The 211,293-nt window shown below is 59.6% G+C and carries 198 protein-coding genes, 1 tRNA gene, 12 pseudogenes and 3 other annotated features (1 of these 214 cut by a window edge); of the genes and pseudogenes, 87 read left to right on the forward strand and 124 right to left on the reverse strand.

Going from position 1 to position 211,293, the window contains the following annotated elements:
- The 4 genes and pseudogenes from J4O76_RS18765 to J4O76_RS18780 form a co-directional block, all read left to right on the forward strand.
- Positions 1-5,480, forward strand: the 3' portion of a protein-coding gene (locus tag J4O76_RS18765; protein WP_426283580.1) for a M10 family metallopeptidase C-terminal domain-containing protein. It extends 730 nt beyond the left edge of the window; 5,480 of the gene's 6,210 nt are visible here — the last part of the coding sequence; its start codon lies off the left edge, out of view; it ends in the stop codon at positions 5,478-5,480.
- Positions 5,481-6,275: 795 nt separating this feature from the next.
- Complete coding sequence (locus J4O76_RS18770; protein ID WP_426283582.1) at positions 6,276-6,467, forward strand: hypothetical protein; 192 nt, start codon at positions 6,276-6,278, stop codon at positions 6,465-6,467.
- A 114-nt stretch (positions 6,468-6,581) separates the two neighbouring features.
- Positions 6,582-7,773 (forward strand): annotated as a pseudogene (locus J4O76_RS18775) (IS3 family transposase).
- Positions 6,815-6,930, forward strand: a sequence feature (AL1L pseudoknot). Its footprint overlaps the pseudogene before it by 116 nt.
- A gap of 253 nt (positions 7,774-8,026) precedes the next feature.
- The gene (locus tag J4O76_RS18780; protein ID WP_426283583.1) at positions 8,027-9,136 is read left to right on the forward strand and encodes a DegT/DnrJ/EryC1/StrS family aminotransferase; all 1,110 of its coding nucleotides are present in this window, start codon (positions 8,027-8,029) and stop codon (positions 9,134-9,136) included.
- 32 nt (positions 9,137-9,168) lie between these two features.
- Here the strand turns inward: J4O76_RS18780 and J4O76_RS18785 are convergent, their stop codons facing one another.
- From J4O76_RS18785 to rfbC, 8 genes are all read right to left on the reverse strand, one after another.
- The gene (locus tag J4O76_RS18785) at positions 9,169-10,722 is read right to left on the reverse strand and encodes a hypothetical protein (RefSeq protein ID WP_426283585.1); all 1,554 of its coding nucleotides are present in this window, start codon (positions 10,720-10,722) and stop codon (positions 9,169-9,171) included.
- Positions 10,723-10,825: 103 nt separating this feature from the next.
- Entirely contained in the window at positions 10,826-11,452 is a 627-nt protein-coding gene (locus J4O76_RS18790) for an acetyltransferase (protein ID WP_426283587.1), read from the reverse strand.
- Positions 11,453-12,967 carry a lipopolysaccharide biosynthesis protein gene (locus J4O76_RS18795; protein WP_426283589.1) on the reverse strand — a complete coding sequence of 505 codons (1,515 nt, stop codon included), beginning with the start codon at positions 12,965-12,967 and terminating at the stop codon, positions 11,453-11,455.
- 190 nt (positions 12,968-13,157) lie between these two features.
- Positions 13,158-14,444, reverse strand: a complete 1,287-nt coding sequence (locus tag J4O76_RS18800) for an exopolysaccharide biosynthesis polyprenyl glycosylphosphotransferase (RefSeq protein ID WP_426283590.1) — start codon at positions 14,442-14,444, stop codon at positions 13,158-13,160.
- Positions 14,445-14,862: 418 nt separating this feature from the next.
- On the reverse strand, positions 14,863-15,732 hold the full coding sequence (rfbA, locus tag J4O76_RS18805; RefSeq protein ID WP_426283591.1) for a glucose-1-phosphate thymidylyltransferase RfbA: 870 nt from the start codon (positions 15,730-15,732) through the stop codon (positions 14,863-14,865).
- Positions 15,729-16,658, reverse strand: a complete 930-nt coding sequence (gene rfbD / locus J4O76_RS18810; RefSeq protein ID WP_426283592.1) for a dTDP-4-dehydrorhamnose reductase — start codon at positions 16,656-16,658, stop codon at positions 15,729-15,731. The genes rfbA and rfbD overlap by 4 nt, the downstream gene beginning before the upstream one ends.
- Complete coding sequence (rfbB, locus tag J4O76_RS18815) at positions 16,655-17,710, reverse strand: dTDP-glucose 4,6-dehydratase (protein WP_426283593.1); 1,056 nt, start codon at positions 17,708-17,710, stop codon at positions 16,655-16,657. Before rfbB ends, rfbD begins: the two co-directional genes overlap by 4 nt.
- 11 nt (positions 17,711-17,721) lie before the next feature.
- The gene (gene rfbC / locus J4O76_RS18820) at positions 17,722-18,291 is read right to left on the reverse strand and encodes a dTDP-4-dehydrorhamnose 3,5-epimerase (RefSeq protein ID WP_426283594.1); all 570 of its coding nucleotides are present in this window, start codon (positions 18,289-18,291) and stop codon (positions 17,722-17,724) included.
- Positions 18,292-18,811: 520 nt separating this feature from the next.
- On the opposite strand from rfbC, the gene J4O76_RS18825 reads away from it, so the two are divergent.
- The gene (locus tag J4O76_RS18825) at positions 18,812-19,879 is read left to right on the forward strand and encodes a mannose-1-phosphate guanylyltransferase/mannose-6-phosphate isomerase (RefSeq protein ID WP_426283595.1); all 1,068 of its coding nucleotides are present in this window, start codon (positions 18,812-18,814) and stop codon (positions 19,877-19,879) included.
- 169 nt (positions 19,880-20,048) lie between these two features.
- On the opposite strand, the gene J4O76_RS18830 is transcribed toward J4O76_RS18825, so the two are convergent.
- Positions 20,049-21,056, reverse strand: coding sequence for a GDP-mannose 4,6-dehydratase (locus tag J4O76_RS18830; protein WP_426283596.1), 1,008 nt, complete (start codon positions 21,054-21,056; stop codon positions 20,049-20,051).
- A 295-nt stretch (positions 21,057-21,351) separates the two neighbouring features.
- Positions 21,352-22,087: pseudogene (locus tag J4O76_RS18835) on the reverse strand (DUF1176 domain-containing protein).
- Positions 22,088-22,370: 283 nt separating this feature from the next.
- Between J4O76_RS18835 and J4O76_RS18840 the strand changes: the two are divergent.
- Positions 22,371-22,634, forward strand: coding sequence for a hypothetical protein (locus tag J4O76_RS18840; protein WP_426283597.1), 264 nt, complete (start codon positions 22,371-22,373; stop codon positions 22,632-22,634).
- 485 nt (positions 22,635-23,119) lie between these two features.
- Here J4O76_RS18840 and J4O76_RS18845 read toward each other — a convergent pair whose 3' ends face one another.
- From J4O76_RS18845 to J4O76_RS18855, 3 genes are all read right to left on the reverse strand, one after another.
- A complete protein-coding gene (locus J4O76_RS18845; RefSeq protein ID WP_426283598.1) occupies positions 23,120-23,356 on the reverse strand; it encodes a hypothetical protein in 237 nt (78 codons plus the stop codon).
- A 4-nt stretch (positions 23,357-23,360) separates the two neighbouring features.
- Positions 23,361-23,939 (reverse strand): inorganic diphosphatase, encoded by a 579-nt coding sequence (gene ppa / locus J4O76_RS18850; RefSeq protein ID WP_056066165.1) that lies wholly within the window; start codon positions 23,937-23,939, stop codon positions 23,361-23,363.
- Positions 23,940-24,016: 77 nt separating this feature from the next.
- Entirely contained in the window at positions 24,017-24,157 is a 141-nt protein-coding gene (locus J4O76_RS18855) for a hypothetical protein (protein ID WP_426283599.1), read from the reverse strand.
- A gap of 553 nt (positions 24,158-24,710) precedes the next feature.
- Here J4O76_RS18855 and J4O76_RS18860 point away from each other — a divergent pair.
- Positions 24,711-25,196 (forward strand): hypothetical protein, encoded by a 486-nt coding sequence (locus tag J4O76_RS18860; protein WP_426283600.1) that lies wholly within the window; start codon positions 24,711-24,713, stop codon positions 25,194-25,196.
- Between the two features lie 67 nt (positions 25,197-25,263).
- On the opposite strand, the gene J4O76_RS18865 is transcribed toward J4O76_RS18860, so the two are convergent.
- Positions 25,264-25,572 (reverse strand): hypothetical protein, encoded by a 309-nt coding sequence (locus J4O76_RS18865; RefSeq protein ID WP_426283602.1) that lies wholly within the window; start codon positions 25,570-25,572, stop codon positions 25,264-25,266.
- 189 nt (positions 25,573-25,761) lie between these two features.
- Between J4O76_RS18865 and J4O76_RS18870 the strand changes: the two genes are divergently transcribed.
- Complete coding sequence (locus J4O76_RS18870; RefSeq protein WP_426283604.1) at positions 25,762-26,295, forward strand: hypothetical protein; 534 nt, start codon at positions 25,762-25,764, stop codon at positions 26,293-26,295.
- 425 nt (positions 26,296-26,720) lie between these two features.
- Here the strand turns inward: J4O76_RS18870 and J4O76_RS18875 are convergent, their stop codons facing one another.
- The 4 genes and pseudogenes from J4O76_RS18875 to J4O76_RS18890 all read right to left on the reverse strand — a co-directional run bounded on the left by J4O76_RS18875 (position 26,721) and on the right by J4O76_RS18890 (position 30,256).
- Positions 26,721-26,900, reverse strand: a complete 180-nt coding sequence (locus tag J4O76_RS18875; protein ID WP_426283605.1) for a hypothetical protein — start codon at positions 26,898-26,900, stop codon at positions 26,721-26,723.
- A gap of 171 nt (positions 26,901-27,071) precedes the next feature.
- Positions 27,072-27,350 carry a hypothetical protein gene (locus J4O76_RS18880; protein ID WP_426283606.1) on the reverse strand — a complete coding sequence of 93 codons (279 nt, stop codon included), beginning with the start codon at positions 27,348-27,350 and terminating at the stop codon, positions 27,072-27,074.
- Between the two features lie 910 nt (positions 27,351-28,260).
- A pseudogene (locus J4O76_RS18885) lies at positions 28,261-29,041 on the reverse strand (IS5 family transposase).
- Positions 29,042-29,116: 75 nt separating this feature from the next.
- Positions 29,117-30,256, reverse strand: a complete 1,140-nt coding sequence (locus J4O76_RS18890) for a DUF1176 domain-containing protein (RefSeq protein ID WP_426283607.1) — start codon at positions 30,254-30,256, stop codon at positions 29,117-29,119.
- A 70-nt stretch (positions 30,257-30,326) separates the two neighbouring features.
- Between J4O76_RS18890 and J4O76_RS18895 the strand changes: the two genes are divergently transcribed.
- The 3 genes from J4O76_RS18895 to J4O76_RS18905 all read left to right on the forward strand — a co-directional run bounded on the left by J4O76_RS18895 (position 30,327) and on the right by J4O76_RS18905 (position 37,378).
- Positions 30,327-31,196 (forward strand): 3-hydroxyacyl-CoA dehydrogenase NAD-binding domain-containing protein, encoded by an 870-nt coding sequence (locus J4O76_RS18895; RefSeq protein ID WP_426283608.1) that lies wholly within the window; start codon positions 30,327-30,329, stop codon positions 31,194-31,196.
- A 634-nt stretch (positions 31,197-31,830) separates the two neighbouring features.
- Positions 31,831-34,914 (forward strand): TonB-dependent receptor domain-containing protein, encoded by a 3,084-nt coding sequence (locus tag J4O76_RS18900; RefSeq protein WP_426283609.1) that lies wholly within the window; start codon positions 31,831-31,833, stop codon positions 34,912-34,914.
- A gap of 1,405 nt (positions 34,915-36,319) precedes the next feature.
- Positions 36,320-37,378: a glycoside hydrolase family 5 protein gene (locus tag J4O76_RS18905; protein ID WP_426283610.1), complete on the forward strand. Its 1,059-nt coding sequence runs from the start codon at positions 36,320-36,322 to the stop codon at positions 37,376-37,378.
- A 41-nt stretch (positions 37,379-37,419) separates the two neighbouring features.
- Here the strand turns inward: J4O76_RS18905 and J4O76_RS18910 are convergent, their stop codons facing one another.
- Together J4O76_RS18910 and J4O76_RS18915 are read right to left on the reverse strand one after the other, a co-directional pair.
- Entirely contained in the window at positions 37,420-38,325 is a 906-nt protein-coding gene (locus tag J4O76_RS18910; protein WP_426283611.1) for an IS3 family transposase, read from the reverse strand.
- Positions 38,251-38,367: a sequence feature (AL1L pseudoknot), on the reverse strand. Its footprint overlaps the gene before it by 75 nt.
- Positions 38,368-38,392: 25 nt before the next feature.
- Positions 38,393-38,578: pseudogene (locus tag J4O76_RS18915) on the reverse strand (transposase); the annotation flags it as partial.
- A 217-nt stretch (positions 38,579-38,795) separates the two neighbouring features.
- On the opposite strand from J4O76_RS18915, the gene J4O76_RS18920 reads away from it, so the two are divergent.
- The 4 genes from J4O76_RS18920 to J4O76_RS18935 all read left to right on the forward strand — a co-directional run bounded on the left by J4O76_RS18920 (position 38,796) and on the right by J4O76_RS18935 (position 43,825).
- On the forward strand, positions 38,796-40,055 hold the full coding sequence (locus J4O76_RS18920; RefSeq protein WP_426283612.1) for a hypothetical protein: 1,260 nt from the start codon (positions 38,796-38,798) through the stop codon (positions 40,053-40,055).
- A gap of 107 nt (positions 40,056-40,162) precedes the next feature.
- Entirely contained in the window at positions 40,163-41,614 is a 1,452-nt protein-coding gene (locus J4O76_RS18925) for an oligosaccharide flippase family protein (protein ID WP_426283613.1), read from the forward strand.
- A gap of 23 nt (positions 41,615-41,637) precedes the next feature.
- The gene (locus J4O76_RS18930; RefSeq protein ID WP_426283614.1) at positions 41,638-42,795 is read left to right on the forward strand and encodes a glycosyltransferase family 4 protein; all 1,158 of its coding nucleotides are present in this window, start codon (positions 41,638-41,640) and stop codon (positions 42,793-42,795) included.
- A gap of 232 nt (positions 42,796-43,027) precedes the next feature.
- Positions 43,028-43,825 carry a glycosyltransferase family 4 protein gene (locus J4O76_RS18935; RefSeq protein WP_426283615.1) on the forward strand — a complete coding sequence of 266 codons (798 nt, stop codon included), beginning with the start codon at positions 43,028-43,030 and terminating at the stop codon, positions 43,823-43,825.
- Positions 43,826-44,015: 190 nt separating this feature from the next.
- Here J4O76_RS18935 and J4O76_RS18940 read toward each other — a convergent pair.
- Positions 44,016-45,146 (reverse strand): annotated as a pseudogene (locus J4O76_RS18940) (IS3 family transposase).
- Between J4O76_RS18940 and J4O76_RS18945 the strand changes: the two are divergent.
- Positions 45,145-46,388 (forward strand): annotated as a pseudogene (locus tag J4O76_RS18945) (IS3 family transposase). The pseudogenes J4O76_RS18940 and J4O76_RS18945 overlap by 2 nt on opposite strands.
- Positions 45,429-45,545: a sequence feature (AL1L pseudoknot), on the forward strand. Its footprint overlaps the pseudogene before it by 117 nt.
- A gap of 170 nt (positions 46,389-46,558) precedes the next feature.
- Here the strand turns inward: J4O76_RS18945 and J4O76_RS18950 are convergent.
- From J4O76_RS18950 to J4O76_RS18970, 5 genes are all read right to left on the reverse strand, one after another.
- Positions 46,559-47,761: an acyltransferase family protein gene (locus J4O76_RS18950; protein WP_426283616.1), complete on the reverse strand. Its 1,203-nt coding sequence runs from the start codon at positions 47,759-47,761 to the stop codon at positions 46,559-46,561.
- A gap of 141 nt (positions 47,762-47,902) precedes the next feature.
- Positions 47,903-48,886, reverse strand: coding sequence for an acyltransferase family protein (locus J4O76_RS18955; protein WP_426283617.1), 984 nt, complete (start codon positions 48,884-48,886; stop codon positions 47,903-47,905).
- A gap of 1,334 nt (positions 48,887-50,220) precedes the next feature.
- Positions 50,221-51,387 (reverse strand): nucleotide sugar dehydrogenase, encoded by a 1,167-nt coding sequence (locus tag J4O76_RS18960; protein ID WP_426283618.1) that lies wholly within the window; start codon positions 51,385-51,387, stop codon positions 50,221-50,223.
- Between the two features lie 46 nt (positions 51,388-51,433).
- Positions 51,434-52,216, reverse strand: a complete 783-nt coding sequence (locus J4O76_RS18965) for a WecB/TagA/CpsF family glycosyltransferase (RefSeq protein ID WP_426283619.1) — start codon at positions 52,214-52,216, stop codon at positions 51,434-51,436.
- Positions 52,209-52,703 (reverse strand): recombinase family protein, encoded by a 495-nt coding sequence (locus J4O76_RS18970; RefSeq protein WP_426283777.1) that lies wholly within the window; start codon positions 52,701-52,703, stop codon positions 52,209-52,211. Before J4O76_RS18970 ends, J4O76_RS18965 begins: the two co-directional genes overlap by 8 nt.
- 634 nt (positions 52,704-53,337) lie before the next feature.
- On the opposite strand from J4O76_RS18970, the gene J4O76_RS18975 reads away from it, so the two are divergent.
- Complete coding sequence (locus tag J4O76_RS18975) at positions 53,338-53,586, forward strand: helix-turn-helix domain-containing protein (protein WP_426283620.1); 249 nt, start codon at positions 53,338-53,340, stop codon at positions 53,584-53,586.
- A 35-nt stretch (positions 53,587-53,621) separates the two neighbouring features.
- Here the strand turns inward: J4O76_RS18975 and J4O76_RS18980 are convergent, their stop codons facing one another.
- Positions 53,622-54,632: a LysR family transcriptional regulator gene (locus tag J4O76_RS18980; RefSeq protein WP_426283621.1), complete on the reverse strand. Its 1,011-nt coding sequence runs from the start codon at positions 54,630-54,632 to the stop codon at positions 53,622-53,624.
- A gap of 103 nt (positions 54,633-54,735) precedes the next feature.
- Between J4O76_RS18980 and J4O76_RS18985 the strand changes: the two genes are divergently transcribed.
- On the forward strand, positions 54,736-55,938 hold the full coding sequence (locus tag J4O76_RS18985; protein ID WP_426283622.1) for a GNAT family N-acetyltransferase: 1,203 nt from the start codon (positions 54,736-54,738) through the stop codon (positions 55,936-55,938).
- Positions 55,939-56,129: 191 nt separating this feature from the next.
- Here J4O76_RS18985 and J4O76_RS18990 read toward each other — a convergent pair whose 3' ends face one another.
- Entirely contained in the window at positions 56,130-56,771 is a 642-nt protein-coding gene (locus tag J4O76_RS18990; RefSeq protein ID WP_426283623.1) for a recombinase family protein, read from the reverse strand.
- A gap of 242 nt (positions 56,772-57,013) precedes the next feature.
- Between J4O76_RS18990 and J4O76_RS18995 the strand changes: the two genes are divergently transcribed.
- The 16 genes and pseudogenes from J4O76_RS18995 (at position 57,014) to J4O76_RS19070 (ending at position 72,361) form a co-directional block, all read left to right on the forward strand.
- A complete protein-coding gene (locus tag J4O76_RS18995; protein WP_426283624.1) occupies positions 57,014-57,820 on the forward strand; it encodes a muramidase in 807 nt (268 codons plus the stop codon).
- Positions 57,817-58,170, forward strand: coding sequence for a hypothetical protein (locus tag J4O76_RS19000; RefSeq protein ID WP_426283625.1), 354 nt, complete (start codon positions 57,817-57,819; stop codon positions 58,168-58,170). The genes J4O76_RS18995 and J4O76_RS19000 overlap by 4 nt, the downstream gene beginning before the upstream one ends.
- Positions 58,167-58,766 (forward strand): lytic transglycosylase domain-containing protein, encoded by a 600-nt coding sequence (locus tag J4O76_RS19005; protein ID WP_426283626.1) that lies wholly within the window; start codon positions 58,167-58,169, stop codon positions 58,764-58,766. The genes J4O76_RS19000 and J4O76_RS19005 overlap by 4 nt, the downstream gene beginning before the upstream one ends.
- On the forward strand, positions 58,763-60,073 hold the full coding sequence (locus J4O76_RS19010) for an LPD7 domain-containing protein (RefSeq protein ID WP_426283627.1): 1,311 nt from the start codon (positions 58,763-58,765) through the stop codon (positions 60,071-60,073). The genes J4O76_RS19005 and J4O76_RS19010 overlap by 4 nt, the downstream gene beginning before the upstream one ends.
- A 21-nt stretch (positions 60,074-60,094) precedes the next feature.
- Complete coding sequence (locus tag J4O76_RS19015; RefSeq protein WP_426283629.1) at positions 60,095-60,421, forward strand: TrbC/VirB2 family protein; 327 nt, start codon at positions 60,095-60,097, stop codon at positions 60,419-60,421.
- A gap of 1 nt (position 60,422) precedes the next feature.
- Positions 60,423-60,758: a type IV secretion system protein VirB3 gene (locus tag J4O76_RS19020; RefSeq protein ID WP_426283630.1), complete on the forward strand. Its 336-nt coding sequence runs from the start codon at positions 60,423-60,425 to the stop codon at positions 60,756-60,758.
- Positions 60,751-63,117, forward strand: coding sequence for a VirB4 family type IV secretion/conjugal transfer ATPase (locus J4O76_RS19025; protein ID WP_426283631.1), 2,367 nt, complete (start codon positions 60,751-60,753; stop codon positions 63,115-63,117). The genes J4O76_RS19020 and J4O76_RS19025 overlap by 8 nt, the downstream gene beginning before the upstream one ends.
- Position 63,118: 1 nt before the next feature.
- Entirely contained in the window at positions 63,119-63,841 is a 723-nt protein-coding gene (locus J4O76_RS19030; protein ID WP_426283632.1) for a type IV secretion system protein, read from the forward strand.
- 2 nt (positions 63,842-63,843) lie between these two features.
- The gene (locus tag J4O76_RS19035) at positions 63,844-64,116 is read left to right on the forward strand and encodes a hypothetical protein (RefSeq protein WP_426283633.1); all 273 of its coding nucleotides are present in this window, start codon (positions 63,844-63,846) and stop codon (positions 64,114-64,116) included.
- 63 nt (positions 64,117-64,179) lie between these two features.
- Positions 64,180-65,217 carry a type IV secretion system protein gene (locus J4O76_RS19040; protein WP_426283634.1) on the forward strand — a complete coding sequence of 346 codons (1,038 nt, stop codon included), beginning with the start codon at positions 64,180-64,182 and terminating at the stop codon, positions 65,215-65,217.
- 500 nt (positions 65,218-65,717) lie between these two features.
- Positions 65,718-66,395 (forward strand): virB8 family protein, encoded by a 678-nt coding sequence (locus tag J4O76_RS19045; protein ID WP_426283635.1) that lies wholly within the window; start codon positions 65,718-65,720, stop codon positions 66,393-66,395.
- A gap of 1 nt (position 66,396) precedes the next feature.
- Positions 66,397-67,404: a TrbG/VirB9 family P-type conjugative transfer protein gene (locus J4O76_RS19050; RefSeq protein ID WP_426283636.1), complete on the forward strand. Its 1,008-nt coding sequence runs from the start codon at positions 66,397-66,399 to the stop codon at positions 67,402-67,404.
- A 1-nt stretch (position 67,405) separates the two neighbouring features.
- Positions 67,406-68,692, forward strand: coding sequence for a type IV secretion system protein VirB10 (gene virB10, locus J4O76_RS19055; RefSeq protein WP_426283637.1), 1,287 nt, complete (start codon positions 67,406-67,408; stop codon positions 68,690-68,692).
- Positions 68,693-68,696: 4 nt separating this feature from the next.
- Entirely contained in the window at positions 68,697-69,719 is a 1,023-nt protein-coding gene (gene virB11, locus J4O76_RS19060; RefSeq protein WP_426283638.1) for a P-type DNA transfer ATPase VirB11, read from the forward strand.
- Positions 69,720-69,731: 12 nt separating this feature from the next.
- Positions 69,732-71,660 carry a type IV secretory system conjugative DNA transfer family protein gene (locus J4O76_RS19065; protein ID WP_426283639.1) on the forward strand — a complete coding sequence of 643 codons (1,929 nt, stop codon included), beginning with the start codon at positions 69,732-69,734 and terminating at the stop codon, positions 71,658-71,660.
- A gap of 622 nt (positions 71,661-72,282) precedes the next feature.
- A pseudogene (locus J4O76_RS19070) lies at positions 72,283-72,361 on the forward strand.
- 55 nt (positions 72,362-72,416) lie between these two features.
- Here J4O76_RS19070 and J4O76_RS19075 read toward each other — a convergent pair.
- The 4 genes from J4O76_RS19075 to J4O76_RS19090 form a co-directional block, all read right to left on the reverse strand.
- Positions 72,417-72,701 (reverse strand): BrnA antitoxin family protein, encoded by a 285-nt coding sequence (locus tag J4O76_RS19075; protein ID WP_426283640.1) that lies wholly within the window; start codon positions 72,699-72,701, stop codon positions 72,417-72,419.
- A gap of 59 nt (positions 72,702-72,760) precedes the next feature.
- Positions 72,761-72,955, reverse strand: a complete 195-nt coding sequence (locus tag J4O76_RS19080) for a BrnT family toxin (protein WP_426283641.1) — start codon at positions 72,953-72,955, stop codon at positions 72,761-72,763.
- A gap of 227 nt (positions 72,956-73,182) precedes the next feature.
- Entirely contained in the window at positions 73,183-74,130 is a 948-nt protein-coding gene (locus J4O76_RS19085) for a zinc-dependent alcohol dehydrogenase family protein (RefSeq protein ID WP_426283643.1), read from the reverse strand.
- A gap of 97 nt (positions 74,131-74,227) precedes the next feature.
- Positions 74,228-74,995: an NADPH-dependent F420 reductase gene (locus tag J4O76_RS19090; RefSeq protein ID WP_426283644.1), complete on the reverse strand. Its 768-nt coding sequence runs from the start codon at positions 74,993-74,995 to the stop codon at positions 74,228-74,230.
- 86 nt (positions 74,996-75,081) lie between these two features.
- On the opposite strand from J4O76_RS19090, the gene J4O76_RS19095 reads away from it, so the two are divergent.
- The gene (locus J4O76_RS19095) at positions 75,082-75,468 is read left to right on the forward strand and encodes a winged helix-turn-helix transcriptional regulator (RefSeq protein WP_426283645.1); all 387 of its coding nucleotides are present in this window, start codon (positions 75,082-75,084) and stop codon (positions 75,466-75,468) included.
- A 282-nt stretch (positions 75,469-75,750) separates the two neighbouring features.
- Here the strand turns inward: J4O76_RS19095 and J4O76_RS19100 are convergent, their stop codons facing one another.
- Genes J4O76_RS19100 through J4O76_RS19120 form a run of 5 tightly spaced genes read right to left on the reverse strand, consistent with a single transcriptional unit; the run spans position 75,751 to position 81,302 of the window.
- Positions 75,751-76,779 (reverse strand): c-type cytochrome, encoded by a 1,029-nt coding sequence (locus J4O76_RS19100; RefSeq protein ID WP_426283646.1) that lies wholly within the window; start codon positions 76,777-76,779, stop codon positions 75,751-75,753.
- Entirely contained in the window at positions 76,776-77,396 is a 621-nt protein-coding gene (locus tag J4O76_RS19105; protein WP_426283647.1) for a cytochrome c oxidase assembly protein, read from the reverse strand. Before J4O76_RS19105 ends, J4O76_RS19100 begins: the two co-directional genes overlap by 4 nt.
- Positions 77,393-77,794, reverse strand: coding sequence for a hypothetical protein (locus J4O76_RS19110; protein WP_426283648.1), 402 nt, complete (start codon positions 77,792-77,794; stop codon positions 77,393-77,395). Before J4O76_RS19110 ends, J4O76_RS19105 begins: the two co-directional genes overlap by 4 nt.
- Positions 77,791-80,337, reverse strand: coding sequence for a cytochrome c oxidase subunit I (gene ctaD, locus J4O76_RS19115; RefSeq protein WP_426283649.1), 2,547 nt, complete (start codon positions 80,335-80,337; stop codon positions 77,791-77,793). Before ctaD ends, J4O76_RS19110 begins: the two co-directional genes overlap by 4 nt.
- Complete coding sequence (locus J4O76_RS19120) at positions 80,334-81,302, reverse strand: cytochrome c oxidase subunit II (RefSeq protein WP_426283779.1); 969 nt, start codon at positions 81,300-81,302, stop codon at positions 80,334-80,336. Before J4O76_RS19120 ends, ctaD begins: the two co-directional genes overlap by 4 nt.
- A gap of 430 nt (positions 81,303-81,732) precedes the next feature.
- On the opposite strand from J4O76_RS19120, the gene J4O76_RS19125 reads away from it, so the two are divergent.
- Entirely contained in the window at positions 81,733-81,933 is a 201-nt protein-coding gene (locus tag J4O76_RS19125) for a DUF3606 domain-containing protein (RefSeq protein WP_426283650.1), read from the forward strand.
- A 137-nt stretch (positions 81,934-82,070) separates the two neighbouring features.
- On the opposite strand, the gene xth is transcribed toward J4O76_RS19125, so the two are convergent.
- The 6 genes from xth to J4O76_RS19155 all read right to left on the reverse strand — a co-directional run bounded on the left by xth (position 82,071) and on the right by J4O76_RS19155 (position 88,159).
- Positions 82,071-82,868 carry an exodeoxyribonuclease III gene (gene xth, locus J4O76_RS19130; RefSeq protein WP_426283651.1) on the reverse strand — a complete coding sequence of 266 codons (798 nt, stop codon included), beginning with the start codon at positions 82,866-82,868 and terminating at the stop codon, positions 82,071-82,073.
- 25 nt (positions 82,869-82,893) lie between these two features.
- Positions 82,894-85,386 carry a DNA ligase D gene (ligD, locus tag J4O76_RS19135; RefSeq protein ID WP_426283652.1) on the reverse strand — a complete coding sequence of 831 codons (2,493 nt, stop codon included), beginning with the start codon at positions 85,384-85,386 and terminating at the stop codon, positions 82,894-82,896.
- On the reverse strand, positions 85,383-86,420 hold the full coding sequence (locus tag J4O76_RS19140; protein WP_426283653.1) for an ATP-dependent DNA ligase: 1,038 nt from the start codon (positions 86,418-86,420) through the stop codon (positions 85,383-85,385). The genes ligD and J4O76_RS19140 overlap by 4 nt, the downstream gene beginning before the upstream one ends.
- A gap of 291 nt (positions 86,421-86,711) precedes the next feature.
- Positions 86,712-86,978, reverse strand: coding sequence for a hypothetical protein (locus tag J4O76_RS19145; protein ID WP_426283654.1), 267 nt, complete (start codon positions 86,976-86,978; stop codon positions 86,712-86,714).
- 66 nt (positions 86,979-87,044) lie between these two features.
- Entirely contained in the window at positions 87,045-87,560 is a 516-nt protein-coding gene (locus J4O76_RS19150) for a ferritin-like domain-containing protein (RefSeq protein ID WP_426283655.1), read from the reverse strand.
- A 107-nt stretch (positions 87,561-87,667) separates the two neighbouring features.
- Positions 87,668-88,159, reverse strand: a complete 492-nt coding sequence (locus tag J4O76_RS19155) for a nucleoside deaminase (protein ID WP_426283656.1) — start codon at positions 88,157-88,159, stop codon at positions 87,668-87,670.
- Between the two features lie 380 nt (positions 88,160-88,539).
- Between J4O76_RS19155 and J4O76_RS19160 the strand changes: the two genes are divergently transcribed.
- Complete coding sequence (locus J4O76_RS19160) at positions 88,540-89,319, forward strand: SirB1 family protein (protein ID WP_426283657.1); 780 nt, start codon at positions 88,540-88,542, stop codon at positions 89,317-89,319.
- A gap of 180 nt (positions 89,320-89,499) precedes the next feature.
- On the forward strand, positions 89,500-89,787 hold the full coding sequence (locus J4O76_RS19165; protein ID WP_426283658.1) for a hypothetical protein: 288 nt from the start codon (positions 89,500-89,502) through the stop codon (positions 89,785-89,787).
- Positions 89,788-89,795: 8 nt separating this feature from the next.
- Here the strand turns inward: J4O76_RS19165 and J4O76_RS19170 are convergent, their stop codons facing one another.
- The 5 genes from J4O76_RS19170 to J4O76_RS19190 all read right to left on the reverse strand — a co-directional run bounded on the left by J4O76_RS19170 (position 89,796) and on the right by J4O76_RS19190 (position 96,630).
- Positions 89,796-90,083 (reverse strand): hypothetical protein, encoded by a 288-nt coding sequence (locus J4O76_RS19170; protein WP_426283659.1) that lies wholly within the window; start codon positions 90,081-90,083, stop codon positions 89,796-89,798.
- On the reverse strand, positions 90,083-93,346 hold the full coding sequence (locus J4O76_RS19175) for an error-prone DNA polymerase (RefSeq protein WP_426283660.1): 3,264 nt from the start codon (positions 93,344-93,346) through the stop codon (positions 90,083-90,085). The genes J4O76_RS19170 and J4O76_RS19175 overlap by 1 nt, the downstream gene beginning before the upstream one ends.
- The gene (locus tag J4O76_RS19180) at positions 93,343-95,133 is read right to left on the reverse strand and encodes a Y-family DNA polymerase (protein WP_426283661.1); all 1,791 of its coding nucleotides are present in this window, start codon (positions 95,131-95,133) and stop codon (positions 93,343-93,345) included. The genes J4O76_RS19175 and J4O76_RS19180 overlap by 4 nt, the downstream gene beginning before the upstream one ends.
- Positions 95,048-95,806, reverse strand: coding sequence for an ImuA family protein (locus tag J4O76_RS19185; protein ID WP_426283662.1), 759 nt, complete (start codon positions 95,804-95,806; stop codon positions 95,048-95,050). The genes J4O76_RS19180 and J4O76_RS19185 overlap by 86 nt, the downstream gene beginning before the upstream one ends.
- Before the next feature lie 455 nt (positions 95,807-96,261).
- Positions 96,262-96,630 carry a hypothetical protein gene (locus J4O76_RS19190; RefSeq protein WP_426283663.1) on the reverse strand — a complete coding sequence of 123 codons (369 nt, stop codon included), beginning with the start codon at positions 96,628-96,630 and terminating at the stop codon, positions 96,262-96,264.
- Between the two features lie 260 nt (positions 96,631-96,890).
- On the opposite strand from J4O76_RS19190, the gene J4O76_RS19195 reads away from it, so the two are divergent.
- The gene (locus tag J4O76_RS19195) at positions 96,891-97,655 is read left to right on the forward strand and encodes a hypothetical protein (RefSeq protein ID WP_426283664.1); all 765 of its coding nucleotides are present in this window, start codon (positions 96,891-96,893) and stop codon (positions 97,653-97,655) included.
- 4 nt (positions 97,656-97,659) lie between these two features.
- Here J4O76_RS19195 and J4O76_RS19200 read toward each other — a convergent pair whose 3' ends face one another.
- Positions 97,660-97,842, reverse strand: a complete 183-nt coding sequence (locus tag J4O76_RS19200; RefSeq protein ID WP_426283665.1) for a hypothetical protein — start codon at positions 97,840-97,842, stop codon at positions 97,660-97,662.
- Positions 97,843-98,189: 347 nt separating this feature from the next.
- On the opposite strand from J4O76_RS19200, the gene J4O76_RS19205 reads away from it, so the two are divergent.
- Positions 98,190-99,179 carry an SDR family oxidoreductase gene (locus J4O76_RS19205; protein WP_426283666.1) on the forward strand — a complete coding sequence of 330 codons (990 nt, stop codon included), beginning with the start codon at positions 98,190-98,192 and terminating at the stop codon, positions 99,177-99,179.
- 182 nt (positions 99,180-99,361) lie between these two features.
- Here the strand turns inward: J4O76_RS19205 and J4O76_RS19210 are convergent.
- Both J4O76_RS19210 and J4O76_RS19215 read right to left on the reverse strand, forming a co-directional pair.
- Positions 99,362-99,693: pseudogene (locus J4O76_RS19210) on the reverse strand (transposase); the annotation flags it as partial.
- A gap of 241 nt (positions 99,694-99,934) precedes the next feature.
- A complete protein-coding gene (locus J4O76_RS19215; protein ID WP_426283667.1) occupies positions 99,935-101,833 on the reverse strand; it encodes a sensor domain-containing phosphodiesterase in 1,899 nt (632 codons plus the stop codon).
- Between the two features lie 1,002 nt (positions 101,834-102,835).
- Here J4O76_RS19215 and J4O76_RS19220 point away from each other — a divergent pair.
- The 7 genes from J4O76_RS19220 (at position 102,836) to J4O76_RS19250 (ending at position 107,424) form a co-directional block, all read left to right on the forward strand.
- A complete protein-coding gene (locus J4O76_RS19220; protein ID WP_426283668.1) occupies positions 102,836-103,930 on the forward strand; it encodes a zinc-dependent alcohol dehydrogenase in 1,095 nt (364 codons plus the stop codon).
- 12 nt (positions 103,931-103,942) lie between these two features.
- Positions 103,943-104,491, forward strand: a complete 549-nt coding sequence (locus tag J4O76_RS19225; protein ID WP_426283669.1) for a hypothetical protein — start codon at positions 103,943-103,945, stop codon at positions 104,489-104,491.
- 73 nt (positions 104,492-104,564) lie between these two features.
- Complete coding sequence (locus J4O76_RS19230; RefSeq protein WP_426283670.1) at positions 104,565-104,726, forward strand: hypothetical protein; 162 nt, start codon at positions 104,565-104,567, stop codon at positions 104,724-104,726.
- Between the two features lie 54 nt (positions 104,727-104,780).
- Positions 104,781-105,512 (forward strand): Crp/Fnr family transcriptional regulator, encoded by a 732-nt coding sequence (locus J4O76_RS19235; RefSeq protein WP_426283671.1) that lies wholly within the window; start codon positions 104,781-104,783, stop codon positions 105,510-105,512.
- Complete coding sequence (locus J4O76_RS19240) at positions 105,512-105,745, forward strand: hypothetical protein (RefSeq protein ID WP_426283672.1); 234 nt, start codon at positions 105,512-105,514, stop codon at positions 105,743-105,745. Before J4O76_RS19235 ends, J4O76_RS19240 begins: the two co-directional genes overlap by 1 nt.
- 27 nt (positions 105,746-105,772) lie before the next feature.
- Positions 105,773-106,546 carry a histidine phosphatase family protein gene (locus tag J4O76_RS19245; protein WP_426283673.1) on the forward strand — a complete coding sequence of 258 codons (774 nt, stop codon included), beginning with the start codon at positions 105,773-105,775 and terminating at the stop codon, positions 106,544-106,546.
- Positions 106,543-107,424: an NAD(P)H-hydrate dehydratase gene (locus tag J4O76_RS19250; protein ID WP_426283674.1), complete on the forward strand. Its 882-nt coding sequence runs from the start codon at positions 106,543-106,545 to the stop codon at positions 107,422-107,424. Before J4O76_RS19245 ends, J4O76_RS19250 begins: the two co-directional genes overlap by 4 nt.
- Before the next feature lie 16 nt (positions 107,425-107,440).
- On the opposite strand, the gene J4O76_RS19255 is transcribed toward J4O76_RS19250, so the two are convergent.
- The 4 genes from J4O76_RS19255 to J4O76_RS19270 form a co-directional block, all read right to left on the reverse strand.
- Complete coding sequence (locus J4O76_RS19255) at positions 107,441-107,830, reverse strand: hypothetical protein (protein ID WP_426283780.1); 390 nt, start codon at positions 107,828-107,830, stop codon at positions 107,441-107,443.
- A gap of 103 nt (positions 107,831-107,933) precedes the next feature.
- Positions 107,934-108,293: a hypothetical protein gene (locus J4O76_RS19260; protein ID WP_426283675.1), complete on the reverse strand. Its 360-nt coding sequence runs from the start codon at positions 108,291-108,293 to the stop codon at positions 107,934-107,936.
- 82 nt (positions 108,294-108,375) lie between these two features.
- A complete protein-coding gene (locus J4O76_RS19265; RefSeq protein ID WP_426283676.1) occupies positions 108,376-108,924 on the reverse strand; it encodes a DUF4142 domain-containing protein in 549 nt (182 codons plus the stop codon).
- A 62-nt stretch (positions 108,925-108,986) separates the two neighbouring features.
- Positions 108,987-109,268 carry a hypothetical protein gene (locus J4O76_RS19270; protein WP_426283677.1) on the reverse strand — a complete coding sequence of 94 codons (282 nt, stop codon included), beginning with the start codon at positions 109,266-109,268 and terminating at the stop codon, positions 108,987-108,989.
- A gap of 318 nt (positions 109,269-109,586) precedes the next feature.
- On the opposite strand from J4O76_RS19270, the gene J4O76_RS19275 reads away from it, so the two are divergent.
- Positions 109,587-109,877: a hypothetical protein gene (locus tag J4O76_RS19275; RefSeq protein ID WP_426283678.1), complete on the forward strand. Its 291-nt coding sequence runs from the start codon at positions 109,587-109,589 to the stop codon at positions 109,875-109,877.
- 73 nt (positions 109,878-109,950) lie between these two features.
- On the opposite strand, the gene J4O76_RS19280 is transcribed toward J4O76_RS19275, so the two are convergent.
- The 7 genes from J4O76_RS19280 to J4O76_RS19310 all read right to left on the reverse strand — a co-directional run bounded on the left by J4O76_RS19280 (position 109,951) and on the right by J4O76_RS19310 (position 118,202).
- Positions 109,951-111,447, reverse strand: a complete 1,497-nt coding sequence (locus J4O76_RS19280) for an MFS transporter (RefSeq protein WP_426283679.1) — start codon at positions 111,445-111,447, stop codon at positions 109,951-109,953.
- Complete coding sequence (locus J4O76_RS19285) at positions 111,444-112,484, reverse strand: lactonase family protein (RefSeq protein ID WP_426283781.1); 1,041 nt, start codon at positions 112,482-112,484, stop codon at positions 111,444-111,446. Before J4O76_RS19285 ends, J4O76_RS19280 begins: the two co-directional genes overlap by 4 nt.
- Positions 112,484-113,539: a zinc-dependent alcohol dehydrogenase gene (locus J4O76_RS19290; protein ID WP_426283680.1), complete on the reverse strand. Its 1,056-nt coding sequence runs from the start codon at positions 113,537-113,539 to the stop codon at positions 112,484-112,486. The genes J4O76_RS19285 and J4O76_RS19290 overlap by 1 nt, the downstream gene beginning before the upstream one ends.
- 10 nt (positions 113,540-113,549) lie before the next feature.
- Positions 113,550-114,290, reverse strand: a complete 741-nt coding sequence (locus J4O76_RS19295) for an SDR family oxidoreductase (protein WP_426283681.1) — start codon at positions 114,288-114,290, stop codon at positions 113,550-113,552.
- Positions 114,291-114,292: 2 nt separating this feature from the next.
- Positions 114,293-116,515, reverse strand: a complete 2,223-nt coding sequence (locus J4O76_RS19300) for a hypothetical protein (RefSeq protein WP_426283682.1) — start codon at positions 116,513-116,515, stop codon at positions 114,293-114,295.
- Between the two features lie 10 nt (positions 116,516-116,525).
- The gene (locus J4O76_RS19305) at positions 116,526-117,050 is read right to left on the reverse strand and encodes a ferritin-like domain-containing protein (RefSeq protein ID WP_426283684.1); all 525 of its coding nucleotides are present in this window, start codon (positions 117,048-117,050) and stop codon (positions 116,526-116,528) included.
- A gap of 297 nt (positions 117,051-117,347) precedes the next feature.
- Entirely contained in the window at positions 117,348-118,202 is an 855-nt protein-coding gene (locus J4O76_RS19310) for a manganese catalase family protein (RefSeq protein ID WP_426283685.1), read from the reverse strand.
- A gap of 228 nt (positions 118,203-118,430) precedes the next feature.
- Between J4O76_RS19310 and J4O76_RS19315 the strand changes: the two genes are divergently transcribed.
- From J4O76_RS19315 to J4O76_RS19325, 3 genes are all read left to right on the forward strand, one after another.
- A complete protein-coding gene (locus J4O76_RS19315; protein ID WP_426283686.1) occupies positions 118,431-119,354 on the forward strand; it encodes an MBL fold metallo-hydrolase in 924 nt (307 codons plus the stop codon).
- A gap of 14 nt (positions 119,355-119,368) precedes the next feature.
- Complete coding sequence (locus J4O76_RS19320; protein ID WP_426283687.1) at positions 119,369-119,587, forward strand: DUF6894 family protein; 219 nt, start codon at positions 119,369-119,371, stop codon at positions 119,585-119,587.
- A gap of 117 nt (positions 119,588-119,704) precedes the next feature.
- Positions 119,705-120,424, forward strand: coding sequence for a Crp/Fnr family transcriptional regulator (locus J4O76_RS19325; RefSeq protein ID WP_426283688.1), 720 nt, complete (start codon positions 119,705-119,707; stop codon positions 120,422-120,424).
- A 217-nt stretch (positions 120,425-120,641) separates the two neighbouring features.
- Here J4O76_RS19325 and J4O76_RS19330 read toward each other — a convergent pair whose 3' ends face one another.
- The gene (locus tag J4O76_RS19330; RefSeq protein ID WP_426283689.1) at positions 120,642-121,736 is read right to left on the reverse strand and encodes a hypothetical protein; all 1,095 of its coding nucleotides are present in this window, start codon (positions 121,734-121,736) and stop codon (positions 120,642-120,644) included.
- The gene (locus J4O76_RS19335; RefSeq protein WP_426283690.1) at positions 121,687-122,313 is read right to left on the reverse strand and encodes a hypothetical protein; all 627 of its coding nucleotides are present in this window, start codon (positions 122,311-122,313) and stop codon (positions 121,687-121,689) included. The genes J4O76_RS19330 and J4O76_RS19335 overlap by 50 nt, the downstream gene beginning before the upstream one ends.
- 257 nt (positions 122,314-122,570) lie before the next feature.
- Between J4O76_RS19335 and J4O76_RS19340 the strand changes: the two genes are divergently transcribed.
- Positions 122,571-123,797, forward strand: a complete 1,227-nt coding sequence (locus J4O76_RS19340) for an NADH-quinone oxidoreductase subunit D (protein WP_426283691.1) — start codon at positions 122,571-122,573, stop codon at positions 123,795-123,797.
- 81 nt (positions 123,798-123,878) lie between these two features.
- On the opposite strand, the gene J4O76_RS19345 is transcribed toward J4O76_RS19340, so the two are convergent.
- On the reverse strand, positions 123,879-124,898 hold the full coding sequence (locus tag J4O76_RS19345; RefSeq protein WP_426283692.1) for a D-cysteine desulfhydrase family protein: 1,020 nt from the start codon (positions 124,896-124,898) through the stop codon (positions 123,879-123,881).
- 389 nt (positions 124,899-125,287) lie between these two features.
- On the opposite strand from J4O76_RS19345, the gene J4O76_RS19350 reads away from it, so the two are divergent.
- Both J4O76_RS19350 and J4O76_RS19355 read left to right on the forward strand, forming a co-directional pair.
- Positions 125,288-125,467, forward strand: a complete 180-nt coding sequence (locus J4O76_RS19350; RefSeq protein ID WP_426283693.1) for a hypothetical protein — start codon at positions 125,288-125,290, stop codon at positions 125,465-125,467.
- 347 nt (positions 125,468-125,814) lie between these two features.
- The gene (locus tag J4O76_RS19355) at positions 125,815-126,708 is read left to right on the forward strand and encodes an alpha/beta hydrolase family protein (protein WP_426283694.1); all 894 of its coding nucleotides are present in this window, start codon (positions 125,815-125,817) and stop codon (positions 126,706-126,708) included.
- 115 nt (positions 126,709-126,823) lie between these two features.
- On the opposite strand, the pseudogene J4O76_RS19360 reads toward J4O76_RS19355, so the two are convergent.
- Together J4O76_RS19360 and J4O76_RS19365 are read right to left on the reverse strand one after the other, a co-directional pair.
- Positions 126,824-127,128, reverse strand: a pseudogene (locus J4O76_RS19360) (Na+/H+ antiporter NhaA).
- 123 nt (positions 127,129-127,251) lie between these two features.
- Complete coding sequence (locus J4O76_RS19365; RefSeq protein WP_426283695.1) at positions 127,252-128,487, reverse strand: integrase; 1,236 nt, start codon at positions 128,485-128,487, stop codon at positions 127,252-127,254.
- Between the two features lie 336 nt (positions 128,488-128,823).
- Here J4O76_RS19365 and J4O76_RS19370 point away from each other — a divergent pair, with 336 nt between their 5' ends.
- A complete protein-coding gene (locus tag J4O76_RS19370) occupies positions 128,824-129,729 on the forward strand; it encodes a hypothetical protein (protein ID WP_426283696.1) in 906 nt (301 codons plus the stop codon).
- 69 nt (positions 129,730-129,798) lie between these two features.
- On the opposite strand, the gene J4O76_RS19375 is transcribed toward J4O76_RS19370, so the two are convergent.
- From J4O76_RS19375 to J4O76_RS19385, 3 genes are read right to left on the reverse strand one after another with little or no spacing between them, the layout of a single operon-like run.
- Complete coding sequence (locus J4O76_RS19375; RefSeq protein WP_426283697.1) at positions 129,799-130,890, reverse strand: hypothetical protein; 1,092 nt, start codon at positions 130,888-130,890, stop codon at positions 129,799-129,801.
- Positions 130,887-132,374 (reverse strand): relaxase/mobilization nuclease domain-containing protein, encoded by a 1,488-nt coding sequence (locus J4O76_RS19380; protein ID WP_426283698.1) that lies wholly within the window; start codon positions 132,372-132,374, stop codon positions 130,887-130,889. Before J4O76_RS19380 ends, J4O76_RS19375 begins: the two co-directional genes overlap by 4 nt.
- Before the next feature lie 23 nt (positions 132,375-132,397).
- Entirely contained in the window at positions 132,398-132,766 is a 369-nt protein-coding gene (locus tag J4O76_RS19385; protein WP_426283788.1) for a hypothetical protein, read from the reverse strand.
- 556 nt (positions 132,767-133,322) lie between these two features.
- Here J4O76_RS19385 and J4O76_RS19390 point away from each other — a divergent pair.
- Positions 133,323-133,592 (forward strand): hypothetical protein, encoded by a 270-nt coding sequence (locus J4O76_RS19390; RefSeq protein WP_426283699.1) that lies wholly within the window; start codon positions 133,323-133,325, stop codon positions 133,590-133,592.
- A 786-nt stretch (positions 133,593-134,378) separates the two neighbouring features.
- Here J4O76_RS19390 and J4O76_RS19395 read toward each other — a convergent pair.
- Complete coding sequence (locus J4O76_RS19395; protein ID WP_426283700.1) at positions 134,379-134,726, reverse strand: hypothetical protein; 348 nt, start codon at positions 134,724-134,726, stop codon at positions 134,379-134,381.
- Positions 134,723-135,403, reverse strand: a complete 681-nt coding sequence (locus J4O76_RS19400; protein WP_426283701.1) for an AAA family ATPase — start codon at positions 135,401-135,403, stop codon at positions 134,723-134,725. The genes J4O76_RS19395 and J4O76_RS19400 overlap by 4 nt, the downstream gene beginning before the upstream one ends.
- 848 nt (positions 135,404-136,251) lie before the next feature.
- Between J4O76_RS19400 and J4O76_RS19405 the strand changes: the two are divergent.
- A pseudogene (locus J4O76_RS19405) lies at positions 136,252-136,945 on the forward strand (DUF4113 domain-containing protein); the annotation flags it as partial.
- 53 nt (positions 136,946-136,998) lie between these two features.
- Here J4O76_RS19405 and J4O76_RS19410 read toward each other — a convergent pair.
- The 5 genes from J4O76_RS19410 to J4O76_RS19430 all read right to left on the reverse strand — a co-directional run bounded on the left by J4O76_RS19410 (position 136,999) and on the right by J4O76_RS19430 (position 138,511).
- Positions 136,999-137,121 carry a hypothetical protein gene (locus tag J4O76_RS19410; RefSeq protein WP_426283702.1) on the reverse strand — a complete coding sequence of 41 codons (123 nt, stop codon included), beginning with the start codon at positions 137,119-137,121 and terminating at the stop codon, positions 136,999-137,001.
- Positions 137,122-137,312: 191 nt separating this feature from the next.
- Positions 137,313-137,456 (reverse strand): hypothetical protein, encoded by a 144-nt coding sequence (locus J4O76_RS19415; RefSeq protein WP_426283703.1) that lies wholly within the window; start codon positions 137,454-137,456, stop codon positions 137,313-137,315.
- 290 nt (positions 137,457-137,746) lie between these two features.
- Positions 137,747-137,956, reverse strand: coding sequence for an antitoxin VbhA family protein (locus J4O76_RS19420; RefSeq protein WP_426283704.1), 210 nt, complete (start codon positions 137,954-137,956; stop codon positions 137,747-137,749).
- Positions 137,957-138,018: 62 nt separating this feature from the next.
- A complete protein-coding gene (locus J4O76_RS19425) occupies positions 138,019-138,300 on the reverse strand; it encodes a DUF3768 domain-containing protein (protein WP_426283705.1) in 282 nt (93 codons plus the stop codon).
- A 46-nt stretch (positions 138,301-138,346) separates the two neighbouring features.
- Entirely contained in the window at positions 138,347-138,511 is a 165-nt protein-coding gene (locus J4O76_RS19430) for a hypothetical protein (protein ID WP_426283706.1), read from the reverse strand.
- Between the two features lie 590 nt (positions 138,512-139,101).
- Between J4O76_RS19430 and J4O76_RS19435 the strand changes: the two genes are divergently transcribed.
- Positions 139,102-139,773: a hypothetical protein gene (locus J4O76_RS19435; RefSeq protein ID WP_426283707.1), complete on the forward strand. Its 672-nt coding sequence runs from the start codon at positions 139,102-139,104 to the stop codon at positions 139,771-139,773.
- A gap of 50 nt (positions 139,774-139,823) precedes the next feature.
- On the opposite strand, the gene J4O76_RS19440 is transcribed toward J4O76_RS19435, so the two are convergent.
- Complete coding sequence (locus J4O76_RS19440) at positions 139,824-140,231, reverse strand: single-stranded DNA-binding protein (protein WP_426283708.1); 408 nt, start codon at positions 140,229-140,231, stop codon at positions 139,824-139,826.
- Positions 140,232-140,912: 681 nt separating this feature from the next.
- On the opposite strand from J4O76_RS19440, the gene J4O76_RS19445 reads away from it, so the two are divergent.
- Positions 140,913-141,437: a DUF937 domain-containing protein gene (locus J4O76_RS19445; protein WP_426283709.1), complete on the forward strand. Its 525-nt coding sequence runs from the start codon at positions 140,913-140,915 to the stop codon at positions 141,435-141,437.
- Between the two features lie 407 nt (positions 141,438-141,844).
- Here J4O76_RS19445 and J4O76_RS19450 read toward each other — a convergent pair whose 3' ends face one another.
- Positions 141,845-142,243 carry a DUF3597 family protein gene (locus J4O76_RS19450; RefSeq protein WP_426283710.1) on the reverse strand — a complete coding sequence of 133 codons (399 nt, stop codon included), beginning with the start codon at positions 142,241-142,243 and terminating at the stop codon, positions 141,845-141,847.
- A gap of 141 nt (positions 142,244-142,384) precedes the next feature.
- Here J4O76_RS19450 and J4O76_RS19455 point away from each other — a divergent pair, with 141 nt between their 5' ends.
- Positions 142,385-142,987, forward strand: coding sequence for a DUF4142 domain-containing protein (locus J4O76_RS19455; RefSeq protein WP_426283711.1), 603 nt, complete (start codon positions 142,385-142,387; stop codon positions 142,985-142,987).
- Here the strand turns inward: J4O76_RS19455 and J4O76_RS19460 are convergent.
- The 9 genes from J4O76_RS19460 to J4O76_RS19500 form a co-directional block, all read right to left on the reverse strand.
- A complete protein-coding gene (locus J4O76_RS19460) occupies positions 142,984-143,733 on the reverse strand; it encodes a hypothetical protein (protein ID WP_426283712.1) in 750 nt (249 codons plus the stop codon). The two genes, J4O76_RS19455 and J4O76_RS19460, sit on opposite strands and share 4 nt — an antisense overlap.
- Positions 143,730-144,323 carry a zincin-like metallopeptidase domain-containing protein gene (locus tag J4O76_RS19465; RefSeq protein WP_426283713.1) on the reverse strand — a complete coding sequence of 198 codons (594 nt, stop codon included), beginning with the start codon at positions 144,321-144,323 and terminating at the stop codon, positions 143,730-143,732. The genes J4O76_RS19460 and J4O76_RS19465 overlap by 4 nt, the downstream gene beginning before the upstream one ends.
- A gap of 151 nt (positions 144,324-144,474) precedes the next feature.
- Positions 144,475-144,663: a BrnA antitoxin family protein gene (locus J4O76_RS19470; protein WP_426283714.1), complete on the reverse strand. Its 189-nt coding sequence runs from the start codon at positions 144,661-144,663 to the stop codon at positions 144,475-144,477.
- Positions 144,664-144,810: 147 nt separating this feature from the next.
- Entirely contained in the window at positions 144,811-144,978 is a 168-nt protein-coding gene (locus tag J4O76_RS19475) for a hypothetical protein (protein ID WP_426283715.1), read from the reverse strand.
- A 66-nt stretch (positions 144,979-145,044) separates the two neighbouring features.
- Positions 145,045-145,968 carry a DUF7146 domain-containing protein gene (locus J4O76_RS19480; RefSeq protein WP_426283716.1) on the reverse strand — a complete coding sequence of 308 codons (924 nt, stop codon included), beginning with the start codon at positions 145,966-145,968 and terminating at the stop codon, positions 145,045-145,047.
- 93 nt (positions 145,969-146,061) lie between these two features.
- Complete coding sequence (locus tag J4O76_RS19485; RefSeq protein ID WP_426283717.1) at positions 146,062-146,502, reverse strand: hypothetical protein; 441 nt, start codon at positions 146,500-146,502, stop codon at positions 146,062-146,064.
- An 84-nt stretch (positions 146,503-146,586) separates the two neighbouring features.
- Positions 146,587-147,075: a DUF2726 domain-containing protein gene (locus J4O76_RS19490; protein ID WP_426283718.1), complete on the reverse strand. Its 489-nt coding sequence runs from the start codon at positions 147,073-147,075 to the stop codon at positions 146,587-146,589.
- 178 nt (positions 147,076-147,253) lie between these two features.
- Positions 147,254-147,583, reverse strand: a complete 330-nt coding sequence (locus J4O76_RS19495) for a single-stranded DNA-binding protein (protein WP_426283782.1) — start codon at positions 147,581-147,583, stop codon at positions 147,254-147,256.
- A gap of 51 nt (positions 147,584-147,634) precedes the next feature.
- Positions 147,635-148,282: a hypothetical protein gene (locus tag J4O76_RS19500; RefSeq protein ID WP_426283719.1), complete on the reverse strand. Its 648-nt coding sequence runs from the start codon at positions 148,280-148,282 to the stop codon at positions 147,635-147,637.
- A 289-nt stretch (positions 148,283-148,571) separates the two neighbouring features.
- Here J4O76_RS19500 and parA point away from each other — a divergent pair, with 289 nt between their 5' ends.
- The 3 genes from parA (at position 148,572) to J4O76_RS19515 (ending at position 150,318) form a co-directional block, all read left to right on the forward strand.
- Positions 148,572-149,258 (forward strand): ParA family partition ATPase, encoded by a 687-nt coding sequence (gene parA, locus J4O76_RS19505; RefSeq protein WP_426283720.1) that lies wholly within the window; start codon positions 148,572-148,574, stop codon positions 149,256-149,258.
- Positions 149,255-149,554 (forward strand): ribbon-helix-helix domain-containing protein, encoded by a 300-nt coding sequence (locus J4O76_RS19510; protein ID WP_426283721.1) that lies wholly within the window; start codon positions 149,255-149,257, stop codon positions 149,552-149,554. The genes parA and J4O76_RS19510 overlap by 4 nt, the downstream gene beginning before the upstream one ends.
- A gap of 350 nt (positions 149,555-149,904) precedes the next feature.
- Positions 149,905-150,318, forward strand: a complete 414-nt coding sequence (locus J4O76_RS19515) for a DUF3617 domain-containing protein (RefSeq protein ID WP_426283722.1) — start codon at positions 149,905-149,907, stop codon at positions 150,316-150,318.
- A gap of 104 nt (positions 150,319-150,422) precedes the next feature.
- On the opposite strand, the gene J4O76_RS19520 is transcribed toward J4O76_RS19515, so the two are convergent.
- From J4O76_RS19520 to J4O76_RS19535, 4 genes are all read right to left on the reverse strand, one after another.
- Entirely contained in the window at positions 150,423-150,644 is a 222-nt protein-coding gene (locus tag J4O76_RS19520; protein WP_426283723.1) for a hypothetical protein, read from the reverse strand.
- Between the two features lie 242 nt (positions 150,645-150,886).
- Positions 150,887-150,963: transfer RNA gene (locus tag J4O76_RS19525), tRNA-Pro, on the reverse strand.
- A 362-nt stretch (positions 150,964-151,325) separates the two neighbouring features.
- Complete coding sequence (locus J4O76_RS19530; RefSeq protein WP_426283724.1) at positions 151,326-152,138, reverse strand: helix-turn-helix domain-containing protein; 813 nt, start codon at positions 152,136-152,138, stop codon at positions 151,326-151,328.
- A 590-nt stretch (positions 152,139-152,728) separates the two neighbouring features.
- On the reverse strand, positions 152,729-153,610 hold the full coding sequence (locus J4O76_RS19535) for a replication initiator protein A (RefSeq protein ID WP_426283725.1): 882 nt from the start codon (positions 153,608-153,610) through the stop codon (positions 152,729-152,731).
- Between the two features lie 790 nt (positions 153,611-154,400).
- On the opposite strand from J4O76_RS19535, the gene J4O76_RS19540 reads away from it, so the two are divergent.
- Together J4O76_RS19540 and J4O76_RS19545 are read left to right on the forward strand one after the other, a co-directional pair.
- Complete coding sequence (locus J4O76_RS19540; RefSeq protein ID WP_426283726.1) at positions 154,401-154,562, forward strand: hypothetical protein; 162 nt, start codon at positions 154,401-154,403, stop codon at positions 154,560-154,562.
- A 215-nt stretch (positions 154,563-154,777) separates the two neighbouring features.
- A complete protein-coding gene (locus J4O76_RS19545) occupies positions 154,778-154,975 on the forward strand; it encodes a hypothetical protein (RefSeq protein WP_426283727.1) in 198 nt (65 codons plus the stop codon).
- 68 nt (positions 154,976-155,043) lie between these two features.
- Here J4O76_RS19545 and J4O76_RS19550 read toward each other — a convergent pair whose 3' ends face one another.
- Complete coding sequence (locus tag J4O76_RS19550; protein ID WP_426283783.1) at positions 155,044-155,448, reverse strand: MerR family transcriptional regulator; 405 nt, start codon at positions 155,446-155,448, stop codon at positions 155,044-155,046.
- Positions 155,449-155,532: 84 nt separating this feature from the next.
- On the opposite strand from J4O76_RS19550, the gene J4O76_RS19555 reads away from it, so the two are divergent.
- Positions 155,533-156,303 carry a MauE/DoxX family redox-associated membrane protein gene (locus J4O76_RS19555; RefSeq protein ID WP_426283728.1) on the forward strand — a complete coding sequence of 257 codons (771 nt, stop codon included), beginning with the start codon at positions 155,533-155,535 and terminating at the stop codon, positions 156,301-156,303.
- A 137-nt stretch (positions 156,304-156,440) separates the two neighbouring features.
- Here the strand turns inward: J4O76_RS19555 and J4O76_RS19560 are convergent, their stop codons facing one another.
- The 6 genes from J4O76_RS19560 to J4O76_RS19585 all read right to left on the reverse strand — a co-directional run bounded on the left by J4O76_RS19560 (position 156,441) and on the right by J4O76_RS19585 (position 164,850).
- Positions 156,441-158,363 carry a BCCT family transporter gene (locus tag J4O76_RS19560; RefSeq protein WP_426283784.1) on the reverse strand — a complete coding sequence of 641 codons (1,923 nt, stop codon included), beginning with the start codon at positions 158,361-158,363 and terminating at the stop codon, positions 156,441-156,443.
- Between the two features lie 147 nt (positions 158,364-158,510).
- Positions 158,511-159,533, reverse strand: coding sequence for a potassium channel family protein (locus J4O76_RS19565; RefSeq protein WP_426283729.1), 1,023 nt, complete (start codon positions 159,531-159,533; stop codon positions 158,511-158,513).
- An 84-nt stretch (positions 159,534-159,617) separates the two neighbouring features.
- A complete protein-coding gene (gene rodA, locus J4O76_RS19570) occupies positions 159,618-160,685 on the reverse strand; it encodes a rod shape-determining protein RodA (RefSeq protein WP_426283785.1) in 1,068 nt (355 codons plus the stop codon).
- Between the two features lie 127 nt (positions 160,686-160,812).
- On the reverse strand, positions 160,813-162,003 hold the full coding sequence (gene nhaA, locus J4O76_RS19575) for a Na+/H+ antiporter NhaA (protein ID WP_426283730.1): 1,191 nt from the start codon (positions 162,001-162,003) through the stop codon (positions 160,813-160,815).
- A 138-nt stretch (positions 162,004-162,141) separates the two neighbouring features.
- Positions 162,142-163,449, reverse strand: coding sequence for a mechanosensitive ion channel family protein (locus tag J4O76_RS19580; RefSeq protein WP_426283731.1), 1,308 nt, complete (start codon positions 163,447-163,449; stop codon positions 162,142-162,144).
- Positions 163,450-163,548: 99 nt separating this feature from the next.
- Positions 163,549-164,850 (reverse strand): SLC13 family permease, encoded by a 1,302-nt coding sequence (locus J4O76_RS19585; RefSeq protein ID WP_426283732.1) that lies wholly within the window; start codon positions 164,848-164,850, stop codon positions 163,549-163,551.
- 236 nt (positions 164,851-165,086) lie between these two features.
- Here J4O76_RS19585 and J4O76_RS19590 point away from each other — a divergent pair, with 236 nt between their 5' ends.
- From J4O76_RS19590 to J4O76_RS19600, 3 genes are all read left to right on the forward strand, one after another.
- Positions 165,087-165,848: a hypothetical protein gene (locus J4O76_RS19590; protein WP_426283733.1), complete on the forward strand. Its 762-nt coding sequence runs from the start codon at positions 165,087-165,089 to the stop codon at positions 165,846-165,848.
- A 34-nt stretch (positions 165,849-165,882) separates the two neighbouring features.
- Positions 165,883-167,166, forward strand: a complete 1,284-nt coding sequence (locus J4O76_RS19595) for a DUF4118 domain-containing protein (RefSeq protein ID WP_426283734.1) — start codon at positions 165,883-165,885, stop codon at positions 167,164-167,166.
- A 217-nt stretch (positions 167,167-167,383) separates the two neighbouring features.
- Complete coding sequence (locus J4O76_RS19600) at positions 167,384-168,466, forward strand: endonuclease/exonuclease/phosphatase family protein (protein ID WP_426283735.1); 1,083 nt, start codon at positions 167,384-167,386, stop codon at positions 168,464-168,466.
- A 282-nt stretch (positions 168,467-168,748) separates the two neighbouring features.
- Here J4O76_RS19600 and J4O76_RS19605 read toward each other — a convergent pair whose 3' ends face one another.
- The 10 genes and pseudogenes from J4O76_RS19605 to J4O76_RS19650 form a co-directional block, all read right to left on the reverse strand.
- Positions 168,749-169,654 carry a serine hydrolase gene (locus J4O76_RS19605; protein ID WP_426283736.1) on the reverse strand — a complete coding sequence of 302 codons (906 nt, stop codon included), beginning with the start codon at positions 169,652-169,654 and terminating at the stop codon, positions 168,749-168,751.
- A 346-nt stretch (positions 169,655-170,000) separates the two neighbouring features.
- A complete protein-coding gene (locus J4O76_RS19610) occupies positions 170,001-171,659 on the reverse strand; it encodes a chloride channel protein (protein ID WP_426283786.1) in 1,659 nt (552 codons plus the stop codon).
- Positions 171,660-171,780: 121 nt separating this feature from the next.
- The gene (locus tag J4O76_RS19615) at positions 171,781-171,951 is read right to left on the reverse strand and encodes a hypothetical protein (RefSeq protein ID WP_426283737.1); all 171 of its coding nucleotides are present in this window, start codon (positions 171,949-171,951) and stop codon (positions 171,781-171,783) included.
- A gap of 127 nt (positions 171,952-172,078) precedes the next feature.
- Complete coding sequence (locus J4O76_RS19620; RefSeq protein WP_426283738.1) at positions 172,079-173,854, reverse strand: SLC13 family permease; 1,776 nt, start codon at positions 173,852-173,854, stop codon at positions 172,079-172,081.
- A 259-nt stretch (positions 173,855-174,113) separates the two neighbouring features.
- A complete protein-coding gene (locus tag J4O76_RS19625) occupies positions 174,114-176,129 on the reverse strand; it encodes an ATP-binding protein (RefSeq protein WP_426283787.1) in 2,016 nt (671 codons plus the stop codon).
- Positions 176,130-176,183: 54 nt separating this feature from the next.
- A pseudogene (locus tag J4O76_RS19630) lies at positions 176,184-176,930 on the reverse strand (PAS domain-containing protein); the annotation flags it as partial.
- A 133-nt stretch (positions 176,931-177,063) separates the two neighbouring features.
- Positions 177,064-178,317, reverse strand: coding sequence for a cation:proton antiporter (locus J4O76_RS19635; RefSeq protein WP_426283739.1), 1,254 nt, complete (start codon positions 178,315-178,317; stop codon positions 177,064-177,066).
- A 6-nt stretch (positions 178,318-178,323) separates the two neighbouring features.
- A complete protein-coding gene (locus tag J4O76_RS19640; RefSeq protein ID WP_426283740.1) occupies positions 178,324-179,304 on the reverse strand; it encodes a mechanosensitive ion channel family protein in 981 nt (326 codons plus the stop codon).
- An 8-nt stretch (positions 179,305-179,312) separates the two neighbouring features.
- On the reverse strand, positions 179,313-180,719 hold the full coding sequence (locus J4O76_RS19645) for a DUF2254 domain-containing protein (RefSeq protein ID WP_426283741.1): 1,407 nt from the start codon (positions 180,717-180,719) through the stop codon (positions 179,313-179,315).
- Positions 180,720-180,769: 50 nt separating this feature from the next.
- Positions 180,770-181,075 carry a hypothetical protein gene (locus J4O76_RS19650; protein ID WP_426283742.1) on the reverse strand — a complete coding sequence of 102 codons (306 nt, stop codon included), beginning with the start codon at positions 181,073-181,075 and terminating at the stop codon, positions 180,770-180,772.
- Positions 181,076-181,524: 449 nt separating this feature from the next.
- On the opposite strand from J4O76_RS19650, the gene J4O76_RS19655 reads away from it, so the two are divergent.
- The 3 genes from J4O76_RS19655 (at position 181,525) to tnpB (ending at position 182,658) form a co-directional block, all read left to right on the forward strand.
- A complete protein-coding gene (locus J4O76_RS19655) occupies positions 181,525-181,836 on the forward strand; it encodes a hypothetical protein (protein ID WP_426283743.1) in 312 nt (103 codons plus the stop codon).
- 305 nt (positions 181,837-182,141) lie between these two features.
- Positions 182,142-182,489: a transposase gene (locus J4O76_RS19660; RefSeq protein ID WP_426283744.1), complete on the forward strand. Its 348-nt coding sequence runs from the start codon at positions 182,142-182,144 to the stop codon at positions 182,487-182,489.
- 49 nt (positions 182,490-182,538) lie between these two features.
- Positions 182,539-182,658, forward strand: a complete 120-nt coding sequence (gene tnpB / locus J4O76_RS19665; RefSeq protein WP_426283745.1) for an IS66 family insertion sequence element accessory protein TnpB — start codon at positions 182,539-182,541, stop codon at positions 182,656-182,658.
- An 814-nt stretch (positions 182,659-183,472) separates the two neighbouring features.
- Here the strand turns inward: tnpB and J4O76_RS19670 are convergent.
- Positions 183,473-183,697: a YozE family protein gene (locus tag J4O76_RS19670; protein WP_426283746.1), complete on the reverse strand. Its 225-nt coding sequence runs from the start codon at positions 183,695-183,697 to the stop codon at positions 183,473-183,475.
- 134 nt (positions 183,698-183,831) lie between these two features.
- On the opposite strand from J4O76_RS19670, the gene J4O76_RS19675 reads away from it, so the two are divergent.
- The 5 genes from J4O76_RS19675 to J4O76_RS19695 all read left to right on the forward strand — a co-directional run bounded on the left by J4O76_RS19675 (position 183,832) and on the right by J4O76_RS19695 (position 187,471).
- On the forward strand, positions 183,832-184,035 hold the full coding sequence (locus J4O76_RS19675; RefSeq protein WP_056063171.1) for a hypothetical protein: 204 nt from the start codon (positions 183,832-183,834) through the stop codon (positions 184,033-184,035).
- Between the two features lie 2 nt (positions 184,036-184,037).
- Positions 184,038-184,514 carry a LexA family protein gene (locus tag J4O76_RS19680; RefSeq protein ID WP_426283747.1) on the forward strand — a complete coding sequence of 159 codons (477 nt, stop codon included), beginning with the start codon at positions 184,038-184,040 and terminating at the stop codon, positions 184,512-184,514.
- Complete coding sequence (locus J4O76_RS19685) at positions 184,511-185,779, forward strand: Y-family DNA polymerase (RefSeq protein ID WP_426283748.1); 1,269 nt, start codon at positions 184,511-184,513, stop codon at positions 185,777-185,779. The genes J4O76_RS19680 and J4O76_RS19685 overlap by 4 nt, the downstream gene beginning before the upstream one ends.
- Before the next feature lie 731 nt (positions 185,780-186,510).
- A complete protein-coding gene (locus J4O76_RS19690; protein ID WP_426283750.1) occupies positions 186,511-187,038 on the forward strand; it encodes an ion channel in 528 nt (175 codons plus the stop codon).
- An 88-nt stretch (positions 187,039-187,126) separates the two neighbouring features.
- Positions 187,127-187,471, forward strand: a complete 345-nt coding sequence (locus tag J4O76_RS19695; protein ID WP_426283752.1) for a hypothetical protein — start codon at positions 187,127-187,129, stop codon at positions 187,469-187,471.
- A gap of 21 nt (positions 187,472-187,492) precedes the next feature.
- Here the strand turns inward: J4O76_RS19695 and J4O76_RS19700 are convergent, their stop codons facing one another.
- From J4O76_RS19700 to J4O76_RS19710, 3 genes are all read right to left on the reverse strand, one after another.
- Complete coding sequence (locus J4O76_RS19700; RefSeq protein ID WP_426283753.1) at positions 187,493-188,344, reverse strand: SOS response-associated peptidase; 852 nt, start codon at positions 188,342-188,344, stop codon at positions 187,493-187,495.
- Between the two features lie 464 nt (positions 188,345-188,808).
- Entirely contained in the window at positions 188,809-189,396 is a 588-nt protein-coding gene (locus J4O76_RS19705; RefSeq protein ID WP_426283754.1) for a hypothetical protein, read from the reverse strand.
- A 389-nt stretch (positions 189,397-189,785) separates the two neighbouring features.
- Positions 189,786-190,043, reverse strand: coding sequence for a hypothetical protein (locus J4O76_RS19710; RefSeq protein WP_426283755.1), 258 nt, complete (start codon positions 190,041-190,043; stop codon positions 189,786-189,788).
- 65 nt (positions 190,044-190,108) lie between these two features.
- Here J4O76_RS19710 and J4O76_RS19715 point away from each other — a divergent pair, with 65 nt between their 5' ends.
- Positions 190,109-190,459 carry a hypothetical protein gene (locus J4O76_RS19715; RefSeq protein ID WP_426283756.1) on the forward strand — a complete coding sequence of 117 codons (351 nt, stop codon included), beginning with the start codon at positions 190,109-190,111 and terminating at the stop codon, positions 190,457-190,459.
- A gap of 213 nt (positions 190,460-190,672) precedes the next feature.
- On the opposite strand, the gene J4O76_RS19720 is transcribed toward J4O76_RS19715, so the two are convergent.
- Positions 190,673-191,566 carry a LysR family transcriptional regulator gene (locus J4O76_RS19720; RefSeq protein ID WP_426283757.1) on the reverse strand — a complete coding sequence of 298 codons (894 nt, stop codon included), beginning with the start codon at positions 191,564-191,566 and terminating at the stop codon, positions 190,673-190,675.
- Positions 191,567-191,653: 87 nt separating this feature from the next.
- Between J4O76_RS19720 and J4O76_RS19725 the strand changes: the two genes are divergently transcribed.
- The 3 genes from J4O76_RS19725 to J4O76_RS19735 all read left to right on the forward strand — a co-directional run bounded on the left by J4O76_RS19725 (position 191,654) and on the right by J4O76_RS19735 (position 193,513).
- Positions 191,654-192,616, forward strand: coding sequence for an NAD-dependent epimerase/dehydratase family protein (locus J4O76_RS19725; RefSeq protein WP_426283758.1), 963 nt, complete (start codon positions 191,654-191,656; stop codon positions 192,614-192,616).
- A 57-nt stretch (positions 192,617-192,673) separates the two neighbouring features.
- Positions 192,674-192,952, forward strand: coding sequence for a hypothetical protein (locus J4O76_RS19730; RefSeq protein WP_426283759.1), 279 nt, complete (start codon positions 192,674-192,676; stop codon positions 192,950-192,952).
- A 252-nt stretch (positions 192,953-193,204) separates the two neighbouring features.
- On the forward strand, positions 193,205-193,513 hold the full coding sequence (locus tag J4O76_RS19735) for a hypothetical protein (RefSeq protein ID WP_426283760.1): 309 nt from the start codon (positions 193,205-193,207) through the stop codon (positions 193,511-193,513).
- A 258-nt stretch (positions 193,514-193,771) separates the two neighbouring features.
- On the opposite strand, the gene J4O76_RS19740 is transcribed toward J4O76_RS19735, so the two are convergent.
- Together J4O76_RS19740 and J4O76_RS19745 are read right to left on the reverse strand one after the other, a co-directional pair.
- Positions 193,772-194,278 (reverse strand): MucR family transcriptional regulator, encoded by a 507-nt coding sequence (locus J4O76_RS19740; RefSeq protein ID WP_426283761.1) that lies wholly within the window; start codon positions 194,276-194,278, stop codon positions 193,772-193,774.
- Positions 194,279-194,512: 234 nt separating this feature from the next.
- Positions 194,513-195,559 carry an NAD(P)H-dependent flavin oxidoreductase gene (locus tag J4O76_RS19745; RefSeq protein ID WP_426283762.1) on the reverse strand — a complete coding sequence of 349 codons (1,047 nt, stop codon included), beginning with the start codon at positions 195,557-195,559 and terminating at the stop codon, positions 194,513-194,515.
- A gap of 473 nt (positions 195,560-196,032) precedes the next feature.
- Here J4O76_RS19745 and J4O76_RS19750 point away from each other — a divergent pair, with 473 nt between their 5' ends.
- A complete protein-coding gene (locus J4O76_RS19750; protein WP_426283763.1) occupies positions 196,033-199,104 on the forward strand; it encodes a TonB-dependent receptor domain-containing protein in 3,072 nt (1,023 codons plus the stop codon).
- 330 nt (positions 199,105-199,434) lie between these two features.
- Here the strand turns inward: J4O76_RS19750 and J4O76_RS19755 are convergent, their stop codons facing one another.
- The 3 genes from J4O76_RS19755 to J4O76_RS19765 all read right to left on the reverse strand — a co-directional run bounded on the left by J4O76_RS19755 (position 199,435) and on the right by J4O76_RS19765 (position 200,920).
- Complete coding sequence (locus J4O76_RS19755; protein WP_426283764.1) at positions 199,435-199,674, reverse strand: HigA family addiction module antitoxin; 240 nt, start codon at positions 199,672-199,674, stop codon at positions 199,435-199,437.
- 56 nt (positions 199,675-199,730) lie between these two features.
- The gene (locus J4O76_RS19760) at positions 199,731-200,009 is read right to left on the reverse strand and encodes a type II toxin-antitoxin system RelE/ParE family toxin (RefSeq protein WP_426283765.1); all 279 of its coding nucleotides are present in this window, start codon (positions 200,007-200,009) and stop codon (positions 199,731-199,733) included.
- Positions 200,010-200,383: 374 nt separating this feature from the next.
- Positions 200,384-200,920: a TetR/AcrR family transcriptional regulator gene (locus tag J4O76_RS19765; RefSeq protein ID WP_426283766.1), complete on the reverse strand. Its 537-nt coding sequence runs from the start codon at positions 200,918-200,920 to the stop codon at positions 200,384-200,386.
- Positions 200,921-200,962: 42 nt separating this feature from the next.
- On the opposite strand from J4O76_RS19765, the gene J4O76_RS19770 reads away from it, so the two are divergent.
- From J4O76_RS19770 to J4O76_RS19780, 3 genes are all read left to right on the forward strand, one after another.
- The gene (locus J4O76_RS19770; protein ID WP_426283767.1) at positions 200,963-202,372 is read left to right on the forward strand and encodes a carotenoid oxygenase family protein; all 1,410 of its coding nucleotides are present in this window, start codon (positions 200,963-200,965) and stop codon (positions 202,370-202,372) included.
- Positions 202,369-203,043: a VC0807 family protein gene (locus J4O76_RS19775; RefSeq protein WP_426283768.1), complete on the forward strand. Its 675-nt coding sequence runs from the start codon at positions 202,369-202,371 to the stop codon at positions 203,041-203,043. Before J4O76_RS19770 ends, J4O76_RS19775 begins: the two co-directional genes overlap by 4 nt.
- A 418-nt stretch (positions 203,044-203,461) precedes the next feature.
- The gene (locus J4O76_RS19780; protein ID WP_426283789.1) at positions 203,462-203,614 is read left to right on the forward strand and encodes a hypothetical protein; all 153 of its coding nucleotides are present in this window, start codon (positions 203,462-203,464) and stop codon (positions 203,612-203,614) included.
- Between the two features lie 87 nt (positions 203,615-203,701).
- Here J4O76_RS19780 and J4O76_RS19785 read toward each other — a convergent pair.
- From J4O76_RS19785 to J4O76_RS19800, 4 genes and pseudogenes are all read right to left on the reverse strand, one after another.
- Positions 203,702-203,794: pseudogene (locus J4O76_RS19785) on the reverse strand (recombinase family protein); the annotation flags it as partial.
- An 858-nt stretch (positions 203,795-204,652) separates the two neighbouring features.
- Positions 204,653-204,925, reverse strand: coding sequence for a hypothetical protein (locus J4O76_RS19790; protein ID WP_426283769.1), 273 nt, complete (start codon positions 204,923-204,925; stop codon positions 204,653-204,655).
- A gap of 86 nt (positions 204,926-205,011) precedes the next feature.
- Positions 205,012-205,173 (reverse strand): hypothetical protein, encoded by a 162-nt coding sequence (locus tag J4O76_RS19795; RefSeq protein ID WP_426283770.1) that lies wholly within the window; start codon positions 205,171-205,173, stop codon positions 205,012-205,014.
- A gap of 259 nt (positions 205,174-205,432) precedes the next feature.
- The gene (locus J4O76_RS19800) at positions 205,433-207,232 is read right to left on the reverse strand and encodes a putative bifunctional diguanylate cyclase/phosphodiesterase (protein ID WP_426283771.1); all 1,800 of its coding nucleotides are present in this window, start codon (positions 207,230-207,232) and stop codon (positions 205,433-205,435) included.
- A gap of 291 nt (positions 207,233-207,523) precedes the next feature.
- On the opposite strand from J4O76_RS19800, the gene J4O76_RS19805 reads away from it, so the two are divergent.
- Together J4O76_RS19805 and J4O76_RS19810 are read left to right on the forward strand one after the other, a co-directional pair.
- A protein-coding gene (locus tag J4O76_RS19805; protein WP_426283772.1) for an IS3 family transposase occupies positions 207,524-208,644 on the forward strand; the annotation gives its coding sequence in 2 pieces (ribosomal slippage) (positions 207,524-207,773 and positions 207,773-208,644; 1,122 coding nt in all).
- A 467-nt stretch (positions 208,645-209,111) separates the two neighbouring features.
- Positions 209,112-209,444 carry a hypothetical protein gene (locus tag J4O76_RS19810; RefSeq protein ID WP_426283773.1) on the forward strand — a complete coding sequence of 111 codons (333 nt, stop codon included), beginning with the start codon at positions 209,112-209,114 and terminating at the stop codon, positions 209,442-209,444.
- Positions 209,445-209,945: 501 nt separating this feature from the next.
- Here the strand turns inward: J4O76_RS19810 and J4O76_RS19815 are convergent.
- Positions 209,946-210,143, reverse strand: coding sequence for a hypothetical protein (locus J4O76_RS19815; protein ID WP_426283774.1), 198 nt, complete (start codon positions 210,141-210,143; stop codon positions 209,946-209,948).
- Positions 210,144-211,293 lie beyond the last annotated feature (1,150 nt).

Consider the following 211,293-nt stretch of genomic DNA (forward strand, 5'->3'; position numbering starts at 1 on the left):
CCATGGGGCTGAAGCACGGGCACCAGGATTACACGTTCAGCGATCTGTCCTCCTACTTCGGGACCGCGCCGCGCTACGGCACCCAGTCGCTGACCCCGGACCGTGACGGGCAGGCGTGGTCGCTGATGACCTATACGCCCGCGCCGTTCACCAACAGCAACTTTGCTGGCGAAAAGATCAACCAACCGCAGACGTACATGCAGTACGATTTGGCCGCGTTGCAGTATCTGTATGGCGCCAACTACAGCACCAATTCCGGCGACAGCGTCTACACCTTCAGCCAAGCAACCGGGGAAATGTTTATCAACGGCGCTGGCCAAGGTGTGCCGTCGGGCAACAAGATCTTCCTCACGGTCTGGGACGGCGGTGGCAACGATACGATCGACGTCAGCAACTATTCGAACGGCGTCACGGTCGACCTGCGTCCGGGCGAATTTTCGACCTTCGATCAGGCGCAGCTGGCCAACAGCCTAGCCTATCAGGGGCTGACCGCTCTGGCGCCCGGCAACATTGCCATGTCGCTGCTCTACGACAACGACACCCGTTCGTTGATCGAGAACGTCAAGGGCGGCGCGGGCAATGATGTCCTTGTCGGCAACACTGCTAACAACATTCTCGACGGCGGTACCGGCAGCGACGCGGTGATCTTCACCAATATCACTGGCGTAAGCGTCACCATGAACGACACCGGGGCGGACGTCGTCGTGACCCACGATGGCGAGACGGACACCCTGCGCAACATCGAGAATATCGGGGGCACCGTCGGCAACGACACCCTGATTGGCAACAGCCAGAACAACATCCTCAGCGGCGGAGCCGGCGGGGCCGACACTCTGTCGGGCGGTGCCGGCGACGACCGCCTGATTGGCGGCGGCTTCACAACCACCACGACCGTCTCGGCACCGTCGCAGCCCGACATCACCAAGCCGCAGACGGTTAACAACGACAGCATCGCGACGGCGGTGGCCACTGCGGGCTTCTACGACGTCGACGCCAACGTGAACATCACGAGTTCGGCCAGCATCCCACACGCGACCGTGAATGCCGCGGCGGCAGGCGGCTCTTTGGAGTATTACCGGGTCGACGTGACGGTGGCCGGGTCGCAGGCGATCTTCGACATTGACGGAACCGGCACGCTGAGCGACAGCATTATCGAGTTGGTTGACAGCGCTGGCACCGTGCTGGCCAGCAACGACACCGGCCCGGGCGATCTTGGCACGACAGTCAACGACGACGCCTACATCACCTATACTTTTGCCACCGTAGGTACCTACTACCTCCGCGTTGGTCAGTACTCGGCTGCAACCGGAAGCGTTGCCCAGCCTTTGACGGCCGGGCAGACCTATCAGCTGAACATCTCACTTCAAGACGCAGCGGTCGTGACAACAACGGTCGCCGCTAACAACACTAGCAGCCTGGTAGCGGACGGCGGCGAGGGCAACGACTTCCTGCAAGGAACGATCGTCAACGATATCCTGAGTGGCGGCAACGGCAACGACACCGCGTCTTTCGTGAACGCCTTCAGCGCTGGCTCGACGACGGGCGTGACGGTCGACCTGAACGTGCAGGGCGTGGCGCAGGATACGGTCGCGGCAGGTAGCGACACCCTGACGGGCATTGAGAACCTGATTGGCTCGGCACTCAACGACACCCTGATCGGCAACGCCGACGCTAACGTCATCGAAGGCGGCCTCGGCAACGACTCTCTGGCCGGCGGCGCGGGCAGCGATACCGCCTCTTACGCAGGCGCTAGTACCGGCGTGACGGTAAGCCTTACGCTCCAAGGCGCTGCACAGAATACGGTTAACGCGGGCACCGACACGCTAAACGGGTTTGAGAACCTGCTGGGCTCTGCGTTTAACGACACTCTTAGCGGCGATACTACCGCGAACGCCGTCTCGGGCGGCGCGGGCAACGATACGCTCAGCACCGGTGCGAATGTGGGCGGCACCGTCGACCTGCTCGATGGAGGCGTTGGGTCGGATACTGCTTCGTTCGCAGACTACACCGCCAACGTCACGGCGCGGCTGAACGGCGCGAATGACGGAACCGCCAACATTGCTGGCGCAGCGATCGCCACCTTACATAGTATCGAAAACCTCATGGGCGGTGCCGGCAACGACATCTTGGTCGGCGACGACAACGCCAACGTAATCGAGGGTGGCCTTGGCGACGACGTCCTCGACGGTGGCGCAGGCATTGACACAGTGTCCTTCAGCGGTGCGACGGCGGTGACGGTCAACCTCACGGCGCTGACCGCTCAGGGCGTGGGCAACGACACCATAATTGGGTTCGAAAACGTTCGCACCGGATCTGGTAACGACACAGTCATCGGCGACAATGGCGACAATATCTTCTTCGATGGCGGCGGCGCAGATTCCTATACCGGTGACATCGGGTTGGACACGGTCGATTATTCCACTTCCACGTCGTCGGTCACCGTCAACCTCAACACCACTACCGCCCAGACAACCGGCACTTTCGGTGGCAGCGACACGCTAAGTGGGATCGAGAACCTAATCGGTGCGGCAACCCTTACCAACACCCTGCGGGGCGGTGACACCACGTCCAACCGGCTGGTCGGCGGCGCGGTTGCGGATTTACTGATCGGCAACGGTCTGGCTGACACGTTGATCGGCGGTGCCGGTAATGACGTGATCTTCGGTGACTATGTCAATACGTTGAGCACAGTGGCAACGACGGCCGACGGCAACGACGTGCTCGAGGGCGGCGACGGCAACGACAGCTTGATTGGTGGTCTGGGTAACGACATCCTGCGCGGCGGCGCCGGCGACGACATCCTCGTCGGCGGCATCGCCAACGCGACCATCGCCGGACTGAGCACCGTTTATACCAACGATGGCGGTAACGACACGTATGACGGTGGCGACGGCACTGATCTCGCCTACGCGTATTATACGGATCACACGGCAGGAATCCGCTTCGACCTTGGCAACCTGGCGGGAAACAGTGCGATCATCGGCGACGGCGTCGACATTGGTTCCTTCACTAGCATTGAGCGCGTAATTTTCCGTGGTGGCAGCGGCAACGACGTCGTTCGCGGTGGCGGCACCTTGGACACGCTGGTGGGCAACGCCGGCGACGACGTCCTCGACGGCTGGTACGGTAACGACACGCTGTCCGGCGGGCTTGGCAACGACACGCTCAATGGCGGCGAAGGACTGGATACCGCCACTTATGTCAACTCGACGGCAGGCGTGAACGTCGACCTGCGGCTCCAGGGCGTCGCGCAAGATACGGGCGGCGAAGGTGTCGATACGCTGGTCGACATCGAGTATCTGACTGGCTCGAACTTTGGCGACACCCTGCGCGGCAACGACGACTTCAATCTGCTTATCGACAATGCCGTTTCCTCCACCACCGCACTTAGCCAAACGGACTCGTTGTTCGGTTACGGCGGTAACGACAGCATCTTGGTAACCCGCGTTGCGGGGACGGTCGCGACCAACGTCAACATGGATGGCGGCGCTGGCGACGACTTTATCGAGCTGCGCAGCGGTACGCTGTCGTCGGCGCTCGCGGCGAATGCCGCAGGCCTGTCGAGCGCAACCTATGCGGCGCTGGGCGCGACATCAAACGATCGTAACCTTGACATCGTGACCGTCGATGGGGGTGCGGGCAATGACCGCATCATCCTAAGTGGTGTGGCCAGCGCCGCAATTAACGCCGGCTCAGGCAACGATACCGTCAGCATCAGCATGCGTGGTGCGACCACCGTCAACAACTATCAGCTCACTCTAGGAGCAGGCGCCGACCTCATCCAGTTCGGCGTGGGCGCGACCGCCGCTTTGTCGACGGACGTGGCGACCACCGCCCGTACGAGCCGCGTAAACGATTTTGAGATCGGCAACGCGGGTGACAAGTTCGAGATGACCAACTTCTTGAACCTGGGCCTGACCGGTTACACCGCCAACAGCAACGCCTTCGCTGACGGCCATCTGCGGCTGGTCCAATCGGGCGGAGACTTGCTGCTACAGGCAGATCGCGACGGTGTGGGGACGGCCAACGGCTTCGTGACCGTCATGACAATCGGCAACGGCTACACAGGCGGGTTCACGGCGTTTAACTTCGACGGCTTCATCGGCGACCTCACGCTGTCCGGCTTCTCTGCGAATGAGACCATCACCGGCGCCACTGGCAATGACGTCCTCAGCGGTGGAGACGGCAACGATGTGCTGATCGGCCTAGCCGGCAACGACACGCTGAACGGCGGCAACGGCAATGACGTACTCGATGGGGGCCTCGGAGCGGACGTCATGAACGGCGGAGCCGGTAACGACCGCTACGTCATCGACAATCTCGGCGATCAGGTCAGCGAGTTCGGCGGCAGCGGTACCGACACGGTTTCAGCGAGCATCAGCTACGTTCTAGGCAATGGCTTGGAGCATCTGACACTGACTGGCACCGACTCGATCAGCGGCACCGGCAATGATGCCAACAACATCATCACCGGTAATGTCGGACGCAACATCTTATCGGGTGGGGCCGGCGACGACATTATCGTTACCGTCACCAGCGCCTATTCGCTCACGACGAACGGTGGCTTCGACCAGGTCGATGGCGGCAGCGGCAACGACACGCTGGTGCTGGGCGGATTCCAGTCGGACTATCGCGTGCTTAACGCCAACGGAAGCACTTACCTAGTGACTACCAATGGCGCGACCCAGGTGACGGGCATCGAACAGGCTGCTTTTGGTAGCGGCACCGCCTTGTCCTTCTCAGCCGTAACGGCGAGCATTGCTACGTTCGATGGGCTGAGCTACATCGCCAGCTACGCCGACTTGCGCAACGCGATAGGCTCCAACGCAGTCAGTGGCGAGCAGCACTTTCTGCAGTACGGTTTCGCCGAAGGCCGGGGCGTGACGTTCAACGCACTCGAATATCTTGACTCTTATAGCGACTTGCGCGCTGCGTTCGGCGGCGACACGACCGCCGCGGCGAACCACTTCATTCAGTTCGGCGCAGCCGAGAACCGGACGGTCACGTTCGACGCCTTCGCCTATCTTGCCTCTTACGGAGACCTTATCCGGGAGTTCGGCACTGACGAAAATGCCGCGGCACGACACTTCATTACCTTTGGGGCGACCGAGAACCGGACGGTCACTTTCGACGCAATTAGCTACGCGGCTGCCAATCCTGATCTTGCTGCGATCTTCGGAACGGACAAGGAGGCCCTTACCCGCCACTATGTCGAGTACGGCTATGCCGAAGGTCGCTCGACTGGATCCGCGACAGCGAGCGCTGCAGCGTTTGACACACACTCGGTCGGCACACCTACGGCAATTGTCGACACACACGCGGTCGAGGCACCTGCCGCTGCAGATAGCCTTGCCCATGCGTTTATTGGCATGGCGGGTGTCGCTGGCGAAGACCATGGAGATGTCCTCCTGATGTCCGGCAAACCCTGGTTCACACCTGAGCTCATGCATGACGTCAATAACATTGCCGTTATCGCCTGACCGGCAACGCACAATCCCATGAGCCATCTATGATGGCTTGTGGAACCGGCCGGCGGGAAGGCGCTTCCCAGCCGGCCTTTTTTTTACTCTGACGGTCTTCATTCCGCTAGAGAGTACCTGCCGCCGTCATAACGACTGGTCGTACAGTCAGCCATGTGCCTCACTCCTAACTAAAAGCAGGGCACCTTCGGGTCATTTAGGGGGCCACCTCAGGCGGAGCCTTTTAACGGGTTGATGGCAGCTCTTTGAACGATGCCGTGAAGCTTCTTCCCTTCGATGACGATCAAACGGATCGGCCGAAAGACATAGCGAATGCACAATCACGTGAAGGCAGCCGAATTCGTTACATAGAGCGCTTCTACAATCAGGCGTGCCGTCACTCGATGCTCAGTTATATCAGTCTCATGGACTTTGTGCGGTAGGGACGGATAGCGTAATTTCGTGTCCATCGGATCGGCAGCAGCTCATCCTGTCTATGTGCCTACTTGCCGGGGCGAAAACTGCTACCTATTAGGGGAAGGCCGGGGAGGGGCGATGACGGAAGATGAGTTGCGACAGTCGATGGAACTGCGTTTCCAAACGATGAGCCTACGGGAGTGGTGCCGACTAACGGGATGCCATGCCGGGCATGTAAACGAGTTCATTAAGGCCAAGCGCGGACCACCTTCCGATCTACTTGCGGCGTTAAACTTGCAGATACGATATGTTCGAGGATATCGCGTGAAATCGGTGAAATCTTAGCGGCCGTCGGCCCTCAGTCGTACACCCGAAGTCAGTCCGATACCGATCTGCCCTGTGGCCCGGGCGTCCGCTGGCACCTATGCCGGCGGCGCCGACAGCATCACGAGCGGCTCGCTGATCCGGACTTCGGCAAATGCGGTCTGGGACCGGGCCGGCACTCCGCTCAGTGCACCCGACATCGATTGGCGCCGCAATGTGGAGATCGCGCCGCTGCCGATCGTGACGCTCAACTGCCGCCCGGACTGACCCATTGGGCCAAACTGAACCGCCCCGGGTTTGTCGGAGGCTCAAACGCCTGAGAAGGTGGAGCCATGACGAAAGACGACGAGCAAGTTTGCGCCCGAGGTCCGCGAGCGAGCGATGCGGATGTCCTTCGATCACGAGCGGGATTGTACGTCCCGATGGGCGACCGTGGTATCGATTGCCGAAAAGATTGGCTGCGTTCCGCAGACGCTGCATGAATGGGTCAAGAAGGCTGAGGTCGATAGCGGCGAGCGTGCCGGTGTCCCGGCCGAGGTTGCTGACAAGGTAAAGGCGTTGGCATGCGACGTCCGCAAGTTGCGGAAGGCCAACGAGATTCTGCGTAAGGCATCGGCATATTTCGCGCAGGCGGAGCTTGACCGCCTGTTCCGGAGATGATCGCTTTCATTCACGATCACCGCGATGCCTATGGGTCGAGCCGATCTGCCGTGTCCTGCCGATCGCCCCATCCACCTACTACGAGCACGTCGCGCAGCGACAGGATCCATCGCGTCTTTCAGCACAGGCGCGTGAGGATCTGACCCTCAAGCCCGAGATCGCTCGCGCGTTCGCAGAGAACTTTGCGGTCTACGGCGTGCGGAAGGTATGGCGGCAGATGATGCGGGAGGGCTTCGTGATCGCCCGTTGCACCGTCGAACGGCTGATGCATGAGATGGGCTTGGCAGGCGTGGTCCGGGGCAAGCCGGTGCGTATGACGATCAGCGACAAGGCGGCACCGTGCCCGCGCGATCACGTCAACCGCCTCCTGAGCTTGTCGAAGGGTCTTTGCGCCAGCGCCGAACAGGCGTGGGGTGTCGGGCTTCACCTATGTCGCGACCTTGGCAGGGTTCGTCTACGTCGCCTTCGTCATCAATACCTACCCCAGACGGATCGTAGGCTGGCGCGCTAGCCGGACGGCGCACGCCAGCTTCGTCCTGCTCTCGAACAGGCGCTCCACGATCGCCGTCCGACTCTTCGGGGTGGCCTGATCCATTATAGCGACTGTGGGTCGCAATACGTGTCCAGCAAGTACACAGAGCGCCTTGCCGAGGCCGGCATCGAGCCATCGGTCGCCCGTGTCGGCGACAGCTACGACAACGCTTTGGCCCAAACGATCGACGGTCTCTATAAAGCCGAGGTGATCCAGCGGCGCGGACCCTGGCGCAGCTTCGAAGCCGTCGAGTACGCCACGCTTGAATGGGTCGGTTGGTTCAACCATCGTTGCCTGCTGGAGCCCATCGGCAACATCCTCCCCGCCGAGGCCGAAGATCAATATTATGCTGCCGCGGACAACATCGATATGTCAGCATGACTCACAACCCAAGGCCCCCAGCAGACCCAGGACGGTTCATCGATGACGCGATCGTCGGGCTGAGGACCACCAGTTCGTAGCCCTTTCCCAATGCCAATCCATCCGCTATGAAAGCGACCGCTACGCCAGCTCGAAGGCTCAGTCAGGCTAACGGGCTGTTAGGCAATACGTGTTGCTAATAAGGGTCAAACATACAGCCCTTGCGCCGTATGGGTGCTAATGCTCCGATCCGTCCTAGTTACCGGAGTAATCGTTGACAAATTCCATCTATGTGAGCCGCCCCTTTCTGCCTGATTTTGGTGAGATGCTACCACTTCTGCAGGATATCTGGGATCGTCGGGTGCTGACTAATGGCGGTCCGTACCATCAGGAACTGGAAGCGGCGCTTAGCGAAAGGTTCGACGGTCGCCAGGTTTCGCTGGTTGCCAATGGGATGTTGGCGCTGACCGTCGCTATCGATGCGGCCGGCCTCGAAGGTGAGGTCATAACCACGCCTTACTCCTTCGTCGCCACGACCCATTCGGTGAAAATGGGGCAGCTAACGCCAGTCTTCGTGGACATCAAGCCTGATGACCTGAACATCGATCCAACTCGAATCGAAGCAGCTATTACGCCGAGAACGTGCGCTATCGTTGCGGTTCACTGCTACGGCAACCCTTGTAATGTCGATATGATCGAGGATATTGCCAAACGTCACAACTTGGCGGTGATTTACGATGCGGCACACGCATTTGGCGTGCGTTTCAACGGACGGAGCGTACTGTCCTTTGGAGATTATGCGACGTTAAGCTTCCACGCTACCAAGGTTTTCAACACTTTCGAAGGCGGTGCGATTGTAACAGGAACGTCAGAGAATAAGGCTCACATTGATACGCTGAAGAACTTTGGAATTACTAGTGAATCTAGTATCCCCGAAGTTGGTGGAAATGCTAAAATGAGCGAATTTAATGCTGCACTCGGCACTCTTCAGCTTAAGCATTTCGACAACGTGGTGCGCCAACGTGGCATAATCGATAAACGATATCGTGAAGCCTTAGCCGACGTGCCAGGGATACAGTGCCTGCCTATTCCGGTAGGGGTAGAACCCAACTTTTCATATTTTCCTATCCTAGTTACTGAGGAGTACGGGGAAAGCCGCGACCAGCTTTATAATCGCATGAAAGAAGACTCGATCTATACTCGTCGTTACTTCTTTCCATTACTTTCCGGCCTGCCTATGTATCGCGACCTTCCGTCGGCGGCTGCCGAAAATCTCCCGGTTGCGATACGAGCGGCGGAGCAAGTCCTATGCCTACCGATCTATCCGGATCTATCCACCGAGGACCAAGATCGTATCATCGAACCCATTCGGCGCCGAATTTAGGCGCCGTTTCACACGACAACCTTTTCTTTAAGCTACTGCTTTGAAGGCTTTTTTCGAATTCCGAGGCGGCGCGCTAACGGACGTGCGAGGTCACGCGCCAAGTAAGACACCGCCTCACCTATAGGCTCATATCCAAACGCAACGGCACGAATATGTGCTCCAATACTATCCATTGCAGGAAGTTTCGCGATTACGTCGCGCAGGGCGGCCGGGTTTGTGCGCGATGCCAAGACAATGTTTTCGGAAGTTACGGCGCAATCCGTCACTGGGATTTGACGGGGCTTATGCCCAGCGCGGGCTATCAACTCGTACAACGCGTTGAACTGATCCCCAAAACATTCGTCATCGCGTATAAGCATACGCCGCAACGCCGCAGCTTTTTCGCGCGTCGTTGTTTGATTGTCGAGCAGGTCGATAATGTAAGCAATGTAATCAGATTCTGTTCGCTGCCGGACAGCGATCGATGAAACGCGCTGCTGATTTACTCTGAGCGGATTTTCAACCTCTGCAAAAGCAGGCACGGGAAAAGCTTCACCATAGGCAACGGCCTCGGTCAAAGCACCCAACGAGGGCATCGGAAACGACTCTAGACAAATGTCAGAGGCTTCATAGTAGGGCCTGGGATCTGCTACGGGTCCGACTAGCGTAACGCGTCTTTCATTACGAATACCCGATGGTACCAGGACACTATCTGCCGCCACCCCGATAACAAGAACGTGAAGTTCTTCTCTAGTTTCCAGGAGTTTGCCAAGCGTTTCAAAAAAGTTTATACCTCCGGATGGCGTAAAGTACGCTTCCGCACCGATCGTCATCGCTACTAAACCATCACGCGGAAGTCCAAGCCGCTCCTTAGTTTGATTTTTATTGACATCGTGCCAATGCAGGCGATCCAATCCTAATGGACCTTCCAAAAGCGCGCATGCCTGCGGAAATCTATAACGCTCGGTGAGTTCTCGAAAGTAAGGCATGGTGTTAATAATAACGTCGGCTACGCCACTGCCGAGTGAATAGGAGAAATGGGCATGGTTGAACATTGCGACCGGACAGCCAGTTGGTACTGCGTACGCCAGTACGGGAACCGCATCATCCGGATGATGGTGTAAAATGACGCGATCATATACACTGCTGATCGATCGCAGGATCTGTGCTCGTCGACGAATACTGTCGCTCGGATTGAGAAGCGTGATTTTAGCGCCACGATCATCAGCGATCGCCGTTAGATATTCGGGCATGGGGCCGCTTTGCCGCGTAACCACGATATCGTGAGATGAGCCCGAATCCCGTTGCACCCACTTGGCTAAAACACGGGAATGTCCGCCAGTAAGATAAAGTTCTGATGCCACGTGCAAGGTACGCGTCTCGCCTGCAACCGATCCCGGCAGCGGCGCAGAAAGAGGGCCCGTTTGTAGGACGCGCCCCGCTTCGAGAAGAATATTTTCGACCACACCGTCCGCAAAGCGGCCGGGGTGGGCAGCCCATGCATAGCGGGCAACCTCTTCGGCCCGCTGTAGCAAATCGGGATCCCCCCGCACCGAGAGCTTCACTAGGTTGTTTCGAAGCAACTGGTATCCGAAATCGTTGACCAACAACTGCCTTTCGGCAGCACGGTCTACGGATACGCTCGAGTCATGGAGATGAGGCATTGGTTCGCAACTTTGATAAGGGCGCTGAGGGGGGCCTATGACAGCGTTAAGGCTGCCTATGAGGGTCATGTGAAGAACGCGCCGGTACGCCTAACACTGTTGTATGGCTGACAACGTCACCTACCACTACGGCTCCTGCGCCAATCGTAGCGCCTACACCGACCCGAAGACGGCGAGCCGGTACGCCATTGCGGATGACAGCCCCTGCCCCAACGAACACCTTATCATCGATTTCTACCCAACCGTTGCACGAAACACGCGGCGATACGGTAACGAAATCTCCCATAATGCAATCATGAGACAAATGACTCAGGACGTTGACGATAACGTGCTGGCCTACGCGCACGTCATTGTTGACGATGCTTCCCTCACAGATAATCGACCCCTCCCCTATGACGGCAGATGGCGCAACAATCGCCGATGACGCTACGATGGTGCCGTATCGACGTTCACCGAGCCGCTCCCGGAGCCCAAACCGCAATTGGGGATCACCGATTGCCAAGATCACAAGATCATCATCTCGAAGGGCATCCGGCATTACGTGCTCAAGACCCTGCACCGGCCCCCCGCCAGTATCCGTCACAAAAACAATCGCGGCATCCGGGAAACGGCGACGCACGATGTCGGCAGCCTCTCGTCCCATTCCCCCCGTACCGAATATCGCCCAACGCATTCAAAACAGTCCTTCATCATGTGTTGAGTTCGACCTCTGTACGGGGTCCGCTGCTCGCCGCCCCTTGCGTTGGCGCACCATGTCAGTGACCAAGTCAAGCGCATCGGTAAAGGCACGGACCTTTAACATGTAACATGCCAAGATATAGGTTATGCCCCCACTCAAGACGGCTAAAGGCAATATCATTACAGGCCACAGTACTAGATGAACGATTAGGAGAACGACTGTAGACATCAGAAGGGTAGGAATTACGAACTGACCAAGGTCACGTATTTGCGCTGTGGTACCATATCCAACGCGCTGCCCCATTGGTGCCGCGTTAAAATGAAACGCCACGACGCTTAGGACAACCTGCGCCCAGGCAAGACCCTCTACGCCATAGATTGTACCGACCAAGACAAATCCAACGCCCATAAGCTTCTTGATAACTTCAATGCGAAAGAAGCGAGCAGATCCCCCATGTGCGAGCAATGCTTGGAGATTAAGCGCATGCATGGGATACAGTAAGCCCCCAATCGCCAAGATAGATAGAATGGGCGCCGCGGCCTTCCATTTATCGCCAAATAACGTCGTCACAATCGGATCCGCAAGCAGAGAAATACCGATCATCGCCGGAACGTTTACGAGCATTACCAGTCCTATGGCAGTACGTAACCCCCGCCGGACTGCTTCTGGTTCATCAATGCGCGCAGCAAATAACGGCAAGGTTATTCTGCCTATCACAGAATATAGCGTCATCGAGGGCAATTGCTGAGTACTGGCCGCCCTATTGTAAAATCCAAGGTCCTGCACGCCATACAATTTGCCAACCAGCAAGGCTGACCCCTGCGTATATATAATCTCTAAAACGCCGGATAAGCTGATCCACGTTCCAAATCCCAGCAAAGGCTTCAAAACTGTAGGGCTAAAGCGCCAAGCCGGTCGCCACGGCGAAAACACCCAGAGAGAGATTGTACCGATAAACGCGGCAGTGCACGCTTGGGCAGCAAGAGCCCAAATACCAAACCCGGCAAATGCGGCAGCTAAACCAACAGTCCCGGAAATTACTGAGGCAAATATGCCCGAGATCATGGTGAGATCGAACCGGAGGTCTCGTGCAAGTAACGCCGAATGCACCGAGCCTAAAGCCGACAATACAATTTGAACCCCTGCGACGATCATCAGCGGCGCAAGTAAGGGTTGATTATAGAACCGAGCAATTACATCGCCGCTGACATACAACGCTGCTGCCATTGCCGCGCTGAGTGCCAAGCCGAGCCAGAAGATTGCGGTTTGTTCCTCATGGGTTGGATCGGCGCGCTGGATCAGCGCGGTGGCAAACCCCCCCTGTATGAATATACCGGATAAGCTTGTGAAAAACGAAACAATGGCAATGACGCCAAAGTCAGCGGGCGTGAGCAACCTTGCAAGTACAACCGAAACGAAAAACTGGAGACCTTGTCGAAGAGCAAGGTCAAGCGCACTCCAGAGGCCTGCTTTTGCGGCACTTGCTCGTGTGGCGATAGGCTGCACCATGTTGATCACTTATTCCACATGCATAACGGACAATGGTATTGGTACGGGCCGAGTCAGATTGGCACCACCTTGAATTAGTCGACGCCACGATACAATATGACTACTACGCTATTTCAAAAAGTGGTATGACTTTAAATGACATCGACTCCGTTACCACCGAGGTTAAAATCATAGTATCATGAAAACTGAATTAGAACGCGTTACGGTGAACGAGTACTTTGAACGTTAGTATAATAATTTGAATATCGCGCCAGATTGTCCAGTTTTCGAGATACTCAAGATCTGCTTGTAGCCGGTTAGACAAATCTGATTCCAAAACCGTTTCACCGCGAAAACCACGCACCTGCGCCAATCCCGTCAAGCCTGGTTTGATCGCGTGCCTATGCCAATATCTCGGATCAACCTCCCAATACAGCTTGTCAGCCGCTTTGGCGCTATGGGCGTGGGGCCGCGGGCCTACAACGCTCATGCGGCCTTGAACGATATTAAAAAGTTGAGGGAGCTCGTCGATACTCGTTGCGCGAATAAAACGTCCGACGCGTGTCACACGATCATCGTTCTTGGTGACTAGACGGACAGCACCACTATCAGCCTGCTCGTGACGGAGGCTACGAAACTTGAAGATGTGGAACGTCTCGTTATCTCGACCAATACGCAGTTGGCGGAAAAACACTGGACCTGAGCTATCGATTTTGATGCAAACGCTAATCAGCGCGAGCAGCGGACTCAGGACGACGAGCGCTATACCCGATATTACAAGATCAAAGCCCCGTTTAATGCCGCGATCAAACATATCAAACGGGCCCGCGGACACTACCAATGTCGGGACTGAACCGAAGCTATCAACACCCAGCGGCGAGTAGGAACCAAGCTCAGGGAAAATGATCTCACCCTGCACGCTCACCCCCTTGAGTGTATGGGACCAAGCTTCACGGCGGTCGGGAGCACACGCCACGACCACACGGTCGGCGCTCCTTAGGGTTTTTGCCAAGCGATCGTACATCATCGGATCATGATTTTCAGGATCGAACTGATCTGCGGCCTGAACGATCACGGAGAACTCACCGGTGGGCACCGGCTGCTCACCATCCCGAATCAGCATGATGTTGAAAGGGCTACCACCTATTATAGTCTCGTAGTGTCGTGAAAAATAATATCGCCCGACCGCAATTAGGCCACTCGCCAATACAAAACCGAGTATCGGAACACTGCGCGGCCATGTTATTGTGAACTTTAGGGAAAATCCTACTAAGGCCAAGGCCATGATCGCAAACGTCATGGCCTTGAGGCTACGACCTACTGAAAGTAGAGAGCTTCGTAAATTCACGCTGCTGTAGGCATGGTTATTGATTGCGGCGATAAAATATAGTGGAACGATAGTAAGAAAAAGAAATGGCCAATCGTGATTTATGAGCCACAAAGGACGGCTCGCGGCAGCCACACCAAACCCTCCGAGAATCCCGACGAGATCGATCAACAGGAGGCAAAAGAAGCTGCGCGTTCGGAGCGTTGCCGATCGAGGTTGCCACTTCGTTTTCATTTGCGTAACCGAAGCTTTCATGTCGTAGAATCCGTGTGTCGGCGAGAAAATGTCATCGCCAGTGGCTCGTCACGAATCCACATAGCTCGTAGGCTGGCATAACCAACGGACGCATAAAACCGCATTGTCACAACGCTTTACCTGACTGATAACCGGAAGCCAAATGTCGAACGACGCACCAATGTAGCGCTTAGCGACCTGGTGCACCGTCTGCGTTGCATACTTAACTGGGCTTTAACCTCTTAAATTCGTGTAGCCGATTGTACTATCCGTTCCTTTGGATTGCCGTGATCACCGTCGCCTCACGCGGTATTTGCCCACAATATCCGTAGTGCCAATCTTCCTGTGCATTGGGTCATGCTCTGTCCACGGCTCGCAAGATCGCACGACCATAGGCAGTCTTTTTAAACGCCTCACCTCGCGAACGTGCTTGGTTGGCGTCAATGAACTTCATTTCGAATGCAATTTCTTCCAGGCAGGCAATTTGGATCCCCTGCCGATGCTGCAACGTCCGTACAAATTCTGACGCCTCAAGCAGGCTGTCGTGCGTGCCGGTATCAAGCCATGCGTAACCACGGCCCATCTGTTCGACGAAAAGATCTCCGGCCTCCATGTAAAGCCGGTTGAGATCGGTGATCTCGAGTTCGCCACGTGCCGACGGTTTCAGGTCGCGCGCGAGCTGAACGACGCGATTGTCGTAGAAATACAACCCGGTGACCGCGTGATTTGACTTAGGAGCCTCGGGCTTCTCCTCGAGGCTAATCGCCTTTCCGCCTTCGCCGAACTCGACCACGCCGTAGCGCTCGGGATCCTCGACCCGATACGAAAACACCGTTGCGCCACTTTTGCGCGCGACCGCGCTCGCCAGCAGGTCCGTCAGGTGCGCCCCGAAGAATATGTTGTCCCCGAGCACCAGCGCGACATTGTCGTCGCCGATGAAGTCCGCGCCGATCGTGAACGCCTGGGCAAGGCCTTCGGGTTTTGGCTGTTCGGCGTAGGCAATGGTTAGGCCGAGCGCCGAGCCGTCACCGAACAGGTTCTTGTAATTGCCGATATATTCGGGGCTCGAGATGATCAGGATGTCGCGGATGTTAGCGAGCATCAGTACCGACAGCGGGTAATAGATCATCGGCTTGTCGTAGACCGGCAACAGCTGCTTGTTGACCGCCAGCGTGGCCGGGTGAAGCCGCGTACCCGAACCGCCTGCGAGAATGATGCCCTTCACGCGCGTGTCTCCTTGTTGGGTGCCCCGAGTAGCTCGTCGAGGATGTTGCCGAGCGCGGTCTGCCACGCTGGCGGATGAATGCCGTAGTCACGGATGATCGCGTCGTGGCTGAGTAGCGAATTGGCTGGCCGCGTTGCTGGTGTCGGGTATTCGGCGGTGGTGATGCCTTGCACCTCGGCGCTAGCCCCGCCGCGTACGGCGCTCTGTGCGAAGATTTCACGGGCAAATCCGGCCCAGGTGACGGCACCGGCGTTGCTGAAATGATAGGTGCCGGTCGGTGCGGTGAGATCCTCGACAAGCCGCATCGTGATTTTTGCAAGCGCTGTCGCGAGGTCGGTGGCCGACGTGGGGCTGCCGCGCTGATCGTCCACGACCCGCAGAGTGGGGTTGCTTGCACCAACGCGAAGCATCGTCTTGATGAAGTTGTTGCCGTGCGCGCTGACCACCCAAGCGGTGCGGACGATCGCGTGGCGTGCGCCCGAGGTGCGCACGGCAAGTTCGCCACCTAACTTCGAGGCACCGTACACCCCTAGCGGGGCAACCGGATCGGACACCTCCCAAGCACCATCACGCGCGCCGTCGAAGACATAGTCGGTCGAGACCTGGACGATCGGGATGCCGGCCTTGGCGCAGGCTTCCGCAAATGCCGCGGGGGCCATCGCATTGACCGCCCAGGCGGTGACGGCATCGCTTTCGGCCTTATCAACGGCGGTGTAGGCACCGGCTGAGATGACGGCAGCCCAGGGTTGGGACGCGACCATCGCGGCGATCGCGGCGGTATCGCGCAGATCAAGTTCGTCGATGTCGATTGCGGTCACGGCCCAGCCTTCGGGCCAGGCAAAGCGCCTTAGCTCGGTACCGAGCTGGCCATTACCGCCGGTGACGAGTATCCGCCTCACAGTATCGATGATACCGGCCTCGCTCATACAGAAAGCCCTCGTCGCTGATCGGCCTTGTGCTCGGCAACGATCGCTTCCCACCAGCCCTGATTGTCGAGATACCAAGCGACGGTTTTCTCAATGCCGGTCTCGAACGTCTCGGCAGGCTCCCAGCCAAGCTCGTTCTTGATCCGGCTCGCGTCGATCGCATAGCGCTTGTCGTGACCAGGGCGGTCGGCGACGTAGGTGATCTGTGACGCGTAGGACTGGCCATCGGCGCGCGGACGCAACCGGTCGAGGATCATGCAGACGGTCTTTACGACCTCGAGGTTCTGCTTCTCGTTGTTCCCGCCGACATTGTAAGTCCGGCCGGGCTCACCCTTTTCGAACACGGCGTGCAGTGCACGGACGTGATCCTCGACGAACAACCAGTCGCGGACCTGATCGCCCTTGCCGTAGACCGGCAGATCGGCGCCGGCGAGCGCCTTGACGATCATCAGCGGGATCAGCTTTTCGGGGAAGTGATACGGCCCGTAATTGTTCGAGCAGTTGGTAATCAGCACCGGCAGCCCGAAAGTGTGGCCCCAGGCACTGACGAGATGGTCCGAGCCAGCTTTCGACGCCGAGTAAGGCGAGCGCGGGTCGTAGGGCGTTTCCTCAGTGAAGAGCCCGGTATCGCCGAGCGAGCCGTAGACCTCGTCGGTTGAAATATGATGGAAGCGGAACGCCGCCTTGGCTTCGTCATCGAGGCCGAGCCAGTAAGCACGCGCTTCGCTCAGCATCGTGAAAGTACCAACGACGTTGGTCTGGACAAACGCGCCAGGGCCGTCGATCGACCGGTCGACATGGCTTTCGGCTGCGAGATGCGTGACGATCTCGGGTTTGAACTCAGCGATCGCAGCCTTGACGGCCTCGGCGTCGCAGATGTCGCCTTGGACGAAACGGTAGCGGTTTGAACTGGCAACGCGCTCCACTGTCGACAGCGTGCCGGCATAGGTCAGCTTGTCGAAGTTGAGAACCTCATGATCGGTGTTCTCGATCAGGTGACGGACGAGGGCCGAACCGATAAAGCCGGCCCCGCCGGTGACGAAGATACGCATGGATTTATCCTTCAGGCGAGCGGCGCCAGCGGGCGGCCGTCATAGGGGAAGGGGCTGTCGAAGTCGGCGAGCAGTGGCTGCACCGCATCCTTAGCCGACAGTTCGGGAACGGTACCAACGGGCATCGGCCAGTCGATACCAATCGCGGGGTCATCCCAGCGGATGCCACCATCGCTTTGGGGCGCGTAGGTGTCCGAGCATTTGTAACTGACTTCGCAATTATCCTCGAGCGTCACGAAGCCATGCGCGAAGCCGATCGGGATGAACAGCTGATCGCCGTTTACGGCAGACAGCTCGACACCAACCCATTTTCCGTAAGTCGGTGAGTCCTTACGAATGTCGACGGCGACGTCGAAAATCGCGCCTCGCACGCATCGCACTAGCTTGTCCTGTCCGCGTGGCGGGGTCTGAAAATGCAGCCCTCGCAACGTAAACGCTGGCACCGAAAGGGAATGATTGTCCTGCACGAAGGTACAGGGAATACCTAGCTGCTCGAACGCGGGCACCGAATAGATTTCGGTAAACCAGCCACGCGCATCGCCATGACGCTTAGGTGAAATTAGTTGAACTGGGTTACTCATATTCTCGCCATAGATGGCTGATCACGGCTGCGCAATCTCTGCCCCAGAGCGACGATCGCTCTATAAAAGACGCACGAATACGGGTTACCGTCCCACTCGCCTCCCTATCAGATACGATGATATTTTTACGGTTTTGTGACGCTCCGAAGCCACTGCTTGAGAAAAAGTCATTGCTTACCAATGTCATACGTGCTTGCGCCAAAGCGAGTGACGCCATTCCGAAATGTAACGCAGAGCCAATCCACATACTATAACACAGACCTGACTCGAACACCCAAGAACAAGATAATTACATAACCGTTTATAATATAGACCGCCGCACCGGAAGTAAGTTTTAAGACAATATCGAAGCATACCCGATCACCTTAAACTTTAGTATTCATATCCATACTTACAATGCCGTTGATCAATTTTAATATTCTTTCTATCAGAGCCCGCTTTGCCTACGCATCTCAGCACAGGCCTTACCAATCAGATATTGCAGGCATAAGAGCTACAGCTCGTGTCGGCAGGAGGCTTCATGACTACGCTTAAAATCGTTCCCGTTATCCTCTCAGGCGGTTCAGGCACACGCCTGTGGCCCATGTCGCGGCCCGAAATGCCCAAGCAGATGCTGGCGCTCACGGCAGCCGAGACGATGCTGCAATTGACTGCGGGCCGCACGCGGGGCGAGCGTTACGCGGCGCCGATCATCGTAGCCAATACGCGCCATGCCGATCTGGTCGAACAGCAGCTCGCCGATGCGGGCGCAGCCCCCCAGGCGCTGATCCTCGAGCCCATGGGTCGCAACACCGCGCCTGCAATCGCACTTGCCGCGATCGCAGCCGGTGGTGGCGGCGATGCGTTGCTGGTGATGCCGTCTGATCACGTCATCGGCGACGTCTCCGCGTTCCATGCCGCGATCGAAGCGGCGATGCCGCTGGTCATGCAAGGCTGGCTCGTCACGTTCGGCATCGAACCCGACGCGCCGGAGATCGGCTATGGTTGGATCCAGATCGGCGACGAACTGCAGCCCGGCGTCAACCGCGTCGCACGGTTCGTTGAAAAGCCCCCGCTCGAAAAGGCGCAGTCGATGTTCGCCAGCGGCGATCACGCCTGGAATGGCGGTATCTTCCTGTTTCTCGCCGACGCCTATCTCAAGGCACTCGCGCAGTTTGATCCGGGCATCCTGACCGCCACGCAGAAGGCGATGGACGAGGCACGTACCGAGGGCTCGCGGATCTACCCCGACGCGGTCGCGTTCGCCACGTCACCCGACGACTCGATCGATTACGCGGTCATGGAAAAGGCGGACCGTGTTGCGGTCGTGCCGGTCGCTATGGGCTGGAACGACATCGGTAGTTGGGACGCGCTCCACGCGATCAGCGACACCGACAGTGAGGGCAACGCGCACCGGAGCCAAGGCGACGGCAACGTGCTGGCGATTGACACGAGGAACTGCTTCGTCCGGAGCGACGGCGTCCGCGTTTCGTTGGTCGGTGTCGAGGATCTTATCGTGGTTGCGAGCGGTAACGACGTACTGATCATGCCGCGCGGTCGTAGCCAGGAGGTCAAGAAGCTGATTGATGCGATAAAGTCGCAGGATTAGGCCTGAACAGTCCTTACGCCGTGCGACGTCAAAGCGGTCGACCTACAAATCGCGTTACTGAATGCCTGGCCCAGCCGCGGCGTGAACCGGCTGAGTCTGCGCTCAATATGTACGTGCTCGCATCAATCCTGAAATTTGCCAATTGTGCAGAACTAAGCGTGGTGAGATATCAAGCGTTATAGTAGCTTCTATACCATTCGACAAAACGCGGCACACCTTGTGCGATGGTCGTACGCGGTTCAAAACCCAGGTCCCGCTGGATTTCGCCGATGTCTGCAAAGGTGTCGCGCACGTCGCCTGGCTGCATAGGCAGCATCAGGCGTTCGGCTGAACGACCGCACGCCTGCTCGATCAGCGCGATCATCTCACCAAGATCCTCTGAGCGGCTGTTACCGATATTGTAGATCCGGTGCGGGCTTACGCTGCCACCCGCCTTGATCGCACCGTCGTCGATAGGCGGATTGTCGAGGCACGCGACGACGCCGGTGACGATGTCATCGATATACGTAAAGTCGCGCCGCATCCGCCCTTCGCCGAACACTTTGATCGGCTGGCTATCCAGGATTGCCTTAGTAAACAGCCACATTGCCATGTCGGGCCGACCCCAGGGGCCATAGACAGTGAAGAACCGCAAGCCGGTCTGTGGCAGACGGTAGAGATGCGCGTAAGTCTCGCTCATCAGCTCATCCGCCTTCTTGGTAGCGGCGTAGAGCGACAAGGGCTGATCGACACGGTCCTCGACGCGGAACGGCAAAGTGTCGTTGCCGCCATATACCGAGGAGGATGACGCATAGACGAGATGCTCGACCCGACGGTGGCGTCCGATCTCGATCATGTTGAGGTGGCCGGCAAGATTGGCCTGGAGATAGGCGCGTGGGTTCTCGATCGAGTAGCGGACGCCGGCCTGTGCGCCGAGATGGACGATGCGGTCGAAATACTCGCCGTCGAGCGCAGCATCGAGCGCGACGTGATCAGAAAAATCGACCTGTTTGAAGGTGAAGCGTCCGTCCGAATTGGCGGTATCCTTGTCGAGCTCGGCCAGCCGCGCGTGCTTGAGCGTGACGTCGTAATAAACGTTGAGGCTGTCGATACCGAGAACCGTGTCGCCGCGGGCAAGCAGGTGTCGACTGACGTGGAAGCCAATGAACCCGGCCGCGCCGGTAACGAGAACGCGCATAAGGTGTCTCCTGTATCGCCCGGGCCTTACGAAAGGACCGTATTGCCCGGCAAGGAGCATCGACACCATCCCGAACAAACGACCCGTTTGATCAGCTTTTGCCTAGCCGTGGCGCGAGGGCAAAGCTCACGCCTTGCGGCATATCGTATCGATCAAAATTTGCCCCCGTCCGAAACGTGAGAAAACTCGCCTGCCAAAGAGCGACGTATCCCGTACCACTTCCGGGTTTGTTGTTGACGTTGTCGGGCGCGTTTGCCGACGCCTCCCCACCCCGCTCCTTCTTAGAGGGAGGCAGCTAACGGATAACCTTGGCACGCCAGATGGTAATGTAGTCGATGTTGCCGCGGCATTCGCCCATGTCGGCTTGCTCGGATGGGCGGAAGCGCGTGGCGTTCCAGACGAAGCTCTGGCGCGAGCCGCAGTCACCCAGGCCGGCCCTTGGCATAGCTCGTGAGGACGCCGTCCTTGAACTCGCCGTTGATGACGCTTTTTACAGAAGTGCCAGTGTCGGCACCAGTTGCTTCGAAGCCCGAACAGGCATCGAGTTGGGCGGGGGTGATCTTGGTGCCGTCGACGACGAAGACCAGGCCGATCAGATTGTAAGCGCCGGTCGAGCAAGGAAGAATGACCAGTGACTTGCCCCCGCCAAGGGCGTGCGTTTCAGGAGTACTGATTGACTCTCGGACACCGCCGGTAAAGCTGCTCAGATCACAAGTGGCGCGTTTGCGCATCGTTGCGACCTGGGCACCTGTGAGCTTTGCGAGGGTGTCGGAGGGAGCGATCGCAGTGATGACCGGCAGCGGCGGTATGGGCGCGCTTGAGGGTGCTACGCCCTTGGCAACGATCGCGTCGATGCTGCTGACACGACCTTGCTGCGCATCTATGTAGCGAAGCGCGGCATTGGCGCCTTTGAGCGAGAGGGTGGCCAGCGCGCCACCCTTCGCCCCGACGATTTTCAGCGACTGGGCACTGCGATGGCTGCGGCACGTGGCGACATCATGCAGAGCTATGCCGCCCAGCGCTATGCCCATTTTTCTGGAAAGCCCGCGTATAAGCGCGAAACCCGACGTTCACACATCCAACGCTGACCGCCAGTGCCGACACAAACGCATTGCGCGATCAGCCGGATCGCAGTTAGTGCCATATATGAGTGGTTTAACGATTGCGTTGGTATGTTGCGGCATTGTTCTGGTCGCAATGGTGCTTGGACGGAACGGGAACGATCTGGACTGAAGCTATCGTTGCCGAGAATAGAGCCACTTCAACCACGCAGATAGTTTGCCGGAATCGGTCGAGCGGGCATAGATGGACACCATGAACGATAGCGATCTAAACCACCTACGCAGTCTGTTGAACACCGTTAGGCGCATCGACAGTGGTCAAATTCACACGCATGACGGCTCTGGCCTTGATACGACGAATAACAACCTCAAACTATATCGGCACAAAGCCGATCAAATCATCCTAGCGTTGTCAGATCAGCAGCTCGTTGAAGTCTACCGGATTCTGCTCGCAGAACGTGGCGTTCGTAATGATACCTTAGCTAGCGAAATCGAACGTCGAAACATTCATATTTAATAGTGTGATCGCAGTTATTAAAAAGCGCGACTCTTGAATATAGGCCGGTGCATCTATTGCTGTGCAGCAGCCCACTAACAGCAAGCAATATCATCGATAATCTTAGCGATATTTTCGGTGACCGTTTGTAATCAAGGCCGAGAGTGGTAGCCACGCCAACCGCCCTCATATCCGACGCCATGCCTTAGTAGATTACCCGATCGTTTATGAGTAGGCTACAGGGTCTTCGGCTTCCCGGAGGCCTTTTCTTAGAAGCCATACTGATATATTATACTGTCTTCGGCGGCATAATATCGATCTTTGGCTTCGGCAGGCGGGATATTGCCTATGGCCCTAAAAGACGGCAATGGTTACCGCCGCTAATATTCAGCTGGGTTGCGCGTTGCTCATGTTCAGCGGGCGGCGGGACGTTCTCCCACATCGTGACCGTCCATTCGAACAACGCCGGATAGCGACCGTGGAAATGTGAGGCTAGCTTCGCCTCTTTAGCGCGGTCGGCAAGCCCGACCGTGGCCACCCCAGTCGAGCATGTCGGTCGCTGATACCAGCCACCGACATTGGAGCGCGGGAGGCTGGGCATGGCGGTCGCAGATCACGGACCCCAGCGCAGCGGTCAATGCAGTCACATCGGCCAGCCGCCCATGCAGGATCGGCGTCTCGTACAGTCCGGTCTGCGCCACGCGGACGCAGATGCCGTCGAACGCAGGAGACGCCGTGGTCATGCTATCAGCGCCCTGCGGTGTCGTCCGCGTTCATCGGCTCTTCGCCCTTGGCCTTCTCGGCGTTGTAGCGCTCGATCGCCTCGATCGTGACGCGCTTGGCTTCTTCGGCGTCGCCCCACTTGCCGACGCGGACCCACTTCGTCTTTTCCAGGTCCTTGTAGTGGGTGAAGAAGTGCTCGATCTGCTCGAACACGATCTCGGGCATGTCGCCGCGCTCGCCGATGTTGGCGTAGTACGGGAACACCGCGTCGACCGGCACGCAGACGAGCTTCTCGTCGCCACCGGCTTCGTCCTCGAGGTTCAGCACCGCGATCGGCCGCGCGCGGACGACGCAGCCCGGGATGAACGGCGAGCGCGCGATCACCAGTGCATCCAAAGGATCGCCATCGGGGCTGAGCGTGTGCGGCACGAAGCCGTAGTTCGCCGGATAACGCATCGGCGTGTGGAGGATACGATCGACGAACAGCGCGCCCGAGGCCTTGTCGAACTCGTACTTCACGGGCTCGCCACCGGTCGGCACTTCGATGATGACGTTCAGGTCTTCGGGCGGGTTCTTGCCGGTCGGGATGAGGTCGATACGCATAGCGGTCCTTTCGATATGCCGATGCCGGCGCTCCACGGTTGAGAGAGCGGCCGGCATCGGTAGAATACAGTTGCGGGTCAGCGCGGCATCAGCAGCTTGTCCAGCCCGCTGTCACCTGTACCCAGCTTCTGTAGCCGCGGATAGCGCGGGCCGTCATGGTAATCGAGCAAGGCGTCGCGGAAACGGTCGTAGTTCTTTACAGTCAGGCGGATCGGCACTTTCGTGCCTTTTGCCGCGAGGATCGCCGCCTTGATACTGTCGGCCGAATAGGCCTCGGCGTTAACCGCCTCGATCTCGTTGCCGACGTAAGTAACTTCCAGCTGCGTAGCTGACGGACAGTTCCGTTGAACGACGCCGTTACGCTCTGGCTACGGCCGATCTTATTATCCTGCTGCGCACCCTTCCAGAACAATACGAGCGGCCATCGCTCAGGGCGGCGCGTCCATAGGCAGCGCAGTGCCAGACGGACCGGCACGGGTATCGACCCACCCAGCGCTGGTCTGATCAAGCGTCGATCGCAGGATCTGCATCGTCAGATCAACTGTGATTCGCGTTTGCCGGTGCTCTACTCTATAGAACGCAACGGGAACAGACTTGCAAGGATTCGATATAAGCGCACGGCGGTGCGTCATGTAAAACATCTTTTTTCGCGAGATGGCAGTCGCGGATCGCCAGGAGCTTACGAGAACAGGAAGCGGACCACTTCAGGCTCGGATAGGTCGAACGCATATCGGTACTGACAGAAACTGTGCGTCGTCGTAAACGCCCGTCATGTTCCATCTCAAGAAATTACTCTTGCCGCTTGTAGGCGTCGCGCTGATCAGCGCATGCGACCAGTTTCCAATGCCACCAGCACCCGGGAACTCAACTCGGTCAGAACCCATTGTTCAAAACGTCGAGGAGATCGAAGCAGGTGTGCGTCTTGCTGAGGCAGATAAACGGATCGCTGACCTCGAACGAAAGGTCAGCGAACTAGAGGCCACCCCGCAGACGCTTGCATTAGACGTTCTAAAACAGCGGGTGGCGGCACTGGAAGCCGACGTGGCAGATAAGGAAAGCATTGCTCAAGCTCGATCGCTCGTACCGGAGCAGCTCAAAAAAAGGCTGTCAACTGATACCAGCCCGGTACTACCGGGTCGAATCTTGGGACGCTCGCCGACTCCTACTTTGAAACTAAATCTACCTGATCTCGAGAGAAAACCTCGTCCAGCCACTAAGGCGGAAGAAAAAGCTTTTGCAAGAATCAAAGAAGACTAGACCGTGCATCGAAGGTGCCGATCTTGACCTTGCGGAACCCGGTCGCCTTCTGATCTTTGTGACCAGCTTAGTTTCGAGGAATCGTGCAGCTCTCGACGACCTTCACGGTTGTTGAGTTGCTTTCGCTATCTGCATTAAAAACCGAGACGGTCGTAGGGTAAACAGTTTTGGAGGTATCGTTCTCGGTAACCTCATAGTGCGTCCCCACAGATGTTGAAGGAGCAATCTGATTGATACAGGCCTGCACTTCCGATGCAGGTCTCGACGTCCAGATTCCGCCATTCGCGCCTTTTGCGAGCCGGGTTGGTGTTCCGACGCCTGACGAGCACCCGGCTAAAATAAACGTGACGGCGGCAGCTACTGCGAATTTCGACATTCTGGATCTCCAAACGCTTCTTGCGTAGGTGCGCCGGACGTGACGCTCCCGGCACACTTGGTCAACCCCTCGCCCTGACGAAGTAATCTTTGACTTGCTTACCGTTTGCGGAAGGGGCATTTTGGGACAATCGCAGCGGGTAGAGCCTCCCCAAGACGCCTCCCCGCTGCGGTGCTACCGGTTTCCGAAATGCACGACCAGAGCGTCGAGCAATCCTATATTGCTTCACACCACTGGATAGCGGTAACTCTCTGTATGAGGACCATTTTAACGCTAGCCGCAGCTTTCTTCGTATGGAGTTTTGCCGTCGTTCCCGCGCAAGCCGCGGTGACGATCACGTTCTGGAGCCACGAGCTTGGCAACAGCTTCCCGCATGCGTTCTTTTCGTTGCGCGGCGTACCCGATGCCGGCGGTGCGCCGGTCGATACGAATGTTGGGTTCACCGCTAAGTCAGTCTCGCCGGCACTATTGATGGGCCCGGTTGCGGGCGACCTAGACATTCCCAAGCCAGGCTACGTTTCTGCCAGCGACGCGCAATTCTCTGTCGTGATGAGCGACGCCCAATATGTAGCGGTGCTGCGGTTGGTCGACGCGTGGCGTGAGGGGGAAGCCAAACAGCGTGTATCGCCTTTCAGATCACAACTGCGTGACCTTCGTGAAGGAAGCAGCGCGGATCGTTGGGCTTACAGGGCTCGATCAGCCCAAGTTGATGAAAAAACCTAGATCGTATTTGAGGGCCGTACAGGCTGAGAATGCCGGTCGCGTCACGCCGGTTGGCCTTCACGGGAAGGCCTATCTTGCCAGCCTGGCACCTGTCACTCCGACGTCCGAAATGCCCAGGTGAACTACTGCTGCACGGCGACCTCGTGGAGTACGTCCAGCAGCGTGAAGATGTACCCGCTTTCGATATAGTCTTGTGCGAGCCTCACCCCCAGGCTGCTGGGGACAACCGTGCAGTGGCTTATGTAGCCGGTTGATAGCGATCCGTCGGCATGTCGGGCCTTGCGGCTCGATGCGCAGCTCGACGACGTTAGCCACCCAACTCCCGGATGACGTGGGCAGGCACTGAGTTCTCCCGCATCTGTTACGACGTTGGCGTGCCGCACGATATCGCCTGACCAAGGCGCTCGCAAAGGATAGGGACGCTTCTATGCCCAACCTCCAGCGACGAGCGCGGCTTGGAAGGACATCGCATAGCCCGCTACCTTCTCGGCGCGGTCGATCCCGTTGGTGATACGGCGCGCGGAGGTGAACTGGACCGTCGTCGCTCGCCCCTTCGCGGGGAGGTAGCTGGCAAACCGCTTCCCGGTGGACCAGCCTTCGGTCATGCCAAGCACCATTATCTGAGCCGATATCTCGGTCTCCAGGGCGCGGTCGTAGTTCGACGTCAGCGCGCCCTCAGCCCGAGCTCGTCGTCTGCCCGCTCGTAGTTATAGTCCCACGTCAGCTGGACATCACCACGCCCATAAGCAACCTGACTGCCATGCTTTCCCGGCTTACTATATGGATAGTTTCGGCCGCGTCCGATCTCTGGGATCGGCTGCCTGCGCTGGGCGGTTTCGTAAAAACGAGGTGGCGAGCCCGTACGCAACGTACGCCAGCGGCGCGCCGATCACAGCGAACGCGGCCAGCTTCGCCTGAATACCCTCGACTTGCGCCTTCGTCATCGTCCCAAACAGCGGGCGGATCGACGCGAAGAATTTGTCCGGAGACGCCAGCCCATGCGCAGGGCGCGCAGGGCGCGCAGGGGCGGTCGCCGGCTTTAATGCCGTCGCCATGGTAATTTCCTTCCAAGGTGAAGCTTTTGCGATCGGCGGCCGTTCACACGCTCACTGGCGTAGGTTTATCTCCGCTTCTGCTGGTCGGCCTGCCTTGCGTAGTCACTCACGTTCGAGGCGGGCCGTTACCGTCGTGAAACCGTAACGATGGTGTGCTCGTAACTAACCGGCCGGTGTAACCCCAACATGCGCTGGTCGGCCCGTCCCCGGATTTCGCCAGGGCGGGCCGTTACTATTGAACCTCACGTCTGCTTTTGCGTTTTCGTCCGGCCAGGTGCCCGGAAAGTGACTGGCCGGCTCGCTCTTGGCTGACCCTGGGGGCGGGCCGTTACTTATTGCGAGGTATGAGTATTTTGACGAACTGGCGAGCAGGCTGCCGGTTATAAGATACCCGCTGATCACGAAGAAGCCCCAAACCGCAAAGCGGCCAAAGGTCATCTCGCCAGTTATCCGGTAAAGCAGTTCTCGGTTAGCGTTTTTATCAACGATCTCAGGAACATGCGAGAAAATAACCAGAGACGCGAACAGTAACCTTAGGAACCCGAAAGCATTGCTATGACCACCTAACCGTGACGGCGTCTCTGCAAGTTTCATCATTCAATCCCGACATACTCAGGGACTTGGTAGAGACAAACCGCTAGCCAAGAAAGAGCGAAACAATATTAGGACTGAGGCGGGCATACATTCAATCCGGGTTCCCCGCCGTTGCGTAATGCAGGCTGCCGCTGACGGGGTGGAGCGTGTCGTCGGCCTTCTTGATCCCCACGACGAACCGGTCGGTATAGGACTGCACCCGCCAAATCGCGTCAGCCGCCAATACTCCTGGCGTGATTTGGACCACCGGCGCGGAGTTGTATGGGCGGTCGTACGTGCGGGTGGACGACGACTGGCTAGGGTCAGGACTCGTTGATCAAAGCCAGAAGATGACAGTGGCAGCGAGGGCGATGGCGGACAAAAAGTCCGTCGGACACCTATCGTAGCGGGTCGCAACGCGGCGCCAGTCCTTCAGCCGTCCGAACATGATCTCGATACGGCTACGGCGCCTGTAGCGGCGTTTGTCGTATTTTATGGGCTCGAGCCGAAACCCCCGACCTGGGATGCATGGCTGGATGCCCTTGGCCTGCAAGGCATCCCTGAACCAGTCGGCGTCGTAACCGCGGTCGCCGAGCAGCCATTGCGCCTTGGGCAGATCGTCGAGCAATGCGGCCGCACCGGTGTAATCGCTGACCTGTCCAGCGGTCATGAAGAAGCTGAGCGGACGGCCGTTTGCGTCGGTCACGACATGGAGCTTCGTGTTTATGCCACCTTTGGTGCGACCAATTAGGCGCCCGAGATCCCCTTTTTAACCCGCAGGCTCGATGCTGTACGGTGCGCCGTCAGATACGTCGCATCGATCATGACGGTCTTTGGGTCGGCATCAGTGGCAGCCAGACCCTCCATCATGCGGAGGAACACACCCATCTCACCCCACCGTTTCCAGCGATTGTAGAGCGTCCCTTCGGCAGACTCAGGACGGGCTTGTGCGGGCCGTAGCCGCTGGGCGCATCGCTCCAGCGCAGCCCATTGCGGTTCACGAAAACGATGCCGCTCAACACCCGGCGATCGTCAACTCGCGGCTTGCCATGGCTCTTTGGGAAATATCGCCGCAGGCGCGCCATCTGCTCCTCTGTCAGCCAGTACAGGTCGCTCATCCTCGGCCTCCTCACGGAGCCTGAATCAGATCGCGCCTCTCAAATCAATGGGTCCTGACCCTAGAGGGAGGGCGGCTAACGGATAACCTTCGCACGCCAGGTGGTGATGTAGGCGATGTTACCGCGGCATTCGCCCATGTCGGTTTGCTCGGAGAGGCGGAACCGAGTGGCGTCCCAGACGAAGCTCTGGCGCGAGCCGCAATCACCCAGGCCGCGGCCTTTGGCATAGCTTGTGAGGACGCCGTCCTTGAACTCGCCGTTGATGACGCTTTTCACAGAAGTGCCGGTGTCCGCACCAGTTGCTTCGAAGCCTGAACGGGCGTCGAGTTGGGCGGGGGTGATCTTGGTGCCGTCGACGATGAAGAGCGCGCCGATCAGATTGTAAGCACCGGTCGAGCAAGGAAGGATGACCAGCGACTTGCCACCGCCGAGGGCGTACGTTTCAGGGGTGGTGATTGACTCACCGGCGCCGTTAGGGAAGCTGCCGAGATCGCAGGTAGCGCGTTTGCGCATCGTTGCGACCTGGGCACCACTGAGTTTTGCGGGTGTGCCGGAGGGAGCGATCGCGGTGATGATCGGCAGCGACGGTATGGGCGCGCTCGACGGCGCCGCCCCCTTGGCGACGATCGCGTCAATGCTGCCGGCGCGGCCTTGTTGCGCATCGATATAGCGGAGCGCAGCGGCTGCGCCTTTCAGCGAAAGGGTGGCCAGCGTGACACCCTTCGCGTCGAGAAATTTCAGCGATTGGGCATTGGCGATGGCTGCGGCGAGCGCGGTAGCGTCGTGCAGGGCTATACGCTTGCCGTCGACCGCAAAACTGACGGGCGGGCGCTTGGTGGCCGCGTCGTCGTTGCGGGTTTCCAGCGCCAACGAAATCTTGCCGCCACCAGCCGTCACGGGGCCGGGCTCGCGCGACAGGTTGAGTGTAATCATGTCCTCACCGCCCATCTCGGGAAGAAGCGAGCCAAGCGTACAGCGCAGCGTGTTGTCGCAGCCGACGGTCCAGTCGGTGAACGTCTTCAGCTCGCCTGGTTTTGGACGCGTATGAGAGTCGGTCGTGGGTTTTGGTTGGGATATTGCTGGCGTGACAGCAACTGATGTAGCTTTTGGTGCCGTCTCGGCCTTGGGCTGAGGTGCGGGCTGGCTTGCCGAACAGGCTGCGAGCGGCAGCACAACGAGGGGCACGAGAGCGGAAAAGATCGGTTTGCACAGCATAGGTGCAGCCTAGCGGTCTGGCAGCGCGGGGAAAAGCGGCTAGGGAGAGGCAATAAATCAGGAGAGTGATGTGCAGACGATCGGCGTGATTGGTGCAGGGCAGATGGGCGCAGGGATCGCGCAGGTATCGGCGCAGGCGGGGTACCGCGTGCTGTTGGCGGACGTGTCGCTGGACGCGGCCATCAAGGGCAAGGCGGGGATTGCCAAGGCGCTCGCACGGCTGGTCGAAAAGGATAAGATCGCAGGCGACGCTCGCGATGCAGCCCTTGCGCTGATCGAGCCGATCGCAAGCGTGGCAGACATGGGCGACTGCGCGATCGTCGTCGAGGCGGCGACCGAGCGCGAGGGCGTCAAGCGCGCGATCTTCGCCGAGGTCGGCAAGGTGCTGGGGCCGGACGCAATCCTGGCGTCAAACACGTCGTCGATCCCGATCACCCGGCTTGCGCAGGCGGCACCCGATCCAGCGCGGTTCATGGGCGTGCATTTCTTCAACCCGGTCCCTGTGATGCGGCCGATCGAGTTGATCCGGGGTCTTGCAACGTCAGATGCCACGGTAGCGGCGGTCGAGGCGTTTGCGGAGAAACTCGGCAAGCAGGTCGTACATGCGAACGATGCGCCGGGATTCATCGTCAACCGCGTGCTGATGCCGATGATCAACGAGGCGTGCTTCGCGCTGGGCGAAGGCGTGGCGAGCGTGCGTGATATCGATCTGGCGTGCCAGCTCGGGCTGAACCATCCGATGGGGCCGCTGACGCTGGCAGACTTTATCGGGCTCGACACATGCCTTGAGATCACGCGCGTGTTGTTCGAGGGAACGGGCGATCCCAAGTTCCGGCCGGCGCCGCTACTAGTAAAGTATGTCGAAGCCGGGTGGTTCGGGCGGAAGACAAAACGCGGCTTCTACGATTATTCGGGCGCGGAACCTGTGCCGACCCGGTAATCCGTCGCAGGCACCCTGTATCAGACGGGTGAACCCCATCCGCCCTACGATCCAAATCCATGTCCCAGGCCGTGGTGCAGCCTGGGACGTGGTCGACGATCAGGCGTTGGTGCCCCGATGGCGATGACGGGCTATTCCGACCGGATCGGCGGTGTGGACCAGCTACGGCGACTTTAGCCGATATGATTGGCAGAGTGTGGCACCGCTGCTGAGGTTGCACCCGGCTCCACTGCTACAAAATTCAATACTGGCAGCGAGTTGCAGCAACGACACGACTAGGTCGCTTACGGTTCGGACGGACTGCCATCTAAAACAGTACGTCCGGAATAAAGTGCGGTCATTGATACCTATCGCAACAAGCAAAATGCAAAGCGCAATGCCACCTGTTGAGTTTCGAAATATTGGTATTGTTTTGATATTGTGGACGTGACAGCATGTGCCTGTCCGAGGGTCCGGATGGTACTGCCGAACAGTGTCGACAAGGTCACGGGGCAAAAGATCCCGATGAACGAGCGACGGAACGTTCACCGATTGCTTCCGAACAGGGTCGGCAGCAGTCGATATCGCGCGGCATCATCCATGCGACCCGATCGGCAGCACAGGGGGTGATCAAATGGTGTTGTTCAAGGGGTTGATGACCACGACATGTTGCGTGGCCGCGTTGGTCGCGTTGCCGGCTCAGGCCAAGGCTCAGTCGCCGGATACGGGAACGTCGAATACGGGCGTGAGCGACGTCACGCAGGACGGCCAGACCGCAATTGGTGATCCCGTCGCCTCCGCCAAGCTGGCCGCAGACACGGCACGCACCGGTGAGCGCGAAGGGTCGGACATCGTCGTGACCGGTACGCGCATCACGCGCCCGAACAACCGGTCCGCCGCACCGATCGTAACCACGACCGCCGCAGAAATCGCAGCGCAAGGCGCGACAACGATCGAGGAGGTGCTGAACCGCCTGCCGCAGGTCCAGGTGAACTCGGAGCAGAATTTCAGCGATTCCGAAGGTCGTCAGCGAATCAAGCTGCGCAGCTTAGGGTATGAGCGGACGCTGACGCTGATCGACGGCCTACGGGTCGGACTTGCCAACACGGTCGATGTCGGCATCATTCCCAACGCGCTGGTCGAGCGGATCGACGTGCTGACCGGTGGTGCCTCGTCGGTCTACGGCTCGGACGCGGTGTCGGGCGTCGTCAATTTCGTCCTGAAGAAGAACTTCGAGGGCATCCGGGTCGACGCGAACTACAGCTTCTTCAACCACGACAATGACAGCAATGCCGTCACCGACGCAGCCGGTCGCGCGGGGTTCAACGCCAAGCGCGGACTGACCAACGATGGCGGACGCTCCGACATCAGCTTAGCTGCGGGCACCAACCTGTTCAACGACCGGGTAAACATCACCGGCTTCGTCAATTATCGCCAGTCCAATCCGGTCGAGCTGGTCGATCGGTCCTATTCGGTCTGCGAGGCGGTCCAGCCGACCAACACCTCGCCGCTCGGCTGTTCGCGCGCGAGCTTCACGCCGGCAGGCACGATCATCCCGCAGTCGGGGCCCCGCGCCGGGCAGATCCTGGTCAACAATCCCAACGGCAACGGCACCTTCATCCCGATCAACAGCGGACCGCCGGGGACGTCGGCCAACCCTTATGACAATTGGGCGGTGCAGCGCGCGTTCAACCGCATCAACGTTGGCGGTTTCCTGACCGCGAAGATCAGCGACGACATCGAGCTTTACGGCAACGGGCTGTTCTACCGCGACAAATCCTACAACACACAGCTCAACCGCACCTTCAACTTCGGCGCGTACGGTACCGATCCGTTCCGCGTGAACTGCGACAACGCGTTCCTGTCGGGTTCACAGGCACAGGATTTGTGCGGCGCCAATGCCGGCGTCGCCGGGCAATATGCGCCGATCGACGTACGCTATCGCTTCGACGGACTGCCGCTCGTGCAACAGCGCTTCACCAACGAAGGATACCGCATCGTCGCGGGGCTTCGCGGGCGCGGGCTGAACAACGTGTGGTCCTACGATGTCGCGGGCATGATCTCGCGCACGCGGCTCGACACCATCGACGTGCCGTTCGCGCGCTATGACAACATCAACCGCTCGCTCGACGTCGTCCGCGTCAACGGCACGCCGACCTGTCGCGCGGTCGTCAACGGCACCGATCCGTCCTGCGTGCCGTTCAACGCGTTCGCCCCGTTCAACCAGGACGCCGCGCTCAACCAGTATCTCTATGGCGGCGCGACCGGCGGGATCAGCACGCGCATCCCGCGGCTGTTGCAGTTCGTCGGCACCGTCAGCGGTGATCTGGGCAAATACGGCATCACCTCGCCGCTCGCGGAACAGGGCATCGCGATAGCCCTCGGGGCGGAATATCGCGAGGAAATGGAACGGACGATCGTCAACGAGATCTTCCAGCAGAACAACGGCGGCGAGAACCAGCGCTTCACGCAAAGCATCCTGGAGGCCAACACCGAAATCCAGGCACCGCTGATCGAACACCGCCCGTTCGCGGAACTGTTGCAGGTCAATGCCGGCTACCGCGTGTCGAAATACAACCGGCTCGACGGCAAGTTCGATACCTGGAAGGTCGAGGGCCTGTGGGCGCCGATACCCGATATCACGCTGCGCGCGTCCTACAACAAGTCGCAGGCCGCGCCGGGCGTCAGCACCGCACAGGGTGCCGCCAACATCTTCTGGAACCAGGGATTCTATTCCGATCCTTGCGCACCGCGGGTCGATCCGTCGAACCCCAATGGCGGACGCCTGGCGCCGTCTGCAACGTTGCAGCAATGCCGCAACACCGGGCTTGCCGACAATCTGTACGGCAGCGCCTCGCTGATATGCCCCGACGATCGGTGCACTGTGCGCGAAGGCGGATTCGAACTGAAGCCGGAAAGCGCCTATACCAAGACGTTCGGCGTCGTGCTGCGCCCGCGCTTCCTGCCCGGCCTGACGGTGTCGATCGACCGTTGGCTGATCGACCTGAAGGACCAGCTCGACTTCCTTCAGCCGCAGAACATCATCGGCGAGTGCCTGGCCACCGGGAACGACTATTTCTGCCGCGGCATCGTCCGCAACCCCGGCACCGGCACGCTGTCGAGCTCGCCTGCGACCAGCCCGGCGACGGGTTGGGTGGCTCGCGGCTCTGCCAATGGCTACAAGTCGCAGTCGCACGGCTGGGATTTCCAGGGGCAGTATAATGTCGGCCTTGGCGGCGCCGGGCGGCTCGACATGAGCTTCAACGGCACGCTGATGACCCGCGTCGGTTCGCAGTCGTCGCCGACCATCGAACCGCGGAACTGCGTGGGGTATTTCGGCAACCTGTGCGGCGAAAGCATGCCGCGTTGGAAGCACCAGCTCCGCACCACCTGGACCGCGCCCGACCGCTCGACCAGCCTGTCGGTCAACTGGCGTCACCGCGGCGCGATGCCGCTCGACAACTATGCACCTGCGGACACTGGCATCCCGGCGCAGGACGCCAGCGCACTGCGCGATCAATATCCAGGCGTCGGCTCGTACAACTGGATCGACGTCGCGCTGAGCTTCGACATCAACAAGCAGATGACGTTCCGACTGGCTGCGAACAACGTGTTCGACCGCGATCCGCCGCTCATTCCGGACAGTCGTTCGCGAATCGGGCTGCTCCGCGGCAATACCGTGATGGGGTATGATCTGCTCGGACGGCAGCTCGTCGCAGGCGTCTCGCTGCGGCTGTAACGACATCAGACGCCTGATGCCGGGGTCTCTATCCATGTCGATCGAGATCCCGGCTATTTTCGATCTTTCTCTGTCACACTCACCGGCTACGCGCATCGGCGCGATGCGTAGGCGCATTGCGGGCTGTAACAGCGAGGACTCCGGAAAACGGGGTTGGCCGCGTTCACCAGCCGATCCCAGCCGCGCGGGCAACACCAACGCCGGGAGCGCCAAGGCATGGCCTGCGTCACGATGTAATAGCCGCGACGTACGCTTATAGAGCCTGGAGACGCTAGGTTTGTCGGCCATCGCAGTCCTCTAGTCTCGAACGGGGCAATTGCCGGCAATACGACCGGTAGCATCGCCGCGCGCTGCCACTCGCGACGACAGAGCCGATCGTCGAGCAGAATGTCGTGCGGTCATGACCCGAGATCGCATGTGCCAAACCGGCTTGGGAGGCTGCTTTGACAGCGTTGCACGCTGCCACCTTGGGCAACGTGTGGTGCACTAACACAGCGCGACGCCGCGTAACGTAGCGTCGCCAACGATGATCTCCGCGACACCGGCCCCGACGATGTGGTTCATGCGACTGAGCGCGGTTCCAATCGCGTCACCGGGGAAAGTGATTTGACGACGTGCGTATCACCGACTGACCGCCCGTCGGCCTCGAGGACGATCGGCTGGCCGACGAACTCGACGTGGTAGAGCCTGCCCAGTGCTAACCCCGTCTCCTACATACGATAAAGGACATTATCGTATGTAAGTACGCTCCAGAGATCAGTGGCTTTCCGAACAATAATTACCGGACGGGTTCAACGCCGAAAAAGTGAGTTTTGCGTACGCAGGAGCAAACAGAACGTGTCTGCAAATCCGTTACCCAGAGACCGTGCGCTATCGGAGGGTCGCACGCCGGCCGGCAGCCCACCATATCACGGACAGCCACATTGAAGACATGCGGCCATGACACCGCCGCGGCTGCTAGTGCGCGACGCGTTGCCGCATTAGCTGTGCCAAGCTCTCATAAAGATTGCTTTTCATAAACGGTTGTCGTGAAATTCGTAAGGTGAACGCTTTGCGGAATTCTATTCGAATCTGCGCTTATTAGAGCACCCCTGCTTACCAGAAATGCAGGGCTGGATGCCTTCGCTTGCAAAGCATCTCCGAACCTGGCGGCGCCGTCCACTCGTCGCCGAGCAGCCACTGCGCTCGACCAGATAGTCGCAAAGCGCCGACGCTTCATGGTAATCAGCGATCTGCTTAGCGGTCATGAATATGATGGGCGAGCGGCGTTCGCATCGACCGTAGCGTGAAGCTTGCTATCACGGCAGTGAAATAGGTAGGAGCGTTATAACATATAATATTTCATGGTTATTGATGTCTGAAATACTAACGCAAACGAGTTTCATATCGTACTAGGAAAACGTGAATGCAAAATAGCAAAACTTCCTTAAACACTCGTCGCCAAATCCTGCAAGGTAGCGTCGCTTCGTTTGGGTTAGGCTTTTCCTGCGCCCTTGGTGGAAATGCTCAAGCCGCCCGAGCTCAACGTAATTACACAGATCCAAAATTTCGTTTAGGCGTCAACCTTGCTGGAGCCGAGTTCGAAGCCATAGGCGGCCACTGGAAGTGGCCAACAGAAGAGAACTTGTCCTATTATCTTAACAATGGCTTCACGATATTTCGAGTTCCTTTCCGCTGGGAACGAATTCAGCCCGAGTTGCGAGGACCACTATCAGCAACCGCTTTGAGCGGTCTCGACGGATTAATTCATGCGGCAAATGCGATGGGGGCGGTCACAATTCTCGATGCGCATGGCTATGGTAGGCGCAAAGGGGATGTCATTGGCGGATACGGATCGCCTGTAACCGCTGGCGACTTTGCAGACTTCTGGGGGAGGATGGGCGATCGTTACAAACTAAATCAGCTTGTCTGGTATAACTTAATGAATGAACCACACAACGAACCAGCAGAGGTAAATTTAAATTGCCAGAATGCTGCTTGTAATGCCATCCGTAAGTCGGGAGCTAGGTCGAAGGTTTTATTTTCGGGAACCGCGTGGACTGGTGGCCATTCATGGATAAAGAGCGGGAACGGGGAGGTAATGCTCCGGGCCATTGATCATGAAAACAACTATGCATTTGATATCCATCAGTATTTGGACCTGGGGTTCGGAGGGAGTAGTGCCGTACTGTCAAAGGGGTCTGGATCAACTTCACTAACGGCGGTTACCCAGTGGGCTAAGTATAACAATAAAAAACTATTTTTGGGAGAGTTCGGCTGTCCGCCAAGCTTACCTTTCCTCGCTGAGCTAGATTCTTTGATTACTCACGTAATAAATAATAGAGATGTTTTCTTGGGTGCGACTTATTTCGCAGGTGGTGGCAGCTGGGGAAACGGAGTAGGGTCAAGCGATCCGATCGGCGGGGACGAGAAACCGCAGACCCTATTATTAAAGAAGTATCTAACGCTATTACACAATAGGTGAGTTGAACCGCCCCGGGCCTCCCGTAGGCCCTGGGTTGTGAGTCATGCTGCCAAATCGATGTTGTCCGCGGCAGCATAATATTGATCTTCGGCTTCGGTGGGCGGGATGTTGCCGATAGGCTCGAGTAGCCGACGATGGTTGAACCAGTCGACCCATTCGAGCGTGGCGTACTCGACGGCTTCGAAGCTGCGCCAGGGTCCGCGCCGGTGGATCACCCCGGCTTTGTAGAAACCGTTGATCGTTTCGGCCAAAGCGTCGTCGTAGATGTTGCCGACACTGCCGACCGATGGCTCGATGCCGGCCCCGGCAAGGCGCTCGGTGTATTTGATAGACACGTATTGCGACCCACGGTCGCTATGATGGATCAGGCCGCCCCGCTGGGTCGGACGACGATCGTGGAGCGCCTGTTCGAGTGCCTCCACGACAAAGCTGGCGTGCGCCGTCCTGCTGGCGCACCAGCCTACGATCCGTCTGGCGTAGGTATCAATGACGAAGGCGACATAGACGAACCCTGCCCAGGTCGCGACATAGGTAAGTCCGACACCAAAAGCCTGTTCGGCGCTGGCGCGAAGAACTGGCGGTTGACGTGATCGCGCGGGCACGGCGCCGCCTCGTGGCTGATGGTCGCACGCACCGGCTTGCCCCGGATCACGCCTGCCAAGCCCATCTCGTGCATCAGCCGTTCGACGGTGCAACGAGCGATTACGAAGCCCTTCCCGCATCATCTGCCGCCATATCTTCCGCAGGCCGTAGACCGCAAAGCTCTCAGCGAACACGCGAGCAATCTCGGGCTTGAGGATCAGATCCTTACGCGCCCGTGCCGACAGACGCGATCGATCCTGTCCCTGCGCGACGTGCTTGGAGTAGGTGGATGGGGCGATCGGCAGGACACGGCAGATCGGCTCGAGCCCATAGGCATCGCGATGAGCGTCAATAAAAGTGATCATCTCCGGAACGGGCGGTCGAACTCCGCCTCCGCAAAATATGCCAACGCCTTGCGCAGGATCTGGTTGGCTTGCCGCTGTCGACTTCGGCCTTCTTCACCCACTCATGCAACGTCTGCGGAACGCAGCCAATCTTCTCGGCAATCGATACCACGGTCGCCCATATGGACTGGTGATCCCGCTCGTGATCGAAAACCATCCGTACCGCCCGCTCGCGGACTTCTGGCGCAAACTTGTTCGTCGTCTGCCTCGTCATGGCTCGACCTTCTCAGGAGTTGGAGCCTCCGACAAACCCGGGGCGGTCCAGATTGCCATCCGGAAAGCGACATGCTTTTTATCCTTGATGGGCAACACCGCCCCCCTCTTAAAAACTGCTCGCCTTACAGGCCTTCGACATCCCATCGGGAACTTATTAAATAAGGCGTGAGCTTAGAGACGGTTTACCAGTTGTATCTGCGATGTTATCGGGCGAGATGCCCGATCTTAAACCGGAATACACGCCTCAGCCTTCACGCCTTTTAACCCCGCCTATTGTCGGGGTGCCTCCAAAGCGCGACTACGCTACCTCAGTGGTAATGCTCGGCGGCGCGCTGTTGAACGCAATATTGGCTATACTTAATGCTTGGGCATTCCAAGTAACAGGTAACATCTTAATCGGGATTCAAGCGACGATAACGGTAGCGGCGCTCATGATCGTTTTCAAACGAGCTACAATTGAGCTTTTACCTCTTGTGATATCTACCGGGGTGTTAGGGGCCTTCCTTACTATAGGGGCAATAAATCACGGATTTTCCGTACGCGATACGAATGATATATTGCTGATACCGGTCTTCCTCGCAGTCGGCGTCACGTCGAGATATTTCCCCAAAAGGCAGTTTATATATCTTTTTTCTATGGTTTACGGTTCGGCAATACTAGAGGTAGTCAGCGCGTCCGGCTACAAAGCGTTATTCTCTCCGCTGTCCTACCTAGTTAGTACGAGGGCTTGGATCTCTGAAGTAGTAACTAAGGCAAATATGGAGCAAGGCTTGTATATCGGCTCTGATCGCGGAGGTGGTCTCATATTTTCGTTTATCGCCAATCATAGAATTGGCGGACTATTTCTTGAACCCCTCTCCATGAGTTACTTCGCTATTATTTCAGCTATGATCTTCATCACAATGTATCGTGCCAATTCATTCAAGTTGAACTTCTCAATATTGATGTGCTTGCTGCTCGCAATGGTTTCAGACTCCCGCCTCGGCGTCGGTCTAATTGTGGTATTTCGGATAATCGCCTTTATCCCCGAGCCGATGTGGTCCCGGCGTATTGCATACTTTGTTCCCGCGGTAATATTATTTTCAGCATATCTGTTCTATAGTTTTCAGATTGCAAATGGCTTAGGCGACACAATGTCTAGACTATCAGTAACGATAGCGGAGACGAACAGAAATCCGCTACCCGAGCTTATATTGGGAAATATTGCGACAGATCAGTTTGGCGACAGCGGTATCTTACGGATTATATATTATTCGACAATTGCCGGCTGCTTAATCGCGCTAGCAATATTTAGCGGTATTACGGCGGGCAAGTTCAAGGGATATTCGTATGTTCCCACGATGGCAGCAATATACATAACTTCTTCAGCATTATTTGGCGGAGCATTTATGTCGATTAAAACCGTTGCCCTATTCGGTATTTATGTTGGGGTAACGGCGAACGGTAGATTTGAAAAGCCTGATAATATCATTTAGCCACGCACAAGACCAGATTGCCCGATTCATTGTGCTCGTTTATCACATTTAATGTCTTGATGCGACTTACGAAGTAAGTCCTAATATCATGGGATTACAAAACCTTTATGAGCATCAAAGGCAAAGCAATTAAAGGTGGGATTTGGACACTTGGTCAAATTTTATTTGAGCGTGCGGTTCAAGCTATCGTATTTATAATTATTGCGAAACGGCTTGGTGCTTTAGGTTTTGGTCAAGCAGCCATAGCTATAGCTCCCGCAGTGATTCTTGGAGCTGGCATTCAAGCCGCAAATCAGGTTTTAATCAGACTACATGCTCGTGACACGACTTACACTGACGCGGCCTATGCCGCCTGCATCATAATAGCGAGTTTGATGTCTTTGATCATTATCGGAGGAGCTGCCCTGGCCTCAAAGTTGGCAGGGGCCCCACAGATTGGTCTAATGATGGCAGCGACAGCGGTAGTACCATTATTTTATGGAGCTGGATGCGTCTCGGAAGCCGTGCTTTTCTCAAGAATGCAATTTTCCAGCCTAGCGTTACGGCGGAGTGTCGCCGTTGCGATTGCGGGCCTAGCATGTGTCGCTGTTGCGTCTACAAATTACGCAGTTTGGGCGCTTCCCGTCCAACTGATCATTAATAGTTTTACGGCATCTACGATCAGCCTTTCTCTTGCTCGTGTACCTTTTACAAATATTCCGCGAAAGGGCTCAGTCGGCGAAATGGTGCGCCTGCTTTTTCCAGCAATAGGCACTGCCTTACTTGGGCAGGTCGGTCTACGCTCAGTAGACGTTGCATTAGGCGGCTTAGCTAGCGTAGCCGCAGCTGGCGTATACCGAATGGCCCGAACCGTTTTGGATCTTGCGACATCCCTGTTTTTTAACCCTATCTCGAACGTTCTTGTTCCGGTCCTGAGTGCATCGGCTAGTGAACGTACAAAATTGGAGCAATCCGTAAGGCGGATACTGTCGTTAACAGTAGGCATGATGGCAATCGTATTCGTCAGTGCGTGCGCGTTTTTCACTGTCGCTACCCCGCTTTTGCTTCCGAAAGATTTTATCCATCTAACGATGGCCGGTTTGATCCTCTCTCCAACCATTATGTCCACTGCCGTCATTGGCGTCTGCCATAGCACGCTGATTGCCACCGAGCGGTCGCACGTTAGCCTTCGAATATCGGCGGGAGCGACGTGTCTAGCCGTATTCTCCGCCGTTGGACTGGCTCATCTTGGGCTCGAATGGGTTTGCGCTGGACTCTCAATTTCCTCTTGGACCGTCGCTGGATTCTATCTGTGGAGCGTTGGTAAGTTCTTTAAAACAACCTTCATACTAAGCAGCCAAGAGCTGAGGGTATGCGCTACCGCAGCGGTGCTTGGACCTGGCATCTACCTATTTGCCGCACCAAACGGGCTGCGTATCGATCCGGCCAACCTGACATCATTTGCCGAGCCCATCGCAGTTTCCGCTCTTGTGATAATTTTGCAAGCTGGGGTAGTTGTTCTACTGATTGGAAAGAACGTCGTTGCTCTCTTTCGCAGGCGAGCTCTATATGCACCTTGATCATTGACGTAAGGATAACACGTATGGCAGCGAAGGAAGCTTCGAGGCTGAGGATCAGCTTTCTACAACCGTCGCGCGCTCCTTACCGTATCGCGCTCCTTCAGGAGCTAATGCCGAGCTATCAAATCAAGATCTACTACGTCGCGGGTGCACATGACCCAAATCGAGTTTGGGAAACGCAGGAGTTAACAGGCGTTGAGAGCCTAGATCCGCCACATTGGACAGTTGTCCTAGGAGGAAAACGTTTTACGTTTAGCCCGAGAGCTGCTCGGGACGCGTCAAGAGATGCCGACGTAGTTGTAATTTGTACAAATATTTTAGAATTTCCTACGTACCTCATGGCTGCTATTTTTGCGAAGCTCCAGAGAATACCCGTGCTTTGCTTAGTAACAATCGGCCAAGATTACGATTTCTTTCGGTCCGGTGGAAAACTAAGTAAATATGCCAACATTCTCCTTAGGTCTCTGTTAGGTCTATTAGTAAAACTTAGTGACTTTGCCATATGCTACTCCAAATCTGGCGTCCGTGAGGCGAAGAGCTGGGGCGTGGCTGGAGTTACTTCCTCTCAGTATTATCCGTTAGAGGCAGAGTACGGGCCTGAAAATATGCTGCCCTCTCTGCATCTTAGAAAAGAACACACAGTAGAGCTTACAGCGTGTATTATTGGTTACATTTCGCCCCGGAAGGGCATCACAGAATTTTTGGAAGCGCGTCGGCGGCTAAATCTAGAAGACCGTCTCAATATTATTATTGCGGGACCTTTGCCCGCAGGTGACGCCTTTATCCAGGAGCTCAAAAATAGTTCTTGGAAAAATGTTAATTTCATTGGATCGGTAGGTACTGCAGAGAAAGCAAAGCTATTTCAGCAAGTTGACATAATGCTATTCCCGACGCTTCACGACAGCTGGGGATATGTCGCCAACGAGGCAATGTACGCCGGCGTTCCTGTCATTGCCTCTCCTCATTCGGAGGCAGCAAAAGATCTGATTAGGCATGACGACAACGGGTGGGTCTATGCGGACGACGCCGGATTACTCAACGCATTTGAACAAGCAGCCAATCCTGAAAAGCTTCGGGAAGTCAGCTTAGCAGCTAGACGCTCTGCCGTCGCATTTAATGGGCAGGCATTGGACGCCTGGCGGTTCGCCATAGCGGCTGTTGCAAAAAAGGGTGGCAGTTAAACTTATGTCGGTAGAATTAATATTGTTCTCGCGTCACTGCCGCGATACTCGAGGCGGCGTAGAACTATTTAATGAAAACCTCGCTGCCCTCATTGGTAGTCGGCAGTACCACGCTCACGAACGCAACAGGGGTGAGCGGTTAGTATCGTCATATTTTACGCGGCTTGTGCGGTCCGTGAAGGCTTCAGGGCCTGGAAGGCAAGAAGCAGTAGTCGCCCAGTATGGCAGTTTCTTGGATATCGCGTTTCTTCCTTTTTTGCGTGTCTTTTGGCGGCGGATTTATGTGATCGCCCATGTGTCGGATACGTGGCAACATCTAAAGGTACCTTACCTCCGCTGGATTACGTTTTTTATATTGAGAAATATGACAAGAAGGGTTTTAATAATATCTGAGAATCAGCGTCAGGTATTTTTTGGCCTCAATACATTTAAGATCCATACCATTCTTCATCCCGCCTTCGGCGGGCTTGCAGTACCTCACGATAAAGCGCGTAAAGACTTTGTTTATGTTGGGCGGATCACGCGCGAAAAGGGCATCTTCGATCTAGTAGACGCTTGGGCGCTACTCAACCAACCCAAACCACGCCTACGTCTTTTCGGGCAGGGATCAAAAGAGGTTTTGCAGAAGTTAGCAGAAGAGATTCGTAGGAAATCGTTAGATGGCACTATAACGTATGAAGGCCCTGTGTCAGATCCTGCAGATCTTGCAAGGATATATCGAGGCGCCCTTGCAACAATATATCCAAGCTACGCTGATGCTTTTCCTTTGGTGATGCTCGAAAGCATCTCCCAGGAAACGCCATGTATCATATCCAAAATCGGGGAGGTCCCCAACTTTCTAGGTGACGATTACCCGTGGCTCATTGTACCTGGAGATTTGTTAGGTATTTGTGCTGCCGTAACCGCTATCTCAAGCGGGGTAAGCGCCCCTGTTCCGCGATGTTTAGTTGAAGCTGCCCGTCAATATGCTCAATCGGCAATTATAGCCGACTTCGAACATCTGGATATTCTTTCTTCAACGCCTACCTAGCGTACCAGACGCCGACGGCGGTCGCTATAATAGCGACGGACAGGAGCTTGGCAGCGAGTTTGACGTAGGCGGTTGCGACGCTACGGAAAATATTCAAGATGGCTTTCGCTATGCGCGAGCGCGTTGATCCTGGTTTTAGCCGTGAGGGGCCACCGGTTTGTCATCCAACCTGAGGGTGAGTTTCCGGCGTTCATTCGGCTGCCTTTGCGGCCGCTGCACCAGCATATTCGACCAGCGTCATCCAGCCAAGCGATGTATGAGGACGGCTCTCGTTATAATCCCATCGCCGGGCTTCGATCTTGGTTCGGGCGTCGGCGATGGACAGGAACCAATGCACGTTCAGGCACTCGTCGCGAAGGCGGCCTTTGAACGGTTCCACGAAGGCATTGTCGGTCGGTTTGCCTGGTCGACTGAAGTCTAGCGTCACGCCGTTCTCGTACATGCAGCGGTCCGGCGCCTTCGAGATGAACTCCGGACCATTGTCCACGCAAATAGTCTTGGGCACGCCGCAGATAGACGAGATCCGTGCCATCGCGGCGACGACCTGTTCGCCCTTGATCCCCTGGTCGACGTCAATCGCCAGCGCTTCGCGGGTGAAGGCGTCGATCACGGTCAGCGCTCTTAACCGCCGGCCGTCGAACAGGGCGTCCGAGACGAAATCCATCGCCCACATCTCGTTCGCCGCCAGTGCCGCAGGTTGGCGTTCGCGGTTGGCAGCGCTGGCGTTGCGCCTTGGCCTCTTGAACCGAAGGCTCGGTCCATCATTCCGATATAGCCGATAGACGCGTTTGTGGTTCACGACCCATCCTTCCAGTCGCAGCAGGATGTAGATCCGCAAATAGCCATAGCGCCTCCGCGTCGCTTCCAGATCACGGATGCGCATCACCAGCGGTGTCTGGTCCGGCTTGTGCGAGATGTAGCGCACCGACGACCGCTCGACGCTGAGCGCCAAGCAACTGCGCCACTCACTGACGGCATGGGACAACTGGACGTACGCGACGAGTTCGCGTCATCGTCCAGGCGTAAGAGCTTTTGCCAGAACGTCCTGCAGTGTATGTTTGTCGAGGCTGAGGTCCGCAACCAGCTGTTGCAGCTACCGGATTTTATCCTCAAGCTGCTTCAGACGCCTCAGTTCTCCGCTGCCCAGACCCCCGTACACCTTCTCCCAACGATAGAACGTCTGCTCCGAAATCCCCATTCGCCAGATGACTTCGGCCACCGGTGTGCCAGCTTCGGCCTGCTTCAACGCAAAGGCAATCTGCTCGCCTGTGAACCGCCCCGGGTTTGTCAGAGGCTCCAACTCCTGAGAAGGTGGAGCCATGACCAGCAAGACGACGAACAAGTTTGTGCCGGAGGTCCGCGAGCGAGCGGTGCGGATGGTTTTCGATCACGAGCGGGGTTATCCGTCCAGATGGACGACCGTGGTATCGATTGCCGAAAAGATCGGCTGCGTTCCGCAGACGCTGCATGAGTGGGTCAAGAAGGCCGAGGTCGACAGGGGCAAGCGTGCCGGTGTCCCGGCCGAGGTCGCTGACAAGGTCAAGGCGCTGGAACGCGAGGTCCGCGAGCTGCGGCAGGCTAACGAGATTCTGCGTAAGGCGTCGGCATATTTCGCGCAGGCGGAGCTCGACCGCCCGTTCCGCCGATGATCGCTTTCTTTGACGATCACCGCGATGCCTATGGGGTCGAGCCGGTCTGCGGCGTTCTGCCGATCGCCCCATCCACCTATCACGAGCACGTCGCGCAGCGACAGGATCCAACGCGTCTGTCCGCGCGGGCGCGGCAGGATGCGGCCCTCAAACCCGAGATAGCCCGTGTGTTCGCCGAGAACTTCGCGGTCTACGGCGTGCGCAAGGTCTGGCGGCAGACGATGCGGGAGGGCTTCGTGATTGCCCGTTTTACCGTGGAACGGCTGATGCGCAACATGAGCTTGGCAGGGGTAATTCGCGGCAAGCCGGTGCGCACGACCACCAGCGATAAAGCGGCGCCGTGCCCGCGCGATCACGTCAACCGGCAGTTCTACGCCTCAGCGCCGAACATGCTGTGGGTGTCGGACTTCACCTACGTCGCGAATTAGGCGGGGTTCGTCTACGTCGCCTTCGTCATCGACGCCTACGCCCGCCGGATCGGATGGCGTGCCAGCAGGACAGCACATGCCAGCTTCGTCCTGAATGCGCTCGAGCAGGCGCCTCATGAACGCAGGCCGGTCCACCGTGGCGGCCTGATTCACCACAGCGACCGCGGGTCACAATACGTGTCTATCAAATACACCAAGCGACTGGCCGAGGACGGGATCGAGCCGTCGGTCGGCAGGCCGTCGGTCGGCAGGGTCGGCGACAGCTATGACAACGCTTTGGCCGAGACGAACAACGGCCTGTACAAAGCCGAGGTGATCCACCGGCGTGGGCCATGGCGCAGCTTCGAAGCTGTCGAATATGCCACGCTGGAATGGGTCGACTGGTTCAATCATCGTCGGCTACTCGAGCCCATCGGCACCATCCCGCCTGCCGAAGCCGAACACCAATATTATGCTGCGGCAGACAACATCGATACGGCAGCATGACTCACAACCCAAGGCCTCCGGCATACCCGGGGCGGTTCACTGTCGAACGTTTAGGGGGCAACAACACGCAGGCGGTAACTGTTCCTATCCAATACGTGCCGTGCGCTAGCGGTTTGAAGGGTTTTTGGGCTTAGAGCGAAACACCACCGTGGTTTCTCTCGATGCTATCGTTACCCTAACTCTACTAACTTCCCTTTCCTGAACAAGATACTTTCTGCCGGTAATTTAGAGCGAATGTGGTTCAGCCAACTACTCATCCACCCGCGCAACCGCGGTTCTAGCACAGTAGCGACCCAAATGGCGATTCCAATAGAAGCTACCGATGCGATGATCAGAGAAGGCAGGGGCTCAATGCCGCGTTTCAAGCACGAGTAAGCCAGCCAAATGCCAACAGGCTGATGTATCAAATAGAGCGGATATGTCGTCAGCCCTAGCACTTTTACTATGCGCTTCTGATTACCAATTAAACGAACAACGTGAATATTATACGTTGCAGAAATGAATATCGTGACGAGTGCACCCAGCCAGATTGTGGTTGGAACGAGAGGGCTATGGCGAATGCTTGTCCAAAGGTAACTCTTGTCAACTTCACCAAATATCGCGACTACCCCAGTTATCATAAGGCAGGCACACCCAGTCATTCTAATCAAGTTCCACCCCACCTGCGTCCCCAGCCACATAAGTATTCCCAGAGCGAAGAAGCATCCGTGCTGAAAAAGTAGAAGTTGCGTCGCGGGGTTCATACCAAACACCACGTGCCGAAGTCCCAATTTATCATCAAGAAAAACGTGTAGCATCCAAAATAGCGAACTTATGCTACCAAGTACAATGCCGTATGTCTGTATTCTCTGAAATTTACCAATGATAATTAGTAATGACATTGTCGCATAGAACGCTATTTCTATAGGTAACGTCCAAAATGCCGAGCTCACGTGCGGCCCAAATGGCTGAATTAATAGAGTGTTCACAAATGATATTGCCATTCGTGATAAGGGAACTCCGGATACAATTAAAAATGGCAGGGAAACAATTGCGCATACCCACAGGCCAGGCACTAGCCGTAGAAAGCGGCTAGCCCCGTAATTCCAAGCGTCTTTTCCATTGGCACTATACGCAATCACAAACCCGCTAATGACGAAAAATATTTGAACACCAATCCATCCTGACCCAGTGTATTGTTCAAGATAGCGATATACGCCAAAGGTTATACCTCCGTCAGTACGCCGAAGCCTCGGATCCGCCCACGTGTCATAGGTTAAGTGATAGACCATTACCAGAATAGCGGCAAGGAATCTGAGTAGGTCCAACCCATAGAGCTGAACTGTTGGCGATTTATCGGACGGTACAACTGATGCCAACGGTGTGCCTTTCAATGCTTTGCATGTGATATTGTACGCCGAGCCCAGCTAGAAAATCAGAATTTTGATAGCAAGGGGTAGCCGTAGGTATCTCACCGATGCCGGATAAGGATTGATTTCCGCGTCGTTCAAGGCGGACATTTTGCAAAACGCCAGCTATTTCACCTTGGCTCTGCGACGCTTAGACCAATGCTCGTTGATGTACGCACGGGCGGGGTTCTCAACTAAGTAGTAGCTAGCGAGCGCACAAACAACGACGGCCGGCAACAAAAGCGCCGAACTGATTCGCTCGTGCATAGTGAAGAACGGCTGCTGCCAAAGGTACAGCGAGTAGCTGATAATGCCGATGTAGCGGAGAGGACGATGTTCTAATACGCGGCGGATAGTATCCGCCGCGCCGTCCAAACCGTTCACTGATAGCGCGAGGAGAACGGCGGTCGCCGCAACCTGGATGGCCATCGGGAATTCAGTGAACGGCAGGATGCAACCAATCACGAAAGCGGGAAGGCACAGAGCGCTCATGACCCTCTTCGCTCGGTCTGAAGCAAGGTAGAACGCAAATGAGAAGAACAGCGGCGCTAAACGGACATCAGTTCTCCAAAAAATCTGATGCTCGGTGCCGCCATGTTGACTGAGTAAAAAGCCATTCAAAACCGCGGCGGCAGCGATCAGAAAAGCGACCCCGCCGACCTTCTCACTTCGACTAGCAACGGCTGCCATAAATGCGAGAATAATATAGCTGTGCTCTTCGACGCACAGAGACCAGATATGCGAAAGAGCACCGGCCTCCCCAATGAAGGCAACTTTGTAGTTCAACCAAAAGGTTAGTGCCGAGACGTAATCTATATTTGTAATTAATGAATTGTAATGCTTACCAAGCGCCCGTCCTATTATAGAAAATATGAGCATTACTGTCGCTAAAACAAACAATGCGGGGTAGACCCGTGAAAAGCGCCGAACGAAGAAATCGGAAAGTGGATATCGATCTCTAATTAGAATCTTTGCCATTAAACGGCCACTGAGGACGAAAAAAAGATCGACTCCCAGAGCCCCGGCTTGCGGTATCCCCGGGGCGAAATGCCCAAGAAGTACGACGATAATGGCGATCCCACGCCATCCGTCTAGATAATCGAGCCGCATTAAGTCCTCCCGTCGCTGCTGGACGCATAGTAGTTTAAGCATAAGCGAGCAAACAGTAGCTTCTGTGAAAATATCTGAATGGGGATGGGCCTCTGGATTAGCGTATTTGCAGCCATCGCATGAATAGTTTTATGTATTATTGCGTTCCCACATGGCTTCACTGCAACGCGACAAGATCCGATCATAGTAGCTGGAAAACATTCGCAAACACCAATGGCCAACCGGTTGTTGACTGGTAAAGGTTGCCGTGATTGCCAACATCGAACGCAGCAACACCTCGGTCATATCTTCGGTGAGTCGTCGACCTCGTAAGCGGCTGAAAGCCGGACATGCTTTTATAGATGGTAGACTGGATTCATTTCTGCATAAATAACATTATTTGCTAAGGTCCCTACTTGTGATATCCATATGCGAAGACCTAGTCACAATATTTGAGCATTTACCACGCTTTGAAACATTGATACGGCACCATCGAGAATATTCTATTTGAGCACCATTACACTGGCCGGAATAATTGTCCTATGCAACACGGCTTTGAAGCGTGGACCATGATTTATTGGCAAATTATAAATACAACTGCTTAGTATTACTCTGATGGTACTGCCATCATTGTCACGTGAGATATGCATGGCGCAAGACTCTGGCTTGCTCATCCTTCCGATATGTATGAGCAATCACCGCCAGACGCCGTAACGCTTATTGTAGGACACACACGCTGTACCCAAAAACAGATTGCCTAGACTACATCATTTAATAACCTTGAACAAGGTTCAGTTGGTTGCGGTATAATATTGCCGGTAATTGGCTTGTGCTGACGCTCGACGGCGCAGGCACCCATCAACTTCCCGTCCGGCTACGCGCATGCTCTGCAATCTGGATACTAATTTCCATGGTCAACATCTGCTGCGATACCGTAGGAACCGTACAAGGACTTTAAGTCAACTCCTCAAGGTCCCCACCAACCTACGTGCATGGCCACCACTTCGACACCCAACTCCTAGTTACTATATTACGGGCAAAATGTGGTTGAATTTGTGACTACGCCGCCAGCCCCGCCCGCGTGGTATTCACTGCCGAGCTAGCTCTAGCCGACATTCGTGCATCGCGACCCGCACCGAGTCCACATGGGCGTCCACCAAGCCTGCTCGCGGGACCTCTGCCGTGCCGTTAAGAATATCAGCGAGCCTGGCCTGTGGATTAGCGTTTTCGGGCTTTTCGCGCCGGTCACAGCTTACATGACGGACGCGCATATACTTGTCGGCATCCTAGCCGCAAAATATAAGAGAATGATAGCCGAAGCTATCATGAAATGATTCAGGAGATTGGTATTTTATTCAATTCAACCCGGATATATCTCGAGTGAATACTTTACCACGCACATCGTCAAGAGCATCGGTCATTCTATTTGCCACAATCACGTCACACTCAAGTTTGAAGGTTGACAGATCTTGTACAACTCTAGACCCAAAAAATTCTTCTTCGTGTAATTCAGGCTCATAAATAATAATCTTAATTCCCTTGGCTTTGATCCGTTTCATGATGCCTTGAATGGAGGACTGCCGAAAGTTATCAGATCCGGATTTCATGGCAAGGCGGAATATACCAACCTTTTTCGGATTCATTTTGATAATCTGCTCTGCAAGAAAGTCCTTTCTTGTATGATTTGCTTCGACGATAGCCCGAATTATATTTTGAGGTATATCGGAGTAATTTGCTAAAAGTTGCTTGGTATCTTTAGGTAGACAATACCCACCATAGCCGAAACTCGGATTACTATAATGTAGGCCAATCCGCGGATCAAGTCCTACGCCCTCTATGATTTGGCCAGTGTCTAGACTATGCGCAATGGCATAACTATCAAGTTCGTTGAAGAATGCTACGCGCATTGCAAGATACGTGTTAGCAAAGAGTTTGATTGCCTCTGCCTCATTCGGATCGGTGAAAAGTATTTCTATATTTGGTTTCAAGGCACCTTGATTTAGCAGGTAAGCAAACTTTCTCGCGCTTTCCGAGTGATCACCGACAATTATACGTGATGGATAAAGATTATCGTATAAAGCCTTTCCCTCGCGGAGAAACTCGGGACTAAACATGATTTGCGAAAAACCTAATCGGCGCCGTATATCTTGAATAAATCCGACCGGAATTGTCGATTTTACGACGATTGTAGCATTAGGATTTTCAGCGACCGCTATACGGATGACCGACTCGACTGATGACGTATCAAATTTATTCGTACGTGAGTCATAATTTGTTGGCGTGGCAACAATAACATAATCAGCCCCCCGAACTGCCTTTCGTGCGTCGAGTGTCGCGACAATATTTATGGATTGACTTTTAAGGAATCCTTCCATATCGGCGTCGACAATTGGCGATTTGCGTGCATTTACCATTTCAATACGTTCGGTAGATACATCTACTGCGATTACCTCGTTATGCTGCGCCAAAAGCACGGCATTGGAAAGCCCGACATAGCCCAATCCGAATACGACAATCTTCATATTTTACTCGCAGTTTGAGGAATGTATTTGTATCTTGGCGAGCGATTTATAAAGAGACTTTCACAAGTTTTTGGCCAAATAGTATTTTCGCAAAAACGATAGCATCTCCCGCGTATCGTGGCATTAATCGACTTGGTTCGGCCATCATACGATGAAGCCATTCGAATCCGATCCGGCCTAGCCAAATAGGAGCACGACTTTTCAAGCCGGCAGTAAAGTCAAGAGCGGCGCCCACGCAAAAAATGTGCGCTGGTGGTAGAGCATAGAGATTATGGGCGACCCAAAGCTCTGATTTAGGTGCACCTACCCCCATAAATAAGTGGGTAGTACGATGCCTTTGGATTCGAGAAAGCATTGCCCTGTTGATAGCTGCATCGCGCTCGAAGCCAAAGGGGGGAGAATAGACCTCAACGGCATCGGTATCGAACCCGCGATCGATCAAACTCTTGCGTAGCCTGCATCCGGTATCATTCGAGCTGCAGATAAAAAAGGGCCGGTCTACGGCTGGGCGCAGTTTTAAAAATAGTGCGGAAAACAGTTCTGCGCCGGTAACAAGCGGTAGATACTCTCCGAAGTAAACACGCGAGGCTATTTGGATAGGCCTACTATCTAGCGTTATTACTGAGGCCTTGCGGTAAGCTTTTCGAAAAGCGTCGTCAGACTGCAAGACGCGCAAATGATTGAGATTACATGTTACGTAAAAGGTGGGAAACGCGACTTTGCTAAGCGCGGTGTTGATAACGTCAGTAAGTGACTTGCGATCAAATCGCACGCCAAGCTGCTCATGCGCCCTATCGGTCGCTGACGTTAAAGCGGCATTTTTAGTCATAATAAGGTGCCGCCCCCGGCTGGCTTGAATGACGCTGTCGCTTCCGCATTATACTGAACTGCGGGAACGGCGCTATGCTGCATATGCGTACTACCGAATACAATCTTTTTACAATCACGACTTTCAAGAGGAAGCAGCGCTCGTTTGCATCAGAACAGAGGTTTCTCCCTCGTTCCCGCGCAGCTTTCGACCCGGCGTTAGTACGCTCGCAAATAAGTTCGCGTTCGAACGGGGCGAGCGAGCCGAAGATGTAGAACACCAGCTTCCCGCCCGACGTGGTGGTGTCGATCTGCTCGGTGTGCGAACGGAAGCCCACGGCACGTGCCGCGAGCTCGCCGACCTTCTCGATCAGGTGGCTCATCGAGCGGCCGAGCCGGTCGAGCTTCCACATAACCAACTTATCGTCGGCACTTAGATTCAGCGCATCATGCTGAAGCGGCAGCTTCTGGTCGCCGGTCGAGATCCACGCATAGCCGATCAGCGCCACGGCCGATCCCGATCTGTCTGTTATCCCAGCGATCTGCATTCTCGTCCGGATCGCCATCTTGGGTCCATAGTTGACTGACATATCCATGCTGACTGCCTGAGGACAATTTCTGGCCAGGGGCTTCCTCGTCCCCTTAGATGCTGCAAAACCACTCGGTCACAGATAGTTAGGCAGGAGAGCGTTCAACAAACGGGTGTCTGGGAACGGTTCAACGCGAGTGGTTGCGAGCGATCGGGCAAAGCGGAAAATAGGTTCGAGCGTATCTACCTTAAAGGCGGCCCCGAGGCGGCTACATTCGAGCGTTTGCCGTCTGCAGCCTTACGCTGCGAGCGTCGCTTCTAATCGATCCCGCCGTTCGCACCCGAAACCTTTAGCGACCGCTTTGTCCCAGAAGGCATCGATGACGGCGGAAAACCCTGTCGGCATCGCGGATGTACGACAAACGGATGTTTGCGCCGCCTGAGCCGACCCGCCAGCGCGTAGCGCATATCTGGATCCGTTCTATGTACTGACCCCGGGAGGAGCCTGCTACCCCGTGGTTGGGGCCTCCTTGGATATCGGTGTGCCGTCCATTAAGGTGTCACAAGATGGGCACGGACTTGTAGCCGTGATCGCGCCGGCACGAGACCTTTGAATGACGACAAGACTTCACCTGGAGGACATCATCCAGCCGGCCGCGCTTGCCTTCGGAGCGCGCGTCAAGGCGCGACGGAAGGTGCTCGGGCTTACCCAGACCGACATCTATAAGCGTACGGGGATCGGGATCGGCTACCTGTCCTCGATCGAGAGGGGCCGTGCGAACCCGACGCTGGACATGATGATAAAGCTCTCGGCAGCGTTAGGTCTGGAGATCTGGGACTTATTGCGTCCTACCGACGAGTAGCCAAGGGGCTGGGCGCGATATGAGGCTAAGCCTCGTCAATTGATCTCGTCGAAGGTATCCGGGAAAATGTTGACGATGTTGGTATCGCTAGAGTCCCGGCGAAAGGTCTTCGGATCGATATAGGTATCGGCGAAACAGGGATGGATCGCTCGGTCAAAACACTCACGGAGCCATTTTACTGTCGCAAGAATGGCTGGAGATGGCTTGGCCTTGGAACGATATACGAGGCGGAGCTCCCGTCGTATTCTCAATTCCAGAGGTACGAGAGCCGCAGCACTTGTGATTTCGCTGACAAATGTCGGCAGTGCACCGATACCAACCCCCCTCGTGACCGACCAAAGCTGAGATAGCGACGAGTTGGTTCGCATCGCGATGAAGCCTTGGGGACGTTCCGTACCAATTAGGAAGTCGAGAAGTTCCGAGCGCACACCAGGACTGACATGCTCCACGACCCGATGATCTTTAAGCGAGTCCATCGTTGATGGGATGCCATGGCGCTGAATGTAGCTCTGGCTCGCATACACAGCGAAATGAATCGTGGCCAGTTTCGAGGCAATGAGATCCGCCTGCGTTGGCTGTTCATACGTCAACCAGATGTCGGCCTCGTGGGTCCGGTCGCGCTCAAGGTTGTAGTCAAAATCCAGACCAATGGTCATTTCGGGGAGGACCGCCTGCAGCCTCGACATCCGCGGCGTGAGCCACAATGTTCCGATACCCTCGGTGCAAGCGATGGTGAGCTCTCCAGGCTTCACGAGAACGTCCTTGCTACTCGCTGCAAGATCCCACTCTGCGGCTTGGCTCATCGCCTCGCCAATTCTTAGGAGCTTTTCTCCGTCCTCGGCTAGCACGATCCCGTTGGCGCTGCGATGTACCAGGGTCAGACCGAGCCTTTCCTCAGTGCGCTCGATCCTGCGCCGTATCGTGTTGACCACGACCCCGTAATCTAAAGCGACCTTTCGCATGCTGCCGAGCCGCTGGACGGCCCGGAACAGCCTCACGTCGTCCCATTGCAGGTCAGCGAACTCGGCATGGTGTTTAGTGTTCACCCCTGGAACACGTGGCTCAACTTTTGTGAGCCTGTCAGTCAGACGCCTTCGCAATATCACCTCCGCTACGACGCCGTTCGCACGACAGCCCCGGGGATATGGAATGTTTCAAGACGTTGGCAATCCGATAGGCTCCCAACCGACCTCTTTCTGGGATGGTTGCTTCAACCAGCGCATGGGTGTGCTCATCGCGCGTAATCACCGTCGGCAAGTCCGGCTGCAGCGGCTCCCTTCCGGCAGCACCATGAAGATGATAGATGAGGTGCGCGCGCTGCGTCCTCTGGCGGACGGCGTCCATGTTGCCCGAATGCTCGAGAAGAACCCTGATATCGTCCGATCCGTAACCGTGCCTGGGGAAGATGGGGTAGCGAGCATCTTCGCCTACCTCCCGCTCAATGCGTACGGAGCATGGGCGCTGATGACCGGCCGGTATGATGGCAGCAGACCCGACCCGGCATGGATCTGCTCGGCAGGCGAAAAACCATCGGCCATCGCGATCTGGCTGATCGTCGCGCCGGGGCTGTTGATCCGCATGTTCGAGCCCATAGCGCGGCTCTTTCGCGAACTTTGTCCGGAGGGCTGCGCCATATTCTCGTACGGAGCGACGGATGCTTCGGCGAGCATCCAACGTGCTGTCGGTTTCCGTCCGGCTCAGGAGATGTTCCCCGGGGCCTCTGCCCATTTGGTTGCGGCATGCCCGCACGATGCCGTACCGATCGATATAGCCCGGACCATCGAACGCGTACGTCGGGGGCATGTGCACGTCGGCGTGGCACGCTCGATCGAGGACATGGCCAAGGTCTTCTGGGTCCGCTCCGCCACCTTCCAGGCTGAACAGGCATGCCCTTACGAGGAAGAGTTCGACGGCAACGATTTTTGTGCGACACAGCTTCTGGCTTATGTCGGTGATGATCCGGCTGCGTGCATCCGCATCCGCTATTTCGGGGATTTTGCGAAGCTCGAACGCCTTGCCATTCGCCGCGAGTATCGAAGCCGGAGCTTATCGCGTCTTTTGGTCGAAGCGGCGCTGGCTCACTGTTCGCGGAAGGGCTTCCGCCGGATATACGGACATTCACGCTCGGACCTGGTCGGATTTTGGCAGCGTCTGGGTTTTGATGTCATCCCGGAACGCCCGCCCTTCTGGTTCTCAGACGTGGAATATGTCGAGATCGTCGCGGAGCTGACCGCGGATCCGCTCGAAATCCGGTTCGGGATAGATCCGATGATGGCGATCAGACCGGAGGGCCGTTGGGACGAGCCGGGTCCCCTCGACATGTCGCTCGTCCGTTCGTCGTTAGCGGCATGACCAGGGTGTCGAGCCGCCCTCAGACGGAACCCACCACGGCATCGGGGGCAGAAGGGATAGCTGTGCGGGATAGCGCAGAGGTGCGAACGCGTTTTGCGGACCGAGTTCAAGCCTTGCTCGGCGAAATGGGGCTATCGAAGGACGAGCTTGCCGAACGAAGCGCGCTGCCGTCAAGCCGGGTCGATCGCGTCCTAGCCGGCAGTCTCATCCCGGTCACTTTCCGCGACATGACTGTCATCGCCGCTGTCCTTGGGAAGCCGGTTTACGCCCTTCTTCTCCCGACCAGCGCGGCGGTCGAGGTCGTATCGCTCGAGGTAGTTGAAGAGCGTGGACCGGGCGACGCCTAGCTCTTGGGCGACGTCCGTGGCGGTCGCACCTGGAGCGCTCAGTCGTTCGCGGATTTCCGGTAATTTGTCGGGACCTAGCAATTGCTTGCGACCTGGGGACGACATCTCGGCAGGATGCGTCTTAATGCCGTGTAGGTGCCGGTAATGGCTGTCGAGTGCATCAAGCATCGCGTGGAGTTTATCATCGGCGCCGGGCTCGACAATAATCCGGGGCGTACAGATTTCAAAGCTGACGCCATTCCGAAGCAGCTTGGCTATCGCTCGCACGAGCATGGGGGTTGCGATCGCGAGGCAGGAGAGATCATGGACTTTGACGCGATCACCGGCCTCAAGGCCGATGCCCTTGCGCTCCAGCAGCTCGCTGAGCTGGCTGAACGTCTTGCGGCCCGCAAGGACCTCGATGTCATCAGGGTTGAGGCACGATTGTTGGTTTTCGATCGTCGCCGAGCCCGGTGTTTGCGCGAGGAAAGCGACGCTTTTGCCCAATCTTCTGCCCTTTACGCGAAGCGCATTATCCTGAGACCGCGACGCTTCGCGCCGTCACCCCAAAAAAAAGAGATTTTCTACGCCAGGCCACCCCAATCGGCAACCGGGCGAGAGCGCGACAGCGGAAGCAATTTCGAAATCGCAATAACCAGATACGTCATTGCCACCTTGCGATTGCGTGTTGCCACTTCCGTCAATTATAGAATAGGATCAAATTTGTACTGGGTTGGTGGAAGGTGGTCATGCTTCCAGTGGGTCTCACGGCAAAGGCGATCCACCTCTGCGCCGCAGGGCTCGGAGGTGGCGTGACGCCGCTGCCAACGCCTTATGCGATCTCGGTACATGCAGGCGCAGCGCTCAGCCGTGAGCCCGTTACCGAAGCCGAAGCCGACGCTGAAGCGACCGTTCGCGATCTCATCACGTTGGGCGCGGATTTCGTAGCGGGACCACTTGCGATCAGCGGACGCGACTTTGCGACCTACGGCGTTACGCCCTCATCAGTTTTCGATGCCTGCTCGCTCGCGCATATCGATGATGGGGCGGCTGGCACGCCAGCAAGCGGTACGCCGACGGTCTGGAATGTCGCCGCGCTGGTCCGGCGCGCCTTCGGCGCCCGGATCACCGACACGATCCGCCCTATGAACGCGAGCTACGGCGCGCGGTATAGCTGGCACAAGGTCGGCCAGGCGGTCGATTTCGTGCCGGCAGGCGGCGTCAATTCGATCAACCGCGATCAAATCCGCGCGCTCATGGGACAGAGCGGGATCCACCTGATCGAGCTGCTAGGCCCGGGGGATCGCGGGCACTCCAATCATTGGCACATCGCCTTCGCGCGTCCGGGTCAAGTGATCGACCGAACACGGCCGATCGAGGAGGAAGAAGATTGGATCGTCAACGTCGCTAGCGCTGATGCGCCGGCTTCGGCGCCGGTCGGGACCGATGCGCACAGCGCGCCGGCCTCGGTCCTGCAAACCGCAGCAAAGGCCCCGCCACAATGGGACGTCTTCGCCAGCGCGGCTTGGCGCGCTTCTCAGGGAGGTGGTTCATGATGCGAAGTGTTCTGAATACGCCGAGCGGTGCCACGGGAGCGATCGCGCTGTGCGCGGGCGGTTTGATCGCCGTCGCGGCACCCCAACCGGCGTATGCGTCAGATTGGGGCTGCCAGGTGGTCCTATGCCTCGCAACGCCGGGGTCGCCAACCAAGTACGCGGAGTGCGTGCCTCCGATCACGAAGCTGTGGAACGCGCTGGCGATGGGCGGCGGGTTTCCGTCCTGCACCGGGGTCGGCATTAAAACGAAGTCGGCGAAGCATGGTTATACCATGACCGTGACCCAGCCCGACGGCAGCACGTCGCGCTACTCGCTGGATACTCGCTACCAGACGGTGACGCAGCAATGATGCATGCCGTCGCCGCCCTCACCGTGCTGGTGCAGCAATGCGCGTCCGAGGTCGCCACCGAAGCGGTCGTGCCGCTCGTCGTTACGGAGAGTGGCGGCGACGATCTTGCGATCAACGTCAATCGTGGCCCGCGCGTGCGGGCCGGCTCTATTGCCGAGGGTGCCGCGCTGGTTCGGCGCTATATGGCGCAGGGCTACACGGTCGATGTGGGCTTGGCCCAAATCAACTCGGCCAATTTTGCGCGGCTCGGCGTCAGCGTTGAACAGGTGTTCGATCCGTGCACGAACCTGCGTCTCGCGTCGTCGCTGCTGCAAGAGGGCTATGGCCTCGCCAGCCGCCACTACAGCGGCCTAGACGCGATTTCTGCGACCTATTCGCTCTACAACACTGGCACGCTGACGCGGGGCTTTCACAACGGATATGTCGGTCGCGTGTGGTCGGCCGCGAGCGGCATGGGCACGATTCAGGCCGCGCCGCCTATTCCGGGTGCGCCCGCTGTGTCGGCCGCTGCAACCAGCGCGGCCAAGCCCGCCAGTAGCGATGATAGCTGGGTGGTCGGTCAGATCGCTTCCAACTCAGTCGAGGTCTTCAAATGAGCGTGGATAATATCGTCGCACGGCCTGGGCGGGACGTGGAGCCGGAAGCCGCAGAGGCTGGCTTCAAGCTGCCGCCCGATCTCGCAGAGCGGTACGACGTTCGCGTTGTCCCGGCAAAAGACCCCAACGACGTTCGTATGGGCATGTTTCGACCGGGTGATCGCGGTGATCCATCGATCGAGGTCTTGGGCAACGGCGATCGGATCGTTGCCCGGAAGGAGGATCCGGAGACCGTCGCGGCGCTCGTGAAGATCGCCAAGCATGATGGTTGGGAGGGTATCGACGTCGATGGATCGCCCAAGTTCAAGAAGGCCGTATGGGAGGCCGGATCGCGGGAGGGGCTGACGGTCCGGGGTTATGAGCCGAGCTTTGCCGAACAGGAGCGGATGGCGGATGTGCGGCGAACGGATGAGGCGCGGCGCGAACGCGAGGCGGCTGCAAAGCTGGCGCCGATCGTGGAACAGGTTGCGCCGATCGTGGCTGCCGTTGCGGTCGAAGCGGCCGTTCCAGCGCGGTCAGCCGATGTCGATCGGGAAGCCGTTGCAGAAGCAGCGCCAGCGCAAGGCAGCACGGAGTTGTCGGGTGCCGACAAGCGTCTGCTGCTGACGCTGAGCGTCTATACCCAGGACCATAAGGCGCTCTCCAAGAGTCTGACACCGAACCTGGAGCCGATGGAACGGGAGTTCCGGTACGAGCGCCTCGAAGTAAACAACGAGGCGCTCAACGGTGCGTTGGAGCGTGCGCTCGAAAGCCCGACGCTGGTCAGCTCATTCTCCAAAGCGGGCTACGAGCCCGACGATCTGCGCAAGATGGCGCGCGCGGGTGAGTGGGAAGGTGAGGTCGCGGATGCGATCTACATCGTTCGGTCGGGGCTCAATCGTCATGAGGTGGCGAAAGAGTTGGTCGCGTCGTTTGTAGAGTCGGAGCGGGCGGACGAACGGGCTGGGACGCTAATACCGTATCCGCATCAGCAGTCCGAACCGGCAATCGTTCGCGAGGAGCGGGTGCATGGCGCTGACGTCGCGCGGGACGAGAATGAGGAACTGGCGGAGCTGTTCCTGCGCGGCAACGCCAAGCGGATTGCGGCTGACCCGCGCCTTGCCAATGCGGTCGAAGCGCAGGTGGCAATGGAGCAGCATATTAGCGCGGCGTTCGAAGGAGACGCGGACCGGATCATGTCCGCCAACCTCGAAAGCCGCGAATTGATCTCGGCCGCGCTGTCGCGCGGCCTGGATGTTTCGGTGCGTGAGCCAACGCCCGTTCGGCAAGTCGAACCGATCCAAATCACCCCCGACCTCGAGAGGTAAACGCAAGCCATGGAGACGCGTATGAAGTTCACTCAGCCGATGGGCCGGATGATGTCTGATCGCCGTGCTCGCCAAATTATCGGCATCGCAGGTGCGGTTGCCCTCGTTGCGATCGCGCAGCCCGCCCTCGCACAGAGCGGTGGTACGTCGATAGAGACCGGGCTCGGCACGATTAAGACGTGGATGACGACGGTCGCCTCGGTCGTCGGCGTGATTGCCGTGATGGCGGTCGGCTATGCCAAGCTGACCGGCCGGATGGACTGGGGCAAAGCGGTCACGGTGCTGATCGGTATCGGCATCATCTTCTCGGCCGCGACGATCGTCGGCTGGATGGGCGGCTCGGCGTAACATGGAAGACAAGCTCGCTGAGGATAGAGTGTTCCTCGCCCTGACCAGGCCATCGGTGTTCATGGGATTGCCGCTCGAGGCGATCCTGCCGATCATCATGGTCTGCATGGTGTTCTGGGGGATATTCCATAATCCCTTCTACCCCCTGGCCTTGTTCGGGACGCTCTACCTGCCGGCACGCGCGATCTGTCACTACGACTTTAACGCGTTCCGGCTGTGGGGCCTGTGGTTCCAGACGGGCTTTCTATCCAAAAATCGCAAGTTCTGGGGGGGCGGAAGTTACTCGCCCGTTCGCCTCGCCAAAGGCGTGAAGCGGAAGCATTCCGGCAATGACTGATTCCAAGCTGAAGCATAAGAAGATCGCGCTTCGTGAGGCGGATGACATCAAGTTCATCCCCTATACGCGACACGCCGACGACACACTGGTCGCGCTCGAAGACGGCTCGCTCATGCGCATGTACCGCGTCGATGGGCGGCCGTTCGAGACCAGCGACATCTCCGACCTCAACACATGGCATAGCAAGCTCAACATCGCGTGGCGCTCGATCGGTGATGATCGCGTGGCGATGTGGACGCATCTTGTGCGCACTGCGACCGACCCGGTTCTCGGAGGCGATTTTCACTCCGCTTTCGCGCGTCAGTTGCAGGACAGGTACGCGGAGACGCTGCGCGAGAAGGTTCTCTACCATAACGAGTTTTACGTCACGATCCTTGTGCGCCCGTCGAGCATGGCCGGCGATCAGGTGGGGCGCATTTTCTCGAAGAAGCAGGCCGACACACAGATCGATGATCGCGCGATGACGCTCATGGCAGACAAATGCCGTGATTTTGAATCGCTGCTCGCCGACGTCGCGCCGGAGGCGTTGTCGCTCTACGAACATAACGGCGTCATGTTCTCGGAACCGATGGAGGTGTTGCACTTCATCCTGACGGGCGATCGCATTCGTATCCCACTGCTCAACGGCAGGCTCGGTCAGGCGCTCTATTCCTCACGCATCGTGTTTGGTCGCGAAGCGGCCGAGATCCGCTTGCCGCACAAATCCCATTACCTCGGCATGTTCGGGGTGCGCGAATATGTCGCCAGCACACGGAGCGGGCAGTTCAACAGCCTGCTGACGCTCAATTTTCCGTTTGTTCTGACCCAGAGCTTCGCGCCGCTGGTGAAGTCGGTTGCGAGCGATCGCTTCACGAAAAAATACAAGCAGATGGTGTCGTCGGACGACGCGGGCGTCAGCCAGGCGGAGGAGCTGCTTGAGGGTGTCGACGATCTCATGGCGAACCGCTTCGCCATGGGTGAGCATCATCTGTCGATTTCGGTTATCGACGAGGATCCGAAGCGGCTGTTGGAACGGCTGTCGATCGCCCGATCGGCCGCGGCCGATACGGGCATGGTGATGGCACGCGAGGACGTCGCACTGGAAGCCGCCTTCTGGGCGCAGCTTCCCGGCAACTTCAAGATGCGCGCACGCCCTGCGGTCATCAACACGCGCAATTTCGCGGCGCTCAGCCCGTTCTACACCTTCCCGGCCGGTCGCAAGTCCGGGAACCACTGGGGGGAGGCGGTCACGCTGCTCAAGACCCGTGCGGGCTCGTCGTTCTGGTTCAATTTCCACCGCGCCGATATCGGCCACACGCTCGTCATCGGCCCAACAGGCGGTGGTAAGACGGTGCTGCAAAACTTCCTGCAAGCGCAGCTCGAAAAGACCGGCGCCAAGCAGGTCTTCTTCGACAAGGATCGCGGCGCGGAGATCTTCGTGCGCGCCTGTGGCGGCACCTATCTGGCGTTGCGTAATGGCAATCCGACCGGCTTTGCACCGCTGAAGGGGCTAACTGCCAGCCCGCACAACATTGCGTTCCTGCGGCAGTTCATCCGCGTGCTGGTGCGCCGCGAGAACCGCCTGCTCAGCGTCGCCGAAGAGCGACTGATCGACGAGGGTATCGACGCGGTGATGCGCCTGCCGGCGCCATCGCGTTCGTTCAGCGCGCTGCGCGAGATGCTGGGCTACTCCGATGCCGAGGGCATCGGGGCGCGGCTCGAGCGCTGGTGCCTGGGCGGGCCGCTCGGCTGGGCGTTCGACGGACCGGAGGACGAGGTGTCGATGGTGGCGCAGTTCGTCGGGTTCGACATGACGGACTTCTTGGAAAACCCGGAGATTCGCACGCCGACGATGCTGTACCTGTTCCACCGTGTCGACGAGCTGCTGAACGGGCAGCGTGTCGTGGTCGACGTGGACGAGTTCTGGAAGGCGCTTGAGGATAATGCGTTCCGCGCCTTTGCGCAGGACGGCCTAAAGACCTTTCGTAAGCGCAATGCCTTCATGGTGTTCGGCACGCAGTCGCCGGCCGATGCGCTACGCTCGCCGATCGCGCACTCGATCATCGAGCAGACGGCGACCAAGATTCTCCTGCCCAACTCGGACGCGAAGCGGTCGGATTACTGCGAAGGGTTGGGCCTGACGGAAGCCGAGTATCGGTTGATCCGCGAGGATCTGACCCCGGAGAGCCGCACCTTCCTGGTCAAGCAGGGCCATACCTCGATCGTGGCGAAGCTCGATCTGGGTGGGATGCCGAACGAGTTGAAAGTGCTTTCTGGCCGCGAGGAAACCCTCGTCGCCATGGAGGAGGCCATTGCCCATGCGGGCAACGATCCCGTGGCGTGGCTGCCGCACTTTTATGCCAACCAAAGGAGAAGCTGACATGTCGCTAAAGCACATCATTATGGTTGCAGCCGCGCCGGTCGCGCTCGCTGCGTTCGCGTCGCCAGCCGCTGCCCAGGGTATCCCCGTGTTCGATACCTCGACCTACGTCCAGGCACTCGCGCAGGTCCAGAATACGGTCAAGATGATCGACCAGGGCAAGCAGCAAATTCAGCAGGCGCAGGACTCGTTCAATTCGCTCTCGAAGCTGACCAACGTCAACAGCATCGCGCCACAGTTGCTCAACTCACAGGTCCGCAACATCCTGCCTAACACAACGATCGATGCCTCGACGCTTCTGAGCGGCGACCTGTCGAAGATCGGTTCGCTCGGCACAATCGCGTCGAGCATTCAGGCTCGGTACGCGCTGCCCTCGACTGGCTCCGATGCTGACGCGGCCTATGCCCAAGCGTTGAAGGGTGCGACCGGCTCGTCTGCGGCAATGGCCGCTCTTGGCGAAAATACCCTCAGCGTCACCCAGACGCGCATGCAGGGCCTCGATCAGCTTCGCGAGCAACTGTCGAGTGCCAAGGATCCCAAGGACGTGATGGATCTGCAAGCGCGGATCGCGGTCGAGCAGGCTCAGCTTCAGAACGACATGCTCAAGATGCAGGCGATCCAGATGGCGCAAGCCGGTCAGGCAAACATGCAGATCAGCGCGGCCCAGGTCGCGGCCGGTCGGGAAGAAGCGGACTTCTTCACGGCTAACACCATCAGGAAGTAATTATGCGCAAGATACTCCCCCTATCGGCTTTGCTCGTTATCTGTGGGTGCCAACAGAACGTCGTGGTGCCGACTGCCAAGGAACTGATCGCAAGTCCGCCACTCCTCGCTGAGTGGCGGGCGAAGTGTGAGACGGGAGAGTATAGCCATCTCCCTGCCGAGCAGAAGGCCAGGATGTGCGCGACCACAGGGGACGCCACGATCTCAGTCACTCAGGTCAAGGCCGGGAACGAAGAGGCGGACTTCTTCGAGCAGAACACGATCAGAAAAAAGTAACAGTCCTTGTTGCGCCTTGATCGCTGACGATTGGAACCTGACGTAATGCCCGCACCCAATATCATGACGCTGTTCACGACCATGTATGGGTACGTAGAGACGGCTATTGCGACATCGGTTGCTAGCTTCGGATCGGGGCTAGTGAGTTTTGTCGCAGCGCCCTTGGCGCTGGCGGCGATCATCTATTTCCTGTTGCTTGGCTTCGCCGTGCTTCGCGGCGCGATTCAGGCGCCGCTGCGCGAGCTGGTGTTCCAGGCCGGCAAGGTCGGGTTCGCGCTCGCGGCTGCCAGTGCCGTCGGCTATTCGGCGTTCGTGGTGAACGTAGTCACCAACCTGCCTAGCGAGATCATCGCGGCCGGATCGGGCACGCCCGTCACGAACCCTGGCACCACCTTCGATACCTATGTCTCGGATACCGGCAAACTCGCAGGTAAATTGGTCAAGGCGAACCTGAAGGTTCAGTCGCAAGAGCAGAAGGGTTTAACCGATTTCCGCACGCCAGTGATCCAGCTCAGTGCAACGCTGATAACCTACTTTTGCATCGGCGTGCTTTACATCTTCGCCTTTCTATCGGCATCGATTGGCTTCTGCATTGTAATTTTTGCCAAGCTGTCGGTAGCGATATGTGTCGCCTTGGCGCCCCTTGCGTTAGCATGTCTGCTCTTCAATTCATCACGCTGGCTGTTTGATGGTTGGTTGAAGCAGACCGTCAACTTTATCCTGTTGATGGTCGTCATGGCGATCATGATGAAGTTCATTACCGGCCTTCAAGAGGCTGCGATGGACGGCATGATGGGAACAGTTCCCGAGGATGGTTCGTCGTTCGTGATGGCGCAGGACGGTTATATCGTTCTGAAAGCGGCGGTTATGCTGGTTGCGACGATTGCCTGTTCGGCAATCTACATCGTCGGCACGATCTTCTTTTTCCAATCACCGGCTATTGCCGCCGGCATTGCGGGTGGCGCTTCATCGGGCGGACATGGCTTCCTGCAAACGGGTGCGAACATGTTGACCAACCGGCTCATGTTCAGGCGCGCCACGCAGGCAAACCGCCCGGCCGCAGGAGGCGGCCCGGGCGGTTCGGCCAGTCGCTCATCATAGATCGGCTGAGTGACCGCTCTTGTCTCATGAATCACGCACACCGCCCGCGCGGCAAGATACGAACGGAGACCGTATGAAAAGGCTGACCATCGTGGCGTTAGGGGTGGTTGCGCTTAGCGGCTGCACCGGGACTCACATCAAACCTGTCTCGGTGTGTGATGGGAAGCACCGTCGTCCTGCCAACCTCTACGGGACGGTCCTACCCAGCCTTCCCGTGCCCCTGCCGGCGTCTCAGCAGGGTCCCGGTCAGTCGATGGTCGCACCGCCTACCGGTGCAGCATCTTCGGCGCTGGCGCCAGTGCCGGCGCCGGCGCCTGTTCCAGACCCAGTGCTGATGCGGGATGACACGCCGGCACCAATGCCCATTCCATCCCCGGCGCCGGGCGCCGCCCCTGCCGCGCCCATGGGACCTGGAGCGATGAATGTCCCGCGATCAGCGCCTCGAACGTCCCAGCGGGACGTCGCGCTGACCTACTCCTCTTGCTGAAGGGATCGACGCCATGGGCGCGGTGAAGTCCGAAGATAAAGAGAAATACTTCGAGACCTCGAGGACGTGGGAATACGACCGTATGCGGGCGGCTATCCAGTCCAGGAAGATCGCTTGGGGTGTTGCCGCGGGGGCCTGCACCCTCGCCGTAGCGTCGGTTGCGGCCGTGGCGATGTTGGCCCCGCTAAAGACCGTAGAGCCCTATGTCATCCGGGTCGATAAGTCGTCCGGCGAAACACAGGTCATCACGGCCCTGAAGGGTCCGCAGCCGCGTACTTATGACGATGCGGTCAACCGCTACTTCATCTCGCAATATGTCCGAATGCGCGAAGGCTGGCTGAACGACGCTGCACGCGAGAACGCCTATGCCGTGATGCTGATGAGCGACCAGCTCGAGGGCGCGCGTTACCTGAACGGTGTCTCGGCGAACAACAAGAACGCGCCTTCAAACATCTACGGCGACAAGGGCTTCGTCTCGATCTCGATCCGGACGATCAGCTTCCTGAGCCCGACGGTCGCGCAGGTCCGCTACACCAAGATCATCACCATTAGTCAGAACACACCGGTCGCGCAGAATTGGAACGCGATTTTGACCTTCCGGTACACCACGGCGCCCGAGCATGAGAAGGATCGCAACATCGATCCGCTCGGCTTCCAGGTCGTCAATTATCGTTCCGACCCGGAGGCGTGAGATGAGCGATCAGCCAACAATTCCGGATGATGGCGAGCACGTCGTCGTCCCCTTCATGCCAGCCCTTCGCGAGAAGCTGGCGGTTCACCTGTCGCCACCATCGACCGAGTTGGTGGTGACAGATACCGGCTCGAAGAGCCGGTTCTGGCGCGGGGTTGGGGCGGTGTGGCAGCGCCTGATTGCGTTCTCGATCGTCGGGGCTTGTGCGGTCACATTGATGCCGCAAGCGGCGTTTGCGTCCGAGACCCCCATCTCTGGCGGGAAGGACGCGCGCGTCCGCAACGTCAATTACGATCCCGACCAGGTGGTGACGATCGTCGGCAGTTTCCGCCACGCGATCGAGATCCAGTTCGGTCCCGGCGAGACGGTGACGCAGGCGGCGCTCGGCGACACGGTGTCATGGCAGATCGCGCCGGTCGGCAACGTCGTCTTCCTGAAGCCGCGTGAGAAGGCGGGCGGGACAAACCTGATCGTCATCACGAACGCGGGCGGAACGCCGCGAACCTACCATTTCAATCTGTCGCTCGGAACGGGCGATACGATGTACGGTGTCCGCTTCCGTTATCCGCGCGAGGAACGCGCCATGGCGGCGCTTCAGGTGCAGCTCGCCCAGGCGCAAACCGCCAAGGCGATCGAGACGAACGTCGCCCAGGCAGCGCTCGACCATGCCGTAATCGAGGGCACTCGGAACATGAATTATACGGTGCAGGGCGACTCCGCGCTGCAACCGACCGAGATCTCCGACAATGGCGAGTTCACGGTACTGCGCTATCCGGGCCACGCCGACATTCCCTCGATCTTCGCGGTCGACGTCGACGGGACCGAGACCATCGTCCCCTACGATGTTCGCGAGGATTTCGTCGTGATCCATGCGGTCTATCGTCAGATCCGCCTCCGGCGCGGTTCGACGGTGCTGTGCATCTACAACGAAGCTCCGCTGCGCAATGATCGCGGCGATCGCACGGGCACCGTCTCCAATGTGGTCGAACGTAAAGTGAAGGGACAGTAACATGGTCGGCACCGTCATTGACCGGGGCGGCGACGTCGCTGCGGATACCGTCCCTTCGAGCGACATCGATAGCCCGGTCGCACGCAGTGGCGGGTGGGGCAACATCGCCTTGATCGGCGCCGGGGTCGGTCTCCTCGGCACGATGGGTGGCCTCATGATCGGCTATAGCGCGTTCCACCAGTCCGCCAGCACGGCGTCGGCAGCTCAGCCCGCTAAGGCCAGCGAGCGATCTGTGGACGATGTGATGGGCTCTGCGAACGCGCAGCGGGCGGCGTTGGCGGGCCAGCTTGGCCAACCTAACGCTGTACAGACTGACGTGTTCGGGCGACCGATCACGCCAGCGGCCGGCACCCAGGTTGCGGATGCGAACGCGAACCCCGTCTCGGCAACCACCACCGCGTCAAACGGGCAGCAGTCGCCCGCGCAGCGACGGGCCGAGCAAGCGCGCGCGATGGCGGATGCGGCGCGGCGATCGCCGATCATGGCCTTCGGCAATACCGGCACGGCATCGGCCGTGCCTGGCGCGGGGATGGAAGAGCAGCAAGGGGGGCCCCAAGGCGATGGGTCGCGTGGCGGGCAATCCACGGTTGCGCGACAAGGGTTCGGCGCAAGCGGGTTCGGGCCGTCGGGTGACGATGCGCCGACTGCGCCGGCCAAGGGCGCGACCGATTTCAACGACCAGCTCAGCCACTCCGCGATCCAGACCGTGCGTGCTACCATGGTCGCCGACCGAAACCTGCTGCTGAGCGCGGGTACAGTGATCCCCTGCACGCTTCAGACCGCGATCAATTCGACGCAGGCCGGGTTCGTGTCGTGCGTCATCAATCACGACGTCTATTCCGAGAACGGTCGCATCATCCTCATCGACAAGGGGACCAAGGTGCTTGGGCAGTATTCGGGCGGCATCACGCAGGGGCAGGCACGCCTGTTCGTGCTGTGGACCCGCGCTCTGACCCCCCGTGGTGTTGCGATCGATCTCGGTTCGCCCGCGGCCGACAGTCTCGGCCGCGCAGGGCTTCCGGGCGGTGTCGATACGCAGTTCTGGGCGCGGTTCGGCGTTGGGCTCGTCATCTCGGTGCTGGAGGATGCCTCGCAGATCGTCGGTCGAGCCCTTGCCAATGAGGGTAGCAACACGACGCAGGTTCCGGGGCAAACCGGGCAAACGGTGCTTCAGAATACGATGAACATCAAACCGATCCTGAAGAAGAACCAGGGCGACACCGCTGCGATCTTCGTCGCCAAGGACTTCGATTTCCGCTCGGTCTATGACGTGGGGCTGAGGCGCTAAGCCGATGGCATCCAGCCCTACGTCGCTCATCTACGAGCATAATGCCGAGCCGATCCGACGGCATCTTCTTCGCGACGACGTGACCGAACTGGTTATCAACGAGCCCGGGGTGATCGGTCTCGAGACGTGCAACGGGTGGGAGTGGCATGACGAGCCGGCGCTCGACAACGCCGCTCTCATGACGCTGGCCAAACTGATCGCCGGCTTGACCAAGCAGGACATCAACTCCGAATATCCGGTCTGCTCCTCGGTCCTGCCCGGGGGCGAACGCGCGCAGGTCGTCGTTCCTCCGGCCGTCGAGCAAGGTTTCATCTCGATCACGATCCGCAAGGCGTCGGGCGTGACCATGAACATCGATGATTTCGAAAGTGCCGGTCTATTCAGCGAGGTCCGCGCACACGGGCTCTACGGAGATGTCGATGCCGATCTGCTGCGCCTGCGCGAAGCGGGCGACTGGCGCGGCTTTTTCAAGCTTGCGGTCGAGGCGCGCAAGAACATCCTGATTTCCGGCGCTACCGGCTCGGGCAAGACGAGTTTCTCGAAAGGGCTCATCAAGCTAATCCCCGACTATGAGCGGATCCTGACGATCGAGGATACGCGCGAGCTGGTCGTGCCGCAGCGCAATCACGTCCACATGATGTACGCCAAGGACGGCAAAAGCCTCCAGAAGGCCGGCGCCAAGGAGTTGCTGGAGTCGGCGCTGCGGATGCGGCCCGATCGCATCCTCCTGCAGGAGCTGCGCGATGGCACGGCGTTCTTCTACCTGCGCAACGTCAACAGCGGCCATCCCGGCTCGATCACGACTGTCCACGCCAACACAGCCGAGGGCGCGTTCGAGCAGCTGACCCTGCTGGTCAAGGAGTCGGAGGGCGGCAACGATCTCGACCGCCACGACATCCGGTCGCTGCTGCGCTCGCTGATCGATATCGTCGTGCAGATGCACCGGCTGCCGCCTGGTGAGGGTCAGCCGGCACGCTATCGCATGACGGAAGTTTGGTTCGATCCAGCGAGCAAGCCGAACGAGTAGGGAGACTATGGCGTGAGCGGTAAATGGATGCGGAGCAACGAGGGGTCGCAGCCGGCAGCGATCGCGTTTTTGGCCCTGATTGGGTTGGTGATGAGCGCGGCGATCGGCGCGGTCACCGTCCTGTTCAAGGCGCACTTGCTCAATGCACATACGCCGTGGCGCAAGGTGCCCGCCGCGCTTTGGGCGCTAAAAGGATATCCGATTGTCTATCAGCCGTTCCTGATCGGCTTCGGGGTCGGCATGGTTCTGACCGTCATCATCATCATCTCGACGTTGTTCACGCGACAGAAGCTGCATGGCGAAGCACGCTGGGCGCGCATCAACGAGGTCAAGAAGGGCCTGCTGCTCTCCCAGACCGGCATCGTGCTGGGCAAATTCAATGGCAAAGTGATGCGCTTTGGTGGTCCCGAGCATGTCATGCTCGAGGCACCGACCCGCGCCGGCAAGGGTGTCGGCGTCATCATCCCCAATCTGCTCGACTGGCCGGACTCGCTGGTCGTGCTCGACATCAAGCAGGAGAATTACGAGAATACCGCCGGCTACCGGAAGGAGGTCCTTCGGCAAATCGTGCTGCTGTTCAATCCGCTCGATACGAGTGGCCGCACCGTGCGGTGGAATCCGCTGGGCTACATCAACCGGCGAGATCCGGTCGAGGTCATCAACGAGCTGCAGAAGATCGCGGCGATGCTCTACCCCGATCCGCTGACTGGCGAGACGTTCTGGGCCGAGGGCGCGCGCACCGCGTTCCTCGGCGTCACAGCGTATATCGCCGCAACCGTCGACGATGGGGAGAACGCCCTCCCCTTCACGCTCGGCGAGGTTTATCGCCAGTTCGCGGCTGTCGATGCACAGCGCCGTTTCCCCAAGATCATCGCGGCGCGCGAGAAGGCTGGTAAGCCGCTCTCGACCGCGTGCGTCTCGGCGATCCAGGATTACACCGGCTCGTCGGCAAACACCTTCTCCGGCCTGCGTCAGTCCGTCACGTCGAAGATCAATGCCTGGCTGAACCCGTATGTCGATGCGGCGACGTCAGAGAGCGATTTCGATCTGAGCGAGTTCCGCGACAAGCGGATCTCGCTTTACCTCGGCGTCTCGCCGGACGATCTGGAGCGGGTTGCGCCGATCTACGGCCTGCTTTTCCAGCAGCTCATCGACCGCAACGTCCGCGAGTTGCCGAAGGAGGGCGTCCACCAGGTCAAGGTGCTGCTCGCACTCGACGAGTTCGCCAGCCTCGGCAAATGCACCGTGCTGGCGAACGCCTTCAGCTATGTTGCTGGCTACGGATTGCGGATGCTGCCAGCGTTTCAGTCGCTCGAGCAGATCCAGGGCGTCTATGGCGACAAGGTGGCGGCCGACATCGAGCGCAACTGCGCGGTACGGCTCGTGCTGCGTCCGGCTGCCTTGTCCGAGGCGAAGAAGATCTCTGACCAGCTCGGCAGTTACACATACAAGGCGCGGTCGCGCTCGATGGGCACCTGGGGTGGCGGAGGTGGGTCGACGTCCGAGTCCGATCAGCGCCGGCCGCTGATGCTCCCACAGGAAGTCGAGCTGCTGCCGGAAAACGATCTGATCGTTTTCCGGCGCGGCATGTACGCGACCTACGGCAAGAAGGTCCGCTATTACGCGGAGAAGCACCTGATCGAGCGGACAAAGATTCCGGCGCCGCAGATGCCCCCGATCCGCGTCGACCCCGCGATCGCGGCGAATAGCTTGCGCGTGATCGAGGCGACGCAGGCCGCGGATGACGCTGCCGCTGCCGCTGCCGCAACGACGGCAGGCACGCCGTCTGCCTCCGAGGCTGCCAGCCCGACCGGAAGCCAGGTGAAGAAAGGGCGGAGATTGAACCGAGCGGCGATCAGCGACTGTCTTGCTGTTCCGCCAAAGCAGCAGGTCCGCAAGCTCTTCGACGGTGTTTGCACGGTCGGAGAGAAAGCTGCGTAACTCGGGGTGTAGATATCATCGCTAATTGGCACGGTCTGTCAGAGCTATTTGTCACCTGTCTCGGCCTTACCGCCCTTTGGAAAATGACGATAAAAGGTGGAGACATATCGATCACAAAGGTGTCACCGCCGATCCGGCTCGCATAAAATTGTTCGTCGATATTGCTGATGGCGGAGAAGGTGTCGGTCGCGGGGCGGGCGCATCGAATTCCGGTGCATGTCGTCCGTCGCGCCTGGTTCCGGCGCGATCTACCAAACGGGCCGGTTGCCGGCGTCGAACAGGAACATCTCTCGCCCCCAGATTTCGCGGTGAATGACATCCCTCGTCGGATACGCTTCGAATAGAACCAGACGCCCCGAGCCTGGCACGGGTAAGATCATGCCGATAAGGTAAGACTGCACAGCCTAATCCGATATTCTTGTTCCACACACCACAATACGAGGCAGCGGTTAATTCCTGAAACTCGATCCTATTTCGAGAATCAAAGCTGGCACGGGCTGCGTTGCAAAAGGGGTCCCTTTTGCGACGGCAGGGGCACCCAAACATAGCCATTCCCCCAGCGAACCGCGCCACCCGAAACCGGACATTGCTTAATGACGGGATTTTCCCGAACTTGGTGCGTGCCAGCGTGACGGAATTGGTAGACGTATCGCTACAGCGATCTCGGCGACGGGTGCGGGTTCGATCCCCTGCCGTTGGCAACTCTGCCACATATCAGTCGGCAGTGGGAGCGGCTAAGCAGCGGTATGGATAGCGTCAGGCCTGCGCTTCGCTCTCTACAACGTAGCGGCGCAGCACGCGGTTAATTTCGGTCTGGTAGCCGCGATCATGGGCGTGCTCCTTGAACCAGCTCACGATATCGGCATCGAGCCGGAGCGTGACGGGCTTTTTGATAGGGCGATACAGACCTGGCCGGCGGGCATGCTTCCACGCTTCGGCCGATGCTTCGGGGATATCGATGGTGTCGATCTGATCGTCCGGCAGAGCTGCGAGCCGATCGAGCTGATCCTGTAACTCGGGACTAAGCGCTTTCTTGCTCATAGCGTTTCCTTTCGTGTGCCGTTGCTTTTCGGGCGCTGATGATCCGGACCCGGTCTTCGTTATCCGGTTGCGGATGGCTGTGAACGACCACCAGGACGACAACAGCACTGATCATGCCGATAGCGTGCCAGCTGCTCGCCGCCTTCCATGCGATCAGGAAGGACCACGTAGAGCGGATCGCTCCAAACCTCGCGCGCCAGCTCGAAAGAGACCCCGTGCTTGGCGAGATTCGATGCGGCCTTCCATCGTCCCACTCAAAATCCACCGCCGCTTCTGTATTTACGGATGTGTATGTACACTATGCTGTTTTTCGCAAGCGAGCAGCGGCAGTTACGCCCTCAAACTGTCGTTCGCTGAGCGAATACCTAAAGCCGGAAGCTGCCGTTCGTTCAGCTCGGACGCTGCGGTGCAGTCGTAGTCGTTAGACTGCCACACCCATTTCATATCGGAAGAACCCTGAGGGGGCTCTCCCGATAGCGGATCAGACAGTCACGACGATCTTGCCGATCTGCTCGTTGGACTCGAGGAAGCGGGTCGCTTCCTGAATCTGGTCGAACGGGAATGTCCGCGACACCAGCGGGTCTAGTTTGCCGCTTTCCAGACCCTTGGTGATGAATGCCTTGGCTCGCGCCAGCGCTTCATCATCGCCGACAATTTCGGTGTACAGGTAGCCCTTGATCGTCAGGCTTTTGCCCAGCACCGCGAACTGCGGAAACGGCCCGTCGTCTGGGCTGAGGGCGCCATATTCCAGCAGGATGCCGCCCACAGCCATTACCTCGGCGAATTGGGCGATAGCAGGGCCGCCGATCGGATCGAACACTACGCGAGCGCCCTTGCCGCCGGTGATCTCGTTCACACGCGCGGCCAAATCGCCATCGGCGGTGGCGATCACATGATGCGCACCGGCATCAGTCAGCGCCTGCGCCTTGGCGTTCGTACGAGTGGTCGCAATCACTGTCGCCCCGACGCTGCGAGCGACCTGGATCGCCGCGATGCCGACGCTGCTCGATGCGGCTGACACGATGACGAAGTCCTCTGCGGTGACCTTCGCCTGATCGATAAGCGCACCCCAGGCGGTGACATACTGCATCCAGGAGGCGGCTGCCTTCTCGAACGAGAGGGCGGCGGGGTGCTTGACGACGTAGCGCGCCGGGATGTTGATGATCTCGCCATAGGTCGACCAGCGCGACATATCGAGCGTTGGGATGACGCTCACGGCGTCGCCATTCGCAAAGCCTGACACGTCGCTGCCGGTGGTCTTGACCAACCCTGCGGCCTCGTACCCGAGCCGCGAGGGGAACTCCGCTTCCTGAAGGTAAGCGCCGTTGCGGAACATTACCTCTGCGCGGTTCAAGCCGATCGCTCTGACGGCAATCTGCACCTCATCGGCGGTAGGTGCAGGAACCTCGATGTCGTCGATGCGCAGCACGTCTGCGGGGCCGTATTCGTGAAAGCGTACAACGCGGGTCATGGTCTGATCCTCTGGTAGATGGATGGCTATTGGAATGAAGCGGTTCGGCCGGCGTTCACATATTGATGGCGCGGACGAGGCGGACGCCCCAGTCCTCGTCAGGGTTCGTGGTTCCGTCACCCAAGCGCTCCTGCATCACCGCGACCGCTAGGTCCCGGCGCTTGGGGAGCCTGTCCTTCTCCGCAACGTCGAGAGCCGCAGGAATCTCGGCGAGGGTCAGGTCCGTGCAGTAGACTGGCGCGCCAGCCTGCTGACGCCAGGATTCCGCAAGTAAGCCGGCATCAAACGCATCAAGGCCAGTATCGCTCACCAGTTCCATCGTGATCCGCCGATCGCGCTCACGGTCCGCTGCAACGGGAATGGCTATCCGGTCCGATGTCCCTGCCGGCTTGCCCTTCTTGGCAAGAGAGGCGGAGCCGATCGCATTCCATGCCTTTGCGATCGGGCGGCAAAGTTGCTCAGCCACCCACAGGCTTTCCACCTGTCCGTCTTCGATCGCCTGGATCTTGGAGTCCCGGAACGGGTAATAGTTGGAGGTGTCGATCACGACCGTCTCCTCAGGCAGGCGAGCCACCAACGGTGCAATTGCGGCAATACGGTTGAGAGGTATCGAGAGGATGACGACCTCAACGTCGGTCAGCGCATCCTCCGTCGTCACGGCACGGGCGCCGGCTGACAGGAGCTCGGGATCGATCGTCCCGGGCCCGCGAGAGTTGGCCACCTTCACCTCATGGCCCGCCTCGCTCAACCTCGTGACGAGTGTCTTGCCGATATGCCCTGTCCCAAGAATGCCGATCTTCATGTGTCGTTCCTCTGCGATCATTGCGTCGCACCGGGAATTATGGTCAGGTACCAGAACTGACAAGAACCTACTGATAGGTGGGTAACTCACCAAAAGGTAAGTGACACATGCAGCGTGACTGGCAATGCGAGGACCCACAGCAGCAGCTCGTGTGGGCCGCCGCGACGAGCGAGGCCCTCCGCGTCCTGGAGGGCAAGTGGAAGATGGTGATCATCTTCCAACTGTTTGCCGCACGAGCGCCTTTGCGCTTCTCCGAGCTGGAACGTCGTGTCGAAGGCGTGAATCAGAAAATGCTGATTCAACAGCTAAAAGAACTGGAGAAGGACGGGATCGTCACCCGGACGATCTATCCTCAAGTTCCGCCCAGGGTCGAATATGCGCTGAGTGAAATCGGCTTGGCGCTTGGGCCGTCGATCGAAGCGCTAATCGATTGGACGTTCATGCGACGTGAGGCCGAGACGTCGGCTAATTCGGGAGAACAAGGGTCGGTGTAGCTTAGACGGCTGCTAATTCGATTGAAGCCCCAAAAGCGGATGGCCGCTTTCCTCTCCCATCACGACATTCGCGAGAGGATAGCCGCCCTCCGAAATCGGTCATTCGCAAAGATGATCCAGCGTCTGAAGTTGGGAAGCGAGGGGATGGGCGTGAGCGGCCGGTTGTGGGTCTGCATTAAGATCGCCGCTAGGGATCGAGCACTAAACTATGATCGCGGGCATGCTTAAGCACGAAGCTTGAGCCTTTCGTTCAAGAGTCGGCGGCATCGCCTGTGCGGTAATTCAGCGGCCCGCCAGATACTGGGCCAGCGGATCGATCATATCCTCGGGGATGCGGCGGGCGATGACCGGCATCGTCGATTGCGATTTGCGGGCGTCGACCACCGTCTCGTCGCCGCGCCAGTTGCGGAGGCGTTGGGCGATGTAGCTGGCGCGTTGGCCGGCGAGGACGGGGTAGGGCTTGCCGGGAGAATGGCAGCTCGAGCACGCGGGGAGCTGCACCTTCGGCAGCCCTTCGCGGTCGATCCGGGCGGCCGCGGTCGATCCCGATGGCGTTGCGCGGCCGACTCCCGGCAACACCGCGAAGTGATCCGCGAGGCGCGTCATGTCCCCGGGCGTCAGCGTCGTGGCGGCGTTCGCCATCACCGCGCTCTGCCGCTTTCCGGTCGCATAGGCTTCCAGCGCCGCGCGGAGATACGCGGGACTCTGCCCACCGAGGACGGGCATGTCGGGTTGGCCGCGGCCACGTCCGTCGGCGCCGTGACAGCCTGCGCAGGTGGCGATCTTGGCATCGGTGACGCCCGGCACTTCGGTCAGCGAGCGATAGGTCGCGGGCGACATCTCGGGCAGCAGGCGGACGAAGGCGACCATGCGGCGGACTTCGTCGTCGCGGTCCTTGGCGGCCCAGCCGGGCATGCCGGTATATTTGACGCCGTGCTTAAGGATCCAGAAGATCTGCTTGTCAGTCCACTCGCGCGCGTTGACCGCGAGGTTAGGGGCAGGGGGCGTCGCGGCCTGCATTACAGGCAGCGGACGGACGCCAGGCGCGCCGTGGCACGAGGCGCAGCTTGCCTTGAACAGGCCGGCGGCGCTGACGAGCCCCTCTTTTGCCTTGGGATCGTCGGGGGCGGTGACCGCAGCGTAGGTGCGGACCGAGTTGCGCATCGTCCAGTGGAGGAACCAGTCGGTGATCTTCCAATGGCCCGACGACGCGGCGATATTGAACACGCCCGACCAGGCGAACAATAGCCCGGCGAGTGCCAGTGCAAGAATCGCGGCAGCGGCGCGCGCCCAGGTGATCCGGATCGTCATGCGGTCGCGCTCCGTGTCTTCAACAGTCCGCCGAGCATTGCGAGCCCGCCGATGAAATAGCTCGCCGCGCCGACCATCAGCATGACGACACCGCCGAGTTGCTGGTCTTCGAGTGCGTCGAGGCCGTGTGTTGCCGGGTGCGTCGCCATCATCGCGTAGAGCGGTCGCGGGGCGAGGCCGATCAGCGCTCCGAGCAGGGTCATGTGCATCGATGTCAGCAGCAATGCGGCAACGCCTGACGCGCGACGGTCGGTGGCGCCGCCAATGCGCGTCCCGAGCACTGCGCTCCACAGGAGGACGCCGGCAATGAGGAAGCTCACTTGCTCGATCAGCAAGGCAAGCGGCTGCATGTCGACGCGGAGCCTCAGCGCGGGGAGGTGCCAGAGCCATACGACGACGAGTTCGACGAGCGACATCGCGAGCGGGGTAACGATTGCAGGCCAACGCTCGGCTGGGTCGAAGCGGCTCCCGGCGATCCCGTAGGCGAGGAACGGCGCCGCGACCGCGACTGCGATCATGTGCCCTGCCATGTGGCCGACCATTCCGAGCGGTGCTGCTGCGAAGGCCCAGCCGAGTGGGACTAGCGCGGCGCCAAGCGCAAGGCTTGCGCGTCTCATCGGCAGTCGCCAAACATAATGACCGGTAAGGCCGTGAAGATCACCGCGACGAAGCTTAGTCCCGCCAGCAACCGCGTCGACAGCGCGAGGAAGCGGAGGCGGTCGATCGCTGTCCCCTGTTCGTGCGGGGCCGGATCGCCGGGCGTCTCTGACTGGACGCGAGCGATATAACCAGCCGCAACGATCCCGAGCAGCGCAACGATCGTCGCGATCAGCGTGGCCAGCGGGAAGCCGGTCAACGCCGTTCCCGGAGTCGGGGATTTCGCGCAGGTCACCGCGACCCACAGATAGCAGAACAGGAAATGCACGGCCCAGATCGTCGGCGGGACGATCAGCGTCCACAGCGTCACCTTCAGGTCGCGAGCCCAGTGCTTCCGGTCAGATTTGGGCTCTGTCATGCGACACCCGGGAACAGGCCGATCGTGCAGAACGTCACGATCCCGGTCAGCGCGAGGAAGTGATGGTACACGGTGATGTTGCGCAGGTCCGCGTCATAGACCGGCGTCATCTTGCCTGCGAGGCTGCGCGCGAAGGTGTAGGCCTGCATGATGACCCCGATCGCGGCGTGCACCGCGGTCCAGATCGCCAGCGTCCAGACGATCGCGGGATAGACGTGGAGTTCGGGATCGAGCCCCGAATACCACGGCCCGGCGAGCCCGGCGAACAGGCTCGACAGCGTCGCGACGATCCCGACGACCAGCAGCGCGCGTCCCGCACCAACGTTGCCGCGGCGATGCACTTCGCGCGCGCCGACGGTTGCGGCCCAGCCGGTCAGCGTCAGCGCCAACGCGACCATCGGCCAGAATACGCCCGGCCCGTTCAGCCCTGTGCCGCTCGGCGGGAAATCGTTGTGGATCGTCCAGAAGAAGAAATAGCCGAACACCAGCCCCGAGAACGCGGTCGCGTCGGCCATCATCGTGATGAACATCGCCCACCAGCCCGGTGCCGATGGCCCCGACGTGTAGAGCGGCACCTCGATGCCGTGACCGATATGCTTGGTAGGCTTTTCGGGGATCTCGGCGGTCCCGGTCCACAGCCACCACAGCACGCAGGCGAGCGTCGCGACGCCGCTGACCGCCGACCAGATGTAGAGATGGTACGTCGTCAGGATGAATACGCCGGCGAGCGCGACCGCGGTCATCATCGGCTTCACGCTCGGCGTACCGAGGCGGATCACCTGCAACGGGCGCGCGTCGAGCACGGTCGTGATGATCGACTCGCGCCGCATCTCCTCCGCGTCGGGCAGGAAGAAGCGCCCCTCGTCGACTTTCTGGACGAAGTTCTTCTGGTCCCAGATCGGATAGCGGCTCTCGATCAGCGGCACCGAGCGGATACCCCAATCCTCGTCGTCGGGCAGTGCGAGCCATTCAAGCGTCCCGGCATTCCACGGATTGCGCGGGGCCTTTGGGCGACGCGGCGACAGCGCGAGGTCGATGCAGACGATCAGCACGCCAGCTGCGAACATGTACGAACCCGCGGTCGAGGCGAGGTTGAGGCCGCCGATCCCGAGTTCCTCTGGGTACGTGAACACGCGCCGCGGCATGCCGAGCAGCCCCGACAGATGCATCGGGAAGAAGGTCAGGTTCATGCCCACGAACATGATCCAGAACGCGATCCGCCCGAGCTTGTCGCTGAGCTTCTTTCCCGTCACCAGCGGCCAGTAATAATACAGCCCAGCGAACAACGGCAGCAGCGTGCCGCCGATCAGCACGTAATGCAGATGCGCGACGATGAAATAGGTGTCGTGCGCCTGCCAGTCGAACGGCGCGACCGCGACCATCACGCCGGTCAGCCCGCCGATCACGAATACGGCGAGACTGCCCGATGCGTACAGCAGCGGCGTCGATTTTTTGACATTGCCCGCCCAGAGCGTCGCGATGAACACGAAGATCTGCACGCCGGTCGGGATCGCGACGGCTTCCGAGGCGGCTGCAAAAAACGCGAGGCTGATCTTCGGCAGGCCGGTCGTGAACATGTGGTGGACCCACAGCCCGAAGCTTAGGAACGCGGTGCCGACCGCGGCCAGCACGATCCACGGATAGCCGAGCAGATGGCGTTGCGCGAAGGTCGGGATCAGCATCGCGAACAGCGCGATCGACGGCAGGAAGACGATGTAGACTTCCGGATGCCCGAAGATCCAGAACAGGTGCTGCCACAACAGCGGATCGCCGCCCTTCTCCGCGTTGAAGAACGGCCAGTTCAGCAGCCGCTCCATCTCGAACAGCACGTCGCCGGCGATCAAAGGCGGAAACGCGAACAGGATCATCACCGCGACGACCAGGATGTACCAGGCATAGAGCGGCATCAGGTTGAGCCGCATGCCCGGCGGGCGGCATTTCAGCACGCCGACGATCAGTTCGACCGCGGCCGCCACCGACGACACCTCGATGAAGCTCAGCCCCAGCATCCAGATGTCCGCGCCGAGCCCGCTCAGGTCGGTCCGCGTCGTCAGCGGCGGATACATGAACCAGCCGCCATCGGGTGCCGCGTCGAAGAAGATCGAGCCCGACACGAACACGCCGCCGATCAGGAAGCTCCAATAGCCGAACCCCGACAGCCGCGGAAACGGCAGGTCGCGCGCGCCGAGCAGCTGCGGCAGCAGGATGATCGACACCGCCTCGAACATCGGCACCGCGAACAGGAACATCATCATCGAGCCGTGCAGCGTGAACAGCTGGTTGAACGTGTTCGCCGTCACCAGGTCATTGTTCGGCACCGCCAGCTGCGTGCGCATGATCAGCGCGAGCACGCCCGCGAAGAGCATGAACCCGAATGCCGTCAGCGTATACCACACGCCGATCCGGTTGTTGTTGACGTCGGTCCAGCGGAAGAACCAGCCGGTCGGCGGCTTCCACACTTCACGCAGACGATCTTCCTGGCCCTTGCGGACCGCGGGATCATTCTGGTCGGGCGCGGTATATTGGGTGCTCTCGGTGGTCATTTGAGCCCCTGAAGGTAGCTTGCGATCTGGTCGGCTTCGGCGGCCGACATCTGCGGAAAGGCGGGCATCCGCACGCCGGGCTTGGTCTTGCCGGGATCGCGCACGAATCCAGCGATGTTGGCGTGCGTCATCGGCAGCACGCCCGCGGCGAGCGTCGGGCGCGACCCAAAGTGTGTGAGATCGGGGCCGATCTTCGCGACCGGTCCGATGCCGCGGACGCTGTGGCAGCCGCTACAGCCGTAACTCGCGAACAGGCGCGCGCCGGGCGACGCGGTGACGATAGCGGGCTTGCGCTGCTCGGCGAGCCAGCGCTCGAACGCGGTCGGCTCCATCGCGATCACGTCGAACGCCATCAGCGCGTGGCCGAGCCCGCAGAACTCCGCGCAGACGCCGCGGTACGTCCCCGCTTTGGTCGCGCGAACGACGAGACGGTTGGTGCGGCCGGGGATCATGTCCATCTTGCCCGCCAAGCCCGGGACCCAGAAGCTGTGGATGACGTCGGGGCTGCGGAGCAACAGCTCGACCGTGCGGCCGACGGGCAGGCGGAGTTCGTTCGCGGTCTCGACCACCGATCCGCCCGGCGGCGCATAGCGGACGCGCCACCAGAATTGCTCGCCCTCGACGCCGATACGCAGGTCGCCGTTGGCCACCTCGCGTGGTCGCATTGCGGGGAGGGAGTAGAGCAACAGGCCCAGCAGCAGGATCGAAGGCCCGATGCCGCCGAGCCAAAGCACCAGCTTCATCCCGCCCTTGTGCGTCAGCCGACCTTCCGGCGCGCGCATCGCGTGGCGCATCAGCAACGCGAGCCCGCCCGCCAGAATGATTGCGCCGATGACCAGAACGATCGTGATCGAGAGGACCTTGTCCGCCTCCTCGCCGAACGGAGCGAGCGTCGACTGGTGCCGGTTGCATGCCGCCATCAGCGGCAGGCACGCGCCCACGGAAAGAAAAATAGCCTTCCGCATCATCACCTTGCTACCCTTTAGAATGGCGTCCCCTAAACAGGCTGGCAGGGCTGCGTAAACCCAAAATGACAGAAATGTCATGTGGGGATGTCAACCGGAGCGGATCATGTAGGCATGCCCGACCTAGACGTTCGGTTCGTGCCGCCGGAGTAGCCGAGCAAAAAAGGTCTGTTGGCGATAGTCCGTCCGGCTTTCAGCTAGGCGCCAGACTCTCACCGCCGAACTGCAACATTAGACCGTCTCCGCGCGAGCGCTCCGCTCACCCATGTATGGTACATTGGCGTGAGGTTTATCTACAAGCCTTTGACGCTGATCTAATCAGTTTCCAAAATGTCTGATCGAACGACGGCTGCCCTTGCTTGTGTGACGATCCATACGGAAACTACGGCAAACCTAAGCGTTCAGCATCAGGATTGTTTGGAGACATACAATGGCAGACGACAAGAGCAAGACCGACGGCCGTGATCGGAGTCGTGTCTCGGGAAGCGAACCTTACGAGGTCGAGTATTTTTCGCAAAAGCATGGGCTTAGCGCGCAACAGGCACGTGACCTGATCGCCGAGGTTGGCAACGACCGCGAGAAGCTCGACGCGGCAGCAGGAAAGCTAATTGGTGAGCGCGGCAAAGCCTAAGAGCTTCTGCTCGGCGCTTCCGCGCCAACCTGAATTACATCGAACAACGACTACGCTTGTAGGCCACGGCAGTGCCCAAAGCCTGTCGGCAGACTTTTCTTCAATTCACAGTTAAGTCTCTCCCGTCGTTCGGCCAATCAGGAGGCGGAACGCTTCCGTCGGACGGCCTTCAGTTTGATCCAGACGGGGGCGTGGTCGCTGGTCTTCTCCCACCCTCTGACGTGATGATCGACCTGCGCGTCCGTCAGTCGCGCGGCTGCAGGGGCGTTCAGGAGAAGATGATCGAGCCTTAGCCCGGCATTGCGACCATACGCGTTCCTGAAATAGTCCCAGAACGTGTAGATCGTTTCGTCGCGATGCTTTGCCCGTAGCGCATCCAGCCAACCCTGATCGATCAAACGAAAGAACGCGGCTCGGACTTCTGGCGCAAACAACGCGTCCTTGATCCATCGTTCCGGCTTGTAGACGTCCATCTCGGTCGGCATCACATTGTAGTCGCCGGCCAGCACGACCGGCGCATCGGTGTCGAACAGCGTGGCCGCATGAGCAATCAGGCGCTCCATCCAGGCGAGCTTGTAATCGAATTTTGGACCCGGCCTCGGATTGCCATTGGGTAGATAGAAGCCTGCGACTAGAACGCCGCCAACGGCCGCTTCGAGATAGCGGCTCTGAACGTCGTCCGGGTCGCCCGGCAACCCCCGTCGGGTCTCAACGGGCTCTGCGCCACGGGCGAGAATGGCGACGCCGTTCCAACTCTTCTGACCCTGCCAGATCGCGCCATAACCCGCCGCCTCGACCGCGCTCAAAGGGAACTTCTCGTCCGGCGCTTTCAGTTCCTGCAGGCAGACGACATCGGGCTGAGACTCATCCAGCCAGCGCAGAAGCACCGGCAGGCGACCGTTGATGCCATTCACGTTGTAGGTTGCGATCTTCATCAAGGCACCAAGCGAACAGAGACGATCATAGGTCAGGCAAAATTTGGTCAGCGCGTCCCCAACCGACGAGATCCTTTGACGCCGCGCGTTTCAACAGCGCACCCGCATCGCCGATATGCCAGCCCGATGCGCGGTCGAGTTTAGCGAGCTCTTTCCACGTGATAGGCACGGCAACGGGTGCGCCCTCGCGAGCACGAGCACTATACGGCATGACAGCCGTCGCCCCGCGCTGATTGCGCAGATAGTCGATGAAGATGCGTCCGGTTCGCTTGGCTTTGGCGAGGGCTGCGGTAAATCGCTCGGGTTCGGACTGCGCCAGGACGAGTGCCAAGCGGTGTGCGAAATCCTTCACGGCCGGCCACTCGGCTTGCGGTGTTAGCGGCGCGATGACGTGAATGCCCTTTCCGCCCGTCACCATCGGAAAGGTCTCCAGGCCCATCTGAGCCAACACGTCGCGAACATGAAGGGCCGCGGAAATGACATCCTTGAAATCGAGGCCTTCATCAGGATCGAGATCGAACACCAGCCGGTCGGCCTTCTCGACGTCCTCGATCCGCGCACCCCAGCCGTGGAACTCGATCGTACCCATCTGGACGCAGGTGACGAGACCCTCGGCATCGTCAACGAACAAATAGGGTTCGTCATGTCCGTCCTTCTCGGCGATCCCGACATGGTGGACATGATCGCCGAAGCTGCCGGCGTCATGCTTTTGGAAAAAGCACTTCTTCCCTCGGCCCTGCGGACAGCGGACCAGGCTTATCGGGCGACTTCCGCACCAAGGCAGCATGATGCCGGACACAGCCTGGTAATAGTCGGCGAGCTGGCCTTTCGTGATTGCGGACTCGGGAAAGATCACCCGTTCCCGGTTCGTCACTCGGACGACGGACGGCTCGGGTGCCTCGAGCTTGGCAACGGGCGCAGGCTTCTCGACGACGACCGCCTCGGGTTTCTTGTCCTGACGCAAACCCAGATAGCTGGAGTGGCGCAACACCCCGTCGCTCGTGACTTCCATGAACGCTACTTCCGCGACCAGCTGCGGCATGATCCAGCGTGCGTCGCGTACGGCTGCGCGGGGTGCGGTGACGGTTGGCTTCGTGACGGCCAGCGGCGTCATCAGATTCATCAGCTTGTCGATCTCCTCGCCCGTATACCCTGTTCCGACCTTGCCGGCATAGCGGAGATGACCGTCCTCGTTGACGCCCAAGAGGAGCGACTTGAACCCTCGCTGCTTGTCGGACGGCAACCAGCCGACGATGACGAACTCCTGTCTCTGGATGCACTTCGTCTTCAGCCAGCTGCCGGACCGCGAGCCGACATAGCGCGCGTCCGCGCGCTTCGAGATGACACCCTCGAGACCTTCGGCGCAAAACGTCTCGAACAGCTCCTCGCCGCGTCCGACGATGTGGTCCGAGTAGCGGATCCGGTCGGTGCCGCCCGCAAGCAGCGACGCAAGCTTCGCCTTTCGCTCCGATAGCGGTTGCCCGGTCAGATCCTCACCGTCGAGTTCGAGCAGGTCAAACGCGTAATACAGGATCGCGTCCGGGTTTCCTTTCAGCGCAGCCTGCAACGCCTGGAAGTTGGTCTTGCCGTCGGCATCGACGACCACTGCCTCACCATCGATGAGAGCAGACGACGCCTCCAGATCCGCGGCGTCGGCAACGATGCCGGCAAACTTCTCCGTCCAGTCCAGTCCGGACCGGGTATAGGCACGCCCCGTACCGCCACCGACCGCCACCAGTGTTCGATACCCGTCATATTTCATTTCGTGCAGCCAGGCGTTGCCGGCGGGCACATGATCGACAAGCGTCGCGAGCTGGACAGGTTGGAATGGTGGGGGTGAGCCTGCCTTCTTACGGCTTGTCGCTCGTGGTTTTGGAGCTTTCGTCGCAGGCTTTGCGGCAGCCGTTGCGGGCGCACCTGACTTGCCTCGCTTGCCTGCGGCAATCTCTTCCATAGTCAGGCCGCTGACGACCCCGGTGAGATGTGTTCCGACAAGATCGTCCGATCCACCGACCTCATCGTCGGTAACCTTGCGCAGGATCCAGTTCTCGCCTTTTTCCTTCCCACGGGGCTTTAGCCTGAAGAGCATCCATTCGCCTTTGAGGCGATGTCCATGCAGGAAGAAGTGGAGATGTCCCTCAGGCAGCGTCTTGCTCGGGTCCTTGCCAGCGAGCGGCTCCCACGTTCCTGTGTCCCACAGCATCATGGTCCCGCCGCCATATTCCGACTTCGGGATCGTGCCCTCGAACGTGGCGTACTCGACCGGATGATCCTCCGTGCGGACTGCGAGCCGTTTGTCGTCGGGATTGATGCTGGGTCCTCGCGTGACGGCCCAGCTCTTGAGAACGCCATCGAGTTCGAGCCGCAAGTCATAGTGCAGGCGAGACGCGGCATGCTTCTGTACAACGAAGCGGTTGCCCCCTGCTTTGGCGATCCTGCCCTCAGGTTCGGCGGTTTTGGCGAAATCCCGCTTTTCCCGGTATTTCGCCAAGGGATCGCTGGAGGAGGAATCGGTCATGACGCTATGCCCAATTCAGCAGGGCGAAGCTCATGCTCCAGCTGATCCATGGTGCACGCCTCAGGTGCCTTGTCGGGACGCCAGCGCAGGATGCGCGTACCGTGCCGGAATCGATCACCAGTCACCTGATCGTACAGGACTTCGACGACGAGCTCTGGCCGCAAGGGGACCCACTCGCTCTCACGACCGTCGTTCCAGCGGCTGGGGCCGCCGGGAGCTTTACCGGTGAAGCCCGGGGCTTCGACTAACGGCTCGAGCTTTGCGGTAAGCGCCGTGCGGTCGGCCGCGGCGATACCTGACGTGAAGCCGACATGATTAAGCCTGCCGCTATCATCGTAAAGCCCGAGAAGGAGCGATGCCACCTCGCTACCCTCCTTCACGCGTCTGAAGCCGCCTACGACGCAATCCGCGCTGCGATGCTGCTTTACCTTCAGCATGGCGCGTTCCCCGCTGCGGTAAGGCTCGTCGAGCCGTTTCGCGACGACGCCGTCCAACGCCCCGCCGCTCGTCGCCAACCAGGCCGTAGCGTCGTCGATCTCGTCGCTACAGGGTGAGAGCAGAAGACCAGGCCGAGCGTGTCGGGCATGGAACGTCTCCAACGCTTTCCGGCGAGCCGAGAGCGGCGCGCTGCTGAAGTCGGTATCATCGACGCTAAGGCAATCGAATAGCATCAGCTGCGCAGGCGTCTCTTTCGCCAAGCGATCTATCCGGCTTTGCGCCGGATGCAGCCGTGCCTGAAGCGCATCGAACGAGAGGATGTCCGCGATGGGTAGGATGATCTCGCCGTCGAGCACGAAACGCGCCTGCGGGACCGATGCGACAAGCGCGACTATCTCGGGAAAGTAGCGACCGAGCGGTTTTCCCGATTTGGACAGGATGTCGACGGCCTCGCCATCACGGAAGACCAGTGCTCTGAAACCGTCCCATTTGGGCTCATATTGCCAGCCCGGTTCGACCGGCAGCTCATTGACGAGCTTGGCTTCCATTGGCGAAGGCCGGTCTGCGACCATCAGTTCTGGTCCGGGGCGCAGCACGCACAGTGTTTGGGAGCCAGTCGTTTTGCCTTTGCTGCCTCGCGACGTCGTTCCTGCCGACTTGGCAGCGGAGCAACGCCAACCGAACTGGGAAAACCGTTAAGCGCAATCGATTTGATCACGGCATCTTTGAACATAAGATCACTCCAGACGGCTTCCAGTTATAAAGCCCCCCAGTCGCCATCTGTTCCTGCTACTCCGACGCGGGGATCGGTGGTCCTGATCAGAACAGCAAACCTGTGCCCCCTGCCCCTGACAAGGGACGTAATCGCTGGCCTGGTAGGGGTGGATTCAATGCTCGTTGGAGTGCCGGTCTTCGACCGGCGTGTAGTAACGCGCTATATCCGCTTCGGTGAGCGCATGACCGCTCGATTCTTCGACGAGCGCGGCAATTTCGCCATCGCTCCTGCCGGCGTCGCGCAGCTGCTCGATCTCGTCGCTCACCATGTTGATGAAGGCGGGCACCGGGAACCGTTCCTCGCCCAGGCCTAGCGCATCGCGCATGTGCTTTTGCGCACGCAAGGCTTCGGGAAGCGTGAATGCGATATCGTCGGCCATCGAACGTGCCTTTCATGAAAAGCTGGAAAATGGTCGGGGGGCATCGGCCCCCCGACACTGAAACGCTTATGCGGTAACTGCTTCCGCCTTTGCGTTCACGCTCGACGTTGCCATCACCGTCAGCTTGTCGTCGGTCGCATATTCCTCGTCGAGCGTCTCTTTCAGGATCGCTGCGATATCGGCGCGGCCGAGCTGGTTCGCCCAGGCGATCAGCGTGCCGTACCGCGTGATCTCGTAATGCTCGACCGCCTGTGCCGACGCGATCAGCGCAGCGTCGAGCACGGCCTTGTCCTCGATCTCGCCAGCGACTTCGTTGGCTTCCTTGATGATGCCGTCGATCGCCGGACAGGTCACTGCCTTTGCCTTCTCGCCGAGCAGGTCGAAGATGCTCTCGAGGCGTGTGATCTGCCCTTCCGTCTCACGCAGATGGGTTTCGAAACCCTGCTTCAGGGCTGGTGCCGTCGCCTTGTCGACCATCTTCGGCAAGGCCTTGGTGATCTGGTTTTCTGCGTAATATACGTCCTGCAGCTGATGCAGGAACAGGTCGTCGAACGTCACGATGTCTTTGGAAAACAGGCCCATGATAGTGTCCTCGCTGAGCGGATAGCCGCGAAGCAAACTGCTCCGGCACCGCCGCAACGCGCTGCCTCCGGGGTAAGTTTCGTTCGGTTTATCGCAGCCTCAGCGGGCTATAGATTTGCCTGCTCGTCGACTGGCAGCTCGTCGTCGGGACCATAATAGAGCTTGGCGCAGTCGTCGCGAAGGCACCCTCCCTCGATGACGATGTCATCGCGGTAGGCGTCGCCGATGAATGCCAGCGTGTCGACATGCTGCGCCTCGAAATACATCTCGTGGACATCATCGCGGCCCGCCCCGTAAACGACGCGGCCGACCTTGGACCAGATCGACGCCATCGTGCACATGCCGCAGGGCTGCAGCGTGGAGTAGAGCGTCGCACCGCGCAGTTCCAATTCCCCGGTGCTTTCACACGCCCGTCGGATTGCCATCATCTCCGCATGCGCGGTCGCGTCCGGCAATTCCTTCGTCTGGTTGCGCTCGCCCGCGATAACCTTGCCGTCGAGAACGATCACACACCCCAGCGGCGAGGTCGAAGGATCGGAACCCTTCGATCGTGCGATCGCGATCGCTTTGCGCATCCAGCGTTCGTCATCCTGCGTCATTGTCTCGGCTCCCTGTTACGGTCGCACAACGCGTAGCGTGCACAATGGATCGTTCGGCGCAGTCGTAGTTGCTTGCCGAGGATAGCCGAACGCTACCGTTCCTTGCTGCGGGTTGCGAAGACAGGCTCTCAGACGGTCATCTTGCAGGGTCATAGGTTTTTGCAGACGGAATATCGTTATACGATCCGCGCACCCAGGTATCGATGTCTGCCGGATCCAGAATCGTGATGATGGCTTTCGGGTGGATCGGCGCACCAGCATGTTGGGATCGCACGTGACGCGGGGTCCGCCGGGCCGCTTACCCGAACGTTGCCATAGAAACGATCGAAGCAGCCCCCATCTAACGGCTCATGACCAATAGCATTCTTCATCTCGGGCTGATGGAAGACGGCGAAATCGAGCTTGATCTGGCCGCCCTGGAACTCGCAGTGCTCGATCATCCCGGTATCGATCTTGATGACTATCTCGACGAGCTCACGGACATGGAAATAGCCCTGCGCGCTGCTGACGGCGACGCAGTGAGCAGCGCTGCTCAGGCTCAGGCCCTGAGCAGCGTGATGGTTGAAGAGTTCGGGTTTTCCGGCGACCGCGTACACTATGACGATCCGCAGAATGCGGACCTGATCGCGGTCGTCGATCGCAGGCTCGGCCTGCCGATCAGCCTTTCGATCCTCTATGTGGCGATGGCACGACGTCTCGGATGGTCGGCAATGCCGCTCAATACCCCCGGCCACGTCCTGGTCCGCCTTGGCGACGCGTCGGATGCGCTGATCATCGATCCTTTCAACGATGGTCGCATCGTTGCCCCTGAACAGGTGGAAGCCTTGTTGGAGCAGATGACCGGCCAGGCCCGGTTTTCCGACGGAATGCTTCCCCTGTCGAACCGATCGGCGCTCGTCCGCCTGCTGCTCAACCAGGCGACCCGTGCCGAGCAGGCTGGCGATCCCGCGCGCGCGCTGGTCCTGTACGACCGCATGACGATCGTGGCGCCTACGCATGCCCATGGTTGGTGGGAGCGCGCCAGACTTCAACTGGTCGCAGGTGATGTGGCCGGCGCCCGCAGCAGCCTTAGCGCGATGCTGGAGATCACCCGGGACGACGATCTGCGCCTGCAGGTATCCGCAGCGCTCGATGCCCTTCCCCGGCCAACGCCGTCATGAATATTGCGGTGGATCGACCCTTGCCGTGATGCCTTATCCTAAGCGCGTCCATCGGCGCTCATGCCAGGCCCGGGACTGAACCGCGTCTCCGAAACGCCAGAACCGGGTCTCGCGTGTGTGGGGACCTGCGCGGACGAGCGTCCAGCACTCACCCGTCGGCAGCTCCACGATGCGGTGAATGTGCGCAGCGTCGACATGGTAGGTTTCGCCAGGGAGTCGGTGAACCAGTTCGCTGTGCCAACCGCCGTTTGGATCCAAGTGGAACACCTCTTCGACATAGCCGCCATCAAGGATCTCGGTGTCGAAGCTCCAGGGGTGATCATGCGGGGTCGCATGTGGCTCTTCCATCTTGAACCGGTGCAGTGCGCGTCCGTCATCCAGATGGTATTTGGTAAAAGCCCGCGACATACGCTCGACGCTGACGATCTGCGTGCCGTCAGGAACGCGAGCAACGGCTGCTCGCGGTAGTCGCATACTCACGGTTCGGTCACCTCTTCATAACAGCCAGCGCGCCGCAGTTGCCGGATAATCCCGTTGAACGCCGCGGTCACGCCCTGTGCCCTGCCGATCTCGTTCTCTTGGGCAGCGGCATCCCAGTAGAGTGCGAGTGGCCAGCGTTCGGGGCAGTGCGGCAGCAGGCAGCGCAGCGCCAACCGGATCTCGACGACATCAACGCGAGCGTCCGCACAGCGCGCAACACCGCCCCGCAAGATATGCACCGATAGCGCGATGACAACGCGTTGATGACGGACGAGCTTGGCCATCAATGAAAGTCGTGAGATTTGAACTTCACGACGGCTTCCGGATCCATGCCGTCCGCATGGGGCGGCCAGTAAGAGTTGCGAGGGGCAGGGCTCCAGCCCTTGTCGCCACGATCGGGGGAGCCCGCGTGTTTTGCTCCGTCGCCGCGACCGGTCCGGTGCGGGAACGACATCTCGCCGACCCGGTGCAGCAGGTCGCCATGATCGATGATCCGGTCGCAGATGACGTGGATGACCTCGCCCTCCTTCTGCACCCTGCCCTTCATGCCGATCATTGACGCGGACATGACGGTACGGCGTTGGCGCTCGAACCGATCGGGCCACAGGATGCCATTGGCGATTCCCGTCTCGTCTTCGATCGTGATGAACAGCACGCCCTTGGCAGATCCGGGCTTCTGGCGAACGAGGATGATGCCGGCGACCTCGACATGGCGCCCGTCGCGGATGGTCGCGAGATCCGCGCATTTGGTCACGCCACGCCTGGCCAGCTCATCGCGGACGAAGGTCAGCGGATGCGCGCGCAGCGACAGCTGCAGCGCGCGGTGGTCCTCAATCACCTCACGACCGTCGGTCAGTGGCCGCAGTTCGACATCAGGCTCAATCCCTTCCGCGCTGACGGCCTGGTCGGCGCGGTCGGCCGCGGCGAACAGCGGCAGCGGCGCTTCGCCGAGCCCCCTCACCTTCCACAAGCCCTGCCGACGATCGGCACCAAAGCTATGGAAGGCGTCGCCGTCCGTGAGCTTCTCGATCGCGGCGCGCTGGACGCCCGATCGCCGCCATACGTCTTCGACGCTCTCGAACGCGGTCAGCTCGCGCGCGCCGACGATCTTGGCGCCATCCGCGTTGGACAGGCCGCGGATCTGCCGGAGCCCCAATCGTACGGCGAGGTACCGTCCGCCATATTGCTCCAGTGTGCAGTCCCAGCGGCTTGCGTTGACGCACGGGGGGCGAACCACGACACCGTGCTCGCGCGCATCGCGCACGATCTGGGCGGGCGCATAGAAGCCCATCGGCTGCGCATTCATCAGTGCCGCGCAGAACACGTCGGGATGATGATGCTTCATCCACGACGATGCGTAGGAGATCTTGGCGAACGAGGCGGCGTGGCTCTCGGGGAAGCCGTAAGAGCCGAACCCCTCGAGCTGGCGGAAGGTGCGTTCGGCAAATTCGCGCGGATAGCCGCGTTCGACCATGCCCCCGATGAGCTTTTCGCTGAAGTGCGACACGCCGCCTGTGAACTTGAACGTCGCCATGGCGCGGCGCAACTGGTCGGCTTCGGCCGGCGTAAACCCGGCGCCGACGATCGCGACCTTCATCGCCTGTTCCTGGAACAGCGGCACGCCGAGGGTCTTTTCCAGTACCGCGCGCAGCTCGGGTCGTGGGTATTCCGGTTTCTCCAGCCCTTCGCGCCGGCGCAGATACGGATGGACCATGTCACCCTGGATCGGTCCCGGTCGTACGATCGCGACCTGAATGACGAGGTCGTAGAAGCGCCGCGGTTTCATCCGCGGCAGCATCGACATCTGCGCGCGGCTCTCGATCTGGAAGGTGCCGAGCGTGTCGGCCTTCGAGATCATCGCGTAGACGTCCGGATCATCGTCCTGCAGATCGGCCAGGCCGACGCGCAGCCCCTTGTCCGCCTCGAGCATGTTGAAGGCGCGGTTCATGCAGCCGAGCATGCCGAGACCCAGCACGTCGACCTTCATGAACTTCAGCGCATCGATGTCGTCTTTGTCCCATTCGATGATCTGCCGGTCTTCCATCGCGGCGGGTTCGATCGGGACCAGATCGTCGAGACGGTCATGGGTGAGGACGAAGCCACCTGGATGCTGGCTCATATGGCGCGGTACGCCGATCAGCTTGCGGGCAAGCTCCAATGTCAGGCGCAAGCGACGATCGCCGATGTCGAGGTTCAGCTCGTTGACCTGCTTTTCCCCGACGCCTTCGGCCGACCAGCCCCACACCTGGCCAGCTAATGACGAAGTGAGATCCTCGGGCAGGCCAAGCGCCTTGCCGACGTCGCGCACGGCGCCGCGGGCGCGGTAGCGTGTAACGACCGCGGTCAACGCCGAGTGGTTGCGGCCATAGGTCTCGTAAATCCACTGGATGATCTCTTCGCGTCGCTCATGCTCGAAGTCGACGTCGATATCGGGGGGCTCGCGGCGCTCGCCCGATACGAACCGTTCGAACAGCAGCTCATGCTTGATCGGGTCGATCGAGGTGACGCCGAGCACGAAGCAGACGCAGCTGTTGGCGGCTGAACCGCGCCCCTGGCACAGGATCCCGCGCCGGCGGGCTTCGCGGACGATCGCGTAAACCGTCAGGAAATACGGCGCATAGCCAAGCTCGCCGATCAGGCGCATCTCATGGGCGATCTGCTCGGTATAGGCAGCCGGCACCGCGCCGTTGAACATCGTGTCGACGGCGTCTTCCGCGAGCTTCTGCAGCGCCTCTTGCGCGGTCAGCCCGTCGATCAGCCGCTCATGCGGATACTGATAGGCCAGCTCGCCCAGATCAAAGGTGCACAGACGCGCGATGTCGACGCTGGCGCGCAAAGCATCGGGATACGCCTTGAACCGCCGGACCATCTCGTCAGGGGATTTGAGCGCACGGTCGGCATTGACCTCGCGCCGGTAGCCGAGCTCGTCGACGGTGCATTTCTCGCGCACGGCCGTCACCACGTCCTGCAGCAACCGTGCTTCAGGCGCGTGGTAGAGGACATCACCCGTCACCACTGCCCGAACGCCTGCGCCGCCCGCCTGCCGCGCCAGCGCGTCGATCCGCACGGCATCGTCCGGCCGGCGCCGCTGGAACAGTGCCATATACCCGCGACGGCCATAGAGTGTCTTCAGGTCCGCGAGCGCTGCCAGATTATCCTCGTCTGCCTCGTGCGGCAGCAGGATGGCGATCATGCCTTCCGACCAGGGTTCGAGGTCATGCCAGTGGAGGAGGCATCCCCCCTTCCCCGCCCGCTTCTTGCCCACTGTCAGCAGGCGCGTCAGGCGCGACCAAGCGGGGCGGTTGGTCGGGTACAGCAGCAACTGGCGACCGCAGAACAGATTGACGCGTGTGCCGGCGATCGAGCGAACACCCGTCGCCTTCTGCGCTTCCCATGCGCGCACCACACCCGCGACGGTGCCGATGTCGCTGACCCCGATCGAGGGATAGCCGAGCAGCGCGGCAGCCGCGAACAGCTCCTCGGGGCTCGAGGCGCCGCGTAGCAGCGAGAAGTGCGTGAGGACCTGGAGTTCGACATAGTCGGTCATGCGAACACGCCGTGCATCCACCAGCTGAGATCGCCGGTGTCCTCGACGAACCCGTCGCCACGCCGGAACACCCAGTAGCGACCGCCCGCGTCGTCCTCGACGCGGTAATAGTCGCGCACCGCCCACACTTCCGCGTCGCGGCGCCACCACTCACCATGGATCCGTTCGGGGCCGTCGCCGGCCACGACCTTGTGCGGCCGGCCGCGCCACTCGAACCGCCGGGGCGGCTGATCGGGCATCAGCGCGATGACGCCCCACAGCGGTTCGGGCCTAGCCAACAGGCGCGTCGGTCGTCGCCATTTCGGCCAGCCCGCGGGCGCCACCACCGGGTCGGCACGCATGACGGCGCGCTCGGGCACATGGCTTTCAACAGGGGCAATCCGGAATACAGCGTCAGCGCCGATGCGGCCGGCAACGACGTCGACGAGACGGGCCGGATCACGCACGAGTACCTCACCGGCGAGAACCGCGCCAAGATCGACCGCGTCGAGCGGCTCGGTGTGCGGTGCCGCAAGATAGAATTGCTCGAGCCCCAGGCCCGGATCGATCCGCTCGATCCTGAGCTTCATGAGCCGCAACAGGTGCGAGACCTCGCGCGTCGGGCGTGAGGTGCCGACGGCCACGACCTGCTCGGTGCCATCGACGCGTAGGCCACCGAGCCGCAGCGATCGTACGCCAAGCCCTTTCGCGCGCAGCAGTTCGGCCATGTCGCCGAGGAGATCCTCCATGACCTGCGCAATCGCGTCTGCGGTGACGATCGGTTCGAGCAATCGGCGCTCGACGACCGGCATGACCTCGTCGGTGCGCGGCGTGATGGGTTCGGCGACCGCGCCGAGTGCCTGATCGAGCCGCGTGATGGCAGCCAGCCCGAGCCGGCGTGCCAAGGGCCCGCGGGCAATTGGTAGGAGATCCGCCACGCGTTCGAAGCCGAACTTGCGGGCGGCAACGAGCGCTGTGCCTGCGAGGCGCAAAGCAGCGACCGGCAAACCGCTGAGCGCGTCGACCGTTCGTCCTGTGGGCACGATCGCGATATCGGCCGATCCGAACCGGGCAACGGCATGGGCCGCGCCCGGTGTGTCCGCGACCGCCACACGTGCCGTGAACCCGGCACGCTGGCAAAAGGCGCGCAGACGCCGACAGAACCGCTCTTCGCCGCCATGGAGATGCGCGCAGCCGGTCAGGTCTAGCCACAGACCATCAGGCGGCGTGGCCGCTGCGATCGGTGACCAACGGCGCACCGCACGCAGCGCGAGCTGGTCCAGTAACGCGGCATCCGCCTCGGTCTCAGATGGCCGGATGTCGAGATCGGACACTCGCGCGCGCGCATGGGTCGCGGCCATGCCGATCGTGATCCCCAACGCCGCAGCGCCATCGCAGGCGGCCACCACCTCTTCGCGCCGGCCAACCTTGCCCACCAGTGCGAGCGGCGCCCGGTGAAACGCGGCAACGGTTGCCGCAACCCTTTCGTGACGGTCGGCTTGCGCTGGTCCGTGGAACGGATGGTTCGCCGCTTCCGAACGTCGACCAAGTTCACGCATGGGCGGTTTGGCATGCGTGGGCAGCGCTGCGATCTCACCTTCCACATCATGTCTGGTCGGCATATCAGCGCGGGCCCAGCGCGCACCCGGCCGCCACCCGCCGCCCCGCGGTACGGAACACGCACCGGGATCGTCGTCGACGGGAAGCTGAAGGGCGGGCCGCTCAGGCGGCCGCGTAGCGTGCCGGTCCAGCCGTCTCAGCCGTTCGATGGCCAAGTGCGGCAGGAACAGCGAGACAACCCGTCTCATCGCACCCCTCCAAAATCATCGAAAATGCTTCGCCGCCACGCTGCCGTGCGACCTCGACCTGCCACCGCGATCGGCCGACGCCGGCGACGCCCAGGCGCTCGGACGACGCACTGGCGATCCGCCAGCGCGTCCAGGCCGCAGACGGCTCGGCGAGCGGATCCTGGTCGCGATTACGTCTGCGTCGCAGGATGAGAACGGGAATGTCGGCGTCGGCCGCGACCAGTTGCAGGCGCCGGGTCGCCACCATCGACATCCGGCTAACCTCGGCGATCACCGCTGACGGCGTTCCATCGCGCACCGCGTCTTCGACGACGGCCAGCAAGGCTGCATCGTCACGGGGTTGTGCGTGAATCAAGTCGGCAGATGATAGCCCCGCCTGTTCCAGGCCGGGCGCATAGAGATCGTTGCGACAGCTCACCCACAGCACCGGCCCGCCTGTATGCGCCGCTTCTCGCGCGGCGATGCCTGCGAGGAACAGCGTTGCTGCGGCATCGTCGACCATCGAACAGCTTTGTGCGGCGACCTCGTGCAGTGCTCCAGCGCGAAGGCCGCTGCTTGCGAGGCGATCGTCGAGCGCAGGAATACCGAACGGCATGATGCGGTGATCCACCATCGACGTTGCGATTGTCCGCAGGTGGGCGATGGTCGGCAGGGACTCGAGGGCGGTGATCATGATGTCTAGACTCTACCTGTTCCCTTTATGTTCCGTTACCAGAACCGTTTGGTCAATCGTCAGACTCGATAGTCATGTGGATAAGGTTCTCCCTGCGAACGTTGCGAAGCGCGTTTGGCATGTGCCGCGGAGGCGGCTACCGCGAATGCGCGTATGCGAACGACTGTCGTTGGACATGCTGATCAGCGTGCCGGGCCAGGTCCACTTCCACGCTGTCGAGCACTCGTAATTATTGCTCCATCATCAAGCTCGTGAGGGGATGAGTTTGGCTCTAACATTCTGCCAAGTGCATGAAATGCAATCCGGTTTATTCGATTTGCATTCGCCATTGCCCGACCCGCGGGATACCAAGGTGACGCCTTTCAGGCATCCTCTCCCAAAACTTCCCGGGTCGCTTTTTGGCGGCCCCTTTTTTTGTCTGCACGCGGCCGGCACAGCGTATCCGGTGCTCCGAGCTATCGGACGTTTGCGTAGAGCGATCGGCTGTCATCGAGCATGCTGATGGGTGTCGGGGTGATCCAGTCCGCCCCCCGCATCGGATATGGACCGTAGAACAGATCGCCGAGCGCACGCCGGTAATGTGCGTTCATCCAACGTCGACGACGATGTTCAGGGCCATCGTAAATCATGTGGCAGCGCTGGCAGAGCGCTGCCAGCTGGTTAAGCGCGCTGTCACTGGGGTCATGATTGAGATGCGCGCAGGCCAGCACCACCGGTGTCCATTTGCCTGAATCGAGGATGTTCTCGGTCGGTCGGCGAACACGTCTGCCGTCGCCATTACGCCAATACGACCGGCCTTTGTCCCACCAGCGTCCGTCGCCCATGTGGAAGACCCGTTGCCCGTGTGGGCGCCCGCAATGTTCGCAGCGTCCGCCTGCCCGCAAGCGGGCCAGGTGCGATAGCTGGGGCCAATCGATCGGGTACAGGAAGACATGTTCGGGGCGGATCGGCATCGGTGCCGTCCACCAACATCATCGCTACCCGTATCTCTAGCGACGTTCTGGTCCTTTGATGTTCTTGCTATGTCCTACAGGCAAACATTCGTGCATCCGACCGTTAGCTGAGTCGAAACGGATCGAATGCGATGGGCTATTCAGGAACACACTGGCCGGAAGGGTTGAACGACGAGGAGGCGCTGCAGCGTCTGCAAACTCTATGCTTGGGCGCTTGCGATGGCATTCAGGATCTGGCGGACGACACGCGCTACAAGGCGCTGCGCCGGGCGCTGCTTGGCCGGACCGACCTGCGGCCGTTGGCGCCAGCTTTCGTCGCGGCGCAGCCCAGCCTTGAGGCATTCGTACGTCATGCGAGAGAGACCAAGGATCGCACCCTACGGCGTGAAATGGTCCGTGAGCAGTTCAAGGCGCTCTGGGACGAGGTTCGCGGACCGGATGCCGTCAGTTCGGCGACGTGGACCGGGCGCCCTTCCCTGCGCGAGCATGCCGCTGTCATTCAGGCGTTAGCGCCTGTTGCCCTGGAAGCCGTGCAACGGCTGATCGACGATGAGGAACTCGCTCGCGACAATGGTGGGCCGGTCGATGCCGATCGCGCGGTAGCGCTGCAGCAGCTGAAGGCGCTGCATCGTGCGCTGGGCGATCTGATCGCGGCAGTCGATCAAGGTCGATCGCTCGAGCCAGTGTTCGAACGGCTTCGGCTTGTCCGCCAGGAGGCGAAAGTCGCGATCGGTAAGGCAACGGCCGCGCTGCCGGTGACGACCTCGGCGCTGATCGCGTTCGGCAGTGTCGTTGGTATTGTGGAGTTTTTCGTTGGCAATGTTGTCGTTGCGGTCGCTGCCGGGGGGATCGCAGGCAATACGCTCAAGGACGCGATGCTCAAAACGCCCCTATAACAATTTAATATAGCTCACCATCTTGTCTCTCCTCGGCGCCTTCCTTCTGGGCCTCCTCGAGATCGTCTGAGTTTTGTGCGCCGCGCGACGGCTTATCTTCAAGGCTATCTTCCGGACCGTTATTGCTATCCGGCAGTTCGTTGACGTCGGTTTCAAAACCCGGTTCTTCGTCCTGTGGGGCGGCCATAACTAATCTCCTTCGGCGCATGTAACGATCCGAGAAGGCACACGGTTGCTATTGCCTGCCACGGGGTAACGATGGTTTGATAAAGCACGCTGTAGGACAAGGTCTCGGACACACACGCGACGTTCTACGCATCCCCACATCAAACACTCGTTCATTTACGCGTTCGGCCCTGCAAGCGTAGCTAGGAGGAGCAAAAATGCCGCTCGCTGATGCCCATCCGTCTTGAAGAGAATCCATATTTGCAGATGCTGAGGGGCGCAGGGAATACGACGCGGTATAACGACAGAATTTGGAACGGAAGCAATCGTTTAGCGCTTGGGGTTGTGATCATTCCGGGAGCTATGACGATGACCGATACCACTCGACGTACTTTCGTGACGGGGGCAGCTATTACCGCTAGTGCCATCGCTGCGACCGCCGCAAACGCCGCAACACAGAGTGGTGGCAGTAGCGCCGCGACGACACCAGCAGCCGCAGCCTATCCTAAGCCCCCCTACCCTGTACAACGGCAGCCCTGGCCCGGTCTTGCGTCAAAGATGACGCCGCGCCCCGATCACGGCGAGAAAAGCTACAAGGGTTCCGGCAAGCTGGCAGGCAAGAAGGCCCTGATAACAGGCGGAGATAGCGGGATTGGTCGCGCCGCGGCGATTGCGTACGCGCGAGAGGGAGCGGACGTTGCGATCAACTATTTGCCGGCCGAAGAACCGGACGCTCGCGAAGTCATTGCGTCGATCCGGGCCGAGGGTCGCAAGGCAGTCGCGATCCCTGGTGATCTACGTGACGAGCGCTTTTGCCGCCGGCTGGTGCAGCAAGCGAGCGAACAGCTTGGCGGGCTCGATATCCTGGTCAACAATGCGGCCCGTCAGCAGACGCGTCCCGGCATCGCCGATATTTCGAGCCAGGACTTCGACGACACGATGAAGACGAACGTCTACGCACCGTTCTGGCTGACGAAGGCGGCACTCGAACGGATGAGCGCGGGCGCGGTGATCGTCAACACGTCCTCCGAGCAGGCTGGCAATCCTTCACCTGACATCGTCGACTATGCGCTGACCCGTGCCGCAGTGCTGAACTTCACCAAGAGCATGGCCAAGCAGCTTGCCAGTCGCGGTATCCGCGTGAACGCAGTTGCCCCCGGTCCGTTCTGGACTCCGTTGCAGGTCAGCGGCGGGGCGACGCCCGAGAAGTTGCGCAGCTTTGGTGGAGACTCGCCGATGGCGAGAGCAGGCCAGCCAGCTGAGATTGCGGCGCTGTACGTTGCCGCAGCCGATCCGTCCCTGAGCTATTCGACGGGTCAGATTTTCGGTTCAACCGGCGGAAATGGGCAACCGGCGTAACGTTCGAAAACGCGGGTAGTCCGTACCGGGGCGAGCATTGCCTGCTCGGGTACTACCTGACCGAGGAAAGTACATTTTCGGTCTAAGCGTGAGAATTTGACCGGTACAATGTTCAAGGCCAGCGGGCTTTTTTGCCTGTTGGCCTTGAACCTTAGATTTGAGCTAGGGTCAGGACTCGTTGATCAAAGCCAGAAGATGACGGTGGCTGCAAGGGCGATGGCGGACAAGAAGACCGTCGGACACCTATCGTAGTGGGTCGCAACGCGGCGCCAGTCCTTCAGCCGTCCGAACATGATCTTGATACGGCTACGGCGCCTGTAGCGGCGTTTGTCGTATTTGATGGGCTCGAGCCGAGACCTCCGACCTGGGATGCATGGCTGGATGCCCTTGGCCTGCAAGCATCCCTGAACCAGTCGGCGTCGTAACCTCGGTCGCCGAGCAGCCATTGCGCCTTGGGCAGATCGTCGAGCAATGCGGCTGCACCGGTATAATCGCTGACCTGTCCAGCGGTCACCGTTGTCGCTACGGCGCTGTTAGACGCCCTCCTGACGTGGTTCCCTCGGCAGTTACCGGGACCGCTGTCTGTTCCGTAGGGCCTGTAAAGCAGGTGATCGTCAACCGATCGCCCACGCCAGTACGCTACTGCGCGATCCATGCTTTCAGTCATACGTCGACACTGGCGACCAGCATCTTAGGCTAATCGATCCGCCATCCTGCCGCTGAGTGCTCCATTCCTTCCAGCGCTGGATTGTGAATCAGCCCACGCCAGATCGCGTCGCAATCGGCCATTGCGCGATGCCCTGCGCATGCTCGAGGAGAAGGGCGGTCGTCGTATCGCGATTGGCTGCGGGTGAAAATATGTACCCCTGCCCTAACGCGCAGCCGATCGCGCGAAGCTGTTCGACTTGTTCTTCAGTTTCTATTCCCTCGGCGACGATCCTGATGCCCATCTTTTTCGCGGTACGGATAAGGCCTTCGACGATAGTCACGCTGACGCCGTCGGGTTCGAGGTGATCAACGAACAGTTTGTCGATCTTGATGACATCGACGGGAACCGTGAGCAGGTGCGTCAGCGACGCAAAGCCGGTCCCGAAGTCGTCCAGCGCGACCCGTATGCCGTCGGCGCGTAGTGCCCTGATCGCTTGCTGTATCGCTTGGTCGCCACGCCCCATATATACCGTCTCCGTTACCTCCAGAATGACATGATCGAGAGGGACCCGCTCGCGTTCGAGCGCTGCGGCCAGAACCTGCCCGACGGCCCCGCCACTCAAATCCGCAGACGAGACATTGATACCAACGTGCTGGAACGGAATACCCATATCCAGCCATCGACGTAGGTCAGCCGCTACCAGGGCCATCATCCTGGCAGTGAGCGAGGTCGCAACCTGCGCGTCGGCAGTCGCCTCATGAAAAGAGGCAGCCGAGACCAGATTGTCGCCGATGCGCATGCGGCAAAGCGCTTCCAGGCCGACGATCTCCCGCGTGTCCAGACGGAAGATCGGCTGATAATGCGCCTCGATCCGGTCCTCCCGTAAAGCCGCGCTCAGGTCCCTGATCGCGCCCATACGCCGCGTCATGTTCGAGCGCAGCCCTGCCCAGTATCGTACGAAGCCGCCACGACCGGTTTCCTTGGCGTGATAGAGGGCAAAGTCGGCATTTTGCCGAACACTCTCGATCCCGGCGTCGTCCGATGAGAACGTAGCGCCTCCGATGGTAGCGCGCGGGACGATGCTATGCCCGCCGCAGTCGGCAGCAACCGAGAGCGCGCCTAGAACCTCAGCAGCGATCTTTTCCAGGTCGCAAAACGCTTCAGGAGCCTGAAGAATGACGGTAAATTCGTCGCCCCCGACGCGAAACGTTCGCCCGGGGCTGACCGCCGCTGAGATCCTGTCGCTGGCAACCTGAAGAAGCTCGTCACCCGCACGATGCCCGAACGTGTCATTCACGACCTTGAGATTATCGAGATCCAGCACGAACAGCGCCCAACTGCCCACCGCAGCGCCTTCGAGTTTGGAAAGTGCGGCATGGTAAGCGGCTCGATTGGGGCAACCGGTCAAGGCGTCGGTGAAAGCCCGGCGTTGGTGCTGGAGGACACGCTCATGTCGCTCGATAGCGATTTGCGTGAGATGAACGCAGTTAGCCACGACTTCGCGTTCGAAGGTCGTCGGTCCTCGGGCGCTGCGATAGTAGAAAGCAAATGTCGCGATCACGCGACCGTCTGCATCACATATCGGACTGGACCAGCAGGCGCGGAGCCCGTGCGGAAGTGCAAGGTGTCTGAACTGCGCCCAGCGGGCATCGGTTTCGATATCAACGACCGTAATATCTGTTTTCAGATAGGCAGCGGTGCCGCACGATCCAGCTAACGGGCCGACGGACATACCATCTAGAGCCTGGGAATAAACTTCTGGAAGGCTTGGCCCCGATAGCGGATGAAGCAGCCCCGCCAGATCGACCGCTAAAACCGAACAGATTACCTCCGGGAGGATCCGCTCTACTTCTGCACACAGCGTGGTACACGTTGATGCAAGCCCGGCACCCGTGGCAATCATTTTCAAAATGGCGTTCTGAAGATGAAGCAGTACGGTTACTGTATCATCGCCTTCATGATAGGGATCGGTTGCAGAAACGCCCATAGAAACAGAGCCTATCACGACGCCTATTTATATTTGTTTAAAGTTTTGACAAAATCATCATACCAAAATAACCGTTTTGAGTTTTATTTCCGTTTTTTTGAATATGATTCTACAATTGGGCGTGAACTTGATTGGTGTTACATAGTCGATATTCAGACGCTTTCTGATGATGATCAACGATAGGCGTTGAAACGCGCACTCCGAGTACCGAGGGCCAGAATGCCCCAAAGCGAAAATCATCTCTCACCTAAACGATCAAGGATCGCGCTCTTGACGCGCGATCCACCGGCCTAAGAATGCCAGGTAAGTAACCGCGTTCGCTGTCGCTTAGCTAATTGCGTATCGTTGCGCACACGGAAGCCCCGTCGGTAACAACACGCGTTTTAATCTACGTAAGTTCAGGCGGCGAACGTCGCTGATAGGGTTGCTTGATCGGGTTCTCCGCGCTGGTCTGCGCCACATTCCATCATTTCGCCCTGACTGGCCATCGCATCCCATGCTTCTGCCGATTTCGGACGACGCTCGCGAACAAGAGGCAGCACAGACCAGATCGCTCCGCTTCCGACGGTCACGAGCAGCCGCGTTCCAGTATGGGTCGACTTTAGAGAGATTCATACGAAGCCTTTAACCAACAGCTCAGAACCGAAAAACCTCACAACACTTGCGATCATCCGATAATCGTCAGACGACTGAAACGGTTCGGTTACAAACCAGTCTGTTCGCTATTAAGCGCAGATCCAACGATGCCAGTCCCTGCGACATAAGCCTGCTCCAAGTGTAAGGTCGTGTCGAGCAGGTAAGCCACGAATGCTCATACGCTTGGCTTAACGCCGACAGCATTGCGACGCCTAAAACGTTTTAACCTACAGCAACGCCAGGAACCTCCGGGTTCGTTTGTGACTTTTGAGAGGATACGAGGCAGCCCATCCTGTCAGTCACCACTACTGAACCGAACCGGAGCAGCGTATGCTGGCAATGAATTACCGTGGCCCTTACCGGGTCCGTGTCGACGAAAAGCCGATGCCAGCGATACTCCATCCCGAAGATGCGATCGTTCGGGTCACTCGGTCGTGTATTTGCGGGTCCGATCTTCATCTGTACCACGGCATGGTACCCGATACGCGGGTCGGTACGACGTTCGGTCACGAATTTTGCGGCGTCGTCGAGCAGGTCGGGCCCGAGGTTCGAAACTTGAAACCGGGCGATCATGTCTTGGTACCGTTCAACATCGCGTGCGGGAAATGCGAGTTCTGCCAGCAAGGGCTGTTCGGTAATTGCCATGAGTCGAACGCGCAAGCGACCGCGGTCGGTGGCATCTTCGGCTATTCGCATACCGCTGGCGGCTATGACGGCGGTCAAGCCCAATATGTCCGCGTACCTTATGCCGATGTCGGGCCGATGGTCATCCCCGACTGGATGGATCCGGACGACGCCGTGCTGCTAACGGACGTGGTGCCGACCGGCTATCAGGCTGCCGAAATGGGCGGTATCCGCCCCGGCGATACCGTCGTCGTCTTCGGCGCCGGTCCCGTCGGACTGATGGCGGCGCGATCGGCATGGTTGTTCGGCGCCGGGCGGGTGATCGTCATCGACCATATCGAATACCGGCTCGATTTCGCCCGCACTTACTGCCCGGCTGAGGTCTATAATTTTCGCGAAATCGACGACATCGTCGTGTTCCTGAAGAAGCAGACCGACTCCCTTGGCGCGGACGTCTGTATCGACGCCGTAGGCGGCGACGCGGCGGGGAATGCCCTGCAAACGCTGATCGGCACCAAACTGAAACTGGAGGCGGGCAACGCGATCGCTCTTCATTGGGCCATCAACTCCGTCAAGAAAGGCGGCGTGGTGTCGATCGTCGGCGTTTATGGTCCGACCGGCAACATCGTTCCAATCGGCAACGTCGTGAACAAAGGCATTACGTTGCGCGCTAATCAGGCATCGGTGAAGCGGCTGCTACCCCGCCTCATCGAGCATATTCGGGAAGGGCGTATCGACCCCAAGGCGATGATTACGCACCGGGTACCATTGGCCGATATCGCCGACGCCTATCACCTTTTCTCGGCAAAACTCGATGGCTGCATAAAGCCAGTCTTATTGCCGAATGGCGCATAAGGGAGAAGGGCCGTGAGCAAGAATCTTGTCGATACTTCGACAATCCGCGGGTGGGGCGCAGATGCGAATTCGGATAACGACCCGACCTTCCCTATTCGCCACCGCGAAAGCCTAGAGACACGCGGGCTGACATGGCCGCGACCGGCGCAACAAAATTCCGACATCGAAATCCTCCAGTCGATCGAACACAACCGGCGTCCGGCCGTGATCGGCACATCGACGCCGCCGAGTGGCATTAGCGGGATGATCCGTCGCTACGCCTTTCGTCGCAGCGAGTCCGACTGGTTGCACTGGCTGCTCCTGATGGGCGCGGACCGGATGAACGTCGTCGAAGGTGTGATCGAGGATCTCGGCAAGGGCCATGTGCCGAACATCCCGGCCGAGATGGGCGCACGGGCGGAATGGAAGCACAATAAGAAGGGGCTCGTCACGAAAGTTGCAGTCGTGGCAGGGCTCACGACCGCGACCATACTCGTCTTTCGCGCGAGACGTTTCAAGGATCAGGCAAAGCCCGGCAACGCCGATATGCTCGCGTTGAGCGCGCCGGAGACGTTCTCATAAGGAACATGGGCCACTTCCGTGCGGCGAATCAGGCCAACTCAGGACGGACAGTGATAATCGGACGGAAGGTAGAATGGCGAAGAAAAATGATGCCCGACCGCAACGCGGAATGCTGATCGGCCTAGCAATAGGATCCATCCTGATGGCCGTTCTGCTGTTCCTTTTCTACGAACATGTACACAAGCCTGCCGTGCAGTCGAAGCCAAACCAAGCACCGTTAGCAACGCAGAATTGATACACCATTTCCTGTCCTCCGTACTGAATCTGATACCTTTCCACTGAGGAAACAATGGTCGCCAAACACGCGAATGCACTGACCACGATAATTGATAAACTACAAAGCCTGGGGACGCTCGATCAATCCGATCGAGACGCTCTTAGCTCCTTGGTTTTTACCGTAAGCACTGCCCCGGCGAACCACGATCTAGTAAAACAGGGCGCGGCAGTAACAGACCTGCAGGTTCTGCTGGACGGCTACGCATGTCGATACAAGATCACTGCGGGAGGAGCGAGACAGATCGTTTCGTTCCATATCCCAGGCGACATTCTGGACGCGCAGCAACTGCTGCTCGGATGTGCGGACCACTTCGTTCAAACGATCACCAGTGCGACCATCGGTGTCGTTCCTTTGGTCGAATTTCGCCGTATCCTGAAGCTCAGGCCCAATGTCGCAGAGGCACTGTGGCGTGACACGTTGATCGACGCGTCGATATACCGCGAATGGGTGCTGAACGTCGGCAAGCGCGATGTAACGTCGCGGATCGCGCACATGCTGTGCGAATTTGCGTTCCGACGCGAAAATGCAGGGCTGGGACCGCCGGAGCGGTGCGAATTGCCGATGACTCAACATCAGATCGCCGACGCCACCGGCTTGTCCGCGGTCCATGTAAACCGCGTGCTCCACGAACTGGCGCGCAATGGGCTTATCGCTCCCGACAAACCGGAAGTGGAAATCGTCGACTGGTCACAACTTTGCCGGATCGGAGATTTCGACTCGAGCTATTTGCACGGAGCGGCCTAGTGGTGCTCTCTTTCCAAGCCGTGACCCTGGACAGCAGCTCGCCCGATCAAGAGGGCAGCCTGGTCTTCCGTGACGGCCGGCTTTTGGCCGTGATCACACGCCTGAGCGATATTCATCCTGAACTGGCCGGGCGGTGGTTCGTCGAAGCGACATTCGGGAAGGTCCCGATCGTTCATCCGCCCGCTTTCGAGACAATTGATCAATTCGAGGACTGGATTTCGAATGCCGAATAGCCTGACCGTTCAGCACGGGCCGAAGCCATGAGCCCGCAACGCTGGCCGTCCAGGCTGTGGATCATACGTCATGGCGAGAGCGCGGGAAACGTTGCCCGCGACGAGGCCCACGCTTGCGGGGCAGATCGCATCGAATTGGCGGCAAGGGACGTGGATATCGTCCTGTCCCAAAAGGGTGAAGAGCAGGCACAGGCTCTCGGCACATGGTTTGCAACGGCCGAACCCGGCGATCGTCCTGACGTCATGTTGGCCTCCCCCTATACCCGTGCCCGCGCGACGGCGACGCTGTTCCGCGATGCCGGCGGTGCCGTCGGTGCCGTCGGCGACGAGCCGATATATGTCGACGAACGGTTGCGCGAGAAGGAGTTCGGCATTCTCGATGGGTTGACGACCAGTGGTGTCGCGTCGGTATACCCGGATCAGGCTGAGTTCAGGCGCATCCTCGGCAAATTCTATCATCGGCCGCCCGGCGGAGAGAGCTGGTGCGACGTTATCTTCCGCCTGCGGTCGCTGATGGACACGATCGCATTGCACTATGCCGGACGCCGCGTGATGATCGTCGCGCATCAGGTCGTCGTCCTGTGCCTGCGCTATGTCATCGAGAACCTGACCGAGGACGAGATCCTGGCGATCGATAACCAAGGCGATGTCGCGAACTGCTCGGTCACCGAGTATCGGTTCGATCCCGAGGGACCGCAGGGTGGAGCGCTCAAGCTCGTTCGCTACAACGATGTCGTCGACCACGAGGGGTCCGCTCCCGTCACCGCCGAGCCGGACCGTACCACGGGAGTAAGAGGATGACCGATACCATTCCTCTTGATAGCAACTGGATCGCTGCCAACCCGCCTCCCGTTCACGGCAGCGGAACCACCAAGAATAGCCGGGGACGTGTCTTGGCGATCGGAGGTTCGGCTATGGTCCCCGGCGCGCTTCGGCTCACGGGTGAAGCGGCACTTCGAGTTGGTGCGGGCAAGCTCCAGATGGCAACGATCGCATCGGCAGCGATCGGACTCGGCCTGGTCGTACCGGAAGCGGGTGTTCTCGCGCTGCCGCAAGACGCCGACGGAGAAATCGCCGGCACCGCGGGCCCGTTACTCGAAGAGTCGTTGAAAGGGTGCGATACGCTGGTCATTGGACCAGGTATGGGGTCCACCGACGCTGCGAAGACTCTCTTGCGGCTCATCCTGACGCAGCCCTGCGACAAGGTAACCCTGGTCGTCGACGCCTTGGCGATCGGATCCGCACGGGATATGCGCGAAGCGCTTGCTGCGTTCGACGGTCGCATGGTTTTCACACCGCATCACGGCGAGATGGCCATGCTGACGGGCCTGGAAGAAGACATGATCGCGCAGTCACCAGAAAAAGTCGCGCGCGATGTCGCTGTCCAGTACGGGGCTGTTGTGGTCCTCAAAGGCAGCGATACCGTCATCACGGCCCCCGATGGAACGACACTGCATTATGGTGGTGGAGGCACCGGACTTGCGACAGGCGGATCGGGAGATGTCCTGGCCGGCGCGATCGGGGGCTTGCTGTCCCGTGGCGCTTCACCGATCATCGCAGCCGGTTGGGGTGTCTGGCTGCACGGGCAAAGCGGACGACGCGTCGCAACTACAAGTGGGCCTATCGGCTTTCTGGCACGAGAGGTTCCCGCCGAGTTCCCTCGCCTGCTTCCGCAATAGCCTGGCGTTCAGTAACTCAGCGGGCTTTGATTTTGCTGTACGGCACGAACTGACCAAGTGAGACAAAGCCGCGCGGAAAACGCGAGCCACGATCAATCAGCCGAACCGTGTCGATGCTGCAGAGCTGCGACCCGGTGGTACGCGTGACGAGTATGTCATCGCGATGCAGCGACTGGGCGCCGGATCGCGGTTCGTTGACGTAAAGCCGGCTTCCAACCCGGTAAACGATGGCTTTGCCGTCTATGATTTCAGATGAGTTCGAGCCCGAGAGGCTGATGCAGTTGACGGGTTTACCCGCAACGCGCCCGACAAGCATTTTCTGCAACTGTACGTCAGGAGCATCGCGACGCGCTGCGATAGCGGGACTAGCGAGAGTCACCGCTGCGAGAAGCATTAGTTTAAGCATAAGCTTTCCTACACATTGAGTGCTGAACGAATGCTGATCGAACACCTGCATCCGTCCCGTCCAAGCCCTTTGTCGCACCTCATTAAAAAGGACCTACGCCGGGTTACTTAGACTGCTGAGTCTGGCGGACCCCGCCGCCTCCGCCAGGCGTGTCGGCATCATAGTCCTCGGTAGCGTTTCCTCCGCCCGCCCCGGCACCGCTACCATGCACTTCGCCGGTCTTCTCATCGATATAAGCGCGTCGGCCAGCGTCAGGCGGAATGTCTTCGCCCGGCGCCTTGTTCGGCGCTGCGACATTCGCTTCCCGATTGTCCCGACTTACGCCGACCTCGACGTTGCGCGGCTGGTCCTTCTCATAGCTGTCATACTCTTCGCCTGAGTAATGCCCGACGGTACCGTCATCGTTCCCGCGAAACGCCGGATTATCGTCGGTTTCCGGGGGCGGTAAGGGGCCTGCTGACATCGTCTCACTCCAGAAAATCATACGGATTTGGACATGTAGGGACATCGTCGGGAACGGAGCGCCGATACGGCGCTCCGCCGTTTTACATACCCGACATGTTCGCCATCGGCTTACCCGCCTGCATCTTCATCGCAGCATCGAGATGCTGTTTCACAATCGGTACCGCAGCCTTGGCCGACATGCGCAGGGGCGCCTGATCCCCGCCGCTCGAATAGCTTTGGTGAAGGTCCAGTGCGGCCTGATGCGCCGGAATCTGCTGATCGATGTAGAGGCGGTCGAAATCCGCTGCGGATGCGGTCTGCAACTCATTAATCGATGCTGTCGCGCCGGCATCAAGCACAGGCGGCGTTGGCGTCAAACCTGCCTTGGTCGCCGCCTTCACGGTCGCGGCTGTTGTCTTTTGATGGTGCTTGATCAGCATGGTCGCAAACTTGCGGATCACAGGCGTCTGCGACTTTTGCAGCGCGACCTGGCTCGAGTTGATCTCGTACAGATCGCTCATTCCGGCAGCCATGACATAGGGCATCGCAGCTGTTTTCGCCTCGGGCGGCGGTGGTGGCGGCGGCGTCTGCGCAAACGATGCTGTGCCGACCGTCGCTGCGAGCAACATTCCAATGTGTTTGATTTTCATTGGTTCTCTCCTGAAAAATTCATTTGGGATTTGCGTTCGATAAGGCCAGTTCACAGTAGCTTTTACGACCCATCTCTGACGACGGCAGCTAACGATCCGTCGGGGTTACGGCCCTCGCGGGCGAGGGCGGCATCCTGCTGTGCTTGGCGCACATCATCCGGACTACCTTCTCTTGCGGCGGGAATGGCGACTTCGGCAGTTCCTCCGACATTGGCCGAACCGTGCAGTGCTCCTGCGATCTCGAGATCGAATTCGCCCGCTTCGATGGCCGATCGCATGTTGACAAGGTAATCGGCGAAGCGGTCTGCAGGGATGAAGTTCGTCGTCTGACCGCCAATGGTCAACGTGGCTCCGTTCCGCGTCGTAGGCGTAAACGCTACATGCTCGCCGTCACGGACAAACCAAGTTCCTGAGCGAACGCCGTCAGTCGCCCACGCCTTCTCCGCTAGATGCAGATCCTGCAGCACTTCGTCGCGGTCGGAAGCCAGGTTGGTCGAAGACGGTGATACCGCGTCCCGTAGGACAGACGTTACAGCGTTGATAATGCTTTCTAAGGCCACATCTATTCCCCATAACATCTTGCTGTCACGGCCAGTTCGAGAGACCCGAATGCCGTATCGCCACTACAATTGGCTAGCTCGGCATGTCAGCATCGAATTCGGGTGATCGGCGTTACCAAGCTTTCCGAAGAGAAGCTCTTTGCAAAATGGGAGCGCAATATCAGTACCCTCACCTCAGTATTGACGGCGACGTCATTGCCCGCTGTTGCCTCAGCAAATCACCAGATACGGCCCCATCACCGCGAACCGAATGACACTTTCAATTACCAAACGACCGAGATAGATTTCGGCTTCATAATCGCCGCAAATATCTACATGATCCAGGTCAATGGAGCTGTCGTTGAGTGGAATCTGCGCCCATCTTGGGAGGCTATGCCAATTCGCTTGAGCTAACCGGGAGCAATTTCCGGTAAGACCGCCGCAACAAGCTGCGTTTCGACAGAACATTAGCAACAGGTAAAGCCCGTCAGTCCAACGATTTCGCTTGCCTCAATCGCAGTCGCACCCGCGCATCACGGAGCAGAGAGACGGGGATCGCGGTCGCGCTTCGTAATCCGGCAACGGTGGAGATGTTGCGGATGCCGCGGCGGGTGTCGTCGAGCATCTTGCCCATCAGTTCCCGCGGCTCGATCTCGCCTTGTTCCTGCACGAGCGACAGCCGGTGCATGGCGTAGAGGCCGATCAGTCCGGCGATCAGGAAATAGAAATCCCAGTTGGTCAGTACGAGCGGTAGACCAAAGCTGCGTTCCGGGTTCGACCACCGAACCAGCACCTCGAGTTTCCGCTTTGCGAAGAAGTCCGCCAGCAGACCGCCGATGATCGGTGCCGTACCCGCAGCGACCGCGGTCACGGTCGCGCTGGCCGCCACATACGCGGTGGCGCTACCTCTTGGCGACAATTTGAGCGCGATATTGGTGGCGGTAAGCGTGACGCCGGCAACGGATGCGCCCATCAGCAGATGCAGTGCGATCAGCCACAGCTTGACCAGATCGCGGTCGCCGATCTGCGATGCGCCGATCATACCGACGATCGACACGATGTACGCCGGCGCACAGACCGCGAGGACCGATTTGTTGGCGAAGCGGTCGCTGAGCATACCCCAATAGCGCAGCGCCCCGATGTTCGCGATCTGGCTGACCACGCTCAGCACCAGCACAAAGCTGACATTGAAATGGAGCTGCCGGACGATGAACACGGTAAAGAATGGCGTCGCCAGGTTCACCGCAAACTGCCAGCTGCCGACGAACACCAACAGCCGCCGGAAATTGCCGTCGCGGAGCGGCTGGCGAAGCAGTTCGACCAACCGCACGTCGCCGACCGGCACCGGCATCATCGGTTCCGGCATTGCGCTGACCACCCGGGCGCTCATCAGGCCGGTGATACAGCCGATCGCGAACATGCTGGCGAATACCAGGTTGCGCGCGGGCGAATGCTCGGCGGTCAGGTCGAGCGCGAACGCCGCGGCAAGCCCCAGGGCGAGGCTTATCGCGGTCAGCCAGATCGTGCGCCTGGCGAATATCTGCCCGAGCCGGTTTTCCGGTGCCAGATCGCGCAGCCACGAATTCCACGCGCACGTGCCGATCGCCCCCAGTCCGCACAGTATCCACTGCGCGCCGAGAAACGTGAACAGCGCGCCGGTACCGGTAAAGAAGGCGGTTGCCGCCATGACGCCCAGCATGAGACGCCCGGCGATACTGGTGAAAACCGAGATGCGTTTTCGCGTGCGCCGGCGTTCGACCAGCAGGATCGCCGGAAGCTGGAGCAACTGCGCGAGGAACGGTGCGCTCGCAAGAATCCCGATCATGAGATTGGAGGCGCCCAGATGCAGCGCAAAGGCCGTGAGGATCACGCCGCTCGTCAGCGCCGCGGCGCCACCGGAGAACGCGGCCTCGACGATCAGCAGCGACAGCCCGCGCTCACGCTCCTGCTCGGTTACATCAGGTTGCGGATCGAGCGTGATCATCCGGGCAAGGGGCCCCCCGCAAATACGAATACCGGGGCCCGTACGTCGATGGCCTGATGATGCGGCGCCAGCGTACCGTCGTCCCGCACGTCGAACACAGTGACCGTGTCTCCTTCTTCATTCGCCAGGACGAGCAGGCGTTCCTCTTCGAGCAGTGCGAAGGCACGCGGCGAAGCGCCGCCGCTCGGCACGTGTTGAAGCAGATGTGGGGTATGGCCGTCGCTCCAGTCGAACACGGCGACGCTGTCATGGCCACGGTTGGTGACGTAGATGCGCCCACCCGAACGATCCAGCGACAGGTGACCGGCGATGCTCGTACCTTCGAAACTGTCGGGCAGGGTCGAGATCGCGTGGATCGCGGTCAGGCTTCCGCCTTCGACGTGTAATAGCGTCAGCGTGCTGGCAAGTTCGCTCGCGAGTATGGCTAGCGGCAGGGTTGGGTGGAAAACCAAGTGCCGCGGACCTGATCCGGCCGGCGCCGAGTAAGCCAGATGTCGCTCGCCAAGGCGGTCCGCCGTTGGGTCGAACGGATAGGCGAGGATCTCATCCGTTCCGAGATCGACGTGGAAGAGCCATTGGCCGTCGGGTCCGAAGCGAACGCAGTGCGCATGCGGGCCTTCCTGACGATCCTCCACGGGCCCGCAGCCTGTATTCGCACGAACGTCCGGATCGTCGCATGGCAGTCCGGTTGCAGGATCGAGCCGGAACATCGCGATGCTGCCGCTGCCGTAATTTGCGACTGCCAGCCTGCCCTCGTCCGCGTCGAGCACGACATAGCAGGGGTCGGCGCCCGCGGTCGCCACGCGCCCGACTTCTCGCCAGCCGTCTATGGTTTCCCGGAACACGCCGACCGTGCCGGTGCGGTGCTCGTCGACTAGGTAATGAAGATCGTGACGGGCGGAATAGGCCGCGAACGACGCGTTTCGCGCACTTGGGAAAGCGTCTTCGCACGCCCACCCATGGGTTGCATGAAAGCCCAGCCGTTGAAGTCCCGGGCCGCCGCTCTCCGCGTAGGTGCCAACGAAAATCGGCGGCATCACGATATCGTGATCGCGACGAATACCGCCCCGGTTTTCTCCTTCGCATCGGCCGTTTCGAACGCGTCGTTGATGTCGTCCAAAGCGAACCGGTGCGTGATAAGGCTCTTCGCGTCGAGCTTTCCCTTGGCCAGCAGGTCCAGCACCATACCCTGTTCGGGATAGATGTCGCGATAGGCGAAGCTGGCGCTCATGATGATCTCGATCTCGGACATCTGGATGCGCTGCCATTCGAGCGGGATCGCGATCTCACCCGCGTCGAAACCGCCGACGACGACGACCTTGCCGCCGCGCCGGACGAGCTTGGTCGCGAGTGGCAGTGTTTCCGGCATCGACAGACCGCCCGCGCATTCGAAACAGACATCGGCCCCACGCCCGCCAGTAAAGTCCATGACGCGGGCAACCACGTCCTCTTGCGCGCTGTCGACGATGGCGTCGGCGCCGAGTTCCTTGGCCAGATCGAGTGAACTGCCGACACGGTCGATAATCAGCACGTCGGCGCCGCTCATTTTCGCGAGTTGCAACTGTCCCAGCCCGATCGGTCCTGCGCCGATGATCGCGATCTTCTGATTGACCCCGACATTGGCGCGGTGATGGGCATGCAGGCACACGGAAAACGTGTCGATCAGCGCCGCTTCCTCGAAGCTGACGTGATCGGGCAGTTTATAGAACTTCCTCTGCGGCCCGCAGACGAACTCGCCGTACGCGCGCGAGACGTATTTGGTGCGGACGTCGTAGAGATGTTCACAGATATTGTAGCGCTGGATCCTGCAATAGTCGCAGACCTCGTCGCCCATGACGGTCTCGATCACGACGCGGTCGCCGGGCTTTAGATCGGTCACGTCTTCGCCGACCTCCACGACTTCACCCGCCAGTTCGTGACCGACGATATGGCATTCGAGTTCGGGTTCGGCCTTGTTCCAGTGGTGCAGGTCGGTGCCGCAGATGCCGGCGACGCGTACGCGTGCAAGTACGAAATCGCTGGTCGGGATAATCGGGCGCTCGACTTCGGCGATTTCGAAACGCCCGTCGGCGGTCTTCAATGCGGCCTTCATGGGGGATCCTTCAGCTCGTCTTCTGCACGCGCGGTTCGATGCGAAGATTGACGATGTCGGCGCGTTCGGAGCGGGTCAGCGCGAAGACGATCGTCTCGGCAATTTCGTCGGCGTAGAGCATCTCGTGATCGGCGATCGCCTGTTCCTTCTGGTCGTCGCTGCACTCCTGCATGGGCGTCGAGACGGAGCCAGGCTGGATCACGCTGACTTTGATGTTCTTTTCCGCGACTTCCTTGCGAAGCGTTTCCGCGAAGGCCTGGATGCCCGCCTTGGTCGCGGCGTAGACGCTTTCGCCGACTGCCTTGATCTCGTTGCTGATAGATCCGACGAACAGCAGATGCCCCCCGCCCTGCGCATCCATCCGCAGGATCGCCCGGCGCGCGCTGGCGAGCGTGCCGATCAGGTTGGTTTCGACGACATAACGCCAGGCATCCTCCTCCATCTCATGGATCGGCTCCGCACCCAGCGCGGCGGAGGTCACGAGCATGTCGATGCCGCCCAGCGTTTCGTCCATATGCGCGAAGACCGCGTCGATCCCCCCCTTTGTCGCAGCATCGGCGACGATGCCGTCCACGCTGCCGGGTCCAGACCTCGCCTGTTCGAGCGCCTGGTCGAGGCTGTCCTGATGGCGGCCGAACGTCAGCACGCAGGCGCCGTGCTGGACGAGTTGCGCGACCGTCGCGAGGCCGATGCCGGTGGTTCCGCCGGTTACGAGGATACGCTTGCCGGTCAGGTCGATCCTGTCAGTCATGATCATTCCCACGTGAGTATGAGTTGGCCGCTGGCCGAGACGTTATAATCGATGCGGTCGGCCGTGGTCTGGTACGGGCGGATGATATCGCTGCCCGCCGTCGTGACGGTGACCTTGCCGAGCTTCCGCCGCTTTCGGCGCACGATGCTAAGACCGGCGGTGCACGTCTCGCCGCCGTCGAGCGTGATCGTCAGCGCGCGGTCGCTCGTCCGTTCCATCGACTGGATGAAATGATCGCAGAAGACCTCGAACGGTGCATTCTCGATCCGATGTACGCTGCGTGTCGCAAATATCATCGCGGCGCCCGCGCCATAGACCTCCTGCCCCACCTGCCCGGCCAATTTTCCATCGGCGTAGAGATCCTCGACCGGAAACGAGAGCGTCCGGTCGATATGGCCGTTGGTCTCGCGCTGCTTGGGCGAGAGCGCTTCGGGCGGCAGTGCGTCGGGATAGAAATACCAGGCGCGGTCCAGTGCATATCGGCAATATTCCGACACAAGCATGCGTGCGGCGGGCTCGAGGCTCGGGCCGCTGTCTTGGAGATAGCGCTGAAACGCGACGAAGGAATCAAAGCATTCGTAGATCGCCATGTACGGCGCATCCTGAAGGCAGGTCACACCCAGGAAGGTCTTGTAGTGCGCCGCGTGGCCGATCTCGCTCTCCCATATGACGCAGTTGTGGAAGAAGCTCGCGAGATAGACGTAGCTCTGCTCGAGATAGACCGCACGGTTGGTGATCCGCCACAATCGCATGCACGCGGCCGCCCCCCAGGCGGTGAGGTTCGCCTGATAGTTGACGTTGAACCGCAAGCCGATCGCTGCCTCGATCGCAGCCCGCGCCTCATCCAAATACCGTTTGTCGTCGGTCAGCTCGAACGCCTGCAACATCACCCAGGCATAGATACCACCAACATCGGTTTGCCCGCGGCCATCAGCGCCTGCGACGTCGGTGATGACGCTGAAGTCGGTGACCTTGTACTGGACCGGCCATTTATACTCGAAATGCCGCGCCGCCTTGATCCCGTAGTCAAGGGATTTGAGCAGAAGCGACTTCGCCGTCTCGTCGCCGTCGAGCGCCAAAATGCCGAGGTTGAGCATCGGATGGTACAGGTACCAGCTGTCGACCGCGTCAGCGTCCTTGTCGTCGCCGACGTTGGGCAGGTATCGCCGAAGCGACTTCAATTTGGGATCGTAGAACTTCTCGAGCCCCGCCTTGAACTCGACCTCCAGCGGATGTGGCTCGCCGGTCCATCTTCCCCAGTCGTGGATTGCGGCGACGATCGACATCTGCACCATGATGTCCGGGTATTCCGCGCCCGTGTAGGGGTGGACGTACCGATGGCCGTAATGCTCGATCGTGGCCTCGGGTGCCTTGTCGAGGTCGCGCAGAGTCCGCTCGGCGCGATCGACCCAGTCGCGATATTCGACTTGGGGAAGATCGAACGCCTTGTAGGCGACGCCGAGCATCTGGAGAAAACGCCGTGCCGTTTCGCGTTCATGGGGCGGGGCATCGTGACGAAAGACGAGGATCGCATCGGATAGCGTCACTTCGACACCCGCCTCCAGCACACTGGAGGTCGCATCGGTGCCGGGCTTCGGGGTAGGCATGAGATAACCGAGCTCGGGCCATGTCCCACCAACCGCGCCGTCCGGGGTCGTGCCCGTTGCCCGGTAATAGTCGTTCAAGGCCGTCAGGTTCTGCACGTACAGCACGTCGCCGAAGCGCGGCCGATCCACGTGCAAGTACACCATGCCGACGTTTAGCCCACGCTGGCTGGCTTCGACGCTACCCTTTGCTCCGAGCGGATCGTCCGCTTCGTCCAGCGGATACAGGTCGCGAGGCATGAACGGGATTTCCATGGGTGCAGCAGGCGTGAACCTCACCGTGACGCGCACGTTCTCGAGCGCATTGGCCCCTGAGCGCAAGGTAACGAGGTGCTGGCCGATCGCGCTGCTGATGGTCAGTCTGACCGTTTCCCCTGGCTTGGGCTTGACCGCCTTGCAACTGAACGGTCCCGCCAGATGGGCAGCGCGCAGGGCTACCCCTCCCTTACCTTCCCGCCGAACCACCACCATGACCGAATCGTCGGTAGCGTGAACGGCGACGTCCAGCTCGCCCGCGACGAATGTCGCCTTGGATTTTGGAACCGGATTTTGGCCAAATTGGCGCAGGCCTAGCAGGTACGGGCTGACGGCGTCCTCGGTGGTCTTGCTGATCGTCGCCATGATGGATCGCTCAAACCTTGGCTGTGCTCGCGCCGCCATCAGCGTAGAGCGATGCGTAACGACGGGTCACCATCGGCAACGCTTCGTCGATCCACTGCGCCATGCTCTGCTCTTCGCGCAGGGATTGCTGTAACAACGCGGTCGCCTGGGTGATCCCAGCATCCTCCGCCAGCGTCAGCAACGACTTGTACGCAGCGATCTCGAAATGCTCGAACGCGTAATTGGCGAAGCTGTTCTTGAGGATTTCGTCACCGGCCACGCTATGCGAAATCGCCGCCATGCTGCCGGTAAAGCTCAGGCCCGCATCCTTCAGTACCGAACCGCTGGTGTCGAACGTCGCCAGGATCTCGTCCAGCCGGGCGATCTGATCGTTGGTTTCCTCGATATGCTCGCGTAGCCGGTCGGCTATCTCAGGGTAGTTCTCGATGCGCGCCACCTGTGGCGTCATGATCGAGAGCGCCTGCTTCTCCACAGCGTGAAGATTGACGGCGCCGGTGATGAAAAGAGTCTTCAGCGTATCGGGTGAGGTGCTCATATCTAATCCTTCCAGAATAGGAATTGGCCAGGCGCGACGGAGATGGTCGTCGTCACCCCGTTTCTTCGGCGATCATATTGTTTTCTGCCGCGTTCTTAACGTCGTGGCTGTTGAGCCCGACGAAGGTCATCACGACGATTGCCACGATCGAGATCATCACCACCGCGGCGATGATAGTCGCGCGTGATCGCCCCCCTTTTCCGTTCTCTATCATGCTACCTGCCTATGCCATCGTCCGACAACGCGCGGTGCGACCGCACGCGAATCGAGGAGGGAGCACACGCCCCCCTCCTCGTTTCAGCCGATCTGCTGGTTCTGCGCACCGCTGTCGGGGCGTGCGGGTCCCATTACCGGTTCGTCGCCGAGCGGTTCGTTACGGAACACGGTGAACTCGCCCTTGCCGTCTATCGACGGACCCGACGTCCAACGGCCTTCCGGGAAAGTGCCGTCGACCGAGGTCGCGTAGAAATTATAGTTGTTCTGCTGATCTTCCATGTCCTGCGGGAAGCTGTTGGGGATCGGCAGGTTCATGGCTTCGGCGCCAAGCTCCTCGATTACTGCTAGCCACTGCTGCTGATGCATCGTGTCGCGCGCGATCATGTAATGAAGCATCTTCTTCATGCCCTCGTCGTGCGCCGCGTTAAACAACCGGACCGCGAGGACACGCCCCGTGCTCTCGGCCGCGACGTTGCAATACATATCGGCTGCAACATTCCCGCTGGCGTAGATATGGCTCATGTTGAACGGCACGCCGTCGGAATCCATTGGCATCGCGGCCATACCGCCCGAAAGCAGGTTCTTGTGGATTATGCCCTCGATGCTGTGACGCGGGTTTTCCCCGCCCATCACCGCACCAACGATGCTGTCCTTGACACCCTCTTCCTGAAGATGCGTCGGCGCCTTCTCGAGATTCAGCGCGACGGCCGTCGCCAGCATCTCGATATGACCGATTTCTTCAGTTGCCGTGTGCAACAGCATGTCACGGTATTTGGTCGTCGGCGCGCGATTGCCCCATGCCTGGAAGAAGTATTGCATGCAGACCCGGATCTCGCCTTCGACCCCGCCGATCGCCTGCTGAAGCATACGTGCGAACGCAGGGTCGGGATTGGTGACCTGGACTGGGTACTGCAGTCGCTTGTCATGATAATACATTGCGCACTCCAAAGATGGTCTCTCGATGAACGCCATCTTCAACGCGGTTTACCTGGTCGGTTTCCAATTAATCCGAGCGTTTTAACGTGTGTTAACGCGTTTTTCAAAGCGTCCTTATGAAGAGTGTCTAATATCCGTCCGCTACAGGTCGAGCATTACCAGCTAAAACATTGCTCCGTACAAACGGTTGAAAACATTAGACTATCTCGGCATTCACGCGGCAGCCGCGTGACCGCTGATGAGCTGGTACTTGTTGAGAGGATAGGCATGAAGGTTCACCATCTCAATTGTGGCACGTGCTGCCCCATCGGCGGGCATCTGTTCGATGGCTACAGCACCGGGGTCTCCGCTCACCTGGTATGCCACTGCCTTTTGATCGAGACCGATAATGGCCTGGTGCTCGTCGATACGGGCTATGGCGCGCAGGATATCGCTCGACCGCGCGATCGCCTCTCCCGCTTCTTTATCGCGCTGAACCGGCCGCAATTGCGACCCGAGGAGACCGCGGTTGCGCAGGTCCGTCGGCTTGGCTTCGATCCAAGCGACGTCCGGCACATCGTCGTCACACATCTCGATTTCGATCACGCAGGCGGTATTGAGGATTTCCCCAACGCACGCGTACACGTCACCGCACGCGAGAAGGAGGTCGCCGACGAACGCAAGGGCGGTGCGTTCGTGTCGCGCAAACGCTATCGTCCCCAACAATGGAACGATGCAGCGAACTGGTCACTTTACCCGCTGGGCGGTGGCGAGCCTTGGTTTGGTTTCGACGCCGTACGCGATCTTCAGGGCCTCCCGCCAGAAATCCTTCTCGTCCCTTTGGCAGGGCATACCTGGGGCCATGCCGGCGTTGCCGTGCTTGAAGACAGCGGTCGTTGGCTTTTCTATGCCGGCGATGCCTATTTCCAGAATGGAGAGATCCGAGGCGATCATCGGACCTGCCCTCCGGGACTGCGGGCGTATCAGCGCCTGATGGAAGTCGATGCCGCCGCGCGGATCGCGAACCAACGCCGACTGCGCGCTCTCGCCGGACAACAGAGTGATGCCATCCGAATTTTCTGTGCCCACGATCTGACCGAGTTTGAACGGCTCTCGTTGCAGGAACGGCCGACCTCCCATCCTGCTCTCGCAACCCTTCCCGGCAATTTGTGATGCCGACCTACTACATGAACGTCCGCGCGCGTGACGGCGTGATACTGCAGACCGACTCTGTTAGCGCAAGGGATGCCGAGGGTGCGTTAATCGAGGCAAACCGACTCTTCTGCCGGCTTGCCTCCCGCTCTTCCGACATTCTCGATTTGCAGGGCCGTATCGATGTCACCGACGACGACGGTCGGACCGTGGCGCGACTGATCATGACGGAATCGATCGCCGCGATGCGGTAACGACTGGGGCCCGGTTCTTGCCGTTCACGGTCCGATTATGCATATGCGCGGTCCGCACGCCGCCAGCCGGCACTAAAGACAAACGGCCTAGGTCGGCAATCCACGCAAGGATGCGACATGTTAGAACGTCATTTTGCGAAGCTTCGCGCCCGCAACGTGCTGTCGCCAGACGACGAGCAGACGATCCGAACGGCGATTGGCGAATACCGCGAACATCCTGCCGATCATGTACTGATCAACCCCGGTGTCGAGTTGACTCATAGTACGCTGCTGCTTGACGGCATACTGTGTCGATACCGGGATCTGCGCAATGGCCAGCGCCAGATCACAGAATTGCACGTCGCGGGTGACTTTGCCGACCTGCACAGCTTTACGCTCAAGCACCTCGATCATTCGATCATGTCGTTGACGCCGTGCCGGGTGGCAACCGTCCCCCATGATCGTTTGACCGAAATCACTCGGCAATCCCCGCATCTTACTCGGTTGTACTGGTTTTCGACAAACCTTGACGCTGCAATACACCGCGAGTGGGAAATATCGCTCGGCCGGCGTAGCGCACGCGCGAAGCTCGCGGCACTGCTCTGTGAATTGTTCGTCCGCTTCGAGATCGTTGGTCTTACGCAGGGCCTCAGCTACGAGCTTCCTTTGACGCAGACCGATTTGGGAGATTGTACCGGACTGACGAACGTCCATGTAAACCGCACGTTGAAAGATTTGCGGGACAGCGAAATCGTCACCTTCCAGGACGGAAAGGTAACGATCCTCGATTGGGCCGCTCTCACTCATGCAGGCGAATTTGATCCTGCCTATCTATATCTGGAAAAACGCGACCGGTAAGTTCGGCTATATAGTCGACATGCGAACCGCATCAGCCGCACCTTATCGCGGACTGAGTATGTCATCTAGTCGGCGCCTCGTCCCCGCAATCGGTAAGAGATGCGGGTAGCGCAGCCCACCTGGATAGCAGATGGACACGCTCCGGTGTCGCTTACCATTCTGCACCAGCAGATCGATCGCGCCACCGTTGCGTGCTTCTGAAATTGCCCGCTTGATTTCATCGCCGGTGAAGCTTCGACCATTGACGGCGACTATCGTCGATCCTGCAACAAGCCCCCCCTTCAAAAGCTAGACTTCCCCAGATAACTTCTTGCATTGCGCCGTCCGACGATAACAGGAGGCCAAGGGAAAACATTAGGTCGATCGTGTTCAAAGCTGTGTTCGAGGCGATGCCGAAATCAGACTGCGTATCGCGATAGACAAGCTCGTATCCTCCACGACCTATCCCTGCCAACGGTGCTCCTTCGGCCTTGCCCTGAAGCCGCTGGGTCAGAAAGCCGGTCCAGTCATAGTCTACGATCGCGCCTAGGGTATCTACTACTTCTGCAAAGTCGTAGGGCCGCGTGACGAAACTACCGTCGTCCTTCCCGAAGAACGCTCGTGCAAAACTGTCGAGCGATCGGCTTTCGTCGGAAAGTTGCCGGATCAGAGTGTCGATCTCAAGCCACACCAGCTGGCCTTCCGAATAATAATCCTCACTACGCTGCCAACTTGCCCACGGTAGCGGCCTTCGAGCCGCTATTATCGGATCCCGTTTGGTATCGCTCAACGTCCGCCACCGCCTACCCTGACGGATGCCATAGCTTGCGGCGGTTTGCGCCAACGCCTCGATAGCCATCTGCTTGGTCCAAAGCCCCGACCGCGCAGCGAGGACTTGCCCCCAATACTGGGTTTGACCTTCGTATACCCACATCAAACTATTCCGGATCGGCTTCTCGAATGTCGGCGTCCAGGAATCCGCGCCCCGTCGGTATTTCCTATTCCAGCTGCGTGTGTACTCGTGGGCGATTGTGTCTCGCTTCGGTGCGCTGGCCCCCCAATCCGTAAAGTAGTTCGGTACGGTTGCCGTTTCGCAAGACCGATGATGCTCAACGCCAATCCCACCAAGCTCGTCGCTCAGTGCAAGCGGAAATTCATATCGGTCAAAATGGCGGGCGCCAAATAAGGCATCGGCCTGCGTGACAAGCGCTCGATGGGGCTCGATCTGCTCTTCGGTAGCACAGAGGAGATCTACGCTGTCGCCGACGATATTTAGATGAACCTCACCTGCGGCATCGAGTACGATTCGCCGGAAGTAACGGCCTGCGAACATTGGCGAATCCACGAGAACGTCGAGTTGGACTGGATCGAACCACGTCGTGGCCTCCGACCGCGACGCTACCGACAGGGCGCAGCCAATCTGGCGGTAGCGTGATCGACGGCGTTACGGTGATACCTCGCGCGAAATAGCCCGCGGGGTACAGAAGCACCGTGTTCCATTGAAGGTTCAACATCTCGGGCGTGACGATGACGCGCCCTTGGGTCGGGCTGGTCGGGGAGAGAAACTCGAATTCGAGGTTCAGGCTCGTCACGCCCTCCGGAACGTCGATGTGGAAAGCGTGCATCTCGACAGCATCGCGGCGCCACGTGAGTTCCTGATCATCCGCTCGAATTATAAAGCCAGCGAACAACTCGATTGGCGCATCAGGCGAGTGATAGCCGGGGAGCCACTTCGGATATAGCAATGTCAAATTCCCAGCACGTGTGACTGGTACCGTTTCACGTACTCTGAAAATTCTTCGGTCTAGGTCAGCAGCGTCGACATCGAGAACGATTACCCCTGCGTACGGGGTATCTTCGGGCGGACTTATACCGATCGCAGCCGGAGCGGGATGAGGACGTGTAACCATTTCTCGACCTACGCACGCCGCAACCGAATGGCCTTTGATGTAATTTAAAACTTAGCGAAAAATACGGTTAATACTGATCAAGTCGAGGTTCAAAGCAGTGAACCCCATCTGCATTCGGGCTCCGTCGGGATTCCGGTAGTCAGCGCCCCCACCCCTGCGCAGCGAAGCATCAGTTTTTCCTAAGATCGTTAACCTACGTTGTTCATGACTAGCCCATAGTTGGGCTTAACGGAATGGATAGTTTGAAAGGTAACGTCATGGCCAACCACGACAGTAAGCCGATCGCCAACGATGACGACGCCCAGCGAGACGTCCGCATAGCAAATTACACCGTGAACTTCGGGCCGCAGCATCCCGCTGCCCATGGTGTGCTACGACTTGTTCTTGAGCTTGACGGCGAGATCGTTGAACGCGTGGATCCGCACGTCGGCTTTCTCCACCGGGGAACCGAAAAGTTTATAGAGAACAAACCGTATTTACAGACCATTCCATACTTTGATCGTTTGGATTATTGCTCACCTCTTTGCATGGAACACACCTACGTCCTGGCCATTGAGAAGCTATTGGACTTAGAGGCGCCGATTCGAGGTCAGTATATTCGCGTTCTCTTCGCAGAACTGACGCGTATTATGAACCACCTGCTAAATCTTGGAAGCCACGTTATGGACGTGGGTGCCATGACCCCGAATCTTTGGCTTTTTGAGCTACGCGAAGATACGATGAACTTCTACGAGCGCGTCTCCGGATCGCGTATGCATGCCAACTACTTTCGGCCGGGGGGAGTCCGCCAGGACGTTCCGGGACAGCTTTTGACTGATATCGACGAATGGCTCGACACTCGTCTGCCAAGACTATTTGAAGATGCGATCGCTTTGGTGGCGGATAATCGCGTATTCAAACAGCGCAATGTCGATATCGGCGTTGTTAGTCAGGAAGACGCAATAAAATGGGGTTTTTCTGGACCGGTCCTGCGTGGTTCCGGCATCTCATGGGACTTAAGAAAGTCGCAACCCTACGACGTCTACCGACTAATGGATTTCGAAGTGCCCGTCGGTACGAGCGGTGACTGCTATGACCGCTTCATGGTCCGAGTCGAGGAGGTCCGCCAGTCGGCACGCATCATGAAGCAGTGCCTGCGCGATATGCCCGAAGGGCCGACCGCGAGTGCCGACCGTAAGGTGGTTCCGCCTAAGCGCGGCGAGATGAAGCAGTCCATGGAGGCGCTCATCCACCACTTCAAGCTGTTTACCGAAGGATTCCACGTACCAGCGGGGCAGGTGTATGTCGCCACGGAGAGTCCCAAGGGGGAGTTCGGGGTGTATCTTATCAGCGACGGTAGCAACCGCGCTTACCGCTGCAAGATACGCCCGACGGGGTTTAGCCATCTTCAAGCGATGGACATGATGACGCGCGGACATATGCTGGCTGACGTGACCGCCGTTCTCGGATCGATCGATATCGTTTTCGGCGAAGTAGACAGATGATTGACAATTAGACGATTGGCCTACCCAAGATCTCTAAGGATTTTGGGTATCGAACTCAACTTGGCCTGACGGTCGCCAAGACTAATCACGCCGAAACGCCGGCTCGTATGCGAATAGGCCTGGCAAGCCGCCTGTCATAATAAATAACACCGGCTCCTCGTTGCGCCACGCGCCGTCTCGAATATTAGCGATGAGGCCAGTAAAGGCCTTTCCGCCATAGACCGGATCGAGCAGCAGCCCCTCAGACCGGGCAACTAATCGGACTGCTTCGAACATTGCCTCAGTCGGCATGCCGTAGCCAGCGCCTAGTTGGCCGTCCATGACGACGATGTCGCCCTCTGTGAACGCGCTGGCCGGATCGATGAGTGCCAGGGTCCTCAGGGCAAGTTCGTTGGTGATTGCCCGCGCTTTTTCGATTGGGGCAAGGACGGTGAAAGATTCGATCCGACCGGGCTTGTCGCCGGCCGCCTTCAGCCCCGCAGCCAAGCCGGCATGTGTGCCGGAGCTACCGTTCGGCACGATGATCCGGTTGAAGCGAAGGCCCAGGTCCTGCTCCTGCGCCATTATCTCGTCTGCGCACACGGCATAGCCGAGGCAACCAAGCGGCGAAGAGCCACCGGAGCCGACGACATAGGCGCGGCGCCCCTCGGCGCAGAGTTGCTCAGCACGGTCCTGAGCTACCGCTAAGGCATCAACACCATCTGGTTTTCGTAGTACGGTTGCGCCGAACAGATCGTCGAGCAGCACATTGCCGTTGCGTCGGTACGCTTCGTCGTCCCGCGCGACCGTATCGGTCAGGACCAACTCGCAGGAAAGCCCTGCTCTCGCTGCCGCAGCCGCGCTCAGTCGGGCATGGTTCGATTGTCGCGCACCTGTGGTGACAAACGTATCGCAACCCTGGTCTATCGCTTCGCCGATCAAGAACTCCAGTTTCCTAAGCTTGTTGCCGCCCCCACCGACGCCCATCAGGTCGTCGCGCTTGACGTAGATCGGAGGGGAGCCCCCGCATCCAAGTGCCTGTTCCAGCCGAGTCAGACGCTGGATCGGCGTGCGCGCTTCAAGCAGGATAAATCGAGGTCGTTCCTCTAGCTGGGTAAGCATTGATCGTTCCGGTCCAACGGTAAGTGTCTCTCGTGCCAGCTTCGGGCAATCTCGTCACGCTCAAGAACTTATAGGCGGTGATTCTCGCAATCGTTGGCCGCGAGGACCGGCTGGATTTTACGCCGGTCTACCGTCAGCTTGTCCTCTAAATGAAACATATTCAGGCGCTTGGTCCGTCCTTGCCTCTTCCCTAAGCCCGACGTTCCTCGACTTCGCTATTGCGCGTCCGCTTGCGTCACTGATCCCCACCTTACGGTCAATGTCTACAGGCATGGGCCGGACGGAACGTCCACAGGCTACCCCGGAAGAGGTGATACAGGTTAGTAGGATTGATTTGGCCCTGCTCTTCCGCGTCATACGTTATTACGGTCGCAGCAAAGGAGCGGATCATGAGCGACAACGAGCCAAACTCCGACGAGGGTGCCAACCCCGCCGAGGACATCAAGAAGCAAAATCCGAACGGGACGACGACTGGCGACCAGACTGGTGAAGCTCGCAGCGACCATAAAGTTGAGAAACTCGCGAAGGCTGGTCGCGATAACATGGACACGGATGAGGGTGCCGAATAGCTGGTCATCAAATACAAAGCTACCGAAGGAGATGGGTAATGACCGACAACAATCCTTCCGAGCCGAGCGGTGACGGTTTTCAGCAAATTGCTCACAGGAGCCTCGACGCCGGTATCGCGGATGAAGGTGCGGGATACACATAGGCAATCGACGCCAATACTGGCGACGATGAGAACGCAGAGGTCGAGGGAAAGTCGACGAAGGATCGAAGCGGTACGAGCGAAACTGACTGATACTATCGGTTAGTACCGTCGGGGGATGGACGAGGGTATCCGCCTGATGACAGGCGCATTCCCAGGGTTGGATATCTCCTTGAGGCGTTATTTCTTTATGCGGAATGGAAGGCAATGACCGGTTGGGATAATCCCCTCCAAGAGGTTCGTTCGGACATCGACGTATCGCCCGCCGTAGAACGCGCCCTCACCTGCGACCCGTCCATCGACCAATTCTTTCCGTCGGAAACGCTTGCCTGCGCCATTCCCAGCGGCGGAGTGAATCTCAACGGAGTACTCTACACCGCAGCAGGTGCAGGACCCCACCCGACCGTGGTCCTTTTGCATGGCCTTCCTGGCAACGAGCAGAACGTAGACCTTGCTCAGTCCGTGCGGCGAGCCGGCTGGAACGTTTTGACGTTTCACTACCGTGGTTCGTGGGGCAGCCCCGGCCAATTTTCGTTCGCCAATTGTATCGAGGATGCCGCGGCTGCGATCGGGTGGCTGCAACGCGTACACCACATAGCGGACTTCCGGATTGATCCTGACGCGTTCGCCGTCGTCGGCCACAGCATGGGGGGGTTCATCGCCGCGTATGTCGCCGCCCATCATCCAGTCATCAAAGCTGTCGCTCTGATCTCCGCGGCCGATCTAGGCGGCGCATTTGGCGACCCGCCCTTTAATCGGGCCGTCTCGGTTGTGGACGAGAATGTCGGCACCAGCACTGGCTTGCACATACTGGCGGGCACATCCCCGCAGGCCCTCGCTGCAGAAGCTACGGCGAATGCCACGCAGTGGCGTCTCTGCAATTTCGCTGATCGACTTGATGGACGACCTCTACTGATCTGCACGTCCGACGATGGTTTCGCCGCTGGTAATCGAGAATTGGCCGATGCGATGAGCGCCTCTACTGGACGTCTGGAGCAGACACATTTCTCGACCGATCACAGCTATTCGGACCACAGGATTGCGTTGCAACGAAGGGTGCTGGGATGGCTTCTATCGATGCGAGTGTCCTGCCCTCGCTAACTCGCAAGGCATACGAACGACCACCGCCGTCCGTAATCGCTCCATCCGCCGATCGGGTTGCTGCACTCGCTCCGCGACCACTGATGCGGGGAGCATTCAGGCAGTTGGCGGGCGATCAGACATGGTCAGGTTGCACGTCAGCCGAGCCCGACGCCCATCGCAGGGCGACATACCCGCGCCCGGCCGACACAACCGAGGCGATAAGAACGGCAAGGGACGCCATTTCGGTACGCTGCACGTCCGGAAAGGCAAGGTTGGCGATGAACAGCGAGATCGTGAACCCGATGCCCGACAACGTGCAATTTAGAGCACCATCCGCCAGGACAACCCCTCGAGGAGTTCCGCCAGCCGCAACGTCACCGCAAGGCACGTCGCCACGAAGAACCCCATTGGCTTTCCGAACGCCAGCCCGGCAAACATTCCTAGCGGCAAAGCATCTACCTACTCTCGGCAGCGCCTATGGTTGAAGTAAAGCCGACATGGTTTATCCGCCAGTTACCCGTCCACTATCTATCCTGTAAGATTCACTAGCAAAGGCGGTCCTCAGCCTCTGATCTTCGACAACACGCGCGCCGCGACATTGCTCTTGGCGGCAAGCTTCCGGCCATAGCGCAGTGCCGTCGACGGCGACGACCAACGGAGTGCCTGGGCAATGCCAACGCCGTCCTCCCCGGCTGCGAACAGATCCTGCGTCAGCCCCACGCGCAGCGAATGGCTGGACAGCGCTCGCGCTGCATCTTCGACCTTCGCGATCGGCATCTCGACCAGCCCTTGATCAAATGCACTCAGCGCCACCCGCCGATAGATCCCGTTGACGCCCTGCCGGCTCAGTGAGGCCGTACCGACCGTGTAGACGGTGCGCGCCGGTTCGGCCTTCTTGCCCTTGAGCTTCTCCTGCCAGTGCCGCGTGTGTCCGGGGATCGCCTCGTACGCCATCGGCGGAACCGCGGTGCGCAAACGGCGCCGATCGACTCCGACACGCCGAAAGACCGGCCCCTCGGTGATGGCACTTGCTACGAGCCAGGCGCCGACCCGGCGCATCGTGTCCGCGGATAGCCAGCCCCAGGCCCCCTGCCCTTCCTGGTCGGTTTTGGACGACGGAATGAACAGGAGCGCCGATCCATCGCTGTGCGGATCGATATGCGCGACGGTGACGGCGACAAGCTCGCTGACGCGTAGTCCCGCATCATAACCGAGTGAGAGCAGGGCGGCATCGCGCAACCCCTGCAGGTCGCCGCCACAGGCGCCTAGCAGCGCCGTCAGCGTAAACCCCTTGGTATGGGGATCTAGCGAGGCCCCGAAGCGCAACGGGGCAGCCTGGCGCTGAGCAGCGCCACGCCGTCGGCGCAGGCCCTTGAGGGCGGCGCGGACCATGACGTGGCTGGTGGGCGCATGCCCCCTCTCCTGCAGGCCTGACAGGCCGTGTGCGGTGGCAAGACTGGCAACCCGCCGGGCCACCGTTGCGGGCTTGGCGCCCCGCGCCTCGAGCATGGCGATGTAGCGGACCAGGTTTTCGGGCTCTGCGGGCAACGGGGCGACACGGATGTCCTCACACCAACGCAGATAGCAGGCCAGGTCCGACGCCAGTGCCGCCTTGCTCGCCGCGGCCATAGCGCCAAGCTGCGCGGCAAAGCCGATCTCGCTGACAGGGCCGGCATCAGCGGGCAGCGCAAGGCCCAGCAACCGGGTAACGCGGGCATCGATCGGCTCGACCAACCCACGTCGTGCCCGGACCGGCAGCCCCTCCCCGTCGGTGCGGTGGACGATGATTTCGCTCATGAGGGCCGCGCCCGTTGGTCAAATTTACCCTGCATTTCGCCTTCGTAGCACATCGCTGTAGTTACCATAATGTCCGATTATGGTAAGTGAAATGAATTGGCAAATACTGATGCCTAGTGATTTGCTTATTACTAGGGTATGACACTTTTGATGCCTCGGCTTGATCTCACACACCTTGCCTACGCTTTCGGTCGATTGGCTGGCGCAACCTGCTTTTCGTCCCCCGAAATTCGCAAGGTTGCGGCCCTGGCAACCGTGTCGGACGCATGGCGCGCGTATCGGCGCGATGCTGGCGCTGGCGATGTTGGCCCCGCTCACCAGGCTTCCGCTGACAGCATGTCGATCCTCCTGACCGATGACCCGCGTCGTGACGCCGTGCTCTTATGGCTTGCTGATCATGGCGTGCCCGCGATCGCAGCACCCGCCGCCACGCTAGCGCGCATGGTCGATGCGACCCGGCGTTTCGCCTCCGATGAGCTCGCGCTGCTCGATACCGCGCGGATTGCTCTGTTCGCAGCGTCGACAACCGGCCCACTCGCTATCGCGCTCGGACTCGCCGGGCTTGATGCCGATCATTCTTTGCAGTCGATCGCGCCAGCTGTTGGCGCTGTCGACATACTGTTTGACCATCCCAATTTTGCCGAGCATCAGGGCCATGACGCCATGCTGGACCTGCCGGGTGGACCGCTGCACCGCCATGTCGCGGCACCACCGTCAGGGTGTTGGGCGCTCAACCTGGCATTGCTGAGCCACAATGCGGGTGTCATGGCTGGGCTTGAAGGTCAGCTTCCGCGGGCCGTCTTCCGCCTCGATTTGACCGTCCAGGAGCGCGCCGAAGCCCTCGTCAAGCATTGCGAACACACCGCGCGCGGTGGCTTCGACCGCCTCACGCTCATCAACCGGCGCTGCGTTCGCGGTATCGAGGCGCTTGCCGGCCTATCCCGCAACGCCCGTGCGCGCGAGGCGTGGGCGCTCGTCGTGGCGGTTGGCCCGCTGCGGCGGATCCAGCTTGCGCGGGCGCTGGATCTGTCTCGAGCCGGGGCCGATATCCAGGCGCACGCGCTCGCCCGTGCCCGCCTTGTTACGCTTGTAGCTGGCGGTCGTATCCAGCCGACGCAACGTGAGCTTATCGTCGAGCAACCCGCTATTCTGGACGATGGGCCGCTAGCCCTTGCTACGGCCGCCCTTGATGCGAGCATGGCTGATATCGATCGGTTGCTGGAACGCTCAACACGCGTCTGATCGTCGCGCGTTTCAATTGGCCGTTCCGCCTTTCGCTACCAGTGGTGGCCGGTCAGCGCAGCAGTGACCCTAACGGTCTTTAATCGACTCCACCGTGATGGTGGGTTCGTATTGCGTCGGGGAGCGGCTCTCACCGAGCGATGGCCGTTCGCCGAGTTCGATACGTTTGGCCAGATCGCGGTGAAGCGCGGTCAGCTCTGGCGGTACGACGTCCCCCGATATAGGTTCGAGCTTCTCCTCAAAAGCATCGAACAGATCGACTGCGCCCGCCAGCTCGGGCTCGGCATATAGCTCTGTGCTTTCACCCTTTCGCCATAGCGCGGCGAGTTCCTGGGATCGCAAGAAGCCACTGCCAGCTGATCGATCCGTCGCCCGGGTCGTCGCCGGCCGTGGTGGCGGTACTGCTCCGCGCTCTTCGATCTTCGCACGCGTGATGGCTGCGAGGCGATACCGCAGGAGGCGTGACTCTGGGATGTCCGTCGGTGAAGGCGTCTGCTGCTTTTTAAGAAGCGTGATGAGATCCTCCGCGCTGGTGCCGGCGATTGCCTTTCGCCAGTCGACCAGGGCGCGTTCGTTGGATGTGCGGTCGGCCGGTTGAGCGAGGATGAACCGTTCCATCAAGGGGTCGTCTTCAACATCGATCGGCAGCGGGCCGCGTTGCCCCAGCACGGCTGCACGGGTGAAACCGATCAATTCCAGGGTTTTCGCGACCCCTGCCCTGCGATCCTTCCGGTTGGCACTTGCGGCCTCATCCAATCGGCCTGCGATCACCTCGAGGCCAAGGGCGATATTGGCGGTCCCCTTCTCACCAGCGCCAGCGATTTCCTGAGTCCGGATGATGTCCTGGTGCAGCGAACTTGTCGTCACGCGATCGGCGTCGGACCGCTCGATGAGGTTGTGTAGAACCGGGGCCAGAGCTTTGAGCCACGCATGCGTGTCAGCGTGACCCTCGACCGTCTTTGCGAGGATAGCCTCTTGGTGCGGCACTACGTTGGAAACTGGCGCGATGCCCGTGTCGATGACATTGATGCGGCGATGTAGCTGCTCCTGGGACTCTTCGATGCGCGCGTTGCTTCTCGCTAGTGCCGCCACTTCGCCCCGGAGCAAGGAGACGGCGTCCATGAGCGCGGCAATCGCGACGGTTGATGCGTCTGCAGTCATCGGCTGGGCCCACCCCTATCCTTTGAACGGTCGCGATCGAGCCGCTCGCGATTCTGCTCCTCGGCCTTCCTCACGATCTCGTCGTGGCGTGACACATCGATCGGCTGGCTGGGCTCGCCGATCCTCTCGGTGATCGCTCGGAGACGATCACTGAGCGTGCCCGCGCGATCTGGATCGTCATCCTTCCCGGTCGGGGCTCGGCTCTTTTCGTTCAGATCGCGAATACGATTTGCCCTGTCCTCGGACTGGGCTGGCGTCGGCATCGTATCGCCGGGACGCGTCTTGGGTTGAACCTCTGGCGCCGCCATTTTCTGATGAAGCGCCTTGAGGATGTCGAGGCCGGTATCGGCGCGCGACACCGAGGCGTCGGGGATACGAACAGGCGGTCGGACAGGTGCAGCGACGATCGGCTCGGCGACCTTCTCGCATCCCAGGCGCATTGCCCTGACCGAGTTTGGTTCGGGCTCCGGCATCGTGGCGGCGAACCGCTCGAGGCTCCAAGCGACGTGTTGATCGACGGCTGAAGGCGACGTCGAGAGTTCCACAATCGAGCGTGAGTAGGTAGCGCGAACAGTTGCCTGCCGGCTGGCCAGCATCGCTATGACGGGGTCTTCGCGACCCGCCGCGCGAAGACGTTCAGCACGCGCGATACGGCTCTTGTCGATCTCAGGCACCTGTCCCTTTTCACGCATTTTCACCGCGGCAATCGGCTCGTGCATAGGGTCAATGCCACGCGCCCTGGCGGGCGTGGCATTTGCCTCGATGCCGCGGGTCCGCAGTTTTTCGGCAAAACGCTGGCGATACCGGAAGAGATCTTCGCGGTTCGGATGGAAGCGTCGGCCATCGTGATCGCGACGCGCAATCGTGAGGTGAACGTGCGGATGGTCGCGATCGATGTGGAGCGACGCGACCCATGATCGATTGGCAAATTCTTGCCTCGCAAAGTCGAGAGCGGCGTCCTTCAAGCGATCCGGATCGGTGCCAGTGGGCATCGAAAGGATCATGGAAATCGACGTCGCACCCTTCCTGCGAGCGTCACCATCCATCTCCCAGCCGTGCCATTCTTGGGCGAGCAACTGCATGTCACGCCCGTCGCGCAGCACCTCGCCTTCGCTCGTTTCCAGACCCAGTTCGCTCTCATCGCCGTGGCCCAGGCGGCTGATGTAGGAAAAGTTCGCGAGCACATGGCCGCCGCCATGTTGACGCCCGGTGATCCGCACAACGGCCTCTGGCGCGCGACGTGAAGTACGGTCGGCCGTCATCACGGCGCGGGTATTCATGCGGGCCTGCGATCCGCCTCCGAACGCATGTTTTGCCTGCGCGCTCGGGCGCGATCCAGCCGACGATGATGCCGGTTTAGGAAACATCGATGCGACGGCCATGCCGAGGATCGTGCCCCCGGTCTTCGGGCCTTTGGCGCTGCCGCCCCCCGATCCCATGCGGTACTTTTTGGGAGGCGCAAAGACGCCTGCCATCGATTCCATCGTGCCGGAGGATAGCCGCAAACTCACTCGCCCGGTGCCTTATCCTTGCGGGTCCAGTACCCGATTTCACCACCGATCGAGGATGCCAGCGTGCGCCGGGCCTCAATCAGAAGGGTGCGTAACTCCCCGCATGTTTCCAGGAAGGAGCCCGCGATACGCGCGATGTCGAGCGAGCTCTCCGGCTGGTTCGCCGCGTTCATTGCGTGGGCCGCCTGGTTAATGTTTCGTCCGATCGCGAGGATCTGCTTGCGGACTTTGCCGATCTCCGTTTGCGTTGCCGGTGCGAGACGCAGCAGCGCGGCCCTGTCCCAAAGCTGCCAGCGGATCGTGCGTTTGATCCACTCGTTGCGGGTCAGGCGCATCGGCGCCGCAACGGTGTCGATCGCCTCCATTTCACTCCGGTTTAGCCGGACGGTAACCCGAAGGTAATCGTCGGGATGGCCCCTACCCTGGATCGGCATGACCGGCACGCTTCGGCTTTCTGGTGTGAGCGCTGCTTGCGTCAACGCGGCCGTGATCCAGCTACTTCGCGTCTGTCCAGACGCCACAGCGATACGATCGATCTCGGCCGTAAGAACGTCGCTAAGCCGGACCGTAACCTTCATCTTGAAAGCCCCGAGCAGCGGAGACTCATGAGCCAATGTCCGACATTGGTGTCATGAGGCATATCCTGCCATACCTTAAACCAATCCCCCATCGACCCTCGGCTCCTTCCCACGCATTACAGCATCTCACGAACGCGGAGCCGGGGCAACTGTGCTGCGTTAGCCCACAAATCCGACCATCGCGTTTCTGTCTACTGTCGATCAAAGGGCAAAAGGTGCACCTTTTGCGCGCGCTCTTTGCTTTTTAGTTTTTATGCGATCCCGGTTCAATCGATCAGTCTAGAAATCCAAGCCATCCTCGGACATGATGCGATCGATCCCACCCACAACCCGGAGATATCACATGGCGCGTACCTCCACCAAGGCAGTCGACATCGTAACGATCGAAGCGCGGGAAAAAGCCCTACGTGAAGAACTGGCCGCCCTATCTGAACAGAAAAAGGTCGCCGAACTTGCCGCTCGCGATGCCGGCCGTCCTGTCCTACTCGCCGCTCTCGATCGTATCAAAATCCCGTCGATGGAAAAGACAGACGCTCGTTCAATCGCTACAGCCATCTCAACCCACGGCGCTGCGGCTGTCGCTCAACACCTTGCCACGATTTCTACGTCCTGACTCTCGCTGCGCTACAACTCCCCCCGCAAAACGGGCCCGCATCTGCTCCATGAGCCGTGTTGGTGCCCTTCGTAATCTTGAGGTCGCGGCAGTGCGTACTTCATCAGGCCCCAGGCCGGAACGACCGTCGTCAAAACTCTCCAATCCCTCGCCGGACATGTCGAACGATGGCGCTTATTGTATCTCTGGGCGTATCTTAATTCGAAACGTAAGCCGAGCCCCACCGATTGATAGGTGCGCACCAGAACGCCTCTCCCGCACTTCGTGGGATTGCTCACGAACTGAAACTGGAGCTGCTTGGCGTCGTTGGTTTTTTGCGCGCCTATCTTACCGCTTTCCCGCTTTTGGCCAAGTCTCAGACCCAATCGGCAGCCGTTCGGTCATAGTCACAGTCCGTAGTTCGGGGCATCTTTACGTTTCGCCAAGCCAGAGGAAACGCATTGGGGCATCTGTACGCATTAGTCTTGCGCGACTAATAAAACCCGTTGCTTGCGTATCCGGCACTCTTCCCCACCGTCCGACGCAAGCCCCCCGTTCGTTGCGACGGTCTGAGCCCCGTCATCCCTCTACCTTAACGGGCAGCGATCGGACGCAGGGCTAGCCCTGTTATCGCTGCTGCGACGCCTGCGTCTGTGCGTCGACCAGCTCCTCTATGTCCTGCGCCAGCGATCGTCCCCGACTCGCTTTCGCTCAGCTATTCCCGAACGGTCCCGTTGGACGTTTACGGTTCACTGAACCTGTTTGGGGACGTCGTTCGCTGTTTGACCGTCGCGCGCCGTCGCGTCTCTACTTGTTGCTCAAGGCCGCCAGGCGCTCTTCTTCCGTCTCGGCGAAGTCGAGAAGCCGGGTCATCGCGTCCCCCTTTGAAAGACGCTGCCGGTACGCGAAATCCTCGAACCTTTGTCTATCCTCGGGGCGTGCACGAACATGGATCGCGTCAGTAAATGTCGCCTGTCTGGGCTTCGGCGAAGGCCGGGCGGGCGCTGATGGCGTCGCCTTCTCTGAACGAAAGCCAAGCCCCTCCCCGCCCGCCTTCGCCGCCACGATTTGCTCGGGCGTCGGGACTGGAATGTCGTCATCGGCCGCGAAGCTGGCGATCGATCGGCGTGAACCCGGTGCGGCCTTATCGGTCATGCAGTAGCCCCTTCCTCGAGCAGCGCCAGAACGTCATTGCGGAAAGCGGCTGCGTTAATTCGTGCGCTGTCTAGCGAACCCACGTCCGCGTTTGTCATCTCAGCAAGCGTACCGCCTATGCTGAAGAGGCCGCGGAATGCACCGCGTTCCGCGAGAGCAGTTGGGATCATAGGGATGCCGGCTTTTTCCAGGTTCGCGACGACCGCTTTCAGGTCGCGCGTCCAAAGCCGAAGCGAAGCAGGCGTCCTAGTAAGGACCGCTGCGAACGGCAACGGACGCTCGCGGGCAGTCCCGGCGTTGCGGACGACCTTAAACGCCCGCGCTGCCTCCACAGCGTCTAATTCCGATCCCTGGATGGGAATGAGCGCAAGATTGGACATCAGGAGCGCACTGGTCGCGCGTGCGCTTGCCTTTCCCTCCAGATCGACGATCACGAAGTCCGCCCGCTTCCGAGCGGCGTCGATTGTGCCGATTATCTCGTCTTCATCGATTTCGGGCAAGACCTCGATAGTGTCGGGCTTCCCATCCTTCTTCGCCCATCGGGCAAGCGGAAAATTCGGGTCGGCATCGATCATGACGACGCTCGACCCCTGCGCGGCGATCTCTGTCGCCAGGATCAGAGCTGTCGTCGTTTTTCCGACACCGCCTTTTGGCGATAGCATGGTGATTACGGGCATAATGGCTCCGATGGTTTGCGCTGACGGCAGCTGCACAAGTGTACGTTGTTTCGCAGGTTACACACGTGCCACACATTGTACAATCGCTGCGTGTGCCGCGTGTTACACGCGTAGCACATGTTCACATGTTCACATGTTCACAAACCAACATCCCCATCCCAAAAGTCCAACAATCCACTGTCTATACGTCTGCATGTCTGCATGTCTGCACGTCTGCATGTCTGCATGTCTTTAAGCCACGTGCCGCGTGTCGACATGTGTTACACGTGTAGCGCATGTTCACATGTCCCACATGTCTCACACGTCCTGCACGATGCACAGGGCCCGCGTCTGCCGCGTGTCACACGCGTAACGCATGTTCACAGGTCGTACACGCACCGCACGTACCGCACGTGCCGCACGTGCCGCACATACCGCACGTATTACACGCACCGCACGTGCCGCACGTGCCGCACGTTGTGCAAAAGCCACGTCCGCCGCGTGTTACACGCACAGAGCATGTTCACATGTTTCACACATCTTATACGTGGTACAAATTCCGCGTGTTTCACATGAGGTACGTGTGGCGCATGCTCATGTCCGTTACTTGTCTCGCATCGAGGGCATGATCAGATGGGATGCGTGTGCAACTTGTGATACAAGCTCATCTCGTGAACATGTTCACAGGTATGTTGCTGGAGCCTGGTCACTCTCTAGGCGCCGCTAATTTGCTTGCCGGTTGACGCGGATCAAAACGGCGATGTCGTTGATCCGGGCAGGGGGGTCGGCTTGCAGATATTCCTTGGCTTCAGCCTATAGTACATCGCCGATGCTCGATGGCCGCCCGAACCGCGCGCTGCGCGGCACCTATAGGGTCGGCTCTGGCCGCGCGACTGCATCCGTTCGGGATCCGTACAACTACCGATCTGGTGGCGATGGCACCGGCGTCCGTGGGGACCATCGTTCTCGAGCGCCTCGTGCGCCAGTTGAACGGCGTCGAGTGCGACGGCTTCAAGCCGGAGCCGGAGGCCAGCAAGGGGACGGCGGTGACGCGCCAGTTTGGCGTGCCGGTGACGGACCTCGACGCGCTGCGCGAGACGATGGTGCGGCGCGCGGCGCGCGCGGCCGAGAAGATCCGTAACCAAGGGCTGGTAGCGACCCGGCTGATCGTGTTTGCGCACGGCTCGCGCTACAGGCCCAATGCGCCCTTGGCGAGCCGCCAGACCCCGATGTCGCCGCCCAGTAACGATCCGCGCATCATCGCCGGCCTCGCGGCTAAGATGATGGAGGCGATGTATCAGCCTGGGGGCGTCTATACGAAGTGCGGCATTCTGCTCGAGGAACTGCTACCGCAAGACCCGGGGCAGGGCGACGTCTTTGCCGTCCAGGATCCGCGCGCGCCCGGGTTGCTGGCCGCTGTGAATGGGCTCAACGATCGGTTCGGGCGTGGGACCGTCGGGATCGCAGCGCAGGGGTTCGGCACGCGCGCGTTCGATACGAAGCGGAAGCCAAAAAAGCCCGGCATGGACGACACGCTTGGCGGAGATACCAGTCGTCCGCTAGGTCGGAGCAGAGCGAGACAAAAAAAGGAAGAGGCCGAAGCGCCTCCCTTTGCTTCAGCGGATCATCTTGGTGATGATCGGTGACAGTGCCGAGAGCAGCACCCCGATCGCGATCACGGAACCGAGCGTCCCGATGAGCCAGGTCTGCGCCTTCTGCTGGGCTTCAAGGCCCTTCATCTGCGCTTCCAGCCGTGCGTTCGCTTCCGATCTTCACCGCCAGATGCTCCTCAAATGCCTCTACAACCTCGGTGGCCTGATCGTCCTATACACTAACGTACTTCCAGAGCGTTGAACAACGTGATGTGCATGCGGTTCGGTCTGCGTGAGACATGACGAGAGCGGGGCGGCAGCGCCGGCCCGTCTTGCGCTTACTCTTCCCAGAGCGACTTGAGCTTGCGGGTCCGCCTGTGAGCGGGCCGGGGTGCCGCGGGCATCCCGTGTTTCGCGATCTCCGCTTGGATGCTGGCCAGCTCCGTGAGCCATGCCTGGGTGCGTGCGGTTTGAATGTTCATCTGATCCTCCTTCTGTTCGCTTGAGACAGAGGCGGGCTGACGATCGGGCGGGGTCGGGGTCACAGGACCGCGAAGCGGCCGCGAAGCGGGGCGTGGGGGTGCCGATTTTGTCGTGGTCGTAGTGAAGCGCAGCGAAAACGCAGGCCGCGTCAAAATTGGGGGCACCGCGCATCCTTGACGCCGGCCCTGCCCGATCGTCACAATGGAAGGGCGTCGACGACAGAGCCTTTCCGACGTTGGTGGGGCAGGGGAGGCCGCCACATAGCGCACTTCCTTCTGCCACCGCACCGTCACGGCAACTGGACGCTCGGAGATGCCAGGATCGCGCCGGTCAGCGCGTCGCTGTCGATTTCACCAGCGATGTAGCGGGCATTGAGCTGTTCGATCTTGTCGGAGAGGATGCCGCCTTCGTGACGGACGTTGCCGCCTGCGAAGTCCACCTCACGGTGAGGACGGGTGCGCTCGATTGCGCTGATCGGGTTGATCGTTTCGACGGTCATGCCGCGATCCTTGTCGGAGATGGAGGGAAAGCCCCGACGGCTGGGCGTCGGGGCGGTCTGCGTCATCGTTCATTGACGCGCATGATGGTGAGGACGCGCGTGGTCTGGGACGGATCGACCGGATCCTCCGAACCCCCGGTGAGGTCGAGATCGTAGTAATTGATCTTCCAGTAGCAGGCGGTCCCCTCGAACTCGAACCGGCCCATGTCGCGCTCGCCATGCGGGTTGATGGCGTCATCAAACCGGTCGTGGTCGCGCACGGTGCGGATCAGCTCGGCACGCTTGCGAAAACCACGAAAGAGGCTGACGTCGCCGATCAGGTCGGCGATTCCGCTCGTTATCACGATGCGGTTCTTGCCTAGGGCGATGATATTTTCGCGGAGCCAGTCGTTAAGCCGCGCGATTTCGGTCGGCTCGCCCTTCCGGCACTCGGATGAGGAGGTCGGCGGTGATGACGGCGTATTGTGTGCCGATGGCGATGACCATGGTTGCCACCATCAGGGTTTTGGCGAGGCTCATGGCGTTTTTGCGGGCGATCCAGATATCGTTGAACATGTGCGAGGCTCCTGTGAAGCCGGCGGGGTTCATCCCCGCTCGACAGGCGCCCGACAGGACGGGGAAGGGCCGCGATCACTTTTTTCGCATGCGAAAAAGCCGTAGCGAAGCGCCCGGACCCCTTGCCGGTTGATCGTATAAGGCACCGAGCCGTCCCAAGGATTGCGCCTAAAAGAGCGGGGTGAAGCTCGCTGGCCGGAGCGTCGTGCTCAGCGCTGAATCGCCCGTGACGCTTCCCCTCGTGGGGTGGTGGACGCCTGCCCAATCGCGTCGCCCAGTTTGTGTCCCTATGCCGATAGGGAGAGTGCCGCGGGACACTGACTGGGTTCAGGATGGAAAGGCGTTGCCGCTTTTCGGAAAGAAGTTTCCTGCGCTGCCCACCCGTCAATCGATCGTCACCCGAATGGGCCGAGACTCGCAGGGGCTTGGTGGAGCGCAAGCGGAATAGAGGGACGGTTCCGGCATCGCCGGGAGACGCCCTCACCTTCGCTGGTTCTACTCGCGACGGACTTCAAGCCAATTAAAGGCTGTTCATCGTCGGAGGTTTCGCCAATTCTCTTCTCAGCGTGAACAACATCGGGAGTTGGTGGATGCGAATTGGTTTGATGGGGTGCGCCGGGATGATGCTGCTCGCTGGATGCAGCGATCCGAAGAAGGCCAGCGATGGCAATTTCAAGAAAGCTATCGATGCCTACCTTGTGAAGAAGCCGATGTGCATCAACGCGCCGACGAGCGACACACGACCGGCTGGGCAGGAGAGGGGGGCTTCACCGTTCCCGGCTTATGTAGCGATGCCGACAGCACCAGCGGGGCAGTCCAACTTCGAGGACAGGACCCGGTCGTTCGATGCGCTGGTAAAAAGCGGACTGGCGAGCACGTCGACAGGCACGATTGAGTCTGACTCAAGCTGGGGAGGGTCCAAGACCAAGCTGGCCGTGAAGATCTATAATTTGACGGAACAGGGACAAAAGGCGTTCGTCAAATCTCCCGATGGGAATCCCTATCGCAACGATTTTTGCTACGGGACGCCAGCGGTCAGCGAGGTGACGCAGTTCACCGAGCCAAGCGCCGCATTCGGGGCCACGATGTCGTCGGTCGCATATACCTATCATGTGAATGACCAAGCGGGTTGGGCGACCAATCCAGCAATGGTCGAGGCGTTTCCGATTCTGAAGCAAGCGACAGGCGACAAGCTTGAAGGGAAAACCACGGTGGTTCTCACGAATAATGGCTGGGTGGATAGCCGAGGCAGCAAATTCTAGAAACGTAGCTGAGGCCCGGAGCCGTAGCTCCGGGCCGTGTCAGCCTCCGATTAGAAGGGTACATCGTCATCCAGGTCGCTTTGGTCCTGCGTGCCCACCTGCTGCTGGCGACCCCGGCTGAGGAAGGTCACTTCGTCGGCGATGATCTCGACGCCGTAGCGCTCGATGTTCTCGTTGTCCGTCCAGCGGGTGTAGTGGATGCGACCCCGGACCATGACCTTCTGGCCCTTGTCGACGTACTGGGCGACGGTCTTGCCGACGCCGTTGAAGCAGGTGATGCGGTGCCATTCAGTGTCCTCGACCCGGCGACCATCGGCGTCCTTGAGGATCTTGCCGTCGCTGTCGCGCTTGGGACGCGAGGTGGCGAGGCTGAACTGGGTGATCTTGGTGCCGCCCTGGGTGGTGCGGACTTCGGGGGTGGCACCGACGTTGCCGGCGAGGATGACGAGGTTCTGCATTTCGAGGTTCCTTTATTGCTCGCCGGGGGTCCGTCCCCTCGACTGAACACCCAAAAAGACGGCCAGGACGCCCACTCCACCGAAAGCGCGCAGACGCGGAGGGGAACCCCGATCCGAGGGGTGGTGCGGGCAGCCGCGTAAGCGGCAACTCGGCCCGAAGGATCGCGGGTTGGGGTGGGTGGACGGCCGGATTAGGTCGTTCAGGAAAGAGAGGGGATGGACCCCCACTGGCGGGCAACGGACAAAGAACCGTTTGCAAGACCAGCTTGTCACATCGATCTGCCGGCAATGTCGGTGCCTCGACCCGTCATCAAAGGCGGCACGACACCATGCCTACCGTCGCCTTGCGCCGATCGTACACGGGCAACCGCTCTGAGATGACGGTCGCGGCGTGGACCTTGGCACAGCCGTCCTGCCCAGGCGCGCGGGCCGTGCCCCTGTCGACATGGCACTATGGCGGTCCGACGCGTTCCACCCCGCTACGCGGTCGAGACAAAAGCCCCGCTGTCGTGATGCTGATCGAGGCTTTCAACCGGGATGCGAGCAGGGCTTGCGCGGACTCCCTGACTAACATTGCGCAGACAGCGCATGCCTACCGATCCAGGGTCCTAGCTCGATCGAAGGTGACCGGACCTATAGGTCCCAGCATCTGTTGGTACCCGTCACAACAAGGAAGCCGACATGAATCTCAATGACCTGCTGCCTGATGGTGGCATCGATGCACTCGCCGCCCAACTAGGCATACCGCGTGAGCAAGCCCAGCGCGGCGCAGAGGCGCTGCTGCCGACGGTTCTGGGCGGCATGGGGAATAACACGACGCAGTTAGACGCCCATGTGAACACGCTTGGCGGCCCAGACCTTGCTGCGAACGTATTGAGCAACGAGCCGACGCAAATTGATCGCGGTAATCAGATCCTAGGCGGTATCTTCGGGTCGAAGGATGGCAGTCGTGACGTCGCCGACAACGCAGCGCAGAGCAGCGGCCTAGCGCCTGAGCTTCTGAAGCAGATGCTGCCGATCCTGGTCATGCTGGTGGCGGGCCATCTGACAGGGCGCTCAGCCGGGCAGCAAGGCGGCCTTGGCGGAATCCTTGGATCTGTACTCGGCAGCCTGGGTGGCGCTGGAGTCGTAGGCGCTGCGCCCGGGGGCGGTCTTGGCGGCGGCCTCGGGGGTATTCTTGGTTCGGTCTTCGGCGAGCGGCGATAGAGCCGTCCGGACATAAGACCGTCCTGCTCGATCAAACCGGTCGACTTGAGGTCCACGAACACCTCGTCGCCACGTGGCTACGGCACGGCGATACCATCGACGGCATGACTGGGGAGAGCATGTGTGCGGAGACGAGGAAACAAGCGAGCTGGTCCTGTGGCAATTGTCATCTTCGTGATGATCGTGGCACTCGTCGCCACGATCTGCTGGCTCGCCGCGCGTGGCTTTCAGAAAGAGCCGAATGGACCACCGCGTGGTAGTCAGACGCTGCCAGTGCAGGCAGCGCAGGGGACCCTAGATGCGACGCCTCCGAACGCTAGTCCAGCTCGCTAATTGAGGACGGTTAAGCCAGCAATCTAAGGCCGGAGGGGACCGCATAGGATGCGGTCCCCTCTGGATCGGGCGCGTTAGTTGCTCAGGCTATCTGGAACGATACCGCCGTTATCGGCAAGCTTCTGCATCACCGCCTTGTGAAGGGCGATGTTTTGCTCGGCCGAGCCGTCAGCTGCTGCATGGACGTTCAGTTCGCTCGCGAGTTCCTTGCGAGCCGTCAGACTGGAATCCAGGTCCAGCAGCTTCAGAAGATCGACAATCGAGCTCTGGTAGTTGCCCCCGCCATCTTTCATCGATGCCATCTCGCTGAGGACCGCACCGACATCGACGGACTGCTGAGCCGCTGCGGGGGCGGGCTGGGCGGTAGCGGTCGGCGCGGCCTGTGGCGCAGCGGCAGGAGCCTGAGCCGGCGCAGCCGCTGGCGCGGCTTTGTGATGGAAAACCTTGTTCATGATCGTGCTGAAGATGCTCATAGCCGTGTCCCGATAAGGCCGGCAGCTGTACCGGCAGACGGCTAGAACGAACTCGGCCAACGATCGGTCCGGCGTTCGTTGCTCGTGCGGAACGGTCTTCAGGAAGCACGCGTTGAGCAGGCAGTGGCGATATGCGAGCAGATGGAGAGTATGATGAACTTCAAGACCCTGGCACTGGTATCAGCTGCGGCATTGTCATTGGCCGCATGCGGCAAGAAGGCCGACGATACGACTGCCGTCGATAACAGCACCTACGCCAATACGACCGCCATGGACGTGAACGCAGCTGGTTCTAATGATGCGATGGCAGCACCCGCCTCCGGTGGGCAGGCCTTCGTCAACATGGCGGCGGCAAGCGATGCGTTCGAGATCGAGACCTCGAAGCTTGCTGTGACCAACGGTGCATCTGCTGCGGTGAAGAAGTTCGCTGGCCAGATGATCACCGCCCATGAGGGTTCGACCGCGAAGCTTAAGGCACTGACAACAACGCTGTCGCCGGCTCTGACGCCCGACCCGGCGCTGAGTGCTGAGCAGCAGCAGAAGCTCGCTGATCTGAAGACCAAGCAGGGCAATGATTTCGACACCGCGTACGCAGCGGCGCAAGTCGCCGGGCATCAGCAGACGCTCGATACCCTGAAGGGATACGCCGCAACCGGCGACGTACCGCAGCTTAAGACGTTTGCGGCGGCCTTGGCACCGACGGTTGCAGCACATCTCAACATGGCAAAAGCACTTAAGTCCTAAGGTCGGGTCCCAGACAATGACGTATGAAGCCGAGACGGACACCAAGTGTACCTCTCGGCTTTGCCTGTCCTGACGTCAGGACGAATACAACGAAAACTGCTTCGTGCCGGGTCTCGACGTGACCGATACGCGAGCCCCGGCAGGAAGATTTCCGCATGAGCAGCCCCGACAACATCGCCGGCTACAAGGATGGAGGTGCGATGCGGCTCGAGCTTCGCATAGCGCGCACGCGAGGAACTTTCTCGGCGCTCGCCGGTGATGACGAGCGTGCGGCCGTCGAGGAAGCGTGGCTGGTTCCGGATCGCGGCCGCGAGGACGTCGATCTTCAGAGCGGGGCTGCACCAGCGCACCCGAAGATCGGTAGACGTCTGGGGAAAGAGCCCGCGCGTGCCGGCAGAGCCGTTGCCCCCGGCACGGCCGATGCCGGTTGGTGTCGCGAACGCGATCGGCGCGGTCGGCGCGTCGTCGCGCCTCAGCTCGCGCGCGAAGCCGCCTTCGCGCCACGAGACGTAGAGAGCTATCCCGAAATGCTGGGCGATCGCGCGGACATAGGCGGGCGGGCACGGCCAATCCATAAAGGTCGGGCGGTGGCCATCGACATCATGGTGATGCAGCTCGATCGCGTGTGCCGGTACGCCGAGGCTGAGGAGGTGGAGCAGGGTGGCAAGGCTGTCCTTGCCCCCACTGAACGCTACGACGAAGCGCCGGTAGGCGCCGAGGTCGGGGAGGGCGGCCGGAGCGGTCATGCTGCTTCACGGATCTGGTCCTCGGGTTCGGCCGAGGCGTCGAGGCCGGTCGTGCGGAGCAGATAGCCGGCTGCGGCTTCGGCCTTGGCCGCGGCGGTCATGATCGCGCGACTGTCCTTGCGCAGCACCTTCAACCAAGAGCCGATAAACGCGGCGTGGTCGTCCATGTGCAAGGTGGGAAGATCGAGATCAGCACCGAGCAGCGCTGAGGTCATCTCGGCGCAAAGCTGCTCGAACGCGTAGGCGTCGTCGCTGAAGCGCTTGCCGAACGTGCGATCGAGTCGGTCGGGATGGCCGGTCCAGTGGCCAGCCTCATGGGCGAGCGTTGCCGCGAAGTAGGCGCGGGTCGAGAATAGCGCGACAGGCGGCATGGTGATGCTGTCGGCGGTGCGGTCGTAGAACGCGCGATCGCCGCGCGTGTGGACCGTTGCCGGCAGCGCATCGAGGAAGCGCTGCACGCGCTCGGGGACCCACATCAGCGTGTCGCGTTGCAGCGATTCTTGTCCAGCGATGGTGTCGGCGACCGCCTTGGCGGCCATGATCGACGGTTTGGTGAAATCGAGTTCGAGAGCTGCGGCTGAAGTGTGCATCGAGGGCCTCTGGTTTTATCGCCCGGTGCTCATCACCGGATCAACAAGCCGAAGGCTCCCTCTCCTCTGCCTGCGCTTATGCGCAGGTTCGCCCTGTCATGAACGATAAACTCCGTACTTTACCGGGCCAGAGGGCGCGGCGACCACACCCTCAAATTTGTCCGGCCGTCACCATTTTTTCCAACAAGGCATTCACACGGGTCTGCCACCCGGGGCCGCTACCCCGCAAATACTCGACCGTCTTGGCATCGAGACGGATTTTGATTTCCACCTTGGGGGTTTCCAGTTTCGGTCGCCCGCGCGAGGACGGCTTCATTCCGGCCATGAACGCTGTGTCCATCGGCAGGTTGCCGTCGTGAATCTCCGGGTCAAACTTGGCCTTGATAGAACCTCAATTCGTGTTTTTCTGCCGGGCGCAGGCTAATGGCGCGAACCGCGTCGTCATGGGAACCTTCGGTAAAAGCTAGGACATGCAGGCGACCACCGATCATCCCCAAGGCGACAAAGCGGGACCTCTCCGTAATCGATCGTCCTCGCGCTCGAATGCCGTGTCCCAATCAAATCCTTTCGTAGCTTGCAAGGACACGCCGTGCTTGGCGATATTCTCAGCCTCCTTGGCGGGATCGAACTCGATTTCCATCGTGATTTCGTTCACCCATAAAATAGGCGACAGAAACTTATTGTGCACCCATTAATAGCGCTTGAAGCAGGGTCGTGTCGGTTATGACCGTGGGTCCACTTTGGCCGATGCCTGATACGCCTTCCAGGCGTCGTTCCAATCGTCGTGATGCGCAGGCACGCGGCTGACCAGCTCGCGGCCGTTCGCGGTGAGATAGTTGCGAGCCTTGGCGAGCAGTCGATCGGCCGCCCGTCCGCGATCGCCATAGACGATGATGCGGCGCACGCTCGCAGGTATGGCGACGAAGGCGAGGCGCTCGACGCCGCCCAGGGCCCAGGTCGGGGTGCCGAACCATTCCATCGCCGAGAGGGCGTCCTCGATGCCTTCGGCGAAGCCCAGTTCGTCCGTCGCCGGCGCCAGCCGGATCGCCGCGGTGCCGAGCAGGCCCAGCGAGACCTTGGGCTTGGGCATCGGCTTGTGCAGCACGTTGTCGGGATCGAGGAACGTGCGTTGCACCGCGACGACGCCCATATCGTTTTCGACGGCTGCGATCATGGCGGGCATCGTCCGCTTGGACGGCCCGGAGCCGTGGATCGTCGCGGAATTGAACCGCAGCGAATTGGGGAACGGGCCGGAGAGGCCGCGTGCGAGGAGATACTCCTCGGCGAGCGTGCCGGCGATCGGCTGACTGGTTTTCCAGAGCCGGAGAGCGAGCGCGCTCATGTCGCGCTTGGGGCTCGCTTCGGGCATCGACACGGCTGCGCGATCGTGGAGCTTGCGGCGCTGCAGCGATTTCAGGACTTCGATCGTCGTGCAACCCGCGAAGCAGTGGAACAGGATTGCCGTGTCCCCCAGGCGGACAGACAGGCTCGGAGAGCCGTCGTCATGCGCTGGACAACGGCATTCGCCGCACGTGCCGCGCCAGATTCCGCCGAGCTTCTCGACGATATCCTTGGCGCGGACCTCAGCGTCTAGCGGGAGACGTGCCATGGCGATCATCCTGTGGGTTTGATAGATTTCGGTCATGGGTGCCTCCGGAGACATTGAACCGAAGATCAACCGGCATCCTCTCCTCTGAGGCGACGATCGCCGCCATCGTCCGCATGGTCGCGGAGGGGTTTAGCTGTAACGACCCGAGAAGAGGTCGCCGATTGCACGCCGGCGAAAGGCGTTCCACCAGCGGCGCCGACGATGTTCGGCTGCGTCGTGGATCATGTGGCAGCGCTGACAAAGGGCGGCGAGGTTGCGCCAGCGCAGGCCGTTGAAGGTCGGGTCGTGGTTGAGATGGGCGGTCGCGAGATAGACCGGCGTACGTGTCATCCCGATCGCCTCGAGCGGCACGAAGCCGGGCTGGCGGCGAAGCTGGCGGCCGCGGCCATCGCGCCAGGCGTGGATCTCGGTATCCCACCAGATGCCATCGGTGCCCAGCAGCGTGGCGCGGCGTCCATGGGGGCGCTGGCAATGCTCGCAGCGCCCGCCTGCGCGCGTGAAGCGCACGATCCGACTGATCTCCGGCCAGTCGATCGGGTAGAGCCAGCGATGTTCCGGACGGATCGGCATGGCACCGATTCTGAATCACGCGCCACGAGAACGAAAGGGGAAAATCGCTGTCCAGCGGCGAATTTGTCCTGTTCCTTTGATCGGTCATGCGCCGCTCCGCGTCGCACTGACGGACGTACCGGCGTTGTTTGATTGGAGGGGCTGAAGCTGCGTTGCGATATCGGTCATGGAGAGTCTTCCCGCAGGAAGGCGGATGGTGCGGTAGCCGGCCGAAGCGGTCATCGCGTCATGCTTCCGATCGCGCAAGGCATCATGGCTGCGATCGTCCAGCGCGAGGATCGCGAGGATCGCACCGGGTGCGCGATCTTCGATCACGAAGTCGACGATCTTCTGGAAAAACCTATTGCGGGTGCGCATCGCCTCTTTGCGACCCAAGCCGGCCTTAGGCTGTAGGAGCGCGCTCATCGAGACCTGCACATGCACGCGGGCATCGGGGAGGATGCGCTCGATGATGCCTCGGGCGGCGCGCTCGCGTTCGGTGAGCAGCGCCTTGGCGCGTACTTGCGGCGTGCGCGGGATTGCCTCGGTGATCGCGGCCAGGGCGATGACGACAACCAGTGCCGCGACGAGCAATTCAGGTCGCGCGTAGTGCGTCATCGTGCGGTTGAATTTGGTGCGAGGGCCGGGAGGACGCGCAAAGCGCGCCTCCCGGCCAGACGAGGATCATTACCCGACAGGGCCGACACCGGGTGCGCGGTCGGTCGGGGCGCAGCGCCGATAGAGCCGTGCCGAACGCCGCCCCCGCGTCCCATCAGCTATCCGAGTCCTCGGTATCAGTCTTAGTCAGTACCGAAAATGTATCTGCGATCAACTCTGTCCGGTAGGTCGTGTCGTTCGCTTCGCCATGCTGGCTCTCGCGCACGCGCCCGGTAATATGGACCAGATCGCCTTTACCAGCATTGTCGACCTGGGAAGCGACGTTTGAGAAGCACACCACGCTGTTCCAATGCGTATCCGTCTTCCACTCCTCGCCGTCGCGCCGGTTATAATTGGCCGCAACGCTGACGTACTTCACTTTCTCACGCGACGTAATCTTGCCAATCCGACCGATGATCCGAAACTCTGCGATATTCTGAGGCATCATACTCTCCTTGGCTGAAGTGGAATGCTGAAACCACCCGGTTGATAAACGCTATTCGCGCTCCTGCTCGGGATGTCGGAAATAGTATTTCGCGATATTCTCGGGCGTCGCGTAAACTTGGTACGCTCGCGTCCAGTCGTGACTGATGTCGCGCTGTGCGGTTTGCAGTGGCACCTGATGGGTGCAAACGAGCCGCCACAGGACATAGGCCAGGACGTTCTTGTCGCCGGCATTAGCCTGGCCCTGGCGCGGTTGAAGCCAGAGGTCGTGCATATCGAGCGGCGCGCCCCCAATCGACATCGGGATCAGATGGTCCAGCTCGTAGTCGACCATGCGCTCGCCGGGATGCTGCGCATCCATCATGCGGCGTTTCAGCAGCCCGGTGATCGAATAGGCGGGTCGTGCCGACCGGGCGTAGCCCGGGCGGCAGATCGTCTCGTCGACGTTGGCCTGGGTGATAGCGGGGTCGACCGCCCCCGGTGTTTCAGGCGGTGGAAGAAGCGCGGCTAGGTTCGCAGGGATCAAGGGCGAGTGGATCACCTTTGAGATACCGACGACGGCATCGCACACCGAACCGTCGTTCGTCGACGCGCAGCCGAACGGATTTGAGCCAGCATTGTCGTAGTGAAGCGATGGGCGTTGCCACAGGACGATCCCTCCGAGGACCAAAGCACCGCCCAGGATCGCGCGCGCTCTCATCGGAGCGGTGCCGTTCTGCGTGGCGCAAAGCACCGGCGCCTTTTTGGCGCTACGAGATCGTCCAGATTTTGAAATCGGGCCAGCATTTCGTCATTATTACGATATCAGTCAAAAATGACAGCCCTATTTTATCGACCTTGTCGCCGCCTGATTTGAAGCCAACTTTTGGGAGAAGAGCAGACCAAAAGCAGATCAGCACGCGCGACGATGGGTAGGCATCGCAGCCAAATACACTGATCCCCATCAGCAGTGTTGCATTGTCGCGATGTAGACATGTAGGAGGGCAGACATGCCTACTATCGCAATAATCAGCCAGAAGGGAGGCGCGGGCAAGACGACGCTGGCGCTTCACCTTGCCGCTGCCGCCCATGACGCGGGCCGCGTTGCGCTCGTCATAGATACCGACCCCCAAGCGACTGCCAGCCAGTGGGCAGCCTGGCGCCAAGACGCACCGCCTGAAGTGATCGACAGCCCACCGCCACGACTCTCTGCCAAGATCGCGCAGGCGAGAGGGCAGGGGGCAGATTTTATCGTCATCGATACTCCGCCTCATGCCGACAGCGCCGCGCGTGCCGCAGTCGAGGTTGCCGATCTAGTCCTGATCCCATGCCGTCCCAGCGCCTTCGACCTGGCGGCGATTCAGACGACGGTTAAACTCGTGCAGTTGCTCCGTAAGCCAGCCTTTGTGGTGTTCACCGCAGGTTCCCCTAACGCGCCGCGCATGTACCAAGAGGCCGGCGGACTCGTCGAAGGGTTTGGTACGCCAGCCTGTCCGATCCAGATCGCCGACCGCGCCGCCTTTCGCCACGCAAGCGCGGAAGGCCGCACCGTCATGGAATTCGAGCCCAACGGCAAGGCGGCAGGGGACATTCGACACATCTACAGGTGGACATGTCTACAGCTTGGAATACCGCTCAAGGCGCCAAAGAAGCCATCATCCAAACTTTTAAAAGAAAACGGAAAAACTGTAGCATGAGCCGCAAGCCGTCCTTCGCAAACCTGCGTGATCGCACCTTGCCGGAATCAGTCGTCGCAACACCAGTAGCTTCACAGACTGTTGCACAGACGCAAAACCAGGCGGGCGGACCGGGGGCTACATCGGGTCCTGCGAGCCGGCAGGGTCGCAAACAGATCGCAGGTTTCTTCACACCCGAGATGTCGTTCGCCATGCACACGCTGGCACGTCGCCAGGGCAGAAGCCTCCAGGCGCTGATGGCTGAGGCATTTAACGACGTGCTGCGCAAGCACGGCGAAAGCCCGATTGGGGACTGATCGCGACATCAAGTTCCGATTGGCCCTGCCAGCCTGCGCCCAGGCATAGTGCGGGCGGGTCACAGCCGAGCAGGTAGAGTCGATAAGCAACTCAGCTATGACGGCCAACCCTGCCCTTGAATTGCAATGAGATCCCCGGCGCACGCCTTCGGCCTCGCTTGTCTTCCCATCCAACATGGTCGCTCTGGGGGGCACCGATACGGTAATGTAACGGGTCATTGCGTAGGCTGGGGCAAACTGTTCGGTGCCATCGCTCTAGGGAGCAGGACCGTCTGCCACGGGAGGGCAGTCAGTTGTCTACGGCGCGCAATCCGGTAAATGACTGAGGTATGACGAAATACCTCATGCTTATGCTAGTTGGCCTTTCGACTACTGCTACCGCGCAGGTGGTACAGCCAGGAGATTGGGACGTCACGTCAAAGGTCGTAGACCTGACCGTACCGGGTGTTCCCGGATTCCTTTTGCGAATGATGAAAGGCAAATCGAAGGCCGAACGCAAGCATCTGTCGAGCGGGCAGGGGATCGAGACGCTCCTGATGCCCGACCCGAAAGCACGATGCCGGATCGACAGCCAGCGCGTCGCCGACGGCAGATATGCGCAGAGCCTAAGCTGCCCGCAGAAGAAAGGCGACTGGATACATATCAGTCGCACGGGGACCTACGATGCGACGGGCTATACTGGTCGGGCAACCGTGGCTGGCATGACCCCCAAAGGGGCTCTCAACGTCGTTCTGGATCAGCGCGCAACGCATATCGGGCGGTGACGCTGCATTCTGGTTCAGCCGCTCGTCGCCCATTGCCATTGTGTGCTTAGCGCAAGGCTATCGTCCGAAGCGGAGAAATCCACCGTCAAGATGAGCTATCTTGGTCAGCCGGGAATGTCCCAGTTGGCCTCCTCGTTGGCTGCCTTCGCGTTACGGACAAGTTGCTCGACATAGTCCTGGAAGATGGGAACCGTAAATGTGACCAATAGGGGCTCACCCCCCGGTTCCTTAAACGTCAGCGTGACGAAGCGCTGGCCCTCTTCGTCGTGCACAAGGCCTGCTTCCATCGCACCTGGGCCGCTTGGAGTGATGACGGTCGGTGTCACGCAATACCCTCAATGATATGGGCGACGCCGCGGTATTGCAGCCTTCCGGTTTCCCCACAGTCTTTGCGGATTCGGCCAGATACCGCAAATCGCGCGAACCGACCGATAAATCGTAAGTCTTCCGCAACTGGTTATCCTGGGGCGAAGTTCGTCGCTTTCACGTTCAATCGCTGGCGTGAAACGGTATAGAATGATGAAGGCCCGCCCCAGCATGGAGGGGCGAGAATAAACCTTACGGTCTATGGTCGGGGAGACAGGATTCGAACCTGCGACCCCCTGGTCCCAAACCAGGTGCGCTACCAGCCTGCGCCACTCCCCGACGGCGCTGCGGTTAGGCATACCAGCGCCAATACGCAAGCGTCATGACGCGATAGGGACAAAATGCTGGGTTGCCGGTCCTGCATCGCTGGAACCTTGATTTCCGTTCGCTTTCTCGAATGCGGACGCTTTCTACCGCGCGCTCTGATCCAACATCCTGATAAGAAGCATGATTTTCATAACGCATGGCACGACGGGTCTACTTCGAATGTGGTCTGATAATCAGAGCTTCAGAAACCGCATGATCCCATTAGGGAGCATTCGCGGCGACATCGTCGCCGCGTCCAGGGTTTTCCGCGTATTATCCCGTTGGTTTGGTTCGGGAGTTTCTGGCTTCTGTCAGTTATTCGTCGTGTTGACCGTCTAGGCCAACACTGCATTTTCCATTTTAATAGAATCAATTAGCGGTTGTGGATCGATTTGAGCTTCGCGCTCCATGCGATCGATCGTCTCGCCGAGCTTAGCGAGAATCTTGCCGAGCGGACCATCGACGGTAATCTGTGCGAGTTCCCGGCAGGACAGCGTCTTCAGCATTGCATTGGTTTCCAGCGTATGGTCGGCGTGATACTGGGCAACATCGTCGGGCAACGGCGCAGGACGCATCCAGCGCGGAAGATAGGACTGCACGCTGCCAGGCAGCAGAGGTCGGTAAGCGTTGGATGTCTGTACGTACCGCGGCCCGGGGCCATCACTCTTCACACGGCTAAAGCGCCGCTGGCGCACGAGAAACCCGATCGCCTCGAGAATGCGGAGCGCCCGACCAACGGTTGCACGACCAAGCCCGGTCGCCTCTGCCAAATAATCGTAGGAGGGGTACACACGGCCACGGTTTAACCGCGCAAGCGTGAGAAGCTCTTCGAAGACCCGCACGGCGCTGCCTGTAAGCTGAGCTATACCCCGCTCGACGGCCGTCAGCGTCCGTTCTCCCGAGCGCGCATCGCGCCGCAACCGCCGTGCAGCGTCGAGGGTTTTGCGCGCAACATGCAGCAAACGGTCGGTTTCGCCCTTGCCGGGTGCCATCCAGAAGACTTCTTCGAAGGTACCGGCCTCCAGGCTGTCGCGTAGCACAGGTGCGCCTGTCCGGTGCAGCGCGCCCGATCGCGCGGGCGCACGCTCGCGCGTCAGCAAGCCGAACGCCTTCAGCGCGGCATCGCCTATCGTAATAGTCCCCATCATCCGTTCCCTTTTGAGGGTGGCGGAAACAGGCAAAAGTCAGCCGTGGCGCAAAACGCGCATCCTTGAATTCAATCTGAAAAGCGCATACTTAAGGATCGTTGTGAGACGATCGTTTGTGCTTGCCGGCACGAACTTAGTATGTGCTTTTGGATGCCCGGCCTTCGTGCCGGGTTTCCTTTTATCCGCTCACAGCCATTCCTTCGTTATCGATGCCATGGGCTTGATGGGGCAGGTGACGACCTGAGCAGCGTATACATCCCGCGCTTGCGTAAACGCTGCGCACGATGCGGCTCAGAAACCCGACACTTGCCCCCCCTTGCCGATGATCGTTACGACCACGCCCTCGCTCGTCGGATTGGGAAGAAACCACATTCGACGAACGACGACAGCCGTTCCATCATCCTTGCGGTTTATCGGGGCAGGGCAAAGCGCCAAGGTTCGTGCTTTCGCACGGAAAACTCGGGAAATGTTCGTGCTATCACACGGAAAACCCCTGGCCGGGGTTCGATCACCGCGCCGGGTCGGTCGACGATCACCGAATTTGAGTTCGTGCTATTACACGGAAAACCCCATGCGAACCTGCAAACGGATTACGCGTCGGTGCCGTCTTCAAGGATTTCGAGATCTCTTTTGGGTCGAAAACCGATGGTCGTATGCAATCGCGGCCGACCACCGCGGCCCGACGGGATTTTCGTTTCGACCACGTTGAGCGTATATTCGGGCAGACAATCCTGTTCAGACACGTCGCGGAGCTGCTTCTTAAAATATTCGAGGCCACGTCGGTCCGAAGCGCAGCCTACGCGGGCCGCCAGCTCGCCAATATCAAGTGTAAAACCGTCATCCTTGCAGTTGAATTTAGCAAGTTCGTACAAACGCCGTTCGATAGGGCCAAGCTTGAAAAAGTCATGATGGTATGCAGCGATCCGCTGATCCGTCAGGATCGCCCGATACAACCAGTCACATACCATGACTTCAACCCACTTTACACGGCGCTCACCCGTCGACGTCTTGATGTACTTGATGTCGGCTTTGAGCAGCCAGGAAAATGAGCTGTCCGATCCTTCGCCACCGGTTTCGATATTGGTAACGATCTGTGTGCCTTGCAGCCTGTTCAACGAGGCTTTGAGCGACGTGTAGGAGCGTGCGGACGAGTTCGTACCCGTAACGCGAAAGAGATCGTTGGCGGTAAACGTCATGATCCGGTCGGCTTTTTCGCCTTTTTCGGCACGCTCCGCCATGAGACTGGCGATATAGAGCAGGATTTCCTTGTCATAGATCGTCGCGACACCGGTTTTGCTCGGATTGATCTCGATCCGGGCTTCGCCTGATTCAAAGACCATCGGCGTCATATGGGCCTTTTTCGACAGGGCGAAAAACGGAAACTCAGCCACGGTCCGCTCGCCCTGTACATCGCCGTACAGCGGGCTGTGCACCGAAAACAGGTCACCCTGAAAAACCGAAACGTCGCCCATTATCCCAAACTCGCCTTTATCAGCGATCAACCTGTGTCGCTGCCTCATGCTTGTCCAACGGAAAGGGGGTTTTCCGTGTGATAGCACGAACATTAGGTAGGATCGTTCGAGGCTTGCCGGGTTCGGACGGGCAAACCTCAGGGAGCACCGCGATTCTGGTGCAATACCGTTGAGATGTGTACGGCTCAGCGTGCTTTGACGAGGAAAACGCCGGGCTGTGGCACGAACCTGGCGACCACCACAGCAGACTTCGTGCTATTACACGGAAAACCCCGTCAGCCTCAAAAACCGCAGCCGTTTGGGATTACTCGCGCCGCCGATGTTGACGCTACCTATGTCCGGCGATGAACAATATTGCAGTCCATAGGTGGACGTTTGGCTGATGAACGGCATCTAACAAGCGAAAGCGCTGATGTGTCGGCATGTCGACGTGTCGATGTGTCGACCAAGGCAAAGGCCTTCACCGAGGCAGGCGAGTCTTCGCATTGGGCCGGCAGGGAGATCCGGCATGACATTTGTTGTAATGGATGCATCCGCGGTACTGGCGCTCCTTCGGGATGAACCAGGCGCCTACACGGTCACACTTCAAGTCGGGCGAGCAGCCATTTCCGCCGTTAATCTACGACGCGTGTGCGCTGAGAACACACTGCACCCCATCATTCCGCCGCGTCTCGCGCCTGGAGAACGAAGCCGTTCTCGACCGCATGGCGGCGTGGTTGTCAGCCAGACCTGACATGCTGGACCACCGGCGAAACACGTCGAGCATTCCTTCGGCACCATCAAGCAGTGGATGGGTCAGGGCGCGTTCCTGATGCGCCGGCTCGAGAACGTACGCGGCGAATTCAGCCTGACCGCGCTCGCCTACAACATGAGACGGCCCATCAGCCTGGTCGGTGTCCCGGGCCTGATCGCCGCAGCGAGGGCGAAAAACGGCCCTTTCGCGCCCCAATGAACCGCTGGGCTTCGGATAAACGGCTTTTGGAGGCCTCTATGCGGTCAGAGGGCAGCGATTACGCCGTGTTCGGCTTGGGTGGCCGCTCAGAGAAAAACCGCCACTGTCCAGGCGCTGCTCAGGGCTTTCCACACGCTCTGTAGCATATTCGCGACACGATGGCGCTCGGTTGTGGGGATCTGCCGCATTCATGCCAGTAGTAGTACGATGATCGCATGCTGAAAATACGGATGAAGCAGGAGGCGGAGCAGAACGCGGACGCGATGAAGCGTCTCACGCAGATCAAGATTTCGATCACAGAACTCGGAAGCGAGGACCTACTCGATCTTGCCGACATTTGTAGGGAAAAGCCCGAGACGACTATCGCGCAGTATGCCTTCGCTGAGATGGCCCGGGGCAAAATCAGTCTGTAAGCCGCCTGGATGATGCGGTCGGTATGACGGCTTGCGCCCATCATTTACTGCCACCGAGCCTTTCGAATCTAGCTATCCGGCTGGTCGAACGAGGTCAGGATTGGACATGGGCCGGCCGCGCCGCTGCCGCACTGTTGAGCGAGCCGGCGCAGCGATGCGCGGGCCTGCTCCAATTCTTCGATCTTGGCGTCCAACGCTGCGATCCGTTCGCTGGCGAGTTCGCGTGCACGTGTTCGATCGTCTGTCGCATCCAGTACCAGCAATTCCTTGATCTGTACGAGCGTGAAACCAGCCGCCTGCGCCGAGCGAATGAAGCGCAGCCGGCGTACGTCTTCAACACCGTAGCGCCGTACACTCCCGCCATGTCCGGTGCCGCTGGGCCGCTCGGGCGTGTCCAGCAACCCGCGCCGCTGGTAGTAGCGTACGGTCTCGACGCCGACGTCTGCCCCACGAGCCAGCCCGGCAATGGTCATCTGCGCCAACCCTTGACTCCGTACCATGGTCCGGACCTCATATGAGTGGCAGCCTGAAAGATACCAGCTTGAAAGCCGCTGCTCATGACCACGATCGCTGCCCCCCGCCACGCCACCTTGTACCGGATGGTAATGGAAAAGCACGTTTGTCCCTACGGCCTGAAGGCCAAGGATCTGCTGCAACGCCAAGGCTGCACCGTTGACGACCGCTGGCTGACCACGCGGGAGGAAACGGACGCCTTCAAGGCTGAGAACGGCGTGATGACGACGCCGCAGACCTTCATCGGGGGCGAGCGGATCGGCGGATACGACGACGTGCGCCGCCATTTCGGCAGGGCCGTCGCGGATCCCAAGGCAACGACATACAAGCCGATCATCGCGCTATTCGCAATGACCGCATTGATGGCGCTCGCTGCAAGCCGTGCCGCTTACGGCACGCCCTTTACCTTACGGGCGGGCGATTGGTTCATCGGGTTCAGCATGGCGGTGCTGGCGCTACTCAAGCTCCAGAACATCGAAAGCTTCACCACTATGTTCCCTAATTACGACCTGCTCGCTAGGCGCTGGGTGCGCTACTCCTATATCTACCCCATCGCTGAGGGCTTGGCCGGCGTGCTGATGATCGCGGGCGTGCTGACCTGGTTGTCGGTGCCAGTCGCACTGTTCATCGGGACGGTGGGTGCTGTGTCGGTGTTCAAGGCAGTGTACCTTGATAGGCGCGAACTGAAGTGCGCCTGCGTCGGCGGGTCCAGCAACGTACCGCTCGGTTTCCTGTCGCTAACGGAGAACCTCATGATGATCGCAATGGCGGTGTGGATGGTCGTCTCGCCCGCAGCGCTTACGCTCGCCCACTGAGGCCCAGGTAGAGCAAAGCGCGGACGGTGTTGCGACATTAGCACCCTCAAGAAGCGAGTTGGGCGGCACTCCTATGCCTCAAAAACCTTGATATGGGCGACGGCAGCAAGTCCGCAATTTGGCGACGCGTGGTGCCATCACGCACTGACAGATCCAGCCAAACGCCATCGTTCTAATTGGGTCAGCACGTCGCTGGCGATTTGATCGGCAGAAAAGCCAGTCAGGTCACGAAACCGTGTTTGGCTGTTCGTCTGCGCAGCCAATGTCCAAGCCACACTGCGGCGGGCTTCCGGCGCCTCCAACGCGGTGTAAGCTGCCAGGGGTCGGGAGCGTGGCATGAGCCGGTAACTGAAGGAATCATGACCACCATCGCCGACCGTCAACGCGATCAGGCCCTCTTCAATCGCGAGTTCGTTGGTCGTCCAGCCTTCTTCTTGCATCGCATCATAGACCGAGCGAAGCGCGGGTTCCCCGTTTCGTATCATCTGCTGGACGATGTCAGTACGGCGAGCCGGGACCAGCAACCGCTTAATCCGTTCGCTGACCGCAGCCGCGTCATCGGACAGCGTTATCCCAGCAAGGTCGGCGTTGGTCTGGCGGACGAGGCCGACCGCCAGCATCAACATGATGAAGCAGAACGGCAGGGCAGCAAGAAGCGTCGCAGCCTGCAACGCGCCGAGCCCTCCCGCGACCAGCAACAACGTGGCAGTAGTACCCAGTAGCACGCACCAGTAGACGCGCTGCCAGCGCGGCGTTTCCTCTGCGCCACCCGATGCCAGCGTGTCGATCACCAGTGCCCCGGAATCTGCAGACGTGATGAAGAAAATGGCAACTAACCCGATCGCTAACGTAGAAGTCACGCCCGCGGCCGGCAGGTACTCTAGAAACTTGAATAAGGCGGTAGACAGATTTGCCTGTACCGCACTGGCAATTCCTCCCGCCGCTGGCCCGAGGTCAAGCGAGATGGCGGTGTTGCCGAACACCGTCATCCATAAGAAGGTAAAGGCTGTAGGCACGAAAAGCACGCCGATTACAAATTCCCGGATCGTGCGCCCGCGGGAAATGCGGGCAATGAACATACCGACGAATGGCGACCATGCGATCCACCACGCCCAATAGAACAGCGTCCAGTCGGCCATCCACGCGCGCGGTTCGTACGCATAGAGCGTGAACGTACGCACGACGAAGTGATCGAGGTAGAGGCCGAAATTCTGCACGAGCGCACGCAGCAAAAAGAGCGTTGGGCCGACTGCCAAGACGAACAGCATCAGCAGCACAGCGACCGTCAGGTTGAGTTCTGAAAGGCGTCGGATGCCCCGGTCTGCTCCGCTTAACACCGAAATGGTAGCAGCGCCCATGACCAGCACGATCACGATGACTTTGGTCGTAGTCGTGTCGGGAAGGCCGTAGTTATAGGCGAGGCCAGCAGTCATCTGCGAAACACCAAAGCCGAGAGAAGTCGAGACCCCAAACACCGTGCCGCACACCGCGAAGATGTCGATCGCATCGCCCAGCGGACCGTTGATTCGTTTGCCTAGGATCGGCGACAGGCCTGATCGCAGCGTTAACGGCATGCCCTTTCGATAAGTGAAATAAGCGAGGCTCAGTCCCACCAGCGCATAGATCGCCCAAGCGTGAACACCGTAGTGGTGGAAGGTAATTGCCATTGCCTCGCGCGCGGCTAGAATGGTGCCACTTTTTGCTTCCGGCGGAGAGATGTAATGCTGAATCGGTTCGGCGACCGCGAAGTACATGAGGCCAATGCCCATGCCGGCAGCAAACAACATTGCCAGCCATGATAGATACGGAAAATCGGGTTCGGCATCATCCGGGCCTAGCTTGAGTTTGCCCGCAGGCCCGAAGCCGAGAGCGAGCACTACCACCAGGAACACGGCGACGGACGCGATATAGAACCACCCGAATGTGTCGATAGCCCAGCTTTGCGCCGCCTTGAACGCGGAGTCTGCCGTGCCGGGCGCTGCTATTGTCGTCACAAGCAGCAAGGCGATGATCGCAGACGCGCCCCAAAATACGCGCGGGTTAATTTGGCTTTTATGCATTTCGGCTTTTAACCCCGATAGCCACAGATAGCTATTCAACGGCTGCGGACTCCACCGCGAGCAAACCAAGCGATTGTGTGGCAAAAAATAGTTCGGAGACGCAGTCGCCCATGTTCGCCGCTAGATCATTTCTTGTTATGAGATGATTTAGCGGCGGGGAACAACCTCAACAATCATATCGCCGGCCTCCAAACAGGCGGCCTCAGGTTCCCAGAAGCAGTAGTCCTGATGACCACGATAAATGCGGTGGCCGAGCCCGGTGGCGATGGAAGCAAGCGGTTTACCTACCTCTTCGGCAGAGACCTTGCGCTCTCGCAGAACTACACGCCCGCCTGACGCGGCAAGATCGGCCATGTATTCGGCGGTATGTGCGCCGTGTGTGGACCCGGCGAGCAGGAGGCCGGCAAAGCTGGCCGGATTGATGACCACGTTTGCGCCTGCCTGATGCGCGATTGCTTCGTTGTCTTCCGACCGGATCACCACGCTGATCGGTAGATCGGGTGCGATCCGCCGCGCCGTCAGCACTATCAAGATCGAGGTATCGTCGCGACCGGCGGAAACAATAAGCGCCCGGGCCTTGGAAAGACGGGCCGCCTCTAGCGCTGCGTTTCGTGTCGCGTTCCCCTCCATCACCGTCGTGCCGCAACTCTCTGCCGTGCGTAACGCCGCAGCGCGCTCGTCGACGACCACGATCATACCCGGATCGGCACCGCGACGGATGAGTTCACTTACAGCCTCAGATCCGCTTGTGCCGAAACCGGCGACCACGACATGACCTTCGAGGTGCCTCTGGATCACCGACATACGCCATCTCTCCCAGACGCCCTTGAGCAGAAAATCATACGCGGTACCTAGAAAGATGAGCCATACGAAGAGCCGGATCGGTGTCACGACGAAGGTATCGAACATCCGCGCTTGCTGTGTCACAGGAACGATGTCGCCATAACCGACCGTCGTCACGGTAATCATCGTGAAATACAGGATGTCGGCGAACGTCACGGGCTCGCCCGAGTTCTGACGAAGGCCATCTCGATCGAACCAATGGACCGCGAGCGCGATGCCGATCAGCGCAAGCGCGACCAGCGCCCGCCAGGACAAGGCCAGCCACGCTGGGGTACGACTCTGGCGCCGCAGGCGATAGTGCACCGTGTCTGCATCCCCAGTGTGCATGCCACCTCCTGCATCGGCACGCCGCTGTTGTGAAGCTAGGTTGGTCCGTCGAGGATCGGAACAAAGCCATAGCATTCAGCAGAGTCATAGCCCCCCGATATGGCGTGTCTGGAACCGCTCTCGGTGAATCGACATGAGGATTCCAAGCAGGATCAAAACGGTCATCATTGCCGATCCCCCATAGGATAGCAGCGGCAGCGGGATGCCGACGACAGGTGCCAGGCCCATGACCATCGCGATGTTGATGCTGACATACAGAAACAGCGTCATCGCAAGTCCAGCAGCGACCAGACGAGCAAACATCGACTTGCCGTCGAACCCCAGGTTCAAGGCCCACCTGACGAGGTAGCCATAGGCCAGAAGGACGAACAGGCCGCCCATCATCCCCCACTCCTCCGTCATCGTCGAGAAAATGAAGTCGGTGTGTGTTTCTGGGAGGTATTTCAGGTGGCTTTGCGTCCCTTGCAGAAACCCCTTGCCGAAAATGCCGCCGGATCCGATCGCGATCTTGGATTGCGACAAGTGGTAGCCCGTGCCGAGCGGATCGCTCTCCGGATCCATGAATATCAGGATGCGGTTCTTTTGATAATCGTGGAGCAACCCCCATGCGACTGGCAGCAGGGCGCCTACGATCGCGCCGGCGCCGATAAACCAGCGCATTTTCGTACCTGCCAGGAAGATCATCGTCGTCCCGGCGATGGTGATCATCATGGCGGTGCCAAGGTCTGGTTGCAGCATCACGAGCCCGGCTGGAACCGCGACCAGCGCAACCGGGATGATCAATACGCCGGGGCGGCTGATGAAACCGGGCGGGACTGTGTCGTAAAAGCGCGCAACGCTCAGCACGACCGCAAGCTTCATGAACTCGGATGGTTGCAGGCGGATGATGCCCAGATCGATCCAGCGCTGAGCGCCCATGCCGATATGCCCGAACAACTCGACAAGCAGGAGCAACGCGAGCGTGACGGCGTAGAAAGTGTAGGCATGCCGCTTCCACGTCGCGACGGAAACCCGCGAGAGTACGAGCATCCCTGCAAACAGCACGGCGAAGCGCACGGCCTGGTTCGTTGCCCAAGGCGCAAGATGCCCTCCGGCAGCCGAGTAGAGCGTTACCAGCCCAAACGTGGTGATCGCCAATACCGTCGCGAGCATCGACCAAGGCAATGCGCGGATCGGGGCGGGCAATGTGCCAGCTCTCAAGATTTTTTCCTGTATCCAGTATTAAAACAATGATGGGCAGGTGCTTCGACCACGCTTTGGTCCGTGCGCCACCCGTCGCTCAGAGGCCGGTATTAGCCTTCGGCCGGCCGGACGTGACGCTCCGGAGCAGGAGGTAACCGAGAAGTCCGGAGAGGAAGGAGCCGGCGAGAACGCCTAGCTTGGCTTCCGCCTGTAAAAGTTGGCTGCCGGGGAAAGCGAGCAATGTGATGAAGATGCTCATCGTAAAGCCGATCCCGCAGAGCAATGCGACACCGAGCAACTGCCGCTTGCCCGCGTGGGCTGGCATGTCGGCCAAGCCGAGACGAACCGCGAGCATGGAAAAGCCGAACACACCTGTGATTTTTCCGATCAGCAACCCCAAGGTAACGCCAACCGTCACGGGCGCAACCAGCGCCTCGGCAGGTAGCGTCAGCACGGGCACTCCGGCATTGGCCAAGCCGAAGATGGGCACGACGAGAAAGCCAACCGGAAGGTTCAGCGCATGCTCCAGTTTATGCAACGGGCTGTCCAAGTCGTTGTCGGGATGGCCGGGCGTGCACTGCATCGGGATGGTGAAGGCGAGCACGACCCCGGCGAGCGTCGCGTGGATACCCGAGCGGAACACCAATACCCATAGGGTAACCCCCACGAGCAGATACGGCGTAAGGCGACGCACGCCGAAGCGGTTGAGGCTTATCAGAACCATGATCGCTACGGCCGCCCCGGCAAGATCCGGTATCGACAGTTTCGCCGTGTAAAACACGGCAATGATCATCACGGCGCCAAGGTCGTCAATGATCGCTAGTGCCGCCAGAAACACCCTCAGGGATGCAGGAACGCGGTTACCGAGAAGCGCGATTACTCCGAGTGCGAATGCAATGTCGGTGGCCGCTGGAATTGCCCAACCTGCAGCGGTCGGACCACGATTGAACGCGAGATACACCAAGGCCGGGACCATCATGCCGCCAGCGGCAGCGATCCCCGGCAATATGCGACGCGACCAAGTCGAAAGCTGGCCATCCAGCATCTCGCGCTTGATCTCCAAGCCAACGAACAGAAAAAATACCGCCATCAACGCATCGTTGATCCAGTGCCCGACCGATAGCGGCCCGACGTAGGCGTGAAGGATGGTCTCGTAGTTCGGGCCGAGCGGCGAGTTCGCTACGATGAGTGCCAATACCGCCGCGCCCATCAGCACCAGACCGGCGGAGGATTGGCTTTCGAGAAAGCGGCGAATAGCGCTTGGCTGTACGTGGCGCGAGTGGCCCATCGTGACGGTCTCCGGACACAAATTTTCAGCACTGGCGGCCCGACCAGCGTAAAAACCTGCCCCATTGACATGAGAGCACCCGTCACGCCCTATCGCATCAGAAATTGACCGGGGCAACCCGATCAGAGTGGCAGTGGACTATGTCGGAGTTATTTCCCCGCTTGGTGGCGAATGAAAGCGCAGATCGCGCTGGGGCACTGGCATGGTGACGCCATGTTCCTTGAACAGATCCCAGATTCGAAAGAACACGTCGCTAGTGACGTTCCCAACCCCCGCCTCGGGACTGTCGATCCATATCCGCAGGTCGAACTCTACCCCGTTGTCGCCAAATTCCTTGATCCAGCAGACAGGGGCGGGTTCGGTCAGCACACGGGGCGAGACGGATGCGGCTTCAACGGCGAGCCTCTGCGCAAGTCGCAGATCGCAATCGAACGATACCCGAAATCCGACATGAACCCTGACGTCCCGGCTTGAAAAAGACCAGTTTTCGACTTCGTCGGTCATCAGCCGTTCGTTCGGGATCAGATGCTCCTTGCCATCGCGGGTCAGGACTGAGACCGCGCGAACGCCGATCTTGTTGACCCAGCCGAAGGTGTCGCCCACCGCGATGACATCGCCGGGTTTGATCGATCGGTCGAGCAGCAGGATGAGACCGGCGATCAGATTGCCGAGCGTCTTCTGCAAACCGAAACCGATCGCGAGCCCGAACGCCCCGGAGAACACGGCCAGCGCTGTGAGATCAATGCCGAGAAGGTCGATACCGACGAAGATCGCGACGGTGACAACCGCGATTTGGGCGAGTTTCTGGAACAGCACGCGTTGCGCCGCGTCGAGCAGCCGAGCCTGTCCGATCCAGCGCAGGATAATCCCGAGGAGTGCTCTCGCGGCGAGGAACAGCAGGAGTGACAAGCCGACCGCATTGACGATGTCGAGCAGCGAGATGCGACGGTTGCCAACCCTCATGCTGGCGCGATCTAGTCCCGCGATCAGAGGGCTAAGGCCACCCAGTCGACTTGCCAGCACGATGAGGAACAACGTGGCCGCGATCAACGACGCCGGCCTGCTTTGGAGGCCAAGCGCACGGCCAAACTCATAGGCCAGCACCGCAATAGCGATGCCGAGACCTCCGGCGAGGAGAAGGTCGGCGCCGGGGCTCAGCCCGCGAATGCCCAGAAACGCCGTCAGTAACAGCGCCGTCACACCAGCGCGAGCAATTGCCATCAGCCGCGGCGCGATCACATCTGCGTGACGTGGCGCCAAGGCCGGCAGAAGGTACTGGCAGGCGAGGCGCCCTGCAACGATACCCAGCAGGAGGGCCGTGCCTAAGATCGCGACAGCCGAGATCAGGTCATGAAACGGGAGCGCCGTCCATTGATCCAGATAAGTCCGCCACCAGGCATCGTGTTCCAATCGGTTCTCCAGTGCCTGATCTGCGGCGTCGATCACCCGACAATCTTAGTGACGATCACGACGTCATTCGCATCTGGTAGCCGTCCCGATGCAAACTAACCATGGCGGTCATTTCGGGGCGGCACTGAGCATGGATCAGAACGGGAAGAACGCACATGTAGTGGTGATCGCGACGATAGCGGTAAGAAGATTGAGCGGAAGTCCCACGCGAAGGAAGTCCGTGTATCGATAGCGTCCTAGTTGATAAACGATGACGTTCGTCTGATAGCCGAATGGGGTCGCAAAGGAGGCACTGCCGGCGATCATGACTACAACAAGGAAGGGGCGAGGGTTTACCCCGAGACTCTCCGCCAATGCCACTGCGACCGGTGTGACCAACACGGCCACGGTGGCATTCGAGAGCAACTCGGTCAGAACCATTGTCAGGCCATAGAGCACGATGAGAGCAGTTAACGGACTTACGCCCTCGAGAGTGGCAATAAGCTTTGTGGTGGCGGCACTCGCGAGCCCGCTTTGCGCCATCGCGATCCCCAAGACGACCATCCCAGCAATGAGAATGAGGATCTGAGGTCGAAGGCCGCCATAGGCTTGATCGGCCGAGATGACACGTAGCAAGATTAGCAACACTGCTCCTGCAAATGCCGTTGCGGCGATCGGTGCGACGTTCAGCGCGGCGAGCAGGATCGCGCCGACGAACGTCCCAAGCGCGATGGCAGCCTTGACGGGCTGCAACGGACGACGCTCGGCAAATAACTCGGCGTCCCCGACTTGCCCGCCAGCAACATTGATAGTCGCATCCGGATGCCCATCGGTTGGGTCCAGCATCCGCGTGCCCATTAATTTGCCGCTGAATAGCAGTAGATAGAGTCCGCCAACCAACGCAACGGGCACACCCACGGGCGTGATCTCGAAGATGCCGAAGCGGCTTTGACCGGCAATGCGCGCCATGTCGTCGACCAGGAGGTTGGTCGACGTGCCCAGCAACGTGCAGCATCCGCCAAGGATCGTGATGTAGGATAGCGGCATCAGATAGCGCTTGGCCGGCAGTTGCAGGCTCGCCGCGACGTCCTTGACGACGGGGGCGGTCAGCACGACGATCGGGGTGCTGTTCAACACGCTGGAAAAGAGCCCGGCAATACCTAGCAATAGCCAGACCCCCGTTCCGCCTAAGCGCCGGCACATCGCGACGGCAGCTTCAATCGCACGATCAAGCAATCCCGACAGTTCGAGCGCATAGGAAATGACGAAAAGCGAGGCTAGTGCGATGATAGCGGGGCTAGCAAAGGCACCCTGAACGTCAATCGGGCGAACCACACCCGCCATAAGCAAAACGGCCGCGCCCGCTAGAGCTACAACATCCGCACGCACCTTGTCCCAGATGAGCGCCGCGACGACGCAGCCCAGTACAAGCAGTGTAACGATCTGGTCGAGCGTCATAACTGCCTCAGCGGCAACCAGAAGCCAGTGCTTTTCATAGTAACCTTCATGCCACGCGGTATGGAGGATCGTGAGAAATTTGCTACAGTTCCTGAATGATCGAGCCAACCCCCCGTACAAGTCGCCTCGTCGTTGCCGGCTCGGCCGCGGCGATCGTTCTGTTAGGCGGGGGCGGGTTTCTCATAGGGCGAAGCACCGCGCCCCCACCGCTGCCGCCAGTCGCAAGTCCAGCGCCTGTGCAGGTCGCAAAAAAACCGCTCGTTCCCGAGACGCCTGGTGTCAGTATTCTGGCACGCAGCGATATGATCGCGATTGCCAACGCTGCGGCAGACGCCACTTCGTCAGGAGCGCGACTTCCAGAGATGGCGTCCGTTGCCCAGGGTTTGCGGTTTGAGGTCGACCTACCGTTCGGTTGCGATGGTCCGGTGAGCGAAGACAGTCGCGAGGCATTCCAATGGCGGTACGACGCCAAGTCATCCTCACTTAGGGTTTCGGTCACACCGGCTGTATTCGATGCTAGCGAGTGGCTGGAGGAACCGTCATCAAGTGTTGCAAACGCCACGCCTTCGGCCAATCGGAAAAAGGCTATCGAGGGCTTCTGGATTGCGCGACCGTGGTCGTCGCGCGAGACCTGCGAGTCCGGTTCGCTGCCCGTCGCTCCACTTGGCATTGATGCTGTGACGCTTCCGGGCCAGACGCTCGGGTTGGCGGAAGTCTTTTCCGATGAGGGGGCGAGGAGCGCGAGGCGCGGGGGCAAGCCCTATGAGAGCGTACGTCAGATAACTGAGACCGATCTCAAGATCGATCAAGGCCTGCGCGTCCGCCTCTCCGGGCGCATAGCCCGCTTTCCCGATGGATCGACAGTTCGGTGCCGTCAGCCGGCGGGCAAGGACCAGCGTCCGGTATGCCTCGTTGCCGTAAGCTTCGACGATGTCGCCATTGAGAACCCGTCGACAAAGGAAACGATAGCGACCTGGCCGTCGGCGAACAGAACGTGAGATTGCCGCAATTGAACACAAAGCTGTTTGTCACGTGATCCTTCGCGACGAGTCTGGATTGAACGCGAAAGATCCCTCGCTCAAGGTTGAGGAGGTGGCGGAAACCCGTATTCTTGCGGCAGTAAGCGGATCGGGAAGCGGAGAGCGGGTCGTTGAACTAGCTGCAGATCTGGCCGCGGCGCTAAGTGCGAGCTGGCACGCGGTGTTCATCGAGACGCCTCGATCGGCTCGCGATCCCGCCATCGCACGAAGAGCAGCTGACGCGTTAGCGCTGGCTTTGCGTCGGGGGGCGACAGTCAGCAACGAACCCGACGACGACGTAGCAAGCGGCTTGGTTGCACATCTTGCAGGTTCACCGGTCGAGCATCTCGTCATCGGAGCCCCGACATCCGAACCTAAGCGCCGCTGGTTTCGACGGTCGATGATATCGTTGGTACAGGAGCGGTTACCTTCGGTGACGGTCCATATCGCGCCGGCGACCGTGCCCGCATCAGCCTTTGAAACAGCAGATGCAGAGGCATCGCTCCCATCAAAGCCCAACCTGCGCCATCATCTCTTCGCCTTAGGCCTCGTCGCCATCACGCTCTGTCTTGCTGAGCTGGCAAGCCTGTTGATCGGCGGACGACCGCTGAACCTACTGTTCTTGTTTCCTGTGATCGCTGCGGCCGCCCGCTTCGGGATCGGTCCAGCCCTCACCGCGACCACGGCGTCAGTGCTGGGCTTCGATTTTTTCTTGCTTCAGCCTCGTTTCCACTTCGAACCGACAACGCCCGTCATATTCTTGACGCTGGCATCGTTACTGGCGGTCGCAGTCTATACCAGCTGGGTGACGCAAGCGCTCCGGAGCCGGGTTGCCTTGAGTGATCGCAGCGCGAAAGAAAATGCCCGGATTGCATCCTTTGCCCAGATCCTTGCTCGTGCAGCAAATTGGAATGAGACGGCTGGTGCAGTTTGTGACGAATTCAGCAGCGTGCTGAAGGCCGACGTTGCCGTTTTCCGCGAACGCGGTGGAGGTTTGGAACTTGTCGACGCGACAATGGATCCACTTTCTTGGGGCCCGATTGATCAAGCAGCGCTGGATTGGTGTTGGGAGCACGGCGTATCGGCAGGTCGTGGGACAACAAATATTGCCTCTGCTGAATGGCGGGTTGAGCCTTTGCGGACGTCACTTGGGACTTTAGCGGTTTTGGCTCTTGTCCGTTCTGATGGGCGTGATCCGATCAGGGCCGATCGAGGGGTCTTGTTTAGCACGTTAATCAGCCAGGCGGCGTTGGCGCACGAGCGGCTGATCCTCGAAGATAGCTTGCGTACAGAGTAGCCCAGCCGGCAGTGGTCAGCACCACCCCTCTGAGGACGAACTCCTGATTGCCGGCAATCAGGACGTTGCGTAGGCGCTTTGTAATGCGTCATGCAATCGGCGGAGACCGCTGCGATCTGCGATGCACGTCATTCGTTAATCCTGCTTCCGCACGAACATAGGCAAACGAATGAAGCACTTGCGTTACCGCGCTCAGGTTCGCAGAGACCGGCACCTAATGCTCTTCACTACGTCACGAAAAACAGCTGCATTGCCGTGGTCGATGGTATGCCGTCTGTCGACGCTCGCTTTTGTGACCGGTACAGCAAGCTGTGTCGCGCTGCCTCCTCCCCTGATGCAGTCCTGCGCAACAGGTGGGCACGCAATCTCTGTGTCAGCCGATGGTCTGCGCGCTAGCACTACGTTCGACGTTCTGACCTTCAACATTGAAGGACTTGGCTGGCCGGCTCGTGGGAAGCGCGCCGGATCTCTGGTGAAGATTAACGCTGCACTTAAGAACATGATGAGACAAGGCACCGCACCGGACGTGATCATGGTGCAGGAGATGTTTAGCAAGGCTGCAGTCAACGCCGTTCAGGGCCTTGGCTACCCGAACATGGTTTCTGGCCCGTCCCGAACACAATCTAAGAATTTGCCTGTCAACGACAAGATGCCTGGTCCGTACCGGTGGAAGAAGGGGGAACTTGGCCTGCATCTGGTCGGATCAGGCCTGTCCATTCTCAGTCGATACCCAATTATCGAAACGCACTCGGAGCCGTTTGGCAAGCGTCGATGTGCAGGCCTCGACTGCCTCAGCAATAAGGGTATGCTGTATGCACGTATGGCTATTCCCGGTGTCCCAGGCACAATCAATCTGTTTAACACGCATCTCAATTCGCAGAGGTCTTCTCGGGTACCGCCACGGCGACATGCCCGTGCGCATCGCCTTCAGGTCGAAGAGTTGGGCGATTTCATTTCCGCTGTCGGGGACCCGAACATTCCGACGATTCTTGGCGGAGACTTCAATATGAAGAGTTCGGCGATACGGTTCGAACGCTTCCGCAACGTTACCGAGCCGTTCGAGATCGTGCAGGAATATTGCATCGATAATCCGCTACCATGCGATGTCCGCATATCTTGGGACGGTGATGAACCGTGGATGGATACGCAAGACCTCCAACTATTCGAGAGCGGTTCCGCCGTCGATGTCATACCTGTGCGCGTCGAGGCTCTTTTCGATGGCTCGGAGCGCAGTCCCAGATTATCGGATCACGACGGCTTTCGGGTTACCTACAAGGTAAGCTGGCAGGTAAATAAATAGAATCGCATGTTTATTTGGTATCTATTTGTTTTTAAAAATTCGTATTTTTCAGTTTACAATAATTGCCTGATTATCGTGAGCCATTACTGTGACATCGTAAACTCTAAATCGGCTAGTTCATCTTAGCACTAGTCAAGCTAGGCGTAGTCTCTTAAAATACATCCTTTACTTCAGCCGGGTATTAATTAACGTAGCATCAGAAAAAGGCGCGAATGTATAAGCATTTGGTCTGAGCCCACACAATAACGCACCTCCAGGCTGCGGACATTGAGCGATTATCGATTAGCGATTTGCCACAATCGCGCGCGTGACATTGCCCATGAGCCGCATCCGCACCGGTATGGGTTGGCGCGTGCTGGCGATCATGACGGCGACCGCATAGCGATGCCCGTCGGGGGCAACGAGCAAACCCACGTCGTTGTAGCCGGTCGAGAGAGTGCCCAGATCCTGACCCGTCCCTGTCTTGTGCGCGAGCGTCCAACCAGGACGGAGGCCCGACTTCAAGCGCAGAGGACCGGTCTTGCTGGACCGCATGAGCGTTAGTAACGAGGTGGTCGATTGAGCGCTCAAGAGTTTGCCTTGAGCCAGTAGAGATAGCCCTAGCGTCACGCCATTGGCAGATGCACCGTCGAGCGGATCAGACAGATAGCGGCGCAACGCCTTGTCGCGCGCTTCGTAGGTCATAGCTGCACGGGCTTGCAGGAATCCCCAACCTCCAGCCCACTCCGGTCGCCATTCCAGTCCGGCGGTACGCGCCTGCAACTGCCTTTCTCCAGGGCCGAACCCGACGCCTGCAATCCCCTTCTCGTCCAACATGCGGTTGATTGCGGCAGGTCCACCGATGCGCCAAAGTAGCACATCGTTGCAAGTGTTGTCGCTGCGAGTCATTGCCCCGCGAAGCAAGTCACCGATCGTTGTCCTGTAGCCGTCTTTGCCAACAAATGCCCGGATAGGCTGATGAAATACAGTAAGGTCGGATCGTGTAACGGTTACTGGATCGGTCAGCGATAAGTGACCCCGATCCACCGCGTTCATAACTGCGATCGCAACCCAAAACTTGCTCACGCTCTGCTGGGGACGAGGGTTGTTGCCCTCCCAGGCAACAACCCACCCCTCGTCAATGTCGCGGACACTGATGCCAACGTCACCTTTGAAACTTGCGCCGAGCGCCTGTACCGCGTTGAGCAAGTTGGCTGATGGTTGGGCTCGCGTTTGCACAGGCCTGGGCAGTGTTCGGGCGGGTGTGGTGGTCTGTACCGTGATCGGCAGGGATACGGGCGCTACAGGGTGCCGCCCTGCCGGAACACACGCTTCAACAACAGATAGACATGAAATTATACCAACGCGACGACACAGTAAAACAAATGGCAATGTAACTTCCCTTTCAGGGTCTTTTAGCCAACTCTGTGCATAGCGAAACTGGGGGGGGGCGAGTTCGACCCGCATCTCACCCGGCTTGCCGCTGTAGTAACTGCGGAAACGTCAGCTAAACGCCGAATTTGTCGAGGGAACATGGTACGTGCCTAAGCCGGGGTCAGCTCTCGCCAAATAGCTCACGTTGCGCCTTGTCCAGTTCCTCTGCGTAGCGGCGTCGCGCGTAGCTCTCGGAGAGGATGCCGAGAACCGCACCGTCACTCCCAACTACCGCCAGTTCGTCCGCCCCTTCGGTATCGAACGTAGTCATGACGCTTCTGATGTCGGCATCCGGCGTAAGGGCGAGACCCGTGTGGATCGCCAGCGACCCGATCGCTGCCTTCTGATCGACCTCTTCGGCAAATGCACTGGCAGTCTGTACGATACCGCCATAATTTTCGTGGTCATCGACGAGCAGGACCCGACTAGTGGAACCAAGCGGGAACGCCCGACGAAACTCGGCAATCGTCGTGTTGCACGGCGTAGCCCGTTCGACACGTCGCATCATCTTGCCTGCCGTAAGCGTCCTGACCCAGCCGACATCTCGGGCGCTTTTAATGGTTTCGCCCCGGAGATGCAGGCGCCACGTTGAGAAGGAATAGCCGAAAAGCTCGCGGACGATGGTGGACGAGACCAGCGATGCCGCAATGGCCGCGCCGGCGAGGGAGAAGTCGTGGGTCGCCTCAAGGACTAGCATCGCCATTGTCATCGGCCCCCCAACCACGGCGACCGCTAATGCGGCCATCCCCACCAGGGCCGCATTGTGCGGGTCGATCACCGGCGATCCGACCATCCATTCGAGTGACCCCGCAAACAGGTGACCCAGTAGGCTGCCCAAGAACAAGGATGCGAAGAACAGGCCACCGCGGAAACCAAAGCCAAGTGAGATGATGGATGCCGCGCACTTCACGACGAAGATAGCGGCGAGAAAGCGCAGCGATACGTCGGCTTCAAGATTGAGGTGGAGGGCGCCGTGACCAGCAGAGAGGATTTGTGGCGTGAGCATCGCGAGAGGGATGAGCAGCAGCCCGCCCAATATCGGCCGGCAAATTGAGGGTATCGGCAGCTTGCGTGTCGCTGCTTCCATCTCTGCGACAGCCCGCATCAGCAGTATCCCAGCGCCAGCGGCGCAGGCCCCAAGCCCGGCATAGACAAGGTAGTGGAACGTCTCGATCTGTTCACCTGCATTAGCCGCAACCAGATACGGCTGAGCACCAAACGCCTGCGCCACAAGGACACTCGCCAGGCACGCCGCAGCGACAGGTGCCAGCGCTGATATCGTATAGGCCCCGATTACGATCTCGAAGGCATAGAAGGCCCCAGCTAATGGAGCCCCGAATGCACCTGCGATGGCGGCGCCCGTTCCGGCGCCGACCAAGATGCGCAGATCGGACCTGCGTAACGCAAACCAGTTGCCGCTGAGCGAGGCGACGAGCCCTCCCAACTGCGCATACGCCGCCTCAAGCCCCACAGACGCACCGAAGCCGTTGGAAAGGATCGTTTGCCCGGAGATAACGAGGCTGTCGGACCACGACATGCGACCACCATGAAGGGCGTTCGCCTCCACAGCGTCGACCATCCGGCGCCGGCGAGCATGAGTAACCCAGGAGAAGAGTGCGAGGACGGCTCCACCAGCCGGCAGGGCAAGTAGAGCGAGGTAAGGGATCGTCGTGGCCGCACTCAGCCTTTGATCCGGCGACAAGGCATAAAGCAGATGCTGCATCGTCTGTGCGAGCGTGCCCTGGACGACACTGAGCAATCCGGCTGCACTGCCGATCATGATGGCCAGCACGATGAGTGCAGCTTCGCTGGATCGGAAAGCTTTACGGAGCCACGATGGCGCTACCCGACCAGAGCCAGGTGGACCCGCTGTGCTATCGATCAGTGGCGCTGAAGCCATGTCAGTCGGGGTCCTGCATCAAGGTCGCAAACAAGGCTGCGGCAAGAACCGCACTGGAAGGCCACATCACAATCGACAGCGTCCACGACGCCGCCAATCCAGCTGTCGTGATTGTTGCAAGCAGCAGGGCGATGAGAACGGGCATGGCTGCCGGCGAGCGGAGGAAACGCATGAAACCGCCTACGCCTGCTACATCTGCGGTGCCACAACCTTCCGGGCTTCCCTGCCACGGACGCCCATTCAGTATCCCGGAACGCGCCTGCGGTTTGGCCATACTGCCCATCAACAGTTCCCGGCGATCAGTGCAGTGGCCAAGTCCACATCACCAGAGGCGTACCAACCAAAACCACCAGAACAGATAGTGGCGCGCCCAGCCGGGCGTAATCACTGAAGCGGTAACCCCCAGGACCAAAAACCAGGGTATTACACTGATGCCCAATCGGCGTCAGGAAATCGCATCCTGCCCCGATGGCGGTCGCTATCAGGAACGCTTCGGGGCGATATCCGAGGTCGTGCGCGAACACCGCCGCGATTGGCGCCATCACCAAGACCGTCGCGGCATTGTTGAGAAACGGCGTCACAGCCATCGCCGCTACGAGGATCAGGGCGACCGCGCCCCATGGCGGCAAGGAGGCAGCCAGATGGGCAAGCGAGGTCGCGAGTACATCGGACGCGCCGGTGCTGCGCAGGGTTTCGCTAACCGGAATGAGCGCGCCCAGCATGATGAGAATTGGCCATTCGACGCCATCGTAAGCCTCGCGCAGCGGTAGCGCGCCGGTCGCCATCATCAAACCGGCAGCGGCAAAGAAGGCGACTGCCACAGGCACATAGCCGGTCGCGGTTACGGTCATTGCAACCGCGAGGATGATAAGTGGTAGGAAGCGACGCTTCGAACTCCCCAGACGCAGGGCGCGCTCTGCCAGCGGCAACGTACCAAGGTCACGCATGCGTTCTGGCAAGAGTGTGAGGGGTCCTTGAAGAACGATGACATCGCCAGCGCGCAGGACGGTCTCGCTGAGCTGCTTGGTCAGCCGTTTGCCGGCGCGCGATACCGCGATGAGGTTGACGCCATAGCGTTGCTGAAGCCGCAGTCGTCCGGCGGACTGGCGGACTAGCACAGAGCCGGTGGTAATGACCGCCTCAATGACGCCGACCTCATCATCTTCGCTGCCTTCCGGTAGGTCACGATGCTGTCCGGCAAGTGCTAGGTAGTCACCCGCAATAACACGCTCGAGCGTATCCGGGTCACCGCCCAAGATCAGCGTGTCGCCCGCAGCCAGAAGGAACTCAGCCGTAATGCTCGTGCGCATATTGTCACGGACAACATTGGCGATCGTCACCTCATGATCATGGCGGTCGATGAAGGACTCAACCGTTTCGCCGACGGCGGGCGATCCGTCTTCGATGGTCGCCTCAGTGACATAGTCCGTGATGTTGAGAGCTTCGCCCATGGTCGGTGCTGCGCGGCGTTCCCTGGGCAGGAGGCGGTAGCCGAAACGCAGAAAAATGAGGCCGACCACAAGCAGGCCCAGCCCCGTTGGCAGATAATCGAACATGCCGAACGGCTTGCCGGTCATCTGCTCTCGTACTCTGCTGACAATGATATTCGGCGACGTACCAACGAGTGTCATCAACCCGCCGAGCAGCGAAGCGAACGACATCGGCATCAGGAACACCGAAGGGCTAGTGTCCGATTTCTTAGCCGTCTGAACGGCTGCCGGCATCAGCATCGCTAAGGCACCGACGTTCTTGACCAGCCCGGACGATACCCCGACTGCCGCGGTCAGCACCACGAGTTGCGACCGGACGCGGGTCACGCGCCGCGCCAGTATCCCGAGCGCGCTCTCGATTAGCCCGGAACGCTGCATTGCCGATGAGATCACCAGCGCTGATCCAACGATGATAACGATGTCATCGGAAAAGCCGGTAAACGCCTCTTTGGGCTTCACCAACCCCAGCGACAGCCCGCCGAGCAGGGCGATGATGGCTGTGACATCATAGCGAAAACGGCCCCAGAGAAAGAGGCCCATCATGCCGATCAGTAGGCTGATCGACATCAGTTGCGGTGTTGTCATGCGCGCAGAATCCGTAAGATGGCGATCATCACGCCGGTTATTGCGGCCAAATCCCGATGATTGCTGCTAAGACAACAATTACTAGGAAGCCGTTGTCAGCTATCAGCAGCCGGGGCCAGCAGTCGCTGAGTATCGTGCCGCGGTGGTGCGGCAGGGATCATTCCGCTCCATACCGCTGCCCGTGTCTGACGCTGCATCAAAGCGGAAGCCGCCGGTATTCCCAAAACGCAGGGTTTCAGCGACAAACTTGCGTTCTCGTTCAGGATGCTGCTTTTGTCATCGCAGCAACTTTGCTCGTCAACGCTTCAAGCGTGAACGGCTTGGTGAGCAATTCCATACCCGGCTCAAGGTGGCCGTTCCCAACCGCAGCGTTATCTGCAAACCCGGTAATGAACAGCACCTTCAGGCCGGGCTGAAGGGCGCGAGCATGATCGGCTACCTGTCTACCGTTCATGCCGTTCGGTAGACCAACGTCGGTGATAAGCAGCTCGATACGACCACCGGACTGCAAGACTTTAAGGCCTGCCGCTCCATCCGCCGCACCAATCACGGTGTAGCCCTGCTCTTCCAATACCTCGTCGATCAGATGACGGATCGTGGCTTCGTCATCCACCACCAAGACTGTCTGTCCGCCTGCAGCTTCAGCTGGGATGCGCTGAGTTTCAGCAACATCATCCACGATATCGCCGTGATAGCGGGGCAGATAAATGCAGACGGTCGTCCCTTGGCCGACCTCGGAATAGATGCGAACATGGCCACCGGATTGGCGTGCGAAGCCGTAGATCATCGATAGGCCGAGCCCTGTGCCTTGCCCGATGGGCTTGGTCGTGAAGAAAGGCTCAAATACCCGCTGAATCAGTTCGGGTGCCATACCCGTGCCGCTGTCCGTCACGCAGACGGAAATATACTGACCTGGGGGAAGCTCATGATCTTGCCCTGCACGATCGTCGAACCACTTATTCGCGGTTTCAATCGTGAGCCTGCCGCCATCCGGCATGGCGTCACGACCGTTGATGCACAGGTTCAAGATCGCATTCTCAAGCTGGCCTGCATCGATCTCGGTCGGCCAAAGGCCGACTGCGCCGACAACCTCGATATCGACGGTGGCTCCAACAGTGCGGGCCAGCATCTCCTCGAAGCCCGTAATCAGCCGATTTACATCGGTCGGCTTGGGATCGAGAGTCTGGCGCCTTGAGAACGCGAGCAGTCGCTGGGTTAGTGCAGCAGCCCGGCGACCCGCACCCTGTGCTGAATTGATGAAGCGGTCGATATCCTCCAGGCGACCACGCGCAACACGAACCTGTAGCAGTTCAAGGTTGCCCATCATGCCGGTCAGCAGGTTGTTGAAGTCGTGTGCCAGACCGCCGGTAAGCTGACCCACCGCTTCCATCTTCTGGGCTTGTCTAAGAGCTTCCTCGGCTTGGCGTAGTGCCTCGGCCTGATCCTTTTCCGCCGTGATATCTCGGGCGACAGCGATGATCAGTCCGTCTCCAGGCGCGGCCGTCCACGTCAGTGTCCGATAGCTACCGTCCTTGTGACGATATCGGTTATCGAACCGACCGATGACACTACCTTCCGACAGAGAGCCGGCAGCATTCTGCGTGGCAATCAGGTCATCGGGATGGACGAGGTCGAGGAAGTTACGCGTCAGCAGTTCCTGTTCGGACCAGCCGAGGGTCGTCATCCAGGCCGGGTTGACCGCGCTGATCACCCCATCGAAGCCCGCCACGAGCATGACGTCTCTCGATAGCGTCCAAAGACGGTTCCGATCGGCGGTGCGCTGCTCCACCTGCTCTTCAAGCGAAATAGCGAGGTCGTTCAATCTGGCTTCCGCCTTGTGCCGTTGGATCGCTACCTGCGTCCGATCTGCAACCTCGCGGATGAAGGCAATCTCCGCCCCCGTCCAAGTGCGGGCGTCCCGCTGATTGACGAACAGGATCGCCGCCAGCGTGCCGCGTTCCATAACGGGTATATTGACTAAGGCAGTTGCTGCCGCTTCTCGAAGCGCTTCGGCATTCGTGCGGCGGTCGGCAGCTAAACCGTCGATGACCACGTCTCGGCCACGTTTCAGATCTTCGATGTATGATCCGTAGTCACGGAAGCGGACGACGCCCTGGACCGACGCAACGTCAGGTACTGTCCAGTCACGCTCAATAACTAACGTATCCGTCGTCGGTTCAACCTCACCGTAACCCACCCGATCGACGTCCAGTGTGCGTCCAAGGACTTCGCCCGCCGCATAGGTGATCTCAGAGGTCGAGGTGCAGTCACGCAACCGATCACCAAGCTCTAGCAGCGCATCCCGATTGACCTCCCCGCGGCGCTGAACTGAGACATCACGAGAGACGGCGAGCAGCTTTTCCGGTTTACCGTCGAGGCCGAGGATCGGCGTAACCTTTACGTCCCACCATTTCGGCGTACCGGCCATGGTTGTCGCTGGACCACGGAAGTGTGCGGTTCCCCCGCTGCGCGCGGTCTCGACCGCAACTTTTGCGTCGGCGTTGCCCTGATCGGTCCAGAAGCTGGTCCAGGCACAGCCACGGATCGCCTCAAAATCAACGACCTCCATGACCTTCATGCCGCCCTCGGTCATCGATAAGAGATCGCCATTCAGATCGAGAACCTTGATGCAGTCGTCCGACGACGCAAGAACGCCCCGGAGAAACTCGGCATCGAGGCGGGCTTCCTCGGCGATCCGACGTTGCGCGGTGCGATCACGGAGAATCTTCACATAGCCGATATGGGACCCATCCTCGGATCGCAACGGCATCATCTTGCCATTGGCCCAGAACCGCGAGCCATCCTTCTTCAGGTGCCAGCGTTCATCGGTTGCGCGCCCTTCAGCCAGCGAGCAACGCATCTCGACACCCGCACGGTCAGCGGCTTGATCTTCCGGCGTGAAAAAGCGGTCTGCGGGCTGACCGGAGATCTCTTCTGCCGTCCACCCGAAGGTCCGTTCGGCACCGCTGTTCCAATCGGTGATCAGGCCATCAGTACCAAGGCCGATAATCGCGAAATCAACAGCGCTCTCGAAAATCGCTTGATATCGGGTGCTGTTACCCGCCGCTTCCGTCATTCCAACTCACCTGCTCGAAATGTAACAATGCGCCACTGACATAGATTGAGCGGCCTAGGCTCACTTTGCACCGCTGTCCTTGCAAATACCTGAGGCTGCGATGTAGCTGACCATCCGCACCGCCTCGGATCCATTACGCCCTGCCGCGAGCTTTGGCGCGGTCAAGCACACGCTCGATGGTGCCGCCCTGCACGATTACCGAGAACAGCACGACGATGTAGGTAGCCGCAAGCGCGATAGACCGCGCTGGTCCGTCCGGCAGGCCAAGGGCCAGCGCAACCGAGATACCACCGCGCAGGCCGCCCCAGATGAGGGTCAGCGGTGCGAGCCGTCCGAGCGATAGGATCGGCCGCAGGACGGCAAGCGGCGTGACGACCGCAATCCCGCGGGCGAGCAGCACCAGCGGTACAGCGGCTAGACCGAGTGCGATAAGCCGCGGGTCCCAGGGGATGGTCACGACCTCGAGACCAATGAGCAGGAACAGGACAGCGTTGAGGATGTCATCGATCAACGCCCAAAACTTCAGCAGATAATCGCGTGTGATGTCGCTCATCGCATCGGCAACGCCCTTGTTGCCGATCAGCAGCCCGGCGACGGCCATGGCGACTGGACCGCTGATGTGGAGCTGCGCGGCAAGCGCATAGCCCCCCATAACCACCGCCAGCGAGATCATCACCTCAACATTGTACTCGTCAATCGACCGCATCGCCCGGTAGCCGATCCAGCCTGCCGCCAACCCCAGAAGCACGCCTCCGCCCGCTTCCTGAAGGAACAGTGCCGCACCGTGACCGAGCGACAGCGGTTCAGTGCCCAGGGCTGCTTCGAGCAGGATAGCGAAGACGACCACCCCGACCCCGTCGTTGAACAGGCTTTCACCGGCCACCGTCGCTTTCAGTGTCGGCGAAACCTCCGCCCGACCGAGGATGCCCATGACGGCGACGGGGTCCGTCGGGCTGATGAGCGCGCCGAAGACGAGACACCAGATCAGCGGCATAGCAAGGCCGAGCCAACCAGCGATCAGGTGAAAGCCACCGCCAATGATGAGGGTCGAGAGGAGGACGCCAACGGTGCTGAGCACGACGATCGGCCAACGCCCGCGGCGCATATCGTCCCACTTCACATGCAGCGCGCCGGCGAACAGCAGGAACGACAGCATGCCGTCCATCAGCGTCGTGTGGAAGTCGATGCCGGCGATGAAGCCGACTACCTGTTCGCCCACTTGGCTACCGGGTAATAACCGATCGATGCCGACGACGAGCAGCGAGGCGACTGCGCCCATGATCGTCAAGCCGATCGACGAGGGCAGCTTCAGGACACGGTGGTTGAAGTAGCCGAGCACCGCGGCGAGTACGATCAGGATCGCCGCTGCGTCGAACGGGGTCAGCACGGTCGGTTAATCCTTCGGGTCGCTACGGACGATGGTCAGCGCGTTGATGTGGCGCGGCTCGGGAACGGTGTCACCCGCCGGCCAGCCTTCGCGCTGGCGGCGACGATCGCCGTCGCTCGCCTCGGTCTGGTCGTGGAACAGTACCTGAGTGGTGGGGAACGGCAGATCTATTCCGGCGCCGACCAGCGCCTCAGACACCGCTTGCAGAACCCTGTCACGAACCTGCACGACACCGGAACGCTTGGGCTTGGTCCACCAGCGCACCCTCAGGTTTTTGGACGATCCGGCCAGATCCCACAGCAGCACATCAGGGGCAGGTTCGGCGAGCACGCCGTCGACGCCCTTGATCGCTTCCAGGGCAATCCGTCGTGCGGTGGTGACGTCGTCGCCGTAGCCGATGCCGACGTCATACTCGCTGCGCAGCAGGTCGTAGGCGGTGATGACGGTCACCGTTTCGGTATAAATGACGCTGTTGGGCACGATCACCCGCTGGCCGTCATAGGTGCGGATGTAAGTGGCGCGGGTTTCGATCGATTCCACCGTTCCGGTGAAGCCGCCCCCGGTGGTGATCTCGTCTCCGGCGCGGAACGGGTGACGAATGAGAAGCAGAATACCGGCGAGCAGGTTCTGGAAGATGTCCTTGAAGGCAAAGCCGATCGCGACGCCACCAATCCCGAGGGCTGAGAACAGCTTTGCTGGCGTGACCGACGGGAAGGCGACGGTTGCCGCGATCAGCGCACCGAGCAGCATGAGCGCGATATAGGCCAGCCGTCCGAACGCCATGCCGGCGCTCGGAAACTCGGAGCGCTTGGCTGCGAACGCCTCGACGCCGCGGCGAACGCCCGATGCAAGGCCCCAGAAGATCAGGAAGACGATCAGCCCCGCAAGCAGCAACGGCAGCATGGCGAGGAAGCCGTTGACCATGCCGTTGACGGTCGTCCAAATTTCGGACGGATGGATGGCCTTCGCCGAGGGAGTATTCATCATGCTTTTCCTCAGGCCGTGCCGGCAAGCCAGGCGGTGCCGTCGCGCAGGCGACGCTTATAGTCGGGTTGGTCGAGCGCGGTCCGCAACTCAGCCGTGCGGGTCCGAACCCGGGTCAGGTTGAAGCCCTTCAGCGCCTCACCCGCCAGTTCCTCCAGCCTGTCGGCATAAAGGCAGATCGTCGTCAGCCGATCGGGCTCGTCACAGTCGAGCGATACCTCGCCTAGTGCGTTGAGGTAGCGCAGGCTCGCTACCATGTCGGCCGCACAATACTGCGCCAGCGCGCCGAACGACCGGTCCATAAGCGAAGCGAAGGTGGTGGGATGGGCGATGACGCGAAGGGAGCCTTCGTCGTCGACCCGAAGGTGTGACGGCAGCGATCGGCCGGCCAGGTCGGACATGGCAGCGCTCAGCCAGTCAAGGCAGGTGACCGCCGTGAAGGGATCGTTGACCCCAGGCGATAATGCCCGGGCCGCGATCTCGACCAGTTCGTCGACGAGGAAGCGCAGGTCCTGCAACGCCGAACGGCGCGAGCCGACGGCGAATGCCTCGCGTAAGTCATTGGCACAGGCGTCGTCGCACCGCTCCGGTGGCCAGACCTCGATCAGGGCGCGGCCAACATGGACGAAGTCACCGGGCTGGTACTGAAGGCGAAGAACGAGATCATGCCTGGATGCCAGGCGCAGGACTGCCTCGTCGTCGAGAAACTGGATGTAGCCGGTATCCCCGGCGGTAACGATCCGACGCTGCCTCCCGACGGTCTCGCTGGCATCGTCCCGGAAAGTGGCAGGAATATCGGTGGCCGTCGCTGCATGATCGTCGGGCGAACTGCCGACGAAGCGGGGGAAACGATCGTCAATGTCGCGCAGCAAGCGGTCGCCGACGTCCTCGATCACGCTATTGATGTGAATTTTGCTGGGCACGTGGTGGATGAAGTAGATCAGCACCGCGATCGAGCAGAGCGCCAGTAGCACGCCGACCAGTAGCGCCAGATTGGGAACGAAGCCGTATCCACCTGACTCTTCCGCCGAGTGGATCGTGCGCAGCACCAGTAGGCAATACAGGAACGTCGCGATGAAGGTGCCAAGCGTCACCTGGTTGCCACGGTCGCGCATGAAGTTGGTCAGTAGGCGGGGACCATATTGGCCGGATGCATACACGACCGCGGCGATCGTGACGGAGAACACCGTACCGGCCACGGTAATCATCGACCCGCCGACCGACGACAGCACCTGCCGCGCGCCATCCGGTCGCGAGGCGTACAGCCAGACATAGCCGTCCATCCAGGACGAGCCGACCTTCGAGTCCAACGCCACCATACCACCTGCCAGCAGTACTGCGGCGATGGCCATGACGGTGGGGACGAACCAGTAGCTTGAACCGAGGTAATCGGTCAGACGGCGAAAGCCGGCGTTCATGAGGCAAGGCTTTCGACATATGCCCGGCCGACTAGCGGCCGGCAGAAAAATCAACGGACAGCAGCGGCCTGATTGGCGACAATGGCGTCGCGCTGTTCCTGGCTCATGCCGGCAACGTTCATATCGGCTGCTTCAATGGCGTCGGAGCGGGAGTCGCCGACCTTGCGTGCCTTGTCGGCACGATTATCGAGCTGAGCTGCCTGATTGCGCAAATCTTCGGCATTCGCTTCCATGGCATCGGCACGGGTATCCGCTGCATTCTCGACGCGATCGGCAAGCTTGTCTGAGGGGCTTTTGTTGCAGGCGGCTAGCGGAAGCATGGCGGCAAGAGCCGCCAGGGTGACGATTGATTTCAAGACATCTCTCCTGACGCAAAAGCGCCAAGGCGTGTCCCGGGCGCGCCGAGCTCACAGTCCGGTTTATATCAACTGCGAAACGACACTAGAGTTCCAGATATAGATCAAGCCGCAAGGAGCCTGGTAATAGCTCGCTGCGGGTACGCCATCACGTTGTAAAGCCACAGAAAGGGGCAGGACGCCCCCCTTCCAATCGTTCGCTGTTTACGTTGGTATCTGCAGGGGGCCCAAAAGGACATGTTCACCTAATAAGGTAACCCTGATTGAACAGCCTGATTTCAAACTCCATCCAGGGTATACCCAGTCTGACGAAAGCCGGCGTCAAAACGGAACGCCTTGAAGGGCTAACGATGGTGGCTGACGACGCACAATTCGAGAACAAAACGTGTTCAATTGTAGCCTACATCCGATTCCAGTGATATAGTTCACTCAGGAAGGAGTGGCAGACTATGCCATACGAAAAGCACAAGAAGCTACATTTCGATATTACGAACGTAGGCCTTCGAGCGCAGGCAACAGCAGTCGGACTGGTACAGCTTTGTGTAGAGCTACGGCGTGCAAACGTGCTCGACGAAGCTGCAGTTGAACGAATTAAGGATGCCATCGCGGATGAAGTAGCGGTGGCTGCGCCCCGGACGCTGACATCGCCGCAATATCGAAGCGAGGTAAAGAGCCGGCTGGATCGATTGTTCGCGGGTGAGCAGGAAGTTGGTTCAGCAGAAGCACTATCCTTTGGAGCGACGCCAGATAACCTAAGCTAAATCTAGACAATCTGGTGTATCAGACTGGAAATCACGCGTCATATGCGCGCGTCGGCAGCCAACAGCCGTACGTCATTGTAACCGCAATACTGTTACCTGATTAAGCCCAAACAAGTGGCGATAGTGCGATGGTTGCCGCTGGATGAGCGACGCTCAACCAGCCAGAGCTAGTTCCAGGTGTGCAGTAGATCGAAGGCCCAACGATACGTCTTCATCCGGCGAGAGGTATGGCGGGTGATGGTCTGAGCTGAAATGTTAGCCACAGTGCAAGCACCGTGGTTTGCATCGTGGCTAGAGACGTGGCGATGACCCAGATCACTGTACTGTCCGGCGTTGAGCGGCGTCGCCGTTGGAGCGATGAGCGCAAGCTTGCCCTGGTGGTGGCAGCCATCGTGCCTGGCGCGTCAGTTGCCGCTATCGCGCGAGATGCCGACATCTCTCCGTCGTCGATCTACCGTTGGCGGCGCGAGCTGTGCGGCAAGCTTGGGCAGCCGACTTGCTTTGCGGCCGTGGCCGTTCATGTGGATCCGCCCGAGATCGACCACGGCGTGTCAGACATGCTGGTCATCGAGCTCCGCGGTGCGACGATCCGTGCAGCTGGCGGCGTATCTGCGAACTTGCTGATGGCGGCGCTGCGCGAGCTCAACGCATGATCCCTATTCCGAGCGGGGCACGGGTCTGGATAGCCACGGCAAGACGGACATGCGCAAGGGCATGGCGTCGCTGGCGATGCAGATCCAGCAGGGGTTCGGAAGCAACCTGCATGGCGGCGACCTCTATGTTTCGAGAGGTCGCCGCGGCGATCTGCTGAGGATTCTGTGAAGTCATATGGCCGTGTCGAAGCGACCTACTCAATCCCGCTGGCGGCCACTATCGGTGCTGGCATTCGAATCGGTGATGAGGTTCGCCCGTATGGAACCGTCGCATTACCGCTCGCGCCTACGTTGAGCCTGATGGGTAACGCGGGTCCGTACTACTTCGCTTTGGGCTTACGCGTCGGACTGTGATTTCCGCGGCACGCCATTCAGCTGTGCCGCAAGATATCTCAGTTGCACTCCCCCATGCGATACTTCCGCCAGTACCGATCCCACCGCACGGCTGCCCCTGAAGCGATAGCGGCACACGACAGCGATCGACCGTCCGGCAGCGTGCACCGGGCCACAACTCGGCGGTAGCTCTTACCAGTCGCCTCACATCGCAACGTCTTTCGCAGCACCAGGTGTTCGACTATCTGCTGGCTGCGTTTGGCAGCCGCGTTGTCACAGCTATAGTTTACCCGCCTCGGGTCTGCCGCGCGACAAGGCGACGCGCTTTCGAAATCCGGCGCCTGGACGCCGGCAATCCGAACCTTTACCCCGTTCGAGCACCACAAAGGTCCGTCGCCGTCGTGTACGCGGGTCACCATGCATGAGAACGTCGTCACAGGTGCGAGGGCGATCATCGAACCACTCGCATCAGTGCTTCGTCCGGCTGGCGTCTGCTACAGCGTTCAGGCAGTCGGCTAAAATCTCCCACTGTCGGTACTGCTCCGGCTGCCCTGGTGGCGTCTTTTCCATACCCGACGCCACGATCTTGCATGCGCCCATCTGGCCATGATCAGCCATTAGCGCGAAGGCCTGCCGCCACGCGTCCTGCATCAAGCCGACAACCAATCGGACTCGGCGTCGTCGACCGCGGCGAACATGTCGTCCTCAGCCTGCATGGCGCTGAGATGTTTGCGCACGGTCTCCGGATCTCCGTTGCGGGGAAAGCGCCTATCGACGACCGCGCCGGCCGCCAATTGGCCAACGAGATCGCTTCGGTCTTTCTGCGCCATAAGCCACTGGCCAAACGCTGGCTTCGGCTCGTCATGATCAGTCATTCCCGCGTCCCTCGAATCAGTGGCCTGCCAATCGCATCAGATTGATGTTCTTGCAATGTTCTTGCGAATCAGCGGGGATCGCGCCTAGCTAGGGACAGGCCACGACCGGCGACCCGATACTGACGGAGCAAGAAATGCAGCACGATCTGCGGCTGAGAGCGGCTGCCCGCGTGATATACGACAACGTCTATCCACCTGTTGATGCCGTACAATTCAGCTTCGACGAGGCCGAACGGTTCGGAACTGTGGAGTACCGGCAGGCCGTCGGCGCTGCGCAGGACGCACGGTCGGTTCTGGCTGCGCACCACGACCAGCTCCTCTTCGCCGCGATCCTATAGGTATGTCGTCGACGAACCGGAATCGCCCCGCTGTCATCCCGCTGATCCGTCGAGATACCGCGCTGCGGCTCCACGACGTCCCGTTCGAACTGGTGCCGTGCGAGGTGCCTTTCTTCCTCGTCCATACGCAAGCCGGGTTTCCGTCGCCCGCGCAGGACGACATGCAGGAACCGATCGACTTAGGCGCGTGGCTCGTCGAGCATCCGGCTGCGAGCTACATCATGCGCGTAGATGGCCGGTCCATGTCCGGTGCCGGGATCAACGACGGTGATCTGATCGTCGTGAACCGAGCCAAGAAGCCGAAGGCAGGCGCAATAGTCGTGGCGCTGGTGTATGGCGACCGGACCCTGAAGCGTCTGCGCTATGTCGACGGCCGTCACTGGCTCGTTCCTGAGGCCGAAGGGTTCGCGGACATTCTGGTCGACGAGCATGTCGAGATATGGGGCACGGTGGTCGGCGTCGCGCGCAAGATGGTATGAGCCCGCCTATCGCCCTGATCGACTGCAACAACTATTACGTCTCCTGCGAGCGCGCCTTCGATGCCAGCCTGGTCGGCGTGCCCGTCATCGTGCTGTCGAACAACGACGGATGCGCCATTGCGCGATCGGCCGAGGCGAAAGCGCTGGGCATCAAGATGGGCGATCCGATCCACCACCTGCGCGACAAGGTGCGACAACACGGCATTCAGGTCCGGTCGTCGAACTATGCGCTGTACGGTGACATGCAGCGCCGGGTGATCGCCGCGTGCGAGTCCTTCGCCCGCGACTTCGAGATATACTCGATCGACGAGACATTCCTCGACCTCGACGGCTTCGAGGGGCGCGACCTCGTGGCGCACGCCAACGCGATGCGTGCCCAGGTCCAGCTATGGACAACGATACCCACGTGCGTCGGCATCGCGGAGACCAAGACGCTGGCGAAGCTGGCGAATGCGGCAGCCAAAAAGAACCCGGAGTTCGACGGCGTAGCCGATCTTCGCGACGACGCCGTGCGGCGCGATGTGATGCACGCCTTCGCGGTCGGCGACGTGTGGGGTGTCGGCGGTGCGACTGCGCGCAAGCTGACCGACCTGGGGATCCATACCGCGGGGGCGTTGCGCGACATGCCGATGAAGCAAGCCCGCGCTGTCGGAACGGTCGTCCTTGAGCGACTTGTGGCCGAACTCCGAGGCGTCCCGTCCAATGCCGTGGAATCGGTCGAGCCGCAGCGGAAGGGGATGGCCGTCACCCGGTCCTTCGGAACGCCGATCTGCGACTTTGAGCAAATGATGGGCGCGCTGTCGCAATACGCTCTGCTTGCGGGCGAGAAGTTGCGATCGCACGGGTTGGTCGCGGCCCGACTGACTGCGTTCTTCCACACGAACAAGCACAAGCCTGATCGGCCCCAGTACGGCGCGTCGCGGATGGTGACGCTGCACCCGATGACGAACGACAGCCTCGAGCTGATCGCGGCGGCCAGACGCGGCGCGGAGAAGGCGTGGCGCGACGGCTACGCCTACACGAAGGCCGGCATCATGCTTGACGACCTGCTGCCAAAGGAAGAGCGCCCTCGAACGCTGTTCGAGGAAGACACATCGAAGCGTGACCGGCTGATGGGCGCTCTCGACGCGATCAACGGCAAGTTCGGCACGTGGACGGCCGTGACGGCGTCGCAGGGGTTCAAGCGCGAATGGAAGATGCGGTCGGAGATGCGCTCGCCGGCGTGGACGACCAACATTGCTCAGGTGCCGACGGTTCGGGCCTAGGGCGCAAACCCAATCAGGGTATTGATCTGGAGTAGGCGATCCATGGCGAGATGCCGTGGCGGCAGCGATGCGAGAGCGACTAAGGCGAATGGATTTTTCCCGTTCGAACGATCTTGCCAACACTAAACCCGCTTAGCCACGCGAACCGCTGATCCATAGCTTCATGCATCGTGAAGGGGCAGGCGCTCGGAAAGCCCTTTTCGAGACCGCTTTTCAGACCCGCGTCGTAGGCGGCGCGTAATGGGTCGGTTTCCATAAAGGCATAAACATACGTTAAGCAGAAAAGGTGCCATGAAAAGTAACTTTTGTTATACCCCGAAAATGGTCTTCCTTGAGGAGCGATCATGGTAGCTTCTGGCAATGACGATTATACAGCGGGCATTCGAGATCGCGCGGAGTGGTAAAGCGCGGTCGATTACGGACATTCGCACGCAGTTGAGGCTGGAGGGCTTCGACCATATCCAATCGCATTTCAGCAGCAGCAGCCTCCAAAAGCAGTTGCGCGATCTGATTAAGTCGCGTGACGAAACGCGTCCAGCATCCGACTAACGCTCTGCTTCGTGTTCATTGCGATCAGGGACCGTGTAGCGCCGTCCACGCGGTTGAAGCGGCGGTGATCCCTTTAGTCGCCTCCCTTCAAGCACACGTCGACAACATTGGTGGATCAACAACGCGAACAGCGATACGCTTCATCGCAGCAGTCCGGGGGCGGGCGCCAACGAGGGTGGGCTATGAAGAAACTTGCATCGCTAATGGGCCGATCGTTTCTCCTCGTCGCGGTAATCTACTTCGTCACCGTCACTACGTCGGCGATCATATTTGAAATTGCCGAAGGTAAGTATGACGCGGTGGACTCTTTCTGGTGGGCATTCACCACAGCGACCACCACAGGCTATGGGGACATCTACCCCGTCACGAAGACCGGTCGGGCCGTGGCACTCTTCCTCATGCACTTCGGTCCAGGTTTCGCCTTCCCGATGATGACGGCAATCATGTCGGCCAAGCTGATCGTCGACAGCGATGCATTCACCCACGGTGAGCAGGAGCAGCTGAAGGAAGACATCGCAGCGATCCGGGGAATGATAACGCAGACCAACGATGGGAGCTTTGCCGCTGTAGCCCGACTTGAGGCCGACATGCGGCGCTACCTGCACGATGACGAGCCGACCCGTCGCGCTCAATGCCTTGATGAGTTCCGGCAGCGGCTAGCCCTGACACCTTGGGCGGAAGCTGAACAATATTCGGACGGCGATAGATGAGACCAATTTTTCGGCGGAAGCTCACAGCGTAACGGGACCTGGACGACGAAACACGGCGTTGAAGTACGAAACTGAGAAATGAGATCGCATGCCCCACGCCAGCAATATCGTTTTCTGCGACGGACCCGACAGCCCCCACGCGTTCGACGTCGTGCCCCTCCAACCTCGCAACGGCAGCCTGGATGCCATGTGCCCGGTCTGCAAGGGTCGTGGACAGTGGAATACCGAGATCGATCTCGTCAGCTTCCGGTGCAAGCGAACGGCATGCGATCGCTGCCACGGTGCCGGCTGGGTGGAAACGGGAACCGATCCGATCGGCCTGCCAGACATTGAAGTTTCGCCGGAAGGGTATCCCCGTTGGACGATCCGCTTCGAACCCGGCGACGCGGAGGTGGAGGTCGACCCAACCCAACCTGGGCTGGCAAAAACATAAGGTGGACGAGGCTGACCGTGTCTAAATCAACCGAGGCGTCACCGTGCGCGTCGGAAACACAGGCCCTCGTACCGTCATTCGGTCGGCAGGATATGGGCGCTGCAACGACAGGACGTCGTCATAGCTGCCGGTCAACCACCGCTCGTGATCATCCGGTCGCAGGATCGTGATCATCGCCTTGGGATGGATCGGCGCCACCAGTTCGTTGGCGTCACAGGTGACCATCGCGAAATAGCGCTGGTCGCCGACCTGCCGCCAGAAACCCGCGATCGCGAACACCGGCTGGTCGGTCACTCCAAACCACATCTCCCCCTTGATAGGCTTTTTGCCATCACCGAGGTCGGTTGGTTCGCGGGCCCATTCGCAAAACTCTGTCAGCGGGATCAGGCAGCGATTGGCCGGATCGCTGACGAGAGATCGCCATTGGGGTAGGTGCAGCGTGCGCACGTTCGTCTGCGCAACTTTGCGGCCAGCCTGTTTCGCTTGCCCAGCTAGGACATCCCATTCCATCACGTCGAGCCCGCGGCGATCGGCTTCGTTCCGCACGACGTAAGCACGGCTGAAAGGGCGTAGTTCTTTCGGGTCGAACCGATTGTCCATTGGCTTATCGGCAAGCCATTCCGCACCGAAGCGCTCGGTGATGGTTTCAGGTTCGCCGTCGAACCGGGCGCGATTACACATTAGAGGTTTACCCGACCGACAACTGCGCCAATTGCGATCACGGAAACAATGATCGCCCAACCCTCCCAGGTTCGGGGGGACCAGCCGATCCCTACTACCTTGGGCTGAAACCATTCGCGCGGATTGTTCATGATCGTTCCGATACTGGCGTGAATCGTCGAGGTCTATGATCGTGGGGCTGCTCGATCTCAACGAGCGACCGTATTTGGAAAAGAAAAGGGCCCATCCGGAGCTACGAGGAACCGGATGGGCTCAGTGCCATCATCCCAACAATGGAGACCAGTCACGCCTTAAGGCTGCGTTGGTTTGGGCAATGGTCGCCGGCAGCGTAAACGGGGGGCCGTCCTGCCGGCGTCTGTCCATATAGCGCCATAACAGCGGCAGCTCTATTGACCCAAGTTTATACCTACTGCCATATTTTGGTGGGCTACCTGCAAAACCTAACGGCCCGTCCTTCGGTTGGCAAAGGACGGGCCGGCCAGTCACTTTCCGGAGATACCTGGCGTCGCGTCAACGCGGAAACCCCGAGCCGGTTTCGCGGTAACGGCCCTCCTCGATTGACAAGAGAACACGAGGCGGACCGGCCAAGTCCGGAGGACGACCTTGGCCGAAACAGTATCGGGATGGTTAAGCCGCTTAGTAACCGCGGCGGTAGTTCACTTGGTCATTTCGGAAGTCGGAGCAACGGGAGCAAGTCTGGCAAGATAAGCCTTTCCGTGAAGCCCAAGCAGCGTAACGCGACCGACATTCCCAGCCTGTACGGCCTTCAGATACGATCTAGGTTTTTTCATCAACTTAGGCTGATCGAGCCCTGTAAGACCGACGATCCGCGCTGCTTCCTTCACGAAGGTCACACAGTTGTGGTCTGATAGGCGATACACGCTGTCGGGTTTCCCCTCGCTCCACGCATCGACCAACCGCAGCACAGCTTCGTACTGTGCATCGCTCATAATGAGTGAGAATTGCGCATCGCTCCCCGCTACATAGCCCGGCTTGGCTATGTCGAGCTTTCCCGCAACGGGCCCCATCAAGAGTGCTGGCGAGACCGATTTAGCAGTGAACCCGACATTTGTATCGACCGGAGCGCCGCCTGCATCGGGTATTCCGTGCAACGTGAAGAACGCATGGGGGAAGCTGTTGCCAAGCTCGTGGCTCCAGAACGTAATTGTCACTGCGGCTTGCGCAGGAACCGCGGCGAAACTCCACATGAAGAAAGCCGCAGCCAGCGTTAAAAAGGTCCTCATACAGCGAGTTACCGCAATCGAGTGACGCCTAGCAATTAGAATCGCTTCACACGGCGGTCCAGCGCTCTAGAAACTAGGAGCACCGCAGCGGGGAGGCGTCTTGGGAATGCTCAACCCGCTGCGATGTCACAACACTGACATTTACCTATACGGTAGGCAATACCCGATGAGTCTCAAAATGAAACGATGTCGCGACGAACGCGTGTGACGAGTGCGGGGTAAGATGCTCGCCGCGACGGTTTATAGTAGCGGCAGCGTTTGTTGCGCCGCAATAAGCATCCCGCGAGGCGCCGTCTTTCATGTCGCACCTGCTGCCACCCACGGCGCAGAGTCTTAAAAGGTCGGTGCGGACATACCTCACTGCTCGTCATGCGGGTTGACCTATTTGATCATGCCCACGGTCTTTTCTTGGTGATGGGGACAGATGGCCCGCCGTAACGGCCCTCGTCCTCATTCACGGTAGCGATCTTTCTTGATGCGTATTCTTGCGTTGCATACAGGCGGCGCAGGATCATCGCGAGGTCGCGCTCTGTCAGACCAGGCGCCCGATCGATCACTTGCCCTTCGGGCAACGGCTCAACCCAAGCAGCAAGACGGTTGCACGCCTCGCCGAGTTCAGCATCCAGGGAATCATCAAAGACAGCCATAATGGGAACTTACCTGTTCCGTTTGCGTCCGCAAGTTCCTAGAATGGCCAAAGGAAGGAGCGAGGATGGCATTCATCACGGAAGTGGCCCTGCGAGGCGAATGGTTCTACCTCGAGGAAGAGCAACCACTCGATCTGAGTAGCCCGTCCTTTTACATTCTGGCCGCCGGCCGCATCACGCCAAACGATCGGCCCGACGACGTTGGGTCCTATTCGATTGAGGTTGGGAAGGTGGTCATCCAGTTCCCAAGGTATGCTCGCGCTGCATTGACCATCGAATTGTCCTGCGATGCGCCGACGTTTGGCGAGGGCACCGATCTGCTGACAGCCAACGCCTCCTACGAAATGGCCGCGGTTGACGAGCCGCTGCACTACTACGGCACCTTCGTTCGTCGCCGCGGCCCGCGTCAGTGCTGATTGCGCCATCCTGGAAAGGCTGGACTGACGGCTACGGGCCGCGGTTAGTCCACTCCCGTAATTACCTGCCATCCATAAATGCGCTCTGAATGCCTTGATCGCCCTCCGCGTTCCTGATGCTAAACTCACACGCCTTTTGCAACGCAGCTCGTACCAGCTTAGATTCTTGAAATAGGATCGATTCCGAGAGCGCTTTTGCGGGATGCAGATTGATCAGCCTGAAATTGCGAAGTCCGAGAGGCCTGATGCTAATGTATCGAACACCGCGCGACACCGGCTACTAGTCCGAAGGTCCTCATGCATGACGAGCCAAAGCGGAAGTTCGAGACTAAATGCCTCGGGTAAGACGCGAACCAATCGATCGTCCCGTGCAGCGACCATGGTCTGACATATCCCGACGCCGAAGCCAGCGCGCAGCATGGCAAGCTGGACCAGGTTGCTGTCAACACGCATGGCGAAGTCGCTATGGCTCACTCCCGGAAGCATTCCCATGACCGCCTGGCCGGTAGTCGATCGCGTATCCATACCGATCAGGTCGTGGGCAACGAGGCTAACCAACTCGGCCGGTCTGCCTCGGCGTTCCAGATAATCCCGCCGCGCGAACAGCCCGAGCGTCACCTTGCCGAGCCGGCGTGCAATCAGGGCGTGCTGGATTGGATCGGTCATGCGCAGCGCGATATCCGCCTCGCGCTGAAGCAAGTCGGTGACCGCGTCTGTAGGTGCCAGCTCGATCGACAAGGCCGGATGATCGCGACGCAATTGCGCGAGCAGCGGTGGCAGATGCTCGGCCGCGAACACCTCGGCCGCCGTCACGCGGACGGTGCCGGCTACCTGGTCGTCTGCCGCGGACGCTGCGCGTAGTAATGCGTCCGTCGTCTTAACGAGTTCGTCAGCGAACGGGCGCAGGGACAAGGCGCGATCGGTAGGCGATAGTCCGCGCTGCGACCGTAGGAAGAGCGTGCCGCCAACCGCCTGTTCGAGCGTCTCGACATGGCGTGCGACACTGGGCTGGGTAAGTCCTAGCAGTCGTGCCGCGCCTGACATCGAGCCCGTCCGCATCACTGCGGCGAACGTCCGATACAGATCCCAGCTCGGTCCCGTGTTCATCCATTTCTGTATATCTATGCGCCGCTTTTCGTCAATTCCGTGGAGATCGCCTCTGCTCCATCTTCCGGCAGCAATATGGAGGCGGAAATGACACGAACGGCTTTGGTGCTGGGAGCAACGGGTGGGATCGGAGGCGCGGTGGCGCGCCGGCTAATGCAATCGGGCTGGTCCGTCCGCGGGATGGTCCGCGACGGCGGTGCAGGGCGTCTTTCCGCAGGCGTACTACCGATCATCGGCGATGCCTTGGATGCAGCTGCGGTCGCGAAGGCTGCGATAGGGACTGAATTGCTGGTGCATGCGGTCAATCCGCCCGGCTATCGCAACTGGCGCCAGCTCGTCCTGCCGATGCTCGACAACAGTATTTCTGCGGCCAGCGCAGCCGGTGCACGACTTCTCCTTCCTGGAACCGCATACAATTACGGACCCGACGCATTCCCGGTCATTGGCGAGCAGGCGCCGCAGCGACCCTGGACGCGCAAGGGCGCGATCCGTGCCAAGATGGAACTTCGCCTTCGCGACGCAGCTGAGGCCGGCAATCTAACGTCGTTGGTCGTGCGGGCAGGCGATTTCTTCGGACCCGGCGCTGCCAACAACTGGTTTAGTCAGGGATTGGTGAAGCCGGGTACGCGTCCAACGATCATCCATAACCCGGGTGCACGGGATGTGGGTCACCAATGGGCCTATCTGCCAGACGTCGCAGAGACAATGGTCCGCCTCGTCGAGGAAGCCTCGCTGACACCGTTCAGCACCTTCCACATGGATGGTCACTGGGATGCGACCGGCACGACGATGACGAACGCGATTGTGCGGGTTTTGGGCGATCCAACCGTGCCGGTTCGGCAGCTTCCCTGGTGGCTGTTGGAGATCGCAGGACTGTTCGCGGCCACCCCGCGTGAGCTCGTGGAAATGCGCTACCTGTGGCGCGAGCCGGTTCGTCTGGACAATGCTCACCTACTAGCGACGCTCGGCTCGGAACCACGCACGCCTCTCGATGACGCGGTGCGAACGACGCTGAGCGCTATAGAGTGCCTCACTCCCGCTCGGGCATGACCGTGAGCGGCATTCCGTGCAGTTTCCAGCGTCACTTACCTTGGGGAAGCAGCGGCGATGATCGCGCTTTACGCAGCCAGCGTTGGCTGGATGGTCGCTGCTTCGTCGATGCCACAGCAGATGGATCGCCACCGGATCGATCGTAACAAGAAGGACGAAGACGGTCAGGCGGTCAGGCGGTCAGGCGGTCAGGCGGTCCCGGAACGGCGAAATCGCGACCAGGCCCAATCGGACTGCTGGATACGCCTCAACAAGATGCCTTCTCTTCACCAAATATTTCAACTCACTCGGAAGCTGGGGGCGGACGCCATCCCCGGATTGCTGCTGGGGATATGACGCTTTTGCTTATGACTTCGCAGGCGACAAAATCACGGTCATACTGCGACTCCGGGCGGAACATTTTTGGCGGACGACAACGGCAGGATAGTGAAAACTAACGGCCGCTCTGTATTGGGCTCAAACTAAAGTCGCCATTCCGCGATTCCTAACTCGACGTTCGCTGACGGGGGATAATTTATCCACGCAACTTTTACGCTGGTGCAAAGGCGCCTTCGTTAGCAACAGATTTTGCTTCTGTAAGAAAGAACGGTGGTAAACGCCACTCAGCCGAAAGATACAAACCGAGTGCCGAAAAATGCTTGGAGCCCGGTTCAAGATGCAGAACTGGCACGCCGCTATATGGCTGGCGAGTCCGTCGACAGCATCGCAGCGTTCTTTAGCCGTTCGGTACCCGGAGTTACTACCCGTGCAAACACGCTGGGATTACGTCGCCGGAAGCTTAAGGCTGATCCATCCAATGAAGGGAACGCGGTTTGGGTAATCGGCGCCGCGCTGCGCTCAGCAATCCCAGAAGTCGACCAGCCCTTTGCACAAGATCTTCTTGATCTGCTAAAATGATCATCAAACGCATTGTACTGCGGAGAAGCTCTCCTCAATGAGGATGTTCTCCGGATCCTGGCTTAGGCCTGAACCCGATTCAAGCTGATCGGCAGCTCAACCGTTTCGTACAGCATCGGACGATCACGTTACTCAACGCCTCACAATTGCGAACGTTTGTATCATCGAAGATAGTGTACCGATGAAGCTATAGTTTTTCTCGTGCCAAATGCATGTAACAAGGCCAGCTCCCCCTTTCGAGGAAGCTAGCCCCGTGAATTATTCGGCTGCAGCTTCTTCGGTCTTGCGTTTACGCGGAGCCGGAGCCGACTTGGCATCCGCCTTAGCTGCGTTGGTCTGGCCAGGCTTGCGGCCTAGGCCAATGCTCTTTGCCATCGTGCGACGTGCCTCTGAATAGGCAGGAGCGACCATAGGGTAATCAGCCTTCAGGCCATAACGCTCGCGATACTCCACAGGCGTCATGCCGTTAGTCGAGAGGTGACGGCGTAGCGTCTTGTACGGCTTGCCATCGATCATGCTGATGATGTGATCGGGGCTGGCAAGCGACTTACGAGCCGTCACCGCCGGGGTATACTCCTGAGCAGGTACTTGGGGCTCAGCAGCTGTTGCGTTTCCGCCGACCAGCGCCGAAACAGTTTCGTACATTTTGTTCAGGAAGGCTGGAACGTCGTCAGCATTGGTGCGCGTGTTGGGATTGGCTAACCAAGCGATTGTCAATTCCGTGGCGAGTTCGACCGGGTTCAGATCGAGGGTAGTGTCAGACATAGCAGGACTCCATTTCTGAACGCGCATCTAGGTATCTGATTGGTCTGTGGCAACCTCAGACTGTAAAAGACCAATCTATTTGTGATCCGTACATAAGTGACGCGTGAATATGTTTCACAAGGGTCATCTGAGACGTTGGACAATGTCCACCTTCGCTGGCGTCGACACTACCGCCCGTTTGAGCCTTGTCGGATATGCCGCGGACTCCTAATCGAAGCTCTCACTCTAAAGCCCCTAGGCTCGACATTCTCCGACAAGGGTCGCGACTAGCGCAGCTGCGGGCATTACTCTCACAAGTGGCGCACCTTGCCCTGCCCATTGCGCGCCGAACCCGCTTTCTCCGGCCGCCTTTGCAGCCGCGTTGAGCGCCTTGCCCGCGTCATAGGTCATCGGATACCCAGGTGAGCCGAGCCCCGCCTGCTCCCCCCATTCGGTGAAGCGGTTCCGCAGGCAGCGGGCAGGCCTTCCCGATATGGCGTGTGTCATCACCGTATGTTCCGCACCCGGTCCGGTTAGAGCATCGCGATAGGCTAGATCCGCGCTACTTTCGGGGCAGGCAATGAACGCCGTGCCGAGTTGTGCTGCCACAGCGCCGAGATCGAGTGCGGCTCTGATCCCACTTCCATCCATAATCCCACCCGCCGCAATCACTGGCACGCCGGAACGTGCAACCAGTAAGCGGGTGAGTGCTATCGTGCCCAGGCGGTTATCCGGCAAGTCAGGGTCGAACATACCTCGATGGCCACCTGCCTCCCACCCTTGGGCAACTACGGCGTCAATTCCGGCCTCTTTCACCGCCTGGGCCTCACTGAGGTTCGTCGCCGTCGCCAGCAGGACACAGCCGGCCAATTTTAGTGCGATAATCACCTCTTTGCTCGGCACGCCGAAATGGAAACTGACCACTGGAGGCGCGAGATCGATAAGCGTGGCGAGCATCTCGTCATCCTCGATCAGGCTTTTGTAGATCGGCCGCAGTGCAGTGGGAGGCTCAGCGCCGAAACTGCGAAATGTCGGGGCAAGCGCGTCTAGCCAGGCGGCTTCCCGCGCAGCATCGCCCTGAGCGGGCGCGTGAACGAATAGATTGACGTTGAACGGCCGTTGGGAGCGCGCACGCACGCCTTCGATCATCGTACGTGCGCCGCAAGCGTCTGTTGCTCCTACCCCGATCGATCCCAACGCACCGGCATTCGAGACGGCTGCCGCCAACTCGGGAGTGGACACTCCCGCCATCGGTGCCTGCACAATCGGCAGCGTGATCCCAATTTCTTGTAGCAGCGTCATAGAAAAGCAGTGCGCCGCAGGGCAATGGCGCGCAACGGATAATGGTCGCGAGTGTCGTAACGGGAATGTTGAAAGAGGCCTGACGCCTTGCCCTGGTCGCCCCATTGGGATCGAATAGCGGGAATGACCGGGTTGGAAGGATTGCGGCCTGTCCGGCTACGGGTGGCGATCAGCGGTAAGCAGCTGTTCGTTCAGCGGGCGGTAGCAAGAGGCTGATTGGTCAGCCCCTTAAGGACACCCGCCTGTCCGTTTGGCGCTGAGAGAACACAACCAGACTTCTGCCTCTACCGCGACGATCAGCGACCTTCCGGGCGCGTCCGCCATAGCGCGAATGGAGGATGCTATTGCGCAACATTTCAGCATAAATGTATTTAATAGGTATTGTTTGGGTATTGACTGATATGACAAATTAACGAAATCTGTCGTTCGAACCGGTCAAAGCGTCAGGGCGCAGCCGGATAAGGGGTAAGTATATGATCTTCGACCAAACTGTGTCGCGTATCGCTCTTGCAGGCTCGCTTTTGTTCTGCGCTGTCCCGGCAATGGCGCAAAATCAGGATGTTGCAGCGGGCCCCGCTCAGACACCGGCACAGGCTAAGGTCGGGGCGGATGCCGCGACCGCGCTTGCCGCACCCAATCCTGCATCCGCATCGGATGACACGGTCGTTGTGACCGGATCCCGCATTCAGCGTCCGAACATGACGTCGGCCGCACCGATCACCTCGGTCACCGCGCAGGACATTCGTGCGCAAGCGCCGACCAACATCGAAGACGTGCTGAACCGTCTCCCGCAGATCGCGCCGGACGCGCAGCAGAACTACCAGGATTCGGACGGCCGCCAGCGCATCAAGCTGCGCAGCCTAGGCTTCGAGCGTACGCTGACGCTGATCGACGGCAAGCGTATCGGAACGCAGAATGGCGCGGACGTCGGCATCATCCCGCCGTCAATGCTTGAGCGTGTCGACGTGCTGACCGGCGGCGCCTCGTCGGTCTATGGTTCGGACGCGGTAGCCGGCGTTGTCAACTTCATCCTAAAAAAGGATTTCGAGGGGTTGCAGATCGACGGCAACTACAATTTTTACAATCACGACAACAACGACACGATCGTATCGCCGCTAGCGCGCGCGAACAGTTTCAGCAGCCCGCGCGGCATGACCAACGACGGCGGCCGGGCCGACATTACCGTGACCGCGGGCAAGAAGCTGTTCGACGGCAAGCTGCGCCTGTCGGGCTTCGTCAACTACCGCCATACCGACGCGGTCGATTACGACGCGCGCTCCAGCTCGGCATGCCAACTGGTCCAGACCGGCAAGGATGGCCCGCTCTCATGCTCGCTGTCGACTTATTCGCGCAGCGGCTACATTTCGCCACGCTCGGGTGCGAACAACGGCGCCACTTATGTCAACGACCCGAACGGCACGCGCACCTTCGTTCCCTACGGGGTCGGCGTGGGTAATGCGGCGAACCCGTATGACGGCTATTCCTATCAGCGCGGGTCGGAGCGGTGGAACGCGGGCGGCTTCGTCAGCGCCGATCTCACCCCCGATATCGAAGTTTACGGATCGGGAATCTGGTTCCGCGACAAGTCCGTGAACGTCTATCCGGCGCGGATCTACAGCTATACCGTCTATGGCGATCAGCCGTACCAGGTGAACTGCAATAACCCGTATCTGTCGGGTTCGCAGGCAACCGCGATCTGCGGCGGTGCAGCCGGTACCAACACCAAGGCACCGATCGAACTCCGCTATCGTTTCAACGATCTCGCTGATATCCCTGATACTTATATCAACAGCGGCATCCGTGCCACCGGCGGCTTCCGCGGCAAGGTCGACGATACGTGGACTTGGGATGTCGGCGGCGTCTACGCGCGCAACCAGCAGGTTGTGAACTACGGCAGCCTGCCCGACTACGACCGCGTCAACCAGTCGCTTGACGTCGTCAACGTCAACGGCACGCCGACCTGCGCGAGCGGCGTCGCGGGTTGCGTGCCGTTCAACGCCTTCGCCGCCAACACGCCCGGCCAACCAGTTGCAGACTGGTTGTTCACGGCTCCGGGCGGGCGCACCAAGGGCGTGGGTACGCTCTGGGACGGCCTGCTCTCTGTGACCGGCGATCTCGGCAAATACGGCGTTACCTCGCCGCTAGCCAACCAGGGCGTCGCGATCGCGCTGGGTGCCGAATATCGTCACGACAACTACACGTCGACGGCAGATTCTTTCTACCGCGATCTCAACGGTGGTGCCGATCTGGATATTTCGCAGAGCGTTTGGGAATCGAACATCGAAGTGCAGGCGCCGTTGATTGAGGATCGCCCGTTTGCGCATCTATTGCAGGCGAATGGCGGCTACCGCGTGTCAAAATACAGCAGCAATCCCAAGACCTTCAATACCTGGAAGATCGAAGGCATCTACGCACCGGTCAGCGACCTCACATTCCGCGGCTCGTACAACAAAGCGCAGCGCGCGCCGACGGTGATCGAGATCGGTCAGTCGCGGAACATCAGCTACGGCCTGCAAGGCGGCTCGCAGAACGATTTTTGCGCGCCGACCGTCACGACCAATCCGACCACCGGCGCGATCAGCTACGGCACACCGATCGCATCGCGCGACGTCTGCCGCGCGACGGGCCTGTCCGACGCGCTGTATGGCAGTCCCACGCTGCTGTGTAACCAAGGCGACGGTAACCAGTGCACCGTCCAGTCGGGCGGATACACCGCAGATCCGGAGACCGCCTACACACTGACCTACGGTCTGGTGGTGAAGCCCAGCTTTATCCGCGGTCTGGTCTTCTCGGTCGATCGCTATCAAATCAAGATCGATAACTCACTGGGGTATAACGATTATACCTACTACACCGATGGCTGTCAGCGCTCGAACGGGGATCCCTTCTTCTGCTCGGGCATCGTCCGCCAGCCTGGTACCGGCATCCTCTACGCACCGGCCAGCGGCAACCCGACCAGCGGCTTCATCCGCCAGGGCACAACTAACTATTACAAGTCGATCGCTCGCGGCATCGATTTTCAGGCACAATATACGCTCCCCCTTGGTGGTGCGGGCAAGGTCGACTGGAGCTTCAACGGCTCACTGACAACCTTTGCCGGCAGCCAGGATTCACCGCTTCAGCCCAAGCGCAACTGCGTCGGCTATTACGGCAATGGCTGTAGCCAGTTGCTACCGAAATGGTCGCACGGTCTGCGCACGACCTACACTAGCGGCGACGGCATCTTCAGCACGTCGTTTAACTGGCGCTATGTCGGTTCGTTGACCAGCGCCGACAATTCGGGCGACGAAGCGATCGGTGGCACGCCGGATCGGGCACGCACCACCTTCTACCACATCGCACCAGCAAGTTATTTCGATCTGGCGCTCTCGTTTGCGATCGCCAAGGACTTTTCGTTGCGGTTTATTGCCAACAACCTGCTCGACAAGACCCCGCCGATCCTCGCGAATTCGTACGACATCAGCCTCGCACGGAGCAACACGATCCCCGCGCGCTACGACTCGCTCGGTCGTAACATCGCGGTTGGCGCTACCATCCGGTTCTAAAGCCGGACGCAATGAGTACAGGGCTCGCCAACGGCGGGCCCTGTGTTACGGTTTTGGGATGGATGGGCACGCGAACAAAGATCTGCGCCGGTTGGTACGTACTGTTAGCCGGTGGAAACTAGGTCATGATCTGACGCGCGGGAACGTTGTCGTTGCGAACATTGTGTCGAGGAAAACCAATCCCGGCCCGCTGTCTTCGGCCCATACGGTGTATGGGTCTGCGTTCAATATTCGGTAAGCGGCACAAATCTGAGAAGCAGGTCGGGCTTTTGAAATGCCGGCAAATGGGCGATAATTAACTTATCGCTCTCAACCGCAATGAGCCCGTTATCAGGCGGCATCCTGCAGCAAGCGTACAGGGGGCTGTACATGCTGGCGCGCGCACCAAAGATCATGGTTCGCCTGCATAGCCAACCACGCTCGTGCGCTGCTTACCTCAGTCTGTTGGAGCCGCAACGCCAGATCAGGGCTGATGCCTGCTTTGCCGTTCAACACACGTGACAGAGCTACCCGCGACATTGCGAGCCGGTTGGCAGCCTCGGTAACTGACAAGCTCAATGCCGCGACCACTTCTTCGCGGAGCAGTTCGCCGGGGTGGGGGGGGGGGGTGCATCATCGTCATAGCCTCAATGATAGATCTGATAATCAACCAGCTCGGCATCTGCCCCTACGAAGCGGAAGGTGACGCGCCAGTTGTCGTTGACCCAAACCGACCAGTGACCTTTCAGATCGCCCTTAAGCGGGTGGAGCTTAAAGGACGGTATGTTTATGTCGGCCGACCCTGCTGCGACAGACAACAAGCCTAGAATGTTTCGGAGTTTCTTCACATGGTCAGCCTGAACGTCTCGGATCGTGCCTGTGGTGTAGAAGGCTTCGAGAGCCTTATGGCGAAATCCAATTATCACGATCCTCTGTATCGATACGCGATACAATACCATGTCAATGCTAACAGTGCTTTGCCTGCCAGCGTCCAGGTTCCACCTCGCCCTGAACGCTCCACTAACCGATACTTGGCGAACAGCTCGACGGCCTCTTCTCCGGCACCCATGCATCAGTGATCCAACGTCTCCGTGCCCCCGCTGAGACACTGCTCGCACATCCAGGCAAGAGCACCGAGCAGTCGTCTCTTCGGTCATCGCACCGGGCCTCCTAAATTTTAGGTCGCGGTGGTTGCTGCACGGCTATCAGTCGGCGTCCAAAAGGGACCCTTTTGCGACGCGGCCCGTGTCAGCTTCGATTCTTGAAATAGGATCGTTTCGAGAATGTCCGCGAGCGTTAGTCATTCTTGAATAAGCGTATCGATAAGCTGGTCGTCAGCAGGAAGTTGTCCATCGAGCATCAGCATGGCGAGGCCATGGACGAGCGACCAGGCTCGTAGCGCGCCATTCTCCACTTGATCCAAACCAGCATCGTTCGCCGATGCCGAAGCGGCGTTGACGCGTAACATCTGTAGCGCCTCTATCTCACCTGTGGCCTGCAACTGAGCGGACGAGGTAAAGATCAGACGGAAGAGGGCCGGATTGGCGAGTGCGAAACGCACATAGGCCCGGCCGGTCGCGGCAAACGCAGCAGCGCCGTCCTTGCCGCTTGAAGCATCTCGCTGGGCAATCGCGAGCCGGTCCAACCCTTCGCGGGCGAGCGCCCGCATCAACGCTGCCTTGTCGGGAAAATGTCGGTAGACCGACGTCGCGCTAACCCCGACCTCGCGCGCCATCTCTCGCAGCGATACGCCTTCCACGTCACGTTCCGCCAATAGCCGCAGCCCGACCTCGATCAGCGCAGCACGCAGATCGCCATGATGATAACGTTTTTCCATGTTGACACCGTTACCTTCCTAACTATGCTCACGGTGTAAACATTGGAGGCGGGCATGGCTAGCGTTCTGGCGCAGAGTGATGATGGAAATGGGGAGGGGAACCGGACGGGGCACCCCTTCCTGTCTGGCATTCACCGGCCGACGGCGGAGGAATTAACGCTTACCGAGCTGGAGGTGTGCGGCACCATCCCGCCAGCATTGCAGGGCCGTTATCTGCGGACCGGTCCTAACCCGGTCGCAGCCGATCCCGCATCGTACCACTGGTTCACCGGCGACGGCATGGTCCACGGCCTGGCGATCCGCGACGGAAAGGCCTTGTGGTATCGCAATCGCTGGATCGCATCGCGCAGCAACGCGGCTGCCCGCGGAACGACGCCGGCATCAGGGCCGCGGCACGGTTCCAGCGACACGGTGAACACCAATGTCGTCGATCTGGCCGGGCGCGTCTTCGCGGTCGTCGAAGGAGGCAGTTACCCCGTCGCACTGTCCGATACGCTCGACGAGCAGCGCTACGACGATTTCTCCGGTTCGCTTGTTGGGTCGTTCACCGCGCATCCCCACCGCGACCCGCTGACGGGCGAGTATCACGGCATCTGCTATGAGGGCGGGCGTCTCGACGAGATCCGCCACGTCATCCTCGATGCCACCGGCAAGGTGGTACGTGAGGCGCCGATCGCGGTCGAGCATGGCCCAATGATTCACGATTGCGCGGTCACCGCGCGTTACGTCGTCATCCTAGACCTCCCGGTGACCTTCTCGCTGGTAACCCATTTGGCTGGCCAGCCGCTGCCTTATGCCTGGAATCCTGCGCATCGTGCCCGCGTCGGACTGATGCCGCGCGACGGCGATCAGCATGCCATCATCTGGTGTGACGTCGATCCGGCCTATGTCTTCCACGTCGCCAACGCCTTCGACCTACCCGATGGTCGCGTGGTGCTCGACGTTTGTGCATATCCGACGATGTTCGCCGGTGTGCCTGGTGGCCCAGACGTGGCCTCGCGCGGGCTAGAGCGCTGGACGCTCGACCCGGCTACCGGAACGTCAACGATACGCACTATTGATGCCACACCGCAGGAGTTTCCCCGCGTCGACGAGCGCCGGTTCGGCCAAGCTTACCGCTATGCCTATGCCATGGGCACGCAGTCGGACCGCCGCTTCCAGAGCGCGAGCCGGCTCTACAAACACGACCTCATAGCGGGCGGGCGGCAAGTGCACGACTTCGGCCCCGGCCGTCATCCTGGCGAATTCGTCTTTGTTCCTGCGCACGACACTGCGGATGAAGATGAGGGATGGCTGATGGGCTTCGTCATCGACGCAACGAGCGACACCACCGAACTCGTCATCCTCAATGCAAGCCGGTTCGAGCACGCGCCGGTCGCCATAATCCGCCTGCCGCACCGCATTCCGCCGGGCTTTCACGGCAACTGGATCAACGGGGGAGAAGCACAATGAACACGATCGTCACGACCATGAAGGACAGCACTGTAATGGACCGCCAGACCGGCAGCCGCATCGGCCTCCTCGCCATCGAAGCCGGCGTCAATTTCGGGCTACCGCTGCTGATCTATGATCGCGTGGCGCCGCTGTCAGGCGACGTAATCGCGCTGATGGCGTCGTCGCTGCCGCCTTTGCTCTGGTCGCTCGTCGAGTTCGCTCGTCGCCGTCGCTTCGATGCGCTGTCGATCCTCGTGCTGGCCGGCATTGCGCTGTCGCTGCTCGCCATGCTCGGGGGCGGCTCCGTCCGCTTCCTCCAACTGCGTGAGAACCTCGTGTCGGCACTGATCGGCTTGGTCTTCCTTGGATCGGCTGCGATCAGTCGCCCGCTGATCTATCAATTGGCCCGTGCTGGCCTGGCGCGCAAATCGCCGGACGAGGTCGCTGCGTTCGAGGCCAAGCGTGACACGCCCCGCTTCCGCCGCGTGATGACGATCATGACGCTGGTTTGGGGTGTCGGCCTGCTCGCTTCGTCGGCGCTCGCCTGCGTGCTCGTCTTCGTCCTCAGCATTCACGATTACATGCTGGTCAGCCCGTTTGTCGGCTACGGCTCGATGGGCGCGCTCGCGCTTTGGACCGTTTGGTACAGGCGTCTTGCCCAACGCCGGGCGGCCGTTGAGACGCTGTAGTGTTCTCCTACGAGATCCAGTTTTGAGAAGTCGGCCTAGATGCCAAAGCAATCTCACAAGACCGCTGGAAACTAACATGGCAGGTAACGTTTATGTCCTGCCGCCGTCGTCCTCCGGCCGGGGCCAGTCCGTCCTTGCTACCCCGTGGGGACGGGCCGTTGTTCCCTCATAAGCAACAAGCCAGATACCGCCCTAGTACCGCCCTTTGCGAACGTTCCGCTTGGCGTCTACAAGTCGTTATGCCCGTCGAAGGAAGCTGTCACTGCGGCAAGGTGCGGATCGATCTGCCGAGCCTGCCTGCTTGGGTGGCGGATTGTAATTGCTTGCTCTGTCGGCGAACTGATTGGCGCACCGCTCATTACCCGCCTGCCGAGGTTTACATATCCGGTGAAACCGTCGCCTAGTTTGGGGCGATCACATGATCGGTATTCGCCATTGTCCGGTGTGCGGCTGCGGTACTCATTGGCACACGCTTGGCGGGAATTTTGGCAAGATGGGAATCAATGCGCGCTTGCTTGACGATTTCGATGAAAGCATCGTCCATGTCAGGAAGTTCGACAACGCAACGTGACCACCTCGACGACGAACGACTGCTGCGTTCCAACCAGACATTCTGAAGTTTGATAGTATTTCGGGAACGTTCGGGTTGGCAAGGAGCGGACTTGGCTTGGACCCTGCCAGCAGCAGTGCGTTCGGTAATACGATGACGCTCGTAGCTCGCCGCAACACCCAACACGGCAATGATTACCTTATCGACTCTTCGGCGCGAGGCTATCAAGGGCCTCCACGATGTACAACGCCACAATATCACGCCCTTGGGCGTCAGCTATTCGCAACGCCTCAACTAACAACTTGTTCAGTTCGTCATTTGAACCTTCAGACATCAAATGCTGGCCTGCTACCATCACAGCGGCATTACCGGATCGCTTCGATATGTAAGCGTCAGCGACCCGCAAAAGCGATCTATATCGTCCTGACTCACATTAAGAAGCGCGGTAGGAGTGGATTATTCACCAACTGTTGCGCCGAACTCCAAGCTCTTCATCAGCTTTCGACGTTCGGCAAGGTGGACACATGGTAAAGCTGCACGAGGACGGGCAGTAGCGATTCGGCCATTAGAAAAACCTAGGAGCCATATGTCTCTCAGGCCGCCCTCATGGTGGCTGAAGGGACACAGCGCAGCGGTCGAGTCCTCCAGCGCCCCGTGATACTCGCCATCCTTCTCGGCCATCTGCAGCGCAGTCGTCATAGTATCGCCCCCCGTCCCAACGGTAGGCCAACAATATTCCCTCCACCAGCCTCGGGTGATCTGCTTTTGGAACATACGGGGGCCTGCGATTACTCCCGGTCGGCCACATCATCCCCGGACTCAAACGCTACTATGGTAGCCTTCATATCTGCGGCGAGCAGGTCAAGGACGCGAGCTGCACCAGGCGCTCCTGGCCATTCCTGCGGTCTTCCCCCACGGTCCTGCCCGATCTGCCGAACATCTCGACCACGGCGTCCTGCGGTGTCCGGTCGGGGACTGCGAAGGCGAGCTATGGCAGATGGCGTAGGCCGGACGCGGCTCCAGCTTCAAGCACACTTACCGCTTCAGATACGCAGTCCTTCAAACAAAGGTCTGCCTGCTTGGTTCGGCGTGTGCCTCGCGCTCGCCGAGAACGACCACCCCAGTTGCCGTAATCAAACGATTGGCGGAACCAGGCGGACAGACTGTGATCGGTAGCGCCATGAACCCACCGATACGTTTCGGTCTATAACCGAGGACAAGTTCAGTATCCAACGCCAGTAGCTCTATAGAACCTACCCGCAACAGCCAGCCGACCGGATATTCTCCACGCTCTACTGACGCAGAAAACCCATCGCGCAGCAATTTACGCATTCCCACCGTTAGCGATATCCTAGAAGCAAGACAGTTCGCCTCGACCGAGCACGGAGCGGGTCGAGTATTTCGGCGATAGAGTTCTACTAGGAAGAACCGGAGCTACGAGATGAATCGGCAAGTTCGATGTACATCGCAGCCATCCTCCGATAGATCGCCGCTATTTCCGGATCAGTCGCCTTTTCGGCTTGTTCGGCTACTTTGGCAGCACGAGCAACATAATAGGCGCGTTCAATAACTTCCGGCATGGTCTCGCCCCATGTCAAGCGAGAGCTTCAAGCGCTCCCATCGTCACCGTGCTTCAGGCTAGGCGTGCCGACTGCGTGTCCCTGCCGTTTAATATGACCGGAATCAAGCGGCGGTATTGTCAGATCAAGATCATTGGCGCTTTCTTCTGCAGTGAAACCACGCCTCGCCATTCCGAGCTTTCGCATAAGGCAACGACGATAGGGACGGGGGGCGTTCTCGGAATCCATGGACATTTAGGCACTATTCGGTTGGATCGGATTATACATAGGCCGCGTCAGGATGCCCGAGAGGCGTTGCGCCGGGTGGCAGCGCTGCTCGTTCACTGAACCATCGATCAAACGTTGCCGGATCCATAGGGTGGCCAAAGAAATATCCTTGGCCCTCATCGCAACCCATCGCCGCCAGTACATCTGCAGCTTCAAGTGTCTCGATGCCTTCCGCAACAACGCGGTAGCCAAGATCGTGGGAGAGAGAAATCATCGAACGCACCAAAGTTTGCTCGCGCTTGCCTTTTAAAAGATCACGAACGAAAGATTGATCGATTTTTACCACCTGCATTGGAAGGCACTGGAGATAAGACAGGCTGCTATATCCTGTCCCAAAATCGTCAATCGCTAGAGACACCCCTATTTTTTCAAGAGAAGCCAGCCGATCCATTGCGCCGCTCGAATTATCCATCATGGCACTCTCAGTTAGTTCCAACTCGAGCATTTTAGCAGGAACGCGATACTTGCGCAGATAAAGCTGAACCTGTTGGGCAAAATCGGGCTCGGTAAGGTTACTCGCCGAAACGTTGACCGATAGCCGGAGCTCCGTCATAGACCCCATCCATTGACTAAGCTGCTTTAAACTAGTGTCGAGTACCCACGCGGTAGTCGGGCGCGCTAGCGATGTCTGCTCCACAAGGGGGATAAACTCCCCTGGTGATACGTTGCCAAAGTACGGGTGCGTCCAGCGCAGCAACGCTTCAGCACCGACTGTCGCGCCAGTTCTAAGGCTAACTCGGGGTTGATAGACTAATCGGAGCTGTTGCGGCTGCTCAAGCGCTGAACCAAAGTCATTCAGCAGGGCAAACCGACGACGGTGAGCGATATCCTTCGACGACGAATAAACGCTTATACCTGAGTGTGCCGCGCGCGCGTCTAGTGCCGCGTTTTGCATAGTTCGTAGGACGTCTCGTGGTGGCGTTATGCCCGTAATGAACGGGGAGACACCAATTGCCGCTGTTATGACAAGACTGACATTCGAAGATTCACGAAGCTGCGACATCAACGATGTCAGTCCGCTAATGGCATCAGCTTCACTTGCACCTCGGGTTGCAAGAAAGGCGAACTGAGTAGTAGCAATGTGATATATTGTTCGGTGAGGAATGACTGTTGCAACTAGGAACCTGGTCGCATCCCGCACCATGTCATCGATATAACTACCGCCCATGACGCGTGTACCCGCGTTGAGTTGGTCAGGGCGAGCAAGATCGATTAAAATTGCAAAGCGAGGGATACCATGCTCTTCGCGGACAAGGTCCTCAATGTCATCGATGAACTGCGTGCGGTTTGGCAACCCGCTAAGTGGATCAATTCGACCAAAAGCATGCTCAAGCTCAATCTGCGACATGACCATTTGCGCAAGATCGGTCAGCGCTGTAATCTCTTCTTTGGAGGCGGAGCGTGGTTCGCCTCCCAGAACACACAGCGCCCCCAAGCAGTACCCCTCACGCGTAATAAGCGGAGCGCCCGCGTAAAAGCGTACGCCTTGCTCGGAAAGAACGCTGTCGCGATAGCAATCCTCGGCCAGCAGATCGCGAATTATGACGGTTTCGGATTTCTCAGCGACGCTGGCACAGGGCGCTTTATCTCGCGGGATGGAGGTATGGTCGACGCCGACGCGGGACTTGAACCATTGCCGGTCGCGATCGGTAAGCGAAATTGCCGAGATAGGGAGCCGGAATATCTGGCTGGCCATCCGCGTGATGCGATCAAAATTGTCGCTTGGCGCTGTATCCAAAAGCTTGAGCTGGTACAGCGCGGCGAGTCTGGCTTCTTCTTTGTGGTCGTGCACGTGGTATCCTTTGGACCCATCATGGCCTCTGAATCTTAACGATTATTTTTTCGTACGGTATCGAACAGTCGAACTCTTCCGATCCAATTGCGTATCGTTCTACAAGCCAGGCGTTCCGGCGAGGCAACGCCTTGGGTCACGCGACAATGGTGATTAAGGCGCCGCGGCCACTCGGTTGAGATCGAATTTCGGGACGTCCGGCCTGGGAAAGCTCCGCGGCCTTCAGGCGCACTGACCTGCTCCCCAGAATTCATGCCATTGGTAAGTTAGCTCGTCAGATGGAGACGAGTGATGCGGCGAGGCCGATTTACCGAGGATCAGATCATTAGCGTGCTGCGCGAGCATGAGGCCGGCGTGAAGACCGCCGAGCTGTGCCGGAAGCATGGAATCAGTGACGCGACGTTCTACAACTGGAAGGCGAAGTACGGCGGGATGACCGTGTCGGAGGCGGCGCGGTTGCGAGCGCTCGAGGACGAGAACCGCCGGCTGAAGAAGCTGCTGGCGGAGTCGATGCTCGACGTGTCGGCGCTGAAGGATCTGCTGGGAAAAAACTGACCCGGTCTGGAGATCGCTACGCTGCGGTGGAGAAGCTGATGGCCGACCACAGCTTCTCCGAGCGTCGCGCCTCCAGACTGATCGGGGTCAACCGGTCGGCGTGGCAATATGAGCCGCTTCGCGGAAAGGACGATGCTGTCCGCGAGCGGATGCGCGAGATCGCGAACGAACGTCGTCGCTTCGGCTATCGACGGCTGGCGATCCTGCTCAAGCGGGAGGGCAAGGGCATGAACCTGAAGAAGGTGTATCGGCTGTATCGCGAGGAGCGACTGACGGTGCGCAAGCGTGGCGGTCGCAAGCGCGCGCTGGGCACGCGGGCGCCGATGGCGATCCCGCAAGAACCCAACCAGCGCTGGTCGCTCGACTTCGTATCGGACTCGTTGGCCTGCGGCCGGCGGTTCCGCATGCTCAACGTCATCGACGACTACAGCCGGGAATGCCTGAGATGCGTCGTCGATACCTCGCTGTCGGGTCGGCGGGTCGTTCGCGAGCTGAGCGCCATCGCCGAGCGTCGCGGGCTGCCGTGCATGGTGGTCAGCGACAACGGCACCGAACTGACCAGTCATGCCGTCCTCGCCTGGTGTCAGGACACCGGGGTCGGGTGGCACTACATCGCCCCGGGGAAGCCGCAGCAGAATGGCTTTGTGGAATCGTTCAATGGTCGCTTGCGCGACGAGTGTCTGAACGAACACCTGTTCCCCTCGCTGGCTGCGGCGAGACGGATCATCGAGGCATGGCGGACGGACTACAACACCGTGCGTCCGCACAGCAGTCTTGGCGGGATGGCACCCGCCGAGTTTACGAACCGCCCCCGCCAGGGGCATATGGACACCGAAGCTAAGTTATCAGCGGCCTGAAAACGGGGAGCAGGTCAAGAGTACGCAACGTTGGTCTGAGCAACCTTACGTCCCGCCGGCTTCGCCTGCCCCGCCAGGACGTCCCATTCCATCACGTCGAGCCCGCGGCGCTCACCTTCGTTCCGCACGACATGGGATCGACCGAACGGGCGCAGCTCCTTTGGATTGAGCCGGTTATCCATCGGCTTGTCGGCAAGCCATTCCGCACCAAATCGTTTGGCTCGCCGTCGAACCTTGCTCGATTACACTTTAAAGGTTCACCCGACCGACAAGCGCGCCGATCGCGATTACGGAGCCAATGATCGCCCAGCCTTCCCAGGCTCGGGGGGCCAGCCAATCCCTACGACTTTTGGCTGAGACCATTCGCGCAGATGATTCATTAGGGCTCCCATACTGCCGAGAATGGTCGGTGCTGTCTTCCGCCTCGTCACCCCAAGCAATACATGTCAGGAACGGAGGAAGCCAATATGCCCGCGAACATCATGAAGGTAGACGACCAGGCCAAGATTGACCTCTTTCAGAAAATCATGCCGATCGTCATGCAGTACCTGGCGGCGAACTCACCCGACAAGGCACTGATTGCAGATGACATCGTCGACTTCTTCGCGCTTTCGATTGCGTCGGTCATCCAAAACGATACAAACCTGACGACGCTGCAGCTGCAGCGCAAAGGCGTCGAGGCGGCAGGCAAGCACATCGCGCACTGGGTGCGGCTGTTGCAGCTTGATCACGAACAACGGGGCGCATCATTGCTGGCGATGACGATGGGTGCGGTCGCGTTAGACGAAACGCAGCAATAGCGCTTTTGTGGAACGTGAGACGGCCTCGCCTGTTAGCCTATTGAGGAGATAGATAGTGAGCGATCCAATCAGGCCGACGACCACGACGAAACACCCGAACCTATCGACAGAGCACCAGAATGAAGGCGATGCCCGGCGCCCGAGCGACACGCTCAACAAGGGCGCCCCCAGCACTGAAGGGCAGAATGCGCCTAAGCGGAAGTCGTCGTTAACGTAGCCAACTCGTCTCATCCCGATAGGATGAATTGAGCTAAGCGTAGATGCCAATCATTTGATCGGTGCGCTTGATGTTTGTTGCCTGAAAAAGATACGGCTTGGCGTTTAGGCGAAGCATCCCCCGTTTAAAACGAGCGCCACTTGCAAGCGTTCGAAGCACGTATCCTTCGATCTCACATCTCGAGCACTCAGGTCGCCAATCCACTGCGCCGTGCCAGACTATTCCTTTCCGGCGGATAACCAAGAATCCAACATAATATCCTCACCGCCTGGCCACCCTGTTATTCAGTCCTGCCGGTACGTAAGCTTCTTTTGCCGCTTGTCCTTCGACAGCCACATCGTTGCCCACCAAATTGCCGCTTCTCGTTTGTGACGCTGACGACGGCGTTCGGACCGTTGTCGGCGTTCGCGAGATTTGAAGATTGACCGTGTGCCGATAGACATCGCTACCGCTGCCGGAACGATCGTCAGTAACTCAAACATGTAACGCTCCAAGCCAGCAGACGCGTCTTCGCCTATAAGCTCCGCATCGCGTTCGGCGAGGGTTGCTTCCTTACATCTGTCCTAAATAAGGACTGTGCCATTAGTCGCGACAGCCACCGGAAATGCATCAGCGAGGCAATGCGGGCACGCGAATGGCCGAACTGAAGCGCTGGCCAAGCTGGCTATCACGCGAGTTCGTCTGGATGGGGTCACATATCGTGCCAAGCGGATGATTAAGCACCCGCTGCAGCCTGGCCTGTTGATATGTGGGGGGAAGTGGCCCCGGTTATGTCGATCAACACGCCATTACCGTGCGCGAACCGAACACGTTGCACTAATCGAGCGCGAAAAAGAGCCCACCCGGCGCTACGAAACACCGGATGGGCTCAGTTCCATCACCCTGATGATGGGTACCGGTGACAGCTCAAAGCTACGTTGGTTTGGGTGATGGTCGCCGGCGGTATTCGATGGCTACGCGTCCTACCGGCGCGCGCATTTGATAGCGTGCGAGCCCAGCACCGACATACATCTACATTTGTTCGCTATCGAACGAACTATCAAATCGTTCGATAGCGGCTCGCCCTGACAGGGGAGAGAGGGCGAGCCGGCCGAGCCACTGCCAAGCAAGCTCGGCGAGCATCAACGCAGCGATAGAGCAAAGTTCCCACAGCCTGCAATGGGCCGTCCTCGGCGAACTTCCAGAACAAGTCGGCCGCCCGGGTTCGAGTAGCTCGGCTATCTGAAAACATTAGAGACATAGGGAGATGCAAACCTAGAACGAAAGCCCACGACGTTAACGTCGACGTCCTTCACCACGGGCTTCTTGAACGATTCAACCAAGCCTTTACTTGGCTGTACGGTGCGCGGGCTCGAAAGGTTGCCGCAGCCGCCGTCGAAAAACGTTCCATCCGGCGCTACGAGAACCGGATGGGTTCAGTTTCCATCATCCCGACAATGGAGACCACTCAAATCTCAAAGCTGCGTTTGGTTTGAGCGATGGTCGCCGACAGCGAAACGGGGGGCCGTGCTGTTGTTGCCCCCTAAAGGCCTGACAGGGCCTCGCAGGTTTGCGCGATGAACTCGCGGGGTGATCGATAGCGCAAAGCGCGGTGCGGATGCACCTCGTTATAGTGGGCGAACCAGCCAGGCA

The organism is Sphingomonas sp. NFX23 (assembly GCF_049887795.1).
In the GTDB taxonomy this organism is placed as follows: Bacteria; Pseudomonadota; Alphaproteobacteria; order Sphingomonadales; family Sphingomonadaceae; genus Sphingomonas.

Bases quoted from the DNA above. Each gene is read 5' to 3' on its own strand.
- J4O76_RS19765 (WP_426283766.1), bottom strand. From the start codon at position 200,920: ATGGAAAAACGTTATCATCATGGCGATCTGCGTGCTGCGCTGATCGAG.
- J4O76_RS19695 (WP_426283752.1), top strand. From the start codon at position 187,127: ATGCCCCACGCCAGCAATATCGTTTTCTGCGACGGACCCGACAGCCCC.
- J4O76_RS19250 (WP_426283674.1), top strand. From the start codon at position 106,543: ATGACCGATACCATTCCTCTTGATAGCAACTGGATCGCTGCCAACCCG.
- J4O76_RS19350 (WP_426283693.1), top strand. From the start codon at position 125,288: ATGAGCGACAACGAGCCAAACTCCGACGAGGGTGCCAACCCCGCCGAG.
- J4O76_RS19745 (WP_426283762.1), bottom strand. From the start codon at position 195,559: ATGACGCTGCTACAAGAAATTGGGATCACGCTGCCGATTGTGCAGGCA.
- J4O76_RS18920 (WP_426283612.1), top strand. From the start codon at position 38,796: ATGCCCGATCTTAAACCGGAATACACGCCTCAGCCTTCACGCCTTTTA.
- J4O76_RS18860 (WP_426283600.1), top strand. From the start codon at position 24,711: ATGTTCCATCTCAAGAAATTACTCTTGCCGCTTGTAGGCGTCGCGCTG.
- J4O76_RS18985 (WP_426283622.1), top strand. From the start codon at position 54,736: ATGTTTCAAGACGTTGGCAATCCGATAGGCTCCCAACCGACCTCTTTC.
- J4O76_RS19000 (WP_426283625.1), top strand. From the start codon at position 57,817: ATGATGCGAAGTGTTCTGAATACGCCGAGCGGTGCCACGGGAGCGATC.
- J4O76_RS19230 (WP_426283670.1), top strand. From the start codon at position 104,565: ATGGCGAAGAAAAATGATGCCCGACCGCAACGCGGAATGCTGATCGGC.
- J4O76_RS19235 (WP_426283671.1), top strand. From the start codon at position 104,781: ATGGTCGCCAAACACGCGAATGCACTGACCACGATAATTGATAAACTA.
- J4O76_RS19740 (WP_426283761.1), bottom strand. From the start codon at position 194,278: ATGTCTGACACTACCCTCGATCTGAACCCGGTCGAACTCGCCACGGAA.
- J4O76_RS19045 (WP_426283635.1), top strand. From the start codon at position 65,718: ATGGGCGCGGTGAAGTCCGAAGATAAAGAGAAATACTTCGAGACCTCG.
- J4O76_RS19470 (WP_426283714.1), bottom strand. From the start codon at position 144,663: ATGGACACAGCGTTCATGGCCGGAATGAAGCCGTCCTCGCGCGGGCGA.
- J4O76_RS19420 (WP_426283704.1), bottom strand. From the start codon at position 137,956: ATGACCGTCGAAACGATCAACCCGATCAGCGCAATCGAGCGCACCCGT.
- J4O76_RS19645 (WP_426283741.1), bottom strand. From the start codon at position 180,719: ATGAACGCCGGCTTTCGCCGTCTGACCGATTACCTCGGTTCAAGCTAC.
- J4O76_RS19455 (WP_426283711.1), top strand. From the start codon at position 142,385: ATGGAGAGTATGATGAACTTCAAGACCCTGGCACTGGTATCAGCTGCG.
- J4O76_RS19170 (WP_426283659.1), bottom strand. From the start codon at position 90,083: ATGGCCAAGCTCGTCCGTCATCAACGCGTTGTCATCGCGCTATCGGTG.
- J4O76_RS19400 (WP_426283701.1), bottom strand. From the start codon at position 135,403: ATGCCCGTAATCACCATGCTATCGCCAAAAGGCGGTGTCGGAAAAACG.
- J4O76_RS19565 (WP_426283729.1), bottom strand. From the start codon at position 159,533: ATGCACACTGGGGATGCAGACACGGTGCACTATCGCCTGCGGCGCCAG.
- J4O76_RS19145 (WP_426283654.1), bottom strand. From the start codon at position 86,978: ATGGCCGACGATATCGCATTCACGCTTCCCGAAGCCTTGCGTGCGCAA.
- J4O76_RS19110 (WP_426283648.1), bottom strand. From the start codon at position 77,794: ATGACAGAGCCCAAATCTGACCGGAAGCACTGGGCTCGCGACCTGAAG.
- J4O76_RS19610 (WP_426283786.1), bottom strand. From the start codon at position 171,659: ATGATCGGCAGTGCAGCCGGATTGCTCAGTGTCGTCCAGGGCACGCTC.
- J4O76_RS19710 (WP_426283755.1), bottom strand. From the start codon at position 190,043: ATGGCTGTCTTTGATGATTCCCTGGATGCTGAACTCGGCGAGGCGTGC.
- J4O76_RS19385 (WP_426283788.1), bottom strand. From the start codon at position 132,766: ATGGAGGCGATCGACACCGTTGCGGCGCCGATGCGCCTGACCCGCAAC.
- J4O76_RS19330 (WP_426283689.1), bottom strand. From the start codon at position 121,736: ATGTTCGCAGGCCGTTACTTCCGGCGAATCGTACTCGATGCCGCAGGT.
- J4O76_RS19445 (WP_426283709.1), top strand. From the start codon at position 140,913: ATGAATCTCAATGACCTGCTGCCTGATGGTGGCATCGATGCACTCGCC.
- J4O76_RS19750 (WP_426283763.1), top strand. From the start codon at position 196,033: ATGATCTTCGACCAAACTGTGTCGCGTATCGCTCTTGCAGGCTCGCTT.
- J4O76_RS19415 (WP_426283703.1), bottom strand. From the start codon at position 137,456: ATGAACATTCAAACCGCACGCACCCAGGCATGGCTCACGGAGCTGGCC.
- J4O76_RS19075 (WP_426283640.1), bottom strand. From the start codon at position 72,701: ATGAGCAAGAAAGCGCTTAGTCCCGAGTTACAGGATCAGCTCGATCGG.
- J4O76_RS19680 (WP_426283747.1), top strand. From the start codon at position 184,038: ATGTCGTCGACGAACCGGAATCGCCCCGCTGTCATCCCGCTGATCCGT.
- J4O76_RS19020 (WP_426283630.1), top strand. From the start codon at position 60,423: ATGGAAGACAAGCTCGCTGAGGATAGAGTGTTCCTCGCCCTGACCAGG.
- J4O76_RS18790 (WP_426283587.1), bottom strand. From the start codon at position 11,452: ATGCGTTGGGCGATATTCGGTACGGGGGGAATGGGACGAGAGGCTGCC.
- J4O76_RS19515 (WP_426283722.1), top strand. From the start codon at position 149,905: ATGCTAGTTGGCCTTTCGACTACTGCTACCGCGCAGGTGGTACAGCCA.
- J4O76_RS18905 (WP_426283610.1), top strand. From the start codon at position 36,320: ATGCAAAATAGCAAAACTTCCTTAAACACTCGTCGCCAAATCCTGCAA.
- J4O76_RS19465 (WP_426283713.1), bottom strand. From the start codon at position 144,323: ATGCACACTTCAGCCGCAGCTCTCGAACTCGATTTCACCAAACCGTCG.
- J4O76_RS18900 (WP_426283609.1), top strand. From the start codon at position 31,831: ATGACCACGACATGTTGCGTGGCCGCGTTGGTCGCGTTGCCGGCTCAG.
- J4O76_RS19715 (WP_426283756.1), top strand. From the start codon at position 190,109: ATGGCATTCATCACGGAAGTGGCCCTGCGAGGCGAATGGTTCTACCTC.
- ctaD (WP_426283649.1), bottom strand. From the start codon at position 80,337: ATGACCACCGAGAGCACCCAATATACCGCGCCCGACCAGAATGATCCC.
- J4O76_RS19810 (WP_426283773.1), top strand. From the start codon at position 209,112: ATGCCCGCGAACATCATGAAGGTAGACGACCAGGCCAAGATTGACCTC.
- J4O76_RS19030 (WP_426283632.1), top strand. From the start codon at position 63,119: ATGTCGCTAAAGCACATCATTATGGTTGCAGCCGCGCCGGTCGCGCTC.
- J4O76_RS19370 (WP_426283696.1), top strand. From the start codon at position 128,824: ATGTCGATCCTCCTGACCGATGACCCGCGTCGTGACGCCGTGCTCTTA.
- J4O76_RS19460 (WP_426283712.1), bottom strand. From the start codon at position 143,733: ATGACCGCTCCGGCCGCCCTCCCCGACCTCGGCGCCTACCGGCGCTTC.
- J4O76_RS19010 (WP_426283627.1), top strand. From the start codon at position 58,763: ATGAGCGTGGATAATATCGTCGCACGGCCTGGGCGGGACGTGGAGCCG.
- J4O76_RS19410 (WP_426283702.1), bottom strand. From the start codon at position 137,121: ATGAAGGGCCTTGAAGCCCAGCAGAAGGCGCAGACCTGGCTCATCGGG.
- J4O76_RS19510 (WP_426283721.1), top strand. From the start codon at position 149,255: ATGAGCCGCAAGCCGTCCTTCGCAAACCTGCGTGATCGCACCTTGCCG.
- J4O76_RS18845 (WP_426283598.1), bottom strand. From the start codon at position 23,356: ATGACCACGGCGTCTCCTGCGTTCGACGGCATCTGCGTCCGCGTGGCG.
- J4O76_RS18890 (WP_426283607.1), bottom strand. From the start codon at position 30,256: ATGCTGTGCAAACCGATCTTTTCCGCTCTCGTGCCCCTCGTTGTGCTG.
- J4O76_RS19100 (WP_426283646.1), bottom strand. From the start codon at position 76,779: ATGACGATCCGGATCACCTGGGCGCGCGCCGCTGCCGCGATTCTTGCA.
- J4O76_RS19720 (WP_426283757.1), bottom strand. From the start codon at position 191,566: ATGAACACGGGACCGAGCTGGGATCTGTATCGGACGTTCGCCGCAGTG.
- J4O76_RS19395 (WP_426283700.1), bottom strand. From the start codon at position 134,726: ATGACCGATAAGGCCGCACCGGGTTCACGCCGATCGATCGCCAGCTTC.
- J4O76_RS19155 (WP_426283656.1), bottom strand. From the start codon at position 88,159: ATGACGCAGGATGACGAACGCTGGATGCGCAAAGCGATCGCGATCGCA.
- J4O76_RS18975 (WP_426283620.1), top strand. From the start codon at position 53,338: ATGACGACAAGACTTCACCTGGAGGACATCATCCAGCCGGCCGCGCTT.
- J4O76_RS18870 (WP_426283604.1), top strand. From the start codon at position 25,762: ATGCACGACCAGAGCGTCGAGCAATCCTATATTGCTTCACACCACTGG.
- J4O76_RS19540 (WP_426283726.1), top strand. From the start codon at position 154,401: ATGGGTCAGGGCGCGTTCCTGATGCGCCGGCTCGAGAACGTACGCGGC.
- J4O76_RS19670 (WP_426283746.1), bottom strand. From the start codon at position 183,697: ATGACTGATCATGACGAGCCGAAGCCAGCGTTTGGCCAGTGGCTTATG.
- J4O76_RS19280 (WP_426283679.1), bottom strand. From the start codon at position 111,447: ATGATCACGCTCGATCCGCAACCTGATGTAACCGAGCAGGAGCGTGAG.
- J4O76_RS18955 (WP_426283617.1), bottom strand. From the start codon at position 48,886: ATGCGGCTCGATTATCTAGACGGATGGCGTGGGATCGCCATTATCGTC.
- J4O76_RS18930 (WP_426283614.1), top strand. From the start codon at position 41,638: ATGGCAGCGAAGGAAGCTTCGAGGCTGAGGATCAGCTTTCTACAACCG.
- J4O76_RS19435 (WP_426283707.1), top strand. From the start codon at position 139,102: ATGCGAATTGGTTTGATGGGGTGCGCCGGGATGATGCTGCTCGCTGGA.
- J4O76_RS19485 (WP_426283717.1), bottom strand. From the start codon at position 146,502: ATGCCGATCCGTCCGGAACATCGCTGGCTCTACCCGATCGACTGGCCG.
- J4O76_RS19305 (WP_426283684.1), bottom strand. From the start codon at position 117,050: ATGAGCACCTCACCCGATACGCTGAAGACTCTTTTCATCACCGGCGCC.
- J4O76_RS19535 (WP_426283725.1), bottom strand. From the start codon at position 153,610: ATGGGCGACGTTTCGGTTTTTCAGGGTGACCTGTTTTCGGTGCACAGC.
- J4O76_RS19355 (WP_426283694.1), top strand. From the start codon at position 125,815: ATGACCGGTTGGGATAATCCCCTCCAAGAGGTTCGTTCGGACATCGAC.
- rodA (WP_426283785.1), bottom strand. From the start codon at position 160,685: ATGCTCGCGACGGTATTGGCGATCACCACGTTTGGGCTGGTAACGCTC.
- J4O76_RS19705 (WP_426283754.1), bottom strand. From the start codon at position 189,396: ATGAGGACCTTTTTAACGCTGGCTGCGGCTTTCTTCATGTGGAGTTTC.
- virB11 (WP_426283638.1), top strand. From the start codon at position 68,697: ATGGCATCCAGCCCTACGTCGCTCATCTACGAGCATAATGCCGAGCCG.
- J4O76_RS19545 (WP_426283727.1), top strand. From the start codon at position 154,778: ATGCTGAAAATACGGATGAAGCAGGAGGCGGAGCAGAACGCGGACGCG.
- J4O76_RS19300 (WP_426283682.1), bottom strand. From the start codon at position 116,515: ATGGCGACGATCAGCAAGACCACCGAGGACGCCGTCAGCCCGTACCTG.
- J4O76_RS19220 (WP_426283668.1), top strand. From the start codon at position 102,836: ATGCCAGCGATACTCCATCCCGAAGATGCGATCGTTCGGGTCACTCGG.
- J4O76_RS19815 (WP_426283774.1), bottom strand. From the start codon at position 210,143: ATGTTTGAGTTACTGACGATCGTTCCGGCAGCGGTAGCGATGTCTATC.
- rfbC (WP_426283594.1), bottom strand. From the start codon at position 18,291: ATGAGTAACCCAGTTCAACTAATTTCACCTAAGCGTCATGGCGATGCG.
- J4O76_RS19390 (WP_426283699.1), top strand. From the start codon at position 133,323: ATGGCGCGTACCTCCACCAAGGCAGTCGACATCGTAACGATCGAAGCG.
- J4O76_RS19310 (WP_426283685.1), bottom strand. From the start codon at position 118,202: ATGTATTATCATGACAAGCGACTGCAGTACCCAGTCCAGGTCACCAAT.
- J4O76_RS19780 (WP_426283789.1), top strand. From the start codon at position 203,462: ATGATCGGTATTCGCCATTGTCCGGTGTGCGGCTGCGGTACTCATTGG.
- J4O76_RS19245 (WP_426283673.1), top strand. From the start codon at position 105,773: ATGAGCCCGCAACGCTGGCCGTCCAGGCTGTGGATCATACGTCATGGC.
- J4O76_RS19345 (WP_426283692.1), bottom strand. From the start codon at position 124,898: ATGCTTACCCAGCTAGAGGAACGACCTCGATTTATCCTGCTTGAAGCG.
- J4O76_RS18995 (WP_426283624.1), top strand. From the start codon at position 57,014: ATGCTTCCAGTGGGTCTCACGGCAAAGGCGATCCACCTCTGCGCCGCA.
- J4O76_RS19725 (WP_426283758.1), top strand. From the start codon at position 191,654: ATGACACGAACGGCTTTGGTGCTGGGAGCAACGGGTGGGATCGGAGGC.
- J4O76_RS19175 (WP_426283660.1), bottom strand. From the start codon at position 93,346: ATGACCGACTATGTCGAACTCCAGGTCCTCACGCACTTCTCGCTGCTA.
- J4O76_RS19340 (WP_426283691.1), top strand. From the start codon at position 122,571: ATGGCCAACCACGACAGTAAGCCGATCGCCAACGATGACGACGCCCAG.
- J4O76_RS18965 (WP_426283619.1), bottom strand. From the start codon at position 52,216: ATGACTAAAAATGCCGCTTTAACGTCAGCGACCGATAGGGCGCATGAG.
- J4O76_RS18925 (WP_426283613.1), top strand. From the start codon at position 40,163: ATGAGCATCAAAGGCAAAGCAATTAAAGGTGGGATTTGGACACTTGGT.
- J4O76_RS18880 (WP_426283606.1), bottom strand. From the start codon at position 27,350: ATGGCGACGGCATTAAAGCCGGCGACCGCCCCTGCGCGCCCTGCGCGC.
- J4O76_RS18960 (WP_426283618.1), bottom strand. From the start codon at position 51,387: ATGAAGATTGTCGTATTCGGATTGGGCTATGTCGGGCTTTCCAATGCC.
- J4O76_RS19195 (WP_426283664.1), top strand. From the start codon at position 96,891: ATGGGCTATTCAGGAACACACTGGCCGGAAGGGTTGAACGACGAGGAG.
- J4O76_RS19585 (WP_426283732.1), bottom strand. From the start codon at position 164,850: ATGACGCTCGACCAGATCGTTACACTGCTTGTACTGGGCTGCGTCGTC.
- J4O76_RS19685 (WP_426283748.1), top strand. From the start codon at position 184,511: ATGAGCCCGCCTATCGCCCTGATCGACTGCAACAACTATTACGTCTCC.
- J4O76_RS19550 (WP_426283783.1), bottom strand. From the start codon at position 155,448: ATGACCATTGCCGGGCTGGCTCGTGGGGCAGACGTCGGCGTCGAGACC.
- nhaA (WP_426283730.1), bottom strand. From the start codon at position 162,003: ATGGGCCACTCGCGCCACGTACAGCCAAGCGCTATTCGCCGCTTTCTC.
- J4O76_RS19260 (WP_426283675.1), bottom strand. From the start codon at position 108,293: ATGTCAGCAGGCCCCTTACCGCCCCCGGAAACCGACGATAATCCGGCG.
- J4O76_RS19050 (WP_426283636.1), top strand. From the start codon at position 66,397: ATGAGCGATCAGCCAACAATTCCGGATGATGGCGAGCACGTCGTCGTC.
- J4O76_RS19655 (WP_426283743.1), top strand. From the start codon at position 181,525: ATGCCATACGAAAAGCACAAGAAGCTACATTTCGATATTACGAACGTA.
- J4O76_RS19640 (WP_426283740.1), bottom strand. From the start codon at position 179,304: ATGATGAATACTCCCTCGGCGAAGGCCATCCATCCGTCCGAAATTTGG.
- J4O76_RS19375 (WP_426283697.1), bottom strand. From the start codon at position 130,890: ATGACTGCAGACGCATCAACCGTCGCGATTGCCGCGCTCATGGACGCC.
- J4O76_RS19450 (WP_426283710.1), bottom strand. From the start codon at position 142,243: ATGAGCATCTTCAGCACGATCATGAACAAGGTTTTCCATCACAAAGCC.
- J4O76_RS18830 (WP_426283596.1), bottom strand. From the start codon at position 21,056: ATGCGCGTTCTCGTTACCGGCGCGGCCGGGTTCATTGGCTTCCACGTC.
- J4O76_RS19295 (WP_426283681.1), bottom strand. From the start codon at position 114,290: ATGACTGACAGGATCGACCTGACCGGCAAGCGTATCCTCGTAACCGGC.
- tnpB (WP_426283745.1), top strand. From the start codon at position 182,539: ATGCGCAAGGGCATGGCGTCGCTGGCGATGCAGATCCAGCAGGGGTTC.
- J4O76_RS19790 (WP_426283769.1), bottom strand. From the start codon at position 204,925: ATGCGTAAATTGCTGCGCGATGGGTTTTCTGCGTCAGTAGAGCGTGGA.
- J4O76_RS19530 (WP_426283724.1), bottom strand. From the start codon at position 152,138: ATGATGGGGACTATTACGATAGGCGATGCCGCGCTGAAGGCGTTCGGC.
- J4O76_RS19160 (WP_426283657.1), top strand. From the start codon at position 88,540: ATGGAAGACGGCGAAATCGAGCTTGATCTGGCCGCCCTGGAACTCGCA.
- J4O76_RS18840 (WP_426283597.1), top strand. From the start codon at position 22,371: ATGAACGATAGCGATCTAAACCACCTACGCAGTCTGTTGAACACCGTT.
- J4O76_RS19090 (WP_426283644.1), bottom strand. From the start codon at position 74,995: ATGATCGCAGAGGAACGACACATGAAGATCGGCATTCTTGGGACAGGG.
- J4O76_RS19620 (WP_426283738.1), bottom strand. From the start codon at position 173,854: ATGACAACACCGCAACTGATGTCGATCAGCCTACTGATCGGCATGATG.
- J4O76_RS19730 (WP_426283759.1), top strand. From the start codon at position 192,674: ATGATCGCGCTTTACGCAGCCAGCGTTGGCTGGATGGTCGCTGCTTCG.
- J4O76_RS19205 (WP_426283666.1), top strand. From the start codon at position 98,190: ATGACCGATACCACTCGACGTACTTTCGTGACGGGGGCAGCTATTACC.
- J4O76_RS19430 (WP_426283706.1), bottom strand. From the start codon at position 138,511: ATGTTCAACGATATCTGGATCGCCCGCAAAAACGCCATGAGCCTCGCC.
- J4O76_RS19480 (WP_426283716.1), bottom strand. From the start codon at position 145,968: ATGACCGAAATCTATCAAACCCACAGGATGATCGCCATGGCACGTCTC.
- J4O76_RS19795 (WP_426283770.1), bottom strand. From the start codon at position 205,173: ATGCCGGAAGTTATTGAACGCGCCTATTATGTTGCTCGTGCTGCCAAA.
- J4O76_RS18825 (WP_426283595.1), top strand. From the start codon at position 18,812: ATGACTACGCTTAAAATCGTTCCCGTTATCCTCTCAGGCGGTTCAGGC.
- J4O76_RS19555 (WP_426283728.1), top strand. From the start codon at position 155,533: ATGACCACGATCGCTGCCCCCCGCCACGCCACCTTGTACCGGATGGTA.
- J4O76_RS19265 (WP_426283676.1), bottom strand. From the start codon at position 108,924: ATGAAAATCAAACACATTGGAATGTTGCTCGCAGCGACGGTCGGCACA.
- J4O76_RS19440 (WP_426283708.1), bottom strand. From the start codon at position 140,231: ATGCAGAACCTCGTCATCCTCGCCGGCAACGTCGGTGCCACCCCCGAA.
- J4O76_RS19185 (WP_426283662.1), bottom strand. From the start codon at position 95,806: ATGATCACCGCCCTCGAGTCCCTGCCGACCATCGCCCACCTGCGGACA.
- ppa (WP_056066165.1), bottom strand. From the start codon at position 23,939: ATGCGTATCGACCTCATCCCGACCGGCAAGAACCCGCCCGAAGACCTG.
- J4O76_RS18910 (WP_426283611.1), bottom strand. From the start codon at position 38,325: ATGATCACTTTTATTGACGCTCATCGCGATGCCTATGGGCTCGAGCCG.
- xth (WP_426283651.1), bottom strand. From the start codon at position 82,868: ATGAAGATCGCAACCTACAACGTGAATGGCATCAACGGTCGCCTGCCG.
- J4O76_RS19325 (WP_426283688.1), top strand. From the start codon at position 119,705: ATGTTAGAACGTCATTTTGCGAAGCTTCGCGCCCGCAACGTGCTGTCG.
- J4O76_RS19500 (WP_426283719.1), bottom strand. From the start codon at position 148,282: ATGAGAGCGCGCGCGATCCTGGGCGGTGCTTTGGTCCTCGGAGGGATC.
- J4O76_RS19690 (WP_426283750.1), top strand. From the start codon at position 186,511: ATGAAGAAACTTGCATCGCTAATGGGCCGATCGTTTCTCCTCGTCGCG.
- J4O76_RS19615 (WP_426283737.1), bottom strand. From the start codon at position 171,951: ATGCGTTTCCTCCGCTCGCCGGCAGCCATGCCCGTTCTCATCGCCCTG.
- J4O76_RS19255 (WP_426283780.1), bottom strand. From the start codon at position 107,830: ATGCTTAAACTAATGCTTCTCGCAGCGGTGACTCTCGCTAGTCCCGCT.
- J4O76_RS19285 (WP_426283781.1), bottom strand. From the start codon at position 112,484: ATGCCGCCGATTTTCGTTGGCACCTACGCGGAGAGCGGCGGCCCGGGA.
- rfbB (WP_426283593.1), bottom strand. From the start codon at position 17,710: ATGCGTATCTTCGTCACCGGCGGGGCCGGCTTTATCGGTTCGGCCCTC.
- J4O76_RS19365 (WP_426283695.1), bottom strand. From the start codon at position 128,487: ATGAGCGAAATCATCGTCCACCGCACCGACGGGGAGGGGCTGCCGGTC.
- J4O76_RS19660 (WP_426283744.1), top strand. From the start codon at position 182,142: ATGACCCAGATCACTGTACTGTCCGGCGTTGAGCGGCGTCGCCGTTGG.
- J4O76_RS19150 (WP_426283655.1), bottom strand. From the start codon at position 87,560: ATGGGCCTGTTTTCCAAAGACATCGTGACGTTCGACGACCTGTTCCTG.
- J4O76_RS19180 (WP_426283661.1), bottom strand. From the start codon at position 95,133: ATGAGACGGGTTGTCTCGCTGTTCCTGCCGCACTTGGCCATCGAACGG.
- J4O76_RS19560 (WP_426283784.1), bottom strand. From the start codon at position 158,363: ATGCATAAAAGCCAAATTAACCCGCGCGTATTTTGGGGCGCGTCTGCG.
- J4O76_RS19120 (WP_426283779.1), bottom strand. From the start codon at position 81,302: ATGCGGAAGGCTATTTTTCTTTCCGTGGGCGCGTGCCTGCCGCTGATG.
- J4O76_RS19040 (WP_426283634.1), top strand. From the start codon at position 64,180: ATGACGCTGTTCACGACCATGTATGGGTACGTAGAGACGGCTATTGCG.
- J4O76_RS19025 (WP_426283631.1), top strand. From the start codon at position 60,751: ATGACTGATTCCAAGCTGAAGCATAAGAAGATCGCGCTTCGTGAGGCG.
- J4O76_RS18865 (WP_426283602.1), bottom strand. From the start codon at position 25,572: ATGTCGAAATTCGCAGTAGCTGCCGCCGTCACGTTTATTTTAGCCGGG.
- J4O76_RS19320 (WP_426283687.1), top strand. From the start codon at position 119,369: ATGAACGTCCGCGCGCGTGACGGCGTGATACTGCAGACCGACTCTGTT.
- J4O76_RS19190 (WP_426283663.1), bottom strand. From the start codon at position 96,630: ATGGGCGACGGACGCTGGTGGGACAAAGGCCGGTCGTATTGGCGTAAT.
- J4O76_RS19600 (WP_426283735.1), top strand. From the start codon at position 167,384: ATGCTCTTCACTACGTCACGAAAAACAGCTGCATTGCCGTGGTCGATG.
- J4O76_RS19335 (WP_426283690.1), bottom strand. From the start codon at position 122,313: ATGGTTACACGTCCTCATCCCGCTCCGGCTGCGATCGGTATAAGTCCG.
- J4O76_RS19200 (WP_426283665.1), bottom strand. From the start codon at position 97,842: ATGGCCGCCCCACAGGACGAAGAACCGGGTTTTGAAACCGACGTCAAC.
- J4O76_RS19015 (WP_426283629.1), top strand. From the start codon at position 60,095: ATGAAGTTCACTCAGCCGATGGGCCGGATGATGTCTGATCGCCGTGCT.
- J4O76_RS19105 (WP_426283647.1), bottom strand. From the start codon at position 77,396: ATGAGACGCGCAAGCCTTGCGCTTGGCGCCGCGCTAGTCCCACTCGGC.
- rfbD (WP_426283592.1), bottom strand. From the start codon at position 16,658: ATGAGCGAGGCCGGTATCATCGATACTGTGAGGCGGATACTCGTCACC.
- parA (WP_426283720.1), top strand. From the start codon at position 148,572: ATGCCTACTATCGCAATAATCAGCCAGAAGGGAGGCGCGGGCAAGACG.
- J4O76_RS19380 (WP_426283698.1), bottom strand. From the start codon at position 132,374: ATGGAATCGATGGCAGGCGTCTTTGCGCCTCCCAAAAAGTACCGCATG.
- J4O76_RS19005 (WP_426283626.1), top strand. From the start codon at position 58,167: ATGATGCATGCCGTCGCCGCCCTCACCGTGCTGGTGCAGCAATGCGCG.
- J4O76_RS19125 (WP_426283650.1), top strand. From the start codon at position 81,733: ATGGCAGACGACAAGAGCAAGACCGACGGCCGTGATCGGAGTCGTGTC.
- J4O76_RS19095 (WP_426283645.1), top strand. From the start codon at position 75,082: ATGCAGCGTGACTGGCAATGCGAGGACCCACAGCAGCAGCTCGTGTGG.
- J4O76_RS18875 (WP_426283605.1), bottom strand. From the start codon at position 26,900: ATGACCGAAGGCTGGTCCACCGGGAAGCGGTTTGCCAGCTACCTCCCC.
- J4O76_RS19290 (WP_426283680.1), bottom strand. From the start codon at position 113,539: ATGAAGGCCGCATTGAAGACCGCCGACGGGCGTTTCGAAATCGCCGAA.
- J4O76_RS19775 (WP_426283768.1), top strand. From the start codon at position 202,369: ATGAACACGATCGTCACGACCATGAAGGACAGCACTGTAATGGACCGC.
- virB10 (WP_426283637.1), top strand. From the start codon at position 67,406: ATGGTCGGCACCGTCATTGACCGGGGCGGCGACGTCGCTGCGGATACC.
- J4O76_RS18795 (WP_426283589.1), bottom strand. From the start codon at position 12,967: ATGGTGCAGCCTATCGCCACACGAGCAAGTGCCGCAAAAGCAGGCCTC.
- J4O76_RS19495 (WP_426283782.1), bottom strand. From the start codon at position 147,583: ATGCCTCAGAATATCGCAGAGTTTCGGATCATCGGTCGGATTGGCAAG.
- J4O76_RS19675 (WP_056063171.1), top strand. From the start codon at position 183,832: ATGCAGCACGATCTGCGGCTGAGAGCGGCTGCCCGCGTGATATACGAC.
- ligD (WP_426283652.1), bottom strand. From the start codon at position 85,386: ATGACCGATTCCTCCTCCAGCGATCCCTTGGCGAAATACCGGGAAAAG.
- J4O76_RS19035 (WP_426283633.1), top strand. From the start codon at position 63,844: ATGCGCAAGATACTCCCCCTATCGGCTTTGCTCGTTATCTGTGGGTGC.